Source organism: Roseovarius sp. SCSIO 43702, assembly GCF_019599045.1.
GTDB lineage: Bacteria > Pseudomonadota > Alphaproteobacteria > Rhodobacterales > Rhodobacteraceae > Roseovarius.
Genome location: NZ_CP080623.1, coordinates 192,303 through 422,988 on the forward strand (window position 1 = coordinate 192,303; position 230,686 = coordinate 422,988).

At 65.5% G+C, this 230,686-nt stretch carries 203 protein-coding genes, 1 tRNA gene, 5 pseudogenes and 1 riboswitch (2 of these 210 only partly in view); of the genes and pseudogenes, 126 read left to right on the forward strand and 83 right to left on the reverse strand.

Annotated elements, in window-relative coordinates; translation table 11 throughout:
- Both K1T73_RS00895 and K1T73_RS00900 read left to right on the forward strand, forming a co-directional pair.
- Positions 1-70 carry the 3' end of a Hint domain-containing protein gene (locus K1T73_RS00895; protein ID WP_220602136.1) on the forward strand. 902 nt of this gene lie to the left of the window's left edge, so only the last 70 of its 972 coding nucleotides appear in the window; its start codon lies off the left edge, out of view; its stop codon occupies positions 68-70.
- Positions 67-582: a toxin-activating lysine-acyltransferase gene (locus K1T73_RS00900; RefSeq protein WP_220602137.1), complete on the forward strand. Its 516-nt coding sequence runs from the start codon at positions 67-69 to the stop codon at positions 580-582. Before K1T73_RS00895 ends, K1T73_RS00900 begins: the two co-directional genes overlap by 4 nt.
- A gap of 21 nt (positions 583-603) precedes the next feature.
- Here K1T73_RS00900 and K1T73_RS00905 read toward each other — a convergent pair whose 3' ends face one another.
- Positions 604-1,830 carry an argininosuccinate synthase gene (locus tag K1T73_RS00905; RefSeq protein ID WP_220602138.1) on the reverse strand — a complete coding sequence of 409 codons (1,227 nt, stop codon included), beginning with the start codon at positions 1,828-1,830 and terminating at the stop codon, positions 604-606.
- A gap of 106 nt (positions 1,831-1,936) precedes the next feature.
- On the opposite strand from K1T73_RS00905, the gene ilvA reads away from it, so the two are divergent.
- On the forward strand, positions 1,937-3,172 hold the full coding sequence (gene ilvA, locus K1T73_RS00910) for a threonine ammonia-lyase IlvA (RefSeq protein ID WP_220602139.1): 1,236 nt from the start codon (positions 1,937-1,939) through the stop codon (positions 3,170-3,172).
- On the opposite strand, the gene K1T73_RS00915 is transcribed toward ilvA, so the two are convergent.
- Positions 3,135-3,503: an Hpt domain-containing protein gene (locus K1T73_RS00915; RefSeq protein WP_220603559.1), complete on the reverse strand. Its 369-nt coding sequence runs from the start codon at positions 3,501-3,503 to the stop codon at positions 3,135-3,137. The genes ilvA and K1T73_RS00915 overlap by 38 nt on opposite strands.
- A gap of 171 nt (positions 3,504-3,674) precedes the next feature.
- Here K1T73_RS00915 and K1T73_RS00920 point away from each other — a divergent pair, with 171 nt between their 5' ends.
- Positions 3,675-4,952 (forward strand): PP2C family protein-serine/threonine phosphatase, encoded by a 1,278-nt coding sequence (locus K1T73_RS00920; RefSeq protein WP_220602140.1) that lies wholly within the window; start codon positions 3,675-3,677, stop codon positions 4,950-4,952.
- Between the two features lie 17 nt (positions 4,953-4,969).
- Here the strand turns inward: K1T73_RS00920 and K1T73_RS00925 are convergent, their stop codons facing one another.
- A complete protein-coding gene (locus K1T73_RS00925) occupies positions 4,970-5,407 on the reverse strand; it encodes an NUDIX domain-containing protein (RefSeq protein WP_220602141.1) in 438 nt (145 codons plus the stop codon).
- 177 nt (positions 5,408-5,584) lie between these two features.
- On the opposite strand from K1T73_RS00925, the gene K1T73_RS00930 reads away from it, so the two are divergent.
- From K1T73_RS00930 to K1T73_RS00950, 5 genes are all read left to right on the forward strand, one after another.
- Positions 5,585-6,568 (forward strand): Hsp33 family molecular chaperone HslO, encoded by a 984-nt coding sequence (locus K1T73_RS00930; RefSeq protein ID WP_220602142.1) that lies wholly within the window; start codon positions 5,585-5,587, stop codon positions 6,566-6,568.
- Positions 6,561-7,163, forward strand: a complete 603-nt coding sequence (locus K1T73_RS00935) for a CoA pyrophosphatase (RefSeq protein WP_220602143.1) — start codon at positions 6,561-6,563, stop codon at positions 7,161-7,163. The genes K1T73_RS00930 and K1T73_RS00935 overlap by 8 nt, the downstream gene beginning before the upstream one ends.
- Positions 7,153-8,289, forward strand: a complete 1,137-nt coding sequence (locus K1T73_RS00940; RefSeq protein WP_220602144.1) for a CCA tRNA nucleotidyltransferase — start codon at positions 7,153-7,155, stop codon at positions 8,287-8,289. Before K1T73_RS00935 ends, K1T73_RS00940 begins: the two co-directional genes overlap by 11 nt.
- Positions 8,286-9,512, forward strand: coding sequence for a class I SAM-dependent RNA methyltransferase (locus K1T73_RS00945; RefSeq protein WP_259400382.1), 1,227 nt, complete (start codon positions 8,286-8,288; stop codon positions 9,510-9,512). Before K1T73_RS00940 ends, K1T73_RS00945 begins: the two co-directional genes overlap by 4 nt.
- A 68-nt stretch (positions 9,513-9,580) precedes the next feature.
- Entirely contained in the window at positions 9,581-10,078 is a 498-nt protein-coding gene (locus K1T73_RS00950) for a murein L,D-transpeptidase family protein (protein WP_220602145.1), read from the forward strand.
- A gap of 18 nt (positions 10,079-10,096) precedes the next feature.
- On the opposite strand, the gene K1T73_RS00955 is transcribed toward K1T73_RS00950, so the two are convergent.
- On the reverse strand, positions 10,097-10,612 hold the full coding sequence (locus tag K1T73_RS00955) for a CAP domain-containing protein (protein WP_220602146.1): 516 nt from the start codon (positions 10,610-10,612) through the stop codon (positions 10,097-10,099).
- A 224-nt stretch (positions 10,613-10,836) separates the two neighbouring features.
- Here K1T73_RS00955 and K1T73_RS00960 point away from each other — a divergent pair, with 224 nt between their 5' ends.
- Both K1T73_RS00960 and K1T73_RS00965 read left to right on the forward strand, forming a co-directional pair.
- Positions 10,837-11,436: a L,D-transpeptidase gene (locus K1T73_RS00960; RefSeq protein WP_220602147.1), complete on the forward strand. Its 600-nt coding sequence runs from the start codon at positions 10,837-10,839 to the stop codon at positions 11,434-11,436.
- A gap of 136 nt (positions 11,437-11,572) precedes the next feature.
- Complete coding sequence (locus K1T73_RS00965) at positions 11,573-11,761, forward strand: hypothetical protein (RefSeq protein ID WP_220602148.1); 189 nt, start codon at positions 11,573-11,575, stop codon at positions 11,759-11,761.
- An 82-nt stretch (positions 11,762-11,843) separates the two neighbouring features.
- On the opposite strand, the gene hemH is transcribed toward K1T73_RS00965, so the two are convergent.
- Positions 11,844-12,896 (reverse strand): ferrochelatase, encoded by a 1,053-nt coding sequence (gene hemH, locus K1T73_RS00970; RefSeq protein WP_220602149.1) that lies wholly within the window; start codon positions 12,894-12,896, stop codon positions 11,844-11,846.
- Between the two features lie 55 nt (positions 12,897-12,951).
- On the reverse strand, positions 12,952-13,773 hold the full coding sequence (locus K1T73_RS00975; protein ID WP_220602150.1) for a methyltransferase domain-containing protein: 822 nt from the start codon (positions 13,771-13,773) through the stop codon (positions 12,952-12,954).
- Between the two features lie 15 nt (positions 13,774-13,788).
- Here K1T73_RS00975 and K1T73_RS00980 point away from each other — a divergent pair, with 15 nt between their 5' ends.
- Genes K1T73_RS00980 through K1T73_RS00995 form a run of 4 tightly spaced genes read left to right on the forward strand, consistent with a single transcriptional unit; the run spans position 13,789 to position 16,097 of the window.
- Positions 13,789-14,523 carry a ComF family protein gene (locus K1T73_RS00980; protein ID WP_220602151.1) on the forward strand — a complete coding sequence of 245 codons (735 nt, stop codon included), beginning with the start codon at positions 13,789-13,791 and terminating at the stop codon, positions 14,521-14,523.
- Between the two features lie 29 nt (positions 14,524-14,552).
- Complete coding sequence (gene grxC, locus K1T73_RS00985) at positions 14,553-14,810, forward strand: glutaredoxin 3 (protein ID WP_220602152.1); 258 nt, start codon at positions 14,553-14,555, stop codon at positions 14,808-14,810.
- 2 nt (positions 14,811-14,812) lie between these two features.
- Entirely contained in the window at positions 14,813-15,670 is an 858-nt protein-coding gene (locus tag K1T73_RS00990) for a carbon-nitrogen hydrolase family protein (protein WP_220602153.1), read from the forward strand.
- A complete protein-coding gene (locus K1T73_RS00995) occupies positions 15,651-16,097 on the forward strand; it encodes a MarR family winged helix-turn-helix transcriptional regulator (RefSeq protein ID WP_220602154.1) in 447 nt (148 codons plus the stop codon). Before K1T73_RS00990 ends, K1T73_RS00995 begins: the two co-directional genes overlap by 20 nt.
- On the opposite strand, the gene ubiG is transcribed toward K1T73_RS00995, so the two are convergent.
- Positions 16,088-16,843, reverse strand: a complete 756-nt coding sequence (gene ubiG / locus K1T73_RS01000; RefSeq protein WP_220602155.1) for a bifunctional 2-polyprenyl-6-hydroxyphenol methylase/3-demethylubiquinol 3-O-methyltransferase UbiG — start codon at positions 16,841-16,843, stop codon at positions 16,088-16,090. The two genes, K1T73_RS00995 and ubiG, sit on opposite strands and share 10 nt — an antisense overlap.
- A gap of 49 nt (positions 16,844-16,892) precedes the next feature.
- Here ubiG and pip point away from each other — a divergent pair, with 49 nt between their 5' ends.
- The 5 genes from pip (at position 16,893) to infB (ending at position 23,359) form a co-directional block, all read left to right on the forward strand.
- The gene (gene pip / locus K1T73_RS01005) at positions 16,893-17,861 is read left to right on the forward strand and encodes a prolyl aminopeptidase (protein WP_220602156.1); all 969 of its coding nucleotides are present in this window, start codon (positions 16,893-16,895) and stop codon (positions 17,859-17,861) included.
- A 176-nt stretch (positions 17,862-18,037) separates the two neighbouring features.
- Positions 18,038-18,610 (forward strand): ribosome maturation factor RimP, encoded by a 573-nt coding sequence (gene rimP, locus K1T73_RS01010; RefSeq protein ID WP_220602157.1) that lies wholly within the window; start codon positions 18,038-18,040, stop codon positions 18,608-18,610.
- Positions 18,611-18,612: 2 nt separating this feature from the next.
- Complete coding sequence (gene nusA, locus K1T73_RS01015; protein WP_220602158.1) at positions 18,613-20,226, forward strand: transcription termination factor NusA; 1,614 nt, start codon at positions 18,613-18,615, stop codon at positions 20,224-20,226.
- Between the two features lie 23 nt (positions 20,227-20,249).
- Positions 20,250-20,873 carry an RNA-binding protein gene (locus K1T73_RS01020; RefSeq protein ID WP_220602159.1) on the forward strand — a complete coding sequence of 208 codons (624 nt, stop codon included), beginning with the start codon at positions 20,250-20,252 and terminating at the stop codon, positions 20,871-20,873.
- A gap of 5 nt (positions 20,874-20,878) precedes the next feature.
- Positions 20,879-23,359 (forward strand): translation initiation factor IF-2, encoded by a 2,481-nt coding sequence (infB, locus tag K1T73_RS01025; RefSeq protein ID WP_220602160.1) that lies wholly within the window; start codon positions 20,879-20,881, stop codon positions 23,357-23,359.
- Between the two features lie 67 nt (positions 23,360-23,426).
- Here infB and K1T73_RS01030 read toward each other — a convergent pair whose 3' ends face one another.
- The 4 genes from K1T73_RS01030 to K1T73_RS01045 form a co-directional block, all read right to left on the reverse strand.
- Positions 23,427-23,567, reverse strand: a complete 141-nt coding sequence (locus K1T73_RS01030; protein WP_220602161.1) for a hypothetical protein — start codon at positions 23,565-23,567, stop codon at positions 23,427-23,429.
- Positions 23,568-23,740: 173 nt separating this feature from the next.
- Complete coding sequence (locus tag K1T73_RS01035; RefSeq protein ID WP_220602162.1) at positions 23,741-24,139, reverse strand: (deoxy)nucleoside triphosphate pyrophosphohydrolase; 399 nt, start codon at positions 24,137-24,139, stop codon at positions 23,741-23,743.
- The gene (gene argJ / locus K1T73_RS01040) at positions 24,136-25,365 is read right to left on the reverse strand and encodes a bifunctional glutamate N-acetyltransferase/amino-acid acetyltransferase ArgJ (RefSeq protein ID WP_220602163.1); all 1,230 of its coding nucleotides are present in this window, start codon (positions 25,363-25,365) and stop codon (positions 24,136-24,138) included. The genes K1T73_RS01035 and argJ overlap by 4 nt, the downstream gene beginning before the upstream one ends.
- Before the next feature lie 2 nt (positions 25,366-25,367).
- On the reverse strand, positions 25,368-26,225 hold the full coding sequence (locus K1T73_RS01045) for a peptidylprolyl isomerase (protein ID WP_220602164.1): 858 nt from the start codon (positions 26,223-26,225) through the stop codon (positions 25,368-25,370).
- A 191-nt stretch (positions 26,226-26,416) separates the two neighbouring features.
- Between K1T73_RS01045 and secA the strand changes: the two genes are divergently transcribed.
- The 3 genes from secA to K1T73_RS01060 all read left to right on the forward strand — a co-directional run bounded on the left by secA (position 26,417) and on the right by K1T73_RS01060 (position 31,792).
- Entirely contained in the window at positions 26,417-29,110 is a 2,694-nt protein-coding gene (gene secA / locus K1T73_RS01050; RefSeq protein ID WP_220602165.1) for a preprotein translocase subunit SecA, read from the forward strand.
- 103 nt (positions 29,111-29,213) lie between these two features.
- Positions 29,214-30,206: a hypothetical protein gene (locus K1T73_RS01055; RefSeq protein ID WP_220602166.1), complete on the forward strand. Its 993-nt coding sequence runs from the start codon at positions 29,214-29,216 to the stop codon at positions 30,204-30,206.
- A 23-nt stretch (positions 30,207-30,229) separates the two neighbouring features.
- Entirely contained in the window at positions 30,230-31,792 is a 1,563-nt protein-coding gene (locus tag K1T73_RS01060; RefSeq protein ID WP_220602167.1) for a substrate-binding domain-containing protein, read from the forward strand.
- 9 nt (positions 31,793-31,801) lie between these two features.
- Here the strand turns inward: K1T73_RS01060 and radC are convergent, their stop codons facing one another.
- Positions 31,802-32,563, reverse strand: a complete 762-nt coding sequence (radC, locus tag K1T73_RS01065; protein WP_220602168.1) for a RadC family protein — start codon at positions 32,561-32,563, stop codon at positions 31,802-31,804.
- 115 nt (positions 32,564-32,678) lie between these two features.
- On the opposite strand from radC, the gene K1T73_RS01070 reads away from it, so the two are divergent.
- Together K1T73_RS01070 and K1T73_RS01075 are read left to right on the forward strand one after the other, a co-directional pair.
- On the forward strand, positions 32,679-33,101 hold the full coding sequence (locus K1T73_RS01070; protein ID WP_220602169.1) for a TIGR01244 family sulfur transferase: 423 nt from the start codon (positions 32,679-32,681) through the stop codon (positions 33,099-33,101).
- Entirely contained in the window at positions 33,098-33,799 is a 702-nt protein-coding gene (locus K1T73_RS01075; protein WP_220602170.1) for a 2-dehydro-3-deoxygalactonokinase, read from the forward strand. Before K1T73_RS01070 ends, K1T73_RS01075 begins: the two co-directional genes overlap by 4 nt.
- Here K1T73_RS01075 and K1T73_RS01080 read toward each other — a convergent pair.
- From K1T73_RS01080 to K1T73_RS01110, 7 genes are all read right to left on the reverse strand, one after another.
- Entirely contained in the window at positions 33,796-35,109 is a 1,314-nt protein-coding gene (locus tag K1T73_RS01080; protein ID WP_220602171.1) for a pitrilysin family protein, read from the reverse strand. The genes K1T73_RS01075 and K1T73_RS01080 overlap by 4 nt on opposite strands.
- Positions 35,106-36,437: a pitrilysin family protein gene (locus tag K1T73_RS01085; RefSeq protein ID WP_220603561.1), complete on the reverse strand. Its 1,332-nt coding sequence runs from the start codon at positions 36,435-36,437 to the stop codon at positions 35,106-35,108. The genes K1T73_RS01080 and K1T73_RS01085 overlap by 4 nt, the downstream gene beginning before the upstream one ends.
- A 100-nt stretch (positions 36,438-36,537) precedes the next feature.
- A complete protein-coding gene (locus K1T73_RS01090) occupies positions 36,538-37,062 on the reverse strand; it encodes a DUF3035 domain-containing protein (protein WP_220602172.1) in 525 nt (174 codons plus the stop codon).
- A 52-nt stretch (positions 37,063-37,114) separates the two neighbouring features.
- Complete coding sequence (gene lspA / locus K1T73_RS01095; RefSeq protein WP_220602173.1) at positions 37,115-37,585, reverse strand: signal peptidase II; 471 nt, start codon at positions 37,583-37,585, stop codon at positions 37,115-37,117.
- 11 nt (positions 37,586-37,596) lie between these two features.
- The gene (gene purH / locus K1T73_RS01100; protein WP_220602174.1) at positions 37,597-39,192 is read right to left on the reverse strand and encodes a bifunctional phosphoribosylaminoimidazolecarboxamide formyltransferase/IMP cyclohydrolase; all 1,596 of its coding nucleotides are present in this window, start codon (positions 39,190-39,192) and stop codon (positions 37,597-37,599) included.
- 6 nt (positions 39,193-39,198) lie between these two features.
- Positions 39,199-40,923 carry a heparinase II/III family protein gene (locus tag K1T73_RS01105; RefSeq protein WP_220602175.1) on the reverse strand — a complete coding sequence of 575 codons (1,725 nt, stop codon included), beginning with the start codon at positions 40,921-40,923 and terminating at the stop codon, positions 39,199-39,201.
- A 124-nt stretch (positions 40,924-41,047) separates the two neighbouring features.
- Complete coding sequence (locus tag K1T73_RS01110) at positions 41,048-42,316, reverse strand: RsmB/NOP family class I SAM-dependent RNA methyltransferase (protein ID WP_220602176.1); 1,269 nt, start codon at positions 42,314-42,316, stop codon at positions 41,048-41,050.
- 64 nt (positions 42,317-42,380) lie between these two features.
- Between K1T73_RS01110 and K1T73_RS01115 the strand changes: the two genes are divergently transcribed.
- A complete protein-coding gene (locus K1T73_RS01115) occupies positions 42,381-42,563 on the forward strand; it encodes a DUF1674 domain-containing protein (RefSeq protein WP_220602177.1) in 183 nt (60 codons plus the stop codon).
- 16 nt (positions 42,564-42,579) lie between these two features.
- Here the strand turns inward: K1T73_RS01115 and K1T73_RS01120 are convergent, their stop codons facing one another.
- The gene (locus K1T73_RS01120) at positions 42,580-42,933 is read right to left on the reverse strand and encodes a dihydrodipicolinate reductase (protein ID WP_220602178.1); all 354 of its coding nucleotides are present in this window, start codon (positions 42,931-42,933) and stop codon (positions 42,580-42,582) included.
- Between the two features lie 106 nt (positions 42,934-43,039).
- On the opposite strand from K1T73_RS01120, the gene K1T73_RS01125 reads away from it, so the two are divergent.
- Entirely contained in the window at positions 43,040-44,179 is a 1,140-nt protein-coding gene (locus K1T73_RS01125) for an aminotransferase class I/II-fold pyridoxal phosphate-dependent enzyme (protein WP_220602179.1), read from the forward strand.
- 2 nt (positions 44,180-44,181) lie between these two features.
- Here the strand turns inward: K1T73_RS01125 and dapB are convergent, their stop codons facing one another.
- Entirely contained in the window at positions 44,182-44,994 is an 813-nt protein-coding gene (gene dapB, locus K1T73_RS01130) for a 4-hydroxy-tetrahydrodipicolinate reductase (protein WP_220602180.1), read from the reverse strand.
- 82 nt (positions 44,995-45,076) lie between these two features.
- Between dapB and rbfA the strand changes: the two genes are divergently transcribed.
- From rbfA to pnp, 10 genes and pseudogenes are all read left to right on the forward strand, one after another.
- Entirely contained in the window at positions 45,077-45,472 is a 396-nt protein-coding gene (gene rbfA / locus K1T73_RS01135) for a 30S ribosome-binding factor RbfA (protein ID WP_220602181.1), read from the forward strand.
- Positions 45,473-45,488: 16 nt separating this feature from the next.
- Positions 45,489-46,205, forward strand: a complete 717-nt coding sequence (locus tag K1T73_RS01140; RefSeq protein WP_220603562.1) for a phosphodiester glycosidase family protein — start codon at positions 45,489-45,491, stop codon at positions 46,203-46,205.
- Between the two features lie 10 nt (positions 46,206-46,215).
- Positions 46,216-47,700 (forward strand): MATE family efflux transporter, encoded by a 1,485-nt coding sequence (locus tag K1T73_RS01145; protein WP_259400385.1) that lies wholly within the window; start codon positions 46,216-46,218, stop codon positions 47,698-47,700.
- A gap of 63 nt (positions 47,701-47,763) precedes the next feature.
- The gene (gene truB / locus K1T73_RS01150) at positions 47,764-48,684 is read left to right on the forward strand and encodes a tRNA pseudouridine(55) synthase TruB (protein ID WP_220602182.1); all 921 of its coding nucleotides are present in this window, start codon (positions 47,764-47,766) and stop codon (positions 48,682-48,684) included.
- Between the two features lie 16 nt (positions 48,685-48,700).
- Positions 48,701-49,252 (forward strand): DUF1643 domain-containing protein, encoded by a 552-nt coding sequence (locus K1T73_RS01155; protein WP_220602183.1) that lies wholly within the window; start codon positions 48,701-48,703, stop codon positions 49,250-49,252.
- A 130-nt stretch (positions 49,253-49,382) separates the two neighbouring features.
- Positions 49,383-49,961, forward strand: a pseudogene (locus K1T73_RS18030) (calcium-binding protein); the annotation flags it as partial.
- A 243-nt stretch (positions 49,962-50,204) separates the two neighbouring features.
- Positions 50,205-50,396, forward strand: coding sequence for a hypothetical protein (locus K1T73_RS17780; RefSeq protein ID WP_259400387.1), 192 nt, complete (start codon positions 50,205-50,207; stop codon positions 50,394-50,396).
- 138 nt (positions 50,397-50,534) lie between these two features.
- Positions 50,535-50,804 (forward strand): 30S ribosomal protein S15, encoded by a 270-nt coding sequence (gene rpsO, locus K1T73_RS01165; RefSeq protein ID WP_220602185.1) that lies wholly within the window; start codon positions 50,535-50,537, stop codon positions 50,802-50,804.
- A 149-nt stretch (positions 50,805-50,953) separates the two neighbouring features.
- Positions 50,954-52,171, forward strand: a complete 1,218-nt coding sequence (locus tag K1T73_RS01170) for an aromatic ring-hydroxylating dioxygenase subunit alpha (protein WP_220602186.1) — start codon at positions 50,954-50,956, stop codon at positions 52,169-52,171.
- A 180-nt stretch (positions 52,172-52,351) separates the two neighbouring features.
- On the forward strand, positions 52,352-54,493 hold the full coding sequence (gene pnp, locus K1T73_RS01175; protein ID WP_220602187.1) for a polyribonucleotide nucleotidyltransferase: 2,142 nt from the start codon (positions 52,352-52,354) through the stop codon (positions 54,491-54,493).
- Positions 54,494-54,560: 67 nt separating this feature from the next.
- Here the strand turns inward: pnp and K1T73_RS01180 are convergent, their stop codons facing one another.
- The 3 genes from K1T73_RS01180 to K1T73_RS01190 form a co-directional block, all read right to left on the reverse strand.
- Positions 54,561-55,931, reverse strand: coding sequence for a glutamate--cysteine ligase (locus tag K1T73_RS01180; RefSeq protein WP_220602188.1), 1,371 nt, complete (start codon positions 55,929-55,931; stop codon positions 54,561-54,563).
- 82 nt (positions 55,932-56,013) lie between these two features.
- On the reverse strand, positions 56,014-56,538 hold the full coding sequence (locus K1T73_RS01185) for a hypothetical protein (RefSeq protein WP_220602189.1): 525 nt from the start codon (positions 56,536-56,538) through the stop codon (positions 56,014-56,016).
- Complete coding sequence (locus tag K1T73_RS01190; RefSeq protein ID WP_220602190.1) at positions 56,535-57,269, reverse strand: 16S rRNA (uracil(1498)-N(3))-methyltransferase; 735 nt, start codon at positions 57,267-57,269, stop codon at positions 56,535-56,537. Before K1T73_RS01190 ends, K1T73_RS01185 begins: the two co-directional genes overlap by 4 nt.
- A gap of 11 nt (positions 57,270-57,280) precedes the next feature.
- Here K1T73_RS01190 and ubiA point away from each other — a divergent pair, with 11 nt between their 5' ends.
- From ubiA to K1T73_RS01205, 3 genes are all read left to right on the forward strand, one after another.
- Positions 57,281-58,246 (forward strand): 4-hydroxybenzoate octaprenyltransferase, encoded by a 966-nt coding sequence (gene ubiA, locus K1T73_RS01195; protein WP_220602191.1) that lies wholly within the window; start codon positions 57,281-57,283, stop codon positions 58,244-58,246.
- 102 nt (positions 58,247-58,348) lie between these two features.
- Positions 58,349-60,262: an OmpA family protein gene (locus K1T73_RS01200; RefSeq protein WP_220602192.1), complete on the forward strand. Its 1,914-nt coding sequence runs from the start codon at positions 58,349-58,351 to the stop codon at positions 60,260-60,262.
- Positions 60,249-60,575, forward strand: coding sequence for a hypothetical protein (locus tag K1T73_RS01205; RefSeq protein ID WP_220602193.1), 327 nt, complete (start codon positions 60,249-60,251; stop codon positions 60,573-60,575). Before K1T73_RS01200 ends, K1T73_RS01205 begins: the two co-directional genes overlap by 14 nt.
- A 4-nt stretch (positions 60,576-60,579) precedes the next feature.
- On the opposite strand, the gene K1T73_RS01210 is transcribed toward K1T73_RS01205, so the two are convergent.
- Positions 60,580-61,281: a response regulator transcription factor gene (locus K1T73_RS01210; protein ID WP_220602194.1), complete on the reverse strand. Its 702-nt coding sequence runs from the start codon at positions 61,279-61,281 to the stop codon at positions 60,580-60,582.
- Complete coding sequence (locus tag K1T73_RS01215; RefSeq protein WP_220602195.1) at positions 61,278-63,200, reverse strand: PAS-domain containing protein; 1,923 nt, start codon at positions 63,198-63,200, stop codon at positions 61,278-61,280. Before K1T73_RS01215 ends, K1T73_RS01210 begins: the two co-directional genes overlap by 4 nt.
- A gap of 227 nt (positions 63,201-63,427) precedes the next feature.
- Here K1T73_RS01215 and K1T73_RS01220 point away from each other — a divergent pair, with 227 nt between their 5' ends.
- The 13 genes from K1T73_RS01220 (at position 63,428) to K1T73_RS01285 (ending at position 78,412) form a co-directional block, all read left to right on the forward strand.
- Complete coding sequence (locus K1T73_RS01220; protein WP_259400512.1) at positions 63,428-65,368, forward strand: AMP-binding protein; 1,941 nt, start codon at positions 63,428-63,430, stop codon at positions 65,366-65,368.
- Positions 65,365-65,691 carry a hypothetical protein gene (locus K1T73_RS01225; RefSeq protein WP_220602197.1) on the forward strand — a complete coding sequence of 109 codons (327 nt, stop codon included), beginning with the start codon at positions 65,365-65,367 and terminating at the stop codon, positions 65,689-65,691. The genes K1T73_RS01220 and K1T73_RS01225 overlap by 4 nt, the downstream gene beginning before the upstream one ends.
- Positions 65,684-66,502, forward strand: a complete 819-nt coding sequence (locus K1T73_RS01230; protein WP_220602198.1) for an ABC transporter ATP-binding protein — start codon at positions 65,684-65,686, stop codon at positions 66,500-66,502. Before K1T73_RS01225 ends, K1T73_RS01230 begins: the two co-directional genes overlap by 8 nt.
- 86 nt (positions 66,503-66,588) lie before the next feature.
- Positions 66,589-67,602, forward strand: coding sequence for a branched-chain amino acid ABC transporter permease (locus K1T73_RS01235; RefSeq protein ID WP_220602199.1), 1,014 nt, complete (start codon positions 66,589-66,591; stop codon positions 67,600-67,602).
- 71 nt (positions 67,603-67,673) lie between these two features.
- The gene (locus tag K1T73_RS01240) at positions 67,674-68,939 is read left to right on the forward strand and encodes a branched-chain amino acid ABC transporter permease (protein WP_259400388.1); all 1,266 of its coding nucleotides are present in this window, start codon (positions 67,674-67,676) and stop codon (positions 68,937-68,939) included.
- A gap of 55 nt (positions 68,940-68,994) precedes the next feature.
- Positions 68,995-70,275 carry an ABC transporter substrate-binding protein gene (locus tag K1T73_RS01250; RefSeq protein WP_220602200.1) on the forward strand — a complete coding sequence of 427 codons (1,281 nt, stop codon included), beginning with the start codon at positions 68,995-68,997 and terminating at the stop codon, positions 70,273-70,275.
- 103 nt (positions 70,276-70,378) lie between these two features.
- The gene (locus tag K1T73_RS01255; protein ID WP_220602201.1) at positions 70,379-71,203 is read left to right on the forward strand and encodes an ABC transporter ATP-binding protein; all 825 of its coding nucleotides are present in this window, start codon (positions 70,379-70,381) and stop codon (positions 71,201-71,203) included.
- Positions 71,204-71,223: 20 nt separating this feature from the next.
- Positions 71,224-72,444: a phenylacetate--CoA ligase family protein gene (locus K1T73_RS01260; RefSeq protein WP_220602202.1), complete on the forward strand. Its 1,221-nt coding sequence runs from the start codon at positions 71,224-71,226 to the stop codon at positions 72,442-72,444.
- 101 nt (positions 72,445-72,545) lie between these two features.
- On the forward strand, positions 72,546-73,379 hold the full coding sequence (locus K1T73_RS01265) for a flagellar motor protein MotB (protein WP_220602203.1): 834 nt from the start codon (positions 72,546-72,548) through the stop codon (positions 73,377-73,379).
- Positions 73,380-73,482: 103 nt separating this feature from the next.
- Positions 73,483-74,784, forward strand: coding sequence for a flagellar hook protein FlgE (locus K1T73_RS01270; RefSeq protein WP_259400389.1), 1,302 nt, complete (start codon positions 73,483-73,485; stop codon positions 74,782-74,784).
- Positions 74,785-74,835: 51 nt separating this feature from the next.
- The gene (gene flgK / locus K1T73_RS01275) at positions 74,836-76,290 is read left to right on the forward strand and encodes a flagellar hook-associated protein FlgK (RefSeq protein ID WP_220602205.1); all 1,455 of its coding nucleotides are present in this window, start codon (positions 74,836-74,838) and stop codon (positions 76,288-76,290) included.
- A gap of 2 nt (positions 76,291-76,292) precedes the next feature.
- The gene (locus K1T73_RS01280) at positions 76,293-77,300 is read left to right on the forward strand and encodes a flagellin (RefSeq protein WP_220602206.1); all 1,008 of its coding nucleotides are present in this window, start codon (positions 76,293-76,295) and stop codon (positions 77,298-77,300) included.
- On the forward strand, positions 77,300-78,412 hold the full coding sequence (locus K1T73_RS01285; protein WP_409077739.1) for a flagellar basal body P-ring protein FlgI: 1,113 nt from the start codon (positions 77,300-77,302) through the stop codon (positions 78,410-78,412). The genes K1T73_RS01280 and K1T73_RS01285 overlap by 1 nt, the downstream gene beginning before the upstream one ends.
- Positions 78,413-78,709: 297 nt before the next feature.
- Here the strand turns inward: K1T73_RS01285 and fliP are convergent, their stop codons facing one another.
- The 4 genes from fliP to fliF form a co-directional block, all read right to left on the reverse strand.
- On the reverse strand, positions 78,710-79,447 hold the full coding sequence (fliP, locus tag K1T73_RS01290; protein WP_220602208.1) for a flagellar type III secretion system pore protein FliP: 738 nt from the start codon (positions 79,445-79,447) through the stop codon (positions 78,710-78,712).
- The gene (locus K1T73_RS01295; RefSeq protein ID WP_409077721.1) at positions 79,444-79,746 is read right to left on the reverse strand and encodes a FliM/FliN family flagellar motor switch protein; all 303 of its coding nucleotides are present in this window, start codon (positions 79,744-79,746) and stop codon (positions 79,444-79,446) included. Before K1T73_RS01295 ends, fliP begins: the two co-directional genes overlap by 4 nt.
- Positions 79,743-80,258, reverse strand: a complete 516-nt coding sequence (locus tag K1T73_RS01300; RefSeq protein WP_220602209.1) for a hypothetical protein — start codon at positions 80,256-80,258, stop codon at positions 79,743-79,745. The genes K1T73_RS01295 and K1T73_RS01300 overlap by 4 nt, the downstream gene beginning before the upstream one ends.
- Before the next feature lie 80 nt (positions 80,259-80,338).
- On the reverse strand, positions 80,339-81,985 hold the full coding sequence (gene fliF, locus K1T73_RS01305; RefSeq protein ID WP_259400513.1) for a flagellar basal-body MS-ring/collar protein FliF: 1,647 nt from the start codon (positions 81,983-81,985) through the stop codon (positions 80,339-80,341).
- 132 nt (positions 81,986-82,117) lie between these two features.
- Between fliF and fliL the strand changes: the two genes are divergently transcribed.
- The 12 genes and pseudogenes from fliL (at position 82,118) to K1T73_RS01360 (ending at position 93,734) form a co-directional block, all read left to right on the forward strand.
- On the forward strand, positions 82,118-82,624 hold the full coding sequence (fliL, locus tag K1T73_RS01310; RefSeq protein WP_220602211.1) for a flagellar basal body-associated protein FliL: 507 nt from the start codon (positions 82,118-82,120) through the stop codon (positions 82,622-82,624).
- A gap of 8 nt (positions 82,625-82,632) precedes the next feature.
- Complete coding sequence (locus K1T73_RS01315) at positions 82,633-82,995, forward strand: hypothetical protein (RefSeq protein WP_220602212.1); 363 nt, start codon at positions 82,633-82,635, stop codon at positions 82,993-82,995.
- Entirely contained in the window at positions 82,992-83,597 is a 606-nt protein-coding gene (locus K1T73_RS01320; RefSeq protein WP_220602213.1) for a MotE family protein, read from the forward strand. Before K1T73_RS01315 ends, K1T73_RS01320 begins: the two co-directional genes overlap by 4 nt.
- A gap of 72 nt (positions 83,598-83,669) precedes the next feature.
- The gene (gene motA / locus K1T73_RS01325) at positions 83,670-84,539 is read left to right on the forward strand and encodes a flagellar motor stator protein MotA (protein WP_220602214.1); all 870 of its coding nucleotides are present in this window, start codon (positions 83,670-83,672) and stop codon (positions 84,537-84,539) included.
- Positions 84,536-86,779 carry a hypothetical protein gene (locus K1T73_RS01330; RefSeq protein ID WP_220602215.1) on the forward strand — a complete coding sequence of 748 codons (2,244 nt, stop codon included), beginning with the start codon at positions 84,536-84,538 and terminating at the stop codon, positions 86,777-86,779. The genes motA and K1T73_RS01330 overlap by 4 nt, the downstream gene beginning before the upstream one ends.
- A 201-nt stretch (positions 86,780-86,980) precedes the next feature.
- Positions 86,981-87,670 (forward strand): transglycosylase SLT domain-containing protein, encoded by a 690-nt coding sequence (locus tag K1T73_RS01335; RefSeq protein WP_259400391.1) that lies wholly within the window; start codon positions 86,981-86,983, stop codon positions 87,668-87,670.
- A gap of 5 nt (positions 87,671-87,675) precedes the next feature.
- Positions 87,676-89,763, forward strand: a complete 2,088-nt coding sequence (gene flhA, locus K1T73_RS01340) for a flagellar biosynthesis protein FlhA (protein WP_220602216.1) — start codon at positions 87,676-87,678, stop codon at positions 89,761-89,763.
- Positions 89,760-90,527 (forward strand): flagellar biosynthetic protein FliR, encoded by a 768-nt coding sequence (locus K1T73_RS01345; RefSeq protein ID WP_220602217.1) that lies wholly within the window; start codon positions 89,760-89,762, stop codon positions 90,525-90,527. Before flhA ends, K1T73_RS01345 begins: the two co-directional genes overlap by 4 nt.
- 3 nt (positions 90,528-90,530) lie before the next feature.
- Positions 90,531-90,908 (forward strand): annotated as a pseudogene (locus tag K1T73_RS17785) (EscU/YscU/HrcU family type III secretion system export apparatus switch protein); the annotation flags it as partial.
- 165 nt (positions 90,909-91,073) lie between these two features.
- The gene (locus K1T73_RS01350; RefSeq protein WP_220603128.1) at positions 91,074-92,114 is read left to right on the forward strand and encodes an IS110 family transposase; all 1,041 of its coding nucleotides are present in this window, start codon (positions 91,074-91,076) and stop codon (positions 92,112-92,114) included.
- 499 nt (positions 92,115-92,613) lie between these two features.
- Positions 92,614-93,312: pseudogene (locus K1T73_RS01355) on the forward strand (flagellar biosynthesis protein FlhB); the annotation flags it as partial.
- Positions 93,309-93,734: a hypothetical protein gene (locus tag K1T73_RS01360; protein ID WP_220602219.1), complete on the forward strand. Its 426-nt coding sequence runs from the start codon at positions 93,309-93,311 to the stop codon at positions 93,732-93,734. The pseudogene K1T73_RS01355 and the gene K1T73_RS01360, both read left to right, overlap by 4 nt.
- A 92-nt stretch (positions 93,735-93,826) precedes the next feature.
- On the opposite strand, the gene K1T73_RS01365 is transcribed toward K1T73_RS01360, so the two are convergent.
- From K1T73_RS01365 to K1T73_RS01405, 9 genes are read right to left on the reverse strand one after another with little or no spacing between them, the layout of a single operon-like run.
- On the reverse strand, positions 93,827-94,333 hold the full coding sequence (locus K1T73_RS01365; protein WP_220602220.1) for a flagellar basal body-associated FliL family protein: 507 nt from the start codon (positions 94,331-94,333) through the stop codon (positions 93,827-93,829).
- An 11-nt stretch (positions 94,334-94,344) separates the two neighbouring features.
- On the reverse strand, positions 94,345-95,079 hold the full coding sequence (flgH, locus tag K1T73_RS01370; protein ID WP_220602221.1) for a flagellar basal body L-ring protein FlgH: 735 nt from the start codon (positions 95,077-95,079) through the stop codon (positions 94,345-94,347).
- 2 nt (positions 95,080-95,081) lie between these two features.
- Positions 95,082-95,504: a flagellar basal body P-ring formation chaperone FlgA gene (gene flgA / locus K1T73_RS01375; protein WP_220602222.1), complete on the reverse strand. Its 423-nt coding sequence runs from the start codon at positions 95,502-95,504 to the stop codon at positions 95,082-95,084.
- Entirely contained in the window at positions 95,504-96,289 is a 786-nt protein-coding gene (gene flgG / locus K1T73_RS01380; protein ID WP_220602223.1) for a flagellar basal-body rod protein FlgG, read from the reverse strand. The genes flgA and flgG overlap by 1 nt, the downstream gene beginning before the upstream one ends.
- Positions 96,290-96,316: 27 nt before the next feature.
- Entirely contained in the window at positions 96,317-97,036 is a 720-nt protein-coding gene (locus K1T73_RS01385) for a flagellar hook-basal body complex protein (RefSeq protein ID WP_220602224.1), read from the reverse strand.
- Between the two features lie 2 nt (positions 97,037-97,038).
- Positions 97,039-97,308, reverse strand: coding sequence for a flagellar biosynthetic protein FliQ (locus K1T73_RS01390; protein ID WP_220602225.1), 270 nt, complete (start codon positions 97,306-97,308; stop codon positions 97,039-97,041).
- A 4-nt stretch (positions 97,309-97,312) separates the two neighbouring features.
- Positions 97,313-97,600, reverse strand: a complete 288-nt coding sequence (gene fliE / locus K1T73_RS01395; protein WP_220602226.1) for a flagellar hook-basal body complex protein FliE — start codon at positions 97,598-97,600, stop codon at positions 97,313-97,315.
- Positions 97,601-97,621: 21 nt separating this feature from the next.
- Entirely contained in the window at positions 97,622-98,014 is a 393-nt protein-coding gene (gene flgC, locus K1T73_RS01400; RefSeq protein WP_220602227.1) for a flagellar basal body rod protein FlgC, read from the reverse strand.
- Between the two features lie 13 nt (positions 98,015-98,027).
- Positions 98,028-98,420 carry a FlgB family protein gene (locus K1T73_RS01405; protein WP_220602228.1) on the reverse strand — a complete coding sequence of 131 codons (393 nt, stop codon included), beginning with the start codon at positions 98,418-98,420 and terminating at the stop codon, positions 98,028-98,030.
- Between the two features lie 84 nt (positions 98,421-98,504).
- Between K1T73_RS01405 and K1T73_RS01410 the strand changes: the two genes are divergently transcribed.
- Positions 98,505-99,881 carry a FliI/YscN family ATPase gene (locus tag K1T73_RS01410; protein ID WP_220602229.1) on the forward strand — a complete coding sequence of 459 codons (1,377 nt, stop codon included), beginning with the start codon at positions 98,505-98,507 and terminating at the stop codon, positions 99,879-99,881.
- Between the two features lie 201 nt (positions 99,882-100,082).
- Here the strand turns inward: K1T73_RS01410 and K1T73_RS01415 are convergent, their stop codons facing one another.
- The 6 genes from K1T73_RS01415 to K1T73_RS01440 form a co-directional block, all read right to left on the reverse strand.
- Positions 100,083-100,886, reverse strand: a complete 804-nt coding sequence (locus tag K1T73_RS01415) for a DUF1217 domain-containing protein (protein ID WP_220602230.1) — start codon at positions 100,884-100,886, stop codon at positions 100,083-100,085.
- Positions 100,883-101,287: a flagellar biosynthesis repressor FlbT gene (gene flbT / locus K1T73_RS01420; RefSeq protein ID WP_220602231.1), complete on the reverse strand. Its 405-nt coding sequence runs from the start codon at positions 101,285-101,287 to the stop codon at positions 100,883-100,885. The genes K1T73_RS01415 and flbT overlap by 4 nt, the downstream gene beginning before the upstream one ends.
- Positions 101,284-101,676, reverse strand: coding sequence for a flagellar biosynthesis regulator FlaF (gene flaF, locus K1T73_RS01425; protein ID WP_220602232.1), 393 nt, complete (start codon positions 101,674-101,676; stop codon positions 101,284-101,286). Before flaF ends, flbT begins: the two co-directional genes overlap by 4 nt.
- A gap of 115 nt (positions 101,677-101,791) precedes the next feature.
- Positions 101,792-103,060: a flagellin gene (locus K1T73_RS01430; RefSeq protein ID WP_220602233.1), complete on the reverse strand. Its 1,269-nt coding sequence runs from the start codon at positions 103,058-103,060 to the stop codon at positions 101,792-101,794.
- 202 nt (positions 103,061-103,262) lie between these two features.
- Positions 103,263-103,619 (reverse strand): flagellar protein FlgN, encoded by a 357-nt coding sequence (locus K1T73_RS01435; protein ID WP_259400393.1) that lies wholly within the window; start codon positions 103,617-103,619, stop codon positions 103,263-103,265.
- Positions 103,609-103,896: a rod-binding protein gene (locus tag K1T73_RS01440; RefSeq protein WP_310794405.1), complete on the reverse strand. Its 288-nt coding sequence runs from the start codon at positions 103,894-103,896 to the stop codon at positions 103,609-103,611. Before K1T73_RS01440 ends, K1T73_RS01435 begins: the two co-directional genes overlap by 11 nt.
- 76 nt (positions 103,897-103,972) lie before the next feature.
- On the opposite strand from K1T73_RS01440, the gene K1T73_RS01445 reads away from it, so the two are divergent.
- From K1T73_RS01445 to K1T73_RS01455, 3 genes are all read left to right on the forward strand, one after another.
- Positions 103,973-105,682: a flagellar hook-length control protein FliK gene (locus tag K1T73_RS01445; protein ID WP_220602234.1), complete on the forward strand. Its 1,710-nt coding sequence runs from the start codon at positions 103,973-103,975 to the stop codon at positions 105,680-105,682.
- A 38-nt stretch (positions 105,683-105,720) separates the two neighbouring features.
- Positions 105,721-106,386, forward strand: coding sequence for a flagellar hook capping FlgD N-terminal domain-containing protein (locus K1T73_RS01450; RefSeq protein WP_220602235.1), 666 nt, complete (start codon positions 105,721-105,723; stop codon positions 106,384-106,386).
- Positions 106,387-106,546: 160 nt separating this feature from the next.
- Positions 106,547-106,753: a hypothetical protein gene (locus K1T73_RS01455; RefSeq protein ID WP_220602236.1), complete on the forward strand. Its 207-nt coding sequence runs from the start codon at positions 106,547-106,549 to the stop codon at positions 106,751-106,753.
- Between the two features lie 168 nt (positions 106,754-106,921).
- Here K1T73_RS01455 and K1T73_RS01460 read toward each other — a convergent pair whose 3' ends face one another.
- From K1T73_RS01460 to ubiE, 4 genes are all read right to left on the reverse strand, one after another.
- Positions 106,922-107,590, reverse strand: a complete 669-nt coding sequence (locus K1T73_RS01460; RefSeq protein ID WP_220602237.1) for a YjbF family lipoprotein — start codon at positions 107,588-107,590, stop codon at positions 106,922-106,924.
- Positions 107,587-109,731, reverse strand: coding sequence for a YjbH domain-containing protein (locus tag K1T73_RS01465; protein WP_259400395.1), 2,145 nt, complete (start codon positions 109,729-109,731; stop codon positions 107,587-107,589). The genes K1T73_RS01460 and K1T73_RS01465 overlap by 4 nt, the downstream gene beginning before the upstream one ends.
- 96 nt (positions 109,732-109,827) lie before the next feature.
- The gene (gene ubiB / locus K1T73_RS01470; RefSeq protein ID WP_220602238.1) at positions 109,828-111,363 is read right to left on the reverse strand and encodes a 2-polyprenylphenol 6-hydroxylase; all 1,536 of its coding nucleotides are present in this window, start codon (positions 111,361-111,363) and stop codon (positions 109,828-109,830) included.
- Positions 111,364-111,373: 10 nt separating this feature from the next.
- On the reverse strand, positions 111,374-112,117 hold the full coding sequence (gene ubiE / locus K1T73_RS01475; RefSeq protein WP_220602239.1) for a bifunctional demethylmenaquinone methyltransferase/2-methoxy-6-polyprenyl-1,4-benzoquinol methylase UbiE: 744 nt from the start codon (positions 112,115-112,117) through the stop codon (positions 111,374-111,376).
- Positions 112,118-112,204: 87 nt separating this feature from the next.
- On the opposite strand from ubiE, the gene mutM reads away from it, so the two are divergent.
- From mutM to gltX, 10 genes are all read left to right on the forward strand, one after another.
- Positions 112,205-113,056, forward strand: a complete 852-nt coding sequence (gene mutM, locus K1T73_RS01480; protein WP_220602240.1) for a bifunctional DNA-formamidopyrimidine glycosylase/DNA-(apurinic or apyrimidinic site) lyase — start codon at positions 112,205-112,207, stop codon at positions 113,054-113,056.
- 64 nt (positions 113,057-113,120) lie between these two features.
- Positions 113,121-113,897, forward strand: a complete 777-nt coding sequence (locus K1T73_RS01485; RefSeq protein ID WP_220602241.1) for an enoyl-CoA hydratase — start codon at positions 113,121-113,123, stop codon at positions 113,895-113,897.
- A 292-nt stretch (positions 113,898-114,189) separates the two neighbouring features.
- The gene (gene rpsT, locus K1T73_RS01490; RefSeq protein WP_220602242.1) at positions 114,190-114,453 is read left to right on the forward strand and encodes a 30S ribosomal protein S20; all 264 of its coding nucleotides are present in this window, start codon (positions 114,190-114,192) and stop codon (positions 114,451-114,453) included.
- A 473-nt stretch (positions 114,454-114,926) separates the two neighbouring features.
- Positions 114,927-116,291, forward strand: a complete 1,365-nt coding sequence (dnaA, locus tag K1T73_RS01495; RefSeq protein ID WP_220602243.1) for a chromosomal replication initiator protein DnaA — start codon at positions 114,927-114,929, stop codon at positions 116,289-116,291.
- Between the two features lie 133 nt (positions 116,292-116,424).
- On the forward strand, positions 116,425-117,543 hold the full coding sequence (gene dnaN, locus K1T73_RS01500; RefSeq protein WP_220602244.1) for a DNA polymerase III subunit beta: 1,119 nt from the start codon (positions 116,425-116,427) through the stop codon (positions 117,541-117,543).
- Positions 117,544-117,628: 85 nt separating this feature from the next.
- Complete coding sequence (gene recF, locus K1T73_RS01505; RefSeq protein ID WP_220602245.1) at positions 117,629-118,738, forward strand: DNA replication/repair protein RecF; 1,110 nt, start codon at positions 117,629-117,631, stop codon at positions 118,736-118,738.
- A 96-nt stretch (positions 118,739-118,834) separates the two neighbouring features.
- A complete protein-coding gene (gene gyrB / locus K1T73_RS01510; protein WP_220602246.1) occupies positions 118,835-121,252 on the forward strand; it encodes a DNA topoisomerase (ATP-hydrolyzing) subunit B in 2,418 nt (805 codons plus the stop codon).
- A 180-nt stretch (positions 121,253-121,432) separates the two neighbouring features.
- Complete coding sequence (groES, locus tag K1T73_RS01515; protein ID WP_220602247.1) at positions 121,433-121,720, forward strand: co-chaperone GroES; 288 nt, start codon at positions 121,433-121,435, stop codon at positions 121,718-121,720.
- Between the two features lie 64 nt (positions 121,721-121,784).
- A complete protein-coding gene (groL, locus tag K1T73_RS01520) occupies positions 121,785-123,428 on the forward strand; it encodes a chaperonin GroEL (protein ID WP_220602248.1) in 1,644 nt (547 codons plus the stop codon).
- A gap of 197 nt (positions 123,429-123,625) precedes the next feature.
- Positions 123,626-124,951, forward strand: coding sequence for a glutamate--tRNA ligase (gene gltX, locus K1T73_RS01525; protein WP_220602249.1), 1,326 nt, complete (start codon positions 123,626-123,628; stop codon positions 124,949-124,951).
- A gap of 3 nt (positions 124,952-124,954) precedes the next feature.
- On the opposite strand, the gene K1T73_RS01530 is transcribed toward gltX, so the two are convergent.
- Positions 124,955-125,530, reverse strand: a complete 576-nt coding sequence (locus tag K1T73_RS01530; protein WP_220602250.1) for a gamma-glutamylcyclotransferase family protein — start codon at positions 125,528-125,530, stop codon at positions 124,955-124,957.
- 82 nt (positions 125,531-125,612) lie between these two features.
- Between K1T73_RS01530 and K1T73_RS01535 the strand changes: the two genes are divergently transcribed.
- From K1T73_RS01535 to gcvP, 4 genes are all read left to right on the forward strand, one after another.
- On the forward strand, positions 125,613-126,110 hold the full coding sequence (locus tag K1T73_RS01535; RefSeq protein WP_220602251.1) for an Rrf2 family transcriptional regulator: 498 nt from the start codon (positions 125,613-125,615) through the stop codon (positions 126,108-126,110).
- Between the two features lie 74 nt (positions 126,111-126,184).
- Positions 126,185-126,272: riboswitch (glycine riboswitch) on the forward strand.
- A gap of 160 nt (positions 126,273-126,432) precedes the next feature.
- Complete coding sequence (gene gcvT / locus K1T73_RS01540; RefSeq protein ID WP_220602252.1) at positions 126,433-127,557, forward strand: glycine cleavage system aminomethyltransferase GcvT; 1,125 nt, start codon at positions 126,433-126,435, stop codon at positions 127,555-127,557.
- An 18-nt stretch (positions 127,558-127,575) separates the two neighbouring features.
- The gene (gene gcvH, locus K1T73_RS01545) at positions 127,576-127,935 is read left to right on the forward strand and encodes a glycine cleavage system protein GcvH (RefSeq protein WP_220602253.1); all 360 of its coding nucleotides are present in this window, start codon (positions 127,576-127,578) and stop codon (positions 127,933-127,935) included.
- Between the two features lie 103 nt (positions 127,936-128,038).
- Positions 128,039-130,888, forward strand: a complete 2,850-nt coding sequence (gene gcvP / locus K1T73_RS01550; RefSeq protein WP_220602254.1) for an aminomethyl-transferring glycine dehydrogenase — start codon at positions 128,039-128,041, stop codon at positions 130,886-130,888.
- Between the two features lie 55 nt (positions 130,889-130,943).
- Here the strand turns inward: gcvP and K1T73_RS01555 are convergent, their stop codons facing one another.
- Both K1T73_RS01555 and K1T73_RS01560 read right to left on the reverse strand, forming a co-directional pair.
- A complete protein-coding gene (locus K1T73_RS01555; protein WP_220602255.1) occupies positions 130,944-133,460 on the reverse strand; it encodes an ABC transporter permease in 2,517 nt (838 codons plus the stop codon).
- Complete coding sequence (locus K1T73_RS01560; RefSeq protein ID WP_220602256.1) at positions 133,457-134,140, reverse strand: ABC transporter ATP-binding protein; 684 nt, start codon at positions 134,138-134,140, stop codon at positions 133,457-133,459. Before K1T73_RS01560 ends, K1T73_RS01555 begins: the two co-directional genes overlap by 4 nt.
- Positions 134,141-134,189: 49 nt before the next feature.
- Here K1T73_RS01560 and K1T73_RS01565 point away from each other — a divergent pair, with 49 nt between their 5' ends.
- Positions 134,190-134,822: an arylesterase gene (locus tag K1T73_RS01565; protein ID WP_220602257.1), complete on the forward strand. Its 633-nt coding sequence runs from the start codon at positions 134,190-134,192 to the stop codon at positions 134,820-134,822.
- Between the two features lie 47 nt (positions 134,823-134,869).
- On the opposite strand, the gene K1T73_RS01570 is transcribed toward K1T73_RS01565, so the two are convergent.
- Both K1T73_RS01570 and K1T73_RS01575 read right to left on the reverse strand, forming a co-directional pair.
- Positions 134,870-135,076: a cold-shock protein gene (locus K1T73_RS01570; protein WP_220602258.1), complete on the reverse strand. Its 207-nt coding sequence runs from the start codon at positions 135,074-135,076 to the stop codon at positions 134,870-134,872.
- A gap of 174 nt (positions 135,077-135,250) precedes the next feature.
- Positions 135,251-136,480: a geranylgeranyl reductase family protein gene (locus K1T73_RS01575; protein WP_259400399.1), complete on the reverse strand. Its 1,230-nt coding sequence runs from the start codon at positions 136,478-136,480 to the stop codon at positions 135,251-135,253.
- Positions 136,481-136,647: 167 nt separating this feature from the next.
- On the opposite strand from K1T73_RS01575, the gene K1T73_RS01580 reads away from it, so the two are divergent.
- The gene (locus K1T73_RS01580) at positions 136,648-137,049 is read left to right on the forward strand and encodes a BrnA antitoxin family protein (RefSeq protein WP_220602259.1); all 402 of its coding nucleotides are present in this window, start codon (positions 136,648-136,650) and stop codon (positions 137,047-137,049) included.
- 22 nt (positions 137,050-137,071) lie between these two features.
- On the opposite strand, the gene K1T73_RS01585 is transcribed toward K1T73_RS01580, so the two are convergent.
- Positions 137,072-137,974 (reverse strand): LysR family transcriptional regulator, encoded by a 903-nt coding sequence (locus tag K1T73_RS01585; RefSeq protein WP_220602260.1) that lies wholly within the window; start codon positions 137,972-137,974, stop codon positions 137,072-137,074.
- A 112-nt stretch (positions 137,975-138,086) separates the two neighbouring features.
- On the opposite strand from K1T73_RS01585, the gene K1T73_RS01590 reads away from it, so the two are divergent.
- The 3 genes from K1T73_RS01590 to K1T73_RS01600 all read left to right on the forward strand — a co-directional run bounded on the left by K1T73_RS01590 (position 138,087) and on the right by K1T73_RS01600 (position 142,883).
- Positions 138,087-138,518: a DoxX family protein gene (locus K1T73_RS01590; RefSeq protein ID WP_220602261.1), complete on the forward strand. Its 432-nt coding sequence runs from the start codon at positions 138,087-138,089 to the stop codon at positions 138,516-138,518.
- 118 nt (positions 138,519-138,636) lie between these two features.
- Positions 138,637-139,794: an efflux RND transporter periplasmic adaptor subunit gene (locus tag K1T73_RS01595; RefSeq protein ID WP_220602262.1), complete on the forward strand. Its 1,158-nt coding sequence runs from the start codon at positions 138,637-138,639 to the stop codon at positions 139,792-139,794.
- Positions 139,791-142,883 (forward strand): efflux RND transporter permease subunit, encoded by a 3,093-nt coding sequence (locus K1T73_RS01600; RefSeq protein WP_259400402.1) that lies wholly within the window; start codon positions 139,791-139,793, stop codon positions 142,881-142,883. Before K1T73_RS01595 ends, K1T73_RS01600 begins: the two co-directional genes overlap by 4 nt.
- Before the next feature lie 25 nt (positions 142,884-142,908).
- On the opposite strand, the gene K1T73_RS01605 is transcribed toward K1T73_RS01600, so the two are convergent.
- Positions 142,909-143,808, reverse strand: a complete 900-nt coding sequence (locus tag K1T73_RS01605; protein ID WP_220602264.1) for a LysR family transcriptional regulator — start codon at positions 143,806-143,808, stop codon at positions 142,909-142,911.
- A 108-nt stretch (positions 143,809-143,916) separates the two neighbouring features.
- Here K1T73_RS01605 and K1T73_RS01610 point away from each other — a divergent pair, with 108 nt between their 5' ends.
- From K1T73_RS01610 to K1T73_RS01645, 8 genes are all read left to right on the forward strand, one after another.
- Positions 143,917-144,855, forward strand: coding sequence for a ring-cleaving dioxygenase (locus tag K1T73_RS01610; protein WP_220602265.1), 939 nt, complete (start codon positions 143,917-143,919; stop codon positions 144,853-144,855).
- Between the two features lie 74 nt (positions 144,856-144,929).
- Positions 144,930-145,298 (forward strand): DoxX family protein, encoded by a 369-nt coding sequence (locus K1T73_RS01615; RefSeq protein WP_220602266.1) that lies wholly within the window; start codon positions 144,930-144,932, stop codon positions 145,296-145,298.
- 40 nt (positions 145,299-145,338) lie between these two features.
- Positions 145,339-145,929: an NAD(P)H:quinone oxidoreductase gene (gene wrbA, locus K1T73_RS01620; protein ID WP_220602267.1), complete on the forward strand. Its 591-nt coding sequence runs from the start codon at positions 145,339-145,341 to the stop codon at positions 145,927-145,929.
- 217 nt (positions 145,930-146,146) lie between these two features.
- Positions 146,147-146,656: an invasion associated locus B family protein gene (locus tag K1T73_RS01625; protein ID WP_220602268.1), complete on the forward strand. Its 510-nt coding sequence runs from the start codon at positions 146,147-146,149 to the stop codon at positions 146,654-146,656.
- Positions 146,653-147,132, forward strand: a complete 480-nt coding sequence (locus K1T73_RS01630) for a POTRA domain-containing protein (protein ID WP_220602269.1) — start codon at positions 146,653-146,655, stop codon at positions 147,130-147,132. Before K1T73_RS01625 ends, K1T73_RS01630 begins: the two co-directional genes overlap by 4 nt.
- Positions 147,039-148,148, forward strand: a complete 1,110-nt coding sequence (locus K1T73_RS01635; RefSeq protein ID WP_220602270.1) for a ShlB/FhaC/HecB family hemolysin secretion/activation protein — start codon at positions 147,039-147,041, stop codon at positions 148,146-148,148. The genes K1T73_RS01630 and K1T73_RS01635 overlap by 94 nt, the downstream gene beginning before the upstream one ends.
- Before the next feature lie 19 nt (positions 148,149-148,167).
- The gene (locus tag K1T73_RS01640; protein WP_220602271.1) at positions 148,168-148,743 is read left to right on the forward strand and encodes an invasion associated locus B family protein; all 576 of its coding nucleotides are present in this window, start codon (positions 148,168-148,170) and stop codon (positions 148,741-148,743) included.
- Between the two features lie 114 nt (positions 148,744-148,857).
- Positions 148,858-168,408 carry a leukotoxin LktA family filamentous adhesin gene (locus tag K1T73_RS01645; RefSeq protein WP_220602272.1) on the forward strand — a complete coding sequence of 6,517 codons (19,551 nt, stop codon included), beginning with the start codon at positions 148,858-148,860 and terminating at the stop codon, positions 168,406-168,408.
- Between the two features lie 87 nt (positions 168,409-168,495).
- Here K1T73_RS01645 and K1T73_RS01650 read toward each other — a convergent pair whose 3' ends face one another.
- From K1T73_RS01650 to K1T73_RS01670, 5 genes are all read right to left on the reverse strand, one after another.
- Entirely contained in the window at positions 168,496-169,965 is a 1,470-nt protein-coding gene (locus K1T73_RS01650; RefSeq protein ID WP_220602273.1) for an MFS transporter, read from the reverse strand.
- A gap of 209 nt (positions 169,966-170,174) precedes the next feature.
- Complete coding sequence (locus K1T73_RS01655; protein ID WP_220602274.1) at positions 170,175-171,323, reverse strand: hypothetical protein; 1,149 nt, start codon at positions 171,321-171,323, stop codon at positions 170,175-170,177.
- Positions 171,324-171,353: 30 nt separating this feature from the next.
- Positions 171,354-172,412, reverse strand: a complete 1,059-nt coding sequence (locus K1T73_RS01660) for a 2,3-butanediol dehydrogenase (protein WP_220602275.1) — start codon at positions 172,410-172,412, stop codon at positions 171,354-171,356.
- A gap of 161 nt (positions 172,413-172,573) precedes the next feature.
- A complete protein-coding gene (locus K1T73_RS01665) occupies positions 172,574-173,242 on the reverse strand; it encodes a YoaK family protein (protein ID WP_220602276.1) in 669 nt (222 codons plus the stop codon).
- Between the two features lie 173 nt (positions 173,243-173,415).
- Complete coding sequence (locus K1T73_RS01670) at positions 173,416-173,847, reverse strand: magnesium transporter MgtE N-terminal domain-containing protein (protein WP_220602277.1); 432 nt, start codon at positions 173,845-173,847, stop codon at positions 173,416-173,418.
- A 166-nt stretch (positions 173,848-174,013) separates the two neighbouring features.
- Between K1T73_RS01670 and K1T73_RS01675 the strand changes: the two genes are divergently transcribed.
- The 7 genes and pseudogenes from K1T73_RS01675 (at position 174,014) to K1T73_RS01700 (ending at position 180,044) form a co-directional block, all read left to right on the forward strand.
- Entirely contained in the window at positions 174,014-174,910 is an 897-nt protein-coding gene (locus K1T73_RS01675) for a LysR family transcriptional regulator (RefSeq protein WP_220602278.1), read from the forward strand.
- A 262-nt stretch (positions 174,911-175,172) separates the two neighbouring features.
- The gene (locus tag K1T73_RS01680) at positions 175,173-175,733 is read left to right on the forward strand and encodes an NADPH-dependent FMN reductase (protein WP_220602279.1); all 561 of its coding nucleotides are present in this window, start codon (positions 175,173-175,175) and stop codon (positions 175,731-175,733) included.
- A gap of 85 nt (positions 175,734-175,818) precedes the next feature.
- On the forward strand, positions 175,819-176,445 hold the full coding sequence (locus K1T73_RS01685; protein WP_220602280.1) for a glutathione S-transferase family protein: 627 nt from the start codon (positions 175,819-175,821) through the stop codon (positions 176,443-176,445).
- Positions 176,442-177,287, forward strand: a pseudogene (locus K1T73_RS17790) (DUF5996 family protein); the annotation flags it as partial. The gene K1T73_RS01685 and the pseudogene K1T73_RS17790, both read left to right, overlap by 4 nt.
- Before the next feature lie 147 nt (positions 177,288-177,434).
- Complete coding sequence (locus K1T73_RS17795; protein ID WP_259400514.1) at positions 177,435-178,397, forward strand: pirin family protein; 963 nt, start codon at positions 177,435-177,437, stop codon at positions 178,395-178,397.
- 22 nt (positions 178,398-178,419) lie between these two features.
- Positions 178,420-179,367, forward strand: a complete 948-nt coding sequence (locus tag K1T73_RS01695) for a ring-cleaving dioxygenase (RefSeq protein ID WP_220602282.1) — start codon at positions 178,420-178,422, stop codon at positions 179,365-179,367.
- Positions 179,364-180,044, forward strand: a complete 681-nt coding sequence (locus K1T73_RS01700) for an alpha/beta hydrolase (RefSeq protein WP_220602283.1) — start codon at positions 179,364-179,366, stop codon at positions 180,042-180,044. Before K1T73_RS01695 ends, K1T73_RS01700 begins: the two co-directional genes overlap by 4 nt.
- 10 nt (positions 180,045-180,054) lie before the next feature.
- Here the strand turns inward: K1T73_RS01700 and K1T73_RS01705 are convergent, their stop codons facing one another.
- From K1T73_RS01705 to K1T73_RS01725, 5 genes are all read right to left on the reverse strand, one after another.
- Positions 180,055-180,450 (reverse strand): cytochrome C-552, encoded by a 396-nt coding sequence (locus K1T73_RS01705; protein WP_220602284.1) that lies wholly within the window; start codon positions 180,448-180,450, stop codon positions 180,055-180,057.
- 59 nt (positions 180,451-180,509) lie between these two features.
- On the reverse strand, positions 180,510-181,775 hold the full coding sequence (locus K1T73_RS01710) for a sulfite oxidase (RefSeq protein WP_220602285.1): 1,266 nt from the start codon (positions 181,773-181,775) through the stop codon (positions 180,510-180,512).
- A gap of 103 nt (positions 181,776-181,878) precedes the next feature.
- Complete coding sequence (locus K1T73_RS01715) at positions 181,879-182,043, reverse strand: hypothetical protein (RefSeq protein ID WP_220602286.1); 165 nt, start codon at positions 182,041-182,043, stop codon at positions 181,879-181,881.
- Between the two features lie 226 nt (positions 182,044-182,269).
- Positions 182,270-182,749: a Dps family protein gene (locus K1T73_RS01720; RefSeq protein WP_220602287.1), complete on the reverse strand. Its 480-nt coding sequence runs from the start codon at positions 182,747-182,749 to the stop codon at positions 182,270-182,272.
- A 52-nt stretch (positions 182,750-182,801) separates the two neighbouring features.
- Entirely contained in the window at positions 182,802-183,092 is a 291-nt protein-coding gene (locus K1T73_RS01725) for a DUF1127 domain-containing protein (RefSeq protein ID WP_220602288.1), read from the reverse strand.
- 413 nt (positions 183,093-183,505) lie between these two features.
- Here K1T73_RS01725 and K1T73_RS01730 point away from each other — a divergent pair, with 413 nt between their 5' ends.
- The gene (locus K1T73_RS01730; protein ID WP_220602289.1) at positions 183,506-186,058 is read left to right on the forward strand and encodes a cation:proton antiporter; all 2,553 of its coding nucleotides are present in this window, start codon (positions 183,506-183,508) and stop codon (positions 186,056-186,058) included.
- Here the strand turns inward: K1T73_RS01730 and K1T73_RS01735 are convergent.
- The 7 genes from K1T73_RS01735 to K1T73_RS01765 all read right to left on the reverse strand — a co-directional run bounded on the left by K1T73_RS01735 (position 186,053) and on the right by K1T73_RS01765 (position 193,867).
- Positions 186,053-186,271, reverse strand: a complete 219-nt coding sequence (locus K1T73_RS01735; protein ID WP_220602290.1) for a hypothetical protein — start codon at positions 186,269-186,271, stop codon at positions 186,053-186,055. The genes K1T73_RS01730 and K1T73_RS01735 overlap by 6 nt on opposite strands.
- An 88-nt stretch (positions 186,272-186,359) precedes the next feature.
- Positions 186,360-187,538: a DegT/DnrJ/EryC1/StrS aminotransferase family protein gene (locus tag K1T73_RS01740; RefSeq protein WP_220602291.1), complete on the reverse strand. Its 1,179-nt coding sequence runs from the start codon at positions 187,536-187,538 to the stop codon at positions 186,360-186,362.
- Positions 187,535-188,458 (reverse strand): GDP-L-fucose synthase, encoded by a 924-nt coding sequence (locus tag K1T73_RS01745; protein WP_220602292.1) that lies wholly within the window; start codon positions 188,456-188,458, stop codon positions 187,535-187,537. Before K1T73_RS01745 ends, K1T73_RS01740 begins: the two co-directional genes overlap by 4 nt.
- A gap of 3 nt (positions 188,459-188,461) precedes the next feature.
- The gene (gene gmd, locus K1T73_RS01750) at positions 188,462-189,583 is read right to left on the reverse strand and encodes a GDP-mannose 4,6-dehydratase (protein WP_259400409.1); all 1,122 of its coding nucleotides are present in this window, start codon (positions 189,581-189,583) and stop codon (positions 188,462-188,464) included.
- A gap of 116 nt (positions 189,584-189,699) precedes the next feature.
- The gene (locus K1T73_RS01755; protein WP_220602293.1) at positions 189,700-191,130 is read right to left on the reverse strand and encodes a mannose-1-phosphate guanylyltransferase/mannose-6-phosphate isomerase; all 1,431 of its coding nucleotides are present in this window, start codon (positions 191,128-191,130) and stop codon (positions 189,700-189,702) included.
- Between the two features lie 46 nt (positions 191,131-191,176).
- The gene (locus tag K1T73_RS01760) at positions 191,177-193,303 is read right to left on the reverse strand and encodes a polysaccharide biosynthesis tyrosine autokinase (protein ID WP_259400412.1); all 2,127 of its coding nucleotides are present in this window, start codon (positions 193,301-193,303) and stop codon (positions 191,177-191,179) included.
- A 105-nt stretch (positions 193,304-193,408) separates the two neighbouring features.
- Positions 193,409-193,867, reverse strand: a complete 459-nt coding sequence (locus tag K1T73_RS01765; RefSeq protein WP_220602295.1) for an Lrp/AsnC family transcriptional regulator — start codon at positions 193,865-193,867, stop codon at positions 193,409-193,411.
- 133 nt (positions 193,868-194,000) lie between these two features.
- On the opposite strand from K1T73_RS01765, the gene ald reads away from it, so the two are divergent.
- Positions 194,001-195,119 (forward strand): alanine dehydrogenase, encoded by a 1,119-nt coding sequence (gene ald / locus K1T73_RS01770; protein WP_220602296.1) that lies wholly within the window; start codon positions 194,001-194,003, stop codon positions 195,117-195,119.
- Positions 195,120-195,231: 112 nt separating this feature from the next.
- On the opposite strand, the pseudogene K1T73_RS01775 reads toward ald, so the two are convergent.
- From K1T73_RS01775 to K1T73_RS01790, 4 genes and pseudogenes are all read right to left on the reverse strand, one after another.
- Positions 195,232-196,799, reverse strand: a pseudogene (locus K1T73_RS01775) (GMC family oxidoreductase).
- Between the two features lie 15 nt (positions 196,800-196,814).
- A complete protein-coding gene (locus K1T73_RS01780) occupies positions 196,815-197,333 on the reverse strand; it encodes a Twin-arginine translocation pathway signal (RefSeq protein WP_220602297.1) in 519 nt (172 codons plus the stop codon).
- 31 nt (positions 197,334-197,364) lie between these two features.
- A complete protein-coding gene (locus K1T73_RS01785; protein WP_220602298.1) occupies positions 197,365-197,760 on the reverse strand; it encodes a VOC family protein in 396 nt (131 codons plus the stop codon).
- Positions 197,761-197,848: 88 nt separating this feature from the next.
- Positions 197,849-198,142, reverse strand: a complete 294-nt coding sequence (locus K1T73_RS01790; protein WP_220602299.1) for a ribbon-helix-helix domain-containing protein — start codon at positions 198,140-198,142, stop codon at positions 197,849-197,851.
- 143 nt (positions 198,143-198,285) lie between these two features.
- Here K1T73_RS01790 and aroC point away from each other — a divergent pair, with 143 nt between their 5' ends.
- Positions 198,286-199,395 carry a chorismate synthase gene (aroC, locus tag K1T73_RS01795; protein ID WP_220602300.1) on the forward strand — a complete coding sequence of 370 codons (1,110 nt, stop codon included), beginning with the start codon at positions 198,286-198,288 and terminating at the stop codon, positions 199,393-199,395.
- 258 nt (positions 199,396-199,653) lie between these two features.
- Here the strand turns inward: aroC and K1T73_RS01800 are convergent, their stop codons facing one another.
- Positions 199,654-201,249 (reverse strand): thiamine pyrophosphate-binding protein, encoded by a 1,596-nt coding sequence (locus tag K1T73_RS01800; protein WP_220602301.1) that lies wholly within the window; start codon positions 201,247-201,249, stop codon positions 199,654-199,656.
- Positions 201,249-202,697, reverse strand: coding sequence for a TrkH family potassium uptake protein (locus tag K1T73_RS01805; RefSeq protein ID WP_220602302.1), 1,449 nt, complete (start codon positions 202,695-202,697; stop codon positions 201,249-201,251). The genes K1T73_RS01800 and K1T73_RS01805 overlap by 1 nt, the downstream gene beginning before the upstream one ends.
- A 184-nt stretch (positions 202,698-202,881) precedes the next feature.
- On the opposite strand from K1T73_RS01805, the gene K1T73_RS01810 reads away from it, so the two are divergent.
- Genes K1T73_RS01810 through K1T73_RS01820 form a run of 3 tightly spaced genes read left to right on the forward strand, consistent with a single transcriptional unit; the run spans position 202,882 to position 207,675 of the window.
- Positions 202,882-204,432: a trimethylamine methyltransferase family protein gene (locus K1T73_RS01810; protein WP_220602303.1), complete on the forward strand. Its 1,551-nt coding sequence runs from the start codon at positions 202,882-202,884 to the stop codon at positions 204,430-204,432.
- Positions 204,433-204,437: 5 nt separating this feature from the next.
- Positions 204,438-206,465, forward strand: coding sequence for an NADH:flavin oxidoreductase (locus K1T73_RS01815; RefSeq protein WP_220602304.1), 2,028 nt, complete (start codon positions 204,438-204,440; stop codon positions 206,463-206,465).
- On the forward strand, positions 206,458-207,675 hold the full coding sequence (locus K1T73_RS01820) for a cytochrome P450 (protein ID WP_220602305.1): 1,218 nt from the start codon (positions 206,458-206,460) through the stop codon (positions 207,673-207,675). The genes K1T73_RS01815 and K1T73_RS01820 overlap by 8 nt, the downstream gene beginning before the upstream one ends.
- 7 nt (positions 207,676-207,682) lie before the next feature.
- On the opposite strand, the gene K1T73_RS01825 is transcribed toward K1T73_RS01820, so the two are convergent.
- The gene (locus K1T73_RS01825) at positions 207,683-208,087 is read right to left on the reverse strand and encodes a PaaI family thioesterase (protein ID WP_220602306.1); all 405 of its coding nucleotides are present in this window, start codon (positions 208,085-208,087) and stop codon (positions 207,683-207,685) included.
- A 126-nt stretch (positions 208,088-208,213) separates the two neighbouring features.
- Here K1T73_RS01825 and rpe point away from each other — a divergent pair, with 126 nt between their 5' ends.
- From rpe to K1T73_RS01880, 11 genes are all read left to right on the forward strand, one after another.
- Positions 208,214-208,906, forward strand: a complete 693-nt coding sequence (gene rpe / locus K1T73_RS01830; RefSeq protein ID WP_220602307.1) for a ribulose-phosphate 3-epimerase — start codon at positions 208,214-208,216, stop codon at positions 208,904-208,906.
- Positions 208,903-209,916, forward strand: coding sequence for a GDP-mannose 4,6-dehydratase (locus K1T73_RS01835; RefSeq protein ID WP_220602308.1), 1,014 nt, complete (start codon positions 208,903-208,905; stop codon positions 209,914-209,916). The genes rpe and K1T73_RS01835 overlap by 4 nt, the downstream gene beginning before the upstream one ends.
- A gap of 77 nt (positions 209,917-209,993) precedes the next feature.
- A complete protein-coding gene (locus K1T73_RS01840) occupies positions 209,994-210,935 on the forward strand; it encodes a LysR family transcriptional regulator (protein WP_220602309.1) in 942 nt (313 codons plus the stop codon).
- A 197-nt stretch (positions 210,936-211,132) separates the two neighbouring features.
- Positions 211,133-212,764, forward strand: a complete 1,632-nt coding sequence (locus tag K1T73_RS01845; RefSeq protein ID WP_220602310.1) for an amidohydrolase — start codon at positions 211,133-211,135, stop codon at positions 212,762-212,764.
- Positions 212,765-212,767: 3 nt separating this feature from the next.
- Positions 212,768-213,709: an ABC transporter permease gene (locus K1T73_RS01850; protein ID WP_220602311.1), complete on the forward strand. Its 942-nt coding sequence runs from the start codon at positions 212,768-212,770 to the stop codon at positions 213,707-213,709.
- Positions 213,706-214,587, forward strand: a complete 882-nt coding sequence (locus K1T73_RS01855; RefSeq protein ID WP_220602312.1) for an ABC transporter permease — start codon at positions 213,706-213,708, stop codon at positions 214,585-214,587. The genes K1T73_RS01850 and K1T73_RS01855 overlap by 4 nt, the downstream gene beginning before the upstream one ends.
- A gap of 52 nt (positions 214,588-214,639) precedes the next feature.
- Positions 214,640-216,235 (forward strand): ABC transporter substrate-binding protein, encoded by a 1,596-nt coding sequence (locus tag K1T73_RS01860; RefSeq protein WP_220602313.1) that lies wholly within the window; start codon positions 214,640-214,642, stop codon positions 216,233-216,235.
- A gap of 76 nt (positions 216,236-216,311) precedes the next feature.
- Entirely contained in the window at positions 216,312-217,751 is a 1,440-nt protein-coding gene (locus K1T73_RS01865; RefSeq protein ID WP_220602314.1) for an amidohydrolase family protein, read from the forward strand.
- Positions 217,748-218,731, forward strand: coding sequence for an ABC transporter ATP-binding protein (locus K1T73_RS01870; protein WP_220602315.1), 984 nt, complete (start codon positions 217,748-217,750; stop codon positions 218,729-218,731). The genes K1T73_RS01865 and K1T73_RS01870 overlap by 4 nt, the downstream gene beginning before the upstream one ends.
- On the forward strand, positions 218,728-219,828 hold the full coding sequence (locus K1T73_RS01875; RefSeq protein ID WP_220602316.1) for an ABC transporter ATP-binding protein: 1,101 nt from the start codon (positions 218,728-218,730) through the stop codon (positions 219,826-219,828). The genes K1T73_RS01870 and K1T73_RS01875 overlap by 4 nt, the downstream gene beginning before the upstream one ends.
- Positions 219,825-221,366 carry an acetolactate synthase large subunit gene (locus K1T73_RS01880; protein ID WP_220602317.1) on the forward strand — a complete coding sequence of 514 codons (1,542 nt, stop codon included), beginning with the start codon at positions 219,825-219,827 and terminating at the stop codon, positions 221,364-221,366. The genes K1T73_RS01875 and K1T73_RS01880 overlap by 4 nt, the downstream gene beginning before the upstream one ends.
- A 90-nt stretch (positions 221,367-221,456) precedes the next feature.
- On the opposite strand, the gene K1T73_RS01885 is transcribed toward K1T73_RS01880, so the two are convergent.
- A tRNA-Leu gene (locus tag K1T73_RS01885) sits at positions 221,457-221,541 on the reverse strand.
- Positions 221,542-221,689: 148 nt separating this feature from the next.
- Here K1T73_RS01885 and K1T73_RS01890 point away from each other — a divergent pair.
- The 5 genes from K1T73_RS01890 (at position 221,690) to cueR (ending at position 227,513) form a co-directional block, all read left to right on the forward strand.
- On the forward strand, positions 221,690-222,187 hold the full coding sequence (locus tag K1T73_RS01890) for a Hint domain-containing protein (protein WP_220602318.1): 498 nt from the start codon (positions 221,690-221,692) through the stop codon (positions 222,185-222,187).
- Positions 222,188-222,379: 192 nt separating this feature from the next.
- Positions 222,380-223,300, forward strand: a complete 921-nt coding sequence (gene htpX / locus K1T73_RS01895; RefSeq protein ID WP_220602319.1) for a zinc metalloprotease HtpX — start codon at positions 222,380-222,382, stop codon at positions 223,298-223,300.
- 224 nt (positions 223,301-223,524) lie between these two features.
- Positions 223,525-224,406: a DUF305 domain-containing protein gene (locus tag K1T73_RS01900; protein ID WP_220603572.1), complete on the forward strand. Its 882-nt coding sequence runs from the start codon at positions 223,525-223,527 to the stop codon at positions 224,404-224,406.
- 124 nt (positions 224,407-224,530) lie between these two features.
- Complete coding sequence (locus tag K1T73_RS01905) at positions 224,531-227,035, forward strand: heavy metal translocating P-type ATPase (protein WP_220602320.1); 2,505 nt, start codon at positions 224,531-224,533, stop codon at positions 227,033-227,035.
- Between the two features lie 13 nt (positions 227,036-227,048).
- Positions 227,049-227,513 carry a Cu(I)-responsive transcriptional regulator gene (cueR, locus tag K1T73_RS01910; protein ID WP_220602321.1) on the forward strand — a complete coding sequence of 155 codons (465 nt, stop codon included), beginning with the start codon at positions 227,049-227,051 and terminating at the stop codon, positions 227,511-227,513.
- Between the two features lie 38 nt (positions 227,514-227,551).
- Here cueR and K1T73_RS01915 read toward each other — a convergent pair whose 3' ends face one another.
- Both K1T73_RS01915 and K1T73_RS17800 read right to left on the reverse strand, forming a co-directional pair.
- Positions 227,552-228,052, reverse strand: a complete 501-nt coding sequence (locus tag K1T73_RS01915; RefSeq protein WP_220602322.1) for a hypothetical protein — start codon at positions 228,050-228,052, stop codon at positions 227,552-227,554.
- A complete protein-coding gene (locus K1T73_RS17800; RefSeq protein WP_259400414.1) occupies positions 228,049-228,756 on the reverse strand; it encodes a helix-turn-helix transcriptional regulator in 708 nt (235 codons plus the stop codon). The genes K1T73_RS01915 and K1T73_RS17800 overlap by 4 nt, the downstream gene beginning before the upstream one ends.
- A 736-nt stretch (positions 228,757-229,492) precedes the next feature.
- On the opposite strand from K1T73_RS17800, the gene K1T73_RS01925 reads away from it, so the two are divergent.
- Positions 229,493-230,686 carry the 5' portion of a hypothetical protein gene (locus K1T73_RS01925; protein WP_220602323.1) on the forward strand. Its footprint extends 612 nt past the window's final position, so the window shows 1,194 of its 1,806 coding nt (coding positions 1-1,194); its start codon is at positions 229,493-229,495; its stop codon lies beyond the right edge, outside the window.

Consider the following 230,686-nt stretch of genomic DNA (forward strand, 5'->3'; position numbering starts at 1 on the left):
GCGCAGCGTCTTGCGCCCATGGGAGGCCGCGGTCCTGCTCGAGGGCGCGACGGCGGAGGCACCGCGATGATCGCCGCGCGGGATTCGGCGGGCCAGCCGCTGCCACCGTCGGAAATGCCGAGCGAGGAGCAGTTGCGTATCTATGGCGACCTGGCTTTCCTCGCGTTTCGAAGCGGGCGTCATGCGAAAATGGGTGTCGCCACGTTGCGCCGGTTCTTCGAGCCACCGGTCCTGGCGGGTCAGTTTCGTATCTTCCGCTTCGACGGCGTGCCGCGTGCGGCGATGACCTGGGCCTGGCTCGATGAAAAGGCGGAGCGCAAGTTTCTCTCGGGCGAATTGCTCGATCCGACCGACTGGCAATCGGGGCATCGGCTGTGGATCATCGACCTGATCGCACCCTATCGCGGCCTGACCTCGCAGATCGTGCGCTGGATCATGGTCAGGGGGAACTTCGCCGAGCGCGAGTTCCGTTTTCAGCGCATGGGCACGGGAAACGATGTTCGCCGGATCGTCCACATCGACTTTGACGCGGACCGCCTCGCACGGGTTTACTCGGCCGAACGCTACCTGGCCGCCCGATAACCCCGTGCGATGCTCGGTCGCCTAATCCTTCAGCCGGCGCTCACGCGCGGCCAGCAGCTTGAGACGCAGGGCGTTGAGCTGGATGAAACCCGCCGCGTCCTTCTGATCGTAGGCGCCGGCGTCGTCCTCGAAGGTGACATGTGCCTCGGAATAGAGCGAATGGTCTGACCATCGCGCGACGCAGGTGGCCGCGCCCTTGTAGAGCTTCAGGCGGACGGTGCCGGTGACGTGTTCCTGGCTGCGGTCGATGGCGGCCTGGAGCATCTCGCGCTCGGGCGAGAACCAGAACCCGTTGTAGATGAGTTCCGCGTAGCGCGGCATGAGCGAATCCTTGAGGTGGCCCGCGCCGCTATCGAGAGTGATCTGCTCGATCCCGCGATGCGCTTCGAGCAGGATCGTCCCGCCCGGTGTTTCATAGACGCCGCGGGATTTCATGCCGACGAAACGGTTCTCGACGAAGTCGAGACGCCCGACGCCGTGCTTGCCACCCAGTTCGTTGAGGCGGGTGAGGATCGTGGCGGGGGACAGGGCCTCGCCGTTGATCGACACGGCGTCGCCCTTTTCAAAGCCGATCTCGATGAATTCCGGCGTCTCGGGCGCTTTCTCGGGGTCGATGGTGCGCTGATAGACATAATCGGGCGCCTCTTCGCCGGGGTCTTCGAGCACCTTGCCCTCGGAGGACGTGTGCAGGAGGTTGGCATCGACCGAGAAGGGTGCTTCGCCGCGCTTGTCCTTGGCGATGGGGATCTGGTTCTGTTCGGCGAATTCGAGGAGACGCGTCCGGGACGTGAGATCCCATTCACGCCACGGTGCGATCACCTTGATGTCGGGGTTGAGCGCGTAGGCCGCGAGCTCGAACCGGACCTGATCGTTGCCCTTGCCGGTCGCGCCATGGGCCACCGCATCGGCCCCGGTTTCGGCCGCGATCTCGACCAGGCGCTTCGAGATGAGCGGGCGAGCGATGGAGGTACCGAGAAGATACATCCCTTCGTAGAGCGCATTGGCGCGGAACATGGGAAAGACGAAATCGCGAACGAATTCCTCGCGAATATCCTCGATGTAGATGTTGGAAGGGTTGATGCCCAGCATCTCGGCCTTCTGGCGGGCGGGCTCGAGCTCCTCTCCCTGGCCCAGGTCGGCGGTGAAGGTCACGACCTCGCATCCATATTCGGTTTGCAACCACTTGAGGATGATCGAGGTATCGAGGCCGCCGGAATAGGCGAGAACGACTTTCTTGGGCGCGGACATGGGCGTTGTTCCTTCTTGCCGGATATGGCGGGCGGATAGCGGGTTTTGCGGCACTGGGCAAGGTCGTCCCCTTGCCAGACGGCGCGAGATGAGCCAGTGACGAAGCATGAGCGATTTCGTCGATAGGGCGCGCGCCGCCGAGCGCGCGATGCGGGCGGTGTTTCCCGAAACGCCGCTCCTGCGTAACGAGCATTTGTCGGAGCGGTATGGCGCGAACATCCTTCTCAAGCGCGAGGATCTGACGCCGGTTCGGTCCTACAAGCTGCGCGGCGCGTTCAACGCGATGCGCAAGGTCATGGCGGCGGGAGAAAAGCCTACTTTCGTGTGCGCGAGCGCGGGAAACCACGCGCAAGGCGTTGCGTTCATGTGCCAGCATTTCGATGTTCGTGGCGTGATCTTCATGCCGGTGACGACGCCGCAGCAGAAGATCGGAAAAACCGCGAAATTCGGCGGTGACAGTATCGAGATACGGATGGTCGGGGATTACTTCGACGACACGCTCGCGGCCGCCCAGGCATATTGCCGCGAGATCGGCGCGCATTTCCTGCCGCCTTTCGACGACGAGGACGTGATCGAAGGTCAGGCTTCGGTCGCGGCGGAGATCGAGGCGCAGCTTGGCGGTTTCCCTGATCACATCGTCATGCCGGTGGGCGGGGGCGGGCTGGCGGCCGGTGTCCTGAGCTATGTCGGGGAGGCGAGCCGGATCACGCTGGTCGAGCCGGAAGGCGGCGCCTGTCTCAACGCGGCGCTCGCGGCGGGGGAGCCGGTGAAGCTGAAGCGGGTGGACAATTTCGCGGATGGCGCGGCGGTCGCGCAGATCGGCCAGCGGACGTTCGAGCGGCTGAAAACCCTCGATCCGGCGCGGTCGCGGACGATCAACGAGGACCGGCTATGCACGACGATGATCGAGATGCTGAATGTCGAGGGGATCGTTCTCGAACCCGCGGGCGCCTTGTCGATCGACGCCTTGAAAGACATGCGTGAGGAAATCGCCGGGAAGACGGTGATCTGTGTCACGTCCGGCGGCAATTTCGATTTCGAACGGTTGCCCGAGGTGAAGGAGCGCGCGCAGAGATATTCTGGCGTGAAGAAGTATTTCATCCTGCGGATGCCGCAGCGCCCCGGTGCGTTGAAGGATTTCCTGAACATCCTCGGCCCAGAGGATGACATCGCGCGGTTCGAGTATCTCAAGAAATCCGCGCGCAACTTCGGTTCAGTCCTGATCGGGATCGAGACCACGTCGCCCGGGAACTTCGCGAGGATCGAGGCCGCGCTCGATGACGAGGGCTTCACCTATCGCGATATCACGAATGACCAGGTCCTTGCGGAGTTCCTGATCTAGCGCCATCGAGGAGCGCCGGGAGACCGGCGAGGAATTCCTCGCGGGAGCGGTCGAACGCACTTATCGTCGCGGAAAGGTCCAGCCCCGCGCGATCACCCCTGGCCATCGCGATCTCACCCGATCTGCAGAGCACCGAGAATCGGTCGAAACCGAGATTGAGAGCGCTGCCTTTCAGGAAGTGAAACAGGTCTTCGAGCCCTTCCGGCAGGACCGGGCCGCGCAGCTTGTCGATCCCGGTTTCGACCTCCTCGAGGAAAATCTCGACGATCTCGCCGAAATCGTCCGCCCCGACTTCGCGCCGGAGTTCGGCCACGCGCGCCCAATCTATCAAGGCAGGTTCAGTCATGCCGATTCCGCGATCCCTTCGCCAGTGAGACGTGAGAAGGGTGCCCCGGTTCTCTTAACGCGCGGTATCCTTTCGCGCGGAAATGTAACGCATTCGAGCTTTCATCATTGGTTAGGGACGGATGTGCGATCAGATCCTGCGATTGGGCGTGATTCGATGACACCTTTGATTGACCCGTTTGAAACTTCTCCCGGCACGGGGGCCGCGATCCGCGACGTGCTGATCGTGGACGACAGCCGATTGCAGCGGCGCCTCCTTGCAAGCCTGCTCGGGCAGTGGGGATTTGCCGTGCGAGAGGCGGACTCGGGGGCCGCGGCGTTGGAGCTTTGCGCCGAGAGGCCGCCCGACCTCGTTCTCAGCGACTGGATGATGCCGGGCATGGACGGGTTGGACTTCTGTCGCGCGTTTCGCGAACTGGCGCAGGAGGATTACGGGTATTTCATTCTTCTGACCTCGAAGGGCGAGAAGGAAGAGATCGCGAGGGGCCTCGACGCGGGGGCGGATGACTTCCTGACAAAGCCGGTCAATGCGGACGAGCTTCGCGCGCGGATCGAGGCGGGGGAGCGGATCCTGCGCATGGGGCGCGAGCTTTCGCAGAAGAACCGGGTGATCCGGGCCACGCTCGACGAGTTGCAGACGCTTTACGACAGCATCGACAGGGATCTGGTCGAGGCCCAGAAGCTTCAGCAATCGCTGGTGAGCGAACGCCACAAGGATTTCGGGGCGGGGGAGGCGTCGCTCTTTCTGCGATCGAGCGGTCGGGTGGGGGGCGACCTCGTGGGCGTGTTCGAAGCGAGTCCGACGCGCGTCGGGCTCTACAGCATCGACGTCTCGGGGCACGGGATCAGCTCGGCCCTGATGACCGCGCGCCTGGCCGGGTATCTTTCGGCCTCGGCGCCGGATCAGAACGTGGCGCTCGAACGGGACGGAAAGGGGGGATACGTGATGAGAGCGCCCTCCGAAACTGTCGCGATGCTCAACGCGCTCTTCCTCGATGAGCTCGAGACCGAGCATTACTTCACCATGGCGCTTGCGGACGTGGACCTTGCCAGTGGCCGCGTGCAGATCGCGCAGGCCGGGCATCCCCACCCGATCGTGCAGCGCCGATCCGGTGCCTGCGAGATCGTGGGCGGCGGCGGATTGCCCGTGGGCCTGATCGAAGCGGCGGATTTTCAGCAGTTCGAAGTGACGCTGGGACCGGGCGACCGGTTGATGATCCATTCCGACGGGATCGTCGAATGTGCCGGACCCGACGGGCGGCTTCTGGGCGATGACGGGCTGGCGCATATCCTGTCCGCGCTCAAGCAGACCCGTGCCTTGGCCTGTCTTGAATCGATCGCCTGGAAGATGACCGAGTTTGCCGGCACCGACAGGTTCCACGATGATGTCTCGGCCGTGATGTTCGAATTCAAGGACTGGTGCATGGTCGTCTGACCGCTTCGCACCGACGCTCAGCGCAGGAACTGCCGCATGAACATCCGGTCGCCCACGCTGGCCACCTCGGTCGCCGCGGTGCGCCAGTCGGTGAGCATCGCCGTGTGGCCCGCCTCGCCCGGTTCGCCGAGGCAGAGCGCCGGGTGCGCCACGAAGATCGTGCAGATCTTCTCGGCCCATTGGTCGTATTCAGGCATGTAGACGAACCGCCGATAGGCGCCCAGACGCCGGGGCCGCGCGATCCGCCAACCGGTCTCCTCGAAAACCTCGCGATGAAGCGCGCGCAGCGGCGATTCGCCAGGATCGACGCCACCGCCGGGCAATTGAAGTTCCGGCTCGGGCCGGTCCTGATGGGTCAGCAGCACACCGTCGCCATGTGGCAGGATCGCATAGACACCGGGCCGGATCCTGTAGCGGATGTCGGGCCGCACGGGTTCCCCAACGCGTCGAATCATGTTGCCACCCCCTTGGACCGTCGCGCCGGATGCCCTATCTAGCGTGTCTGTCAATTCCGCCGATCGCGCATGTCCTGACCGAATTCGGGATTTGCGCGCCTCATGGACCGGCGGGGTACCATGCGCGACACTCGACGCGCGCAGGATATGCCAATTTCGGGCCTCGAAGGAAACCCCATGACCCTTGCTCAAAAGATCGCCTGGGACGACACGGTCCTGCCCTTCCAACTGGATGCGAGCGATATTCGGGGACGCGTGGCGCGCCTTGATGGCGTGCTGGACGAAATCCTGAGGCAGCACGCCTATCCGCCGCAGGTTGAGGCGCTCATCGCGGAGATGGCGCTTCTGACTGTCATGGTCGGGCAGACGGTGAAGCTGCGATGGAAGCTGAGCCTCCAGGTGCAGACCAAGGGCGCGGTTCGGATGATCGCGACGGATTACTACGCGCCCGCTGCGGAAGGCGAGCCGGCGCGCATCCGTGCCTATGCCAGTTTCGACCGCGACCGTCTGAGCAATGCGGCGCCCTTCGAGCAGCTTGGCGACGGATATTTCGCGATTCTTCTGGACCAGGGCGAGGGCACCACGCCCTACCAGGGGATCACGCCGATCGCGGGCGGCAGCCTTGCCGCATGCGCGGAGGCTTATTTCGCGCAATCCGAGCAGCTTCCGACGCGGTTCAAGCTGAGCTTCGGCACGTCGCGCGAGCCCGGCGGCGCGGAAAGCTGGCGCGCGGGGGGTATCATGATCCAGCATATGCCCAAGGCATCCCCCTTCGCGAAGGAAGGCGGGAGCGGCGAGGGGGGGCTCTTGAAGGCCGGAGATATTGTCGAAGGCGAAGAGGGAGAGAACTGGGTGCGGACGAACCTGCTTCTCGACACGGCCGAGGAACTCGAGCTGATAGGCCCCTCGGTTGCGCCCACCGACGTTCTCTACCGGCTCTTTCACGAGGAAATTCCGCGCGTCTTCGACGTGCAGGCGGTGCGGTTCGGCTGCACCTGTTCGGAGGAGCGCGTGCGTCAGAGCCTTTCGATCTATTCCTCGGGCGACATCGAGAAGATGACGACCGAGGAGGGCCGTGTCACTGCGGATTGCCAGTTCTGCGGCGCGCATTACGACCTTGACCCCGCGACGCTGGGGTTCGATGCGGACAAAGATGAGTGATCCGCTGCACCAGGTCCTGCGGGCGCTGGAGCGGCCCATGCGCCCGTCGTCGGATTTCGACCTGAATCACGGGATCGTCTTGCCGGAAAGGCGGCTGCTTCGGCCCGCGGGCGTGTTGGTGCCGATCCATGGCGATCCCGATCGTCCGACCGTGATCCTGACGAAAAGGTCCTCGGCGCTGAAGCATCATCCGGGGCAGATCGCCTTTCCGGGGGGCAAGCAGGACGAGGGCGACACGGATGTGATCGCTGCGGCGCTGCGCGAGGCGCGCGAGGAGATCGCGCTTGACGAGAGCAATCTCGAGATACTGGGGACGATGCCCGCGCATGAGACCGTGACGGGATTCAGCGTCACGCCCGTGGTTGCCCGAGTGCGCGAGCGGTTCGACCCGGTGCCCGAGGCGGGCGAAGTGGACGAGGTTTTCGAGGTGCCGTTGGCGCATGTGCTCGACTGTGGCCGTTATCGGATCGAGGGCCGGCACTGGCGGGGGATCAAACGTCACTATTACGTGGCGCCGTTCGGGCCCTATTACGTCTGGGGCGCGACCGCGCGGATGCTGCGCCAATTGGCGGAGGCGGTGCGCGATGAGGATTGAGGGCGATTGGCTGGACGCACCGGAGCTGCGCGCGGTCTTCGAAATGCTGACGGAGGCAGGCCACCGGGCGCTGGTTGTCGGTGGCGCGGTGCGCAATGCCGTGATGGGCCTGCCCGTCACCGACATGGACCTGGCGACCGATGCGCGCCCCGAGAGGGTGATGGCGCTGGCCGAAAAGGCGGAGTTGAAGGCGGTTCCGACCGGGATCGAGCACGGGACGGTCACGGTGATCAGCGGCGAGACGCCATTCGAGATCACGACCTTCCGCCGCGACGAGAAGACTTTCGGGCGCAAAGCGCATGTGGCTTTTACCGACGATCTGACCGAGGACGCGCGGCGGCGGGATTTCACGATGAACGCGCTCTACGTAGGCCCCGATGGCGTGGTGATCGACCCGGTGGGCGGGCTTGACGATGCGCGTGCGGGGCGCGTGCGGTTCATAGAAGACGCCGGGCAACGGATCGAAGAGGATTACCTGCGCATCCTGCGCTTCTTTCGCTTCAACGCCGTTTATGGCCGAGATGGGCTCGACCCCGAGGCGCTATCCGCCATCGCGGAGCGGTTGGACGGGCTGAAACACCTCGCGCGTGAGCGTGTGGGCGCGGAGATGCGCAAGTTGCTCGGGGCGACGGATCCGGGGGTGGCGGTTGCCGCCATGGAGCGTGTGGGCGTACTGATGCGGATCCTGCCGGGGGCCTCCTCCGAGGCGATACCACCGCTCGTGCATGTCGAAGGGAAGATGGGCCTTTCGCCGAACGCGATCCGGAGGTTGGCCGCGCTGGGCGGTGAGGCTCCGGACGCCGCGCTGCGGCTGAGTCGGGCGGAGGCCGGGCGGTTGGAGCGGTATCGTGCCGGTATCGCGTCGGTACAGGGGCCGGGGGAACTTGCCTATCGACTCGGAGCGGATGAGGCGCGCGATGTCCTCGCGCTCCGGGCGGCGGTGGGGATGCCCCTGCCGGAGGGTTGGGCCGCGGCGGTGAAGCGCGGGTCCGAGGCCGTCTGCCCGGTGACTGCGCGCGACCTGATGCCTGAATTCGAGGGCCCCGCGCTTGGCGAGCGGCTACGCGCGGTCGAAGATGCGTGGATCGCGTCGGGGTTCACGAAGACCCAAGAGGATCTTCTGTGAGCGGGAAAACCTGGGTCATCGAACGGCTGGGCCACCACGGGGACGGCGTGGCCGAGGGACCTGTCTATGCGCCCATGACGCTTCCGGGAGAGGAGGTGACAGGCCGCCTCGAGGGGCAGAGATTGACCGATGTGAGGATCGTGCGGCCCAGCGAAAGCCGGGTTGCGCCGCCATGCCGCCATTTCCGATCTTGCGGAGGGTGTGCGGTTCAGCACGCGGCGGACGCGTTCGTCTCCGAGTGGAAGCAGGGAATCGTGGAAACGGCGCTTCGGGCGCAGGGGCTCGAAACCGGGTTCCTGCCGATGCATGTCTCGCCCCCCGGGAGCCGGCGGCGCGCGACCTTTTCGGCGCGGCGGACCAAGAAGGGCGCGATGGCCGGGTTTCACGCGCGGGCATCCGGGGTCATCGTCGAGATCCCCGATTGCCGCCTGCTTCACCCCGACCTGGCGAGAGGCCCGGAGATCGCTGCCGATCTGGCGAAGGTCGGTGCAAGCCGGCGGGGTGAGCTTGCCGCTGCGATGACGGTCTCGGCGGGAGGGCTTGACGTGGACGTGCGCGGCGGGCTTGGGGCCGACATGGCACTTCGTGCGGCGCTGGCGGATGTCGCCCGCGAGGGGAGCCTGGCGCGGCTTCGCTGGGAGGGCGAGATCGTCTTTCAGGAGACGCCGCCGGAGCAGGTTTTCGGGCGCGCGCGGGTCGTGCCGCCGCCCGGGGCGTTTCTCCAGGCCACGACGGAGGGCGAGGCGGCGCTTGTCGCGGACGTCACGTCGCATTTGGCCGGGGCGGAACGTATTGCCGATCTCTTCTCGGGGTGCGGAACGTTCACCTTTCCCCTCGCGGAAACGGCGCGGGTTCACGCGGTCGAAGGTGATCCGGAGATGGTCGCGGCGCTGGAAACGGCGCAGCGCCATGTTCAGGGCCTGAAGCCTGTGACTGCGGCCGTGCGCGACCTGTTTCGTGAGCCGCTGACTGCCGGGGAGCTTGGAGCGTTCGATGGCATCTGCCTCGATCCGCCGCGCGCCGGGGCAGAGGCGCAGGTTGCCGAGATCGCCCGATCCGGTGTGGCGCGCGTCGCCTATGTCTCGTGCAATCCCGTGAGCTTTGCCCGCGATGCCCGCGCCCTGACGCAGGCGGGATACGCGATGGGACACGTCCGCGTGGTGGATCAGTTCCGATGGTCGCCGCATGTCGAACTTGCCACGGTGTTCACGCTGGACGTCTGAAACCTCTATGCCAGTCCTGCGAGATGCTGTATCCAGAATCAAAAAAGAGCAGCGAACGTGGGGCGAACATGCGTATTCTGAGAATTGTCGCGGTCTTGCTGGCCGCTTTGACCGTTTCGGCCTGTGGGTCGAAATTCAAGACATATAACGGGCCGGAGGTGACACATGTGGTCATCAACAAGGGCGACCGGAGGATGTATCTGCTGCATCACGAGCAGGTGTTGAAGCAGTACAAGATCGACCTGGGCTTTGCGCCCTCTGGGCACAAGCGGTTCAGGGGCGACGGGCGAACGCCGGAGGGCCTCTACAAGATCGACCGGCGCAACCCTGACAGCGCGTTTCACCTGTCGATCGGGATCGACTATCCGAACGAACGGGATTTGGCATTTGCCCGCATGCAGGGCAAAAGCCCGGGCGGAGATATCTTCATCCACGGGCGGCCCAACAAGAAGAAGCGCGGCTTGGGGCGCGACTGGACCGCCGGATGCATTTCGGTCAAGGACCGGCATATCGAGGACATCTACGCGATGGTCCGCAACGGGACGCCGGTGACGATCAATCCGTAACGGGATCGGGGTGATGGGTCACTTGCCCATCACCAAGGTCCACCAGATCTTGCCATTGTCTTCCTGAAGCCATGCGAAACCCATCCTGCGCGCTTCGGGGGAGAGGATCACGCGGCGCGATCCCTCGTCCTGCATCCAGGCCGCGAGCGTCTCGGTCTCGGTCTCGTAGGTTTCGGAGATCGCCTCTCCGACCAGTTCGCCCTGGTAGCCGACGCGGCGCACCCGGTCGATTGGCGAAGAGCCGTCGGAGCCGAAATGCCAGGGACGGTTCTGCACCGACATGTCGCGCGCGTGGGTCTCGGCGGCGGCGGTCAGGTTCGGGTCGAGCGTGACGGGCGGATGCCCGGCGGCCTGACGCAGGGCGTTCACTGAATCGAGCATGCCATACTGGATCTGCGAGGTGGCGCCCGGCTGGATGCGGTAGACTTGCGGGAGCGGTTTGCCATCGGGACCGATCGTGGGTTGCGGTGCAGGGGTCGAACACGCGCCGAGGGCCAGAACACCGGCGAAGAGGAATACCAGAAGACGTGTCATGCGATCTCAACTCGATTGAAGTGACGTATCGACGCTCCTTACTTCCAATTGGCGGAAACTTGAAATACCGAATCCGCGACATTCCGCCGACCTGCCCTTAGCCGTTGCGGACTCACCGCATATCCGCGCTTATCCGCCACATGACGTTTGTTTGATTTGCGGGTTTCGGCCGGGCGCAATATACGAAGCCCGATTCCCCGAACAGCAGATCGAGAGAGGCGCCCATGTCGCGGTTTTTCGGAAATTCACTCAGCAGACGCAGCTTCCTTGCCGGATCGGCCGCGATGGTCGGTTTCCCGGCAGTGGCGCAGGATGTCAACAGCGCCGCCACAATCGAGATGGAGCCTGATATCACCAGCAAGGTGCGGCGCAACGCGTCGGCCTTCCGCACCCTCGATTGGCGACCTTATTTCTCGAACCTGAAGAAAGGCGCGATCCTGGTCGATATCGACAGCCGCGCGCTGCATTTCTGGAGCGAGGGCGGGCAATACTACCTCTATCCGTCGAGCGTGCCGATGTCCGAGGAACTGACCCGGCGCGGCCGCACCGAGGTGGTACGCAAGGTGGAGGGACCGGAATGGCGCCCGACACCCTCGATGCTCGAGCGGAACCCGGACTGGCCGAGCTATGTCGGCCCTGGCCCGGACAACCCGCTCGGCACGCACGCTCTTTACCTGAGCTGGACCTATTACCGCATTCACGGAACGCACGACACGCGCAAGATCGGGCGGAGGTCGTCGAACGGCTGCATCGGACTCTACAACGAGCATATTCAGCAGCTTTTCGGCATGTCCCAGATCGGGACGCAGGTGTTGCTAATTTGACCTATTCGTGACCTTTCGGCGCGAGATCTCGTGATGTCGCGTTGATTTCCGAGGCTGGCGAAGTCTAGAGACGCTTACGAGGTAAGTGCTTGTCCGGCACATCACTCGATCTGCCGGACAAATCCTGGAGGGTTCGATGAAGAAACTCGCTCTCGCCGCCGCCTTGGCCGCTGCTGCCACGACGGCGACCGCCGGCAACCTGTCGGAGCCCGTTATGGAAGCTCCGGTCATCGTTGAAGATACTGCGGCAAGCTCCTCCGCAGCCGGCACTTGGGTTCCGCTTCTGATCCTGGCCGTCGTGGCCGGTGTCGTCATCGCGGACTGAGAAGACTCACTAGGGACAGTGAAGAAAAGGGCGGTGGTTTTCCACCGCCCTTTGTCTTGTCAGCGCGCGCAGCGGATCTTGATCAGGCGACCCAACCACCCAGGTTGTCGCGGATGATCGAGGTCAGGGCCCAGATGTGATCGTCGGACGCATTGAGGCACGGAATATATGTGAAGGTCTCGCCCCCCGCCTCTTCGAAGCTCTCGCGAATTTCCTCGTTGATTTCCTCGAGCGTCTCGATGCAGTCGGCCGAGAAGGCCGGCGCGATGACGGCGATATTCCTCTTGCCGTCTTCGCGGGCCAGGCGCGCGACTTCTTCGACCGTGTAGGGCCTGAGCCATTCCTCGGGGCCGAAAACGGATTGGAAGGTCGTCGTGATGTCGGCCTTGTCCCATCCCAGCCGTTCACGCAGGAGGCGCGTCGTCTTCTGGCATTGGCAATGATAGGGATCGCCCTGCATCAGGTAGCGTTTCGGCATGCCGTGATAGGAGACGACGAGGATATCCGGCCGTGTCTCCATCGCCGCATAGGCGGTTTCGACCGATTTCGCCAACGCGTCGATATAGGCGGGATTCTCGAAATAGGGTTCCACCACGCGGGCCGTAGGTTGCCACGTTTCCTTCATCAGTGCGCGAAAGAACTGATCGTTCGCCGTGGCCGATGTGGCGCCTGCGTAGTGGGGGTAGAGCGGGAAGAAGAGGATGCGGGTGCAACCCGCCTCGACCATTTCGCGCACCTTGGACGCGGTCGAGGGATTGCCGTAGCGCATGCAGAAATCGACCCTCACCTGATCGCCGTAGTCAGCGGTGAGCGCGTCCGAGATCGCCTCGGTCTGCTCGCGCGTGATGGTCATGAGCGGGCTTTCGTTGCGCTCCTCGTTCCAGATCGACTTGTAGGCCGCGCCGCTCGAGAAGGGGCGTTTGCTCAGGATGATGGTTTGCAGGATCGGCTGCCATTTCCACGACGGATAGTCGATGACGCGCTTGTCGGAAAGGAACTCGTTGAGATACCGGCGCATGGACCAGTAATCGGTGGCATCGGGTGTGCCGAGATTGGCCAGCAGGATCCCGGTGCGGCCGTGGCGGACGGGTGGATGATCCGGGCCGGCATGGGCGGGACGGTGGGCGTCTGTCATTGTGCGTTCCGGTCTTTTTGCGTTCCCTGCCCAGATAAGGGAATGGGCGGCGCGGTCAATCTTTGAGCGGCTTTTCCGTGGTGCCGAGCGCATCGGCGAGCCGTGCCGATGCCGAGCCGGGGCGAAGCGGCTGTGGCTGGGAAGCATCGGGAGACCAGCCGGTGAGCATGATCAGATCGAAGCTCGCGCGGATGCGGCCGTCGTCTTCGGCGAAATGGGCGCGGTAGAGTGCGTCCGCGCGATCGAAGAGAGAGCGACGTGTGAAGCGGCGCGGTCGGGCCTCGAGGGCGCTGGTTTCGCCCATCGCGCGCAGGTCGTGCGCCAGATGGGCGAGATCGCGGTAGGAGGCCCTGAGCGGAAGGAGGTCGGCCACCGGCAGGGCGAAGCCCGCGCGCTGCATGAGGCCGCCCAGATCGCGGATTTCGGCCATCGGCGCCACGCGGGGTGAAAGCCCGCCTGAAACTTCCGCCTCGGCCTGGGCGAGAGACGCGCGAAGCTCTTGCAGCGTCTCGCCACCCAGCATCGCGACGAGCAGAAGGCCGTCGGGTTCAAGCGCACGGCGGCACTGGATGAGTTGCCCGACCGGATCGTTCGCCCAGTGCAGGCACATGCCGTGCAGGATCAGGTCATGCGCGTTCTCGCCCAGGTCCAGCGTTTCGTCGTCCGGCACGAGCTTTGCCCCCGGCAACACGCCGCCCCAGGCCGATGGGTGGCCCGTCACGACGGCGGGTCGGTGAAAGGTTTTGTTAACCATCGACAGACGATCATGCATCTCGTCGATCGCTGCCTCGTGCAGGAACAGGGCCGACCCTGGGGCCCGACGCGCACGGTGGCGGGCGAGGGCCGCTCGGTCGGTGAGCTTGGGGGGCGTGGTCATGGGAGGGAGATATAGATGAACGCGGGCGTGGTGCAATCGGTTCTGCGGCTGGTTTATCCGCCGCGCTGCCTGACCTGTGGTGAAGAGGTCGCGTCGGATTTCGGACTTTGCGGACCGTGCTGGCGCGAGACGCCCTTCGTCACGGGGCTTTGCTGCGATGCCTGCGGGATCGGGCTGCCGACCGGGCCGGACATGCCCAATGAGATCAGGTGCGACGACTGCCTGACGCAGGGTCGTCCGTGGTCGAAGGGCCGAAGCGCGATGGCTTATTCGGGCAACGGTCGGAAGATCGTGCTCGCGCTCAAGCATGGTGACCGGCACGATGTGGTAAGACCTGCGGGCGCGTGGCTCGCGCGGGCGGCCGCGCCGCTTGTCCTGCCCCGCATGATTGTCGCGCCGGTGCCGCTTCACTGGATGCGAATGATCAAGCGGCGGTTCAATCAATCCGCCTTGCTGGCACGGGCTCTGGCCGCGGAGGCGGGGCTGGATCTCGGTCCCGATCTCTTGATCCGGCCGCGGGCCACCGAGAGCCTGGGCGGCTTGGGGTACGAAATGCGGCACAGGACGATGCAGAACGCCATCACCGCGCATCCGAGGCGCGGGGCGGACATGGCCGGGCGCCCGGTTCTCCTGGTCGATGACGTCATGACGTCGGGGGCCACGCTTTCGGTCGCGGCGCAGGCCTGCCTTGCCGCCGGGGCGAGCGATGTGCGGATCGTCACTCTGGCACGGGCGGGAAAGGATGCTTAGATGGTCTGAAACTCATTCGGGGAGAGACCATGCCTCAAGTCGAGATATACACCTCGCCGCTCTGCGGATTTTGCCATGCCGCCAAGCGCCTTCTGAAACAGAAGAACGTCAACTTCCAGGAAATCGACGTTGCCGCGAATCCCGCGCGCAAGCCGGAGATGATCCAGCGCGCGAATGGTGGACGCACCGTGCCGCAGATCTTCATCGACGGCGAGCATGTGGGCGGGTGTGACGATCTCTACGCGCTGGAGCGTGCGGGCAAGCTGGACGCGCTTCTTTCGGCGTGACGATGCTGCGCGCGGGCCTCATCCAGCTCAACTCGAGCGACGATCCGGTGGCGAACCTGCCGCAGACCGTCACCTACATGCGCGGGGCGGCGAAAGAAGGCGCGACCTTCGTGCTGACGCCCGAAGTCACGAACTGCGTTTCGGCCAGCCGGTCGCGGCAGCAGCAGGTGCTCCATCACGAGACGGACGACCCCACGCTGGCGGCGCTGCGTAGAGAGGCTGAAGACTTGGGTGTCTGGCTTCTGATCGGATCGCTTGCGGTGAAGACGGACGATCCTGATGGCCGGTTCGCGAATCGGTCCTTTCTCGTGTCGCCCGAAGGCGGGATCGTCGCGCGCTATGACAAGATGCACATGTTCGATGTGGAGATTTCGGAGAGCGAGAGTTACCGCGAGTCGGCGGGATACCGACCCGGACGGTTTGCCGTGGCTCCCCGAACGCCGTTTGCGCGCGTTGGCATGACCGTCTGCTATGACCTGCGCTTTCCGCGGCTTTATCGGCATCTGGCGCAGGCGGGGGCGGATATCCTGACGGTGCCCTCGGCGTTCTCGCCGGTGTCGGGGGCAGCCCATTGGGAGACGCTTCTCCGGGCGCGGGCGATCGAGACGGGCTGTTTCGTCCTGGCACCCGCGCAATGCGGAACGCATGACGCCCAAGAAGGCAAGGCGCGTCAGACCTACGGTCACTCGCTTGCCGTTTCGCCATGGGGCGAGGTGCTTGCCGATGGCGGCGACGCGCCCGGCGTGGTAATCGTTGACGTGGAGATGAGCGAAGTGGCGGAGGCGCGCGGGCGCATTCCGTCGCTTGGCCATGACAGACCGATCGAGGGCCCTTTCGACGATGAGCACGTCGCCGAGTAACTCCCTGGCCGTTGCGCTGTTCGGAGAGATACTGGTTGCGGATCAGATGATTCGCAGCCGGCTTTCCCGAGTGCTTCCGAAGGGGATGGAGATCTCTCATTTCACCGTGCTCAATCATCTTGCCCGCGCCGGGGACGAGCGCAGCCCCGCGCAGCTTGCCAAGAGCTTCCATGTCACGCGCGGGGCGATGACCAACACGCTGCACAAGCTGGAATGGGCAGGCTATGTCCACATCCGACCCGATTGGGACGACGCACGCCGCAAGATGGTGGCGATCAGCCCCGCAGGCCGGAAGGCACGGGACGCGGCCGTGTCGGCAATCACGCCGATCATCTCGGAGATGGTCGCCGAACTGGGCGAGGACCGGGTTCGGAGCGCCCTGCCCGTGCTGCGCGGTTTGCGCGACAAGCTCGAACGTCAGGACTGAGCCGAAGGTTTCACGCTTGCGGTCACGTAATTGACGCTCAGGTCACGGTCGGAGAGCGACCAGGTCCATGAGACCGGGTTGAACACGAATCCCTTCTTGTCGACAGGTGTGAGACCGGCCTGTGACAGGAGATCGTAGAGCTCTGCGGGTGTGATGAACTTCGACCATTCATGGGTGCCCCTCGGCAGCCAGCGCATCACGTGTTCGGCGCCGATGATCGCCATGACGTAGCTCTTGGCGTTCCGGTTCAGGGTCGAGCAGATGTGCAGGCCGCCGGGCCGCAGCAATTGGCGGCAGGCGGTGAGGTAGGCCAGCGGATCGGACACATGTTCCACCACTTCCATGTTCAGGACCACGTCGAAACTTTCGCCCGCCGCGGCCATGGCCTCGGCCGTTGTGTGGCGGTAGTCGATGTCGAGCCCGGATTGCTCGGCATGGATGCGGGCGACGGGGATGTTGCGTTCGGCCGCGTCGGCGCCCACCACATCGGCCCCCAGCCGGGCCATCGGTTCCGAGAGCAGACCGCCCCCGCAACCGATATCGAGGATGCGCAGGCCCGCGAAGGGCGTGTCGGCCTTCAGGTCACGGTCGAACTCGGCACCGATCTGGGCGGTGATATAGTCGAGGCGGCACGGGTTGAGCATGTGCAACGGCTTGAACTTGCCATTGGGATCCCACCACTCCTCGGCCATGGCTTCGAACTTGGCGACTTCGCCCTCGTCTATGGTGCTCTGGCCCGCTTGCATTCTGATCTCCATATGATCAATTGACCGTGTTCTGCTATATAGGGCGATGATGGACAAGTTCCCGGACCAGAAGAACGCGGTGCAATATCTCTACCCGCCCGTCGATCCCTACGATCGGCGCATGCTCGACGTGGGAGATGGCCACCAGGTCTATGTCGAGCAGTCCGGCAATCCGGAGGGTATCCCGGTCGTCGTGCTGCATGGCGGGCCGGGGGGTGGATGCAGCCCGGCGATGCGACGGTACTTCAACCCGTCGATCTACCGGATCGTTCTTTTCGACCAGCGCGGTTGTGGCCGGTCCCGCCCCCATGCGGAGGTCGAGGACAACACGACGTGGCACCTGGTGCGCGATATCGAGCTGATCCGCGAGACGCTCGGCATCGACGCGTGGATCGTGTTCGGCGGAAGCTGGGGCGCGACGCTCGCGCTTGTCTACGCGATCTCGCATCCGGATCGCGCCTCGCATCTGGTTCTGCGGGGGGTGTTCCTCATGACCCGTGCCGAGCTTGATTGGTTCTATGGCGGTGGAGCGGGCCTTTTCTGGCCCGAGACGTGGCATCGCTTTCGAAGCCTCGTGCCGGAGGACGAGCGGGATGACATCATCGCGGCCTATCACCGAAGATTGTTTTCCGGCGACCGCGCCACGGAGATCACTTATGCGAAGGCCTGGTCTGCCTGGGAAAACGCCCTCGCCTCGGTCCGGTCCACAGGGGTCATGGGGGATGCGCCGCCGGAATATGCCCGTGCCTTCGCACGCCTCGAAAGCCATTACTTCATGAATGCCGGCTTTCTCGAAACGGATGGCTGGATACTCGATAACGTCGGTCGGCTTGTCGATGTACCGGGCGTGGTGGTGCAGGGCCGCTACGACATGATCTGCCCACCCGCATCGGCCTGGCGTCTGTCGGAGGCGTGGGGACGCGCGGAGATCAACATGGTCCCGATGGCCGGGCATGCGTTGAGCGAGCCGGGGATCAGCGGTGCATTGGTCAAGGTGATGGACAACCTGGGCCGCTGAAAGCTATCGCGCGCAAGGCGGTGATCGCACCCGCAAGCCGCCCGATCGTTATCCCCTTGCAGACTCGGTTCGCGATCGCTATATCCCCCTCAACAGCGGCGCGTCCGGGTCCGACCCGATGCTCCACCGGGAAAGATCGACGGGCCGCGGCCCGTTTTTTTGTGTCTGGACTACGAATGAGCAACGACCTTATTGCCAAGGCTGCGATTGATCGACGGCTGGCCGAGATCGTCACCCCGGTGATCGAGGGCCTGGGATTCGAACTCGTGCGGCTGCGCCTCATGGGCGGCAAGACGCACACTCTGCAGATCATGGCCGAACGGCCCGAGGGCGGTATCGAGGTGGATGACTGCGCGCGGATCAGCACCGAGGTGAGCGCCGTGCTCGATGTCGAGGATCCCCTGGTGGAAACCTACACGCTCGAGGTTTCGAGCCCCGGTATCGACCGCCCGCTCACGCGGCTGAAGGATTTCGAGAGTTTCGAGGGTTACGAGGCCAAGATCGAGACAAGTGAACTGATCGATGGACGCAAGCGGTTCAAGGGCGTGCTGGCCGGTGTCGAGGATGACGAGGTTCTGATCAACCTCGACGAGGGCACGGTCGGGTTGAAGTTCGACTGGCTGTCGGACGCCAAGCTCGTCCTGACGGATGAATTGATCAAGGAAATGCTGCGCCAGCGCAAGGACGCGGGCGTGTTGGATGAAGACCAGTTTGACGCAATCGAAGAAGACGCGTCGGAGGAGGAGTGAAGATGGCAATTACCTCTGCAAACCAGCTCGAGCTGTTGCAAACCGCCGAGGCGGTGGCGCGCGAGAAGATGATCGACCCCGGCCTGGTGGTCGAGGCGATGGAAGAAAGCCTCGCACGGGCGGCGAAATCCCGCTACGGCGCCGAGATGGATATCCGCGTGAGCATAGACCGGAAGACCGGCCGCGCCACGTTCACCCGCGTGCGCACGGTGGTCGAGGATGACGAGCTCGAGAATTACCAGGCCGAGATGACCGTCGAACAGGCTAGGCAATATCTCGACGATCCGAAGGTCGGCGACGTCTATTCCGAGGAAGTGCCGCCGGTCGAGATGGGTCGGATCGCGGCCCAGAGCGCCAAGCAGGTCATTCTTCAGAAAGTGCGCGAGGCCGAGCGTGATCGCCAGTACGAGGAGTTCAAGGACCGCGTCGGCACGATCATCAACGGCATGGTCAAGCGCGAGGAATATGGCAACGTCATCGTCGATGTCGGCGCGGGCGAGGCTATCCTGCGCCGGAACGAGAAGATCGGGCGCGAAAGCTATCGTCCCAACGAGCGCATCCGGTGCTATGTCAAGGATGTGCGCCGCGAGGCCCGTGGCCCGCAGATCTTCCTCAGCCGGACGGCGCCGGAATTCATGGAAGAGCTGTTCAAGATGGAGGTGCCGGAAATTTATGACGGCATCATCGAGATCAAGGCCTGCGCCCGCGATCCGGGAAGCCGCGCGAAGATCGCCGTGATCTCCTATGACAACTCGATCGACCCGGTGGGTGCCTGTGTCGGCATGCGCGGCAGCCGCGTGCAGGCCGTGGTGAACGAACTTCAGGGCGAAAAGATCGACATCATCCCCTGGAACGAGGATCAGCCGACCTTCCTCGTGAACGCGTTGCAGCCCGCCGAGGTGAGCAAGGTGGTTCTCGACGAGGATGCCGGCAAGATCGACGTCGTCGTTCCCGAGGACCAACTGAGCCTTGCCATCGGGCGCCGTGGTCAGAACGTGCGGCTTGCGTCGCAGCTGACCGGTCTCGACATTGATATCATGACCGAAGCCGAGGACAGCGAGCGCCGCCAGAGGGAGTTCGAGGAGCGCACGAAGCTGTTCGTCGACACCCTCGATCTCGACGAGTTCTTTGCGCAGCTTCTGGTTTCGGAAGGGTTCACGAACCTCGAGGAGGTGGCCTATGTCGAGATCGACGAGCTGCTGGTCATCGACGGCGTGGACGAGGATACCGCCAACGAACTCCAGGCGCGGGCACGCGACGTGCTCGAGGCACGCGCGAAGGAAGCCCTCGACAAGGCGCGTGAACTGGGCGTCGAAGACAGTTTGGTCGAGTTCGAAGGGCTGACGCCGCAGATGATCCTTGCTCTTGCGGAGGACGGTGTGAAGACGCTCGAGGACTTCGCGACTTGCGCGGACTGGGAACTTGCCGGCGGTTGGACCGTGGTGGACGGCGAACGCGTGAAGGACGATGGACTCCTGGAGCCGTTCGATGTGGATATCGAAGAAGCGCAGGCCATGGTCATGACGGCGCGCATCCAGCTTGGCTGGGTCGATCCGGCCGACCTGGAATCGGACGAGCCCGAGGACGGCGACGCCGAAGAGGAGGCCGAGGCCTGATCGTTCAGGCCTCGGAAGTCTGAATGGGGCGCGGTGGGCAACCCAAGGATCGCGGTGACGGTCCCGAGCGCAAGTGCATTGCATCGGGCGAAGTGCGACCTATATCGGAGCTTGTCCGCTTCGTGGTGGGCCCGGATGCCCAGGTGGTGCCGGACCTGGCGGGCAAGCTGCCGGGCCGGGGGATCTGGGTGACGGCCAGCCGTCCCGCCTTGAACAAGGCGGTGGAGAAGGGTCTATTCAAGCGCGCTGCCAAGCATGCCGTGACCGTTCCCCCCGACCTTCCCGACCGGGTCGAAACGATGCTTGCGCAGCGGGTCGTCAACCTGATCAGCCTGAATCGAAAAGGCGGCAACGCCGTGGCGGGTTACGAGAAGGTGAAGGATTGGCTTTCCAAGGAGGAAGCGGTTGCGCTTGTCCAGGCGAGTGACGGATCGGAGCGCGGCAAGTCGAAGCTGAGCACGCCGCACCGGGGGCATTTCATCGGATGGCTGACCGCGGATGAGCTGGGCCAGGCATTCGGACGTCAAACGGTTATTCACGCGGCATTGCGCGCTGGAGGTTTGACGAAACGTGTTGTAGATGAGGCGCAAAGGTTGAAGGGCCTGCGTGCCCCGGACGGTGACAGCGGTCGCCGGAAAGGAAGATGAGCCAGATGAGCGACAACGACGGAAAGAAAACTTTGGGTGTACGCGGCGGTCCTCGTTCGGGGAACGTGAAGCAGAGCTTCAGCCATGGACGCACCAAGAACGTCGTGGTGGAGACCAAGCGCAAACGTGTCGTCCTGCCCAAGCAGGGCGGAGCGGCGGCGGGTGGCGCGGCCTCCAAGGGCGTGGCCGGTGGTGACCCTTCCAAGCGTCCCGCCGGGATCTCGGATGCCGAAATGGAGCGCCGTCTGAAGGCGTTGCAGGCCGCCAAGGCACGCGAAGAGGACGAGGCGAAGAAGCGCGCGGAAGAAGAGAAGGCGCGCGAGGAAGAGCGCCAGCGCCGCCGCGAGGAGCAGGAGGCCAAGGAGCGCGAAGAGCGTGAGCGGGAAGAGGCCCTCAAAGCCAAGGCCGAAGAGGACGAGCGCAAGCGTCGCGAGAGCGAGGAGGCCGCGGCAGCAGCGGCCGCCGCGCCGCCGGTCGAGGACACCGGAGGCCGCAGCGGGGGTCCGAAGCAGGCCCCGCCCGCGCGCAAGCAGGACAAGGACAAGCCCGAACGGCAATCGCGCGGCAAGGGCCGCGAGGATGGCCGCCGTTCCGGCAAGCTCACGTTGAACCAAGCCCTTTCGGGCGGCGAAGGTGGTCGCCAGAAATCGCTTGCGGCCATGAAGCGCAAGCAGGAGCGCGCCCGTCAGAAGGCCATGGGCGGGAACGAACCGCGAGAGAAGATCGTGCGGGACGTCCAGCTTCCCGAGACGATCGTCGTGAGCGAACTCGCCAACCGTATGGCCGAGCGCGTGGGCGACGTGGTGAAGGCGCTCATGCAGAACGGCCTGATGGTCACCCAGAACGAGACGATCGACGCCGATACCGCCGAACTCATCATCGAGGAATTCGGCCACAAGGTCGTGCGCGTGTCCGACGCGGATGTGGAGGACGTGATCGACACGATCGAGGACAAGCCCGAGGATCTCGAGCCGCGTCCGCCGGTCATCACGATCATGGGTCACGTGGACCACGGCAAGACGTCGCTTCTCGATGCTATTCGCGACGCGAAGGTCGTCGCGGGAGAAGCCGGGGGGATCACGCAACATATCGGTGCCTACCAGGTCAAGACCGATGGAGGGTCGGTCCTGACCTTCCTCGACACGCCGGGTCACGCCGCCTTCACGAGCATGCGTGCCCGAGGCGCGCAGGTGACGGATATCGTCGTTCTCGTCGTTGCCGCCGACGATGCCGTGATGCCGCAGACCATCGAGGCCATCAACCACGCCAAGGCGGCGGGTGTTCCGATGATCGTCGCGATCAACAAGATCGACAAGCCCGAAGCGAATCCCGACAAGGTGCGCACGGACCTGCTTCAGCACGAGGTGATCGTCGAGGCGATGTCCGGCGATGTGCAGGATGTCGAGGTGTCGGCCACGACCGGGCAGGGGCTCGATGAGCTTCTCGAAGCGATCGCGCTTCAGGCCGAGATACTCGAACTCAAGGCCAACCCGAATCGTGCCGCCGAGGGTGCCGTGATCGAGGCTCAGCTCGACATCGGGCGTGGTCCGGTGGCCACCGTTCTCGTGCAGAAGGGCACGCTTCGCCAAGGCGACATCTTCGTGGTCGGGGAGCAATACGGCAAGGTGCGTGCGCTCATCAGCGACACGGGCGACCGCGTGAATGAAGCGGGACCGTCGGTTCCGGTCGAGGTGCTGGGCCTCAACGGGACGCCCGAGGCGGGCGATGTGCTCAACGTCGTGAAATCCGAAGCGCAGGCGCGCGAGATCGCGGAGTATCGCGAGAAAGCCGCGAAGGACAAGCGCGCGGCGGCCGGTGCGGCGACCACGCTCGATCAGCTTCTTGCCAAGGCGAAAGAGGACGAGAGCGTCGCCGAACTGCCCATCCTCGTGAAAGCGGATGTGCAGGGGTCTGCCGAGGCCATCGTTCAGGCGATGGAAAAGATCGGCAACGACGAGGTGCGCGTACGCGTCCTGCATTCCGGTGTCGGCGCCATCACCGAAAGCGATATCGGCCTAGCCGAGGCATCGGGTGCGCCGGTTCTCGGCTTCAACGTTCGGGCGAATGCACCCGCACGGAACAGCGCGAACCAGAAGGGTGTCGAGATCCGGTACTACTCGGTGATCTATGACCTGGTCGACGATGTGAAAGCTGCGGCGAGCGGGCTTCTCGGTGCGGAAATCCGCGAGAACTTCATCGGCTATGCGCAGATCAAGGAAGTCTTCAAGGTGACCGGCGTCGGCAAGGTCGCGGGCTGTCTCGTTACCGAGGGTGTGGCGCGGCGTTCGGCCGGCGTTCGCCTGCTGCGTGACGACGTGGTGATCCACGAAGGCACGCTCAAGACGCTGAAACGGTTCAAGGACGAAGTGTCGGAGGTGCAGTCCGGACAGGAATGCGGCATGGCGTTCGAGAACTACGATGACATCCGGCCGGGCGACGTGATCGAGATCTTCGAGCGCGAAGAGGTGGAGCGCAAGCTCGACTGATCCGGTGGCTTCAAGAGACCAGTAAAGGGCGGTTTTCGGACCGCCCTTTTTCGTTCAGTCGAGCCTATCAGGCCGCTTGTTGCGCAGTCACGGGCTGCCCGGCGAACAACTTGTCGCCGACACGCACCTGCATGCGCCCGTCGGGCAAGAGCCGGACGAACATCCCCTGAACGAAGACGCAGGTTCCCAGACGAATGGTACGCAGCATGTCAAATCCCCCCAGACGTGACGTATCGGCAATGTCGCAAACACACGCGTGACGTGGCACGGGCCACTAAGTGAAGATTATACGTCAACCGACACGTTTCGAAACAGGAAACACTCGTTTTGATTCATCTTGTTACGAAATGGTTAGGAAACAGTTAACAGTGAATCACGTAGTCACAGCCAATCCCGCAGGATCGGGATGATCGGCAGATCGGCGGGCGGCATCGGATAGTTGCGCATGTCTTGTGGCCGCACCCATTTGAGCGCCTGGCCTTCCTTCGGATTGGGGATCCCCTGCCACTTGCGGCAGGCGAAAAGCGGCATGACGAGGTGAAAATCCTCGTAGTTGTGACTCGCGAAGGTCAGGGGCGCCAGGCAACTTTCCCAGGTGTCGATGCCCAGTTCCTCGTCGAGCTCACGGATGAGGGCGGTCTCGGGTGTCTCGTCCGCCTCGACCTTGCCGCCGGGAAACTCCCAAAGTCCTGCCATGGCCTTGCCGGCGGGACGTTGGGCGAGCAGGACGCGCCCGTCCGCGTCGATCAGCGCCACGGCCGAGACGAGCACCAGTTTCACGAGCGGTAATCCGCGTTGATATCAATGTAGCCGTGGGTCAGATCGCAGGTCCAGACACGCGCACCACCTCCGCCAAGGCCGAGGTCGACGGTTATCTGCAACTCCTCGCGCTTCATGTAAGCGGCGCCGTCATCCTCGCGATAGTCGGGGTTTACCCAGCCCCTGTCGGCCACGAGATGATCGCCGAACCATATCGAGATGAGGTCGCGATCGGCAGGTGCACCGGATTTCCCGATGGCCATGACGATGCGCCCCCAGTTCGGGTCTTCGCCGGCGATCGCCGTCTTGACCAGCGGTGAATTCGCGATGGAAAGTGCATGGATGCGGGCGTCGTCGTCCGAGGAGGCCCCCGTCACGGCGATCTCGACGAATTTCGTGGCGCCTTCACCGTCACGCACCACCTGGTGCGCAAGATCGAGCATCACGCGGCGCAGGCCTTCCATGAACCCAACGGATGTCTCGTCGACCCTGACGCCGGACGCGCCCGTTGCGGCGGCGAGCACGGTATCGGATGTGGATGTATCGCTGTCTACCGTAATGCAGTTGAAGGTTTGTTCGTTGAGGGCCGAGAGCATCGATTGCAGCACGGAGCGATCCACAGCCGCATCCGTGAAGATGTAGACGAGCATGGTGGCCATGTCGGGGGCGATCATTCCCGACCCCTTGGCGATGCCGGCGATGCGGACGGTTCGGCCGTCGATGGTGATCTCGGCGCTGGACCCCTTCGGGAAGGTGTCCGTCGTCATGATGGCCCTCGCAGCATCTTCGATGCCGTCCGCGCGCAGGGCGCCCTTCAGCTCCGAGAGCTTTGCCGTCACCCGCTCATGCGCGAGCGGCTCTCCGATCACACCGGTGGAGGAGGTGAAGACGCGGGATTGTGGGAGATCAAGCGTTTCGGCGACAGAGGCCGTGATCGCGCGAACGGCCTCAACTCCCTTCCTGCCGGTGAACGCGTTGGCATTGCCGGAGTTCACGAGGATCGCAGCTTCGGTATCGTCGTGTCCGGCAATCTTGGCCTGGCAATCGAGGACCGGAGCCGCGCGGGTGGACGAGCGGGTAAAGACACCTGCGATACTCGTGCCACGCGCAAGATGCGCCAGCATGAGGTCCGTGCGCCCGGAGTAACGAACGCCGGCCTGCACGGTCGCGAAACGGACACCTTCGATGACCGGCAGGTCGGGAAACCCCTTGGGCGCGAGCGGCGAAACAGGAAGCTTCTTGCCCATGGTCACTCCTCGAGCAGGTCGATCTGATCGAGAACGGACGGGTCGAGGGCATCGCCGGTTGCCCGGTCGACGTCCATGTCCTTGGAGATTTCGGCAATGCGATCCTCGACGGCCTTCTGCCGGAGCTTGCCTTCGATCTGGCTGCGCACGGCATCGAGCGGAGGGGTGTCCTGCGTGCGCGTGTCTTCGAGTTTCACGACATGCCAGCCGAATTGCGTCTCGACCGGCTCGGAAATCGTGCCCGGCTCCATCTCCGACACGGTCGTCCCGAAGGGTTCGACCATCATGTCGGCAGTGAACCAGCCGAGTTCCCCGCCATTGGGCCCGGAGGGGCCAGTGGAATGCTCGCGTGCGAGATCGGCGAAATCGGCGCCGCCTTCGAGTTCCTCGAGCAGTTCCTTCGCCTTGTCCTCGGTTTCGACAAGGATATGCGCGGCCTTGTACTCGGTGGGTTTCTGCGCGTCGACGAAATCTTCCTTGTAGGCGGTCTCGACGGCCTCGTCGGTAACGGCGTTCTCGCCGATGCGGCCGAGCAGTTCGCCAGCTATGATCGCACGGCGCTCATTCTCGAGCGTGAGCGCGGCTGCCTTGGACAGCTCTCCCTCGAAGCTTTGTTCGAGTATCGCTTGCTGGATGAGCTGGTCGAGAATCGCTTCGTAGAGTGTCTGGGCCGGAAGCTGCGCGACCTGCGGCGGAAGGCCGGCGCGAAGGACGATCATGTGTCCAAGCGTGATTTCCGCGTCACCGACCGTCGCGACCACGGTGTCGGCGGTGGGGGTGTCTTCGGCAAGGGCGGGCGTGATGGCCATTCCCGATGCGAGGAAAAGGCCGAGCGCGATGGGTCGTATCTGGTTGAGCATGATCTATCCTTTGCAGATGAAGCGCGGCGCATCGCGCCGTTGCGTGACGTTGACACTCAAGAACCAGCCCCTTACATCGCCTTTGGATAAAGGCGGAACCCGTGCCTTTGCGCCTTTGTAGGGTGGCGTGAAACAGGGGGCAAGCCATTGCCCGGTTCTGGGCGTCACAATACGAAAGAGGCGGAGCGCATATGCTTGGACTTGGAACGGTCACCAAAAAGATTTTTGGCACGCCGAACGATCGCAAGGTCAAGGCCACGCGCCCCCTGATCGAGAAAATCAATGCGCTCGAACCAGAATTCGAAGCGTTGAGCGACGAGGACATCAAGGCAAAGACCGAGGAACTCGCGTCGCGCGCCATGCAGGGTGAAAGCCTTGATGCGCTTCTTCCCGAGGCCTTCGCGAATTGCCGGGAGGCCGCCAAGCGGGCGTTGGGTCTGCGGGCTTTCGATGTGCAGTTGATGGGCGGGATATTCCTTCACCAAGGCAATATCGCTGAGATGAAGACCGGCGAAGGCAAGACGCTCGTCGCGACGTTCCCGGCCTATCTCAACGCGCTGACCGGGAAGGGCGTCCATATCGTGACCGTCAACGACTATCTCGCGAAGCGGGATGCCGAGTGGATGGGCAAGGTCTACGGCGCGCTGGGTCTGACCACCGGCGTCGTCTATCCGCAGCAGCCCGGTGCCGAGAAAAAGCAGGCGTATGCGGCCGATGTGACCTATGCGACCAACAACGAGTTGGGGTTCGACTACCTTCGGGACAACATGAAGTCGACGCTCGAGGAGATGTCGCAGCGCGGGCACAATTACGCGATCGTGGACGAGGTGGACAGCATCCTGATCGACGAGGCGCGGACGCCGCTCATCATCTCGGGCCCCGCCGAAGACCGCACGGATCTTTACCAGACCATCGACACCGTGATCCCCGAACTCAAGGAAGAGCATTACAAGATCGACGAGAAGTCGCGAAACGTCACCTATACCGACGAGGGTAACGAGTTTCTCGAGAACCTGTTGCACGAGCGTGGCCTGCTGCCGGAGGATCAGTCGCTTTATGATCCCGAAAGCACGACCATCGTGCATCACGTCAACCAGGGGCTGCGCGCGCACAAGATTTTCCAGAAGGACAAGGATTACATCGTCCGCAATGGCGAGGTGATGCTCATCGACGAGTTCACGGGGCGGATGATGCCCGGGCGACGCCTGTCGGATGGTCTGCACCAGGCGATCGAGGCGAAGGAGGGCTGCAAGATCGAGCCCGAGAACGTGACGATGGCGCAAGTGACGTTCCAGAACTATTTCCGTCTCTACGACAAGCTGGCAGGCATGACCGGCACCGCGGCGACCGAGGCCGAGGAGTTCGCCGAGATCTACGGTCTGGGGGTCGTCGAGGTGCCGACGAACAAGCCCATCGCCCGCGAGGACAAGGACGACGCCGTCTATCGTTCGGCGGACGAGAAATACCAAGCGATCATCGAGGCGATCCGCAAGGCCCACGAGAAGGGGCAACCCATCCTTGTGGGGACCACGTCGATCGAGAAGTCGGAAAAGCTGAGCACACTTCTGACCGAGGCGGGAATCAAGCACAATGTCCTGAACGCGCGCCAGCACGAGCGCGAGGCCGAAATCGTGGCGGATGCCGGCAAGCTCAACGCCGTCACGATCGCCACGAACATGGCCGGACGCGGTACCGACATCAAGCTGGGCGGCAATGTCGAAATGAAGGTGATGCAGGCCATCGCCGCCGATCCCGAGGCCGATCCCGAGGAGATCCGCAAGCGGATCGAAGCGGAGCACGAGGCCGATGAGCAGGCCGTGAAGGACGCGGGCGGCCTTTTCGTCCTGGCGACTGAGCGTCACGAGAGCCGGCGGATCGACAACCAGCTTCGCGGGCGTTCGGGCCGGCAGGGCGATCCGGGGAAATCCGCCTTCTTCCTCAGCCTCGACGACGACCTGATGCGCATCTTCGGTTCGGAGCGGCTCGAGAAGGTGCTGTCTGGCCTCGGCATGAAGGAAGGCGAGGCGATCATTCACCCTTGGGTCAACAAGAGTCTCGAACGCGCGCAGGCGAAGGTCGAGGGCCGCAACTTCGATATCCGCAAACAGCTTCTCAAGTTCGACGACGTGATGAACGAGCAGCGTAAAGTCATCTTCAAGCAGCGGCTCGACATCATGCAAGCGGATGACCTGTCGAAGATCGTGCAGGACATGCGCAACGAGGTGATAGACGATCTTGTCGATCAATACATGCCACCCAAGACCTATGCCGATCAGTGGGATACCGAAGGGCTTCGCGAGGCACTTCGCGAAAATCTCAACATGGATCTGCCGGTGGAGGCATGGGCTGATGAGGAAGGGGTCGATGACGAGGACATCGCCGACCGCATCGAGGCCGCGGCAGATGACATGATGGCGCAGAAGGCGGTGAAATTCGGGCCCGAGACGATGCGGATGGTCGAGAAGCAGGTGCTTCTGAGCACGATCGACGCGAAATGGCGCGAGCATCTCCTGACGCTCGAACATCTGCGGAGCGTGGTCGCATTTCGCGGGTATGCCCAGCGGGACCCGCTTAACGAATACAAGACCGAGGCCTTCACCCTTTTCGAGTCCATGCTCAACAGTCTTCGACAGGACGTGACACGCCAGCTTGCGCTCGTGCGGCCCATGTCGGATGAGGAACAGAAGTCCATCATGGAGCAGATGCAGGCGCAGCAGGCCGCCTTGGCCGATGCCGAGGACCCCGATACAGCCGCTCCGTCAGCCTCGGTCAAGTCGAACGGGTTCGACGAGAGCGACCCGTCCACCTGGGGCGATCCGGGGCGCAACGACCCCTGCCCCTGTGGCTCGGGCAAGAAGTTCAAGCATTGCCACGGTCAACTCTGACGAGCGCATCAAATCGCCGCAGAAGCTTCGTTTCAGCGCCACATGAGCGCCCAAGTCCAAGCGCAAGTTTCTTCCGTTCCAGACCCGGAGTGGGAGAATCGGCATGTCAAAGATCAAGTACGCATCGCTTGCCTGTGGTACGCTTGCCGTCGCTTTGACGGCCGCGCATTTGATGCAGAGCGAAAGCAGCGCTCCGAAGGCAGTTCAGACGAGTGTCGACCGGATCGATACCGCGAAGGCGTCGGTTGCGGATGACGCTGCATTGACGCCCGAGCTCGCGCTTGACGACGTGACGCTGACATCGGCGCTTCCGAGCTTTCCTTCCGCGACCGGGGAGCCGATCGCACCACTTCCCGCGGTGGCGTCCGCGCCGGACGTCGCTGAACCGGAGCCCATTCCGACGCTGCCCCAAGAGGAGAGCGTGCCGCAGCTTACCTGCGAATATCTCCTCGCGGCCGAAGCCGAGGAGCGGGCGATGGTGCGGCTCGAGCTCGATGCGAAATGTCTCGGGAACGAACGATTCACGCTGCATCACAACGGCCTGATGTTCACGGGTGTGACGGACGAGAACGGGCACAGCGAGTTGCGTGTCCCGGCGCTGTCCGAGACGCCCGTTTTCATCGTTGCCTTCCTGAACGGCGAAGGGGCGGTCGCGAATGCGACGGTTCCCGAGTTCGCGGATTTCGATCGCGTCGTGGTGCAATGGAAGGGAAAGAGCGGCCTGCAGCTACATGCGCGCGAATCAGGGGCCGATTATGGCGGGCCGGGGCATATCTGGGCAGGTGCGGACGCCCGCCCCGACGCGCAGGGGTTTCTTCACCGGCTGGGTGATGCGAGTGCGCCCGAGCCTTTGATGGCCGATGTCTACAGCTTCCCGACGGGTTCGGTGGCGAGCGCGAGCGTGGAAATCAGTGTCGAGGCCGAGGTGACGTCCGAAAACTGCAACAAGGATATCGAGGCACAGACGCTCGAGTTCTCGAATTCGGGCGAGATCAGATCGCAGGATTTGACCCTGGCGATCCCTGAATGCGATGCGGTCGGCGATTTTCTTGTGTTGAAAAATCTCATCAATGACCTGAAGATCGCGGCCAACTGATCCAATTCGACCGGGGGCCATCCATGATACGGTTCTGTGCGGCGATCTTCGCCGCACTTTTGTTTGCAGGTATCGGATCCGGTTCGAGTGCCCAGGATGTGACGCTCACGTCCCGGGATGGCGCCGTCGAGATTCATGGCGACCTTCTGGGGTATGATGGAGAATTTTACCGGGTTGATACCGTCTACGGAGAGCTGACGGTCGACGGCACGGGTGTTCTCTGCTCGGGACCCGGCTGTCCGGATCTGGCCAATTTCGTGGCCGAGATCCGGTTTTCCGGTGCGCCCGTGGTGGGGCGGCTGCTACTTCCGGCACTGCTCGAGGCATTCGGCGAAAAGGAAGGATACGACATTCGCGCCGATGAAGGGACGGAGACGCGCCGCGTGACTTATGCGCTGGTGGAAAAGGACTCCGGCAAGACGCAGGGGCGGTTCCATATTCATCTGTCGAATTCGGATGAGGGTTTTGCAGATTTGCTGGCGGATGAGGCCGATATCGTCATGACATTGCGCGAGGTTAGGGAGGCCGAAGCGCGCCGCGCGGAGGAGGCGGGGATCGGCGACCTCACCGATCGGCGGCGCAGCAGGGTTCTCGCGCTTGATGCCCTCGTCCCGCTTGTGACGGATGACAATCCGGTCGCGACCATGACGACCCCGCGCCTGGCCAGGGTATTGTCTGGAAAGATCACCAACTGGAATGAGCTGGGCGGGCCGGATGCGCCCATCGCGGTCCATCTTCTGAGTGCGGCGACGGGTCTGGGGCAGGCGACGGAAGACCTGATCCTCAAGGGCGACGAAAAAGAGTTCTCGCCCGACGCGATCAGACACAACTCGACGCGCGATCTCGTCGACGCGGTGAGCCGAGATCCATTCGCGATCGGGCTGGGCAGCAGATCGGATGTCGGGACCCTGCGAGAGGTTCCATTGGCGGGTGAATGCGGATTCGCCATATCCGCATCGCGTCGCGGCGTGAAGACCGAGGACTATCCCCTGACGGCGCCGATCTTCCTCTACAGTCCGGCCCGACGGTTTCCACGGCTGGTGCGGGAATTCCTGGCGTTCACCGGCACGCCAGCGGCGCAGCTTGTCATCAGGCGGGCGGGTTTCGTCGATCAGCTTCCCGAGGAGATCCCTGTCGACGAGCAGGGAGATCGTTTCGCGAACGCGGTCCTGCGTGCCGGTGACGAGGTGAGCCTCGAAGATCTTCAACAGATGGTGAGGGTGCTGACTCCGCTCAAGCGACTGACCACGACGTTCCGCTTCGAGGCCGGGTCCAGTCGGCTTGACGCACAATCGCGTTCGAACGTCACGCAGCTTGCCCAGGCGCTGGAAGGCGGGCTTTACGACACGCGCCGCCTTGTCTTCATCGGGTTCGGCGATGGCGAAGGACCGGCAGGTATCAATCGCCAGATCGCGCATAAGCGGGCGATGGCCGTTCGGGCCGCCGTGATCGCCGCAGCGGAGACCGCCAACCTTGATCGTTTCATCCTCGAGACCCGCGCCTTCGGAGAGGCGATGCCGATGGCCTGCGACGACAGCGCATGGGGTCGGCAGGCGAACAGGCGCGTGGAGGTCTGGCTCAGGTAGCCGTGCTTGTCAGAGATAGCCGTCGGCCCGGAAGCTCAGATCGCTGGTTCGACCAACGATGATGTGATCATGCAGCGTGATGCCCATGGTGGCCGCCGCCGCCTCGATCCGTTGTGTCATGGTGATGTCGCTTTCGGAGGGCGTGGGATCGCCCGAGGGGTGATTATGCACCAGGATCAGCGCCGATGCGTTCAGCTCGAGCGCGCGCTTGACCACTTCGCGCGGGTAGACGGGGACATGGTCCACGGTTCCGCGTGCCTGTTCCTCATCGGCGATCAGCACGTTCTTGGTGTCGAGGTAGAAGACGCGAAACTGTTCGACATCCCGGTGTGCCATGGCGGTACGACAATAGTCGAGAAGGCTGTTCCAGCTACTGATCACCTGCTTTCGCAGCACCCGTGATTGCGCGAGCCTGTGAGCGGCGGCCTCGATCACCTTGAGCTCGCAGATGACGGCGTCACCGACTCCGCTCAGGGCGGCGAGGCGATCGGGCGGTGCGGATACGACGGCATTGAAGTCGCCGAACTGTTCGAGAAGGGCGCGGGCCAGTGGTTTGACGTCACGGCGCGGGATCGCCCGAAAAAGCACGAGTTCGAGCAACTCGTAGTCCGGCATCGCCGCCGGCCCGCCGGCAAGGAAACGCTCGCGCAGGCGTTTGCGATGGTCGCGGATATATGAGGGTGGCGTGCGCGTTGGCGAGGGCACCGCGATGGCCTCGTCTGCGGAGAAAAGCGGCATCGCCGCATCGGAGAATCCCGCTCTGCGTGTCATGACGTCACTCTGGCGCCGGGAAGGTTAAGGTTCGGTTAAGTCGTGGTGGGAGAAGGATTGATCCCGTCGTCGATTTTGCCGCATACGGGGAGTGTCGAAAACAGGGAGCAGACACATGGACCTTCGTCCGATCACAGAGCAATTCGCCGTCGCCCCACAGATCGCGCCCGAAGAGGTGCCCGAGATAGCCCGGGCCGGGTTTCGGACCATCATCTGCAACCGTCCCGACGACGAAGACCCGGAGCAACCGAGCCACGCGCAAATCGAGGCCGCCGCGCAGGAAGAGGATATCGCGTTCCTTATGCTGCCGGTGCGATCGGGCGTCCTGACCGAAGAGGCCGTCAACGGGTTCAGGGAGGCGCTCGACACGATGCCCGGGCCCATCCTCGCCTATTGCCGCAGCGGGACGCGCTGCACCATGCTCTGGAGCATCGCACAGTTCGGCCGGATGGATCCCGACGAGATCGTCGCCAAGGCGGCGGAAGCGGGATATGACATGTCCGGCCTGATGGCGCAGCTACGAGCCACCCGCACGTGACCTCATCGCGCTGGATCGCGGCTGGTCAGGATGATCGCTCGGGGTGGCGGGAATGCGTGCTCGACGGGTCCGAGTTGCAGGAAGACGTGGTTCTGACCAAGCCGCGCCGTGGTCCGGTGTCGGCGCGGATGATACATATCGGGAAGGGTGAGGCCGATGTTCCCGCCCCGGTTCTTCCCGCGTCCGGCCACGTGCCCGATCTGTGCCAGGTCTCGCCGCATGACAGGCTTTCGGGCTGGGCCCGCGTGGAGATCGCGGGATTCCTGCGTGACCGGCCGCATTGGGATGGCGTGATTTGTCGCGCGACCGGTGACGTGACGCATTGGGTCCAGATCAGCGCCGACGAGATCGTGAGTTTCCAAGGGTTTTCGACCGGCCGTCTTGTCACCGCACTGGATGGAACAGGATCATTGGGCGAAGAGAGTTTAAACGACGCGTTGTCACGGCCTGAGAAGCTCGCCGCGTTGTTGCGTCGTGCCGAGGTTTCAAAAGATGCAGCTGCGGTGACGGGCGCCTTGATCGGTGCCGAGCTGGCCGCGGCGCGACCCTATTGGCTGGGCCAAGGCGTTGCGGTCATCGGCACCGATTGGCCCTATCGGCAGGCACTTGCCATGCAAGGCGTGACGGCTGAGCAGGTGCAGCGGAACGAGATGCGCCAAGCGGGGCTGACGGTGATCGCCGAGAGAAACGGCTTCTAGTTCGAGTCGTCCATCAGGCCCTCGGGCTGACCCACCACCACGAACGTGAGCTTGCCGGGGTCGAGATACTCACGCGCGACCCGGTTAACGTCGTCGAGCGTCACGGCCATTACCTGGTCGTTGCGTGTGGCGATATAGTCGACCGGCAGGCCCTCCATCTGCATACCGACGGCGATGTTGGCGATGGGTCCGTTTCCATCGAATCGCAGGGGGTATGCGCCGGTGAGGTAGGTCTTGGCATCCTCGAGTTCCGCCGCCGTCACGCCCTCGTCTCGGATCCGGGCCCACTCGGCGCGGATCACGTCGATGGCCTCGGCGACGCGGTCATTGGCCGAAGACACCGACCCGGCCCAGAGATCCGCGCCATCCTTGTTGAGAAGGTAGGTGTAGACCCCGTAGGTCAGACCCCGCTTTTCGCGCACCTCCTGCATGAGCCGGCTTTCGAATCCGCCGCCCCCGAGAATATGGTTCAGCAGGTAAGCCGCGAAGAAATCCGGGTGATCGCGATCGATGCCGGGTTGTGCGAAAACGGCGACCGATTGCGGTGTCTCGAAGGGAATGACCTCGGTCCCGCCCGGAAAGGTCACATCGGCGCGAGGCGGCAAGGGGGCGCCGGTCTCGGGAAGATCGCCCAGCAGTCGGTCGAGCAACTCGGCAAGCTCGTCTTCCGTGATGTCGCCCACGGCGCTGACATAGAGCCTGTCGCGTGCCATGGCCGCTTCGTGGGCCGCCACGATATCTTCGCGCGTGAGCGAGGAGACGGTTTCGATCGTGCCATTGCGCGACGTGGCGTAGGGATGATCTCCGAAAATCAACGCGTCCAGAGCCTCCGACGCCTGGCTTCGCGGGTCTTTCTCGTCCGAGCGAATGATCGAGAGAATCTGGGCGCGGACCCGGTCGATGGCATCCTGGTCGAAGCGGGGGTTCACAAGGCTTTCGCGCAGGTGTTCGACGGCCTCATCGCGGTTCTCGGAAAGAAACCTCGCGGACACGGTCAACGTGTCGTCATAGACGTCGTAATCGAAACTCGCGGCCAGCTCCTCGGTCCTCTCGGTGAATTCGCGCGCGTCCATGTCGCCCGCGCCTTCTTCGAGCGTGGCCGTCATCAACGTGATGGCGCCGCGCTTCTCGGGATCATCGAGGGCCGCTCCCCCCCGGAACCGCAGTTCCAAGGCGATGAAGGGGATGGAATGCTCTTCGACCAGCCAAGCGTCAATGCCGCCCGGTGTCGTCATTTCCTTGATCTCCACATCCGCGCGTGCAGGCAGGGCCAGAAGCAACGCGATGCAGAAAAGAAAAACGCGGGTCATTGCGATACCTCCGAACCTTCGAGCCAGCCGGTGACGGAGGTGCGGTCCTGAAAGATCTCGCGCGCGGCCTTCATGATCTGTTCCGACGTGGTCGCGCCGAGGATGTCGGGCCATTTGCGAATGTCCTCGATCGACAACCCGACGGCGAGACCCTGACCATAGCGATTGGCCAGGGCTTCCACGTCGTCGCGCGCATAGATCATGGCCGCCCGCAATTGCATCTTGAGGCGCGCGAGTTGATCCTCGTCCACTCCGGTTTCCAGGAAATCGGCGATCACTTGATCGAGCGCCTCCTCGGCTTCGGCGAGGCTGACACCCTCGGCCGGGACGACGACGAAATTGAACGACGTATCGTCAAGCGTGGTGCCATCGTACCAAGCCGATGTCTGGACCGCGACCTGTTCCTCGAATTGCAGTTTCTGCGACAGTACGGACGTGATGCCGCCCCCCAACAACTCGGCCAGAAGCGTCAGGGCCGCGGCCTTCTCCTGCTCGCCGGGATCGCGTTCCGGGGCGACGTAGGCGCGCGCCACGTAGGGCTGGGCGACGCGGGCGTCTTCCATGAGGACGCGGCGCTCGGCCAGTTGCACTGGCTCTTGAGGGCGGCTTCTTCGGGACAAATCCGCGTTGGCGGGAATGGTGCCGTAATGCTCTTCGGCAAGCGCGCGCACCTCCTCGGGCGTCACGTCGCCGGCGACAACGAGGATTGCGTTGTTCGGCGCGTAATGGGTCTCGTAATAGTCGAGAGCATCCTCGAGATCGAGCGACGCCATCTCGTGCCGCCAGCCGATCACGGGCACGCCGTAGCGGTGATTCAGGTAAAGCGCTGCGCGCTGCTGCTCACGGAAGAGAGCGCTGGGGTTGTTCTCGACGCGTTGGTTGCGTTCTTCGATGATGACATCGCGCTCTGTCGCGATGTCACCTTCGGAAAGCTGGAGATTGACCATCCGGTCCGCTTCCATCTCCATCATCCGCTCGAGCCGATCTGCGGCGATGCGCTGATAATAGGCGGTGTAATCGTAGCTGGTAAAGGCGTTGTCGGAGCCGCCATTGCGGGCAACGGTGGCCGAAAGCTCTCCGGGTGCGAGGGTTTCGGTGCCCTTGAAGAGAAGATGCTCCAGAAAATGCGCCACACCGGACGCTCCGGGCACTTCATCTGCCGATCCCGCCTTGTACCAGACCATGTGGACCACGACCGGGGCACGGTGATCTTCGATCACGACGACTTCCATGCCGTTGTCGAGGGTGAAGTCGGTGACCTGCTCCTCGGCCTGCGCGGATGCCGCGGTGAGAATGGATAGCGCGAGAGCGGCGATCAGGTTGCGCATGAAACCTCCGAAATGGGGAAACTGTCCTTGCGCATAGATACGGGCAGACGCGTGGTCTTCAAGCATGGTGACGAACTCGTGAGGACCTGCGCCGGTCGGCTCACTCCGGCGGCGGGGCCGAGGGCGTGGCAATGCCGCGACGTTGCAGCCGCACTCGCTCGGAATCGGCGTCAAGCCACTGACGCTTGTAGGCGTTGGTGTAGTCGTCGACCGGACCGAGCCGCAGAATGTTGACACGTCCATGCTTGCGGCGGATCTCCTCGTCCTCGCGGGCGAGGGTCTGACGGATGCCGGGGGTCACGCCCTTGCGGCGAACGTGGTTGACCAACCCGACCTCGTTGGCGCTGATGCCCCTGTTGAGGGCGGCCTGATTGCCACCGAGTGCGTCGATTCCCTCGGCCTCGGGATTGGGATCGACGAGGTTGCGACCGCCGGGGTTCGGCGTCGGAAGCTGCGCGTAGCTGTCCGGTGCCTGAAGCGGGCCGGTCGGAAGAACGGTGAACTCGTCCGGTCCATCGCTGGTTTTCTGAAAACGGGTCAGCTGAACGTCGCCATTCCGGCTCCCGCAGGCCGAGAGAACCACGGCGGATGCCGTCAGAAGAATGAAAATGTTGGCCTTGCGCATCAGATGCCTCCACCCGTATTTGCCGCAGGTTTAACGTATCAAGCAGGTCGCGTCACGCGGGCTTTTCCGTATTGCTGAAAATCACCACACCGAGTGCGCCGGCAAACACGGCAATATCGGCAACGTTGAACGCGTAAGGGTTCTCGAAGCCGCAGCATGACATGTTGAGGAAGTCGGCGACTGCACCGTAGAGGACCCGGTCCACCACGTTGCCCAGCGCGCCTCCGATCAGCAGGCCGGCGGCAATTTTCTGCCATTTCCCGGCCGGATCGTGATGAACCCACCACAGGACCGAGGCCGAGATCACGAGCGCCACGAGGATCAGAACCCAGCGGGTAAGATCGGAGTCGCCGGACAGCAGTCCGAAATTGATCCCGTAGTTCCAGGCCATGCGGAAATTGATGAAAGGCGGGAAGACGTCGATCGAACCCAGCCGATCGAGGTTCATCACGTGGACCACGATGTATTTCGTCACCTGGTCGAGAAGGAAGGTGATGAATCCGGCCCAGAAGACGAGGCGCATCGTGGTTCTCCTCAGTGGCGGAAGTGGCGCATACCGGTCAGAACGACCGCGAGGCCCGCCTCGTCGGCGGCGGCGATGACCTCGTCGTCGCGCATCGATCCGCCGGGCTGAATGACGGCGCGGGCGCCGGCTTCGGCGGCGGTGAGAAGGCCATCGGCGAAGGGGAAGAAGGCATCCGACGCAACGACCGAGCCACGGGTGAGCGGATGGGCAAGCCCCAGCGCCTCGGCCATGTCCTCGGCCTTGCGGGCTGCGATGCGGCAACTGTCGACGCGGCTCATCTGACCTGCGCCGATCCCCACCGTGGCACCGTCGTTGACATAGACGATGGCGTTCGATTTCACGTGTTTCGCGACCTTCCAGGCAAAAAGCATATCGGCGACCTGCTCGTCCGAAGGGGCGCGTTTCGTCACAATCTTGAGATCGTTCCCGGTGATCACGCCGTTATCCTTGTCCTGCACGAGATACCCGCCCGCAACCTGGCGCACGGTCTGCATCGCGCTTTCGGGATCGGCCAGAGTTTCGGTGGTGAGGAGGCGCAGGTTTTTCTTGGAGGCGAAAACGCTCTTGGCATCTGCATCCGCGCCGGGCGCGATCACCACCTCAGTGAAGATGCGGCAGATCTCTTCGGCGGTTTCGCCGTCGAGCGGATGGTTGAGCGCGATGATGCCGCCGAAGGCCGAGGTGCGATCGCAGTCGAAGGCGCGGGTATAAGCCTCTTTCAACGTTGCACCGCGGGCCACGCCACACGGGTTGGCATGTTTGATAATCGCGCAGACGGGCCCTTGGGCGGGGTCGAATTCACTCACCAGTTCGAAGGCCGCGTCGGTGTCGTTGATGTTGTTGTAGCTCAGCTCCTTGCCCTGGTGCTGGACTGCGGTGGCGACGCCGGGCCGATCCGAACCGTCGAGATAGAACGCTGCTTTCTGATGCGGGTTCTCGCCGTAGCGCAGCGTGTCGGCAAGGCGGCCCGAAAATGTCTTGCGGCGTGGTGCCTGGTTCGCCTGTTGGTCCGCCATCCAGGTCGACACGGCCGAGTCGTAGGCGGCCGTGCGCGAATAGGCCGTCATGGCGAGATACTGGCGGAAGGCCAGCGTGGTCTGTCCGTCATGCGCGCGTAGTTCGTCGAGCAGCGGCTCGTAATCCTCGACGTCGACCACGGTCGTCACGAAACCGTGGTTCTTGGCCGCCGCCCGGATCATGGCCGGGCCCCCTATGTCGATATTCTCGATGCAGGTCTCGTAATCCGCGCCCTTCGCGACCGTCTGCTCGAAGGGGTAGAGATTGACCACCAAGAGGTCGATGGGCGCAATGTCGTGGGCTTCCATCGCGGCCGCGTGATCCTTGTCGTCGCGCAAGGCGAGAAGACCGCCATGCACCTTCGGATGAAGCGTCTTGACCCTGCCATCCATCATTTCAGGGAAGCCGGTGAGGTCTGCCACATCGCGCACCTCGAGGCCCGCCTCGCGCAGCGTCTTCGCGCTTCCTCCGGTGCTCACGAGATCCACCCCCATTTCCGAGAGAGCGCGGCCGAGATCGACGAGGCCGGTTTTGTCGGAGACGGAGAGCAACGCGCGCTTGACCGGCGCAAGATCGGGATGGGGCATGGTCAACTATTCCTGTTTCGTCTTGTCGTCCGGGTCTTCGACCGCCGAAATCGGATTGTCCAGCGAAACGTCGCGGATGCCGATGGGTGTATCCTGTGCCTTGGCCAAGGACCATCTCGTTCGCGTCGCATATTCCATGGCGCGCCCAGAGAGGACAATCTGTTTCGTTGCGCGGGGTCTCAGCCGGGATTTCTCGAGATAGACGCTTGGCGCAATCTTCATCTCGACGGGCCCGTCGGACCGGAAGATCCAGATCTCACCGCTCTTGAGCGCGATCGAGATGGCATTGCCGCCCATGTCCATCGTGGCATCCGCGTCGGGATGAAGGTGAAACCTGATGTCAAAGCGCAGGCCCTTGAGCCCGTCCGCGTCGAGGGCCTCGTCGAATCGAGACTGCGCAGGCTTGTCGAGCGCGATGAGCATATCCTCGCCCGCAATGCCCCGGCCATCGAAGGTCATGTCGAGACTTCTCGCGTGGGTGAGGCCGTACCGTTGCAGGTATCCGTCATGCGCGCCTTCGAAATGCAGACCGTCGCTCGCCTGGCGTGTTTCGATGGGCACATTGGTGGGACCGGAGACAAGCCAGTCCTGCCTGTGGCCCTCGGGGCCGAGGCGCGCGCTCGATTCCCCGGCAAGAACCAGCGTCGAATGCGATGGAGTCGCGCGCCCGGCGCGGCGCCAATCCGCGCCGAAGCTGTGACCCGAGCCGCAGTTCACCACCATGGGACGCCGCCCCGATGTAAGCTCGAACGCCAATGTCGACGCGTGGGCCCCCGCCGAGGCCGGGCCGCTCGGCGGCGCGCTTGCGTCGATGATTATGGTGGTCCGGCCGGCGCTCATTCGCGCGAACCCCATCGCCAAACCATCAGGCGCACGCGTCTTGATTCCGCTCGATGCCAGGGCCGCGTCCAGCCGCCCCTCGAGGCCGCGGCCGCCGCCATGGAACCGAGCAAGCCCTCCGTCGGCATGGCGCAACGTGCGAAGCGTCGGGGCAATGCGCTCGATCGCGCGCCGATGCGGCTCTGGCGGGGCGTCCCCAGCTTCTTCGAGCGCCATCGCGGCCCATGTAAGCAGCGTGAAGATGTCGAGCAGATCCTCCGGATTGCGCGACGGAAGCAGGCCCATCTGCGAGATTTCGGCGTCACATTCCCGCGCGAGCGCGTCTTTCGCAGGTCCGACGACCTCGCCCATGCCTTCGAGCGAGAGCCCGGCATAGAGCAGGCCGGTAAGGGCCTCGATCCGCGAAAGGCCAGGCCGGGCAGCATGCCACCGCTTGCGCAGGAACCGGGCCTGCTGTCCGAGAGAGCGCAGAAAGGCGTCCGATTTCCGGGATTCGAGACCCCGCATGATGAAAAAAGCGTGACTGATCCAGCGGATCATCCGACGTCCGGCCAGATCGGGCGTCCAGCCCGGCCCCGAGCCGCCACCATATTTGCGTGTCCATTCGAAGATCCAGGTCTGAGCCTTCTCGCGCGCAAGCGTGTCACCCGTCGCGGCCAGATCGTCGAGCCATACGAATCCGTGCAGCTCTTCCGCGAAGTAGCGATCCGGCGGATCGAGATCCCAGATGTCCGTGCCGGGAGACTGGATAAATTGTCCGGCGAACAGGAAATTTCCCGCGCAGAGCTGCCGTCCGCGCGCGAAACTTCCGATCGTCCGCGGCTCAGGTTGGGAGAGGAAGGCCGTCGCGGGGCTGGCGAGGGCCGCACGGCGCGCGGCCAGTCGGTTCATGAATTGCGCCCAGCGCGCGGATATTTCCCGGGACGTCCACATCAACCATGCTCAGTGCGCTCTTGGCGGCGCGAATTTTCGTGGACTATACACTTGGGGTCTCGGCAAGTCACCGCCTAAGGCGTCACCGGCGAAGAAGCGCCATGTAGAAGCCGTCCATGCCGCCCCGATCGGGCCAGTAATCCGGTCGAAGGCGCACCCCCCCCTCCTCGGTGATCCAGCTCGGGTCGATGCCCGGCAGGTTCAGCGCCTCGCGGTCCGTGCGCAAACCCGGGTGACGTGCGATCGCCTCGTCGATCTGGCACTCGCCTTCGTCCGGGAGCAAGGAACAGGTGCAGAAGAGAAGCCGCCCCTCCGGCTTCAGCAGCGACAAGGCATGGTTGATCATTGCCGCCTGGAGGGCGATCAGCGAGTCGATCTCGTCACCAGTCCTGGCATGGGGAAGGTCTGGATGCCGACGAATGGTGCCGGTCGCCGAGCAAGGCGCGTCGAGCAGAATCGCGTCATATGGGCCGTCTTCGTGAGCAAGGGCATCCTCGACACGACAATCGGCCTCGAGGTTCGTGCGTTTCAGGTTCTCGATTACCCGCGCCATCCGGTCCTGCGAGATATCGAGGGCCGTGACCCTCGCGCCACTCGCCGCAAGCTGCATCGTCTTTCCGCCGGGGGCCGCGCAGAGATCGAGCACACGCTCGCCCTCCTGCGCGGCAAGGATGCGCGCCGGAAGCGCGGCTGCCGCGTCCTGTACCCACCAATCACCCGTGTCGTAGCCCGCCATTGCGGATACCTGTCCGGGTGTGTCGATGCGTATGGAGCCGGTCGGAAGCACGGTGCCGCCTGTAAGGTCCGCCACGGCGCCTGCATCGCTCTTGGCGGTCAGGTCCAAGGGAGCACCCGCGAGATGCGCGGCCTCCATCGCCGCCACGGCGCCGGGCCCGTAGGCCGCGATGAGCGGGCGGCGCAGCCAGTCGGGAAGACGGGGCGTGCGAAGATCGTTCCAGGAGCGAGGCGCCTCGACCGCGATCTTTCGCAGAACGGCATTGACGAGGCTCTTGTAATTCGCGCCGCGTTTGAAACCGGCGGCAAGCGTCACCGCCTCGCCCACGACGCCATGCGCATCGCCGCCGTGCGCCAACTCGACCGTGGCCACGCGCAGGATGTTCCTGATGTGAAGGGGCGGCTTGCGTCTTACGTGGCGGGAAATGAGGCGGTCGGCGCGTTCCAGTCCGCGCAAGGTCTCGAGCGTCAGCCGCTGAGCACGCGCGCGCCCCTCTGGCGGGAGCCGGTCGAGCCCGCCGCGCGCCAGTATATCGGCGAGCATGCGATGTTCGCCCATGACCTGATCCATGAGCCAGACAGCGCTTTTTCTTGCGGAAGCGGGGGGCGTGGCCATGCCGCGGCTCCTTGAATGCGGACAGTGGATGCCTATAACAAGAACAGGAATCCGACGGAAGCGAATGATGGACGAGAAAACGGAACTGCCCCCCGCGGCCAAACGCGCCCTCGCCGAAGCCGAGGAGCGCCGTCGCCTGATCGAGAAACAGGCCGCGCTGCCGAAGGAACTCGGCGGCCGCAAGGAGGGCCTCGAGCCGGTTCGCTACGGGGACTGGGAGAAGAAGGGCCTTGCCGTAGATTTCTAGGCCGCTTCCCGCCAGATCATTTCAGGACGAGATCGGCGAATTCACCCTTGCCCCGGTCCGATATGAACCGAAGCGTATTGCCTTGCACCGCGACGGCTTGGCAGTTCGCGCCAAGATCCTTCCCGCCCCAGTAGAGATCGCGGCAGAAATATCCGGATTTCCACATCCAGTCGCCGCTGACGTCGCGACCGAAGGCGCGCCCGCGGATATCTCCGCCCGGCGTGACGACGAGGTTGATACCGAAGCGGGTCAGGTTGCGCCCCTGGATCAATGAGACGAAACGCGCCTTGTCATTGATCTTCGTGAAGTTTTCGGCGAACACGGGACTGGTGAAGCCGAGTGCGGTGACGATTGCCAGAACTATACGCATGGGGTTTTCCCTCTTTTACACCTGACTTGTCTACGGCGGACGGCTCGAACCGGATCAGTTTGGGACCTCTAGGTCAGGCTGGTGATGCAACGTGGAGGTTCTCGGGATGCTCGGCAATTTGCCCGAATTCAGGCTGGAGACCCATTTCTCGAAATGGGAATTCAAGGCGAAGTACCATCTGACCGCGTCGGATGCCGAAAGCATGTCCCTGCCCGAGCTCCTGGCGATGGCCTCGGAAAGCGACCGGAAAGCGTTCGAGACGATGTGGCTTGGCTACACCGAGACCTGGGGTGCGCCCGACCTACGGGAGGCGATCGCGAAGACCTACCTAGATCAGTCCACGGATAACGTTCTGTGTTTCGCCGGTGCGAGCGAAGGGATCTTCGCGGCAAACGCCGTTCTTTTGGAAGCGGGGGATCACGCGATCGTCGTCACTCCGAATTACCAGTCGCACGAAACGCTGCCCAGCCAGATATGCGAGGTGACGGCGGTGCCGCTCGACCCCGATGACGGCTGGTCGCTCGACATAGATCGCGTGCGTGACGCCATCCGGCCCAACACGAAGCTCGTGACGATCAATTTCCCGCATAATCCGACCGGTGCCATACTGGAGCCCGATCGTTACATGGCTCTCATCGAGCTTTGCCGTCAGCACGGGATCTGGATCCTGCACGACGAGATATTTCACGGACTTGGTCCCAGCGACGCCGTGCACCTTCCCCTTGTCGCCGACGAATACGAACGCGGCCTGTCGCTCGGCGTGATGTCGAAATCCTATGGCCTTCCCGGGTTGAGGATCGGTTGGATCGCATGCCGGGACCAGGCCGTGCTGCGCCGAATGGAACGGCTCAAGCACTATCTGTCGATCTGCAATTCGGGGCCGAGCGAACGGCTTGCGGTCATCGCGTTGAAGAACCGCGACGCGATACTGTCCCGAAACTGCGCCATCGTGGATGAGAACCTGCCAAAGCTCGAAGCCTTCTTCGCGCGCTACCCCGATCTCTTCGAATGGCGAAGGCCCGACGGGTCATGCATGGCCTTTCCGCGCTACCTGGGCCGCGATGGTGTCGAAGCCTTCGCGAAATCGCTTGTCGAGGAGGCGGGTGTTCTGCTTCTGCCGTCGACGATCTATTCCTCGGAGCTGAGCGAGACCCCCGCAGATCGCTTCAGGATCGGCGTCGGTCGTCGGGGAATGGACGAGGGTCTTGCAGCCATGGATGCGCATCTGCGCCGGAACAGGGCCTGATTTCAGGCCAGGCCGAGCACGTCCGTCATGTCGAATGCTCCGGGTCCCCGCCCGATGCCCCAAAGGGCTGCCTTGAGGGCGCCGCGCGCGAAGATGCCACGGTCGGTCGCGATGTGACGCAGCACGATCCGCTCACCCTTGGCCGCGAAGAGGACGTCATGCTCTCCGACGATGTCGCCGCCGCGGATGGCCGAGAAGCCGATGTCGCCGCGCCGCCGCTTTCCCGTCATGCCATCGCGCCCCCGGTCCGCTGCCGTTTCGAGCGACACCCGCCGTCCTTCGGCCGCCGCCTGTCCCAGCATCAGGGCAGTCCCCGAAGGGGCGTCGACCTTCTGGTTGTGATGGGATTCGATGATCTCGATGTCGAACTCGTCATCGAGGGCTTCCGCGACCTTGCGCGTCAACTGCACGAGAAGATTCACACCGAGGCTCATGTTGCCGGCACGGATGATCGTCGCGTGACGCGCGGCGGCATCGATCTTTGCGATATCCTGCTCGGTCAGGCCGGTCGTACCGATGACGTGCACGATGCGCGCCTGCGCGGCAAGCTCGGCGTATTCCAGCGTTGCTGCGGGGGCGGTGAAATCGATGATGGCCTGCGCGGTGGCGAAGGGTTCGAGCGGATCGTCCGTCACCGTCACGCCAAGCGCCTGACCGCCCATCGCGACGCCCAGGTCCTTGCCGATCCACGGATGCCCTTTTCGCTCGACGGCGCCCGAAATGCGGGCCCCGTCGCTGGCGTTTACTGTATGGGCCAGCATTTGCCCCATGCGCCCGGATGCGCCCACGATTACGATGCCTGGAAGGTCGGCCATGCGAAACTCCTGTTCACTGACACTTCCATAGCGTCGTGCGAGCGGCTTGGCAAAGATGGCGCGACGCCTTAGATGGAAACGCATGGCCAAGAACAAGTTCCAAGACGGGCCCGGCCCCTCCCAGCGTCAGCTTCGTGTCGGCGAACTCATCCGCCGGACGCTTTCCGAAGTGTTGATGCGAGGTGATATTCACGATCCCGATCTCAACCGGTATTCCGTCACGGTCGGCGAAGTGCGCACCTCGCCCGATCTCAAGATCGCGACCGCCTACGTGCTTCCACTGGGGGGCAAGGGGCAGGACGAGATCGTCGGTCTGCTTGCCCGCAACCAGGGAGAATTGCGGCGCATCATCGGACAGAAACTTGCGCTCAAGTTCGCGCCGGAGCTGAGGTTTCGCCTGGACGAGACCTTTGACAAGATGGACGAGGCGCGACGGCTTTTCGAGAAAGACGACGTGCGCCGTGATACCGAGGATTAGCGCTGCACTGGTGGCGATGATCTGCGCCACCACGCCGGCTCTGGCGGTCGATTGCGACCGCATCAGGATGGAACCGGACGGGCTTGGCTTTACCTACTGCGAAGTCGATGCGAGCAATGAGGACATTCGCGTTTTCCACGCGAATGAGGCTGGCGAAGTGCTCGGAAGTTTCCCCTCTGTCGAAGCGATGCTGGCCGAGGCAGGTGGCCGCCTCTCCTTCGCGATGAATGCCGGGATGTATCACAACGACCTGTCACCCGTCGGGCTCTATATCGAGAACGGGCGCCAGAAGATGCGGCTCGTGACGTCGAAGGGTCCGGGGAATTTTGGGCTTCTGCCGAATGGCGTACTGTGCGTGCGCGAGGGCCGTGCCGACGTGATCGAAAGCCTGCGTTTCGAGCGTGAGGCCACGGATTGTGAGCATGCCACGCAGTCGGGACCGATGCTCGTCATTGATGGGGAGTTGCATCCCCGCTTCCTGAAGGACGGGGATAGCAAATACATCCGCAACGGCGTCGGCACCTCGGCCGATGGCAAGCGGGCGGTCTTCGTAATCTCGGATGAGCGGGTCAACTTCCACACTTTCGGTCGATTCTTCAGGGATACGCTGAACCTTCCCAACGCGCTTTACTTCGACGGAAAGGTTTCGCGGCTCTACGCGCCACAACTCGATCGTCATGATCGCGGCTTTCCGATGGGTCCGATCGTTGGGGTGGTCGAGCCGCTCGACTGAAACATCACCAGTGCAGCGCCTCCTCTCGGCTGACTGGATCGGCGGAGACGGCACTCTATCTAGCCAACGACTGGAAAAGTTGCAGGGCGGTGCAGGGCGCATGGCGTCGGATCAGGATCTCAACAGCGGTTCCGTGGGGCGGGCGCTTGTGCGTGTCAGCGCACCGATGACCCTGGGTATTCTCGGGGTGCTATCGGTCGGATTGGCCGACGCCTTCTTCCTTGCCCGTCATGGAGATGCCTCGCTTGCGGCGATAGGCTTCATCTTTCCGGTGACCACCGCCCTGACGTCGCTTTCGATCGGGCTCTCCGCCGGCACGAGCGCCGTGCTCTCACGCTCGATCGGAGGAGGGGCGAAAGACGATGAGCAAGCGCGCATGACGCTTCACGCGATGCTGCTCGGAGCCATACTCTCGGTCATCGTCGCGGTGTTCTTCTATTTCGTGGCCGGGTGGCTCTTCGGTCTGATGGGGGCGGATGGAAAGGTTCTCGATGCGGCAGTGGGCTATGTTCCCTACTGGTGCGCGAGCTTCCCGGTCCTGGTGGTGGGAATGTCGCTCAACTCCGTTTTCCGAGCCGGGGGCCGCAGCGAGGTGGCGGCGATCGCGATGCTTGCACAATCCGTGGTCAACATCGGGCTCGATCCAGTGATGATCTTCGGATGGGGACCACTTCCCGAACAGGGCACCGCGGGCGCGGGACTTGCGACATTGATCGCGCGGGGTCTTTCCTTCGTGGGTGTCTGCATCTTCGCGATAAGGGTGCGCGCGCTTCGTCTCGATTGCTCTCCGATGCGGGACATCACTTCGTCCTTCCAGGCCATCGGAAAGGTCGGCGCCCCGGCCGCGCTGTCGAACGCGATCAATCCGGCCGGGATGGCGATCATCACCGCAGCGGTCGCCACCATTTCGGACGCGGCCGTCGCCGGATTCGGCGCCGCCGGCCGGATCCAGGCCTTCGTCATCATCCCCATGCTGGCGCTTTCCTCCGGTATCGGACCGGTCGTCGGACAGGCATGGGGTGCCGAGAAGACAGGCCGCGCACGGGCCGCGGTTCGGCTTACCTTCGTTGTGTGCGTGATCTACAGTCTCGCAGTCGCCGCTCTTCTGCTGATCATTGCCGATCCGGTCGCGACTCTGATGACGGCCGGAGACGGTGCCAAGGATTTCACCGCATCCTATCTGCGCATCGCAAGCTGGGGGTTCTTCGGCTATGGAGTTCTCATCACTGCCAACGCCGCGATGAATGCGCGAGATCGCGCGCTTTGGTCGATGACCCTCAGTGCCAGCCGCATATTCCTGATCTACGTGCCGGCGGCATGGGCCGGTGTCATGGTCTTCGGCTATACCGGCATCCTTGCCGCAACCGTCACGGCGAACGCGATCGCCGCGTGGGCGGCAATCGTGGCTTGCCGGTCGGTCGGATTGCTTGATGAGCAATGGGCAATCGTGGAAACCCCGGCGCGCTGGATAGCGCAGCGGTCGCGACAGGCGTGAATTGACACGGGAATCACGGTGAGCTAGGCGACCCTCTCCCGGTTTCCAGGAAAAGGCTTCGACATGGGGCGCAAGCGCAAAGGCCGCGACATCTCTGGCTGGTTGGTGGTGGACAAGCCCGACGGTCTGACCTCGACCGCGATCGTCAACAAGGTGCGCTGGGCGCTTCAGGCAAAGAAGGCAGGTCACGCGGGCACCCTCGATCCCGAAGCGACAGGCGTTCTTGCCGTCGCACTGGGGGAGGCGACAAAAACCGTGCCGTACGTCACCGATGCGCTCAAAGCCTATCGTTTTCGTGTCCGGTTCGGCCAGGCAACGAACACCGACGACGCCGAGGGCGAGATCATCGCATCGAGCGATGTCCGCCCCTCGGACGATGAGATCAAGAAAAAACTTGGAGCGTTCGTTGGCGATATCATGCAGGTGCCCCCGAAATTCTCGGCCGTGAAGATCGACGGTGAACGCGCCTACAAACTGGCGCGCGACGGCGAGGAGGTCGAGATCGCCGCACGGCCCTTGTGGGTGGAGGAATTGACTCTGGTCGATCGGCCGGATCGTGATCATGCGGATTTCGAGATGATCTGCGGAAAGGGTGGGTATGTTCGTTCCGTGGCCCGTGATCTGGGCGAGGCGCTGGGCTGCCTTGGGCATGTGGTTTCGCTGCGGCGCATCTGGTCGGGTCCGTTCGAGGCAGGTGATGGTATCGATCTGGAAAAGCTTGAGGCGCTTGCGCACGATCCCGAGCTGGATACGTATCTCTTGCCAACGGAGTCTGGCCTGCAGGATTTGCCCGAATTGCGAACGACACCGGAGGGAGCCGCGAGATTGCGCAACGGCAATCCCGGTCTAGTGATACCCACGGCGGATATCGAATACGGCGACGAATGCTGGGTTTCCCTCGATGGAAAGGCGGTCGCCGTCGGTGTATTCAAGGCTGGAGAGGTTCACCCGTCGCGGGTCTTTCGCCTGGTGACGGACGAATGACCGCCGGGTTTTCCAGATGATCGAGCGGTCGCATCTCAAGGGCGATGCCCAGTCGGTCGCCATCTATTCCGACTGCGAGAGATACCGCTACAGCCTGACGCGAGTATGGGAGCCGTCGGGTCGCCGCGCGCTGTTCATCATGCTCAACCCCTCGACGGCGACGGAGATTCAGAATGACCCGACCGTCGAGCGGTGCGAGCGTCGGGCCCGCGCGTTGGGGTTCGGCGCGTTCCGCGTGACCAACATCTTCGCGTGGCGGGATACCGACCCCAAGGCTATGCGTGCCGCCGCCGAGCCGGTCGGAGAAGCGAACGATGCGGCCATCCTAGAAAGTCTTCCGTGGGCTGATCAGGTGATCGCGGCGTGGGGCAGCCATGGTGCGTATCTCGACCGTGGGTCCGCGGTCGCGCGCTTGTTGGGGGAGGCGGGTGCGCCCGTCTTTCACCTCGGGCTCACCAAGGCCGGGCACCCCAGACATCCGCTTTACATCGGATACTCCGAGAGACCGCGACCGTGGCTCGAAGAGGATCGCCTCGCCCTGGCGCAGCACGGAGCCGTTAACCAGTAAGCCAGATCGGAATTGAAAGCGCGTGTTCGATATGGCCCGATATCCTGGGGTCAGAGCGGATGGTGCAACGATGTTCATGCTTGCGGGTCTCTTGGGTGCGATGGCAATCAGCGCGACTGCGATTTTCGGCATGTCGCATGATGAGGACGAGGATACGACCGAGAGCGTCGAGAGCGGACCAGATGTCGGCACCGCGGATCAGCCCCCTGAAACTGCTCCCGGATCCATTCTGGATTTCGCGTCGCGGCCCGATACGGCGCCCGGCGATGGGCCGACAGTATCTCAAGAGACCTCCATAACCGGGACGGCTATCGGCACCGGGTCCGATCCCGGAAACGAGGAGCGGATCGTCGCCGGAACGGAGGCAGATGACCGGGACGCCGGCAGCGACTTGCGCGATGTCGTGAACGGGTATGGCGGCGATGACACCCTCGCCGGGGGCGCGGGTCCCGATGGCCTCTGGGGTGGCGATGGCGCGGATTCGCTGTCCGGGGGTGGTGGTGACGACACCCTGCAAGGCGGGGCTGGCGACGATCACGCCGATGGCGGAGCCGGTGGCGATGTGGTTCTGGGTCATGGCGGCAACGACAGCCTCAGTGGTGGATCGGGAGATGACGCACTGCACGGCGGGGCGGCAGACGACACGCTTGCCGGGAATGACGGAGACGATACGCTGCACGGTGGGCTCGGCGACGACAGCCTTCACGGCGGATCCGGCGAGGATGTGCTTTTCGGCGGTTGGGGCGACGATACGATAAGCGGCCCAGGTGACGAAGAGGAGGACGCAGAACGCGACTACCTGAACGGTGGAGGGGGCGACGATCTTCTCGTGGCGGGCGGTGGCGATGTTCTCACCGGCGGGGAGGGTGAGGATCGCTTCCTGCTCGGGGATTGGTTGACGAAGGACCACGAGGCCGAGATCATCGATTTCTCTCATGACGAGGATACCCTGATGATCGTGTTCGACGATTCCCGGGACAGTGATCCCGAGGTTGATGTCGAGTCCGATGCCAAAGACCCGTCGCGACAGCACGTTCTGCTGAATGGTGAACGGATAGCAATGATCCATAACGGCTTTCCCCTCGATGCCTCGCACATCAACCTTCTGGCCCGCAGCGTCGCGCAAGACCTGATGGCCGGCTGACTTTTCCCTTTTCTTTCCATCGCTGGGCGCTTATACGCCCCCATCGCATCTGCTAGGCAGATAGCGTTCTCGAACAGGACCTTGCTGGACGACATCCCGGCTTGCGCCCTTGAACTCTGGACCCGAAAGGAGACCCCGATGTCGATTACCGCTGATGAAAAAGCACGCGTGATGAAAGAGTTTGCGACCAAGGACGGCGACACCGGCTCGCCCGAGGTACAGGTCGCAATCCTGACCTCGCGGATCACGACGCTCACCGAGCACTTCAAGACCCACAAGAAGGACAATCACGGTCGTCGTGGCCTTCTGAAGATGGTCGCGCAGCGTCGGAAGCTTCTTGATTACCTGAAGGGCAAGGATGAGGATCGCTATCGCGACCTGATCAAACGCCTTGGCATCCGTCGCTGAGCAGTCGATCCCCGGGATCGTTCGAATAGCGCTCGCTTCATCGAAGCGGGCGCTTTTTCGTGACCGCATGATCTCCGCTCAACTTTTCTCGCCGGATTTGCTATGAATCGACGTTGAATCGAACCTCGAGCAGAGAAGGACGCGCTGAAATGGACGATCATCCAGTTCTGGAAACCGAGTTCAACGGTCTCTCCCGGTCGATGCCGTCGCTGCCGGCTGCGTGGTATCGCGATCCCGCGCATCATGCGCGCGAGCTCGAGTTGATCTGGGGCCGGAACTGGATCTACCTGTGCCGCAGCGAAACGCTCGATGGACCACGCAGTTTTCGCACCTTCGAGGTGGCGGGTCAGCCGGTTCTGTTACTTCGAAACGCGGAGGGGGCGCTTCGTGGATTTCTCAATACCTGCCGCCACCGGGGCTCAATCCTGTGCCAGAAGCCATCGGGCACCCTCGAGAAGCCACTGCTCGTCTGTCCCTATCATCAATGGGCGTATGATCTTTCGGGTGCTCTTCGCGCGACGGGACCGATGCGCCCCGTTGACGGGTTCGACCGCGCGGATCATCCGCTCCTGTCGGTATCGGTGGCCGAGTGGGGCGGGTTCGTCTTCGTGAACCTTGATCCGTCGGCCCGATCGTTCGACGAGCTCTACGGCGATGAAACAGCCTATGTCGACAACTGGCCGCTCGCGGATCTAAGGGTTGGCCACAGCTATACCAAGCAGTTGAAATGCAACTGGAAAGTGTTCTGGGAGAATTACAACGAGTGTCTGCATTGTCCCAACATCCATCCGGAGCTGTCGAACCTCGTGCCGATTTACGGTCGCGCCATCATGGCCCGCCGCGACGATCCGTCGTGGAGTGAACACCCCGATGACCCGGCGCCCCGCGCGTCGGGCGGCCTCCGCGAGGGGGCGGAAACCTGGTCGATGGATGGCCGGGCGCAGGGCCGCCTTGCCGGGGTGACCGATGACGATCTCGACACCGGTCAACGTTACGTCACCGTCATGCCCTCGATCTTCATCGCGCATCATGCAGACTACGTGCGAACGGTCCAGATTATACCGACGGGACCCGAGGAGATGACGCTGACAGCGGACTGGCTCTTCGATCCCGAGATGCAGGATCGCCCGGATTTCGATCCGGCCCGGATCACGGATTTCGGAAAGCTGGTGATGGAACAGGACGGCGCCGCCTGTGAGCTCAATCAGGCGGGCCTCGCCAGTCGCAGGTTCGATTACGGGGTTCTCATGCAGGAGGAATACGAGGTCTTCCTCTTTCAGGACTGGGTGCGCCGGCAACTCGGTGAGCCGGCCCTGGGCGAAGCGCCCGCAAGTCGCGCGAGCCGCAGGCGCAAGGAGGACCGCTAGTCCCGCCCCTCCGCTTAGGCGCTTTCCAAATCAGTCAAACTGCTATATGGCCCCCGCATCTGGAACGTGACGCCCTAGACCCCGGCGCATGAGATGATGGAGGGGTCGGCGGCAATGGGGCCGCCAATGAAACGGAGGACCGGGCAGGGGCCCGGAGTGCCTCCAGACAGGAAACGATAGATGTTCAACGAAGTTAAGAAATCGATCCAGTGGGGCGAAGAAACGCTGACACTGGAAACGGGCAAGGTTGCCCGCCAGGCGGATGGATCCGTCATCGCCACGCTGGGTGAAACCAGCGTCATGGCCAACGTGACGTTCGCCAAGGAGCCGAAGCCGGGACAGGACTTTTTCCCGCTGACGGTTCACTACCAGGAAAAATATTACTCGGCGGGCAAGGTGCCCGGCGGCTTCTTCAAGCGCGAAGCGCGGCCGACCGAGAAGGAGACGCTGACGGCTCGCCTGATCGACCGTCCGATCCGCCCGCTTTTCGTCGAGGGCTTCAAGAACGAAGTGCTCGTCATGTGCACGGTGCTGAGCCACGACCTCGTCAACGATCCCGATATCGTGGCGATGATCGCGGCGAGCGCCGCGTTGACGATTTCGGGCGCGCCCTTCATGGGTCCGATCGCGGGCTGCCGCGTCGGCTTCGAGGATGGGGAATACATCCTCAACCCGACCGTGGACGACATGCACGAGCTTCGGCTCAATCCCGAGCAGCGTCTCGACCTCATCGTCGCGGGCACCAAGGACGCGGTGATGATGGTCGAATCGGAAGCCTACGAGCTTTCCGAGGAGGAAATGCTCGGCGCGGTGACCTTCGCTCATGACCAGATCAAGCCGGTGATCGACCTGATCATCGACCTCGCCGAAGAATCGGCGAAAGAGCCGTTCGACTTCCAGCCGCCGGACTACTCGGCCCTCTACGACGCCGTCAAATCGGCCGGCGAAGAGGAGATGCGCAAGGCGTTCGCCATCACCGACAAGCAGGAGCGCACGGCTGCCGTCGCTGCCGCCCGCCAGTCCATCAAGGAAAGCCTCAGCGAAGACCAGCTCGAGGATCCGAACCTTGGCTCGGCGCTCAAGAAGCTCGAGGCCAGCATCCTGCGCGGTGACGTGGTCAAGGGTGGCAAGCGGATCGACGGTCGCGACACGACCACGGTGCGTTCCATCGTCTGCGAGACGGGGTTCCTGCCGCGGACGCATGGCTCGGCGCTTTTCACCCGTGGCGAGACGCAGGCCCTTGTCGTGACGACGCTCGGCACGGGCGATGACGAGCAGTTCATCGACGCGCTGCATGGGACGTTCAAATCGAACTTCCTTCTGCATTACAACTTCCCGCCCTATTCGGTCGGCGAAGCGGGTCGGGTGGGCCCTCCGGGTCGTCGCGAGATCGGGCACGGCAAGCTGGCCTGGCGCGCACTTCAGGCCGTGCTGCCGGCTCCGACGGATTTCCCCTACACGATCCGTATCGTGTCGGAGATTACCGAATCGAACGGCTCCTCCTCGATGGCATCAGTCTGTGGCGGGTCGCTGTCGATGATGGACGCGGGCGTCCCGCTCAAGGCGCCGGTCGCGGGTGTCGCGATGGGTCTCATCCTCGAGGATGACGGCGATTTCGCGATTTTGACCGACATTCTCGGCGACGAGGATCACCTCGGCGACATGGACTTCAAGGTGGCCGGGACCGAGAACGGCATCACCTCGCTTCAGATGGACATCAAGGTCGCCGGCATCACGCCGGAGATCATGAAGCAGGCCCTGGCCCAGGCCAAGGACGGCCGGATGCACATTCTGGGTGAGATGAACAAGGCGCTCAGCAGTGCGGGCGACTTCTCGGTTCACGCGCCGCGGATCGAGACGATGACGGTGCCCACTGACAAGATCCGCGAAGTGATCGGGTCGGGCGGCAAGGTCATCCGCGAGATCGTGGAAGTGTCTGGCGCCAAGGTGGATATCAACGATGACGGTGTCATCAAGATCGCCAGCCCGAATGCCGACGCCATCCAGAAGGCTTACGACATGATCCATTCGATCGTGGCCGAGCCGGAAGAAGGCAAGATCTACACCGGCACGGTCGTCAAGATCGTCGATTTCGGCGCGTTCGTGAACTTCTTCGGCAAGCGTGATGGCTTGGTCCATGTCTCGCAGATCGAGAACCGTCGCCTGAACCATCCGAGCGATGTGCTCAAGGAAGGTCAGGAAGTGAAGGTGAAGCTTCTGGGCTTCGACGATCGCGGCAAGGTGCGCCTGTCGATGAAAGTTGTTGACCAGGAAACCGGCGAGGAAATCCAGCCGGAGAAGAAGCAGAACGACGACGATTGAGCCCTAGGGCCGGAAGTCGAAAGCCCCGGTGGAAACACCGGGGCTTTTTCATGTCGCCCGCTGGCGATCAGTATGAGTACTCGGGATAAATCCGGTCGAGGTCGCCGTCCCATTCGCCGTAATAGCGGTCCAGCAGTTCGTCGGCGGGCACCTTGCCACTATCGACGCTTTCGCGGAGCGCATTCAGGAAATGGGTTTCATCCGGCACGAGCCCACCTGCCCCGCCGCGCGCACGGGCGCGCAAGCCCGCTTCGGAAATATCGAGAACCTCCCGGGCAAGGGCGTGCATGTCGATCCCGTCCACGCGGGCATCGAGCGCGCTTTCGCTCGCGGCCACGCGCAACGCTTCCCGCGTCGGAGCGTCCCAGCCCTTGACGACATCCCAGGCTGCGTCGAGGCTGCCCTGGTCATACATTATGCCGACCCAGAAGGCCGGAAGCGCGCATAGCCTGCGCCACGGGCCGCCATCGGCGCCCCGCATCTCCATGAACTTCTTGATCCGCGCTTCGGGGAAAATGGTGGTGAGATGATCTGCCCAGTCGCTCAGCGTCGGTTTCTCACCCGGAAGCGCGGGGAGCTCTCCCTTCAGGAAATCGCGGAACGACATGCCCAGCGCGTCGATATACTCGCCATCGCGATAGACGAAATACATCGGCACATCGAGCGCGTAATCCGCATAGGCCTCGAACCCGAAGCCATCATCGAAGACGAATGGAAGCATACCCGTGCGATCCGCGTCGAGATCGCGCCAGACCCTGCTGCGCCAGCTCTTGTACCCGTTGGGTTTTCCCTCGAAGAAGGGCGAGTTGGCGAAGAGGGCCGTCGCGACAGGTTGCAGAGCAAGGGCCACGCGGAATTTCTGGACCATGTCCGGCTCGCTCGCGAAGTCGAGATTGACCTGAACCGTGCAGGTCCGCCGCATCATGGTCTGGCCCATCGTGCCCACCTTTTGCATGTAGGCGTCCATCAGCTTGTAGCGACCCTTCGGCATCATCGGCATCTGGTCGTGGGTCCACTGCGGCGCGGCACCCAGACCTATGAAGCCGACACCGACCTTGTCGGCGATGTCCTTCACGTCGCGCAGATGCGCGTTCACCTCGTCGCAGGTCTCGTGGATGTTTTCGAGTGGGGCGCCCGAAAGCTCCAGTTGGCCGCCCGGTTCGAGACTGACGTTTGCGCCGTCCTTTTCGAGGCCGATGAGCTTTCCGCCCTCTTCGACCGGAGTCCAGCCGTGGCCGTCGCGAAGTCCTTCCAGAACCGCCAGAACGCTTCGCTCCCCCTCGTACGGAATAGGCAGCAGCGTGTCCCGGCAATAGCCGAACTTCTCGTGCTCCGTGCCGATCCGCCAGTCCTCGCGCGGTTTGCACCCGCTTTCGAGATAGCCGGCAAGCTGGCTGTGATCTTCGATTGGGCCGCCGCCGGACTGAGGTATCGACATCGGAGCTCTCCGCAGGATGGTTTGGGACGTGGTGCAGGTAAGCCGGGGGGGTGTCAAGGCAACAGGCCGGCTCCGACGAACCTCAGGACGAGGCGATCCGGCCGCGATCCCGATCCGGCTTCCTCTGCCAGAGACAGGTCTTCGACTGGTCGGATGACTTGAGAACGCGCAGAACTTCTTCGATCCGAAGGCCGGGCAGGCTCGAAAAGAAGTCGAACAGGGCATCACTGCCCGAGGCTGTCACGGGGATGTAAAGCGCCGGACCTTCGCGCTGAACCAGGACCCAGTGAGCCGGACGATGCCGGGCATCGTGTTCGACCGATTGAAGGTTCGACCGTGCCACCGTGCCGCCGGTGAGCGGCCCGTAGTAGCTTACCTGCCCCTCGGTGATATGCACGACACCCGGACCATCACGCGATGTCTCGAAGCGATGCCTCTGGAACCCGGTCCAGATCAGGAGACACCCGACCGCCACCACGATCCATCCGATCCAGCCCAGTATCCCGTAGCTCGTCAGTGCCGCCCAGAACCCTGCGGCCGCGATACCCGCCCCCGCGAGCACATCGCGCCATCTTCTGAGTCGAACGGTGACCTCGCCGCGGATCATGCGTCGGTCCAATCGCCCAACTCCCGCTGCCAGAGGGTCAGGGCGGCGACCGCCGCGGTATCGGCGCGAAGAATGCGGGGTCCGAGTGATACGGGATGCGCATTTCTCATGGAATGCAACCGTGCCCGTTCAGTTTCCGAGAACCCCCCCTCGGGACCGATCAGTATGGCCCATGGCGCGCCCCTGAGTTCGCGTGGAAGGCCGGCAGGCGAGCCTGCCAGGCCCTCGTCGCAGAACATGAGGTGCCGGTCGTCCGGCCAGGTTTCGAGAAGCCGATCCAGCCGCTCGAGCGGCGCCACCTCGGGGACGAAAGTCGCGCCGCATTGCTCGGCGGCCTCGATCGCATGGGCCTGCAACCTCTCCCGCCGAATGCGTTCCGCATTGGTGAATTCGGTCTGCACGGGCAGGATGCGTGCCGCGCCGAGTTCCGCGGCCTTCTCCACGATGAAATCCGTGCGCGTCTTCTTGATCGGCGCAAACAGAAGAGAGATGTCCGGCGGTTCGCGAAGGGGTGCGGTCTGTTCGTCGACGTCCAGCGTCCCGCGTTTCTTTCCCGCCTCCCGCACTGTCGCGCGCCATTCTCCCTCGCGCCCGTTGAAGAGCGCGACCCTGTCCCCTTCGCCCAGACGCATCACGTTGAAAAGGTAATTCGCCTGATCACGGTCCAGAAGAACCGTTTGCCCCGCCCCCAGCGGGTGATCTACATAAAGCCTGATCTTCGCAGCCGACATGAAGGCAACATATGAGCGTGACCGGAAAGAAACCAGAGCCCGCGGGGTCGGTGGCGGACGCGCCCGCGCGCAACTGGGTCGACCGATACGCGCCCCATTGGTCCCGCGGATATCTCAGGCTCAGCCGCGCGGATCGCCCGATCGGAACGTGGCTCCTCTTGCTGCCGTGCTGGTGGGGATTGCTGCTCGCCATGCTGCATACGGGACAGGCGAGTTGGTATGATCTCTGGCTCTTCCTCGCGTGCGGGATCGGCGCCTTCCTGATGCGTGGCGCGGGGTGCACGTGGAACGATATAACCGATCGTCATATCGACGGCTCGGTTGCGCGCACCGCGTCGCGGCCCATACCCTCGGGCCAGGTCAGCGTGCGCGGCGCGCTTGTCTGGCTCGTCGTTCAGGCGCTTGTGGCCTTCGGAATCCTGCTCACCTTCAATTGGGCGGCGATTCTCCTGGGGGTTCTGTCGCTCGGTCCGGTCGCGATCTATCCTTTCGCCAAGCGGTTCACCTGGTGGCCGCAGGTTTTTCTCGGGATTGCCTTCAACTGGGGTGCCCTGCTGGTCTGGACGGCGCATACCGGCTCCCTTGGCCTGCCAGCGATCGTTCTCTACCTCTCGGGGATCGCGTGGACGCTGTTCTACGATACGATCTACGCACACCAGGATGCGGAGGACGATGCGCTGATCGGAGTCAAATCCACCGCGCGCCTGTTCGGAGATCGAACGATCGTATGGCTGGGGCGGTTCCTTGCGTCCAGCACGATCCTCATGGGGATCGCCGTGATCCTGGCGACGACCGGCACGGACATCATTGCGCGGCTCGTCGCGCTCCTCGGGCCATACGCCTTGGGGCATCATATGTTCTGGCAGATGCGCCGGTTCGACGCCAGGGACGGCGCGGGCCTCCTGAAGCTCTTCCGATCCAACCGCGATGCCGGTCTCCTGCCCTTGCCGTTTTTCGCCGTCGCAATGCTCATCTGATTGAATTCGACCGGCCATCCGCTTAAATCACGGCGGGCGCCCCATTGTCACGGGCCGGTTGCGGAGGCATGCCTCCTCGAGAACCGCAGGTGAATGATACCCATGAGACTATCCTCTATTGTCGTAATCGGCGGAACATTCTTCGTTGCCGCATTGCTTGCGGTCATCGCGGCCGGTTTTTCCGCGGGTGTCATCGAGAAGGGCTCGAAAACCGAAGTGCGACGCGCCCTTGACCTGGCCGATATCGGCTGGGCGGAGGTCGATGCCGACGGGTTGCAGGTTTTCATCGCCGGCACCGCGCCTACCGAGGCCAGCCGGTTCAAGGCCATCTCTGTCGCGGGGGGCGTTGTCGATTCGACGCGCGTGATCGACCAGATGCAGGTCGAGGACGCCGCCGAGATCGCGCCGCCGCGATTCTCGCTGGAGATACTGCGGAATGACGCCGGTGTTTCGCTGATCGGTCTCATTCCGGCAGACGCAGACAGCGAGGCGCTTTTCGAAACCGTCGAGCGTGTCGCCGAAGGTGCGTCGGTCACCGATTTCATAGACCGTGCCGATTATCCCATCCCGGACGGTTGGAACGAAGCGGTGCGCTACGCAGGGTCGAAACTCGACAAGTTGCCGCGGGCCAAGATCTCGATCGAGGCCGGGCGGGTGTCATTCACCGCCACGACCGATTCACCCAGGGAAAAGCGAGAGCTCGAAGCGGAACTGTCGCGACGAGTGCCACGTGGCATCAGGGTCGTTACCGATATTTCCGCGCCCCGGCCGGTCATCACCCCGTTCACCCTGCGGTTTCTGATCGAGGATGGCGCCGCGCGGTTCGATGCGTGCTCGGCGGATACCGAAAAGGCCAGGCGCGAAATACTCGCCGCGGCGCGCGAGGCCGGGGCTTCGGGTGACGCGGATTGCACGATCGGGCTTGGTGTTCCGACGCCTCATTGGTCCGAGGCCGCGCGCCTGGGCATCGAGGCGGTCTCGAACCTCGGTGGCGGCACGATCACCTTTTCGGATGCCGACATTTCCCTGGTGGCGCCCGAAGGCGCGGACCAAGCCCTTTTCGATGATGTCGTGGGCACGCTCGAGACGGAATTGCCCGAAGTCTTCGCGCTTCACGCGGTTCTGCCACCTCCCCCCACGGATGCCGAGCCGGTGGTCCCGGAATTCGTGGCAACCCTCTCGCCCGAAGGCCTGGTCCAGATGCGCGGACGTGTCGGCAGCGAGAAGTTGCGCCAGACCGTCGACAGCTTCGCGCGTGCCAGGTTCTCGTCCGATGGTGTCTACATCAAGGCCCGCGTGGTCGAGGGGCTCCCGTCCGACTGGCCGGTTCGCGTTCTCGCCGGGCTCGAGGCGCTGTCCTACCTCACCAACGGCGCGGTCACCGTCACTCCGGAGACGATCAAGATACACGGCGACACCGGCAACAAGGAAGCCAGCGCCAAGATCGCAGGTTTCTTTTCCGAGACGCTGAGTGAAAGCGCCCAATACGATATCGAGGTGCGTTACAAGGAAGCTCTCGATCCGATAGCGGCCCTCCCCACACCGGAGGAATGTATCCGGCGGCTGAACCTGATCACCGCGGAACGCAAGATCAACTTCGAGCCCGGCTCGGACACGTTTGACGCGAGCGGTGCTGACATCATGAACGATATCGCCGAGCTTCTGAAGCAATGCGGCGAGATCAACATCGAGATCGGCGGCCATACCGACAGCCAGGGCCGCGAAGTGATGAACGAGCAACTCAGCGAGGATCGCGCGATGGCCGTGCTCGAGGCGCTCCGGGCGCGGCGCGTCATCACGTCCAACATCACGGCTGTCGGATATGGCGAAAGCCAGCCCATCGCCGACAATGAAACCGAAGAGGGACGCGAGGCGAACCGGCGTATCGAATTCAAGCTGCTCGAACCCGAAGCGACCGCTGAACGCGAAACGGGGCTTGAAAGCCTTGAGCAAGACAGCGAAGAAGAAAGTGAAGAGGCTTCGGGGCAGAACGGCACGGAAGATGAACAGAACTGAATTCATAATCGCGATCGCGATCATTCTGTTCGTTGCCTTTTGTCTCGGCTGGTTCGCCAACTGGCTGGTTCACAGGTTCATCCGTGTCAACCAGTCGGAAATGGGAGAGCTCGACCGGATGGCGCAGGAGCTTCACGAGGCGGAAGAGACCCGCGATCAGGCCATCACCTATCTGCAACAGCGCGAAGCAGAGCTCACGAATCAGCTTTCTCAGACCGAGGCGGAGCTTGCCGCGACGATGGAGGGTCTACGCGAGGCACGGCAGGAAGCCGAGATGATGCGCGCCCAGCTCGAGCGTCAAGGCTCGGGTTGATCGTTCAGGACCAGGTCACATCCGCCAGGAAGATGTAGCCCGCGCCGTAGATCGTCTTGATCAGCTTCGGGTTCTTCGGATCCTCGTCGAGCTTGGTGCGCAGCCGAGAAATGCGCACGTCCATCGCCCTGTCGAAACTCTCGCCCGCACTGCCACCCAGCTCGTCCAGCATGGCGCTGCGCGTGATCAGCCTCTTGGGGCGTTCGAGAAAAAGTCTCAGAACCTCGCCTTCCGCATGGGAGAAGGACGTTTCACGGCCGTCCTCGCGCTCGAGGACGAACCGATCGAAACGCGCGGTCCAGCCGTGGAACTCCGCCGTGCTCCGCTTCGGTTCGACCGGTGCGTCGCGCCGGAGGCGCGCCCGGATACGCGCGACGACCTCGGTCGGGTCGAAAGGTTTGATGATGTAGTCATCCGCCCCCAGCTCCAGGCCGGTGACACGGTCCCGTACTTGCGCCCGGCCGGAGATAATGATCACGATGGCCCCTTTCTCAAGCGCCAGGCGGTGCACGAGCGATAGCCCATCGCGGTCGGGCAACGAAAGATCGACCAGGCAGACATCGGGCGTGACGTTGTTGAGCGAGGCTTCGAATTCCCTGGCGCGTCCGAACGAGATCGTGCGGAACCCCGCTTCGGCGAGGGTCTCGGCCAGCATCGTGCGAATTTCGGGCTCGTCATCCAGGATCGCAATAAGGGGCTCGGTCATGATGCGACGCTCTCCTTCAGCAGGAATGATCTCAGGCGATCGGGCGCAACGGGTTTGCGAAGCACCGGGACGAGCTCGCGTGCCGCGACGTGGCGCGGATCCGATACGGGCAGCGACGTCATCAGAACGACTGGAGGGTGATCGTGTGGCAGGCTCCGAAGAAGGTCAATGCCGGTTTCCTCGCCCTCGAGGACGATGTCGGACACAACTACAGAGATTTCTGGCAGCTCCCTCATAAGGGTTCGGGCTTCGCTTGCGGTCGTCGCCTCGACCACGGTGTGACCATCCGCACAGAGAATATCGCGCAGGGTTCCGCGTATCTCGGCATTGTCTTCGAGAAGCAGCACCAGGCCCGGTGTCTCCGCATCGGGCGCGGGCCTGAGCGGAAGGCGCAAGGTCACGCAGGCGCCCTTCTGCCGGTTTTCAAGGGTGACGCGGCCCCCGGCAAGCTTGGTGACGTCATAGACCATGACGAGGCCAAGGCCGGTCCCGCCTTCTCCCTTGGTCGTGAAGAACGGATCGAACGCATGCCGCAATGCGTGATCCGAAAACCCCGGTCCGGTGTCCGAGACGGTGAAGTCGATCCAGGTGTCCTTGACCGCGGATACCGCGAGCTCGATCTCACCGGTTTCGCCGCAGGCATCCTTGGCATTGAGGACGAGGTTGAGAAGCGCATCCTGCAGCATCCCCGCTTCGAGCATGAGGCGCGCGTTGCCAATGGTGCTGACGATCCCGAAGGTCACGCCATCGGGCAGGACCGAGCGCGCCAGCGGATCGAGGTCGGCCAGGAACTTCGCCAGGTTGACGGGGACCGGATCATGTTTGCGCTCGCTCGTCATGTCCGCAATTCGGTTGAGAAGACTGCCGCCTCGTTTCGCGGCGGCGACTGTCGCCTGCACAAGCGCTGCGGCCTCATCCGGCAACCCGTCGATGCGCCCAAGCCGAGATTGCATCCCCAGAATGATCGTGAGCAGGTTCGAGAAGTCGTGGGCCAGACCCGACGTCATCTGCGCGGCCACCTCGCGGCGGCGGGTCTGTTGAAGCGCGGCGCGGGTCTGGGCCTCTTCGGTGATGTCCATCGACAGGATATAGACGCCCCCCGTCTCTTCATCCGGGGTGAAGGCGGCCCGAATCCGGCGCGAGCTTGGCGCATGGGTGAATTCGAAGACCGAAGCATCCCCGTCGAACGCCGCGTCAAGCCGTGCCTCGATTGCGGAAAACGCCTCGGGACCAAGCGCGTCTTCGACCCGTTCTCCCACGATGGACGCCTTGCTTCCCGGCATGATCGAACTCAGCCGCCGGTTCGAATAGGTGTAGCGTCGGTCCGGTCCCACATGCGCGATGTGCGCGGGCATCATCTCGGTCGTGAGCCGTGTCCGCGCCTCGGATGCGGTCACCTGCCGCTTGGCCTCTTCGAGTGCCGTGATCGTCGCCTCGAGTTTTCTGTTCGTCGCGGCCAGGTCCTCGGAATAACCCGAAAGCTGGTCCGAAAGCTCATCCGAGCGGGCTTTCAGAAGTGCTTCCTGGCGCTTGGTCCGGGTGATGTCGGTATAGACCGTTACCCATCCTCCTTGCGGAAGCGGCGTGCCCTCGACCGCGATCGTGCGGCCATTCGCGCGTGTGCGTTCCATGTAATGCGGCTCGAACGCGCGCGCGATCTCGACCCTGTCACGGACGAACTCCTGAAGATCGTCCACGTCCCCGTAATCACCCCGGTGCGCAAGAAACGTGAGCGTATCCTCGAAAGAGGCACCGGGCGTCACGAGATGCGCGGGTAAATCGAACATCGCCTGGAACCGCGCGTTGCAGATCACGAGCCGAAGCGCGTCATCATAGATCGAGAGAGCCTGCTGGATGAGGTTCAGCCCCGCCATCGTGAGCGAGGTCGTATCCGGTTGCCGTGTCGCGTGATCGGTCATGTCGGTTCCTTGGGATGTTCCGATACCACCTGGACGGGTGAGCAAGAAGCGTAAACCACCTTTGTCACAATTCGATAGATTTCAGTAAACTTAGCGAAAAAGTTGACGATCAACAGGGTAGCGGCATCCATGTCGGCAGAAGCGACGAACGCGGGCAGGAGACCTCGCGCCAAGGGATGCAGGGAGGAAGCGAATTGTCGAAGTCGGCCACGGCGGCAGAGGGATGCATGTCCTTTCCGGCCTTGCTTGAGCGCAATGTCAGGAAATTCGGAACGCGGCCTGCCTATCGCGAAAAAGAGTATGGAATCTGGCAATCCTGGACATGGTCGGAGGCGGCCGAGGAGATCGAGACGTTCTCCCTGGGTCTTCTGGCGCTCGGCGTCGAGGAAGGCGAGTTCGTCGCGATCGTCGGGCGCAACCGTCCCTATTTCTACTGGTCGATGGTTGCGGCGCAGTCGGTAGGCGCCATCCCCGTGCCGGTCTATCAAGACAGCGCGGCCGAGGAGATGGCCTATGTCATGGATCATTGCGGCGCGCGTTTCGCCGTGGTCGAGGACCAGGAGCAGGTCGACAAGATCATCGAGATTCAGGACAGCCTGACCGAGTTCGAGCACATGATCTATATCGATCCGAGAGGCCTGCGGAAATACGACCATACCAAGCTGCACCGGTTTGGCGAGGTCCAGGAGACCGGGCGCGAGAAGCGCTCCGAACTCATTTCGGAACTCGAAGCTCGCAAGGCAAAGCTGACATATGACAGCACCTGCGTCATGCTCTACACGAGCGGCACAACGGGCAAGCCCAAGGGCGTGGTTCTCAGCAACCGCAATATCATCGAAGCATCGAAATCGTCTTCGGAGTTCGACAACCTGCGACATACCGAAGAGGTTCTGGCCTATCTGCCGATGGCGTGGGTAGGAGATTTCATCTTCTCCATCGGACAGGCCTACTGGTGCGGTTTCTGCGTCAATTGTCCCGAAAGCCCTGAAACCATGCAGACCGACCTGCGTGAGATCGGGCCGACCTACTACTTCGCGCCGCCCCGCGTATTCGAAACGCAGTTGACCAACGTCATGATCCGCATGGAAGACGCGAGCCGCTTCAAGCAGGCTCTCTTTCATCATTTCATGGAGCATGCGCGCAAGGTCGGACCCGATATCCTGGACAAGAAACCCGTCAGCGCATGGGACAAGTTCTGGTATCGGGTGGGGCATCTGTTTGTCTACGGCCCGCTCAAGGATACGCTGGGATTTTCGCGCGTGCGGGTGGGTTATACCGCGGGCGAGGCGATCGGGCCGGAAATCTTCGAATTCTACCGCTCGCTCGGGATCAACCTGAAACAACTTTACGGGCAAACCGAGGCCAGCGTCTTCATCACGTTGCAACCCGACGGAGAGGTCCGCAGCGATACGGTGGGCGTGGCGGCGCCCGGCGTCGAGATCAGGATCGCCGACAGCGGCGAGGTCTTCTATCGCAGCCCCGGCACGTTCGAGGAATACTACAAGAATCCCGAAAGCACCGCCTCGACCAAGGATCCGGAGGGATGGGTGGCGACGGGTGATGCCGGCTATTTCGACGAGGCGACGGGACATCTCAAGATCATCGACCGCGCGAAGGACGTGGGGAAAATGGCCGATGGCCAGCTCTTTGCGCCCAAGTATGTAGAGAACAAGCTGAAATTCTTTCCCAACATTCTTGAAGCCGTGGTATTCGGCAACGGACGCGAGAAGTGCACGGCGTTCATCAATATCGACATGTCCGCCGTGGGGAACTGGGCCGAGCGGAACAATATCGGCTATGCTTCCTACCAGGAACTTGCGGGCCATCCGCGCGTGCTCGAGACGATCAGGGAGCATGTGGAAGAGGTCAATCGCAGTCTCGCCGATGACCCGATGCTGGCACATTGCCAGGTGCATCGTTTCCTTGTGCTACACAAGGAACTCGATGCCGACGATGGCGAGATGACCCGCACCCGCAAGGTGCGGCGCAACATCATTTCCGAGAAGTTCGACGATCTTCTGACCGCGCTCTACGACGGCTCGGACGAGATTTTCACCACGACCGAGGTGACCTACGAGGATGGGCGCAAGGGCAGCATCAGCGCGACGCTCAAGATCATGGATGCCGAAGTGGTGCCGGTCGAGACGCAGAAGGTGGCGGCGGAATGATGACTTCATTCTTCGATCCCACTGTGCGCGCGCAAAACCTTAATCCGAAGGGTCCCGTCATCGTATCTGGGATCAATTCCGTTGAACAAACAAACCTCTTCGAAAGTCTCTTGGCCGTCGCGACCTTCGCGGATGGCTGTTCGAGCAAGTCCTTCGATGAAAAGGCTGGGTTGCTGAAGGTCATGGGTCATCGAATCGCTCCTAAGTGCAAAAGGAGCCTTCCAAGTAAAGCAGGATCCGGATTTCGCGCATGCACGATCCGCGACGCGATAGGGTTCGGCGCTGCGAAACGGAATATTTCCGAGGAAATTCAGCATGCTTGACGCGACAGAGGGATACACCACGGAAGACGGCCGCAAGATCGGCGGCGTCGTGATGGAGATGAAGAACATCACGCTGCGCTTTGGCGGTGTGGTGGCGATCAAGGACATCTCGTTCGACATTCGCGAGGGCGAGATCCGGGCCATCATCGGGCCGAACGGCGCGGGCAAGTCCAGCATGCTCAACGTCATCTCGGGCTTCTACCATCCGCAGGAGGGCGAGGTCTGGTACAAGGGTGAGCGCCGTCCGGCGATGAAGCCCTTCCAGGTTGCCCGGCAGGGGATCGCGCGGACCTTCCAGAACATCGCGCTCTTCGAGGGGATGAGCGTGCTCGACAACGTCATGACGGGTCGCATCCGGCAGATGAAGGCCGGGATGATCGCGCAGGCGATCTGGAAGGGGAAGGCCGAACGGGAAGAGGTGGAGAACCGCGAAGTCGTCGAGAAAGTCATTGATTTCCTCGAGATCCAGCATATCCGCAAGACACCCGTGGGGCGCCTTCCCTATGGTCTCAAGAAGCGGGTGGAGCTTGCGCGGGCGCTCGCGGCGGAGCCTTCGATCCTTCTTCTGGACGAACCGATGGCCGGCATGAACGTGGAGGAGAAGGAGGACATGAGCCGCTTCATCCTCGACGTGAATGACGAGTTCGGCACCACGATCGCGCTCATCGAGCATGACATGGGCGTGGTCATGGACCTGAGCGATCGGGTGGTCGTGATGGATTATGGCAAGAAGATCGGGGACGGAACACCCGACGAGGTGCGCACCAACCAGGACGTGATCGACGCCTATCTGGGGGTGGCCCATGACTGAATTTTCAACGTCGGTATCCATGTCGGTATCCACGTCGGTATCGCGTCGGTGCGTTTGCCGCATCCGCAACGAGGGAGGCCCTATCCATGCCTGAACAACTGATCTGGGGGATGGAGGTCTTCGTGAACGGCCTCATGGCCGGGGTGCTCTACGCGCTCGTCGCGCTGGGGTTCGTTCTGATCTTCAAGGCATCGGGCATCTTCAACTACGCGCAAGGCGTGATGGCGCTTTTCGCTGCGCTGACGCTCGTGGGGATCATGGAAGGACAGGTGCCGTTCAGCCACCTGATCAACGCCGTCTTCGGAACAGAGATACATCACTTCGGATGGCATGTTCCCGCGTTCCTCGCGATCATCTTCACGATGCTGGTGATGATCGCACTGGCCTGGGCGGTGAACAGGTTCATCTTCCGCCATCTCGTCAACCAGGAGCCGATCATCCTGTTCATGGCGACCATCGGACTCGCCTATTTCCTCGAGGGGGTGGGTGACGTGATGTGGGGGTCGGACATCAAGAAGCTCGATGTGGGCCTGCCCCAGGGGATCAACCTGACCATCGACGAATTCACCTTCAACCTGTTCGAATACGGCTTCTTTATCGACAACCTCGATCTCTGGGCGGCGCTCGTCGCGGCGCTCTTGGTGATCGCGCTGGTGATCTTCGCGCAGTATTCGAAGCAGGGCCGCGCGATGCGCGCCGTGGCCGATGACCACCAGGCCGCGTTGTCGGTGGGCATCTCGCTCAACTTCATCTGGGTGATGGTCTGGTCGCTGGCAGGCTTCGTGGCGCTGGTCGCGGGGATCATGTGGGGCACGAAGTCGGGCGTGCAGTTCTCGCTCTCGCTCATCGCGCTCAAGGCATTGCCGGTGCTGATGCTGGGCGGCTTCACCTCGATCCCCGGCGCCATCGTGGGCGGGCTCATCATCGGGGTGGGCGAGAAGCTTTTCGAGTTCATCATGTCGAGCGACGCCCTGGCCGGACAATGGTTCGGCTTCACGATCAGCGCGACGGAAAACTGGTTCGCCTACGTGCTGGCGCTCCTGTTCCTGGTCTTCCGGCCGCAAGGATTGTTCGGGGAGAAGATCATTGAGCGGGTTTAGAGACTGGTTCGGGTCCACGGGGCCGCGGCCCGGACGGCCGGGCGATCACGTGAAAGAGTGGGGAGACGTCGATGATTTATCGTGAAGCAGGCGATTTCAAGACGTCCTATGTGGACGACAGCCAGACCTTTCCGATCAGGTTCGACCGGTATGGATATTACGCCGCCCTCGTCGTCGCCTTCGCCATCGTGCCGTTCGTCATCAACGACTACTGGGTCAACGCGGTTGTCCTGCCCTTCCTGATCTATGCCATCGCGGCGATCGGGCTCAATATCCTCACGGGCTATTGCGGGCAGGTCTCGCTTGGCACGGGCGGGTTCATGGCGGTGGGGGCCTATGCCTGCTACAAGCTGATGACGGCCTTTCCCGACGTGAGCATCATCATCCACGTGATCCTCTCGGGTGCGATCACCGCGGCGGTGGGCGTGCTGTTCGGCCTGCCGAGCCTTCGGATCAAGGGCTTCTACCTGGCGGTCGCGACGCTTGCGGCGCAGTTCTTCCTCGTCTGGCTCTTCAACCGGGTGCCGTGGTTCTACAACTACTCGGCCTCGGGCCAGATCAGCGCGCCGGAACGCGAGGTGTTCGGCGTGGCGATCACGGGGGCCGAGACGGCGCCCTGGGCCGCCTATCTCTTCTGCCTCGTCTTCACGGTTCTCTCGGCCCTCATCGCGCGCAACCTCACGCGCGGGATGGTGGGACGGAAATGGATGGCGATCCGCGACATGGACATCGCGGCCGAGATCATTGGGGTCAACCCGCTCAGGGCGAAGCTCAGCGCCTTCGCGATCAGCTCGTTCTTCGTGGGCGTCTCTGGCGCGCTGTTCTTCGCGGTCTATCTCGGCGCGGTCGAGGTGGGCGAGGCGTTCGGCATCAACAAGTCGTTCCTCGTCCTCTTCATGGTGATCATCGGGGGGTTGGGGTCGATTTTCGGGAGTTTCGCGGGGGCCGCGTTCCTCGTCATCCTGCCGGTCTTCCTCAAGATCGCGCTCGCCGATCATGCGGCGGTGAGCCCCGTGTCGAACGCGCTCGCGACGCTGTGCCTCGCGATCTTCGGGGTGGCATTGCTGCTTTTCCTCGCGCACCTGGTCCTGCGCGTCTTCGGGCGCCGGCTCTGGAAGGATCTCGGCGCGCTTTGCGGCATCGTGGCCCTGATCGCGTTCTTCGCCTACGCGCTGCTCTCGGGTGGGCTGGGCTGGCCCACCGATATCGTCGCGCATGTGCAGCTGATCATCGTGGGCGCGCTCATCATCGTGTTTCTCGTGGCCGAGCCGCACGGGCTGGCACAGCTCTGGCGCGTGGCGAAGGAGAAACTGAGACTTTGGCCTTTCCCCCACTAGGGCAAGGCGATTCATCGAACGAAAGATCGGATAGAACCAAGGGAGGTATGAACCGATGAAACGACACCTTATCGCGGCGCTCGCGGGCGTGACCATGATGGCGGGACCGGCGCTTGCCGAACTGACCATCGTGGACCTGTCCTATCGCACCGGGCCCTATGGCGCGAACGGCATCCCGTTCTCGGACGGCTACCAGGACTATTTCACGCTACTCAACGAGCGTGATGGCGGTATCGGGGGCGAGAAGATCAACCTGATCGAATGCGAGACCGCCTACAACACCGAGAAGGGGGTCGAATGCTATGAGGCCACCAAGGGTGAGGGCGCGCTGGTCTATCAACCGCTCTCGACGGGTATCACCTATCAGCTCATCCCCAAGGTGACGGCGGACGAGATTCCGCTTCACACGATGGGTTACGGGCGCACTTCGGCCAAGAACGGCGAAGTGTTCAAGTGGGTCTTCAATTATCCCGCGAACTACTGGGACGGGGCGAGCCTCGCCGTCAAGCACATGATGGAGCAGGCGGGCGGCAGCCTCGAAGGCAAGACCATCGCGCTTGTCTACCACAACAGCGCCTACGGGAAGGAGCCGATCCGCACGCTCGAGAAGCTGAGCGAGAAGCATGGCTTCAACCTGACGCTTCTGCCGGTGGATCACCCGGGTCAGGAACAGAAGAGCCAGTGGCTCCAGATCCGGCGCGAGAAGCCCGATTTCGTTCTCATGTATGGCTGGGGCGTGATGAACCAGGTGGCGATCCAAGAAGCGGTGAACATCCGCTTTCCAATGGAAAACTTCATGGGAATCTGGTGGTCGGGCTCCGAGAACGACGTGAAGGCGGCGGGTGATCGGGCCGATGGCTACAAGGCGCTGACGTTCCACAATCTCGGCTCCGACTATCCGGTCTATGACGACATCCAGAAATATGTCGTGGACACGGGCAAGGCCGCCGGCGCGGGTGATGGCATCGGCTCGGTTCTCTATAACCGGGGAATGTATGCCGCGATGCTCGCCGCCGAGGCGATCAAGACCGCGCAGGAGATCCACGGCGTGAGCGATATCACCTCGCAGCAGATGCGCGACGGGATGGAAAACCTCGAGATGACCGAGGAGAAGATGGCCGAGATCGGCCTTCCGAACTTCGGCCCCGAGTTCAAGGTGAGCTGCGAGAACCACGGCGGCAACGGCTTTGGCGCGGTGTCGCAATGGGATGCCGAAGCCGGTGAGTTCAAGCTCATCACCGACTACTTCCAGTCCGACCAGGAGGTCATCCAGCCGCTGATCGAAGAGGACAGCATGGCCTTTGCCAAGGAAAACAACATCGAGCCGGGCTGCTGACCCATTGCCCCGGCCGCGGCGCGGGCCGTGGCCGGGGTGTCTTGAGTACTTTTGCCAAGAAGAAGCCGCGCGCACCCAAGGGTGAGCGGCCATGGAGAGAACCATGCTGGACGCCGGGAAGACCGAGGAGGCCCTGCTCGAGGTCAACAACATCGAGGTGATCTACAATCACGTGATCCTCGTGCTGAAGGGCGTGAGCCTGAGCGTGCCCAAGGGCGGAATCACCGCGCTGCTGGGCGGCAATGGCGCGGGCAAGACGACGACGCTCAAGGCGATCTCGAACCTGCTCAAATCCGAGCGGGGCGAGGTGACGAAGGGCAATATCCGCTATCGCGGAGAGCGGGTGCAGGATCTCGCGCCGTCCGAACTCGTGAAGCGCGGCGTCATTCAGGTGATGGAGGGGCGCCATTGCTTCGAGCACCTGACGGTCGAGGAAAACCTGCTTACCGGCGCCTACACGCGCCGCGCGAGCCGGGGCGACATCGATGCCGACCTCGACCTCGTCTACAGTTATTTCCCGAGGCTGAAGGAGCGCCGCAGGAGCCAGGCGGGCTATACCTCGGGCGGCGAACAGCAGATGGTCGCGATCGGACGCGCGCTGATGAGCCGGCCCGAGACGATCCTTCTGGACGAGCCCAGCATGGGCCTCGCACCGCAACTGGTCGAAGAGATCTTCAACATCGTCAAGAGCCTCAACGAGAACGAGGGGGCAACCTTCCTCCTGGCCGAGCAGAACACGAACGTCGCGCTGCGCTTCGCGCAATACGGCTACATCCTCGAAAGCGGGCGGGTGGTCATGGACGGCCCCGCGAAGGAGCTGCGCGAGAATCCGGATGTGAAGGAGTTCTATCTCGGCATGTCCGACGAGGGCCGGAAGAGCTTTCGCGACGTGCGCTCCTACCGGCGGCGCAAGAGGTGGCTGTCGTGACGCGGAACGGGAACCCAGGGATGAACCAATTCTTCGACGAACTCGAAACGCGGAGCGCGGATGCGCGCGCGACCGACATCGCCAAGGCGCTGCCCGACCAGATCGCTCGCGCCAAGGCCCTTCCGGGATATGCCGGGCGACTTGACGACGTTGACCCGGACGCGATCATGAGCGTGGAAGCGCTGGCCGATCTTCCGGTGCTGCGGAAATCCGACCTGGGCGCCGCGCAAAAGAACGCCACCCCCTTCGGTGGCTTGACCGCGCGTGCCGCGAACGGATTCGCGCATGTCTTCCAAAGCCCCGGTCCGATCTATGAGCCGGGTGGCGACGCGCATGACTGGTGGCGCATGGGCCGGTTCCTGCATGCCTGTGGTATCGGGCGCGGCGATATCGTGCAGAACTGCTTCGGCTACCATCTGACCCCGGCCGGCATGATCTTCGAGAACGGCGCGAGGGCCGTGGGGGCCACGGTGCTGCCCGCCGGCACGGGACAGACGGAGCTGCAGGCGCGCGCCGCGCATGACGTGGGCACGACCGCCTACGCGGGCACGCCCGATTACCTCAAGGTCATCCTCGACAAGGCCGATGAGCTGGGTTTCGACCTCTCGATCACCAAGGCCGCCGTGGGCGGCGGCGCACTTTTCCCGTCGCTGCGGCAGGAATACGCGGACCGGGGCATCCTTTGCCTGCAATCCTATGCCACGGCCGACCTGGGCAGCATCGCCTATGAAAGCGCCGCGCAGGAAGGGCTCGTCATCGACGAAGGAGTGATCGTCGAGATCGTCACCCCCGGCACCGGCAACCCGGTCAGGCCGGGAGAGGTCGGCGAGATCGTGGTGACGACGCTCAACCCCGACTATCCGCTCGTCCGATTCGCCACGGGCGATCTCAGCGCCATGATGGACGGGCAAAGCCCATGCGGGCGGACCAACAGCCGCATCAAGGGATGGATGGGTCGGGCCGATCAGACCACCAAGATCAAGGGAATGTTCGTGCGTCCCGAGCAGGTCGCCGCCCTTGTGGCGCGGCACGAGGAGATCGCGCGCGCTCGCGTGATCGCACGGCGCGAGGGCGAGATGGACATCATGTGCGTCCAGATCGAAAGCGACTGCACCGATGCGGATCGCTATGCCGGGTCGGTCGCCGATGCGCTCAAGATGAAGGGCCGGATCGAGATCGTGGCCCCGGGCAGCCTTCCCAACGACGGCAAGGTAATCGAGGATCAGCGCAGCTATGACTGATCGCTGGGGCGCCGCTGAATTCATGTGCAATTGAAGATGTTAAGCTTTCGGTAAAGCGCGATCTGCTACCACTGGCTCCGGGTGAGAAAAGGTGGTGAGTAATGAGCGCGCGAAGCAATGCGGCGCCCATGATCATCAAGAGGAAAAAGGTGATCGCCGGTGGCGGGCACCATGGTGGCGCCTGGAAGGTCGCCTACGCCGATTTCGTGACCGCGATGATGGCATTCTTCTTGTTGATGTGGCTGCTGAACGCAACGACCGAGAAACAACGCAAGGGCCTGGCCGATTACTTCAGCCCGACCGTGCCCATCAGCCGGGTGTCGGGCGGCGGCAACGGCCATTTCGGCGGCGAGACCGTCTATGCCGAGGATACCCTGCCCAAGAACGGCACGGGTGCGACCCGCGAACACGTGACCGAGGCGAGTGTTTCGCGCGGAGAGACCGGGCTTCGAAAGATGTCGCCGGGCGAGGCCGAGGAAATCAGGCGAAAGCTGGACGAGGCGCTCGAGGGGATGGCCGGCGAAAGCATGGTCAGCCGCGATCTGATGCGGCACATCATCACGCGCGTCACCGACGAGGGGCTCGTGGTCGAACTCTTTGATCTCGACGGAGCCTACCTCTTCGAGCCACTGACCGACGAGCCGACCGACCTCATGAACGCCCTTCTCGAAATCGTCACGCGGTTGTCTGCCCTTGTCGAGAACGACATGGCGCTCGCTGCGCACACGCGGGCCGAGGCCGGCCCCCTGCGCGAGAACCCCGTCTGGAACCTGAGCACCGCGCGGGCGCATCGCAGCCGCCTGCTGATGGAAAGCGCGGGCGCCGACCCGTCCCGCATCAGGAGGGTGACGGGCCATGCGGATCGTTCGCCCGTGACCCGCGATCCGATGGCCGTGCGGAACAACCGGATCGAAGTGACATTCCTGCGATCCTGAGATGGGGAGGCAGTTGCACTGAATTTTATCTGTTAGCGGGATGTTAAGCGAACGCCCTTATGCCTCGTGTGAACAGCACTTGATGCAGCAGAAAGGCGTGTCCATGACCATTTCCTCCTCGTTGAATGCCGGAGTCGCGGCGCTGAGCGCGAATGCAACGCGACTGGCCGCCATCTCCGACAACATCGCGAATTCGGCGACCTATGGCTACAAAAGGGTCGAGACGGACTTTCAATCGCTGGTCATTTCCCGCAACGGCGGCAGTTACTCGGCGGGCGGCGTCCGCTCTACCACGCAACGCCTGATCGACGAGGGTGGCTCGCTCGTCACGACGTCGAATCCCACCGATCTCGCGGTGCGCGGACGCGGCTTTCTTCCGGTCGCCGCGGCCAGCCGGGTCGAAGTGGGCAATGGCGGCAGCCAGATGCTGCTGACGACGACCGGCTCGTTCCGGACCGATGCCGACGGGATTCTCAAGACCGACTCGGGCCTCGTCCTTCTCGGATGGCCGGCCAACCCCGACGGCACGGTGCCGGAGTTTCCCCGCGATACAAGTGATGGGCTCGAACCGGTGCAGATCAACGTCAACCAGTTGACCGGAGAGCCGACAACATCCATCCGGCTGGGGCTGAACCTGCCCGCGACGGAAACGGCGGCAACGGCGGCGGGCAACACGCAGCAGCTCTCGGTCGAGTATTTCGACAACCTGGGCAAGTCCGAGAACATCATGGTCGATTTCGCCCCGACGGTCCCGGCGACGGGCACCTCGAACCAATGGACGATGGTCTTTCGCGACTCGGCCCAGGGCAACGCGATCATCGGCGAATACACGCTCGAATTCGACGACGCGCGGGCCAGCGGGGGCACGCTTCTCAACGTGGGCACCGTATCGGGCGGCACCTACGATGCCGGCGCGGGCACGGTCATCGTCAATGTCGCCGGCGGTCCGATGGAGATCGACATCGGCAGACTCGGCGGCAAGGACGGGCTGACCCAGCTTTCCGACAGTTTCGCGCCGCTCTCGATCTCCAAGGACGGCTCGCCCGTGGGCAACATGACTTCGGCCCAGGTCGACGAGAACGGTTTCGTCCACGCCTCGTTCGATACCGGCATCACGCAGATCATCTACCAGGTGCCGCTTGTCGATCTGCCCAACCCGAACGGCATGGTCTCGTTCGACAAGCAGACATTCATGCCCTCACCCGACAGCGGGTCCTTCTTTCTCTGGGATGCGGGCGATGGGCCAACCGGCGATGTCGTGTCCTTCGCGCGCGAAGAATCGGCGACCGACGTGGCGGGCGAGCTGACGGACATGATCCAGACGCAGCGTGCCTATTCCTCCAATGCCAAGGTCATCCAGACCGTGGACGAGATGCTGCAGGAAACCACGAATATCAAGCGCTGAGCCTGACCGCGACACGCCCGCCCCGCCCCTCGCCCGAACCGGAGGCCCTTCATGTCCCTCACATCCGCCCTGACGAATGCCCTTTCGGGTCTCACCGCCAATTCCCGCGCGGCGAGCGTGGTGGCCTCGAACCTCGCAAATCTCCACACGCCGGGATACGGGCGCCGGGAAATCGTGCTTTCCGCCGATGGGGTTGCGAGGACCGGCGGGGTCAGGGTCGAGGGTATTTCCCGCAGGATGAACCAGTCCGTGCTGGCGGACCGGAGGGTGGCGGACGGGGCGGTGTCCGGGTCCCGCACCTCCGCGGCCTTCTTCCGGCGCATCGAACAGGCGGTCGGCACGCCCGACCAGCCCGGTTCGCTGACCGCGCGTCTCGCGGCGTTCGAGGCAAGCCTCACCACGGCCGCCAGCCGCCCGGACCTGCCCGAAAGGCTCGATGCGGTGGGGGCACGTGCGGGTGAACTTGCCCGGACCTTCCGGGCGGTCTCCACCGAGATCCAGGGTCAGCGCGAGAGTGCCGAAGCGGCCATCGCCACCTCGGTCGCCACGCTCAACCGATCGCTGGAGCAGGTCAGCGACCTCAACAGCGAGATCCAGGCGGCGCTGCGCGGCGGTTTCGATCATTCGGCGCTCGAGGACCAGAGACAGGTCGTAATCGACCGGATTTCGTCGATCGTGCCGGTGCGCGAAACCGCCCGCGAGGACGGTGCCGTGGGCCTTGTCTCGACCGGCGGCGCCATCCTTCTGGATCGCAGGCCAGCCCGTTTCGACTTCACGCCCGCGAACGCCATCGTTGCCGACATGACGGTCACCGGAGGCGGGCTGTCCCAGGTCCTCGTGAACGGGGAGCCAGTTCCCACGGGAGGCAAAGGCGGACCCCTGCGTGGGGGGGAGCTGGCCGCGCTTTTCGAGATACGCGACACCCATGCGGTAGCGGTTCAAGACGCACTCGACGCCGTTGCCCGGGGGCTTGTGGAGCGTTTCGCCGCGCCATCGGTCGATGCCACCTTGACGCCCGGTGACCCGGCGCTCTTCACCGATGGGGGCCAACCGTTCGACTCCGCGGACGAGACCGGCCTCGCATCGCGCCTGGATCTGAACGCGCTTGTCGACCCGGACCGGGGCGGCGCCTCCTGGCGTCTTCGCGACGGCCTCGGTGCCGCCGCGCCGGGACAGACGGGCGATGCCTCGATCCTTGCCGCCATGCGCGACGCGCTCGCGGTGCGCTCCCCGCTCGGAGCCCCGGGCGCCGGCGGCGCGACGGCGTCGCTTGCGGCCCATGCGGCCGCCATGACCTCGGGAATCGCACAAAGCCGCCTGACCCATGACGAGAATTCCACCATCGCCGCCTCGCGACAGGGCGAACTGGAAGCCATGCTCCTGACCGATGGTGTCGATTCGGACGCCGAGACGCAACGGCTGCTCCTGATCGAACAGGCCTATGCGGCAAATGCACGGATGATCGAAGCCGTGGATCAGATGATGCAAGCTCTATTGAGGATTTGAGAATGACCTTCACCTCGATCGGCGACCTGTCCCAGGCCATGCTGACAAACCGCCGCAACACGTCGCTCAAGCTGCGGATGAACACCCTGACACAGGAACTGTCTTCCGGCCGGACAAGCGACGTCGCACGTCACCTTTCCGGCAATCTCACGCGGTTGGGCGATATCGAGAACCGGATCACCACCTTGACCGCCCTGCGTGACACCACGCGGGAGGCAGAAACGCTTACCGCCGGTATGCAGCGGGCGCTGACGCCGCTGCGCGAGACCGCGACATCCGTGGCATCCGCGGCGTTTCTCGTGACCGGGGGTGCAGCGCATCATCAGCGCGCGGCCGCCGCAACCATGGCGCGCGGCGCGATCGACGATATCGTCGCGGCACTTAATCTCGATATCGCCGGGCGCGCCCTTTTCGCAGGGGCCGAGAGCGGCGGTCGCGCCGTTTCGGGGGCCGATGCATTGGTGGCGGCGGCCAGGTCCGCGATTTCCGGGGTGACGGACACGGCCGGGTTCGATAACGCGCTCGATGGATTTTTCGGACCCGGAGGCACTTTCGAAACGTCGATCTACACCGGTTCCACCGCGGACGCCGCGCCGATTCGCCTTGGCGAAGGGCAGTCGGTGCAGCTTGGGCTGCGCGCCGACGACCCCGCGATCCGTGACCTGTTGCGCAACATGCTTTCGGTCGCGCTCGCCGACGCCCCCGAGGCAATCCTCGATCATGACAGTCGCGCGCGAATCGTCGCATCCGCGGGCGAGGGGCTTCTGGCCGACGCTGATACCGTCATTCGCTTGCAGTCCGACCTGGGATATTCGGAGGCCCGTATCGAGGAAGCCTCGGTTCGTGTCGGCGCCGAGATCGCAAGCCTCGAGATGGCGAGAAACGAGATGCTCGGCGCCGATCCCTTCGATACCGCGAGCGAGCTCGAGCAGGTGCGCTTCCAGCTCGAGACACTCTATGCGGTGACCGCGCGAACCGCGCGCCTCAACCTGATGAGCTTCCTGTCATGATGCACCTGCTGACCCGCCTGCTTGTGGGCGCGACCGTTCTTCTTTCCTGCGCGGGCGCGCTGTCGGCCAACCAGATACGTATCAAGGACCTGGTCGAGTTCGACGGCGTGCGCGGCAACGATCTGGTGGGCTATGGTCTCGTGGTCGGCCTGAACGGCACGGGTGACGGTCTGCGCAATGCGCCCTTCACCGAAGAGATCATGGCCAATATCCTCGAACGCCTGGGCGTCAACGTCTCGGGCGAGCAGTTTCGCCCCAAGAACGTGGCCGCGGTGATCGTCACGGCGAGCCTTCCACCCTTCGCGCGTGCAGGCGGCCAGATCGACGTCACGGTTTCGGCCATCGGCGACGCGAGCAGTTTGCTGGGCGGAACGCTGGTCATGACGCCGCTCAACGCGGCGGACGGCGAGATCTACGCGGTGGCTCAGGGCACGATCCTGGCCGGCGGTGCCGCGGCCGAGGGCGCGGCGGCGGCCGTGGTGCAGGGCGTTCCGACATCGGGAGTGATTCCGTCCGGCGCGCGGGTCGAACGCGAAGTCGCCTTCGATCTCGGCTCGCTCGAGTCGCTCCGCCTGGCACTTCGCGAACCCGACTTCACCACAGCCCGCCGGATCGAAGCGGCGATCAACGGCGCCTATGGCCGCGCGGTCGCGGTGATGCTCGATTCCGGAACCGTGCGCTTCGATATAGGTCGAAGCCGCGCCCCGTCTCCGGCGCATGCGCTGGCCACGGTGGAAAACCTGCTCGTGGTGCCGGAACGGAAGGCGCGGGTCGTCGTCGATCAACGCTCGGGTACCATCGTCATGGGCGAGGATGTGCGGATCTCACGCATCGCGGTCTCGCAGGGAAACCTCACCCTTCGGGTCGAGGAAGCCCCCGTCGTGGTTCAGCCGAATCCATTCGCCGAGGGTGAAACCGTCGTGGTGCCCCGAAGCCGCGCCGAGATCGAGGAAGAGGCCGGTGTCGGCCTTGCCGAGGTGCCGCAGGGGACAACATTGTCCGAAGTCGTCGCCGGGCTCAACGCGCTGGGCGTCTCGCCCCGTGACATGATCGACATCCTGAAGACCATCAAGGCCGCAGGCGCGCTGCACGCCGAGTTCGTGGTGAGATAGGGCGGGCCGGTGCGGCCGATCGAAGCCGCACGCGGACTGATGAAGCCTGGGCCTGACCCGACGAAGGCGACGAACGCCGGTTCGTTTCAGCTTGAGCGCAGCTCGCTCCTTGCCGGACATGCAAAGCGTGCACCTGAGCGGAAATCGAATCAGCGGGCTTCGGAATGGTCGAACTACGACAGCGACTGGCATCTACCTCGGCGCATGTATTCGGGACCTTCGGGTTTTCGATAGCGACCTGCCCTGTTCCGTTTGGCGGAGACACGCGCGCGCCCCACGCGGTCGGATGCCGGAAATTCAGAAGTAGCTTCGCACGAGACTGTCGGCGATGAGCCGCCATCCATCCGCGATGACGAAGAATGCCAGCTTGAACGGAAGCGACACGATTGCCGGCGGCACCATCATCATGCCCATCGACATCAGGACGGCGGCCACCACCAGGTCGATGATCAGGAAGGGCAGAAAGACGAGAAAACCGATCTGGAACGCGCGCGAGATCTCGGAGAGCAGGAAGCTCGGGATCATGACTGACAAGGGTGCCTCGGCTCCGGGTTCGATCCCCTCGGTGTCCGGGCGGAGGGCGGCCATGGAGGAGAATGTCTCGGGGTCCATGCGCGCGGCCATGAACGTGCGGAAAGGCGCCATGGCACGGTCGAAAGCGACGTCGGGTGCGACGGCGTCGGACAGAAGCGGCTCGATCCCGAGCGTCCAGGCCTCGCTGAAGACCGGTTCCATCACGAAATAGGTCAGGAAGAGCGCGAGGCTGACGATAAGCATGTTGGGCGGAGATTGCTGAAGCCCGATCCCCTGGCGGAGAATGGCGAGCACGGTGACCATGAAGGGGAAGCAGGTGATCATGATCGCAAGCCCGGGCGCCAGGCTGAGCACGGTTATCAGCGCGATGAGTTGAATGGTTCGCACCGAGAGTGCCGCGTCCCCGCCCAACGAGACGGAGACCTCCTGTGCCATGCCGGGCGTGGCGACCCCGATCACGAGAACCGTCATGACCGGCAACCAGATGCGGGCAGAGGTCATTCGAGGCTTTCCCGCAGGTTCGCAACCTCGGTCAGCCGGACGGAAAGCTGGCCCTTCCGATCCCCCTCGAGTTCTTCCAGCTCGCCGCGCGCGATGAGCCGATCGCCCACGTAGAGCTCGACCGGATCCTCGACCCGCTTGTCGAGCTGAAGAACGGCGTCCTTGCCCAGGGTCAGAAGCTCCCGGATCGAGGGCCGCGCCTTTCCGACCGAGATCGTGATCTCGATCGGCACGCCGGCGAAGGTGTTCGCAAGGTCCGGCGGGGACGTCTCGGCGGGATCGTTCGTGTTTTCCATCATGCTGTTTCCTTCTGGTCCGGGCCTTGAACGGCGTCGAAAAATCCGTCCATCGCCGAGGCGATGTCCTCGAGCAGTCCGCCGATGTCGATTTCACGTTCCTTCCCGCCGAATCGCATCGAAACCTGGCCGGGCCCGAGCGTGGGTTCGGTCGAAAGCGTGACGGGCATGGCGGCGGGGTCGTCTAGCAATCCTTCGATCGCCGGGAGATCGTCGGGCGCCACGACGATTTCCACCTCCGCGCCGGCGCCATTGCGCAGCACCTCGTGCAGCTGCTCGGCGACGCGAGGGGCCAGCGTGCGGTGCGCCAACTCGGGAAGTATCTTGCCGACGATTTCGTCGAGGACGGGCCGGATGTCCCGAAGCATTGCCTGCAGCGCCTCCTCGTAAGTGAAGGATAGCGCGGTCAGGTTCGATGCGAAGTCCGAGGAGATACGCCGCCTGTCATCATCCTGTGAGGTGATGGCATCGTCCCATCCTGCCTTGTAACCCGCTTCATAGGCAGCAAGGTGCATGTCTTCCAGGGAAGCGTTGTTCGCCCCTTGGGACCCGCCCGCGATGCCGGTTCCGAAATCTTCGAGAAGGTGAGCGATGCTCATGTGGCCTTCTCCTCGTCACCCTCGAGCCATGTGCGGAGTATCTCGACCGTCTCATCCTGCCGCTCGCCGATCATCGCGCGCAGCCGTTCCACCGGATCGGGCGTCGCCTCGGCACCCCGCGCCGGAAGAGAAGAAAGGCCGGGCGACCGTTCCCCCGATCCGCTCGGGACGAGCGCGAGCGCCGAGGTGTCGATATCGCTGTCGTCTATTTCGCCCGTGAGAGATGACCCGGCCCGATCGTCCCCGTCGCGAAGCGCCGGCTCTCCCGAACCGCTAGGGCCCGCGGGGGAAGGGAGGCGCGCGGCGGCTTCGTTTCTGGCCCCGCTCATGAGTGGTCGCACCACGAAGAGACCCAGCGCAAGCGCCACGACCGCCAGTATCGCGGCCTGCAGGATCGACATCAGGTCCAATCCGAGCGTGGTCATCCATGACGGTGCCGCGGCGGTGCCCGCCACGGGGATGGGCGTGAATTCCATCGTCTTGATCGTGATGACATCGCCCCTGGCCTCATCGAAGCCGACCGCCGAGGCGACCAGTTCGCGCAACGCGGCAAGCTCCTCCTCGGGGCGGGGCTCGAAGACGACAGCGCCCGTTGCGTCCGTGGTCTCGGTGCCGTTGACGAGCGCCGCGACGGTCAGCCGCTTGATGGCGCCGGGCGCGAGGGTCAGCTGCCTTTCGGTCTGCGACACCTCGTAGTTCACCCGCTCGCGCGTCTCGGTCATCTGGCTGCTGGAGCTTTGCTCGCCCGCGCCATCCCCCTGCGGCAGGTTGGAGGCGATGGTTACATCGCCGCCACCCGCGTCGGAAGATGCGTTCGAGCGCTCCTCGGTATCGGTCGAGATGGCAACCCGGCTTTCCGGATCGACACGCATTTCGCGAATGAGTTCGGTGGTTTTCACCGTCTCGACACTGATTTCGACGACTGCGTTCCCCGGGCCGACCCGCGCTTCGAGAAGACGGCCTACCCGCTGGCGCAGGTTGTCGGTGAGGTCGTCGCCCGAATCCGCATGCGTGTCATCCGGGCCGCCGATCAGGCCCCCGGCACTGTCGATGACGGAGACGTCCTCGGGTGTCATGCCCGGAATCGCGGACGCCACCAGGAACCGCACGGCCTCGGCCTGACGCGGTGGGAGGCCACCGCCGGGGGACGTCACCATCACGGATGCCGACGGCGACACGTCACGCTGAAACGGGTTGGAGCCGGTATTGGCCAGATGCACCCGCGCCGTCGCGATGTCGGGGCTGGAAACGAGCGTGCGCGCCAGTTCCCCCTCCTTCGCGCGCCAGTAGGCCGCGTCGAACATCTGCGACGTCGTGCCGAAACCGTTGAGCCCGTCGAGTATCTCGTAGCCTTTGCTGGTGTTGGCGGGCAGACCTTCGGCCGCGAGGGTCAAGCGCAGCGTGTCCCGCTGTGCCGCGTCAACGAAGATCGTGCCGCCCCTGACATCATAGGCCACGCCGCGCTGCTCGAGCGCCTGGACCACCTCGCCCGCGGCGCCGCTTTCGAGGCCCGAGTAGAGCAGGGCGAGCGACGGCCGTGACGCTGCCCGTCCCAACCCGAGCACCGCCCCGAAGATCAGAAGCGTCGAGATGATCACGATCGCGCGCTTCCTGAAATCCAGGCCGGACCAGACATTCATCATCTGCTGCAAGTTCTTCGCCTCCGCGTCACGGGCTTCTGCCCTGGGGTCGAATCCGGTTTTCGCCGATCGGGCTTAACAATCGGTTAGTGCCTGCCGGTTAAGTTGACGGTGACGACAAGAACGGATGCACGGATGAGTGAAGACACCGAAACCGGAGAGAGCACCCCGAAGAAATCCGGGAAACGCACGCTGTTGCTGGGCTTGTTGCTTGGCCTGCTGGGCGCCGGCGGCGGTTTCTACGCCGTTCATGCCGGATTGCTGCCGGGCGCCGAATCATCATCGACCGCGAAAGAGGAGGCGGCACATCACGAGGAGGAAACAGTCCTCGGTGACCTGCCCGACGTGGCTTATGTGCCGCTTGCCCCGCTTGTCGTTTCACTGGGCGATGGCGCGACCGGAAAACACTTGCGGTTCAACGCGCAGCTCGAGGTGTCTCCGCCCCATCGCGAGGAGGTCGAGAAGCTGATGCCGAGGGTGATGGATGTCCTCAATGGCTACCTGCGCGCGCTCGAGACGAGCGATCTCACCGACCGGTCCGCCTTGATGAAACTGCGGGCGCAGATGCTGCGCCGTATCCAGGTGGTTGCCGGGGGGGAGCGGGTCCGGGACCTTCTGATCATGGAATTCGTGTTGAACTGAGGACAAATATGGAAACGATCGCCGACATTCTTCTGGTTGCCGGGGCGCTTGGCGCCGGATTCTACTGTTTCATACTCGCCAGACGGCTCAGCCGGTTCAACGATCTCGAATCAGGGATGGGTGGCGCCGTCGCGGTCCTCTCCGCCCAGGTCGACGATCTGACGAGAACGTTGCAGGCGGCGCAGGGAACGGCGTCCGCCTCGACCGAATCGCTCGAGGCCCTGACGGATCGTGCCGAAGGCGTGGCAAAGCGGCTCGAGCTGATGGTCGCGTCGATGCACGACCTTCAGGAGGAAACGCCCCCGTCGCCGCCGGAGACGTCACCGGTGGGGCCGATCTTCCGGCGTCGCGACGAAAGGGGCGCGGCATGAAAGGCCGGCGCACGAAACGCCGCGCGCCCCGCCGAAACATGCGGGGGTCGCTGCTGATCGTGGCGAGCCTGCTTCTCGGGTCGGCCTTCCTGCGGATCGGCGACGATGCCGGCCGCGCCTTCGCAAGAGGGCAGGAGGCGATCACGCAATCCGCATTCCCTCCGGCAGATCAGCCTCTGGCCTGTGAGACGACACCCGATTTTCAGGCCATGCTGACCGCGTTCGAGGCGCGCGAGGCCCGGCTCGAGGCGCGCGAAGCGGCCATGTCCGAACGCATGCAGGCGCTCCGCCTCGCGGACGAGGAGATCGAGCGCAAGCTGGCGCGGCTTGTCGCGGCAGAAGAGCAACTGGCCGAGACCCTCTCGATCGCGGACACGGCGGCCGAGGACGATATCGACCGGCTCACGCGGGTCTACGAGAGCATGAAGCCGAAGCAGGCGGCGGCTCTCTTCGAGGAAATGAACCCCGAGTTCGCCGCCGGATTCCTCGCGCGTATGCGTCCCGAGGCCGCCGCGGGCATCATGGCCGGGCTTAGCCCGGGCGCTGCCCACGGTCTGAGCGTTGTCCTCGCGGGGCGCAACGCGAACGCGCCGAAGGACTGACAGGCGCGGAGTCACGGGATCTTAACCCGCCTGTGAGAGCTTTCGACACCCGCGTAATCCCTGGAGAATGCAATGATCGGTATCGTCGGTATTCTGGTGATCTTCGTGATGGTCTTCGGCGGCTACCTCGCGGCGGGTGGCAAGCTCGGGATCATCATGAAGGCCCTGCCGTTCGAGTTGATGATGATCGGCGGCGCGGCCACGGGGGCCTTCCTGCTTGGCAACGACATGTCGACCGTGAAGCAGACAGCGCGTGATATCGGGAAGGTCTTCAAGGGTCCGAAATGGAAGCACGACGATTACCGCGATCTGCTGTGCCTGCTGTTCGAGCTGATTCACCTCGCCCGTCAGAACCCCGTCGCCATCGAGGAGCATATCGAGGCTCCCGACGAGTCAGCGATCTTCGGAAGGTATCCGCGGATCCTGCAGGATCGTGAGGCCGTCGCCCTGATCAGCGACACGCTGAGATCGGCGTCGATGAACTACGACGATCCGCACCAGGTGGAGGAGGTTCTGGAAAAACGGATGGAAGCCAATCTCCACCACGCGCTTCACTCCAGCCATGCGTTGCAGACGGTGGCGGATGCTCTTCCCGCGCTCGGCATCGTCGCCGCCGTCCTGGGCGTCATCAAGACGATGGCGTCCATCGACCAGCCGCCGGAGATCCTCGGCAAGATGATCGGCGGCGCGCTTGTCGGCACTTTCCTCGGGGTGTTCCTGGCCTATGGTCTGGTCGGGCCGTTCGCCGCCAAGGTCAGGGCGGTGGTCGAGGAGGACGCGCATTTCTACCAGTTGATCCGCGAGGTCCTGGTGGCGAACCTGCACAATCACGGAACGAACATCTGTATCGAGGTCGGGCGACAGAACACGCCCTCACACGCGCGGCCGGATTTCAACGACCTCGAGGAGCGGCTGAAGTCCCTCCGGCAGGACGCGGCATGATGAGGTGGCTTCTCGCGTTTCTGCTGATCGCGACGGGAGGGATGGCGACATCTCAGACCGTGGAGGTGCGCTCGGGCGCGCATCGGGATTTCACGCGGCTCGTCTTGCACCTGCCGAGACGTGTCTCCTTCACGCTTGCACGCGTGCAAGATCATCATCGGTTGGAGTTTGACGGGACCACCTTCGATTTCAACACGGCGAACGTGTTCGACAGGATCGACCGAAGCCGGATCTCCTCGGTGATGGCGTTGGACGACTCCCGCGGCCTTGCACTCCGGCTCTCATGTGACTGCGTGCTTGAAACGGCCTGGGTCGGGCAGGCGATGCTGGCCTTGGACATCCGCGATACGGCCGGAGGAACACCGCGTCCCAGCGATCCGGGGTCGGACGATCCGGCCCGCTTTTCGACACCGCTCCCGGCGATCGTGCCTGACCTGCCGGCCAACGCGTCCTCGCTTGTCGTGCGGGGCCTCGAGCCGGCCCTCGAGGCGATGTCTCCCGCGCCCGCGTCGCTTGGGTCGCCACAGCCAGCACAGCCCGATCTCTTGGGGATCGAGGGTGCGCTTGTCCGGGAGATCGCCCGCGCGTCGGGACAGGGGTTGTTGACCATCGCTTCCGACAAGGGCGCAATCGAGACGCCGACCGGGCGCGAGGTTCCCGGTGCAGCTGTCTCAGCTACCCCTCCCGGGACTGATGCTGGCGCGGATTCCGCGCCAGGCCACGTCAGGATGTCGGTCGCCGTCGACGACGACCCCGACGATCGGCCGCAGCCCGGAGATGGCGTCGCGACCGGAGAAGAGTGCCCCGACGCGACGCTGGTTGACCTTCCGGGCTGGGGCGGGTCGGGCGCATTTTCCGAGCAGATTGCCGCGCAGCGGGCCTTGATCACGGCAGAGTTCGACCGCGTGGACGAAGAAGAAGCCTTGGCACTGGCACGGCTCTACCTTCATTTCGGGTTCGGCGTCGAGGCGCGGCACGTGCTGCGCTATGCCGAGGCAACCGGCCCCCAAGCGCGAATCCTGGCGGATATGGGGGAAATCCTCGAGTCCGGGCATGTGGTAGGTCCCTCGCCGCTGAAGGCACGGTCGGATTGCGGCTCGGATGTGGCTTTCTGGTCGGTTCTGGCCGACGACCCTTTCCCGCGGGAGGCACCCATCAACGAGGCGGCGGTGTTGCAGACGTTCCACGCCCTGCCGCCGCAGCTCATGGATTATCTGGGCCCCATCCTCGCCCAACGGCTTTCGGCCGCCGGTCGTGATGATCTTGCGCGCAGGCTGCTGCGCCGGCTCGATCACACGCCCGCATTGCCGACGGGGCACGAATCGCTTCTTCGCGCGGACCTTGAATCAGATCCCGAGGCGACCGATACCCGGCTTGCCGAGATCGCGACCGATAGAACCGACGCCGCGCCTCTCGCGCTTCTGAGACGTTTCGAAGGACGGATTTCGACCGGCCGCGGAATATCCGAAGAGATGACCGACCTCTTGGCATCCTACGCGGTCGAATTCCGTGATCACGCTATTGGCCCCGAACTTGCCCGCGCCCATGTGGAGGCGCTTGCCGCGATGGGTGATTTCGATGGAGCCTTTGCGCAACTGGCGGCGGAGCCGTCATACGACGTAATGGACGAGACGGGTTCGCATCAACGTGTACTGGAGCTTCTGACCCTGAACGCCGAGGATGTCGAGTTCATCGCGAAATCCACGCGATTCCCGCCCGAGCGGATATCCGAACTCGATGGGGAGGTGGCGAACGCCGCGGCCGAGAGGCATCTGGCCCTCGGGTTTCCCGAACTCGCTGCACGTTTCGTTTCGTCACCCGACGATGGCCCCGGCGCAAAGCGGCGAAAGCTGATCCGCGCGCGGGTGGCCCTGGCCATGGATCGCCCGCGCAATGCCGAAGTGGAGCTTCTCGGCCTCGAAGGTGACGAGGTCAACGTGCTGAGAGCGCAGGCGCGAGAGATGGCGGGAGAACCGGGGGCCGCGCTGGACCTTTACGCCTCGGGCGGCCGGACCGACGATGCGCGCCGCTTGGCCGTCGAAACCGGCTCGTGGTCGGATGTGGCCCGGCACGGGGAGCGGGATATCGCGGACCTCGCCACCGCGATCGGCACCGATGCGCCACCCGTCGATCCCGAGAAACCGCTCACTTCGGGGCGCGCCCTTCTTGAGGAAAGCAGCCGATCGCGGCAGCGCATCGGCGCGCTACTGGAGGCGCGGACGGTCTCGGAGGAGATGTGAAACCTTCCGGGCGACCAAGTCCACGGACATGCGCCTCGCCGGGTCCGTGGTTACCGAATCTCAAGACCTTCCCCCTAGACAGGGCAGCAAGCGGCAGAAGGTCGCTCGGAGGACGAGATCAGAATGCGCGATCATCGAATGATCCATGCGACGTGCAGAAGGCGACGTGACACGAGGTCGATCCCGGAGCGCCTGCGCTGCGTGGCGGGTTTCATCCTGGCACCACTCGCGATCTGCATCGCGGGCGACGTGGCCGCAGCGGACCGCCAGTCGATCGCTTGCGATGCGGCGGCACGCGCAGCGGCGGAGAGGACCGGCGTGCCGACATGGGTCCTTCGCACGATCACCCGGGTTGAAACCGGGCGTGCCCATGACGGCGTGGTGCAACCCTGGCCCTGGACCGTGAACATGGAAGGCAAGGGCCACTGGTTCAAAACGCGGGCCGCCGCCCTTCGTTTCGCGCAAGCGGAGCTCGCCCGCGGCGCGCGAAGCTTCGATGTCGGGTGCTTTCAGATCAACCATCGCTGGCATGGTGAGGCTTTCGCCTCGATCGACGACATGTTCGACCCTCTTCGGAATGCGCTTTACGCCGCGCGGTTCCTCGTCCGGCTTCATGACGAGACGGGCGATTGGTCGCGTGCGGCGGGTGCCTATCACTCGCGCACCGAGGTTCATGCTCGGCGCTACAGCGCGAAGTTCGATGCGATCAGCGCGAGCCTGCCCTCCGATCCGGCGCCGCGATCGCTGGCCGCCCGTTCCGAGGGACGGGAAGAGAACGCCTATCCGTTGCTGCAAGCCGGGGTCACGACCGGGCGACTCGGCTCCCTCACGCCGGCGGGGCTGGCCCGGGCCGCGGCCATCCTCGGACCCCTGGGCGATTCGAGGGGATGAACGCCATGCCGAACGTCTCGCTTCGCGCGCTCTTTCAGCCGACAGTGCTCCTGTCGATGGCGCTCATGGCGATCATCGTCATGATGATCCTGCCGATGCCCGCCTGGGTGCTGGATATCGGGCTCGCGGCCTCCTTCGCGCTCGCGATCCTCATCTTCACGATAACGCTCTTCATCGAGCGGCCGCTGGATTTTTCGGCCTTCCCCACGATCCTGCTTGCCTCGCTCATGCTGCGGCTGTCGCTCAACGTATCCTCGACCAAGCTCATCATCGGGCAGGGCCACACCGGCACCGGGGCTGCCGGCGACGTGATCGAGGGATTCGCGAGCTTCGTGATGGGCGGCAGCGTCTTTCTCGGGCTCGTGGTCTTCGCCGTTCTGCTGATCGTGAATTTCATGGTGATCACCAAGGGCGCCGCGCGCATGGCGGAAGTGGGCGCGCGCTTCGCGCTGGACGGGATGCCGGGCAAGCAGCTTGCCATCGACAGCGACATGTCGGCGGGTGCGATCACGCATGACGAGGCGCGCCTTCGCCGCGAACGCGAACAGCAGGAGACGACGTTCTTCGGCTCGCTCGACGGGGCGTCGAAATTCGTCAAGGGCGATGCCGTGGCCGGCCTGCTGATCACGCTGCTGAACCTTGTCATGGGGCTGGTCATGGGGGCGGTCGTCCACGGCATGCCGCTTGCGCAGGCGTTCAAGACCTACGCGATCCTCACGGTCGGAGACGGGCTCGTCACGCAGATTCCCGCGGTGATCATCTCGATCGCGTCGGCGCTTCTTCTCGCGCGTGGCGGGGCAACGGGTTCGACGGATCTCGCGCTGGGTCAACAGCTTGGCCGCCATCCGGTCGCGCTGGCCACGGTGGCGGTGCTGATGGTTCTCTTCGCACTGGTGCCGGGCCTGCCCTTCTTGCCTTTCATGCTCGGCGGGCTGGGCCTCGGGGGCATGGCCTGGGTCCTTCACGCGCGGCGGCGCGCGTCCGGCGAGGCTTCTGCCATGGAAAAGCCTCCGGCGGAGATCGCGCCCGAGCGGACGATGGGCGATGTGCTCGAACTCGACGACATCCATGTCGAATTCGCGCCCGACCTCGTGTCGATGGTTCTTGATCGGGGCACCGGCCTCGATGCGCGGATCGTGAACATGCGGACCCATGTCGCCACGCGCTTCGGGCTGATACTTCCGGAAATCCGCCTGACCGACGATCCCTCTCTTCCGCCCGGAACCTACACGATCCGCATCCTCGGCGTCGAGCAGGCCCGCGCCACGCTGCGTGGTGAACAGGTGCTCGTGCTCGATCCGCAAAGCCATCTCGACCTGCCGCCGGGCGAGACGGTGAGCGAGCCTGTCTACGGTGCGCCGGCACGCTGGATAGATGCCGCGGCGCAGGACGATGCCGCGCTCGGCGGCGCGACGGTAGTGGCCCCGCCCGAGATCCTCGCCACCCATTTGCTTGAGATCATTCGCAAGAACCTGAGCCGGCTCCTGACCATGAAGGCGATGCGCAGGCTGCTCGACGAGATGGTCAACCTCTCCGATCAGGCGCGGTCCGAGGCCAATCGCAAGCTGCTTGACGAGATGATCCCCGACCGCGTGCCGACGGACCTCCTGCATAACGTCCTGCGCCTCCTGCTGGCGGAACAGGTTTCGATACGGAACCTGCCGCTCATCATCGAATCCGTGGCCGAGGCCCGCCACACTTACGCGCAGGCCGAAGGGATCTGCGAACTGGTGCGCCAGAGGCTGGGCTTTCAGCTTGTCTCGAGCCTGCTGCGCGAGGATGGCACGTTGCCGCTGATCCAGCTCGCTCCGGAATGGGAGGATACGTTCGGCACCTATCAGATCGACGGGGACAAGGGGCGGCTCGACGTGGCGCTGCCGCCGGACCTGTTCAATTCGCTGACGGGGGCAGTGGCCGAACAGGTCAACCAGGCGGGTCAAAAGGGGGTTCATCCCGCGATCGTGACCTCCTCGACGCGCAGGCGATTCCTGCGCACGGTGCTCATGGCCAAGAACATCACCAACCCCGTTCTTTCGTTCGAGGAGATCGGCCTCGAGGCGCAACCCTCGCTCGTCGGGGTCGTCGCGGCTTGAGCAACGCGGGCCCCTTTCTTGCGCTGGCGTACGATCTCGTCTGGGCGCACTTCCTCGTCTTTCTCAGGGCGGCCCCGGTCATGTCCCTCTTTCCCGGTTTCGGCGAAACCACCGTGCCGGTCCGGATCAAGCTCGCGCTGGCGATCGCGATGACTTTGATCGTCACGCCGGCCGTCCGGTCCCAGATCGGGCCGCTGCCCGACTTCGCGGCCATGGTTCCGCTCGCCCTGGTGGAGACGGCGATCGGACTTCTGATCGGGATCGGTCTGCGGCTGTTCCTGCTCGCGCTGCAGACGGCCGGCTCCATGGCCGCCCAAGCCACGTCGCTGTCGCAGATCCTTGGAACCGCGGGCAGCACTCCGATGCCGGCGATGGGGCATGTCCTCGTGGTCGCGGCATTGGCGCTGGCCATGATGCTCGGGCTTCACGTCCGCGTGGCCGAGATGTTCATTCGGTCCTACGCGCTTTTCCCCCTGGGCGCGCTGCCGGATCCCGGGGCCATGGCGGACTGGGGCGTGGAGCAGATCGGGGCCGCCTTCTCGCTGGCGTTCCGGCTCGCAGCGCCGTTCCTTATCGTTTCGGTCATCTACAATCTCACGCTCGGCATCATCAACCGCGCGATGCCCCAGCTCATGGTGGTCTTCGTGGGCGCCCCGGCCATCAGCGCGGCGGGCCTGATCGGATTGATGCTGCTGGCGCCGGTGATGCTCGGGGTCTGGATCCGCGCGCTCGAGCGGTTCACGGCCAATCCTTTCGGAGGGTAGCACATGGCCGGTCAGGACGACGACACCGACAAGCAGCACGAGCCGACGCAGCACAAGCTCGACGAGGCGCGCAAGAAGGGTGAGCTTGCGCGATCGGCCGACCTCACCTCGGCGGCTGGATACACGGGCGTCCTGCTGGCCGCGCTGATGATGGGCGGGCTGGCCGCCGAACGGACCGGAACGGCGATGATGGTGCTCCTGGGACAGCCCGACCGCCTTCGGGCTGCCTTCTTCGATGGCAACGCGCGGCCGGTCACGGCGGGCCTCGTCGAGGCGGTCGCGGTCCCGATGTTCGCCTGGTTCGCGCTTCCGGCCGCGCTCGCGCTGCTCGCGGTGGTGGGCACCCGCAGCTTTGTCATGGCGCCCACCAAGCTCAGGCCGAAACTTCAAAGATGCCGTAGTGGGGCGCGGCACGAATCACTGACGTTATGCTTTGCGATACGGGATGTTTTGAAGTGTCGTTGCCCTTGGCACGTCTCTCACGTGTCGACGGGGTCGGGCCGGTGGGCGCGCCCCAAACTCTCTTGGCAAAGAAAGGGCAACGACATGGATTTGCATATCGGATTGGACGTCTCGCTGGCAAGCACGGCCATCTGCGCGGTTTCCGCGCATGGGAAGGTAATCAAGGAGACCACGGCCGCCAGCGAACCCGAGGAACTGGTGAGGGTTCTACATGATCTGCCCGGTCGAGTAATAGGTGTGGGCCTGGAGGCCGGTCCCCTGTCACAATGGCTGCATCGGGCTCTGGTCGACGCCGGCTTTGACGCCGTTCTGATGGAAACGCGTCAGGTTAAGGGCGCCTTGAAAGCGATGCCCAACAAGACAGATCGGCGTGATGCGGAGGGCATTGCCCGGCTTTTGCACATGGGCTGGTTTCGGCCCGTCCATTGCAAATCCGTTTCGGCGCAGGAAACGCGCGCGCTGCTGTCATCCCGTAAGGCGGTACAGCAGGCCATGCTGAACATCGAACTCTCGATGCGGGGCATTCTGCGCAATTTCGGACTGAAGATCGGGAAGATTTCGAAAGGCCGGTATGAGGATCGCGTGCGCGAGCTCGTTGACGGCAATCCCATGCTGGAAGCCGCGGTCACATCGATTCTGACCGCCCGCCGGGAACTTCGCAAAGAACTAGCCAAGCTGGAAAAGCTGTTGCGCGGCTACGCGAAAATAGACCCGGTGTGTCGGCTGCTCATGACCATGCCCGGCGTGGGCGCACTTGTGGCGCTGACTGTCAAATCCTCAATCGATGATCCAGACCGTTTCCGATCCTCGAAAGAGGTCGGACCCTGGGCTGGGCTGACCCCGAAACGTGATCAATCGGGAGAGCGAGATATCCTCGGCCAGATCACGAAGGCCGGTGATGTTGGCTTGCGAACTGCCCTCTACCGTGCCGCGACAGTGATGTTGAACCGAGGCAGGGCCAGCTGGCTGACCGCCTGGGCATGGAATGTCGCCAAATCCCGCGGAAAGAAGCGGGCAACGGTTGCATTGGCGCGCCGTATCGGCGTGGTGCTGCACCGCATGTGGCGTGATGGCACGCAATTCTGCTTCAAGCGGGCCGATGCCATGCGGGCAGCAGTCGCATGACCCCCGTATCAGGCATTCCGCAAATGAGGCTTGAACGAGAAGGAGAGATCGACCGCGCCTGAGGGTGCAGGCTCACCGAGGTCCCTTGCCGGGACGCGGTCCCCGATGATGCCGTGGTTATCCTGGTCGCCGGATCATGACGATCTGAGGACGCCTGAAAGATTGGCACGCGGGAACTGCTCTTGGACTTGGCATAATGAAGGCAGCCGATGCGCTGACCGCGGACAGAAGCATGATGCCGGCATGGGAGCGCCCTCGAGGAAGTCGACGCAAGCACGGTCTTACGACACAGCCAACCCGACTGACATTGGTGCCACGCGATCCGGGGCGTTCAGCGCCGAGATGAATTGGCGTCTCCGCGCTGAACGCCCCTCGCGTCGCCCCCGTTCGATCCGACCCGCTCTCTGCTGGCGAGATCCGCCCAACCCCGCTGCGGCACGCCCAGACGGGACCTTTCTCATTGAAATCTCCCTCTTGAACACAATCGCCCCACTACAGAAGGATCAACCCGCTGTCCAACGCCAAGCAGAAATACGGACCATCCGGACTTTTCGAGTTCGCCAAGAGCCTCGCCAAGCTCATGATCTATTCCGCGCTGCTGGCGAGTTTCGTGACCTGGCGCCTGCCCGAGATGACCGGCGCGCTTCATGCCGAACCGCGCGGAATCGGCCTTCTGATGGTGCGGCAGATGACGGATTTCATGCTCGTGGTCGTGCCCATCGCGCTTGCCATCGGCGGGGTCGACTATCTCTGGCAGCGGCATGACCACCGTCGCCGCAACCGCATGTCGCATCAGGAGATCAAGGACGAGCACAAGCAGCACGAAGGCGATCCGCACATGAAAAACCAGAGGCGGCAACGGGCGACCGAGATCGCGTCGTCGCAGATGATGGCCGACGTGCCGGGCGCCGACGTCGTGATCGTCAACCCGACCCACTATGCCGTCGCGCTGAAATGGTCGCGGGCTGCGGGGGCCGCGCCGGTCTGCGTGGCCAAGGGCGTGGACAACATGGCGCTTGCCATCCGCAAGGCCGCCGAGGAGGCGCGCGTTCCGATCCGGCACGATCCGCCCACGGCGCGGGCGCTCCATGCGACCACGGTGATCGGAGACGAGATATCGCCGGATCACTACCGTGCGGTGGCGGCCGCCATCAGGTTTGCCGACGCGATGCGCACACGGGCAAGGAGCTTCGGATGAAACGCGACGTCCGCGATCTGGTCGAGGTGACGCGGGTCGCCTTCGAGCGGGAGCGCGGGCAACTCGCGGCGTTCCTCGAGACGGAGACGGCGCTTCGGCGTGACATCGCGCGCCTCGATGCGCACCGGGCCGAGATGATGCGCCTTCCCGTAGCCGAGCTTCGAGATCTCCGCGCGATCGGGGCCGAGATCGCCTGGACGGCCTGGCAGGACAGGCGCCGGCGCGAGCTGACCCATCGCCTCGCGCGTCATCTCGCGGGGAAGGAGGCGGTCATGGCCCGGGTGCGGCTGGCCTTCGGTCGGCACGAGGCGGCCGCGAGCCTCATGAAACAGGAGGTGGCCAGTCAGAGGCGCCGCGCGGCGGGCGCGGCAGGGCGGGCGCGGGATGCCCAGATGATCCTGACTGCGAAATCCCCCGCGTGAAGGCGCGATTCCCGCTTTCGCGCCCGCCTGCGAAAAATGGTGATCGGAGCTGATCTCCAACGGGGTCGCAGCATCACGCTTGCGCCGGGATCTCAGCCCGCCTGCCGCGCGAGATCGGTGATGAGCACGTCCTGCACCACCGGCCCCAGAACCTTCCGCGCCACGTCGCGCAGTGCGGCCTTCAGGGCGCCGAGCTTGCGGCTGTCGGTGAAATCGCCGTCGAACCCGCCGATGCCGGCATGTTCGAAAAGAACCTCGAGGAAGTGATCGCGCAGCTTCGGTTCGTGCAGATAGACAGCCTCGGAGCTTCCCGCCGTCACCTCGAGGTTGAGAGACATGACAATCAGGCCCTGCATCCCGCCTTCGGCGACGAGCGGGACCACGAACTGGTTGTTGAGCTTGACGTAGTCGCGACCGGCGGGCGCGGCAGCATGAGTCTCGGCGAGAGCCACATCGTTTGCCGCATGATCGGCGGGCTGGCATGTTTCGGGCGGCGTCTCGGCATCGGGAGGCGCATCGGAGCGCAGAGCGAGGCCGGCTTCCACGCCGCCGCCCAGACCCAGAAGCGGCAGAAGGACGAGGATGAGGATTTTCTTCATGGACCCGGTCCTCAGAATGGCAGGACCGCGTCCAGCACCTGCTGGCCGATCCGCGGTTGCTGAACATCGGTGATCTGACCCCGCCCGCCATAGGAAATGCGGGCCGACGCGATCTTGTCGTAGGTGATCTCGTTCTGCCGCGAGATATCCTCGGGACGGACATAGCCCGTTACCAGAAGCTCGCGAAGCTCGAAATTGACCCGCACCTCCTGCGATCCCTGGATCGCGAGAACCCCGTTGGGAAGCACCTGCATCACCGTGGCCGCGACGCGCAGCGTCAGCTCCTCCCTGCGGCTTACCGATCCGTCGCCGCCCGAGCGCGAAGAACTGTCGAGCGCCACGGCATTGTCCATGCTCGCGCCCTCCGGCAGCTTGCCGTCGATCCGTTGCGGCAGACCCAGGAGGTGCGGCACGCTCATGCTCTCGGAGCCGTTGCGCGAGCGCGAGGTGGAGTTCGAGATCTCGGCCTCCTCGTCGATCTCGATCACGACGGTGAGGATATCGCCGCGCTTGATCGCCCGCCGGTCGCCGAGCAGCGAGCGTTGTCCGGCGGCCCAGAGCGAGGCGCCATCCACGTCGCGCGCGGTCTCGACGGTCCGCGGCAGGCCGGGGTCGAGCATGGCGACATGTTCGTCACTGTTCATCGCGGGCGTGAAGCTCGGCGGTTTGCCGATGTGATCGGCGCGACCGCAGGCCGCGAGCGTCAGGGCGGCGGTGGCGCCGATGAGAAGGGTGCGATGGCTCATTGTCACTCCTGTTCCGAGACGAAAACCCGGCCATCGGCGCGCACGCGGCCCATGACGGTGATGCGCGAGGCGAGGTTCATCACGCGGATACGCTCGCCCGGACCCGCGCGCATGAGAGACCGACCCTCGCTCGTGATGCGAAGCCCGCCGCGATCGAAGACGAGCGGCACGATCTGGTTGCGCTCCACGACGGCAGGCGGCCCGACATCGCCCGGTCGCACGGGCCGCCCCGCGTAGAGGGCGATCCGCGTTTCGCGGCCGATGATTTCGTCGATCGAGCGCGCGGCACCGACGATCTCCACGTCCTTCACCACGAGATCCTGCGCCGTGACGATGGTCTGCGCCCGAAGCGTCCGGGCCGCGAGGACCGATTCGGCCTGCGCCGGGCTGGCCAGGAGGGCAAGAGCTGCGATCCACGTTCGCATCAGCGCACCTGCGTCGTGGCGCCGAGCATCTGGTCGGCGGCGGAGATCACCTTGGAGTTGAGCTCGTACCCGCGCTGGGCCTCGATCAGCTCGGTCACCTCGCGCACCGGGTCGACAGAACTGTCCTCGAGATAGCCCTGCCGAACCGTGCCAAGCCCGTCCTGCCCCGGCGTCGTCACGATCGCCGGACCGGATGCCTCGGTCTCGGAGAAGAGATTGCTCCCCAGCGCCTCGAGCCCCTTGGGATTGGTGAAACCCGCGAGCGAGAGCTGACCCAGAAGCTGTGCCTCGGTTGCGTCGGCGAAATAGGCATAGACCTCGCCCGCGCCGTTGATCGAGATCGAGCGGGCATCTTCGGGGATCGTGATCTGCGGTGCGACAGGATAGCCGTCGGAAGTCACGATCAGGCCATCGGCGGAGCGCTTCAGCGCCCCGTCGCGCGTGTAGGCGGCGCGCCCGGAGGGCAGCTCGATCTCAAGATAGCCCTTGCCCTCGATCGCCACGTCCAGATCGCCGTTCGTGGCCGAGAGAGAGCCTTGCTCGAGATGCACGCTCACCGCGGCCGGACGCACCCCGAGGCCAAGCTGCACTCCGGTGGGAAGCACGGTGCCATCCGCGGCGTTGACCGTGCCGGCCCGCGCCAGTTGCTGGTAGTGCAGGTCGGCGAATTCGGCGCGGCGGGTATTGTAGCCGGTGGTCGACATGTTCGCGAGGTTGTTCGAGATGGTCTCGACCCGCATCTGCTGTGCCGCCATCCCGGTGGCGGCGATCTTCAGGGCTCGCATGGCGTTCTCCTTCTGGACGAGGCCGGGTTATCTGGTCTTCACGAATGTCTGGAGCGCGGTGCGCAGGCGCTCGTTCTCGGCCTCGAGGAAGCTCTGGCCCATCTCGTAGGCGCGCTGCACCTCGATCATGCGGGCGACCTGAGAAACCGGATCCACATTGGCACCCTCGAGAAACCCCTGAAGCATCCGGCCGTCCTCGACCGGCTCGAACCCCGCCTCGGAACGGAACATGACGCCGTCCTCACGGATGAGGCCGGTCGGATCCGTGGGTCGGACAAGCCCGATCTGCGAGAGCGGACGGCCGTCGGCGCTCAGTGTGCCATCGGGCGAAATGCCGAGGCCGGTCGCATCGGGGGGCACGAAGACCGGTGCGCCCCCGGCATCGAGCACGCGAAAGCCTGCCGGCGTCACGAGGTCGCCCGCCGCCGAGAGCGCGAAACTCCCGGCACGGGTGAGGCGTTCGCCGCCGGGTGTCTCGACGAGGAAGAAGCCTTCACCCTCGATCGCGAGATCGAGCTCGCCGCCGGTCTGCGTCAGCGCGCCTTGCGTCATCGAGGTATGCCGCACATCCGCCGATGCCATCGAAAGCGACGGCCCGCCCTCGTTGCGCTGGATGTATTCGGCAAAGACCAACCCCTCCTGGCGGAAGCCGGTGGTTGCCGCGTTCGCGATGTTGTTGGCCACCACCTGCATTTCGCGCATCAACCCGACCTGGCGGGTCAGGGTGGTGTATCCGGTGCTTTCCATCGTCAGCCTCCTGCGATGATCGGGATCAGGTGATCCTGGAAGAACGAAACGAGCGTCCGGGTCATGAAGCCCATGCTGAGCCAGAAGACCGCGATGATCGCCGCGAGCTTGGGCACGAAGGTGAGTGTCATCTCCTGTATCGACGTGAGCGCCTGGAAAAGCCCCACGGTCAGGCCCGCGACCAGCGCCACCACGAGGATGGGGGTCGAGATGATGACCGCGATCCAGAGCCCCTGCCGTAACGTGTCGAAGAAGATGACCTCGCTCTCCATCGTTCTAGACCGGCATCCGCAGGATTTCCTGGTAGGCCTCGACCATCTTGTCGCGAACGGTCACGGCGGTCTCGACGGCGAGCTCCGCCTGCGCGAGCGCCTGGACGAGGGCATGGGGGTCGGCCTCTCCGGTCATGGCGCTGGTCGCCGTGGCCTCGGCCTCCTGCAGGGTCGCAGCGAAATCGCGGACGATTCCGCCGGCCGCGCCGCCGGTCGCGGTGGCCGGATCGGGCGCAGTGGCGGGGCGCTGGGCCGCATAGTTCCGGGCGGCATTAAGGGCGGTGATATCCATTCTGGATCCTCCTTCGTGGGATTATCGGCGCAGCAGGTCCATCAGGCTCGATGACATCTGTCTTGCCTGGTCGAACATCTTGAGATTGGCCTCGTAACTGCGCTGCGCCTCGCGGGCATCGGCGATCTCGATCACGAGGTCGACATTCGAACCATCGTAATAGCCCGTGGCATCGGCGAGCGGGTGCGACGGATCATGGATGCGCGCGAGTTCCGAGCGGTCGAGGTTGACGCGGCCCGTCCTGACCCCCGCGGCCGCGCCGGGCCCGCCGCTCTCGAGTTCGAACGGTACCGTCTTGCGCCGATAGCCGGGCGTGTCGGCATTCGCGATGTTTTCCGAAACGTGGCGCAGGCGCTGGGCCTGGGCCCGGAGCCCGCTTGACGAGACGCTGAGCGCGTCGGAGAAATCCGTCATGATGTCCGTCTCCTTACCTGCGGCCCACGGCACTGCGCAGGATGTTGAGCGATGAGCGATAGATCGCGATGGCGCGGTCGTGGTCGCGCTTGACCTGCACCGCCGTCATCATCTCGGTCTCGAGCGCGACCGAGTTGCCATTTGGATCGGTCGGCACGTCGCGACGTTCGCTGACCCGCACATCACTTGCCGCCGCCGTCGCATCCAGGTGCGAGGGGCGTGTCGCGCGAAGCCGGGCGGGCGCACCGATCCCGCCGCCCATCAACTCTCCGAACGGCTGGATATCGCGCGCGGCATATCCCGGCGTGTCGGCATTCGCGATGTTCTGCGCGATGACGCTTTGCCGGCTACCGGCGTGACGGGCCATGGCATGGGCCAGTCGGAAAATATCGAGATCTGCGAACATTGAGGCGATTCCCCGGTGCGTTTCAACCAAGGCTTAACCGTGATTCCTTTAGAAATTGTTTTCAGAAGATTTTTGGAGAGCCCGATGAGAGCACCCGAGTTGTCCGGCCTGCGGGCCGAGATCGCCAGACTAAACGCTGCGCACACCATCGGCCGCGTCATGTCCATCGGTGGCGATACGCTCCGGGTGGGCGGCCTGTCGGACGTGGCGCGGCTGGGTGACCGGGTCGTCATCACCCGTCGATCCGATGGGGCCGCGCTGGCCGGGGAAATTCTCAACATGGATTCCGCGGCGGCGGTCGTGCTGCCGGACGAGGCCCCGGTCGGCCTCGGGCTCGGCGACCGCGTGGTCGTGACGAACGGGGGCGACATCGCGCCCTGCGATGGCTGGATCGGGCGCGTCATCGATCCGTTCGGCGCGCCGCTCGATGGCCGTCCTCTCGCTCGCGGAGCGAGGGCGCGTCCGGTTCGGGGCGATCCGCCGCCGCCGTCGGTGCGTCGCGCCATGGGCGGGCGGCTCGAGACGGGGATGGCCGTCTTCAACACGATCCTGCCGATCGTGCGGGGCCAGCGCGTCGGCCTTTTCGCCGGGTCCGGCGTCGGCAAATCGAGCCTTCTGGGCCACCTGGGCCGCAACATGCAAGCGGATGTCGTCGTCTTTGCCCTGATCGGAGAGCGGGGGCGCGAGCTTCGGGAATTCGCCGACAATGTCCTCGGCACCGATGGCATGAAACGCTCGGTCATCGTGGCGGCCACCTCCGACACGTCGCCACTCATCCGGCGCAGGTGCGCCTGGACTGCGATGTGCGTGGCCGAGCATTTTCGCGATCAGGGGGCGCATGTGCTTCTGATGGCCGATTCGATCACCCGTTTTGCCGAGGCGCATCGCGAGGTGGCGATCGCCGCCGGGGAACTTCCGGCGCTGCGCGGCTTCCCGGCCTCGACGGCGCAGATGATCATGTCGCTTTGCGAGCGGGCGGGACCGGGCGCCGAAGGGCAGGGCGACATCACGGCGCTTCTGAGCGTGCTGGTCGCGGGCTCCGACATGGATGAGCCCGTCGCGGATATCCTGCGCGGGGTGCTGGACGGTCACGTCGTGATGGACCGCGCGATCGCCGAGCGGGGCCGCTTTCCGGCGATCGATCTCCTGCGATCGGTCTCCCGCAGCTTGCCGGCCGCCGCCAGCGCGGACGAGAATGATCTGATCGCGCGGACGCGCATGCTTCTGGGTGCATATGAGCGGTCCGAGACGATGATCCGCGCGGGACTTTACAGCGAAGGGTCGGATCCGCGTCTCGACGAAGCGATCCGCGCCTGGCCGGATCTCGACGCCCTCGTCGGAGAGGTGGAAGGCGGAACCACGCGAGACAGCTTCGACCGCCTGGCCCTCATCCTGCGCCGCGCCGCGTCCGCGAAATCGCAGAAAAACCCGGCGCCGACCGAACCCGCACGCGGCGTGTAAGGGGGTGGTGGTGATCCGGTGGTGGCTGTCTTGAAACGGCGGTCCTGCCACGATGTGCTTCGCCCGTGCCGGGTGACATGCGCCGAGCATCCAAGCGGAGGATGGCCTTGCAGAATGGCCTCGTCGCCAGTGCCGGTTCGACCGGTTTTCCGAAGCTTTTAGCCGTGCGGAACCGGAAGACCGTTGCCACCCGGCGCGCAGTCAGGCGAAAAGTGGGCGCATCGATTGAAGCAGCGTGAGCGCCGTGGAACCCGCGCTCGAGGCCGAGAATGCCGATGTCTGCTCGCGGACGAGGAAGCGGTCGATGAGCCGCTGAATATTGGCCGGATCCTCGAGATCCGAAAGACCCTCGATGCCAAGCTGGCGCCGTGCACGGTTCGAGAATTCATCGACCTGCCGATCGAGATCGACCTGGGCGAAGCCATCGGGAATCCCGAGGGCGGTTTCGAAGAATTGCCGGAGCGGCGGGTCGCCCATGATCCGCAACCACTTGGTCTCGTCGCTGCCCGTCGCGACAAGATCGGGCAGGCTTCGCTCGGCATTGAGCGCAAGGCGCATGGCGTCGTCCTGTTCCCCGACGGCCACTTCGAATTCGCGCGTGCGAAACAGGTCCGAGATCCTCTCGCCGAAGCCCGGATCGCCCGTGCGGGCCCCGAGCGGATCGCCGAAGCCGAATTCTCGTGCAAGGGCGCGGTAGCGCGTGTCGGTGAGGCGATTGGCCAGGGCATCGCGCGCGGTGGCTCCCTCCTCGAGGATCTTGCGCACGAACGCCGTGCTCGAGATGTCTTCGCCCAGGCCGAAGGCGCCAAGCGCGACACGCAGCAGCCGACGGTCGGAGACGAGATCGTCGGCATTTCGGACCGAGGCGATATTGGCTTCGAAATAGGCGGTATCCCGTTCCAGGCGCGGTGTCCGGTCGAAGCTTTGGCGTTGCGCCGGAAGAGTGGCCTTGAGAAGCCGCCAGCCGGCCACACCTCCGACGGGCAGTATGGGCTGAAAACTCATGCCGTGGCGCGCGCCAGAAGCCGCGCCTCGCGGGGGAGCAGGGCGCGCAGGGATTTCAGGCACTTGTAATGCTCATCCTCCAGGATGGCATCGGTTGCGCGGGCCAGGTGCGCGCGGCTGTCCGGATCGGTCAGGATGCGGCTCAACTCCTCGATGTGGCGCAGGAGCGGCAGACGCGCCGCTTCGGCGTCGCTGTCTCCCGAGAGGACCAGTTGCACCGCGTAGCAGACCCGCCGGACCGGCGTGTTGGCATCGTCGGGATGTATCGCATCGCGCAGCCGCAGGATGTTCGCGCCCGGTGTCATGATCGCGACGCGCGTCCGACGGTCCCCGTTCTCGAGAACCGCGCCGTTCACGAGCACGCGTTCCTTGGGGCCGAGCTTCAGGACAAGGCCGCTCATCCGCGTGCCCCCGTCGAGTGCCGGGCACCATCCTTGAGACCAGCCATGATCGCGCGGTTGATCTCGATCAGCGGCTCGGGCGAGGCCTTGCGCTGCATGACGAGGCGGCTGTGCTCGCGCGTGAATTCGGCGAGATAGACGATGCGCGCCTTGAGATCGTCGGGAAGCCCGTTGCCACGGTCCGCGACGTCGACGGCAAGGATCGTCCAGAGCCTGCGGTTGATATGTATGGCATGGGCAAGGTCGCCGAATCCGGCGGCGCCCTTGTCGCTCGCCCTTTTCAGGAGCTGGGTCGTCCTGGCGACCGCTTCGTATTCCCTGGCCCGCGGGGTGCTGACGGTTTCGATGTTCTGCGCATAGGCGTTCGGCGTATGTCGGATCGCGTTCACGTATCGTCCTTTCGGAAATTGGCCGGTCCCGGCGCGCCGGGCAAGTCGGCGGCGGGGTCATGACCGGGGCGCGGCCTGACGGTGACGCGCGCCCCGGTCGCCGATCTGTCCCCTATCAGCGGAAGAGCGACAGGATCGACTGCGGAGCCTGGTTGGCGATCGAAAGCGACTGCACGGCGAGTTGCTGCTGCACCTGGAGCGCCTGCAGCCGCGCCGATGTCTCTTCCATATCCGCATCGACCATGGCCCCGATGCCCGACTTGAGGCTGTCGGTCAGTTTCGAGACGAAGTCCGACTGCGTGCCGATCCGGGTCTCGACCGAACCGAAAGAGGCGCTCGCGTCGATCGAGGACTGGATCATGCCTTCGATCTGGCTCAGCGCGGTGTTCGCGCCGCTCTCCGTGCTCACGTTCATGGTTTCGAGCTGGGTCAGCGCGCCGCTGCCGCGCTGCTGCGTGAGAGAGACGCCGATATTCCCTTGGTTGGTCAGGTTCTCCACCGTGATCGAGGTTCCGGCATTGATCACGACGGCGAATTTCGAATCATCGAGGCCGGCCTGGAGAAGCCCGTTCTTGACACCCGCGAAAACCGAATCGTTGGTGTCGCCCGCGCGCACCACGTAGCTCCCCTCGACATCGCCGACCTTCAGGCGCACGACGTCGCCCTCGACCAGGCCTGCCGTGCTGCCGAGGTCAACTCCGGCGGTTCCCGCCTTGAGCGCCACGGCGCCGCCCGCGTTGCCGTCATTCTCGAGGAACTCGGCGCCAAGGGTGACGGTGACCATGTCGGCGCCCCCGCTCGCGGCAAGCGTCGAGACGTCTGCGTCGACCGCGGTCAGGTCGGTGCCCGCGGTCGTCGACAGGTTCTGTGCGGCCACGCCGATATTCGAGACCGAGATGCTTCCCCCCGCGCCCCGATCCAGCGATGACAGGATATCGACCCCGGTGTTCCCATCCGTGTTGAGATCCGATTGAGACCCATCGACGAGGTTGAGACCGTTGAATTGTGCGGCGCCCACGACCGACTTGATCTGTCCGATATAGGCCTGGATCTCGTCGTTGAGCTTCTCGCGGTCGACGTTGTCGCCTTGCGCGCCCACGATCTTGTCGCGCATGTTGATGAGAAGGTCGGTCACGGTTTCGGACGCGTTGCGCGCCACCGCCACCGTGGATTCGCCCAGCGCGAGGCTGTCGGAGATGGCCTTGAACCCGCTCACGTCCGCTTCCATGACCTTGGAGATCGCCCAGACGGCCGAGTTGTCCTTGGCCGAGGATACGGATTTGCCCGTCGAAATCTCGTTCTGTGTCGTGGCAAGGTTCTTGTTGACGGATTTGAGAGTTTGCAGCGCGACCATCGCGCTGTTGTTCGTCAGAATGCTGGACATTGCATATTCCTTTGGTTTCGGGTGCTTTTGCACCCATTGATGCGCGTTCCGTATCGGAACCGTTTTGACTGTCCTTCTGACAGTTGCGAACCGCTCTCGCGGATCCCGCGCCATCCGATCGGATGCAGGCGCACCATGCGCGCCGAGGTGCTAATGGAATGCTAAACCCGCCTCGCGATCTCCACCGGATTTGAATCAAATCTCAGGCACGCTTCTCCATCTGTCGCGAAAGCTCGCCCGGGATCGTGCGCCGCCGTCCTTCGCGATCATAGGTCTCGAGCGAGTCGCGAATGCGTTTCAGCGCGGCGATGCGCGTTGCGACCCGCCGTATCCCCAGCAGCGCGCTTTCAAGAAGCGCCTGGTTGCGATCGAGCTTGTCGCGAAGGCCGCCAAGCTCACCAGGTCCGACCGCGGCCCGGTCAAGCCCGCCGATAAGCGCCTCCTTGCGTTCCGTGAGCGTCGCGACCCCTTCGATATCGCCCTCGATCAGCGCGGCTCTTTCCGTTTCGAGAAGGTCATCGAGTTCGTCGATCATGGCGCGTGCGTCTTTATCGGTCATGCGTGTGCTCCGTCATGGCGTTGAAGAATAGCTGGGCAAGCCCGATCCCCCCCTTTTCGACCATCGCATCGGCCAGGAGATCGCGCTGGAAACTCGCAAACTGGGCTTCTCCGGGCCCGCCGCTGAAGCTGTTTTCCTGCTCGCCAAGACCTGCGGATTTGAGCATTTCCGACAGGAACGCCGCTTCGAGCTTGCGCGCAGCCTCCCCGGCCTTTCCCTGTGGCCGAGGCGCGGGCGGTGTCATGGTCGTGAAGGTCGTGGGTAAAGGATCGGTCACGGATTTACCTCGAATTGACGTGAGATGAGGCGAGTAAACCGCAAACCGGTAAAGAAGCGGTAACCGGAATCTGCGAATGCTGGTCCAGGCGACGATTCCCGGAGGTTTCATGCTCGAAGCGCAAATTTCTCACGACCCTGCCATAAGTTCGGCGGATGCGCTGGTGCGCGGCGTTGCGACGCGACAGCGGGAAGGGTCGGACTGGGCAATCGAATTCAAGACGTTCTTTGACGCGCATCTGTCGGCCCATGAGACGGAATTGGTCGCCGCACAGAGCGGAAGGGGCGAGCCGGAGCCGTCGGTTCCCGAATCGGAGATCGGCAGCGGGGACGGGCAGGCGCCGAATGGGGTGGCGGCCACGGGTTCAACGGAGTTGGCCCTCGTCGAGGCGGAACTGCCGGGCCTTGCGGGGCCCGGGGGCGGTGCATCGCGTCAACGTGCCGGGTCGCACGTTTCCCTCGCGGTCGACGGAGCGGAGCTTGCCCCCGCCATGGCCAGATCATCCAGCGCCGATGTGCGCCTGATCCATGACGAAACGGGCCCAGCGGGGAGCCCGAGTGAACCCGATGCCGGGTTGCGATCCCGCCTTGATGCCGGGCAGCCGTCGCACCCCGCCGCGCCCCGGATGCCTCATGTCGACCGGGAGTTTGCTGTCCATGCGACGAGGCGGGAGGCAGACGTTTCTGACAACCGGACTGCTTTCGCGACCTTCCCGGAGAGTTCCGAGGCGTCGGCATCCGGCGCATCAGATGCCGGTCGGCACGAGCAGGGCCGATCCGCAGGTGCCGTGTCGGAGGGAGCCGTGGATGCGCAATCTCCCCCGCTCACCGCGCAGGGGACCGCGCCGGCATCCGTACAGACGGCGCCGCGCAGTGATGACGTTCAGGCAGGCAGTTCGATGAAGGCTTCTGGCCAGCAGCATGCGGAAGGATCGGAAGCGCGCGGGGATCCCTTGTCGCCCGCCGCCATGCCGAAGGCCAGCTCCGCACCTGATCCATTCGCCGAAACCACCTCGCCCTTGCCGGATGAAGGCGCGGTAAATGCGCGCGCCTATCCGGTCGCTTCCGAGCGCGAGACTGCCTCGCTCCGGCAGTTTGCAGCGCGCCCCCTCTCGGATCGGCAGTCGGTGTCAGCCGCCGCGCCTTCGCCCTCCCTTGACGCGGGACGAGCGAAAGACGCCCTGCGGTTCGATCGCGCGTCCGCCTTCGAGCCGATCGCTCCAAGATCACCCAGCGAGCCGTTGCATCCGGCGCCCTCAGCGACCAATCCTGCCATTGCGCCAATCCCTTTCGAAGGTGAGGCCCCGCAGAAGCCGGACCTTTCTGCCGTGGCCGAGACCCGCCCGAGCACCGATGCCGCCCGGCCGGCGCCGGAGGTGCCCGGCGGTGCTCCGCGAGCCGCCGATATCGTGCGGCAGGTGACCCACCAGGTCACGCAGACCAGCGCGAGTATCGGCGAACGCAGCGTCGAGATCACCCTCAACCCGGTCGAGCTTGGCCGCGTCCGGCTGGCGATGGTTCCCGGCGACGGGACCATGATGGTCACGGTCATTGCGGATCGTCCCGAGACGCTTGATCTCTTGCGGCGCCACATCGATCTTCTGGCGCAGGATTTTCGCGATCTGGGATACGGTCGCAGCGAGTTCAGCTTCGACCAGGACACGCAGCGGAAATCCGGCACCTTTGCCAGCCGGTCCGCGCCTGCCGGCGCTGCCGAAGCTCACCCCGAAGACACGGCCCCGGTCGCGACACGGGTGTCGCTCGACGGTCTCGATCTTCGTCTCTGACCCGTGGGTCACGCCCCACGAACCGAAGGAAAATCGCCATGGAAATCACGCAAGGATCACCGAGTACCCGCGGCTTCGGGCAACCGGATGCCGGCACGGCCGGCTCGCCTGCGATCAGCTCGGATTTCGAGACCTTTCTCAAGATGCTCACCGTCCAGATGCAGAACCAGGACCCGCTGAACCCCGTCGAATCGGCCGATTTCGCTGTTCAGCTCGCGCAGTTCTCGACGGTCGAGCAGCAGGTGCGCACCAATGACATCCTGTCGTCGCTGGGCGATCGTCTCGGCGCGTTGGGAATGGGGCAGTTGCTTGGCTGGGTGGGCATGACCGCCCGCGCCGAACTGCCGGTGAAATTCGACGGCGCGCCCGTTCCCCTGACGCTGCGGACCGAGCCGGGCGCGACCGAGGTGCGGCTGGTGGTCGAGGATGAATACGGGCGGACGGTGCAATCCGTCGCGGCCCCGCTTCGCGGTGGCGCATTCGACTGGGCCGGGGTGGGTGACAACGGCCAGCCCCTGCCGCCCGGAACCTATGCCGTTCGGGCCGAATCGTACTCCGGCGAGGCGCTTCTCGGATCACATCCCGCCGAGCAATCGCTACGGATCGTCGAGGCGAGGAACGACGCTGACGGCACGCGCCTCGTCCTCGAGACCGGGCAGGAGATCGGGGCCGAAGAGGTCATCGCGCTGCGACAGTCGAAGTGACACCCCGGCAACCTGCCGCGAAACCGATCGGGCCCGGCGATTGCCCAAATGCCGCAAAGCGCGAGCGAGGAGAATCTGGTTTTGCTTGCGCGCCCGCTCTGTGTCATGTTCAAGGGAAGGGTGAAACATGTGTGCCCGATAACAGGTTTGGAGTGATGTCATGAAGAAGATCAAAACACTCGCGGCCGCGTCCGCCATTGCAGCGGCAGCAGCGGCTCCCGTCTTTGCTCAGGATGCGGACACGAGCGCCGATCCGTTCGTGTCGTCGCAAGGGACGATGTCGATGACCACGGCCGCAGCCATCGCAGCCGGCATCGTGGTCGGCGCCATCGCGATCGCCGCCATCGACTCGAGCGATGACACCTGAAAGACGGTGTGAGCCGGATCTTGGAAAGGGCGGTCTTCGGACCGCCTTTCATTTTCCGATCTCCGTCAATCCACGGTGCGCCACCTGACCGGACAGGGCGCGACAGACCCGCGCGCGACGCGGTGGCGGCAGATATCTGCAACGCGAATCTTGCAGAAAGTCACGCCATCACCGGCGCAATTGCTGGATCACGATATAGCCGTTGAGCGGGCTGATCCATTGCTTCGATTGCAGGATCTGCCCGGTGCCATCGACGAGGTAGCTGTTGGTGAAATCAAGCTGGTCGCCCGCGCAACGCTCCGTCACCCGGGTCACGCCAGCATTGATCTCGGCGACCTGCATCCGTGACGTCTCGCCGATCGAGACCGAGCAGCGCGCCACCCGCGCGACCGTGAGGTTCTCGCCGTCAAGATACCGCTTCACCGGCGGAGCCGAACCGGCCTTTCGGGCCGAGATGAGCGCTTGCACAGCAAAGACATCCGACGACATCAGGTCGTTTCCCAGCCCGCGCGTCGCGGTGAGAAGGCCATTGCGCAACGTGACGCTCCTTCGGTCGGAGGTGCCGTAGGTGGCATAGGCCCCGTTGGTCTCGATCTGTTGCATGACGGTCGCCGCGTTGCGCTTCGGTATGTTCACGAGGATCAGCGGTGCCGACGTGTTGGCAAGCGCCGCCGCCGTTTGTGCCGCAAGCTCCTGCTGCGAGGGGTGCGGCGCTTCTTTCCGCGGGCTGAGCAGCCCCCCGAGGAGGCGCGTGCCCGTCACTTCGCTTTCGGGCGCGTTGCTGCATGCCGCAACCAACACCGATCCCAATGCCGCAATCGCAAGTTTCCAGGTCATCTCCAGAATTTCCCCCAGGTGCGCGCGAGTTGCGGATTATGCGTGTCGCGGATCGTGTCGTAGAGCCGCCCGTCCACCTCGAGCCGCGCGCCGCCGTCCCGCGACAGCGAGCGCAGCACGGTCGTGGTTTCGGACTTGCTGGGCGTCCCGATGCCCCAGGCGAAGGGGATGGTGATCCGGATGCCCTTGTCGAACGACCCTTCGCCGAAGGTGGCCGAGGACACGTTCGTCTTTGTGGCGAAGGCGCCGACGCGCCAGCCATTCGCGAACTCACGGTCGATCGACAAAGTGGCGCCCCAATCGCCGGCGAGGTAGCGGCCCGCATCTATCTGCCCGTGAAAGCCGTGCCCGATGTCGAGATAGGCCGAGACATGCCCGTTCCACTCGGGGATGCGCCCCCCCGAGGTGTTGCGGGTGCGGATGCCGAAGAGCTGGTCGAAGTCGCGCGGCGCGACATAGTTGACCTCGGCACCGAGGGCGAGGCGGCTGTTGACCGGCTTCCAGAGCACCTCGCCCGAAATGCCCGCATACATGCGTTCGAGATACCCCGCGGTCACGCGGCTGTAGATGTTCCTTGCAGGCCGCGCGTAGTTCGCGACGGTCAGGTAGTCGATCGTCGGGTCGTCGGCCTGTGAATAGAAGGCCACGTTCGACCGCACCCGCGGCAGGCCCGACGCACCGGGAAGCGAAACGCTGTCGAGATCGCCTGCGAGCTTTTGTGACACCGACCCAGACAGAACCCAGCCCGGTGCGATGCGATATTGTGCCTTGGCCTGGAGGCCGGCATTGGCCCGCACGGGGTTTTCCGGGTCGAACACGCTGAACCTGAGATAGGGGCCGACCGAATACTGGAATCGCGGATAGGCGCCCTCGACCGGGCGGATCCCCGCCTCCTGCGTGATGCCGTCCCGGATCGTCGCGGCCTTGAGGATTTCGCTGGCCGGCGCGTTCTCCAGCCGCTCGAGATCGCTGCGGGCAAAGGTGGTGGCTGTCGTGGGCATTCCCTCGACGATCAACGTCACGGTGATCGTCTCGACCGAGGCCGGAAGCACGCGCGTCAGCGCGCGCGCCGTGCGGCCGATGGCCTGTGGCCGCATGCCATATCGAAGGTTGCGGATCTGGACGTTTGCGGTGCTTGGCGACAGGTCGATCCCGTGAAGCGCGATGCCTTCCTTCTGCAAAAGCTGCGCGATGCTCGTCTGCACGCCCTTGCGTCGCACCGGGTCGGCGGACCATCCCAGGTCCCGTGCCGCGTCCGGGTCGCGCACGGCAACGGGCAGGGGCGCGGGCTCCATTCCGCCCGGCACGGCGGGCTTGCGCGGGTTTATCGTCACGGTCACGCTCGCGCCCACTTCATCGCCGTAGAGCGAATAGGCGCTCAGCCGGAAGGCCTCGCTGATCTTGTAGTCGAGCGCGAAGTTCCACGAGGATTCGCGGTCAAGCGCGCCGTCCCTGACCTCCCGGTCATAGGCGTCCGAGGAATATTCCGCGCTGAAGGTCAGGCGGTCGGTCACTTCGTAGGAAAACCCCCCGAACGCCGCCACATCGCCGCGAAACCACTTGTCATACGAGGGGATGCCGCCCTCCCCCAGGATCCCGGTAGGCCGGGTTCCGGTGCTGCCGAAACTCGCGTGGCTGCCAAGGCGGCCCCAGCCGATGCCTCCGGTGAGCTTCAGCCGCTGGCCGATGGACTTGGTCGCGACGATATACTCCCCGCTGTAAAGCCCCGTTCCCGCGAAATCGCGAAGACCGATAGACATCGCCGGGTGATACCGACCCTCGTCGAGGAAGCGAAAGCTCAGATCGAAACTGCGGTCGTAGAGCTTGTCGAAGGCCGGGCGGCCCGGTGTCGGCCGAAGCCCGTCGATCCCCGAGTATCGAAAGGCCGCCGTCAGGCGCGGCGTGACCTGGAAGCTGAGCGTGGTCCGCGTGGTCAGGTTGCTGCCCGAGCCATAGGCGGAGACGGTGGTCGAAAGTTGTCCTTCGGGGGCGACCTCTGCGGTCGGCATGTCGATCAGCCGGCCGGGCACCCCGTAGATATTGGTCTGCTTGGTGCTCAGGTTTTCGGCGGCGCCGGTGATCGGCAAACCCGCCATCGCCGAGGCGAATACCACACAACTCAGCTTCGCTTTCACTGTCACGGTCACTCTCGTCCCTCGCCACTCTGCGGTGTGTTTGGGGGACCATAAACAACCAGGCCGGAAGACGGCAAGGCATGACGCCAGTTCGGATATCGGTTATCCGACGGACCAGATCACGCCCGCCACGATCGCGGCGGCACCGGCGCCGGAGGCCGCGGCAAGCACGAGATCGCGCCGGCGCCTGCGGGGTGGCTCGGGCGGTTGCTCGGCGCTTTGACGGACGAGCGCGGCCTCCACGATCTGCGGCAGGCGGGGCCCGAACCGGGCGAGCACCTGCAACGTGCGGCCCAGGTGCTTGGCCGCGGCCCTCGGTCCGATCGAGGCGCGGATATAGTCCTCGACCACCGGCTTCGCCACCTGCCAGATGTTGATCTGCGGATTGAGCGACCGCGCGACCCCCTCGACCACCACCATCGTCCGTTGCAGAAGGATAAGCTCGGTGCGTGTCTCCATGCCGAACCGCTCGGTTACCTCGAAGAGATAGCTGAGCAGGCTCCCCATCGAGATCCGGCTCGCATCCATTCCGAAGATGGGCTCTCCCACCGCGCGAAGCGCGCGGGCGAACTCGTCCACGTCGCGGTCACGCGGCACGTAGCCCGCCTCGAAATGCACCTCTGCCACACGGCGGTAATCGCGCTTGATGAAGCCATAGAGGATCTCGGCATAGACCTGCCGGGTGTATTCGTCGATATGGCCCATGATCCCGAAATCATAGGCGATGATGTTCCCGTTCGGCGCGACCTTGAGGTTGCCCTGGTGCATGTCGGCGTGAAAATACCCGTCGCGCAGCGCGTGGCTGAGAAACAGTTGCAGCACCCGCTCGCCCAGCGCCGCGCGATCGTGTCCAGCCGCGTCGAGCGCCGCGTTGTCGCCCAGCGCCGTGCCATCGGCCCAACCCATCGTCATCACGCGCCGACCGCAGAACTCCCACTTGATCTCGGGAAGCTCGAATCCCGCGTCGTCCTTGGTGTTCGCCGCGAATTCCGAGGCCGAGGCCGCTTCGAGCCGCAAGTCCAGCTCGCCCATGACCACGCCCTCGAAATGCGCGATCACGTCGGTCGGACGCAGGCGCCGGGATGCGGCGGAAAGGAATTCGATCATCCGGGCCGCGAAATAGAAGGCGTCGATATCCTTGCGGAACGCGCGCTCGATCCCGGGCCGCAACACCTTGACCGCCACGGCCTCGCCGGTATCGCGAAGCCGCGCCTTGTGAACCTGCGCGATCGAAGCGGCGGCGACCGGGGGGCTGAAGTCGTCGAACATGGTATCGACCGGCGCGCCCAACTCGTGAGCGATGCTTTCCTTGGCCGTGTCGATATCGAACGGAGGCAGCTTGTCCTGAAGCACCCGCAGCTCCGTGGCCAGGTCATCGCCCACGAGGTCCGGGCGCGTGCTCAGGATCTGGCCGAACTTGATATAGGCCGGCCCCAGCGCCGTGAGCGCGCGCACCGCGGGCGGTTGCGTCGGATCGCCCTTGTAGCCCAGCCACTGGAAGGGCCACGCGATGAACCGCATCGTCGCCCGGACAAGCGGCGGGGTCTCCATCGCGTCCATGATGAGCGCCATCGCGCCCGTCCGCTCGAGCGTGGCGCCCGTGCGAATGAGGCGCAGGATGTTGTGCGGTCCCCTCACGTGCGGCGCCTCAGATCTTCCAGCCGGAATGCAAGCAGGCGATTCCCATGGTGAGGTTGCGATATTTCGCGTTCTCGAACCCGGCGGCGCGGATCATGGAAAGGAACGTGTCCTGGTCGGGAAAACGGCGGATCGATTCCACCAGGTATTGATAGCTGTCGCGGTCTTTCGCGATCACGTGGCCCATGCGCGGGATGATGTTGAAGGAATAGAGATCATAGACCTTCTGCATCAACTCGTTCGGGATCTGGCTGAACTCGAGCACCATCAGGCGGCCGCCCGGCTTCAGCACGCGAAACGCCTCCGACAGCGCGTCCTGCGGGCGCGTGACGTTTCGGATGCCGAAGCTGATCGTGTAGACGTCGAACGTCGCGTCCTCGAAGGGAAGCGCCATCGCGTCGCCCACGACCCAGTCGAGGCTGTCGGCCAGCTTCTCGGCGTCCGCGCGCTTGCGCCCCTCGACGAGCATCGCCTCGGTCAGGTCGAGCACGGTGGCATGTCCGCGGCCCGCCCGCTGCAGGAACCTGAAGGCGATGTCACCCGTGCCGCCCGCGACGTCGAGAAGCCGCTGGCCCGGCCGCGGCGCCAGCCAATCCATCATCGCGTCCTTCCAGACCCGGTGAATGCCGAGGCTCATCGCGTCGTTCATCACGTCGTATTTCGACGCGACCGAGCCGAAGACCCCCTTCACCCGTCCCGCTTTCTCCCCCTCGGGCACCGTCTGGTATCCGAAATGCGTGGTTTTCTCGCTCATGGGTCTTGTCCCGGTATGGTTTCGCCTCTTCTTATAGAGTGCTTGGGGGCGGTGACAATCCGCCCTCCCCGCGACAAGATGTGACCCATGCCCGAGCTTCCCGAAGTCGAAACCGTCCGCCGCGGCCTCGCACCCGTGATGGAGGGCGCCGTGATCACCCGCGCCGAGGTCAATCGCCCCGACCTGCGCTGGCCCTTCCCGCCGGACATGGCCACGCGCCTTGCCGGCCAGCGGGTGACGACGCTGGGGCGGCGGTCCAAGTATCTTCTGGCCGATCTCTCGTCGGGCGAGACGCTTCTGATCCACCTGGGCATGTCGGGCCGAATGCTCGTTTCGGGCGACCCTCTGGGCCGCTTCGTCCATGATCATCCCGCGCCCGAGAAGCATGATCATGTCGTGCTGCACATGGATAACGGCGCGCGTATCACCTTCAACGATCCGCGGCGTTTCGGCGCGATGGACCTCATGCGCACCGACGAGTCGCAGGCCCATCCGCTTCTGGCCCGCATCGGCCCCGAGCCGCTCGGGAACGGCTTTCACGAGAATTACCTCGTCGGCGCGCTGCGGGGGCGGAGCATGCCGGTCAAATCCGCGCTCCTCGATCAGCGAATCGTCGCGGGGCTTGGCAACATATACGTGTGCGAGGCGCTCTTCCGCGCGGGCATCTCGCCGCTCCGCCGCGTGAGCCGTATCGCCGCACCCCGCATCGCGTCTCTCGTCCCGGTCATCCGCGACGTGCTGCGAGATGCCATCGAGGCGGGCGGCTCATCGCTGCGCGATTTTAGGCAGGCCGATGGCGAACTGGGCTATTTCCAGCACAGGTTCGACGTCTACGACCGCGAGGGTGGGCCGTGTCGTACGCCGGGCTGCACGGGCCGTATACGGCGCGCGGTGCAATCGGGCCGGTCGTCCTTCTATTGCCCCCGCTGTCAAAGATAGGTTGAACCACGCCCGATCGGTGCTATGAACGCGGTCCAGACAGGAACAAGCGAAAGCAACATCCATGGCCTATGAGACGATCATCGTCGAAGTAGAAGACCACGTCGCCCTCATCACCCTGGACCGCCCCGATGCCCTGAACGCGCTCAACGACCAATTGTTGAGCGAGCTCGTCACGGCGCTCGACAAGGCGCAGCAGGATGACAAGGTGCGCTGCATCGTCATCACCGGCTCGGAAAAGGCATTCGCCGCCGGCGCCGACATCAAGATGATGGCCGAGAAAACCTTCGTGGAGGCGTTCGGGGGTGACCTGTTCGGCCCCGAGGCCGAGGGAATCATGCGTATCCGCAAGCCGATCATCGCCGCCGTCTCGGGCTACGCGCTGGGCGGCGGGTGCGAGCTTGCGATGATGTGCGATTTCATCATCTGCTCGGACACCGCCAAGTTCGGCCAGCCCGAGATCAACCTGGGCGTCATCGCCGGGATGGGCGGATCGCAGCGTCTCACCCGGTTCATCGGCAAGTCGAAGTCGATGGACATGAACCTGACCGGCCGGTTCATGGATGCCGAGGAAGCCGAGCGCGCGGGCCTCGTCAGCCGCGTGGTGCCCGCCAAGAAGCTCATGGAGGAGGTCATGTCCGCCGCCAACAAGATCGCCGAGAAGTCGATGATCTCGGTCATGGCCGTGAAAGAGGCGGTCAACCGCTCCTACGAGGTGCCGCTGCGCGAGGGTCTGCTCTTCGAGCGCCGCGTGTTCCAGTCGCTCTTCGCGACCGAGGATCAGAAGGAAGGCATGGACGCCTTCGCCGAGAAACGCGAGCCGCAATTCCGCGACAAGTGATCCGCCCGGATACCTCTCCTTTCCGATGCCCGCCCGTCCCCGACGTGGCGGGCATTTTCTTTTAATGTGCCGTTAACCTTTGCACCGACGTGATACCGACGTGGATACCGACATGGATACCGACGTCGGGATTCGGGCTTTGCTTTGCCGTTCAAAGGGGCTATATGCCGCTCCCATACATGCGCGTGCGGCCCGCTTCGGCCAGAATCACACCGGCCACAGGCCTGCCGGATCGGGTTGACCCTCGTGCTGAGAAACATCGCAACGAACCCGAAATAAAGGTCTGATAATCATGGCAAATACACCGCAGTCCAAGAAGCGCGCCCGCCAGAACGAGAAGCGTTTCGCCGTCAACAAGGCGCGCCGTTCGCGCATCCGCACCTACCTGCGCAAGGTCGAGGAGGCGATCGCCTCGGGCGACAAGGAAGCCGCAACCGCCGCCCTTCGCGCCGCCCAACCCGAACTCATGCGCGGCGTCACCCGCGGCGTCTTCCACAAGAACACGGCGTCGCGCAAGATTTCGCGCCTGTCCGCCAGGGTGAAAGCTCTCGGCTGAAGGGTCACCTAAATCATTGATCCCAAAAGGCGCCCGCTGAGGCGCCTTTTCTTTAACTTTTCACACAATAAGATTCTTTTCGTGCAATGGCCGAGTCAAGCGCGAAGATAAGTTGCCGCCTCGCCCGCGCCCTTGGTAGTTTGCCCCTGCGATTCACGCTTGGCTGAACATGCCGATTCCCGCGCTGGCCAGATCGACAGGGGATGTCGATGCCGAAAGGGAAGCAGATCTTGGGGGATGTGCAGCATGTTCGAAAAGCGGAGATCCGTGTTCCGCGGGCGTGTGGCAGGGGGACAGCCGCCGTCGTTATTTTGGTAGATGAGTCCGAAAACTCTCTTTCGAGGAGATTGTTTTCTGCTGCCGAATTCTTGCGAGAGCGTGGGTTTCGCCGCGAGGCTGTCTTGCATTGGGAGTGCCGGCGTGGGGTGCGCCGGTTTTTGGTGAAACCTGATGAAACCGTGGAACGAGGCAGAATGACAAGCGATGATTGGGGTGAGCTCAAGCAGGAACTCAAGCAGACGATCGGCACGAACAACTTCACGACGTGGATCGACCCGCTTGAACTCGAGGGAGTGGAAAATGGCGTCGTCTCGTTCGCCGTGCCGACAAGCTTCTTCGGGTCGTATGTATCGCAGACCTTCGGAGACCAGATCCTCTTCAAGGCAAAGTCGATCAACCCCGAGATCAGCAGGCTGAACTTCACCGTTCCGCAGAGACGATCACCGGCGTCGCGCGCGGCCAAGCCCGCGCCCCGGCCGGCGACCAGCGCCGCGTCCGCCGCCGCGGGTGACGCCCGTATTCCGACCGCACCGCTCGATCCGCGGTTCAAGTTCGAGACCTTCGTGGTCGGCAAGCCGAACGAGCTCGCCCATGCCGCGGCCAAGCGCGTGGCCGAGGGGGGACCGGTGACGTTCAACCCCCTCTTTCTCTACGGCGGGGTCGGGCTGGGCAAGACGCACCTCATGCACGCGATCGCGTGGGATCTGCACGCGCAGAGGCCCGAGTTGAACGTCGTCTACCTGTCGGCGGAACAGTTCATGTACCGGTTCGTCCAGGCCCTGCGGGAACGCAAGATGATGGACTTCAAGGAGATGTTCCGCTCGGTCGACGTGCTGATGGTCGACGATGTTCAGTTCATCGCGGGCAAGGATAGCACGCAAGAGGAATTCTTCCATACCTTCAATGCCTTGGTGGATCAGCGCAAGCAGATCATCATCTCCGCCGACTGCGCCCCCGGCGAGATCGAGAACCTTGAGGAACGGATTCGCTCTCGCCTGCAATGCGGCCTCGTGGTCGATCTGCACCCCACGAATTACGAGCTTCGGCTGGGCATCCTGCAGTCCAAGGTGGATTACTACCGCGACCAGTATCCCGATCTGGTGTTGCAGGACGGCGTTCTCGAGTTTCTCGCGCATCGCATCACCAAGAATGTCCGGGTGCTGGAGGGCGCGCTCACGCGACTCTTCGCCTTCGCCTCTCTCGTGGGACAGGAAATCTCGCTCGAACTGACGCAGGATTGCCTTGCGGACGTCTTGCGCGCCTCCGAACGCCAAGTGACGATCGAGGAGATCCAGCGGCAGGTTTCGGATCACTACAACATCCGCCTGAGCGACCTGGTCGGACCCAAGAGGCTTCGGGTCTATGCCCGGCCCCGACAGGTCGCCATGTTTCTCTGCAAGCAGATGACCAGCCGCTCTCTCCCCGAGATCGGGCGTCGCTTCGGCGGCCGGGATCACACCACGGTCATGCATGGCGTCCGCCGGATCGAGGAGCTGAGCCAGAAGGATGTCCAGATCGCCGAGGATATCGAGCTTCTGCGCCGCACGCTCGAAGAATAATCCCCGCCGGCTCCGCCGCCCTTGACGGGTTTCGCGATACGCCGCAAAACACCATAAATCAATTGAATGGAGGGGCCGGGATGATACCTTGCCCCTCCCGGCGTCGCAGGGGCGCCTTCCGAGGGAGAGGGACATGAAGTTCAGCATCGAACGCGGCACACTGCTCAAGGCGGTGTCCCAGGCGCAATCCGTGGTCGAGCGGCGGAACACCATTCCGATCCTTGCCAATGTCCTGATCGAAGCCGAGGGAGACACGGTCCATTTCCGCGCCACGGACCTCGATGTCGAGGTGGTGGACAAGGCGAACGCCACGGTCGAGCGTGCAGGCGCCACGACCGTTTCGGCGGTCACGCTGCACGAGATCGTGCGCAAGCTGCCCGACGGCGCATTGGTGACGCTGACCGACGACACCGCCGCGGGACGGCTGGCGGTCGAGGCCGGGCGGTCGAGCTTCAATCTCGCCACCTTGCCGAAGGAAGATTTCCCCGTGATGGCAAGTTCGGAATACGCGTCGAATTTCTCGGCCAAGGCGCCGGAGTTGCGGCGGCTCTTCGACAAGTCGAAATTTGCCATATCGACCGAAGAGACACGGTATTACCTCAACGGTGTCTACATGCATGTGGCCGAAGCCGATGGCGGCAAGGTGCTGCGTTGCGTGGCGACCGACGGCCACCGACTTGCCCGTATCGACGCCGAACTGCCCGAGGGCGCGGCGGACATGCCCGGGGTGATCGTGCCGCGCAAGACCGTGGGCGAGCTGCGCAAGCTTCTCGAGGATGACGACGCGAGCATCGCGGTGTCGGTGAGCGAGACCAAGATCCGGTTCGCCACGCCCGAGATCACCCTCACGTCCAAGGTGATCGACGGCACCTTTCCCGACTACACCCGCGTCATCCCGCAGGGCAACACGCGCCGGATGGAGGTCGATGCCGCCGAGTTCGCCAGGGCGGTGGACCGTGTGGCGACCGTCAGCTCGGAACGCTCGCGCGCCGTGAAGCTCTCGCTTGACGAGGATCGGCTCATCCTGTCGGTCAACGCACCCGACAGCGGCGCCGCCGAGGAAGAGCTTGCCGTGGCTTACGGCGACGAACGGCTGGAAATCGGGTTCAACGCCAAGTACCTTCTCGAGATCGCAAGCCAGGTGGACCGCGAGAACGCGGTGTTCCTGTTCAATTCCTCCGGCGATCCGACCCTGATGCGCGAGGGGAACGATACGTCTGCGGTCTATGTCGTCATGCCGATGCGCGTGTGACGGGCGATCGGACTCTCGCCAGATTCCGGGCTGGACGATCTGAATTTTCCAGCCCGCCTTCCGCAAGGCGGCCGGAGGCTGTGGGTTGAGCGGGCTCTATCTATCCAGTTTGAGCCTTTCGCATTTCCGATCCCACAAGGCATCGAGGCTCACGCTGGACGCCCGGCCCGTGGCGATCCACGGGCCGAACGGCGCCGGCAAGACCAACCTGATCGAGGCCGTCTCGCTCTTGTCACCGGGCCGGGGCTTGCGTCGCGTGGGCGCGGCCGAAATGGCACGCAGGCCCGAGGCGCTTGGATGGAAGGTCACCTGCATCCTCCATTCGCTCCATCAGGTTCACGAGATCGAGATCTGGTCGGACGAGGGCGCGGCCCGGCAGACACGGATCGACGGCAAGATGGCGGCGCAGACCACGCTCGGACGCATCGCGCGCCTCCTATGGCTCGTGCCGTCCATGGACCGGCTCTGGATCGAGGGCACCGAGGGACGCCGGCGCTTTCTCGACCGGATGACCATGAGCTTCATGCCCGACCATGCCGAGGCGACGTTGGCCTATGAAAAGTCCATGCGCGAACGCAACAGGCTGCTCAAGGACCAGGTGCGCGACGGCCACTGGTATGTCGCGCTCGAGCGGCAGATGGCCGAAAGCGGTCTTGCCATTCACCGCAACCGCCTGACCGCCCTCGCCCGGCTGACCGAAGCTCAGCAGGGGGCCGCGACCGCGTTTCCCGTGGCCGAGCTGGAACTCGTCACCACCGAGGCGCCCATGCCCGAGAGCGTCGCGGATTTCCGCGAGGCCCTGTCGGAAAGCCGCTTTCGCGACCTCGCTGCAGGCAGAACGCTGATCGGTCCGCATCGCGCCGATCTGCACGGTCTGTATGCCGCCAAGGGCGTCCCGGCGCGCGATTGCTCGACCGGAGAGCAGAAGGCGCTTCTCGTCTCGCTGATCCTCGCGAATGCCCGTGCCCTGGCCGAGGATTTCGGTGCGCCGCCGATCCTCTTGCTCGACGAGGTGGCGGCCCATCTAGATGCCGCAAGGCGCGCGGCGCTATATGACGAGATCGTTGCCCTGGGCGCGCAGGCCTGGATGACGGGCACGGGGGCGGAGCTTTTTTCCGAGCTCGGCGATAGCGCCCAGCACGTCGAAGTGACCGAAGACGACGCGCTCTCGCGAGTGAGTGTCGAGAAGGGGTGATCGACGCGCGAAACGTCAATGAAATAATGCCCACCCGCACGTGACATCCCCCGCCGAAGAGCCTATAAACCCGCCAAACGAACAAGGATCGCAGAGATGTCCGAGGCAGCAGCAGCGCCCGAAGAGTATGGCGCCGATTCCATCAAGGTTCTCAAGGGGTTGGACGCGGTGCGCAAGCGCCCCGGCATGTATATCGGTGACACCGATGATGGCTCGGGTCTGCACCACATGGTCTATGAGGTCGTGGACAACGGTATCGACGAGGCGCTGGCCGGTCATGCCGACCGCGTCACCGTCACGATCCACGCGGATTCCAGCATATCCGTAAGCGACAACGGCCGTGGTATTCCCGTCGCGATCCATGAAGAGGAAGGGGTCAGCGCCGCCGAGGTCATCATGACCCAGCTTCACGCCGGCGGCAAGTTCGACAGCAACTCCTACAAGGTGTCCGGCGGCCTGCACGGCGTCGGTGTCTCGGTTGTGAACGCGCTCTCGGACTGGCTCGAGCTTCGCATCTGGCGCAATGGCAAGGAACACGTCGCCCGCTTCGAGCGGGGCGAGACGGTCGAGCACCTCAAGGTCGTGGGCGACGCGAATGGCCGGAAGGGAACCGAGGTGCGCTTCCTTGCCTCGACGGACACGTTCTCGAACCTCGATTACAGCTACGAGACGCTTGAACGCCGCCTGCGCGAGCTGGCCTTTCTGAACTCGGGTGTCCGCATTCTGCTGCGCGATGAACGACCCGCCGAACCGATCGAGACCGAGCTTCACTACGAAGGCGGCGTCAAGGAATTCGTCAAGTATCTCGATCGCCACAAGTCCGCGATGATCGAGGAGCCCATCTTCATCACCGGTGAGCGTGACGATATCGGCGTCGAGGTGGCGATGTGGTGGAATGACAGCTACCACGAGACGGTGCTGCCCTTCACCAACAACATCCCGCAACGCGACGGCGGCACCCATATGGCGGGCTTCCGGGGCGCGCTGACGCGGACGATCAACGCCTATGCGCAATCTTCCGGCATCGCCAAGAAGGAAAAGGTCAACTTCACCGGCGATGACGCGCGCGAGGGGCTGACCTGCGTCCTGTCGGTCAAGGTGCCGGATCCGAAATTCTCGTCCCAGACGAAGGACAAGCTCGTCAGTTCCGAGGTCCGGCCCGCGGTCGAGGGGTTGGTGAGTGAGAAGCTGGCCGAGTGGTTCGAGGAGAATCCGAACGAGGCCAAGCTGATCGTCGGCAAGATCATTGAGGCCGCGCTCGCCCGCGAGGCGGCACGCAAGGCCCGCGAGCTGACGCGGCGCAAGACGGCGATGGACGTGAACTTCCTCGCCGGCAAGCTCAAGGACTGCTCCTCGAAGGATCCCTCCAAGACCGAGCTTTTCATTGTGGAGGGCGATTCCGCGGGCGGCAGCGCGCAGACGGGCCGCGACCGGGGCACGCAGGCGATCCTTCCGCTCAAGGGCAAGATCCTCAATGTCGAGCGCGCGCGGTTCGACCGTATGCTGAGCAGCCAGGAGATCGGCAACCTCGTCATGGCGCTCGGCACCGGGATCGGACGCGACGAGTTCGACATCTCGAAGCTGCGCTATCACAAGATCGTTCTGATGACCGACGCAGATGTCGACGGCGCGCATATCCGGACGCTTCTGCTGACGTTCTTCTACCGGCAGATGCCCGAGCTTATCGAGGGCGGGTATCTCTATATCGCGCAGCCGCCGCTCTACAAGGTGTCGCGCGGCAAGTCGGAGGTCTATCTCAAGGACCAGGCGGCGCTCGAGGATTACCTGATCGCGCAGGGCACCGAGGATGCCGCTCTGCGGCTTGGCTCGGGCGAAGAGATCATCGGAAACGATCTTGTCCGCGTGGTCGAGGAGGCCCGCCAGGCCAAGCGCATCATCGAGGCCTTCCCGACGCACTATCCCCGCAACATCGTCGAGCAGGCGGCCATCGCGGGCGCCTTCGTCTCCGGGCGGGCCGACAGCGACCTGCAAGGCGTGGCCGACGCGGTTGCCCGGCGGCTCGATCTCATCGCGGTCGAGTATGAGCGCGGCTGGACCGGCCGCATCACGCAGGATCACGGAATTCGCCTGACCCGCATGCTGCGCGGCGTCGAGGAAGTGCGCACGCTCGATGGCCCCATCCTGCGGGGCGGCGAGGCACGGCGCATCGACCAGATGACCGATACCCTGCGCGAGATCTACGCCACGCCCGCGACGCTTCTGCGCAAGGATCGCACGCAGGCGATCTATGGCCCGCTCGACCTTCTGGACGCGATCCTGAAGGAAGGTGAGAAAGGCCTGACGCTCCAGCGATACAAGGGGCTGGGCGAGATGAACCCCAATCAGCTCTGGGAGACGACGCTCGACCCGGATGCGCGCACACTCCTGCAGGTTCGGATCGACGACGTGGCCGAGGCGGACGATCTGTTCACCAAGCTGATGGGCGACGTCGTGGAGCCACGGCGGGATTTCATCCAGGAAAACGCGCTCAACGTCGAGAACCTGGATTTCTGAGATACCGTTGCCGAGGGGGCGGAAGCGGCCCCTCAGCTCCACTCAAATTTTTAGGATAATCCCAGTTGACTTGGCTTCGGCGACTCCCTAGCTATGCGCTGTTATCACTCGGACGATCCGAGTGCTAATGGTCCGCTTGACGGGCTTTGGAAGTAACTTTGAGCCTAAGGAGCCTCGAAGATGGCATTTAAACCGCTGCATGACCGCGTGCTTGTTCGCCGCGTTGAGAGCGAAGAGAAAACCGCTGGCGGCCTGATCATTCCCGACAGCGCCAAGGAAAAGCCCAGTGAAGGCGAAATCGTGGCCGTCGGCGACGGCGCCCGCAAGGATAACGGGGAACTGATCGAGATGGCCGTGAAGGCCGGTGATCGCGTCCTGTTCGGCAAATGGTCGGGCACCGAGATCACGATCGACGGCGAAGAGCTTCTGATCATGAAGGAAAGCGACATCCTGGGCGTTCAGGCCTGATCGTCGCATACGGTGTGCGATACGCGCGCACCCCATGAAACGCTAATTCGAAGGAAATCGAGATATGGCTGCTAAAGACGTCAAATTCGATACCGATGCCCGCAACAAGATGCTGCGCGGCGTGAACGTTCTGGCCGATGCGGTCAAGGTGACGCTTGGCCCCAAGGGTCGTAACGTGGTTCTGGACAAGTCGTTCGGCGCTCCGCGCATCACCAAGGACGGCGTGTCGGTCGCCAAGGAAATCGAGCTTGAGGACAAGTTCGAGAACATGGGCGCGCAGATGGTGAAAGAAGTCGCCAGCCGCACCAACGACGAGGCCGGTGACGGCACCACCACCGCGACGGTTCTGGCCCAGGCCATCGTCAAGGAAGGCATGAAATCGGTCGCCGCCGGCATGAACCCGATGGATCTCAAGCGCGGCATCGACATGGCCACCGCCAAGGTCGTCGAAGCGATCAAGAAAGCCGCTCGCGACGTGTCCGACAGCGCAGAAGTCGCCCAGGTCGGCACCGTCTCCGCGAACGGCGAGGAGAGCATCGGCAAGATGATCGCCGACGCGATGCAGAAGGTCGGCAACGAGGGTGTCATCACCGTCGAGGAGAACAAGGGCCTCGAGACCGAGACCGACGTGGTCGAGGGGATGCAGTTCGACCGCGGCTACCTCAGCCCCTATTTCGTCACCAATGCCGACAAGATGACGGCCGAGCTCGAGGACTGCCTGATCCTCCTGCACGAGAAGAAGCTGTCGAGCCTCCAGCCGATGGTTCCGCTGCTCGAGCAGGTGATCCAGTCGCAGAAGCCGCTTCTGATCATCGCCGAGGATGTCGAGGGCGAAGCTCTCGCCACGCTCGTCGTGAACAAGCTGCGCGGCGGTCTCAAGATCGCGGCGGTCAAGGCACCGGGCTTCGGCGATCGCCGCAAGGCCATGCTGCAGGACATCGCGATCCTCACCGGCGGGCAGGTCATCTCGGAAGACCTCGGCATGAAGCTCGAGTCGGTCACCATGGACATGCTGGGTTCGGCCAAGAAGGTGCAGATCACCAAGGACGAGACCACCATCGTCGATGGCGCTGGCGAGAAGTCGGAAATCGAGGCCCGCGTTGCCCAGATCCGCAACCAGATCGAGGAAACCACCAGCGACTACGACCGCGAAAAGCTCCAGGAGCGTGTCGCGAAACTGGCCGGTGGCGTTGCGGTGATCCGCGTCGGCGGCATGACCGAAGTGGAAGTGAAAGAGCGCAAAGACCGCGTTGACGATGCTCTGAACGCGACCCGCGCGGCCGTTCAGGAAGGGATCGTCGTGGGCGGCGGTGTCGCCCTGGTTCAGGCCGGCAAGGTGCTCGAAGGTCTCAAGGGCGCCAACAACGACCAGAACGTGGGTATCTCGATCGTGCGCAAGGCGCTCGAAGCCCCGCTGCGCCAGATCGCCGAGAACGCCGGCGTGGACGGCTCGGTCGTGGCCGGCAAGATTCGCGAAAGCGATGACAAGACCTTCGGCTTCAACGCTCAGACCGAAGAATATGGCGACATGTTCAAGTTCGGTGTGATCGACCCCGCCAAGGTAGTCCGTCACGCGCTGCAAGACGCGGCATCGGTCGCGGCCCTGCTCATCACGACCGAGGCGATGGTCGCGGACAAGCCGCAGAAGGAAGGCGCTGGCGCAGGCGGCGGCATGCCCGACATGGGCGGCATGGGCGGCATGATGTAAGGTTTTCGCTCCGCGAAAACCGACAAGGGCGCGGCAGCAGGGGATTTGCCTGCAAATCGCCGAGAGCCGTGCACCGCCTCACGCATGTTACAAGGGCCGCCTCCGGGCGGCCCTTTCACGTTTGGCGAGGTCCTGCGGTTTCTGGACAAACCTCCGTCGCTGTGACAAAGCCCGCGCAACACTGGAGCAGTTTCATCATGACCGTCACCCGTTTCGCCCCGTCGCCCACCGGCTACATCCATGTCGGCAACCTGCGCACCGCGCTGATGAACTTCCTCATCGCGCGCAAGGCCGGGGGGACGTTCATCCTGCGCATCGACGACACCGACCCCGAGCGGTCGAAGGAGGAATATGTCGATGCGATCAAGCAGGATCTCGAATGGCTGGGCCTGACCTGGGACCGGGTCGAGCGCCAGTCGGATCGACTCGACCGCTATGCCATGGCCGCGGACGAGCTGCGCCGGATGGATCGCTTCTACGAGGCGTTCGAGACGCCGACCGAACTTGATCTCAAGCGCAAGAAACAGCTCAACATGGGCAAGCCGCCGGTCTATGACCGCGCCGCGCTGAAGTTGACCGAGGCCGAGAAGGACGCCCTGCGTGCTGAGCGCGGCGCCGGCGTCTGGCGGTTCAAACTGAGGCAGGAGCGCATCGAGTGGACCGACGGTATCCTCGGCGACGTCTCCATCGACGCCGCGAGCGTGAGCGATCCGGTCCTCATCCGGGGGGATGGACAGGTGCTCTACACGCTGGCCTCGGTCGTCGACGATACCGAGATGGGCGTGACCCATGTCGTGCGCGGATCGGACCACGTGACCAATACCGCCACACAGATACAGATCATCGAGGCACTGGGCGGCACCGTCCCGCAGTTCGCGCACCATTCCCTGCTGACCGGACCGCAAGGCGAGTCCCTGTCGAAGCGCCTCGGCACGCTCAGCCTGCGCGACCTGCGCGCCGCGGGGATCGAGCCGATGGCGCTCCTGAGCCTCATGGCACGGTTGGGCTCGGCAGATCCGGTAGAGCTTCGGGACCACATGAGCCAACTCATCGAGGGATTCGATATCGAGCGTTTCGGCGCCGCACCCACCAAGTTCGACAGCGACGACCTCTACCCGCTCACGGCGCGGCATCTGCAAAGCCTGCCCTACGACGCTGTCAAGGACACCATTCTCGCAGCTGGCGTCCCCGAAAATCTCGGACCGCGGTTCTGGGCGGTCATGCGCGAGAACATCACGACGCTGCGCGATCTCGAGGCGTGGTGGGCGCTCTGCCGTGATGGCGCGGAGCCGGTCATTGACGACGAGGACCGCGAGTTCGTCGCCACCGCAATGGAGATGCTGCCGGAAGCGCCCCATGACGAAAGCACCTGGGGTCAGTGGACGGGCGCCGTGAAGGAGGCGACGGGCCGGAAGGGCCGGGGCCTCTTCATGCCCTTGCGAAAGGCGCTGACGGGGCAGTCGCATGGTCCCGACATGGCGCAGCTTCTGCCGCTCCTGCAGACGATCCGCGCGCGTCCCTGACCGTCACGAGACCGGCCTGATCGAGGCGCCGACCTTGCGAAGGTGCTGGTCGGCGAGATCGCGGAGATCCGCATCGGCCGACTGGTGGCGAGGATAGCGTGGTGCCGCGCGATCGTTCAGGATCGGAGCATCCCATCCATCGGTCGTCTCGAAAAAGCGGACCACACCCTCTTCACCGTATTCCGCGAGATAGCCCTGTACGACGACGTCGATATAGCTCAGCAGGACAGGCCCCTTCTCGTCCGGGGCGCGATGCAGGCCATCGGGAACCGAATAGACCGCGATCTCCGGGGCATGGTCCAGTTCGTGGATCACCTGATGCGACGCCTTCACGCGATCATAGGCGCCCTCCCGTTCGTCGAGCGCGGCCCAGTCATCCGCCGGAACCGCGGCGATGAGCCCGTCGATCACGCTGGCTTCATCCGGCACCACGGTCAGATACGCCACTTCGCGCAGGGACGTATGGCGCCACGCCCGCCGCCAGCCGCGCAGCTGTGCCCGGTGCGCATCCGCGAAATGATGGGTGTTCCGGTTCACCAGGCTGCCATAGCCGAAGAAATAGGCGTCATGCGAATTCATGCCGGGCCTTTGATCTGAGTCAATGTCTCAGGGCAGTTGTGCCGTCAGGATGGACCGAATTCAACCGGTCAGTGGGGCTCGCATGCGGATCACCAAGCGCAGCAATATCGCGATGCGCGTGCTCATGTTCTGTGCGGTTCATCAGGGCCGGACGGCACCGATCACGCGCGGCGAGGTGGCCGAGCGCGTCGATGTCTCGCCAAGCCATCTTGCGCAGATCATCAACCGGCTCTCGCAACTCGGGTTCTTGGCCACGCAACGCGGCCGCGGCGGGGGCATCGCGTTGTCCGGGCACCCGCGCGACATCGTCATCGGAGATGTATTCCGCGCGTTCGAGCCGATGTTTCCCGAGACCGGGTGTTTCGCCGATGCCGACGGCAGTTGCCCCCTCCATGCCGCTTGCCGCCTGCGACCGGCGCTCGAAGCCGCCGCCGCCGCGTTCTTCGAGCATCTGGACAACATGACGCTGGATGACCTGGTTTGCGGCAATTCCGCGTTGGAGATGCTTTTCGGTGGTGCCGCATGTCGTGGCTCGGCTTCGCGCCCCATCACGGGCGAGTTTCGCGCGACCTGTCACTGACTGCCGTGCCTCGTTTGCATCGCCGGGACAGGTGATTTTTCTTGCCGCGACTCGAAGCGTATACTAAAGCATACCCAGATCGAACGGGAGAACCGGCCTAGCCCGGTGCCGAAGGAGCAACCGCCCCGGAAACTCTCAGGCCAAAGGGACCGTTTCGATCCGACTGAACTCTGGAGAGGGCCCGCGACAGGCGGGACGCCGAAGGGATAGCGATCTCAGGCAGAAGGACAGAGGGGGCATCGTGGCGTTCGCCTAGCCGGGCAGCGCGGAAACGGTGCCGGACGATTCCCAGGATCACCCGGCCAACTTGTCTGGAGGCCGCATGAGCGATCTGAAAGAGACACCCCTCAACGCGCTCCACCATGAGCTTGGGGCCAAGATGGTGCCCTTTGCCGGATACGAGATGCCGGTGCAGTACAAGCTGGGCGTGATGAAGGAGCATCTTCACTGCCGCGCCGAGGCCGGGCTTTTCGACGTCAGCCACATGGGCCAGGTGATCGTGCGGCATCCCGACGGCTTCGAGGGGGCAGCGCGCGCGATGGAAACCCTCGTGCCGGTCGATATCCTGAGCCTCGAGGACATGCGCCAGCGATACGGGTTCTTTACCAATGACGAGGGCGGCATCAGCGACGACCTGATGCTGGCTCGGCGGGGCGATCACCTTTTCGTCGTGGTGAACGCCGCGTGCAAGAAAGACGACATCGCGCATATGCGCGCCAATCTTTCCGATTGCGAAGTCGAGGAGATCACCGACCGCGCGCTTCTCGCCCTGCAGGGGCCGTCCGCCGAAACCGTGCTTGCCGGGCTGGTTCCCGAAGCCGCCGGGATGCGTTTCATGGATATCGCGATCGTGGAGTCGGATTTCGGAGAGCTGTGGCTATCGCGCTCGGGCTATACGGGCGAGGACGGGTTCGAGATCTCGGTCCCCGATGCGAACGCGCGTGCACTTGCCGAGGCGCTGCTGTGGCATGACGCGGTCGAGCCCATCGGTCTAGGTGCGCGTGACAGTCTCCGGCTCGAGGCTGGGCTGTGTCTCTACGGCCATGACATCGACAACACGACCACCCCGGTCGAAGCGCGGCTGACATGGGCGATTCAGAAGGTCCGCCGGCGCGGCGGAGAGCGCGAAGGAGGCTTTCCCGGCGCCGACAGGATTCTCGCCCAGATCGAAAACGGTGCCGAACGCGTGCGCGTCGGGCTGAGCCCCGAGGGCCGCGCGCCGATGCGCGAGGGCACCGATCTTTATGCCGATGCCGAAGGAGGCACACCTGTAGGACAGGTGACATCGGGTGCGTTCGGGCCGACCATCGGCGCGCCGATGTCGATGGGCTACGTGCCCTTGAACCTGAGCGCCGAAGGCACGACCCTGTTCGGGGAGGTGCGGGGCAAGCGTCAGCCCGTGAGCGTCGCGAAGCTGCCTTTCACACCCGCAAATTTCAAACGATGACCACCAAGGGAGACCCAGATGAAATACACCGAAGAACACGAATGGCTGCGCGAGGAGGACGGGCTCGTCGTCGTGGGGATCACCGAACACGCCGCCGAGCAGTTGGGTGACGTCGTCTTTATCGAACTGCCCGACGAAGGCAAGGAAGTCAGCAAGGATGACGAAGTCGTCGTCATTGAGAGCGTCAAGGCCGCGAGTGACATCCTCGCCCCCATCGACGGTGAGATCGTCGAGGTGAACGAGGCGCTTGTCGACAACCCCGGCAAGGTGAACGAGGATCCGCTGGGTGATGCCTGGTTCTTCAAGATGAAGCCGTCGGACACGTCGCAGATGGACGACATGATGGACGAAGCCGGCTACAAGGACTTCATCAGTTAACGCTTTCTGCCGGTGGCGGGATCTGCCTCCGGCGGGGATGTTTCGAGCAAGATGACGGGTGGCGCCCCCGCGGGTCCACCCGGCCGGATAAATGGAGACTGACATGGCATTCGAGCCGACGGACTATCTTCCCTATGATTTCGCCAATCGCCGTCACATCGGACCCTCGCCCGAGGAAATGGACGAGATGCTGGAGGTCGTCGGCGCCAGGGATATCGGCGACCTGATCGACCAGACCGTTCCCAAGTCGATCCGGCAGGCCAAACCGCTTGATTTCGGGAAGCCGAAATCCGAGCGCGAGCTGATGCATTTCATGCGCCTGACCGCGTCGAAAAACAAGGTCATGGTAAGCATGATCGGCCAAGGCTATCACGGGACGGTGACGCCGCCGGCGATCCAGCGCAACATCCTCGAGAACCCGGCGTGGTACACGGCCTATACGCCCTACCAGCCCGAGATCAGCCAGGGCCGTCTCGAGGCGCTGCTGAACTTCCAGACCATGATCACGGACCTCACGGGCCTCGAGATCGCGAACGCGTCGCTCCTGGATGAATCCACCGCCTGCGCCGAGGCGATGGTCATGGCGCAGCGCGTCGCGAAATCGAAGGCGAAGGCGTTCTTCGTGGATCGCGACTGTCACCCGCAGAACATCGCCGTCATGAAGACACGCGCGGAACCGCTCGGGATCGAGATCATCGTCGGCAACCCCGACAAGCTCGAGGCGGACAAGGTCTTCGGCGCGATTTTCCAGTATCCGGGTACCTACGGTCACGTGCGCGACTTCACCGACCACATCGCCAGGCTGCACGAACAGAACGCCATCGGCATCATGTCAGCCGATCCGCTTGCCCTGACCCTTCTCAAGGAGCCCGGGCAGATGGGCGCCGACATCGCCGTCGGATCGACCCAGAGATTCGGCGTGCCGATGGGCTATGGCGGCCCGCACGCGGCCTACATGGCGTGCAAGGATGCCTACAAGCGCTCGATGCCGGGCCGGATCATCGGCGTCAGCATCGACGCGCATGGCAACCGGGCCTATCGCCTGTCGCTGCAGACGCGCGAACAGCATATCCGCCGCGAGAAGGCCATGTCGAACGTCTGTACCGCGCAGGCGCTGCTGGCGGTCATGGCGTCGATGTATGCGGTCTTCCACGGGCCCAAGGGGCTCCAGGCCATCGCGCAGCGCATCCATCGCAAGACCGTGCGCCTCGTGAAGGGCCTCGAAGATGCCGGTTTCAAGGTTGATCCGAAGGCATTCTTCGACACCGTGACGGTCGATGTGGGCCCCTTGCAGGAGGCGGTTCTAAAGTCCGCCGTGGACGAGGGGATCAACCTCCGGCGCGTCGGCGAGACGCGCGTCGGTATCACGCTGGACGAGGCGACACGCCCCAAGAACATCGAGAGCGTCTGGCGGGCCTTCGGGATCAACCGCACCGATGACGAGTTCAAGCCGGAATACCGCGTCCCCGAGGATCTGCATCGCACGACCGAGTATCTCACGCATCCGATCTTTCACATGAACCGGGCCGAGACCGAGATGATGCGCTACATGCGCCGCCTGTCGGATCGGGACCTCGCGCTCGATCGGGCGATGATCCCGCTTGGCTCGTGCACGATGAAGCTCAATTCGGCCGCCGAGATGATGCCGATCACCTGGCGGGAGTTCTCGCGTCTGCATCCCTTCTGCCCGGCCGATCAGGCCGAGGGGTACAAGGTGATGATCGACGATCTCAACGCCAAGCTCTGCGAGATCACGGGCTACGACGCCATCTCGATGCAACCCAACTCGGGCGCGCAGGGCGAATACGCGGGCCTTCTGACCATCGCCGCCTATCACCGCGCCAATGGCGAGGGGCATCGCGATGTCTGCCTTATCCCGACAAGCGCGCATGGCACCAACCCTGCCAGCGCGCAGATGGTCGGCTGGAAGGTGGTCGCGGTCAAGTCGACCGAGAACGGTGATATCGACCTCGATGATTTCCGCGAGAAGGCCGAGAAGCATTCCGAGAACCTCGCGGGGTGCATGATCACCTATCCGTCGACCCATGGCGTGTTCGAGGAACACGTACAGGAGGTGACGCGGATCACGCACGATCATGGCGGACAGGTCTATATCGACGGGGCCAACATGAACGCCATGGTGGGCCTGGCCCGTCCCGGCGACATCGGCGGCGACGTGAGCCATCTCAACCTGCACAAGACGTTCTGCATCCCGCATGGCGGCGGTGGCCCCGGCATGGGTCCCATCGGCGTCAAGGCGCACTTGACGCCACACCTTCCCGGCCATCCGCATACCGGCGGCGAAGAGGGTCCGGTCAGCGCCGCGCCCTTCGGGTCGCCCTCGATCCTGCCGATCAGCTGGGCCTACACGCTTCTGATGGGGGGCGAGGGCCTGACACAGGCGACGCGCGTGGCGATCCTCAACGCCAACTACATCGCGAAGCGGCTCGAGGGTGCATATGAGGTTCTGTATCGCGGGCGCAACGACCGGGTGGCGCATGAGTGCATCATCGACACCCGCCCCTTCGAGAAAAGCGCGGGCGTCACGGTGGACGATATCGCCAAGCGGCTCGTCGATAACGGGTTCCACGCACCGACGATGAGTTTCCCGGTGCCCGGTACGCTGATGATCGAGCCGACCGAGTCCGAAACCAAGGCCGAGCTTGACCGGTTCTGCGACGCGATGCTGTCGATTCGCGAGGAAATCCGAGATATCGAGGAAGGGCGCATCGACCGCGAGAACAACCCGCTCAAACATGCGCCGCACACGGTCGAGGATCTCGTGGGTGAATGGGACAGGCCCTACAGCCGCGAACAGGCCTGTTTCCCTGCCGGCGCATTCCGGGTCGACAAGTACTGGCCGCCGGTCAACCGCGTCGACAACGCCTATGGCGACCGGAACCTGATCTGCACCTGTCCGCCGATGGAGGATTATGCCGAAGCGGCGGAGTGAAGATCGGTCTCGGACGTCAACGTGATCGCGCCCCGGCCTGTCGGTCGGGGCGTTTTCATTCCCGCGCCCTGAGCACCCGAGCCGGGCGAGCGGCAAGGGGCCGCCACGCAAAGGCGATCCCGGCAAGCAATGTCACGACGATACCCGCCCCGACGATTGCAAGGGCCGAGGGCCAGATCACCGCGAAGCCGGTCTCCATGACGAAATGGCTCACCGCCCAGCCGCCGATGATCCCGGCCAGAAGTGCCACCATCCCCGCCGCGGCACCCAGGAGTGCCGAGCGCAAGACCAGGCTCAGCAGGATGCGCGCCCGGGTCGCGCCAAGCGTGCGCAGCACCGCCGCCTCGAAGATGCGCTCCCTCTGGTCCGCCGCCGCGGCCCCGATCAGCACGAGAAACCCGGTCAACAGCGTCGCCGATGCGCCCCAGGCGGTCGCCGCCGCGAGGCCCGCGAGCAGGCCCGATACCCGGTCGATCGCGTCGCGCACCCGGATCGCGGTCACGTTGGGCATGGTATCCGAGATGTCGCTCAGGATCGCCGGTTCCGCCTCCGGCTCGGCATAGACCGTCGCGATGAAACTGTGCGGCGCGCCGGAAAGCGCCGCTTCGTTCATGATCATGATGAACCCCATCCCGGCGGTCGAGAAATCGACCTCGCGAATGGATGTGAGCGTCGCCGTGATGTCGCGTCCGAGGATGTTGACCGTGATCTCGTCGCCGAGGCTCAGGCCCATTTCCTTGGCCTCTTCGGCGGCGAAACTGACTTGCGGCGGCCCGTCATAGCCATCCGCCCACCATTCGCCCGCCGTAACCGTCGTCCGGTCCGGCACCGCGCCCGCGTAGCTCACGCCGCGGTCGCCGTTCAGCACCCAGTGATCGCCGGCCACCTCTCTTGCGCGCCGGCCGTTGATCTGGGTGATGATCCCGCGCAGCATCGGCGCGGCGTCGATGTGCGTCGCGCCGTGTTCGTGCCGCAGGCGTGTCTGGAAGTCCGACATCTGGTCTTTCTGGATATCGACGAAGAAGAAGGCGGGCGCGCGCTTGGGCAGGTCACGCTCGATCGCGCCACGCAGGTTGCCATCGATCTGGCCAACCGCGGCGAGAACCGAAAGGCCAAGCCCCAGCGACAACATGACCGGCACCGCCGAGCTTCCCGGCCCGCCGATTGCCGCCAAGGCCCAGAGGAGCGCCGGGCGCGTCCGGGCCGCGCCACGCCCCCGCCTTGCCAGCAACCGGACGCCAAGCGCTGCGACGACGAGCAGGAGAAGCGCCCCGAAGATGCCGCCCGCCGTCCAAAGCGCGAGGCGCGGATTTCCCGAGAACCAGACCGAGGCTCCGACAAGGGCGCCGATCAGAAGCAGGATGGTCAGAAGGAAGGGCCAAGCGGGGAAATCGTCGCGGGTCTCGTCGTTGTCGCGAAAGAGGCTGGCCGCGCGCACGTCCGCCGCCATGGCCAGCGGCCAGAGGGTGAAGATCAGGGCAGCCAACGCGCCGTAGATCGCGGCCTCGACCATGGGCGCGGCAAAGAAGCCGAACCGCGCGGGCACCGGCAATTGTGCCGTGATGGCGGGACCAAGCAGCACCGGCAGGGACGCGCCCAGTACCACGCCCACCGAGAGACCCAGCAGGGTCAGCAGGCCGATCTGGATGAAGTAGGTGGCAAAGATCGTGCGACGCTCGGCCCCCAACGTGCGCAGCGTGGCGATAACCGGGATCTTTCCCGCCAGGTAGGCGCGGATGGCCGTGGCGATGCCCACGCCGCCCACGGCCAAACCGCTCAGCCCCACGAGGACCAGGAAAGCCCCCAACCGATCCACGAAGGCCGCCACGCCCGGTGCCCCGTTGCGCGCATCCCGCCACGTAAGGCCGCGATCGGGGAAGCGCTTGGCGAGCGCGCGTTTCTGCGCGTCGAAATCCGTGCCCGAAGGAAGGATGAGCCGCGTTCGCGTGGTGTAGAGCGTGCCGGGAGCAAGCAATCCCGCGCCGTCTAGCGCACTGCGATGAACGATGCTGCGGGGACCGAGTGCGAAGCCGCTCGCGATGCTGTCGGGTTCGCGCTCCAGCGCGGCGGTCACGCGGAATTCCTGCGTCCCGAGCCGTATCGTGTCGCCGACCGACACGTCCAGTTGCGCCATCAGCACCGGGTCAAGAACGGCCCCGGGGCGGGGACCATCTGGGCCAAGCGCCGCGTTCAGCGGCATCGCGGGGTCGAGCGCGACCCGGCCCACGAGCGGATAGGCATCATCGACCGCCTTGACCTGGGTCAGCGCCCGCGCCTCGCCCGCGACGGCCATCGAGCGGAAATCCGTGATGGTGGACAGCTCGTTCGACATCTCGTCCAGATAAGCCAGTTCGTCGCCGTCGGGCGCGCGATAGGTGATCTCGATCTCCGCGTCTCCACCGAGAAGCCGCGCGCCTTCCGCACTCAGGCCCGCCTGTATGCCTTCACGCACCGTGCCGACTGCGGCGATGGCGGCGGCGCCGAGGATGAGGCAGCCGAGAAAGACCCGGAACCCCGCAAGCCCGCCGCGCAATTCGCGAAGCGCCAGCCGGAAAGCGAAGCGCAGGTTCACCGGCGCGGACTTTCGGCGAGGCGTCCATCGGCAAGCCCGACCATCCGGTCGCAGCGCGCGGCGAGCGGCGTGTCGTGGGTTACGAGGACGAGGGTTGATCCGTGCCGGTCGCGGAGACCGAAAAGCAGCTCGATGATGGTCTCACCGGTGGGACCGTCGAGGTTGCCGGTCGGCTCGTCCGCGAGGATGAGCCCCGGGCGCGGGGCGGCGGCGCGGGCCAGCGCGACGCGCTGCTGTTCGCCGCCCGACAGCTGCGAGGGATAATGGTCCACCCGATGCTCGACACCCACGGCGGCCAGTTCCTCTCGGGCGCGACGTTCGGGCTCGTCGTGGCCACCAAGCTCGAGCGGGGTCATCACGTTCTCGAGCGCGGTAAGCGTCGGTATGAGGTGGAAGGACTGGAAGACGACGCCGATATGCGCCCGCCGCAACCGCGCAAGTGCGTCCTCGTTCATTTCACCCAGATCGTGACCGAAGGCGCGGACCGTGCCACCCGTCGGCTTCTCGAGGCCGCCCATCAACATGAGAAGCGATGATTTTCCCGACCCCGATGGCCCGGTCAGGCTGAGGGTTTCCCCTTGCCCCACGTCGAGCGTAATGTCGCGCAGGATATCGACACGGCCCGCATTGGATTTAAGTGACAGGGACGCGTTTTCGAGCGACAGGATGGGTGACGACATGCAGACGGGCCTTGTTTCGCGCTTTGTGACATATGGGGCGGCGCTTGGGATGGGCAAGGCTCTGTGCCTGCTTCTCGCCCTTGTCGCGCTGCCGCGGATTGCAACGGCGGAGGAGATCACGATCCTGGCCTTCGGGGACAGTCTGACACAGGGGTACGGTCTTCCCGAGGACGAAGGCTTCGTGCCGCGGCTCGAGGACTGGCTCGAAGAGGCGGGGCGCGACGTGCGCGTCGTCAACGGCGGCGTTTCCGGCGACACCACGGCGGGCGGCGCGGCGCGGATCGCCTGGAGCCTGACGCCGGAGGTCGATGCAATGATCGTCGCGCTGGGCGGCAACGATCTGTTGCGGGGCATCGCGCCCGAGGTCAGCCGCGCCAACCTGGACCGGATCCTGCACGAGGCGCAGGCACGGGAGGTGCCAGTCCTGCTGGTGGGGCTGGCGGCGCCCGGAAACTACGGCCCCGACTACAAGGTCGCTTTCGACGCCATCTACCCCGAGCTTGCGGAGCAGTACGGCGCGCTCCATGCGCCCAGTTTCTTCGCGGGGTTGCCGGAGGAGGATCCGGCGAAACTGCGCGGCTATCTTCAACCGGACGGCATTCATCCCAACGCGGACGGGGTGGAGCGGATCGTCGAGGGACTGGGCCCTCATGTTCTCGACCTGATCGACAGGGTGAAATGAAAAAGGGCCGCGGTGCGGCCCTTTCAATCCTTGCGAAATCGCGCGGCTCAGACCAGCGCGATGTTGCCCGCCGACTCGCGGCCATCGCGGCCGGCTTCGAGGTCGTAGGTCACTTTCTGGTTGTCGGCCAGGCCGGTGAGGCCCGCGCGCTCGACAGCCGAGATGTGCACGAACACGTCCTTGCCGCCGCCTTCGGGCGCGATGAAGCCGTAGCCTTTGGTGGTGTTGAACCATTTAACGGTGCCGTTAGCCATACCGTTGTCTCCTCAGAATATTACTGCCCACATTATGCGGCAGCCTGGCTCGTCAGTGCAGAATCGAATGCTGAGCCTTCTCAGGAAGCAGATAGTCGATAGTGGTAACGTCGCACCCAAGCATATGTGGAGTTGTGGACGGCAAAACAAGGAAAAAAATTAAAACCGGCTATTTCAGGCGCTTGGCCGCCGATCGGGGGGTGTGGAGCGTTCGGGGTGGGGCGGCTTGCCGGAGGGCACACGCATTGCGCGCATGAGAATCAGCGGAAGGCGGCGCAGGGTCAATGTCAGGATGCGCGGGTATTCGACCTCGCCGTTCAGGAGCCGCAGGAACTCGGCCTTCAGGACGCGGGAGTGACCGAAACCACGCCGGAAAACCGGGCGGAAACGCTCGGAGAATATGAGCGGCCTGAGCCAGCCCGCGAGACGGAGCGAGCGGCGGATCGGCCGGACGGCGCGGGTGTAGGCCGGGAGCGCGCGGGCCGCGTCCCCGGCGGCGAGCGCGTCACGCACGGCGCAGGCGGCGGCGTGACCGGACTGCATGGCATAGGCGATGCCCTCGCCGGTGATGGGGTCGAGATACCCCGCGGCGTCGCCGGCGAGAAGCGTGGTGCCGCGACCGGGCGTGCCCTTGTCCTCGCCGGAGGGAAGGAAGTGTCCCTTGACCCGGGCGCCGCTCGCATCGCCCAGAAGCTCTTGATAGCGTGCTATTTTCTCGGACATGTCCCGGTTGAGGGCCGCCACTCCGCCGACACCGACCGTGGTGGTGTGACGTTTAGGGAAGGACCAGCCATAGCCCCAGCGCGCGGCGTCGAAATCGATGCGGATGGGCGCGAGCGGGCCGGGATCGGCGCTGTTCGGAGCCTCCACCTCGAGGGCGAACCCCACCCGGTCGGGGTCGAAGGCGCGGCCGAAGAGCGCCTTGGCGACGATGCTCTGCACCCCGTCCGCGCCGAGCAGGACGGACCAGCCCAGCGCCGCGCCGGAGGCGAGCGTCAGACGCCGCGATTCGAGGTCGAGAGAGGCGACGCGATGGCCGGTGAAGTCGGTCGCGCCCGCTTCGCAAGCCATTGTTTTCAGGAGGTTGTCCATGTCCCAGCGCATCGTCACATGCATCGGGGAAATCACCTCTTCCGGGCCGAGGCGCGCGCCGTCGAGGTAGAAGGCGAAGCGTGTCCGTTCGTCGAAGAGGGCGGGGTCCAGGGGGCGGTCGAAGACCGATTCGAAGACCTTGCGGGCGCGGCCCGAGAAAAGCCCGCCGCAGAGCTTGGCGCGGGGGAAGGCGGCCTTGTCCACAAGCGCGACGGAAAGGCCCGCGCGGGCCGCGGTGAAGGCGGCGGAGGCGCCGGCGGGACCGGCGCCGATGACGACGAGATCGAAGATTCGGGGGGCTGGATCCATCATGGCGCAGGTCTATGCGAGGGGCCGCAAAGGTGCCAGAATTTAACGTCGGTATCCATGTCGGTATCCACGTCGGTATCACGTCGGTGCGACCGCGCGCCGCCGCGAGAAATCGTTAAGGAAGTCCTGCGATGGTCGGCGCGACACGAGCCCGAGAGAGGACCGCCGCCATGACCGAGCCCCGCCCCCGCCGCCTGACCCGGAGCGAACGCATCGCGCGCGACGCGCTGATGCGCAATCTCATCTATCTTCAGCGCGACACGTGGGTCACCGCCGCGATCCGCGAGGAGGTGCCGGATGCGTGGCACACGCTCGAGGCCGACCTCGACGTGTGGGAGAAGAAGGAGAAGGTGACGCTCTATCTCGATGGGTCGGTCGCGAAATTCTATCGCGCGATGGGCGCGGGATACCAGGCGCGGATCAACCGGCTTCTGGCGACCTGGGCGCAGATGAAGATTGCCGGGGAGGTGCGGCTGGACGAGTTCATGACCAAGCGGGTGGATGCCGAGATCGGCGAGGAGGGCGACCGGGCCGAGATGGCCTTCGCGGAGGTGGAGGAGGAGCTCGAGTGACGGGCGGCGCGGCGGCCACCCGTCACTCCCAAGGGAGATCCTTGCACATCGCCACGAGGTGATCGACGAAGAGGCGCAGGCGGGTCGATTGAAACCGGTTGGGGCGGAACACCGCGTGGATGTCGCGCTCGGGCCAGGTCTCGTGGTCGGGCAGGAGGCGGACCAGGCGGCCCGCCGCGAGATGCTCGGCGACGAAGAACACGGGCAGGATCACGATACCCACCCCCGCGATGGAAGCCTGGCACAGCATCTCGCCGGAATCCGACCGGAACGAGCCGGCGAGCGAGACCTGCCCGACCTCGCCCGCCGCATCCCGGTAGCGCCATTCGTGGACCGAGGTGTTGCGCGAATAGACCAGCACCTCGTGACCGGCGAGGTCTTCGGGCGTTCGCGGCACGCCGCGGCGTTCGAGATAGCCGGGTGCCGCGCAGAGCACGAAGGGGCAGGAGGCCAGCCGCCGTGCGATCAGCGAGGAATCCTTGAGCGTGCCGATCCGCACCACCACGTCAAGGCCGTCGGCGTCCGGGTCGACGAAGCGGTCGTCGAGGCTCACGTCGAGCGTGACACCGGGATAGGTGGCGGCGAAACGGGCGACGCCCTCGGTCAGGCAGGTGATCCCGAGCCCTTGCGGCAGGCTGATCTTGAGCGGCCCGCGCGGATGGGCGCCAAGCTCGAGGATCTCGTTTTCCGCTTCCGCGAGATCGTTCAGCGCGCGCCGCGCGCGGTCGTAATAGATCGCGCCCTCTTCCGTCACCGACACGTTGCGCGTCGTGCGGTTGAGCAACTTGACCTTCAGGTCCAGTTCCAGGTTCTGAACCTGCTTGGAGACCGCCGAACTGGTCAGGCCGAGCCTGCGCGCGGCGCCTGCGAAGCTCTGCTCCTCGACGACCGCGGCGAAAACGCCGATGCGGGAAATCCGGTCCATTCCATTATCAACCTTTTGGCACGAGTGAGATGACATTTCTCCATATTATCAATTCAAACGCAATGGCCGATATTCGTGCCAACGCAACACACACATGGATTGGAGTTTTGACATGACCTTCGAGACCAACGCGACCATCGGCGCGACGCTGACCCGCCTATCCCTCGGGACCGTCCTTCTGGCCCACGGGCTTCTGAAGGTGATGGTGTTCACCGTGCCCGGCACGGTGGCCTTCTTCGAGAGCCTCGGCCTGCCCGCGATCGCGGCCTACCTCACCATCTTCGCGGAACTCGCGGGCGGCACGGCGATCCTGCTCGGCCTCTACACGCGGCTTGCGGCATTGCTGTCGATCCCGCTGCTGCTGGGCTCGGTCTGGGCCCATGCCGGCAATGGCTGGCTCTTCAGTGCCGAAGGCGGCGGCTGGGAGTTTCCCGCGCTGCTGGTGGCCCTCGCGGTCGCGGTGGCGATCCAGGGTGGCGGGGCCTTCGCCCTGCGCAGGCTGCCGGTCATCGACGGCTTCATCCCCGAGGCGCTGAGGGTCTGACGGGGGCATGACGGAGCCCTGCGACGAGAGGCCGTAGCCGCGGCCTCTCGATTTGGCTTCATAGATCGGTGGGGGATGTTATCATCGGGCGTTCCCTGCATCAGACGGACCACCAATCATGAGAGCGTTTCGCCAAGTCGTCCTGTCGATGGTGGTTCTGGCCGCCGGGCTTTACGTGTGGATCGCTCATGTTCCCGCCGCGCAGCCCGTTCTGGACCGCCTGGGGCTTTTGGACCTGCTCGGGATCGAAGCGTCGCAGCCTGACGAGGCCAACGGGGAGAACGGGCGGTCCGATCCGGCGGTGCGGGTGATCACCGCCACGGTGGGCGAGCAGGCCATGCAGGACCGGGTGAGCGCGATCGGCGACGGTCGCGCGCGCCGTTCGGTCGACGTGCGCTCGAAGGCGGTGGGGACGATCACGGGCGTGGCCCTCGAGCCGGGGAGCTACGTGGAGGAAGGCACCGAGATCGTCCAGCTCGAGGACGAGGCCGAGCGGATCGCGCTGGAACAGGCCCAGATCCAGCTCGAGAACGCGCGTGCCGATGCCGAGCGGGCGCGGCAGCTCGCGGCGCGCGGCACGGTATCGGAGGTGCAGTTGCGCGAGCTGGAGCTTGCGCTGCGCAGCGCCCAGCTTGCCGTCCGGCAGGCCGAGTTCGACCTGTCGCGGCGTCATGTCGAGGCGCCGATCTCGGGCTGGGTCGGAATCATCGACATCGAGCCGGGCGACCGGGTCAACGCGCAGGATTTCCTCGTCAACATCACGGACAGGTCCGAGATACTGGTGGATTTCAGGGTGCCCGAGCGGCTCATCGGCAAGATCGCGGTCGGCCAGCCGATCGAGGTGAGGCCGGTGGGCGGCCCGGAGACGGTGCTCACCGGAGAGGTCAGCGCGATCGACGCGGTGGTCGACCGGGCGAGCCGCACGCTCCTGGTGCAGGGGCGGGTGCCGAACGACGGGGACCTGCTGCGCGCGGGCATGGCCTTCTCGGTCGGCATGTCATTCCCCGGCGAGACGCTCTTGTCGGTGCCGCCGCTCGCCGTGCAATGGTCGGGCGAGGGCCCTTACGTCTGGGCGGTGCGCGACGGCCGCGCGGCGCAGGTGCCCGTCACGATCATGCGCCGCGAGAGCGAGAGCGTGCTGGTCACGTCGGCGGAGCTGAGCGCCGGTGAGACGGTCGTCACCGAAGGCGTGCAGACCCTGCGGGAGGGGGCCGAGGTCAGCGCGGCGGATGGCCGCGAGGCACGGTGCCGGGCCGGCGGGAGGGCCACGCTGTGAGCGCGGGCGGGACCGGCACGGCGCTTTTCGTGCGGCGGCCGATCCTGGCCTTCGTGCTCAACGCGCTCATCATCCTGGCGGGGGTCGCGGCGCTTTTCGGGGCGGAGATCCGCGAGTTGCCCAACGTGGACCGGCCGGTGGTGACGGTCACTACCGGCTTTGCGGGCGCATCACCGGAATCCGTGGATCAGGAGGTGATCAGCCGGGTCGAGGGCGCGGTGGGGCGGGTGTCGGGCGTACGCTCGATCTCTTCCGCCTCGCGCTTCGGGCGCGGCCGCGTCACGGTGGAATTCAACGACAACGTCGATATCGACGTGGCCGCGATGGACGTGCGCGACGCGGTGGGGCGGATCGTCAACGACCTGCCCGAGGACGCGGACCAGCCCGAGATCGTCAAGGCCGACGCGAATGCCCAGCCCGTCATGCGCATCGCGGTCACGTCGTCGGCCCGCTCGCCGCAGGAACTGACGGCGATCGTGCAGGACCGCGTCGAGGACCGGCTGATCTCGGTCGATGGTGTCGCGGACCTCCAGGTCTATGGCGACCGGGAGCCGATCTTCCGCGTCGATATCGACCAGCTCGCGCTGGCCAGCCGGGGCCTGACGCTGGGCGACGTGCAGCGCACGCTGGCGGACGTGGCGCTCGACACGCCGGCGGGCGACCTGGCGGGCGACCGGCAGGCGATCAACGTGCGTACCACCGCGAGCGTGGTGACACCCGAGGCGTTCGAGGCGCTGGAGATCAAGCCGAATGTCCGGATCGGGGACATCGCGCGGGTGACGCTCGGCCCCGCGACCGGCGAGACGGTGCTGCGTGCCAATGGCCGGCAGGGGGTCGGGATGGGGGTGATCCGGCAGGCCACGTCGAACACGCTCGAGATCTCGAAGAACGTTCACGCCGTGGTGGCCGAGCTGAACCGCACCCTTCCCGACGACGTGGAGGTCTTCGTGACATCGGACGACGCCACCTTCATCTCGGGCTCCATCGAGGAGGTGGTCAAGACGCTCGGCTTCGCCATCGCCTTCGTGGTGGCGGTGATCTTCCTTTTCCTGCGCGACGCGCGCGCGACGCTCATTCCGGCGCTGACCCTGCCGGTGGCGCTGGTGGGGACGCTGGCGGCGATCTACCTCGTGGGGTTCTCGATCAACATCCTGACGCTGCTGGCGCTGGTGCTGGCGACGGGGATGGTGGTGGACGACGCCATCGTCGTGCTCGAGAACATCGTGCGCCAGCGCGCCGCCGGGATGGGGCCGCGGGCGGCGGCGGTGCATGGCACGAGCCAGGTCTTCTTCGCGGTGGTGACGACCACGGCGACGCTGGCCGCCGTCTTCGTGCCGTTGTCGTTCCTGCCGGGACAGGCGGGCGGGCTTTTCCGCGAGTTCGGCTTCACGCTGGCGATGGCCGTGTCGCTGTCCTCGGTGGTGGCGCTGAGCCTCTGCCCCGTCCTGGCCAGCCGCCTTCTCACGAGGCCGCCCAGGAAGGACGCGCGCGGCCCGATGATCTGGCTCGGCAACCGGCTCATGCGGCTTTACGAGGCCACGCTGCGCGGTGCTCTGGCGATGCCTTACGTCATCGTGCTGATCGCCGGTTTCGTGGCGGCGACGGCGGTGATGATGGCGGGGACGATCCGGCAGGAATTGACCCCGCCCGAGGACCGCGCCGTGGCGCTTCTGCGGGTCACGGCACCGGCGGGCGTGTCGCTCGACTACACGCAGTCCAAGATGCGGCAGATCGAGGACGCGGTGACGCCGTTGCTGGAAAGCGGCGAGATGACGAACCTTTTCGCCTTCAGCGGGTTCAGCGCCAACAATCGCGGGTTCATGGTATTCACGCTGGCGAACTGGGCGGACCGCGACCGCAGCCAGCAGGAGATCGTGGCCGAGATCAACCGGGAGCTGGGCAATGTCATCGGCGTGCGCGCCTTCGCGATCCAGCCCAATTCGCTGGGCATCCGGGGCGCGGGGCGGGGTCTGGCCTTTGCCATCACCGGCAACAATTACGACCAGTTGTCGGAGGTGGCCGACGCGATGATCGACCGGCTGCGGCAGATCCCCGGCATGGGCCAGGTGCGGCTGGAATACGACCGCACGCAGCCGCAGCTCTTCGTGCAGGTCGACCGGGAACTGGCGGCCGACCTGGGCATCGACATCACCGGGCTGGGACCGGCCTTGCAGGCGGTGCTGGACGGGCGCGACGTGGCCTCGGTCTTCATCGACGACAAGAGCTATGACGTGCAGATGCTCTCGACCGCGAACCCGATCGACGATCCCGGCGACCTCGAGAGCATCTTCGTCAGGACGGGCAGCGGCATGATGGTGCCGATGTCGAGTTTCGTCACGCTGGAAGAACGCGCCGTCGCGCCGGAACTGGGCCGCGAGGGGCAGAACCGGTCGGTGGAACTGACCGCCGGACTCACGCCCGAGATGTCGCTGGGCGACGCGCTTGCGCATGTGCTGGAGGTCGGGGAGGAGGTTCTGGCGCCCGAGAACCGCATCGTGCCGCTGGCCGAGGCGGCGACGCTGGACCAGACCAATGCGGGCATGATCGTCACCTTCGGCTTCGCGATCCTCGTGGTGTTCCTCGTGCTTTCGGCCCAGTTCGAGAGTTTCGTCTCGGCCGTGGTCGTGATGGCGACCGTGCCGCTGGGCCTCGCCTGTGCGGTCTTCGCGCTGCTGCTGACGGGGCAGAGCCTCAATGTCTATTCCCAGATCGGGCTGGTGATGCTGATCGGGATCATGGCCAAGAACGGGATCCTGATCGTCGAATTCGCCAACCAGCTCCGCGACCGGGGGAACGAGGTGAGGGATGCCATCCTCGGGGCCTCGACCATCCGGCTGCGCCCGGTGATGATGACCATGACCTCGACCGTGCTGGGCGGCGTGCCGCTGGTGCTGTCCTCGGGCGCCGGCGCCGAAGCGCGCGAGGCGCTGGGCTGGGTGATCGTCGGCGGGCTGGGGCTGGCGACGCTCTCGACGCTCTACCTGACGCCGGTGGCCTACCTGCTTCTCGCGCGCTTCTCGACCCCGAAGGCGAAGGAGGAGAGGCGCCTGCGGGAGGAGTTGCAGGCGGCGCAATCGCAGACCGCGTGAGGGGCATGGGCCGGGCGGCGCCCTCTCACAACAGGCATGTTTCCTTGACGTGGGTTTCGAAGAAGTCCGAGAAGGTCGCGACGCGCAGCGGCAGGCGGTCGTAGGGCGGGTAGTAGAGCGTGAGCCAGATCTCGGGCGGGGACCAGCCGGGCAGCACCTCGGCCATGCGCCCGGCGGCGAGGTCGTCGGCGACGATGAAACGCGGCAGAAGGGCGATGCCCTCGCCGTTCCTCACGAGCCCGGCCAGCAGATCGCCGTTATTGGCGCTGATCCGGCCCGTCGCCTTGTGGCTGTGCCGGCGCTTGCCGTGGCTCAGGTGCCAGATCTCGTCGCGCGAGCCGGCGTGGTAGCCGAGGCAGTCGTGCTCGGCCAGGTCCCCGGGCCTTTGCGGTGTGCCGCGTGCACGCAGGTAGTCGGGCGTCGCCACCAGCAGGCGCGGCACCTTGCAGATCTTGCGCCAGATCGTCGACTTGTCGTCGGGCGGGCCCGAGATGCGGATCGCCAGGTCGAAATCCTCCTCGACGATATCGACGAAGGCGTCGGACAGGTTCACGTCCACGGTGGTTTGCGGATGCAGCGCGCCGAATTGCGACAGCACCGCCGGCAGCACCTTGATCCCCAGCGATAGCGGCGCGCTGATCCGCAGGCGGCCCGAGGTGATGCCCTGCGCCTCGCGCGTGTCGTCCGCCGCGCGGGCCAGCCCCTCGGCGTGGGGGGCCGCGCGCGCCGCGTAGACCGCGCCCGCCGAGGTCAGCGAGACCTGCCGCGTGGTGCGCACCAGCAGTTGCACGCCCAGCCGCGCCTCGAGCGCCGCGATGGTGCGCGTGACCGAGGCGGGGGTCATGCCCAGTTGCCGCGCCGCGCCCGCGAAGCTCTGCTGCTCGGCCACGGCCAGGAAGACGCGGATGGATTCAAGTTCGCCCATGGGTGATTATTACGATGTGCACAATGGTGAATGCAAGATTATGGTCATTCTCCGGCATACTCCGCCGCTCTATATGGGGGTCAACAAGACCTGTACCGGAGAACAGCCATGCTGACCCAGATCAAGGGCCTGCACCACGTCACGTCGCTGGCGTCGGACGCGCAGGACAACAACCGCTTCTTCACCGACCTGCTCGGGCAGCGTCGGGTCAAGAAGACCGTGAATTTCGACGCGCCCGAGGTCTATCACCTCTATTACGGTGACGAGACCGGCTCGGCCGGCACGATCATGACCTATTTCCCCTTCCCGCATATCGTGCCGGGCCGGCGCGGCAGCGGCGAGGTGTCGGAGACGGCGTTTGCCGTGCCCGAGGGCAGCCTCGCGTTCTGGCGCGACCGGCTGGAGGGCGCGGGCGTTCGGGGCATCGCCCCCGAGACGCGCTTCGGAGAGCGGCGCCTGCGCTTTGCCGGGCCCGATGGCGACGGTTTCGCGCTGACCGAGGTTGCGCGGGATCCCCGCGCGCCCTTCGCGGGCGGGCCGGTTCCGGCGGACCGGGGCATCCACGGTTTCCGCGGGGTGACGATGCAACTGCGCGACGGCGCCGCGACGGTGGAGCTGCTCAAGCTCATGGGCTACGAGGAAACGGGCCGCGAGGGCGCCATCACGCGCCTTGCGCTGCGGCAGGGCAACGGCGCGGATATCGTCGATATCGAGATCCGCCCCGATATGCCGAGGGCGCGCGAGGGCGCGGGCTCGGTGCATCATGTCGCCTTCGCGGTCGAGGATCGCGCGGCACAGGCCGAGGTGCGCCAGGCGCTGCTCGGGGCGGGGGCGCATGTCACGCCCGCCATCGACCGCGACTACTTCTGGGCCACCTATTTCCGCACGCCCGATGGCGTGCTGTTCGAGATCGCGACGCACGAGCCCGGCTTCACGCGCGACGAGGATGTCGCGCATCTGGGTGAGGCGCTGAAACTGCCCCGGCAGCACGCGCATCTGCGCGACAGGCTGGAGCAATTCCTGCCGGAGATCGCCGACGCGGCCTGATCGGCCGCGCCGTGACACGGATCCTGAAGAAAGGAGAGACTTCCCCTGAACTGGAAACCACCTGGGCGCCGCGCATGCTCAGCGTCCTGCGGATCGCGGCCGGGTTGACCTTCCTGTGCTACGGCACGGAAAAGATCCTCGGCTTTCCGGCGAACCGCACGCCCGAGATGTTCTCGATGTCGTGGAACGCGGGCCTGATCGAGCTTGTCGCCGGGGCGCTGCTGGTCCTGGGGCTGTTTACCCGTCCGGCCGCCTTCGTCGCGTCGGGCACCATGGCCGTCGCCTATTTCGTGGCGCACGCACCGCAGAGCTTCTTTCCGTCCGTCAATGGCGGGACCGGGGCGATCCTCTTCTGCTTCGTGTTTCTCTACCTCGTCTTCGCGGGCCCCGGTCCGTGGAGCCTCGATGCCATGCGGAACAGCGCGGCAGGTGACAAAGTTTAACCCCTGATCCCCTAACAAGCCCAACCAAAGGAGACAGACCATGTCCGTCAAACTCGCGATCATCTACTACTCGAGCTACGGCACCAACCACCAGATGGCCAGCATCGCCGCCGAGGCCACCCGCGAGGCCGGCGCAGAGGTGCGCCTGCTGAAAGCGCCCGAGACCGCGCCCGACGAGGTGATAAACAGCCAGGACGCCTGGAAGGCCCAGGCCGAGAAGACCGCCGACGTGCCCGAGGTGACGCCCGAGGACATGGAATGGGCCAACGCCTACCTGATCTCGGCGCCCACGCGTTTCGGCGTCATGGCGAGCCAGATGCGCGCCTTCATCGACACGCTGGGCGGCCTCTGGTTCAACGGCAAGCTGGCGAACAAGCCGGTGACGGCCATGACCTCGGCGCAGAACACCCATGGCGGGCAGGAGACGACGCTCCAGTCCATCTACACGACGGTCATGCACTGGGGCGGGTTCGTCGTGGCGCCGGGCTACACCGACGAGGTGATCTTCAAGACCGGCGGCAACCCCTACGGCTATAGCCACACGGCGGGCGAGGAGTTCTCGGACGACGCCAAGGCCGCCATCGGCCACCAGGCCCGCCGCCTCGTCGAAGTGGCCGGAAAGCTCGCGTGACAGGATAGCACGCAACGCGGCCGGCAGGACCAAGCATGTCCTGACGGTCGATTCCCCGAAGACCGGACCGCATCCCCACCCCCGGCGGCGCCGAAAAAATCCGATCATCCGGTCAAAAAAACATCCAGTAGATGAATCCATCGATTGCTCGCTTTTCCGAGTTCGCGATAAATGTTCCCCGTAGAAACGAACCGGAAAATCGGCGGGATTGGGGCGGTTGGAATATTCGGGCAAGCGCAAGCGCGGTCTATTGGCGGTCTTCGCCTTCGCGGCATCTGTAACGTGGCTGTCTTGTGCCGGTGCGCCGTCCACGGCGCAAATCCTGCAGGACTGGCGGGTCGATTGCGCATCCGGGGTCTGCAATGCCTCGCAGACCGTGGCCGCCGAGGATGGCACCTGGCTCGCGACGGTGCGCCTTTATGCGGGTGAGACCGCGCCGACCTCGGACGAGGTGCTGGGCGAGATCCTCGTGCCCTCGGGCGTTCACCTGGCATCGGGGTTGTATCTCGGCTTCGGCGAACGGATGATCGACGCGGCCTGGCAACGCTGCACCGCCGAGATGTGCCGGGCGGCGCTGGCGTTCGACGACGGCATGCTCGGCGCGTGGCGCAGGGGCGCGGCCTCGGAAGTGAGGTATCGTCCCGGTCCTGATGCGCCGGTGATCGCCTTCGACGTGAGCCTCATGGGGCTGACCGACGCGCTGGCGGCGCTGGAGGCGGGCCGATGAGATTTGTCCTCCTGGCACTCGCTTTGCTGCTCGGGCAGGGCGCCGTGGCCCAGACGTTCAGCGTGGACGAGATCGAGTTCAGCGAAAGCGCCTATCTCGAGGCGGAGGCGCTTGATGCGGTGGCGGCGCCCTACGAGGGCGTGCCGATCGATCTCGAGGCGCTGGACCGGCTTCTGGCCGAGGTCCAGGCGCTCTATGCCGAAGCCGGGATCATCACCGCCCGCCCGATCCTGCCGCCACAGGAGATCAGGGACGGCATCCTGCGGATCGAGCTGGTCGAGGCGCGGATCGGTGCGCTGAGATACGCGGTGCCGCATACCAAGCCGGAGTTCTTGCGCCGCAACCTCACCCTGTCGCCGGGGAGCTGCCTGACTACGAGGCGATGGAGCGGGACCTGCGGATCTTCGAGGTCGCGCATGATTTCGTGCCGGAACTGGCATTCGAGCCGGGAACCGAGCCGGGCACCACGGATGTGACCGTCCGCAGCGAACCGATGAAGCGCTACGATCTGACGGCATCGCTTACCAATTTCGGCACCAAGTCCACCGGCGAGCTTCAGGCGAGCCTGTTCGGCCGCGTCAACAGCCTGACGGGCGTGCGCGACACGCTCTCGTTCCAGTTGCAGGCAAGCGAGGGCGCGGCATCGGGCCAGGTGGGGTACTCGCGCCCGATGGGCCGTCCGGGTGGCCGGCTGGTGCTGTCGGCCGCCTATTCGCAGTCGGACGTCATCTCGGGCGCGTTCAGCACCCTCGATATCGTCTCGGACAGCCAGTCGGCGGGGATTGCCTATCGCTGGCCGGGCTACGTGCGGCCCAACTCGCACTGGATGTTCGAGACCGGGTTCACCTACGACGAGAACCAGTCGACGCTGGGCGGTCTGCCGCTTGCCGATGTCACCCTGACCGAGCTCCAGGCGCGGGCCGAACGGGTCTGGCGCGGCGACCGGCAGGCGCTTCAGCTCTCGTTCGGGCTGCGGGTCGGCACGGCGGAGACGAACCAGGTGTCCCAGACCGAGGGCGACTACTGGCTGCTCGAGGCGGGGCTGGGGTGGAACCGGCTGATCGGCGAGAGCGCGCTGCTTTCGGTCCAGGCGCGTGCGCAGTTGGCCGAGAACCAGAACCTGCCCGTGGACCGCCTCTTCACGGTGGGCGGGCCGACCTCGGTGCGGGGCTATCCCAACAACGTGCGGGCGGGCGACAGCGGGCTCGAGATGAAGATCCAGCTCGACCGTGCGCAGCCCTGGAACTGGGGCCGGCGCGTCAGCGTCACCCCGTTCGGCTTTGTCGATGCCGCGGTCGTGAAACCCTTTCGCCAGGGCGGCGGGTTCGATGCCGACCAGGATCTGCTCGCTTCGGTGGGCGGCGGCGTGCGCGTGGGATTGGGAAAGAAGGTTGCGGCGCTGATTTTCGTCGGTGTGCCGCTGGTCGATACGCTCGGCTTCGATGCGAGCGGCGAATATCGGGTCCATGCCGGGCTCGACTGGACATTTTGAGAAACGAAGGATGAACGACATGATGAAGAAACTGTTCCTGGCCGCGGCCCTGGCTGCCACCACGCCTTTTGCCGCGATGGCGCAGGATACGACCGAGGGCGTCGCCGAGAGCGAGCTCGAGGCCGCGCGGGCGGTGGCCAACAACTCGGTCTTCGGCGGCTGGATCGTCAATTGCGAGGCCCTGACGGTGCGCGACACGAGCTGCCGCCTGATCCAGCAACTGACGCTGGCCGAGAGCGGCGCGCTGGTCGCGCGGTTCATCGTGCTGCCGGTCGAGGATGGTGCGGCGGTCATGCTGGCGCAGGTTCCGATGGGTGTCTTCCTGCCGGGCGGCGCGGTGTTCCGCGTCGAGGGGGCGGATGACGACGCGCAGAAGGAGATGATCTGGCAGCGGTGCCTGGGCGAGCTTTGCGAGGCGGCGATCCGCCTCGAGGGCGAGGATATCGACGCGCTGCGCGAGGCCGACGCGATGCTCTTCGGATACCGGATCGAGGTCGATGGCGACCCGGTCGTCGTGCGGGTCGACACCAGCGAATTCGGCGCCGCGATAGATGCCATCCGCGAGGACGCCGAAACCGAGCCGGCGGCGGAATAAGAGACGACACTGCCCCCGGCCGACCGGCCGGGGGTGCAGGAACTCGCGGCCGGGCGGGCCGGATACGCGCGACGGGGAAGACCTGAGATGACGAACGCAACGGGACGTGGACAGATGACTTTCAAGAGCCTGACAGCCTGGGGGCGCAACTGCGTCGCGGCCCTCTCGTCCTTCGCGATCGCGGTCACACAAGTCGCCCCGGCCTGGGCGCAGGCCGCCCCCTCGGGAATCACGGTCGCCCAGTCGGGCGGCGCGCCGATCACCGCGACGACGATCACGCCGGGCGCGTCAGGCACGTTCGACATCACCACGGGAACGATCGTGGGCGGCATCGCGCGCAACGCCTTCGACCAGTTCAACGTCGGCGCCGCCGAGACGGTGAACCTGATCCAGCCGGGTGGCAGCCGGGCACTGGTCAACACGGTGACCGGCGGCACGTCGACCATCGCCGGGCAGCTCAACATGCTCAAGAACGGGCAGGCGGCGGGGTCGAACGTGTTCCTCGTCAACCCCGATGGCGTGATCGTGGGCAAGGGGGGCGCCATCACCGCCGGCGCGCTGACCATGTCGACCGCCACCGCGGGCGAAACCTCGGCCATCGCCGCGGGTGACAGCGCCGCGATCCAGCGCCTCTTCGACCGGCAGGAGGCGCTTTCGGGTGCCGGGATCGAGGTCTATGGCCGCATCGACGCCGAGCGGCTCGATCTGCGTGCCGGCGGCCGGATGCTTCTGCAGGGGCGCATCAGCGTGGAGGGCGGTGAGGGCGCGGCGCCCGCGATCGGCGGCGCGGTCAATACCGAGGGGATGAAGCAGGCCAACGGCGTGTCGGTCGAGAACGGCGTGATCCGCCTTTTTGCCGGTGGTGACATGACCATCGGCGGCGGCGCGGACACGGCCAACAGCGTGACGGCGAAGGCGGGCACCTCCGGCGGCGCGGTCCAGGCCGCGTCGGGCGGCAGCATGACGGTGAAGGGCGATGCCAGCATCGACGTCGCGGGCAGCACCGGGGATGGCGGCATGCTCCTGCTCTATACGCAGGGCTCGGCGGTGCTCGAGGACGGGCTGTCGCTCAAGGCGTCGTCGGTGGCGGGCGATGGCGGCATCGCGGCGCTCACGGCGGAAGGCGCGGCCGAACTGGGCGCGATCGCCGCGGACCTGGGATCGGACGGCGGCACCGGCGGCGCGCTGCGGGTCGAGGCGGCGTCGCTGACCGTCGCCGGGGCGGGCAGCCTCGTGACGCGCGGCGGCGACCTGGCGCTTGTCGGCGAGAGCATCGCCGTCACGAACATGGATATCGACACCCGCCGCCGCACCGGCGCCGGAGCGGTTCTGTCGGATGCGGGCGACGTGATCCTGGTCGCGCCCGAGATCAGCATGACGAACGCATCCGTGAAGGCCGAGGGCGGCGCCGAAGCGGGCGGCATGATCGCGCTGCTGGCGCGCGACGTGGCGGCGGAACAGGGACCGCTGCAAACCGATACCGGCGCGAAGGCGGCGATCACCCTTGCCGACAGCGCGCTTCAGGCCGGCGCCATCGTGGTCAACGCGGTGGCCCTGGCGAGCACGGTGGACGACAAGGACAGCGCGGGCAGCGACACGGCCTCGGAGAGCATCCTCAACAACATGGACGGCGTGCTGACCGATACCGCCGACCTCGTGCAGAAGGTGGCGACCGGCGCGCTCGACGCGATCTCGTCGGTCGCGATGCTGCAACTGGCCGAGCTTTCGGCGGATGCCAGTGTCACGATCACCGACTCGGTGCTGACCGCGGATGGCGACTGGAAGGGGCTCTCGCGCGGACCGGACGCGACGTGGAATGCCGGGGTCCTGGCGGATAACGGCATCCTCAGCCGCGACGGCGCGGCGGAAGAGACGTGGACGCTGCTGGAGAGCGCGCCCGAGGGGCTGCGCCTGACCGGGGCGCTGCCGCTGGCGGTCTCGGCGGATAGCGGGGGCGTCATCGTCCAGTCGGACGCGCGCACGAATGTCGATATCGAGCCCGACGATTTCAACGCCGGCGCGACCGCGGCGCGCAGCGACGCAAGCTCGGTGATCCGTATCACGGACTCCGCGCTGACCGCGAAGGGCGACACGGACGTGTCCGTCGTCTCGACCGCCTTCGACCGGACGCGGATCAAGATGGGCACCAAGGATACCCTGGCGGGGGCGCTGGGTGTCGTGCTGTCGCATCGCAACGTGACCAACCAGACCATCATCGACGGGGGCAGCATCAGCGGGCGCGATCTGCGCGTCGCGGCGCTGACCGGCAAGCATCACGAGATCGACAACCGCTCGAACGCCGGGATCGACGGTGCGTTCAGCGCCGCGATCACGGTGAACCTTGGACACAGCCTGACCGAGGCGGCCCTTGGGGGCACGATCACGGCCAGCGGCAAGGTGGACCTCGATGCCGAGACGCTGTTCTTCGGCCGCACGGTCAAGACGAACGCGACGATCGGCAAGGCGGACGATCCCAAGGAGCGCCAGATCAACGAGCGCCGCAAGGAAAGGATCAAGGGCTTCGCCGGCAAGATCCTCGGCACCGCCGAACGCGGCAAGAGCGAGGCGGGCGGCGAGGACAGCACCAACGGCGGGAAGGTCGGCTTCGGCATGGCCCTGACGATGGACCTGAGCCTCGAGCGGCAGGACACCTACGCGACGCTGGGCGGGCGCTGGCATGACGGCGGCACGCTCGTGCAGCTTGCCGCGACGAACGTCGCCGCGACCGAGGTGGATGTCGACGCGGTGACGCGGTTCGCGCGGCCCGGCAACGGGTCCGGCGCCGTGACGGGGTTCCGTGGCGAGGGCGGCGGCACGCTCGCCCGCAGCACGCTGGGCGGCGTCGGCACGCTCGGGGCGGTGCAGGCCAAGATCCAGCAGCAGCGCGGCCTGACCAAGGAAGAGATCGTCTCGCAATACGGTCATGCCATGGTGATCACCGGCTCGTTCTCGAACTTCGGCGGCCACACCGAGGCCGAGATCGGCGCCGCCACCGTGACCGCCGCACGCGCCAGCGTCGATGCGCGGACCGCGCTGCCTCTGCCGGGCAAGCCCGAGCAGATCCGCGCCGCGATCGAGACCTTCGCGGATGCCGTGACCGATTTCCGGAAATACGATCCTGCATCGCTGGAACTGCCGGAAACGCCGCAGCTTCCCGAACTCGACGGCTTCTTCAGCCTCGACGAGGGGCTCGTCACGAGCCGCGTGGAGACCTCCGCCATCGGCACGAGCGACACGGACAAGCCCCAGAGCTCGGCCATCGGGGTGACGGCGGCCTATGACGGCTACGATTTCGAGACCCGCGCGCGGATCGGCACGGGCGCCGTGCTGACGCTGAGCGAGACGGCCTCGGTCAACGCGGTCGCCACCGGGGTCATCACCGGCTATGCCAACAAGCCCGGAGGCTCGAGCCTGAAGCCCGGCGGTGCCACGGCTGCGGTCGGCGGCACGCTGAGCGCGGTGCGCCTGCGCTCGATCACCGAGGCGGATATCGCGGCGGGCGCGCGGATCGTGGCAGGTGGCACGCCGGGCGCACCGGATGCGGCGGATGTCGCGGTGACGGCGCGGAACGGCATGGTGCTGGTGACGGGTGGCTGGGCCGGCGGTGCGGCCGCCAAGGCCTCGGTCAACGGTATGGCGATCCTCGGCGCCTTCGACGTGGCGACACGCGCGCGGATCGGCGCGGGCGCGGATATCGTGGCCGATGCCGTCACCGTGGATGCCAAGGATGAGAGCGTCCTCGTGGGTGTCGCGGGCGCCCTGTCGGTCTCGGAGAATGTCGGCGTGGGCGTGGGCATGCAGATGTTCGTGGGCACCCGCGACACGCGCGCCTCGCTCGACGGCGCGACGGTGACGGCAACGCGCCTCGCCGTGAATGCCGAGACCGCCGGCGTGATGGTCTCGGCCGCCGCCGCCGGTGCCGTGGTGCGCCAGTCCACTCCCAAGTCGGGCGGCGGCAGCGCGCCGAGCACGCCCGCGCCGGGTGGCGGCGGTGACGACGAGGACGTGCTGATCCCGTCGTGGTTCTTCGACGAGGACGAGAACGCGGCGATCTCGGACCGGTCGCAGTTCGATACGGCGGAAGAGCCGCAGAACGTGGATGCGGACACCGGCCAGGCGACGGGGGGCAAGGGCTCGGCCAAGGCCAAGACGGGCTTTTCCATCGCGGGGGCCGCGGCGCTGAACATCCTGCTCGAGAACGCGACCGTGGCCGAGATCGGCGCGGGCTCCACGGTCGAGCTGACCGGCGCCCTCGACGTGACGGCGAAGAACCGGACCATTCATGCCACCGTCGCGGGCGCGCCGTCGCTGGGCATCGGGTCCAAGAACAGCAACAACGCGCTGGCGGGTGCGCTTGCCGGGCTGGTCGATGGCACGCCGCTGGCGGGCCGCGATACCATGGCGCGGATCACCGGCGCCGTCGTCACGGCGGGCGACACGACGGTCGAGGCCGAGGACCTTTCCATCGCGGCGACGGTGGCGATCGGCGGTGCGGGCTCGACCCGCGGCACGGTTGTGATGGCGGGGTCCGTCGCCGGGCTCTGGGCCTGGGGCAGCACCCGCGCGGTGGTCGAGGACAGCGCCGTGAGCGTGGCCGCGCTGGACCTCGACGCCAAGGACGCGTCGATCAACGTGACGCTGGGCGGCGCGGCGGGCGCGAACCTGTCGAAGGAGGGCGCGCTCGGGGCCGGTCTCGGGGTTGCGATCAAACTCTTCAACCGCTCCGCCGAGGCGCGGCTCTCGACCGACGTGGCGGGCCGCATGACCGAGGCGGAGGCGATCACGGTGGATGCGCAGAGGCTCGGCGTCCTCATCGGGGTCGCCACGTCCGTCGGCGTGGGCAAGACCGGCCTTTCGGGCAGCGCCGTGCTGAACACGCGGATCGGCGACACGCGCGCGATCATCGGCGGCGGCACCGAGCGGCTGGGTCTCAAGGCGGACAGCGTCAGGGTCAAGGCGAACGAGGATTCGCACCTGTGGTCCCTCGCCGGTGCCATCGGCGGCGGTATCGCGGCGGCGGTCGGCGGCGCGGCCACGGCGAACGTGATCGTGACGGATACCGATGCCGATCTGCGCGGCGTCGACCTGGCCGCGCGGGATGGCGGCGACCTGGGCGAGGTGGTGCTGCTGAGCGATGCGAAGACCACCATCGGGACGCTGGCGGTGGCGGGCCAGGCCGCCAAGGGCAAGGGCGTGGGCATGGGCGTGACGCTCAACAACATCACGGCGCAGGTGCGGGCCCGCGCCGATGGCAGCACGGTTTCGCAGGCGGCGCGGTTCGACGCGCAGGCGCGCAACACGCGCAACATCTGGTCGGGCGCGGGCGGCGTGGCCGGTGCGGGCGGCGGTGCGGCGGGCATGGCGCTCGCGGTCAACCTGCTGACGGTCAACCAGACGCTTGTGGACCTCGACAACGCCGCGATCTCGACCCGCACGGGCGGGATCAGGGCCGAAGCCGTGGCCAATGGGCAGGTCGTGTCGGTCTCGGCCGCCCTCGGCATCTCGGGCGCCAAGGGCGCGGCGGGCGCGGTCACGCTCAACTCCTCGCTGGGCGAGACGAAGGTCACGGCGGACAGGGCATCGCTCGATTCGGCGGGCGACATGTCGCTGCTGGCCACGGATCATGCGCGGTTCAGCTCGGTCGCGGGCGGCGTGACGGGCAGCGGCGCAGGCAGCGCGGGGGCCGGGATCTCGGGCAACCTGATGCTGAACAGGACCGAAGTCGTCGTCACCGATGCGACGTTGCGGCTGCGCGGCGGGGCGCTCAGGGCGCGCGCCGAGAGCAAGCCGGTCATAGATGCCGTGGCGGTCGGGTTCGCCGGCTCCGGGGGGGCGGGTCTCGGTGGCAGCATCATCGTGGCCGATATCGGCAACATCACCTCGGCGCGCATCACCGGCACGGATATCGACGCGGGCACGTCCTCGGTGACGGTCGAGGCGGAATCGGCGGACCCGTCGGTCATCCGGCTGGATCCCAGCATGAATGTCGGCTTCGACGGCGATGGCCGCGCGCTCGGCAACATCACCGCGCTGGCGGGCGGTGCGTCGATCGCCGGCGCCTCGGGCGTGGGGATCGCCGCGACGATCGTGCTGATGCACAACACGGTCGAGGCGCGGCTGGAGGCGGATGACCTTGTCGCGGGCAACGTGACGGTGACGGCCACGAACGACATCGGGCTGAACGCCGCCGCCGTCTCGGGCGCGGGATCGGGCGCAAGCGGCGTCGCGGGGTCGCTCGTCTTCACGCAGATCGGCGTGGCGGGCGCCAGCGAGGAGGACCTGATCGACGAGGTCGCGGCGCAGGCCGATGCCGACCGGCCCGAGAATGCGCGGGGCGACGACATCTCTGATGCAAGCGCGCAGGGACGCGGCGACAACGTGACACTGGCCGAGGGCGTGAACCCTGTCGAAGAGGGCCGCGAACTTGCCGTGAAAGGCCGGGACGCCGCCTTCGACGCGCTGGAGCGGGCAACCGATCTCGATCTCGATTTCGTGGCGGATGCGGCGGATTCGACGCAGGCGGTGGTCAAGCTGGGCAAGTCGGCCGATATCGGGAACCTGACGATCAGGTCCGATGAGAAGAGCGTGATCCGCTCGGCCGCGGGCGCCGCGGGTATCGGATCGACGAACGGCGTCGGCCTCGGCATCACGGTCAACGGCATCTGGGGCCAGTCGCTTGCACATCTGGAACTTGCCGATGGCGTGACGCTGACCGCCGGGGATCTCGAGGTCAAGGCGTTGCAGTCGGGCGGCATCGCGACATTCGCGGGGACCGGGGGCGTCGGCGCCGGTTCGGCCGGCGGCGCGGGGTCGCTGGTGATCAACAGCTTCGGGCGTCGTGTCGCCTCGCGGATCAAGGGCGGTGTCGGTGTCGGCATCCGTGCCGGTGACATCACCGTGGCATCGAACCAGAGCGGCAACATCCTCGGGGGCGCGCTGGCGCTGGCCGGCGCGAGCGCCGGGGCGGGCGGTGCGTCCGTGATGCTCAACCTCATGGCGGACGAGGTCGATGCGGAGGTGAAGGACGTCGCCATCGGCGAGATGGGCGGCACCGTGGACACCCCGGTCTACGACACCGACAAGGCGGCGGGTGCGGTCAGGATCTCGGCTCGGCGCGAGCTCATTTCCGCGGGCACCGCGGCGTCGGGTGCCGCGTCGGGCACCGGCGCGCTTGCCGGCGGGCTCGCGTTCAACACGGATCTCTCCTCGGTCCAGTCGCGCCTCTGGGGCGGTTCGGTTGTCGCCGAGTCGCTGGACGTGGCGGCGCTCAACGACATCAAGCTCATCTCGGTCGCCCTGGGCGGTGCCGCGGATGGCTCCTTCTCGGCCGGCCTGTCGGTGGCGGCGAATACCGCCGGTGCGGACGTCCTTGCCGATATCGCCGGGACCAGGGCGCGCACGCGCCATCACCTGACGGTGACGGCCGATGCGATCACCGACGCGAGCGGCAATGCCGTGGGCGGCGCCGCGTCGGGTGTCGCCGCCGTTGCGGGCACGCTCACCACGAATGTGCTGGGCAACCGCGTGCGCGCGATCGTTCACGGCCCCGCGGCCGTCGGCCCGGCGGACCTGGCCACGGCGGGCACCGCGCTGATCCGTGCCGATGCGATCAACAACATCTCGCTGGCCGCCGGGGCGGACGAGATGCCGGATTACTGGGACGATTTCGACATCGTCGATCTGCTGCAATCGGGCCTGCCCACCCTCAACGTGAGTTTCGCGGGCGCGGGCTGGTTCTCGGCGGGTGGCACGCTTGCCGCCAACATCACCGGCAATGACGTGACGGCGTCGGTGCGCAACCGCTCCTCGATCACGGCGCTGGGGCATCACACGCTCACCGATCCGGGCGATCCCGAGGGCAAGCGGCAATTGCGCGGCGCCGTGATCGAGGCGCAGGCCAATACCGTGCAGTCGGGCGCCAACGTGACCGGCGGGTTCAGCACGGCCGTCGCGCTGAACGGGCTGGTGCAGGCCAACGTGATCGGCGATCGCGCCGTGGTCGAGCTGGGCACCGGGGGGCAGCCGTCGGACGCGGTGCGCGTCAACCGCGCCGCCGAGGCGGATCTGCTTGCCGAACTGGGGCTGGTGGGCGCCGGTGCCGATGCCCATGCCGAGCAGGATACGGTGCTGCGGGCGCAGGTGCGCAACGATGTCCTGGCCTTTGGCGGGACCGTGAATTTCGGTCTCTATGCCGGGCTGAGCGGCACCGCTGCGGGCACGGTGATCGGCAGCAAGGCGCGGGTTCTGACCAACCTCTCCGACCTCGGTGCGCGGCGCGATATCGCGCTCGAGTCGCGGATCGAGACGCAACTCGTCAACGTCGCGGTCGCGGCGGGCACCGGGGCGGTCGGCCTTGGCGGCGCGCTCGGCGTGCATGTCGTCGGCAGCGATGCGCTGACCGAGGTGCGCGGCGGCGTCCTGACCGCGCGCGAGGGGGATGTGGAGATCGACGCGGCCGTCTCGACGAAGGCGCTGACCATGGCGGGAACGCTCGGGGCCGGTGCCGCGGGTGTCGGCATGTCCCTGCAGGCCACGGTTTTCGGCAGCAAGGCGATCGCGCGCGTGGCGGGCGCGGATGGCGGCGGAACGACCCCGACCATCGTGACCTCGCAGGCGGGCGACGTGGCCGTGCGGGCCGACACGAATGCCTACACGCTGAGCGGCGTGGCCGGCGTCTCGGGCGGGGTCGCGGCCATATCGCTCAGCGCGAACGCGGCGGTCATGAAGGCCGAGACGCGCGTGGACGTGGGCGCGGGCGTGACGCTCGATGCGGGCCGTGACGTCAAGCTGGCCGCGACGGAATTCGTGCGCCTGCGCGGTCTTGCCGGCTCGGCCGCCGGTGGCCCGGCAAGCACGGGCGGCTCCTTCAACTACACGCGCTTCGCGGGCACGACGCAGGTCAACGTGTCGCTCAGCGCGAACGCGGCGGTCATGAAGGCCGAGACGCGCGTGGACGTGGGCGCGGGCGTGACGCTCGATGCGGGCCGTGACGTCAAGCTGGCCGCGACGGAATTCGTGCGCCTGCGCGGTCTTGCCGGCTCGGCCGCCGGTGGCCCGGCAAGCACGGGCGGCTCCTTCAACTACACGCGCTTCGCGGGCACGACGCAGGTCAACGTGGGCGAGCGCGCCGTGATCCTGGCCGGGCGCGACGTGATCGCGAGCGCCAAGGCGGATCGCATCGTCATGGGCGGCACCGTCGTCGGCGCCGTCAGCACCGGCGCCATCAGCGCCGCCGCGGTGTCGCTCAACGTCGTGGACATGGGCGGGACGGCGGCGTCCTCGGATGCCGGCCAGGCCCTGCCGCAGGGCCCCGATGGGGCGGCCCCGGCCAACACGACCTCGCAGGGCGACGCGGTGCTCGGGTTGCGCGACGATTACCTCGACGACGCCCAGGCACGGCTGAACCGCGGCGCGCAGGCACCCGGAAGCGCGACCCTGGCCGAGCGCGGCGGGGCCGGTGCGGCCGTGACGCGCAACGACGAGGAGCGCGCCAAGATCGACCTGACCTCGGCGCCGGAGCCCGACAAGCTGGCCGTCACGATCGCCGCCGATGCCATGCTCGCGGCCGGGCGCGACCTGACCCTCTCGGCCGACACGGTCGCGCGGGCAGAGCTCTACAGCGGCAACGTGACCTTCGCGCCCATGTCCTTCGGCGGCGTGGCCGCAGGCTTCGGCGTGGGCGTGACGCGCACGGGCGCGCTGGTCAGCGTGGGCGAGCGCGCGGTGCTGCGCGCCGACCGGAACGTCACCCTGCAGGCGCGGACCCGTGGCCAGAAGGTCGGGGGCGAGGACGGACCGATGTTCGACGCGGTGGGCGTGAACGCGAGCACCGGCGGCATCTCGGCCGCGGTCGGCGGCGTCGTGGTGGTCGATTCCAGCGACAGTGCCGTCGATATCGCCGCAGGCGCCATGATCGAGGGCCGCAGCGGCGGCAACGCGCAAAGCGTCACGATAGAGGCCGAGCGTGCCGGCGGGATGCTGATACGCTCGCTCAACGCCTCGGGCTCGGGCTTCATCTCGCAGGGGGCGAGCTTCGTGCTGGGCCTCAACAGCGGCACGAGCCGGGTCAATCTCGCCGGGGCGGCGGGCCAGCAGGTCGGCGTCAAGGCGGCGCGGGTGACGCTGGACGCGGCGGACCGGTCCGAGGTCAGGATCCAGGGCCTTGCGGCGGCGCTCGGCGCCGTGGCGAACTCGATCAACGTCGCGGTCGGCAGGAATGCCGGGCGGACCGAGTTGACGCTGACCGAAGCGCGGCTGCGCGGGGGCACGATCACGCTCGCCAACGAGACCACCGCCGTTGTGACGACGCAGATGCTCGGGGTGAGCGTCGGTGTCGCCGGGGTCGGCGGCAGCCTCTCGGTGTCGCTCAATGATGCCACGCAGCGCACCCGCCTGAGCGGGGTCGATATCGAGGCCACCGATGTGAGCGTCGATACCGTCGCCTCGGCCAGCGCGACAGCCGAGTCCGCGGCCGGTGCGGGCGCGATGCTGGCCGCCAACGGGTCGGTCTCGATCGCGGTGCTGGGCTATGACGCCGAAACGAGCGTCTCGGGCAGGATCGCCGCCGACAACAAACTGAGCATCCGCACCGCCAGCGTCGACGCCAAGGCCGATGCCGACGCGCGGGCGTTCCGCGGCGGCATCCTGGCCGGTGGCGCGACCATAGCCGTCGCCCAGCAGAGCACGGCGCGCGTCGTCACCGACCTCCGGTCGGGCAACCTGACCGCCCGCGAGATCCGGTTGCAGGCGATCAACGGCTCGAACATGACCGCCGACACGATCAGCGGATCGGGCGGCGTGGTGGCGGGGCAGGCGGCCCTGACATGGCTCAAGGCGGATTCCGAGACGCGGCTCAAGCTGGCCTCGGGCGGGGTGCTCGACATCGACGCAAGGACGCTCGGCGCCGGGTCGTCGTCGCAAACGGTCATGAACGGGCACGCCAATTCGGTCAACGCCTCGGTTGTCGGCGCCTCGGGCGCGCTGCTCTTCACCAGCTCGAACTCCGAGCTCGAGACATCGGTCGGGGCCGGCGCGCGCATCACCGCGGACGTGATCGAGCTGAGCGCCGTGACCGGCATCAAGCGGCCGCGCCACGGCAGCGGCTGGAACGTCAAGGCCGGCTCCGGCGGCGTCGTGGCGGGTGCCGCGATGAAGTCGGACGTCGAAGTTCATGCGGACACGAAGCTGACGGTGGCGAATGGCGCCGTGATCCGCCAGACCGGCTCTTACGATGATCCGGGCGCGTTCCGCCTGATCGCGGGCGGCAACATGGACCTGACCGACCGGCAAAAGCTGGATGTCGGCGGCCTCGTCGCGACGCCCGGCGGGGTCAGCAGCGTCGTCGTGCACAAGAACGACGCCACAGTCTCGATCGGCAACGCCACGCTGTCGGCGCTCGGCGACCTCGAGATCCTCAATGGCTCGAACGTGGATATCCGCTCGGAGGTCGATGCGAAATCCTACGGCCTCGCGGGCGCGGGCTTTGCCAAGACCACGGCCAGCTATAACGGGAGCAACCGGATCAATATCGGCGGGGGTGCCGTGCTCGAGGCCGAACGCGATATCGTGCTGGGCGCCGGGCGCACCGCCGCCGGCTCGCAGCGGATCAATATCCGGGCCGAGTCGCGCGTCTTCAACAACACGGCTTTCGCGATCACCGTGCCGACCACGGCGGATGCCAGGGCGGCGACCACCTCGCGCGTGACCATCGACGAGAATGCCGAGCTGCGCGCGGTGCGCGATGTCGAGCTGTCGGCGATCTCGGGCGGGCGCGACGTCGTCGGCTACGGACGTGCCAAGGACCTGTCGCGCGCCGCGATCGAGGCGGTCGGCAATTTCTTCGGCGACCTGGTGGGCGCGGACGAGATTTCGCTCGATATCGAGAGCGGCACCTCGACCGACACGCATGATGACGGGATCATCGTCAACGGCAACGTGCGCGCCGGGACGCGCAACCAGGTCGTGCTGCGGTTCGCGACACTGGGCGGCAAGACCGTGCTGGTCGATCCCGACGATCCCACCAAGCCCGCCGATCTGACCGATCCGCGCTGGCGCGATATCAGCTACGCGCTGTCGGACGATTACCGCTCGTCGGGCGATTTGCAGCAGCGCATCGACTATCTCGACGGCCTGATCAACAACCCGGCCCTGAGCACGGGCGAGTCGGATGCCGCCAAGGTCGCCTGGCGCACCGAGAAGGCGCTGCTCGAGGCGCGCCGCGACGCGCAATCGGGCAGCTTCGGCATGATCGAGCTGGGGCCGGTGCGCGCCAGCAGCGGCAACATCGTGATGGATGCCGACTGGGTGCAGGGCGGCCCCACGGGCAAGCTGACGGCGCCGGGCAATGTCCTGATCGACATCCTGTCGACTACCTCGGACGTGCTCAAGACCGGTGCGCTGACGATCCCGCCTGGCCGGGGCGGAGAAATCACGCTGCGCTCGGTGTCGGTGACGTCGGGCGACGATCTGCGCGCGCTTTCGGGCGGCCGGGGCGGAGACTACAGCCTCGCGCTGGAAACCAGCGCGACGGGTGATGCCCCGTTGATCAATGTCGCCACCCAGCCCGCGAACGGCATCGGCGGCACCATCGTGATCGGCGGCGATGCCGACAACTTCTCGGGCGAGATCCTCGTCAACTCGGCCTATGGCGATATCGACGTGCGCGGCGCCGTCGCCGCGCAGACCGTCAAGATCGAGGCGCCCAACGGCGACTTCATCCTCGGCTACGTGCCCGGCATCCGCTCGGTCTCGGGCGATCCCGACGCGCAATATGACGGGCGGTTCAAATCCTACGAAGACGCCTATCGCGATTACGTGCGTGCCTTCGGGACTATCGCAAGGCGCGATCCCGGCGCATCGCTCGTCGTCAACAACGGCGGATTCCGTGCCGGCAAGAACGTCTACATCACCGCCGACACGCTCAACATCAACGGCGATATCATTGCCGGCAAGGCGAGCTATACGGTCGATATTTCCGCCTCGGCGCAGTCCACCATCGACGCGATCGCGGCGCGTGGCGGCGTCGGCTCGGAGCTGGTCCATGCCGCGTCGGGCAACGGGCCCACGCTGACCGGTGTAAGCAGCGATGCCGATATCTTCTTCAACCACGGCACAGGCCGACTGGAAGTCGCCGACATGTCGGGGCAGGGCGGCCGGATCGAGATCGTGGGCAAGATCATCTCGACCGGTGGCGGGCGCATCGAGTCCCTGTCCGGGTGGGGCGCCATCGACGTGCGCAGCGCGGTGCGGCAGGACCTCGTGCTGGGCAAGATCGACCTCGGCGCCAAGCGCCTGGATGGCGTGATCCGCATCACCGACACGTCGCGCGCGCTGCTGGACAGCACCACGGGCGCGCAGCTCAAGGATCGCGACGGCATCGGGCGATTCCTCACGACCGAGTTCCGGCGCGAGGGCGATCAGCTCAAGACCTATACCAACCGCAGCCAGACGGCGGTCTACGACCCCGAGAGCCGCGTCACCCGCGAGCTGGCCACCGTCGAAGAGGGGAGCGTCACGGGCCGCACCACCAGTTTCGCGCCCAAGGCGAACCAGGATTACATCGTGCGCCGCGCCGAGGATGTGACCCATGTCGTCACGACGCGCCGCTCGGTCGAGACCATCGTGTTCAACGTCTTCAAGACGAAGGACAAGACCCGCACGACCCAGATCGCGACCAGCACCCGGTCCGTGGACCTGGGACAAGGGCCGTTCGTCGGCGCGTCGCTTGGGGGCGCGGATTACAACTATGCCTTCAGCGGACAGCGCGTCTCGCAGACCGGCCCCAGCACGGTCGAGACGAACTACGAAGACAACCGATGGGGCATCTCTCCCTTCGGCGTCGACCTGAAGGTCGGCTGGCGCCACTGGACCTATGACACCACCACCAAGACCCGCCATCTCTACGAGCATCGCCTGAAGGCGGACCATGCCATCGACATCGGCTTCGGCGGCAATGACGCCGCGCGGCTCAATGTCGTCGCCAATGGCAGCGTCATCTTCGGCGGCAGCGTGCGCAACATCGCGGGCGAGACGAGCGCGCAATCGATCGACGGCTCGGTGCTGACCGGCGGTCGCGGCGTGGTGCTGAACACCGCCGCGCTCAGCCTGCGGGCCGAAAAGGGGCGGATCGGATCGCTCGACGGTGCATTCCGGCTGGTGCAGGCGAATGACGCGGCGGTTTCGGCCGTTGCCAAGGACGGCATCGCGCTGCGCGAGATGAACGGCGCGCTGCGCGTTGCGCAGGCCGAGGCCACCGGCTCGGGCGCGTCCGTGAGCCTCATGGCGCGGGGCGATTTGCTCAAGTCGGGGGCGGGCATCGTCAAGGCCCACAATGTCGACCTGACCTCCGAGGCGGGCGCCATCGGTGGCGCCGGCGCGCCTTTCGCCATCGACACCGGCGCCGAGGGACGGCTGATCGCGCAGGCGCGCGGCGATATCGCCATCGCCGAGCTGACCGGCGACCTGGGCGTGGGCACGGTGCGCTCGTCGATCGGCTCGGTCGCGCTGAGCGCGCCGGGCGCGATCCTCGACCGCAACGACGACGCGCTGCGCGATCTGCGCACCGCCGAGGAGCTGCGCAAGCTCTGGACCGACGAGCTGGGCCTCAACGGGGCCGGGCTGGCCGACCGCGAGCAGGAGCAGACCGTTGCGCTGCAGATCGACATCCGCGCGGAATACGACGCTTACTGGCGCGCCCGCGGCGCCACGGCCGAGCGCCGCGAGATCGCCGGCGCCGATCCCGATGGCGCGTATTGGGACCGCTGGGAGATGACGGGCGGCGACGCGCAGACCTACACGCTGGACGCGGACCGCCGCGCCGCGATCGAGGCGGCGGGCGGTGACGTGGACGCCTACGTGGCCAAGCGCCGCGCGCTCTATGCCGAGTGGAACGCGCAGAACGCCTATGACAACGGCTATACCTATCAGCCGGTCGCCGCCGACCTGGCGCCGCGGCGCACCGGCATGGAGTGGACGCAGGCCCAGCTCGAGCGGTCGATCCGCGCGGGCCTCGTGCGCGAGACCGCCGACACCCGCACCCGGATCGAGGCGGCCAACGTCATGGCCGCGGGCGATATCACGCTCAGCGCCGGCGCGGGCCTCGGGGCCTTGCTCGAGCCGTATGTGATCGACCCGGGCGCAGGGACGCTGACGGGCCGCGATCTCGAGGTGCTGTCGGGCGCCGTGCGCGAGGATATCACCCGCGACGCAGAGGGCCGCTACATCGTGCGGCAGGCCGAGGATTTCAATTTCGGCTTCAGCGATATCGACCCCGCGACCGGCGCGGCCAAGGGGCGCCTGACCGTGACTGTCGGCGGGCAGGAGGCGATCTTTGCCGGCGCCGAAACCGCGGCCAATCTTGGCCTCGTCAACGGCCGGGGCGATGTGCGCCTCAAGATCGACGGCGCCATGACCGATGCCGGGCTGGGCGACGTGGCGATCACCGGGCGCCTGCTGGTGCTCGAGGCGGGCGATGCCGGCACCATCGGCACCGAGGACGCGCCGCTGCGCGTGGGTATGCTCGAAGGCGGCGCGCTCGACGCGCGTGCGGGCGGGGATGTGAACATCGCGGCCCCGGCGCTCGATGCCGCAGCACTGGCGCGGCTGGGCCTTGGCGGGCAGGTGAACGGCGATATCGGGCTCTCCGAGGTGTTCTCGCGCGGGACCGTGCGGATCACGGCGGATGGCGCGCTTTTCGACGCCGCGCCCACCGGCGCGCCGCGCATCGTCGCGCGCGCGGCCGCGTTGAACGCCGCCTCGATCGGGACCGCTTCGGCGCCGCTGGGGATCAAGCTCGATCCGCTGGGCGGTGGCGGCCTGCGCCTCAGGACCGCGCAGAACGCCCATGTCGCGGGCAGTGGCGATCTGCGGCTCGACAGTGCCCGGATCGGCGGCTCGGGCGCGCTCGGCAGCAGTGGATTGCTGACCCTTTGGGGCAATGACACGCTGTCCTTCGGGGATAACCTGGCGCTGACCGCGACGGGCGGCATCGACAGCACCAATGCCACCGGCACCGATATCAGCGGCGGCGCCCTGACGCTGACGCTGGGCGGCACGGCGGGCGCGGGCAAGCCCCTCGCCACCGCAATCGATCAGCTGACCCTCACCGCGATCGGCACGGCCGGCCTCGATCTGAGCGAGCGCGACGATCTGGCGGTGACGACCGCGACCCTTGGCAGCGGCGCGCTGACGCTGGCCGCGGGCGGGCACCTGACCGCCGGCACGATCACCAGCCTCGGCACCGTCACGCTGGCCAGCCTGGAGGACATCGTTTCGGGCGACGTCACCGCGCAGCGCGTGACGGCCACCGCCAGCGGCGCGATCGGCCGCGCCTCGGCGCTGCGGTTGACCGCGCCCGAGCTGTCGCTGCGCGCGGGTGGCACGGTGGATGCGCGCATCCTGCGGGCCGCCACGCTGACCCGCTTCGAAGCCGGGCAGGGCAACAGCACCCTGGACGCCTCGGGCCACGACCTGATGGCGCAGGCTGGATCCGCCTTCGTCAGCGAGGGCAATCTGCTGGTCGAGGCCGATGATCTGACGCTGAACACCTCGGCCCATGTGGCCGAAGGGTTCGCCATCAGCGCCGCGAATGTCGTCTGGCAGGATATCACCGCCGGGACGCTCGACCTCGATGCGCTGACCCTGCGCCAGACGGGCGGCAAGACCGCCGATATCGAGGGGCGGGCGACGCTCACCCTGACCGGCGCCGCCACCTTCGAGGAGGGGGCCCGCCTCGAGGCCCGGGTCGCGACGCTGGACACGGGCAATCTCGGCCTCGGCGCGACATCCGCGCTCGAGACCACCGAGGACCTGACAATCAATGTCGCCGGCACGCTGGTGCAAGGCGCGGGCGCGACGGTCGAGGGGTCGGTCATCGACGCCACGGCGGGCGGCGCGGTCTCGATCGGCGACGGGTCCAGATGGGCAGCCCGGACCGGCGCGCTCGGCCTGACCGCGGGCGGCAGCCTGACACGCGGCGACAGGACCGCGCTGACCGCGGGGCAGGGCCTGACGCTGACCGCCGCTTCCATGACGGCCGGCACCGAGAGCCGGACCACCGCAGGCGGAGCGCTCGAGGTCGAGACGCTGAGCGGCGGCATGGACTGGGGCGCCGATGGCACACTGTCGGGGGCGATGATCCTCGCCAAGTCCGATGCCGATATCAGCCTCGGCGCGCGCAATACCTGGACCTCGGCGGGGATGCTCGATCTTCAGGCCGGTGGCGATGTGACCGTCGGCGCGGCGGCGCACCTCGTGGCCGGGGATTCACTCGGCTTCGGCGTGAGCGGATCGCTCAGCCTGGGCGCGGGTGCCTCCTTTGCCGGGGCCGGTATCCATGGTGACGTTCGGGGCGCGATCTCGCTCGGCGATGACGCTAGCTGGACCGCCCGCACGAACGATGTGAACGTACACAGCGCCGGCCTTTTGATGCGCGGTGACAAGACCTCGATCTCTGCCGGGGACGACATCAGGCTTTGGGCCGCCGCGATGGTGACGGGCAACCGGAGCCGGACGGTGGCGCAGGACAATGTCTGGCTCGTTGCGGATAGGGCGGAGATGAGCTGGGGCGCGGATGCCGAGGTCTCGGGCGCGACGATCGGCGCCTTCGCCCGCGGCGACATGTTCCTCGGGGACCGCGCGACATGGACCGCCACGAGGGGTGAGTTCCATCTCGACGCCGGGGGCCACCTGACCCGCGGGGACAAGACCGCGCTCAGCGCAGCGCAGAGAATGGTTCTTGCCGGTGCGACCATGGTGACGGGCCGCGAGAGCCAGACCATTGCGGGCGGCGCGATGACGCTGGATGCGATGACGGGCGGCCTGAGCTGGGGCGCGGATGGCACCCTCTCGGGACAGTCCGTCACTGCCACGGCGGCGGGTGACGTGGATCTCGGCGCGCGCACCGTCTGGACATCGGCGAGCACGCTGGACCTGACGGCGACGGGTGAGGTGAGTTTGGGCGAGGCGGCGGTCCTGACGGCGGGCACGTCCCTGACCCTCGCGGCGGGCGGATCGCTGGCGCAGGGCGCCGGGAGCGTGATCCGCGCGGCGGGTCCCGATGTGGACGTGTCGGCCGGCGGCGACTTTACGCAGGCGGCCGGGGCGCTGCTCGATGGCGGCGCGGCGCGGGTCAGCATCGGTGTGAAGGGCGACATGGTGCTGCGCCTCGTGCAGACATCGAACGCCACGGATGCGGCGCTGAACCTCACCGTGAGTGGCACGCTGTCACGCCAGGCCGAAGGGCAGGCGGGCCTCGTCGCCGATGCCGATGGCGCGCTCACCGTGCTGCGCGCGGGGGCGGTGGCGCCGACCGGGCCGGTCGGCCTGGAGGTCGCGCTGGCGCGGCTCGATGCGATCGTCGCGGCCGGGTCGCTGCACCTGGCGGAGGCGAGCGGGCTCATCCTCGAGCGGGCCGAGACGGCGGGCGCCGTCCTCGACATCGCGGCGGCGGGCGACATGACCGTGCGCAGGGCGAAGGCGGCGGGCGATATCGTGCTCACGTCGGGCGGCGACCTGATCTCGGATCTGGCGCAACTGGATGCGCGCGAGGTTCGGCTCTTTGCCTTTGGCGGCGCGCTGCGCGGCGAGACGACGGGCACGTTCCGGGCCGATCTCGCGCCCGGCGCGACGGCCTATCTGCTGGCGAATGGCGATCTGGACTTCGCCGAGACGCAGGGCGATCTGCGGATGGGCTTTGCCCTCTCGGATACGGGCGACGTCACCCTCGCAGCCGAGACCGGCAGCATGGAGGTGGGCGTGCTGGGTGTGGGTGACACGCTGACCATGGTGGCGGCGGGCGACCTGGTGGTGAACGCCCTGGGCGGTGTCAGCGTCGATCTGGCCGACGAGACCCGGCTCAAGCTGATTGGCCCCGAGCGGTATGGCGTGCGGGATGCGGGTGCCGCGCGTGTCGCGCAGCTGACGGCGATGGCGCCGGGTGCCAACCTGCGCGCGGGCCTGCTGAACGTGCGCGAGCGTCTGACGCTCGAGGCCGACCGGATCGACGCCTTCGGGTATGACCCGACGGCGGCGGACGGGATCGACCTCACGATCCACGACGCGCAAGGCGACATGGCCGAGGAGGTCATGGTGCGCATGATCGGCGACGGGCCCGACCTTTTCCTCGCGGATCCCTTTACGCCCATCCGTTCGCTGCTGGGCACCCGCGCGACCGGCGGCACGACCGGGGGCGAGACCCGGATCGCGCGGGGCCGCATCCAGGATGGCCGCGTGATCGCCAGCGGCCCGCGCCTCTCGCTGTCGGACGACGTGGCCGTGGGCAACGTGGCCTGGTTCGAGCAGCGGACGAGCAAGGTTCTGGTCACGCGGGATTACGCGGCGCTCTCGACGATCGCGGACGCGCAGATCCTGGCCGGAGACATGGGGTTCGTCGCCTTCGATCTCGAGAACCTGCTCGAACTGCGGGTGCGCAACGGGCTTGTCCTGAACCGCAAGACCGGGGGTCTGGCCGTGAACGGCGGCCAGGGCTTCGGCTTCGATATCGGGGTCGAGACCGATCTGCTGGGACGGGACTTCGTCCGGGGCCTCGCTCCGGCGGGCGTGGTGCGCCCCGCCGCGCCGCGCTGGATCACGCCGCTCGATGCGCCGGGGACGACGTGGGTGCCCATGCGCGGCGTCTCGCTCGACGAGTCCGACAGGGCGCTCTGAGGCGGCGGGTGGCGTGGCAGTTGACGGGGTGCGGGCGGCTTGCGACAGGCCGCCGCGAACCGGACCGGCGGGGTGCGGGTGGCGGGCCTAACGCTGCTGCATCCGCTCGCGCTGGTCCTTGATCGCGACCAGCAGGGCCAGCACGACGACGCAGGCGATGAGGCCGAACCCAACGACCATCGCCACCGCCCAGGAGGTCGCCGCCAGCGTGGCGAAGACCGCGGCGGTGATCAGCGCGATGCCGACCGCCGTGCCGATCCGCTGGCCGGTCTGCATGATCGCCCCCGAACTGCCCGCGTAGTCGAGCGGCACCTCGGCCAGCGTCAAAGTCTGGTTCGGACTGATCACCGTGCCCTGCGCGACCCCGACCAGCGCAAGCGGCGCCATCAGCCACCAGATGCTGACATGCCCCGTCTCGAACAGGATCACGACGCCGATGCTGAGCGTCAGGCCGAGAAGCGCGATCAGCAGCCCGCCGATGACCAGCTTGCGGCCCAGGCGCCCGACCCGGTCGCCGGCCCAGTGCGCGGCATAGGCCGAGAGCAGCGCGGCGGGGATGCCGAAGGCCGCGGATTGCAGCGCCGTCTTGCCGTCGCCCTCCTGCACGTAGAGCGCGACCAGCACCCAGACGCTCGTCACGCCCATGAAGTAGAGCGCCATGATGGTGATGCCGTTGGTATAGCTGCGGGTCGAGAAGATGTTGAGATCGACCATCGGCGTGAGACCGAGGCGGACATAGCGGCGCTCCCACTGGACCCAGAGCCAGACGAGCGCGAGACCGGCGGGCAGGAGCAGCCAGACCGCCGCGCCGCCGCCGCTCTCGACGAAGGGAAAGAGGATCGCGAGCACCGCCAGCCCCAGGAGCAGTGATCCCACCGGATCGAGCGACCGCAGCCCGCTGCCCGTGCGCGGCAGGCGCAGGATGAGCGGGCGCGGGAACCACATCAGCCCCAGCACGATCGCGAGCATGCCGATGGGCACGTTGACGAGAAAGGTGAGCCGCCAGCCGAGATCGACGCCGCCGAACTCGATCAGCAGGCCGCCCAGCACCGGGCCGATGGCGACCGAGAAGCCCACCGTGGTGCCGAAATAGCCGAAGGCCTTGCCGCGCGCGTCACCCCGGAAATAGTGCTGGATCATCCCGAGCCCCTGCGGGTTGAGCAGGCCCGAGCCGACGCCTTGCACGAACCGCGCCGCGTTGAGCGAATGGGCGTCGGGGGCCAGCCCCGCCGCGACCGATGACAGCGTGAAGATCGCCACCCCGATCAGGAACAGCCCGCCGCGTCCCATGATGTCGCCCGCGCGCCCGGCGGCGACGAGGACCACGCCGAAGGTCAGCGCGTAGCCCGAGAGAACCCATTGCAGGTCGGATTCCGTCGCGCCGAGGCCCACCCGGATCGAGGGCAGGGCCACGTTCACGATGCTGACGCTGACCAGCGTCATGAAGATCGTGACCAGAAGGACGAAAAGGATGCGCCACCTTATGGGGTCCGCGTCGGCGGGAGCGGCGATCTGCGATCCGGCGACGCTCGTGGTTTCGGTGGATGATGGCTTCATGGTCACGGTCATCCCCTGAACGGCAGGCGGGTGCAAGCCGGGTCGGCGCGGCCCCTCATTCATCGGCACCGCATTGGACCGGACGCAAGCCGGGAAGACAAGAGCGCAGGACCTCCCGCGACCTCGGGGGGGGCGGGAGCCTGGGGGTGGAGAGAGGGATGGGCCCCCCGCCGGCGCGAATTTGCGGGGCCGGCGGGGGCGTCGCGGTCTCAGAACCGGAAGATCGCGGCGAGACCCGTGTCCGAGGGCATCCGCTCGGGCGGGACGACGACCACGTCGCCGCCCGCTTTCAGCGTATGCTCGCCCAGGTCGTCGAAGAGATCGTCGACGCCGGGATCCTCGAGGCGGGCATAGGTGATGCTGCCGGTGTCGGGATCGAGATGCCCGGGCACCACGCGATCGGCATCTATGAGCAGGGTGGCGATGCGGCCCGCCGCGGCGGCCTTGCCGATCTCGGTCAGGTCCGCGCTGCCGCGGCCGTCGGCACGGGCGTTGCCGAACTGCTCGCTCAGCCGTTCCAGCCGCTCGAGATACTCGGGAAGCACGATCTCCCATGCGCGCGCGCAAAGCTCCTCGGTCGAGACCGAGGCGGGATCCACGTTGATCGCCTTGTCCATCAGGAAGGGGTTGTCGCTCACCTCCCGGAACATGTGGTGATGCTCGGGCAGGGCAGCCAGCAGAAGCGGAAGCCCGGAGGGGCGGGAATAGGTTTTCAGAACCTCGTCCGACACGGAGCGGAAGAATTGCCTGGTGTCGTTATCCCTCGACGCCTGCCGGACGTTCATCCCGTGGCGGGTCGTCCGGCCCGGTCCGGCCGGGCCATGGGCGCGTTTCGTGCGCTCGGGCTCTCCCTCCCGCGTGCCGACCAGGGCCTCGTTGGTGCCCGGAAACCCGTCGCCGAAGGGCACCGGGTCGAGGGCGTAGCGGTTGCCCTCGAAAAGGCTCGCCTCGTGGCGGTTCAGGCCAAGCACGTGATAGCGGTCCGCCGATTGCAGGATCCGCATGAGCGGCTTGGTGTGGAAACTGTCGGCGACGATCGCCTTCTCGGTCACGGCGCGCTGAAGGTCGTAGACGCGGAACAGGTCGGGCGTGGCAAAGACCGCGATCCCGTCGAGCGTGTGGTTCCAGAACTGGTCATCCTCGGCCAGCTCTCGCAAGGGGCGCAGGATCGCCTCGGTTTCGCGGTCGGCATGTTGCCGCGCGAGCGATGCCTCCACCTCCCTGAGCAGACCGCCGAAGCGGATCGGATCCTGCTTGCGGTCGGGGAAGGTGCGGTGGGTCGGCTGGTAGATCGAGATGCAGGGGCCTTCATGTTCGGCCAGCAGCACCGGTTCGTAATCGCGTTCGAGTTCGTTCATGTCGTGTCTCCAATCCAGGGTGGGGCGGGATCAGTCCGCGGGCGCCTTCACCAGGATCTTGACCTGCGATTTCTCCTTCGAGAGCGCGTCGAAGCCCTTCTCCACGATGTCGTCGATCTCGATCCGCCTGGTGACGAGGTTCTCGGCCTGGAAATAGCCGCGCGTCATCAGCTCCATCACCGCCGGATAGACGTTGCGGTAGCCGATGGTGCCCTTGATATCCCGCTCGCTCAGCACGACGGTGTTGGGCTGAAACGACGCCTCGCTTTCCCAGATCGACACGACGAGGGCCTGGCCTTCGTGGCGGGTGCAGTCGATCGTCTGCGCGAGGACCTGCGGCACGCCCGTCACCTCGAAGGCGACGTGAACGCCGCTGCCCGTGGCCTTGCGGATCTCGGCCACCACGTCGGTCTCGGTCGGGTCCATCGCGCGGGTGGCACCCAGTTCCATCGCCTTGGCGCGGCGTTCCTCGGACGGCTCGACCACGTAGACCTCGGCGGCCCCGGCCGCGCGCAGCGCCTCGACCACCAGCAGGCCGATGGGGCCGGCGCCAAAGACCGCCGCCGTGTCGCCCGCCTTGATCTTGCTCACCCGTACCGCATGCAGCGCCACGGCGGCGGGTTCGACCAGCGCGCCTTGCTCCATCGACAGGTCGTCGGGCATCTTGTGGGCCATGCGCGCAGGCACCACGGAATAGGCGGCAAAGCCGGCCGCGCCGCCGGACAGGCCGACGAAGCCGAGATCCTTGCAGAGGTTGTAGAGGCCTTCGCGGCAGGCGTCGCATTTGCCGCAATTATAGATCGGCTCGATGGCGACGCGGTCGCCGACGGCGATATCCTCGACGCCTTCGCCCAGCTCCACCACCTCGCCGCAATATTCGTGGCCCATGGTGATCGGGGCCTTGTCATGGCTGAGCGGATGTTTCTCGTCCACGGGGATGAAGATCGGACCGGCCAGGTATTCGTGCAGGTCGCTGCCGCAGATGCCGGTCCAGGCGACCTTGACCTTGACCTCTCCGGCGGAGACCTGCGGTTCATCGATGTTCTCGACGCGAATGTCCTTGGGCCCGTGCCAGCGTGCAGCTTTCATCGGAAATCTCCTTTTCGATCCGGGTTGAGTCGGCTTCGACCGCGAGGGTTTCACGGGCCATCCGACCTTGTTCACCTCCCGGGATACCGGATGATTCCCGTCGGGCATTGATCTGCGGCAATGCCGCGCGGATCATGGCCGGGATTTCCCGGCAAACCGCGCTATCTGCCGGTGAGCTGCGCGGCGCGATAGACGCGAAACGCGAGGGCGAGGGCCGCGCACATCAGCGCCGGCGCCAGAAGCGCCCCGAACCCGAAGAGACCGAAGAGCCAGGCCCCCGCCGCCCCTCCGGCCACGAAGCCGCCGATGATCAGCAGGAAGAGGATCGCCTTGCGCTTTCCGAAGGTCTCGCCCCGCAGGAAAGAGCCCACCATGATCCCGAGATCGGTGAATATCCCCGTCAGGTGCGTGGTGCGGACGACCGCGCCGCTATAGGTCGTGGCAAGCGCGTTCTGAACTCCGCAGGCCATGGCGGCCGCGAGATGTCCGAAGGGCGATCCCGCCGACAGGAGCCCGTAGGCGACAAGGATGAGCAGCGCCTCGACCATGAGCGCGGTGTCGTAGCGCCGGTCTAGCCGCAACGCGGTATCGCGCACCACGAGGCCGGATATGACCGAGCCGAGGAAGAAGGCGCAGAGGAGTGCGGCCAGCAACCCTGCGTCGGTCATGGCGCCCTCGAAGATCGCGACGCCGAAAAGGCTCGTCGTGCCCGAGACATGCGACAAGGCCACGTGGTCGAGGCCCAGAAGCCCCACGGAGTTCACGAACCCCGCGATCGCCGCCAGCAGGAACGCGCCGTATTCGATCCAGTTGGGAAGCTTGGTGATCACGTCAACGCCTCTTCCATCGCGCCGGGGGCCTCGACCCGTTTTCACCACTATCCGGCACGGGATGCCAGAAGTCATCCGCGCCGAGCGGCTTTCCCGTGGGGATCTCCGCCCGTTCCAACGCGAAAGGCCACCGGCAGTGCCGGTGGCCTTGAATTGGGAGAGCAGGGGCTAGATCAGGCGATCCCGGCGTTCCGTTCCTGCTCGCTCAGTTCTGCGAAGAGGTCTTCACGCTCCTGCTTGCTCAGCTCGGCGAAGAGGTCTTCGCGCTCCTGCTTGCTCAGCTCGGCGAACAGGTCTTCGCGTTCCTGCTCGCTCAGTTCTGCGAAGAGGTCTTCACGCTCCTGCTCGCTCAGTTCTGCGAAGAGGCCTTCGCGCTCCTGGTCGCTCAGCTCGGCAAAGAGGCCTTCGCGCTCCTGCTCGCTCAGTTCTGCGAAGAGGTCTTCGCGCTCCTGGTCGCTCAGTTCGACGAGCTGGACCGGCTGGGAGAAACCGATGAGCGAGTTGGTAAGCTCGTGGCCCGCCGGCCCGCGTTTCTCGATGTCGATGGAGGCAAGGGCCGGAGTCGTGGTTGCCGCGATGATTGCGATGATTGATGCGATACGCATGGTGTTGCTCCTTTCTGGTCTCCGCGAAAGGGGGAGACTGTGATTTCGTTTCGATCCGGGGCGCCATCGGCCCCGTCGACCTGCCCAAGAGTTAGGGTTTGTATTCGGTCTGCGAAATGGACATTGTATGGAATGACTATCGCCGAAATGTTCGCAATCGGATGCCATGGACGTTCTCGATCAACTCAGGGCCTTCGTCGCCACCGCCCAGACCGGCTCTTTCACGGCGGCGGCGGATCAATTGGGAATCTCGAATCGCCTGACATCGAAATACGTCGCCGAGCTCGAAGCGCGCCTGCGCGTGCGTCTGCTTCAGAGAACGACCCGCAAGGTCGGTCTGACCCCGGCGGGCGAGGACCTTTTCGCGCGGGCCCCTGCGCTGCTGGATGAGTTCGACGACCTGCTGACCGATGCGACCAAGGGCGAATGCGGGCTGACCGGGACGATCCGCATCGCGGCACCCGTGATCTTCGGAGAGACCTACGTGATCGGCATGATCGGCCGCTTTGCCCAAGCCAACCCGAAGCTGGCCTTCGATCTTCGGCTGAGCGACAAGTTCGTCGATCTTGCCAGCGACGGGATCGACCTGGCGTTCCGGCTGGGTCACTCCGACACGCTGACGGTCAAGAGCCGCAAGCTCGGCTCATTCCGCAGCGCGGTCGTCGCGAGCCCGGACTATCTTGAACGCCACGGCACCCCGGAATACCACGAGGATCTGTCGCGCCATACCTGCATCGTCGATACGAACCGGAAATCGCCCCGGAAATGGAGCTTCGTTTGCGACGGGGCCGAGGTGATCGCGGATGTCCAGGGGCGGTTTCACGTCAATTCGGCGCGGGCCGCGGTGCAATTGGCGGCCGAGGGCATGGGAATCGCCTACGTGCCGCGCTTCGCGCTTGACGGGCATCCCGGGGCCGCGCGCCTCGTGCATCTTCTGAAGGGTTACGATTGCGATGGCGGACCGATCAACGTGGTCTATCTCGAAGGGCGGACCCTGCCGAGGAAGGTGCGCGCGCTCATAGATTTCGCAGCCGAGGATATTCGGGATGCCGATCGCCTCTGAGCATGATCCGCCCGGTGCGGTGAGACGCGCGGCATTCGGCTCGTTACATTATCAACCTTATGGAATTAGTGTGCTGATCGGGTGGCATATTATCAATCAACGCGGGTTAACCGATATTCCTCTCGACGGAACATGGATCGGCGCGGCGAGCGAAGTTGTGCTTGTGCCGCTGGACGGAAGGCCGACCGGTCTTACGTCGAGGGGCATTGCAGACCGTGACCGAGATTGACCGAGAATGAGATGATAGGGAGAGAGCGATTTCATGATACGGATCCTTGGAATATCGGGAAGCCTGCGCCGGGCGTCCTTCAACACCGCCCTGCTGCGCACGGCGGTGGACCTGATGCCCGAAGGCAGCACGCTGACGGAGGGCAGCATCGCCGGTATCCCGCTTTATGATGCGGACGAGGAAGAGGCGAGCGGCGTCCCGCCCGCCGTCGAGACGCTGAAGGAGCAGATCGCCGGGGCGGATGGGCTGCTGCTCTTTACCCCGGAATACAACAACTCGCTTCCCGGCGTGTTCAAGAACGCCATCGACTGGACGACCCGCCCGGCGGGCGACATCGCCCGCGTCTATGGCGGCAAGCCGGTGGCGGTGCTCGGCGCCTCCCCCGGCGGGTTCGGCACGATCCTCGCGCAGGACGCATGGCTGGGCGTGTTGCGCACGCTGGGCACGCGCCCGTGGTTCGAGGGGCGGCTCATGGTCTCCCGCGCGGGGGGCGTGTTTGACGATACGGGCCGCATGACCGACGACGCGATGCGCGGGCGGCTCGCGGATTTTCTTGCCGGGTTCGCCGGGTTCGCGGCATCGCATCGCCGCTGACGGCCCGCCGCGCCCGGAACCCGACTGTCACTCACCGGATCCTCTCATGGACCCGGATCACGGAACACCGGAAGGAGATACCTCGATGCCGACACTCTACACGATGCCCGGAACATGCTCGCTTTCGCCGAACATCGCGATTGCCTGGCTCGACGCTCCTGTCGAGGTGCATGCGATGGCCTATGGCGATCACAAGAAGGACGACTACCTGTCGATCAACCCCAAGGGCAAGGTGCCCGCGGTGAAGTTCGAGGACGGCGACGTGCTGACCGAGGCGTCGGCGATCCTCGCCTGGCTGGGCGCGACCCACGGCAAGGCAGGCTATGGGCGCGACACGGAACTGGGCCGGAAAGAGGCCGAGGCGTTGTCCTACATGACCTCGGAAGTCCACGCCGATTACGGCGGGCATTTCGGCCCGCAGAACTTCGCCGAGACAGATGCCGGCATCGAGGAGGTCAAGCGCAAGACCTATGAGAAGCTCGGCCGCCATTACAAGCGCATGGACGGCATCCTGAGCGAGAATGGCGGCGAGTGGTATCTCGGGAAACGCAGCTTTGCCGACACGTTCCTCTATGTGCTGACGCGCTGGGTCGATCAGACACCGCTCGATTACGACGACTATCCGGCGCTGAAACGGCACATGGCGCGGATGGAGGCCGACAAGGGCGTGCAGACGGCCCTCGAGCGCCAGAACATGAAGCCGATCGGATGAGCCGCACGGGTCAAGACGCGCCGTGGCCCGAGCTTGGGTATACGGATTGGGCCGAGACCTGCGCCGCGCTGCACCTCTGGGTGCAGATCCTGGGCAAGTATCGCCTCGCGCATACGCCCTGGGTCAGCCATTCGTGGCACGCGACGCTCTACGTGACGCCACGCGGGCTCACCACCGGACCGGTGCACGAGGCGGGCGGCTGCGTGACGCTGACGCTCGATCTCGTCGATCACCGGCTGGTGGCCGAGGCGGATGGCGGCGCGCGCGACGGCTTCGCGCTGGGGCCGATGAGCGCGGCGGAGTTCCACGACCGCACCCGCGCCGCCGTCGAAGCGGTGGGCGGCACGTTCGACATCCATGGCGCCCCGAACGAGTTGCCCGATCCGGTGCCCTTCGCCGAGGATACCGACCGGCGGCCCTATGATTCCGACGCGGTGGCGCGCTTTCACGGCGCGCTGTTGCGCATCGTGCCGGTGTTCGAGCGCTTCCGCACCGGCTTCATCGGCAAGGTGTCGCCCGTGCATCTTTTCTGGGGCTCGTTCGATCTGGCCGTCACGCGGTTTTCCGGGCGGCTTGCCCCGCTGCACCCGGCGGGCATCCCGAACCTGCCCGACGACGTGGCGCAGGAGGCGTATAGCCACGAGGTGTCCTCGGCCGGGTTCTGGCCCGGTGGCGGCGGGGTGGAGGAGCCGATGTTCTATGCCTACGCCTACCCGACGCCCGAGGGTTTCGCCAACCAGCCGACGGAACCGGCGGCGGCCCGGTTCGATGGGACGCTGGGCGAATTCCTCCTGCCCTATGCCGCGGTGCGGGACAGCGATGATCCGGGCGCGACGCTCATGTCGTTCCTCCAGCCTCCAGACCACCTATGCCGCCGCGGCCAATACCGGAAGCTGGGACCGCGCCGCGCTCGAATGCGAGATCGGGGAGCCGCGCGTGCCGCGACCCGTTCATCCCCACCTCATGCCAGACCATCAAGGAGACCCGAAATGAGCTACTCCCCATGCCCCGATCCCGTGCTCGGTGACGCGGATACCGTCAACGCCATCGAAACCCTGATCGTGCCGCGCGCCGTCGACCTGGGCGAGATGGAGGTGCGCCGCGCGCTGCCCTCGACCAAGCGGCAGATGGTCGGGCCGTTCATCTTCTTCGACCAGATGGGCTCGGCGGAGTTCCTGACCGACCAGGGCATCGACGTGCGCCCGCAACCGCATATCAACCTCGCCACGCTGACCTACCTTTTCGAGGGCGAGATCCTGCACCGCGATTCGCTGGGAACCGAGCAGACCATCCGCCCCGGCGCGGTGAACTGGATGAAGGCGGGTGAGGGGATCGTGCATTCCGAGCGCACTTCCGAGGAGAAGCGCCAGAACGGCCAGCGGCTCTTCGGCCTGCAAACCTGGATGGCGCTGCCCGAGGCGGACGAGGAATCGGCGCCCGATTTCATCCATTACGGATCGGACGACCTGCCGGTGCCGGACAGCGACGGGATCAAGGCGCGGATCATCGCGGGGCAGGCTTTCGGCAAGACATCCGGTCTCAAAACGGCATCCGAGACCCTCTATGCCGATATCGAGCTTGCGGCGGGCCGCAGCGTGCCCATCGACGCCGCCTACGAGGAACGCGCGCTCTACACGATCTCGGGCGAGATCGAGATCGCGGGCGACCGGTTCGAGCCTGCCCAGCTTCTCGTGCTGCGCCCCGGTGACGCGATCACGGTCAAGGCGGCTTCTTCCGCGCGCTTCATGCTGTTCGGCGGCGCGCCGATGGGCGGGCCGCGCTATATCTGGTGGAATTTCGTCTCGTCCCGCCCCGAACGCATCGAGGCCGCGAAGCAGGAATGGGCGCGTGGCCGGTTCGACACCGTGCCGGGCGACGAGGAGGATTTCATCCCGCTGCCCGAGGATATCGGCAAGCCGCGCCGCGCCGTCGGTGGGGTGCACTACCCCTGAGCCCCCGCGAAAGGACAAGGCCATGACCCAGGCGATCCCCGGCCTGCATCACGTCACCGCGATTTCCGGCCCGCCGCAGGCGAATGTCGATTTCTACATCGGCACGCTCCTGCAACGGCTGGTCAAGAAGACGGTGAATTTCGACGCGCCGGACACCTACCATCTCTACTACGGCAACGCGCGGGCCGAACCCGGCAGCATCCTGACCTTCTTTCCCTTCGTGGATGCCGGTCCCGGCCGCGCCGGGCCGGGGATGGCGAGCGCCGTGGCCTACGCGGTGCCAATGGGCGGGCTCGATGCGTGGATGATGGCGCTGGCCGAGGCGGCGGTCGATTTCGACGGCCCGGCCGAACGGTTCGGCGAGCGGATGATCGCGCTCAGCGATCCCGACGGGCTGCGGGTCGAACTGATCGAGACGGACCGCGCGGGCGGCGGCGGTGCGGAGACGCCCGTGGATGACGGTTTCCACTCGGTCACCCTCTGGCTCGAGAACCCGGACCCCACGGCGCGGCTGCTGACCGACGTGTTCGGCTATGCCAGCGCGGACGAGGCGGCACGCCCCGGCGAAAACCGCTTTCGTTTCGTGGCGCAGGGCGAGGGGCGTGGATCGGTCGTCGACCTGATCACCTGCGACGCGCCCTCCATCGGGCGGCAGGGGGCGGGCTCGATCCACCACGTCGCGTTCCGCGCCGAGACGGACGAGGTGCAGATGCGCTGGCAGGAGATGCTGCGCGACCGGAGCTTCGACGTGACGCCGCAGATCGACCGGCAGTATTTCAACGCGATCTACTTTCGCGAACCGGGCGGCGTGCTGTTCGAGATCGCGACCGATCCGCCGGGCTTTGCCACGGACGAGCCGATGGATGCGCTGGGAGAGGAGTTGAAGCTGCCCGCGCAGCACGCGCATCTGCGCGACCAGATCGACCGTGTTCTCCCGCCGATCACCCTTCCGAAAGGGGGCCGGCAATGACCCGCGATCCACATGCCGGGGGCCGCGTCCTCTCGGCCGGCGCGCCGCTGGCGCGGGCGCGGCTGGTGATGATCATGCTGCACGGGCGCGGCGGCGCCCCCGAGGACATGGAGGGGCTGGCCGGGTATCTCGGCCTGCCGGATATCGCCATCCGCGCGCCCGAGGCCGCGGGAAATTCATGGTGGCCCGACAGCTTCCTCGCCCCGCTTGCCGCCAACGAGCCGGGGCTCGGCTCGGCGCTGGGCGTGGTCGGGCGTCTTTCGGACGAGCTGCGGCGGGAGGGGTTCGGCCCCGACCGGACGGTGATCCTCGGGTTCAGCCAGGGCGCCTGCCTCGCGCTCGAACATGCGGCGCGGGCGGGCACGCCCTTCGCCTGCGTGGCGGGGCTCTCGGGCGGGCTGGTCGGGACGGGCGAGGCCGGCGGCCCGCCGCAGGCGGCGCTTTACGGCCATGCCGAGAAGGCCTTCGCCTACGAGGGCCGTCTCGACGGGACGCCCGTCCTGCTGAGCTGCCACGAACGCGATCCGCATATCCCGCTCGCGCGCGTCAGGACCACGGAGGCGGTGTTCCGCGACCTCGGCGCGGCGGTCACGACCCGCATCCATCCCGGCGCGGGGCACGGAATCCTCGAGGATGACATCAGCGCGTTGCGCGCCGTCCTCAACACCGCCGGATAAGGTGCCGCGCTCAGCGCTCGGACGAGAAATGCGTCTTGAGATAGGTGAGGATCAATTCCTTGGTCTCCTCGTCGGGCTCCACCATGCCCTGGTCCTCGATCATCCAAGTCCACAGGTAGTCCCAGCGCTCATCGCTCAGGCGTTGCTGCCGGATGATCGCGGTCGAGTGGCAGGCGACGCATTGGTAATACGTCTCCTCCGCGCCCGGCCCCGCGGGCAGGTTCCCCAGCTCGGGATCGGGCTCCGCCTCGGGCGTCTCGGGCTCCGGCGTCGCCCCGGCCGCGGGGGCCAGCGGATTCGCGGCCGGTCGCATCGGATCGTAGGCGTCCTGCGCGTGCCCGGCAGTCGCGATCAGGAGGGCCGTCGCACAGAGCGTGGCGCGCAGGACTGTCGGCGTCTTCTTCATGTCGGCATCCTTGGTCGGGGAGGCGGAACCGGGCAGGGCGCCCGGCTCCGGGGTCGGTCTCAGGTGGCGATCAGCGCGATGCGATGCTGCATGTTGTTGCCGTATCCGCGCGGGTTCCAGCCCGGCACCACCGGCGGCTGCGAGACGCCGTTCATGTCGGTCGCCCGTGCCCACACCTCGTAATAGCCCGCCTCGGGCAGGGTCACGTCGGCGCGGAAGCGCTGCCATGCGAACTTGTTCTTCGGCGCGTCGAGCTCGGCCTCGATCCAGGTCTGGCCGAAGTCGATGGAGACGTCGACCGCCGCGACATCGCCATTGCCGGACCACGCATGGCCGCGCACCTCGGTCGCCTGCTCGGCCGGCGTCTCGGTGCCGGTGCGCGGGAAGGTGATGAGCGATTTGACCGGCATCTCGGTCATGATGACCATGTCCTCCTCGGGCACCTCGGTGCCGGGAGCCACGGGATAGGCGGGCAGGCGGTAGGAATAGCCGGTCATCTTGGCGCCGTCATGCACCTGGTCGCGGATCCAGATCCGGGTCAGGAACTTCTGCGAGGCCGAGCCGGGATAGCCCGGATTGATCACGCGCAGCGGGAAGCCGTGGACCGCCGGGATCGGCTCGCCGTTCATCTCCCAGGCGATGATGCCGCCCTCGGCCAGCGCCTTCTCGATCGGCACCCCGCGCGAGATCGCGTCCTTGTCGGGATCGTAGGACAGGTGCGGGTCGTTGCTGTAATGGGCGGTGTAGACGGCGGTGTCCTTGATCCCCGCCGCGTTCAGAACATCGGCCAGCCGCACACCCGTCCAGTCCGCGCAACCCACAGCGCCGGTGGTCCACTGGTTGCCCGACGCGCCGGGCACGAAAAAGGCCCGCCCGTTGCCGCCGCATTCGATGACCAGCCGCTTGGTCACGACTTCGAACTGTTCCTTGAGGTCGTCGATCGTCAGCTCCAGCGGCGTCTCGACCTCGCCGTCGATGGTCAGGGTCCATCCCTCGGCATCCATCTCGAGCGCCGTGTCGGGGACGTGGCCGTTGTTGCGGATGAAGAAATGCTCGTAGGGTGTCACCTCGTCATCGAGGAGATGCGCGGGCGTTTCGGCATTGAGCGGCTTGTCGTTCATCAGGATCAGGCCTTCCTTGCCTGCCATGATGTCCTCTTCGCTCATGCCCTGGGCCAGGGCCATCAGGTTGTCCTCGAAGGGGATGTTCATGCCGACATAGGCGCCCAGCGCCGTCAGCCCCGTGGTTTTCATGAAGGTCCGGCGGGCGGGTTCGTCCGCGGTCTCCTGTTCGGTCACGATGTCGTGTGATTTCCGGTCGGTCATGGCATGAACTCCTTACGCTACGTCAATAAGCCTAGCGGAAGTCGGTGCCTTTGCAAGTTTATCTGGCGACAGGCGGGCGGGGGGGAGGTGCCGGGCCTTTGATCTACGGGCGGTTTTCGGCCGCTTCGCCCGCGTCCGGGTCGCCCGGTGGCTCTGGTTCCGTGCGCGGATCGAGCGCCATCGCCACGGAGGTGGTATCGGGAAGCGGCACGAATTTCTCGCGTTCCTCCTCGGGGAGTTGCGGCACCGAGCGGACGCTGAAGAGCATGAATACCGCGTATGCGATCGCGATCACCGATTCGAACACGAAGAAGGACGCGACCAGCGCCGAAATTCTGGGTCATGGCGTCGATCCCGGTGCGTCTCGTCCGGCGGCAGGCCGGGCTGTCGCCCCCGCGTATAGCCGGAAACGGGACGGTCGGTAACACCATCATGCGAAAAGCCCCGGCGTGTGCCGGGGCCTCGTGTCGGTCGAAGGGGCGCCGCGAACGCGGTCAGGTGGCCAGCGCGCGCAGCATCCAGGCGGCCTTCTCGTGGAAGTCGGCGCGCGTGGTGGCGAGGTCCGCCGTCACCGGATCGTCCGCCGCTTCGGCCGTTCCGACAAGCGCGCGCATCCGCGCGGCGAGCCGGTCGTGATCGTCGCGCAGGTCGGCGATCATCTCCTTCGCCGGCAGGTTTGCGTCCGCGTCACGCCCATCGGCGCCGGCGGCGAGGTTCGCGGGGGCGATCATCGCCACCTTGCCCAGCGCGCGGATGCGCTCGGCCAGAACGTCCGCGGCCGTGAACATGTCCCGGTAATGCTCTTCGGTGAGGTCATGCACCGACACGAAAAGCGGGCCGGTCACGTTCCAGTGGTAGATGTGCGACTTCAGCACGAGACGGTACGTATCCGCCAGAACCTCGGTCAGCGCATCCGTCACCGACGCGACGTTCGAGATGCTTGCGGTGGGTTTCGTGTCCTGTTTCGTGGTCATGTCGGCCTCCTGTCATGAGCGTTCGGGATGGGGTGCGGAAGAGCGGTCGCGTTTATTGCAGGACGTGCTGCGGGCGACGGTCGCGCCGCGCGGACGAGGCGAGCGGGCGCAATCCCAGGTCGCGGTCGCTCATGCCACGCGCGACATGGGGGATCTCGCCGCGGTGAATGCCGATATCCCGCAACTGGGCATCGCTCAGGGCGCTGAGTTCGGAGATCGTCGCGTTGCGTTTCCATTGCCGGACGACCGGACGGACCAGCCGGTTCAGGATGTTGCGCGGCTTGCTGCGCTTGCTGTCCTGCGCTTCTTCCCAGAGCATTTCGCGAGTGATGTAGATGGACATGGTATCCTCCAATTCAGAGACTGATATTGCCGAGATGACGGTGGCCGAATTGCGGATGCGCGACGACGTGATCCGTCGGCCGCGCCTGGGCGCCATCATCTTGTTCATGTGATCGAAGAGAGATCAGGAACCCCCGAGGCGTGGACAGGTCTTGGCCCGCCCGCCCGGGGTTACCGGCGGTTCAGTAGCTTTCCCGCGTTAAGCAGGAACCTCTTATGGAAGCTGAACATCGTCATGACCTTGAGATGGCCATTCGCCCCCGCCCTTTCAAGCCGGCCGTGCCGAACGGGCCGCACCTGTGCCCCTTATGCAACCATTCTGCGCGCCGCGCGCCGCGTGCCGCCGATCGACCACGGCACCGAGAGAGCCGTGGTTCGTCTTTCCCAGGGCGGATTTTCTGGTATCTCGAAAACATGGACATCGTTCTGATCACCACCGTCATCGCGTCGCTCTTCCTGCTCATCGGCGCGGCCGAGCCGCTGGCGAGCTACCTGCGGCTGCCCTACGCGGTGATCATCGCCTGTCTCGGGATCCTGATCGGGGTGGCGGCGAGCTTCTTTCTCTATACCGACCTGACCGACGCGCTGAACCCGGTGGCCGAGGCGATCCTCGCCCTGCCGATCCGGTCCAACGTGTTCCTTTACGTGTTCCTGCCCACGCTGGTGTTCCAGGTGACGCTCGGTCTCAACCTGCGCCGGATGGCCGATGACTGGGTGCCGATCCTCGTGCTCGCCGTGGTGGCGGTCTTCGTGGCGACATTCGTGGTCGGCTATTCGCTGGCGCTGGTCAGCACGCTCACCCTGTCGGCGGCATTGCTGGTGGGCGCGATCGTCTCGACCACGGACCCCTCGGCGGTGGTCAGCATCTTCCGCTCGATCTCGGCGCCGCGGCGGCTGGCGCGGATCATCGAGGGCGAAAGCCTGCTCAACGACGCGGCGGCGATCGCCCTGGCGGCGCTGTTCCTCGAATATGTCAGGGCGGGCGCGCCCGACCCCTCGGTCGGGGATGCGCTGGCGCGGTTTCCCGTGCTGCTGGTGGGCGGGGTCATCACCGGCTGGATCGCCGCGCGTATCGCGATCTGGATCATGTCGCTTTTCGCGCGCTACGAACTGGCCGTCATCTCGGTGTCCATCGCGCTGCCCTACCTTGCCTATATCGTGGCCGAGCAAAGCGTCGGCGCCTCCGGCGTGATCGCCGTGGTGATCGCGGCGATGACGCTGCAACTGACGGGTCCCCGGCGCCTGCCGCCGCCCACGTGGACCAACCTGCGCGAGGTCTGGGACCTGCTGGCGCATTGGGCGGGGGCGCTCATCTTCATCCTCGCGGCCCTGCTGGTCCCGCGCATGCTGCAAAGCGTGCAGTTGCGCGACCTCGGCCTCATCCTCGTGGTGGTGATCGCGGCCATCGCGGCGCGGGCGCTCATCCTCTACCTCCTTCTGCCGCTGCTGACCCGCCTGCGCCTCTCGCCGGTGGTCGAGCGGCCCTACCGCGTGGCGATCCTCTGGGGCGGGCTGCGCGGGGCCGTCACCCTGTCGCTGGCGCTGGCCGTCACCGAAAGCGCGCTGGTTCCCGTCGAGATCAAGCGGCAGGTCGCGATCCTCGCCACGGGCTTCACGCTCTTCACGCTCTTGGTGCAGGGGACGACGCTGCGCTGGGTGATCGGGTGGCTCGGTCTCGACAAGCTCTCGCCGCTCGACAACGCGCTCTACAACCAGGTGATCGCGGTCGCGCTTCAGACCGTGCGGGCGGACCTCGCCCGCGCGACCGAGAGCTACGACCTGACGAAGGAGACGATCAGGTCCGAGGCCAAGCGCTTCGGCGAGCGGCTGGACGCGGTGGTCAAGACGGCCGACGACGCGACCGACATCCCCGACCGGGACCGCATCACGCTGGGCCTCATTGCGCTGGCCAGTGCCGAGCGGGACGTGATCGTCGACCGGTTCCGCGACAGGACGATCTCGTCCGCGCTCTCCGAGCGGCTTCTCTCGGATGCCGACGCGCTGATCGAGGCATCGCGCTTCAACGGGCGCAACGGCTACAATGCCGCCGCGCGGCGCAGCCTCGGTTTCGGTCGCTGGTTGCGGCTTGCCGTGTTCCTGCACAACCGGCTTCGCTTCTCGAAACCGCTGGCCCACATCACGGCGACGCGGTTCGGCCTGCTGCTGTCGCAACGCCTGATCCTGCGTGATCTGCACGGGTTCATCGACGGCCGCATCCGGCGCATCCACGGTCGGCGGGTGGCGGAACTTCTGCACGCGATGCTCGACCGCAGGATCGAGATGGTCGAGCAGGCGCTCGAGGGGCTGCGCCTGCAATTCCCCGGCTACGCCGAGGAGATGGAACGCCGCATCATCCGGCGCACCGCGCTCCGGCTCGAGGAACGCGAATACGACACGCTGCTCGAGGACGGGCTGATCGGCGAGGAGGTGCACAGCGCGCTGACGCTCGATATCGGCGCCCGCCGCGACCGCGCCGAGGCCGCGCCGTTGCTCGACCTCGCGCTCCAGAAGATCGAGCTGGTCCGACAGTTCCCGCTTTTCTCGGAGCTGGACGAGCCGGTCCTCGCCCGCCTGTCACGCGCGCTCAAGACGCGCTACGTGAACGTGGGCGAGACCATCCTGCGCCGCGAGACCCCGGCGCGGCGAGTCTATTTCGTGGCTTCCGGCGCGGTGGAGCTGAAGGCGGCGAACCAGACGTGGCGCCTGGGCCGGGGCGAGATGTTCGGGCAGATGGGCCTGCTCATGCGCCGGCCGCAGCGCGTCGAGGTGACGGCCATCGCCCCCACGACCCTGCTGGTGCTCGACGAGGACCGCTTCCTGCGGCTCTTCAAGCGGAGCAAGGTCCTTCAGGCCGCGGTGCTGGAAAGCGCCCGGAAGCGCGGCATTCCCGCCGAGCAATTCTCGCTCAAGGTCGCGACCGCGTCCGAGCGCCCCGCGGCCGCGCAGGACGCCGACGCGGCGTCATGATCGCGGCGGCTCGTCCTGCAGCGTCGCCAGGGCCTTCTTGATCTGCCGGAGACGCTCCGTGCGATCCTCGCCCACCATGCCCTCCTCGGTGGCGCGCATGTAGTCCTTCTTGTCGTCCCGCCAGTCTTCCAGCATCCTGATCTTCTCGTCGCGGCTCAGACTGTCGTCGCGCAGAAGCTCCTCCGGAGTTTCATATTTACCGAAATACGCCAAGGCAGACCTCCAACTGATGATGCGACAAGGTTACGCGCGCAGTGATCGCCTTGGCAACCGGTCCGGCGAGGGATGGTTCCGTCGCCGCTCAAGCCCCGAGGCGGAACCCGCTCAGCGCCTCGACCGCCGCGTCGATCGGGTAGTGGTGGTTGCCCACGAACAGCCCGCGATCCTGTATGACGTCCGCGTTCGTCAGCGCGCCGCCGGAACTGTGCGAGAAATACTTCACGACCGGGTTCTTGGTAAAGTTCCCGGCGACGATCGGCCGGCATTCGAAACCCAGTTCCTCGAGGGCGCGGATGACCTCCCTGCGGCCCTGGGTCACGTGGTCGTGCAGCACCAGCGAGAAGCCGAACCAGCTGCTTTCGCCGATCTCCTCCTGGATGGCGAAGACGGGATGGTTCCGCATCGCCTCCTGGAAGAGCCGCGCGTTGCGCCGGCGGCCCTCGATCAGGCCGGGAAGTTTCGCAAGCTGCGCCTGGCCCAGCGCGCCCGACATCTCGAGCGGCCGCAGGTTGTAGCCGGGCAGCACGAAATTGAAGCTTTCCTCGAACGGGTCGTCCGACTTGACCCCCGTCACGTGATTCTCCTTCGGCAGGTTCCGGGTCCAGCCATGTGCGCGGATCGACAGCAGGACGTGGTAGAGCTCCTCGTCGTCGGTCACGACAAGGCCGCCCTCCATCGTCGAGATATGGTGCGAGAAGAAGCTCGAATAGGTGCCCATGACACCGAAAGTGCCCGCCTGCCGGCCCTCGAACGTGGCGCCCATGGATTCGCAGTTGTCCTCGATCACCACCAGGTCGCGCGCCTGCGCCAGGTCCATGATGCGCGCGAAGTCGTTGGGGTTGCCCAAAAGGTTCACCACCATGATTGCGCGGGTTCGGGACGTCACCGCGCGCTCGAGCGCGTCGAGATCGTAGTTGAGCGTGTGCCGGTCGATATCGACGAAGCGCAGGTGGAGCCCGTATTGATGAAGCGGGTAGTAGGTGGTCGACCACGACACCGCCGGCACGAGGATTTCATCCCCCGGTTCGAGGCGGAGCGCATCGTTGCGGGTGTAGCGCAGCGCCGCCGTCATGGCGAGGTTCGCCGACGAGCCGGAATTGACCATCACGGCAAAGCGGCTGCCGGTCCACGCGGCGAACTGCCGCTCGAAGGTCGCGACCTCCTCGCCCATCGAATAGCGGTCCGACGCGATCACGCGATGCAGCGCGGCGATTTCGGCTTCGTCCCACGATGACGTGGCCAGGGGAAATTTGTAGCTCACCTTGCGACCTCGCTCAGATAATGCTCATAGGTTCGTTCCAGGCCCTCGGTGAGGGGCACCGACGCGGTCCAGCCCCAATCCGCCGCCTTCCGCGAACTGCAAAGCTTCCGCTTCATCCCGACGGGCCGGTCGAGATCGTGCCGGAAGGTGCCGCTCCAGCCGACCACCTGCGCGCCGATCTCGTAATACTCGTTGATGCTGTAGTCCCGGCCCAGCCCGACATTCATCACGTCCGGCACGCGGCTCATGTCGCCCGCCGCGCGCCACACCGCATCCGCCAGGTCGCCCACATACATGAACTCGCGCCGCGCCGTGCCGTCGCCCCAGATCTCCACGATGTCCGCGCCGGTCGTTTTCGCCCGGTGCAGCTTGTGCAGGATCGCGGGGATGAGATGCGAGGCGGCCGGGTCGAACGTGTCGTGGGGCCCGTAGAGGTTGCACGGGATCAGGGTCTTGTAGCGGACATCCGCATCCTCGCGCGAGATATAGTCGCAAAGCCGCTGCGCCACGATCTTGGCCAGCGCGTAGCCCTCGTTGGTGGGCTCGAGCGGCGCGCTCAGGATCTGGTCCTCGGTCAGCGGGTTCACCCCGTCGCGGGGATACATGCAGGTCGATCCGAGGTTGATGAGGCTCGTCACACCGCTTTCCCAGGCGCCGAGGATGACGTTCTGACCGATGGTCAGGTTGTCGGTGAGGAAGCGCACCGGCGCCGCGATATTCGCCTGGATGCCGCCCACCCGGCCCGCCGCGTGGATCACGAGTTCGGGGCGCGCCTCGTCCAGGTATCGCGTCACCGCCGCCCGGTCGGCGAGGTCGAGCTCCTCGCGCGGGGGCGCCAGAACCTCGTGCGCCGCGGCCTCGGGATGCCGCCGGAGATTGCGGCCCACCATCCCGGCGCCGCCCGTGATCAGGACACGCATCGCTCAGTTGTCCAGCGATACCGGCAGTTCGATGCCGTGCTCGCGCAGAAGCGCGTGCCGCCGTGCGTTCTTGAGGTCCGAGGCGACCATCTCGCGGCACATCTCCTGCGCGGTGATCTGCGGCACCCAGCCCAGTTTCTCGCGCGCCTTGGTCGGATCGCCCAGCAGCGTGTCCACCTCGGTCGGGCGGAAATAGCGCGGGTCGATGCGCACGATCACCTGGCCGGGCTCGACGGCGGTGGCCACGTCGCCCTCGACGGCCTCCACGATGCCCTTCGTCTCGACGCCCTCGCCCTCGAAGCGAAGCGTGATGCCAAGCTCGGTGGCGGCCCACTGGATGAACTCGCGCACGGAATACTGCTTGCCGGTCGCGATGACGTAATCCTCGGGCGTGTCCTGTTGCAGCATCATCCACTGCATCCGCACGTAATCCTTGGCGTGTCCCCAATCGCGCAGCGCGTCGATATTGCCCATGAAGAGACAATCCTCGAGACCGAGCGCGATATTGGCGAGGCCGCGCGTGATCTTGCGCGTGACGAAGGTCTCGCCGCGGCGCGGGCTCTCGTGGTTGAAGAGGATGCCGTTGCAGGCGAAGATGTCATAGGCCTCGCGGTAGTTGACGCAGGCCCAGAACGCGTAGAGCTTGGCCACGGCATAGGGCGACCGCGGGTAGAACGGGGTCGTTTCCGTCTGCGGCGTCTCCTGCACCTTGCCGTAAAGCTCGGATGTGGACGCCTGGTAGAAGCGGGTCTTGTCCGAGAGCCCGGTCAGGCGGATCGCCTCGAGAAGCCGCAGTGCGCCCAGCGCGTCGATATCCGCGGTGTATTCCGGCGCCTCGAAGGAAACGGCCACGTGGCTCTGCGCCGCGAGGTTGTAGATTTCGTCGGGCTGGATCTCGGCCACGATGCGGATGAGGTTGGTGGCGTCCGACAGGTCCCCGTAGTGGAGATGCAGGCGCACATCCTCCTCGTGCGGATCCTGGAAGATGTGGTCTATCCGCTGCGTGTTGAACGAGGACGCCCTGCGCTTGAGCCCGTGAACCTCGTACCCCTTCTCGAGCAGGAGCTCCGCGAGGTATGATCCGTCCTGGCCGGTCGTGCCGGTCATCAATGCGGTTTTCGTCACGACAAACTCCTTTTCGTGCGGCTTTCCCGGCGCGTCGCCCGTCACGGGGATCACTTACACGATTTCGCACGGGAGGCAATTCAAGCCGGTCGGGGCACGCGCCTGCCTCCGCGCGCTCAGTTGCGGTTGTAGACGTCCTCGTAGCGCACGATGTCGTCCTCCCCGAGATAGCTGCCGGTCTGCACCTCGATCAGGACCATGTCCACCTTGCCGGGGTTTTCCATGCGGTGCACCGCGCCGAGCGGGACATAGATCGACTGGTTCTCGCTCACCAGCGTCACGGTGTCATCGACCGTCACGCGTGCCGTGCCCTCGACCACGATCCAGTGCTCCGAGCGGTGGACGTGGCTCTGAAGGCTCAGCGCCGCGCCGGGCTTGACCACGATGCGCTTCACCTGGAACCGCTCGGCCAGGACCAGCGTCTCGAACCAGCCCCAGGGGCGATGATCGACGGGAAATTCCTCGGCCTGCCGCGCGCCGTCCCGCCTCAGCCGGGCCACCACCTGCTTGATGTCCTGCGCGCGCCGCATGTCGGCCACCAGAACCGCGTCGCGCGTCGCGACCGCCAGCACGTTCTCGAGCCCGAGGCCCACGAGCTTGAGATCGTCCACATCCGACCGCAGGTAGCTGTCCCGGCAATCGAGCGCCAGCGCGGCGCCCTCGACCGCGACGCCATCCTCGTCGGGTGCAGCCGCGCGCCACATCGCGTCCCAGCCGCCAAGGTCCGACCATGCGCCGCCGAACCGCACGGCCATGAGCGCTTCGGACTTTTCCATCACGGCGTAATCTATGGAAAGATCTGGCATCTCGGCCCACGGCTCGGGCGCAAGCCGCTCGAAATCGAGATCCCGGCGCGCGCCATCCAGCGCGGCGCGGGCGGGGGCGATCATGTCCGGCATGTGGGTCTCGAACGCGGCGATCAACGTGGCGGGCGCCATCAGGAACAGCCCGGAATTCCAGAGGAAATTGCCCGCCTCCAGCATCCGCGCCGCCGCCTCGGCATCGGGCTTCTCGACGAACTGCACGAGCGGATGCGGCCCCGGTCCCTCGTCCGTTCCGGGCGCCAGCTCGAGATAGCCGTATCCCGTCTCGGGCCGGTCGGGGGTGATGCCGAAGGTGACGATGCGGCCCGAGCGCGCCGCCTCCGCGCCGGCCTGCACCGTGGCGCGAAACGCCTCGGCGTCGGGGATCAGGTGATCCGCCGGCGCCGCGAGCATCAGCGTCTCGGGCTCCGCCTCGGCCAGGGCCAGCGCCGCGACCAGAAGGGCGGGTGCGGTGTTCCGACCGTCGGGCTCGATCACGATGCGGCCCTCGGCCCCCGCCATCTGCATCTGTTCCGCGACGATGAAGCGGAACGGCTCGCCGGTCATGACCAGCGGCGCGGCGAATCCCTCTCCCGAAAGGCGGGTGAGGGTCTGCTGAAACAGGCTGTCGCCGTGCTGGAAGGGGGTGAACTGCTTGGGGTAGCTCTTGCGCGACACGGGCCAGAGCCGTGTCCCCGACCCGCCGGTCAGAAGCACAGGGGTGATCGTTTCTTGTGCCGTCATCGCTCGTCCCGTCCTTGTGGTGGGCGCGGGATCGGCCGCGCGCCCGTCAGTTGGCGTAATAGGCGTTATAGGCGCCATAGCTGTCGCCATAGCCATAGCGCTTCATACCTTTCGCGCTGATCTGCGCAAGGACGAGGCCCGAAACCCGCAGGTTGACGCTCTCGAAGGCCCGAAGCCCCTCGCGCACCTGCCGCTGCGACGTGCTGTCCCATTTCACCGTATAGAGGATCGCGTCGACCCATTGTCCGATGATCCGCGGTTCGGGCACCGCAAGGACCGGGGGTGTGTCGATGACGACATAGTCGTAAAGCTCGCGCAGCTCGTCGAGGAAGGCGCGGAAGCGGTCCGAGGAAAAGACGTCCGCCGCGTTGATCTTCGTCCCTTCCGCCATCAGCAGATCGGCCTTGAGGGACGGCTCGTGAATGACCGCTTCCGACAGCGCCACGTCGCCGGTCAGCACCGACATGAGGCCCTGCCGGGGCTGGATGTCGAAATATTCCGCGAAGACGCGCCGCCGCATGTCGCCCTCGATCAGCAGGACGCGCTTGCCCATGTTCGCGAGGTTCTGCGCGAGCGCGATGGACTGCGTGGTCTTGCCTTCGCCCGGAATGGACGAGGTCGACATGATGATGCGCGGCGGGTTGTCGATATCCGACAGAAGGACCGACGTGCGCAGGTTGCGGATCGCCTCGGCCGCCGCCGAGTTCGGCTTGTCGCGCAGATACTTCAGGACCTGCCTGCGCTTGCGCGCCGGGATCGCGGGGATCTGGCCCAGCACCGTATAGCCGGTCCTCGCCTCCAGATCTTCGGCCACCCGGAACGTGTTCTGCGCGTATTCCCGGCCCAGCACGGCCGCGACACCCACCATCGCCCCCAGCATCAGCGACATGACCAGCACCAGGCTCTTGCGCGGCGCCGACGGGTTGCGCGGCACCACGGCCTCGCTCAGGAGGCGGCTGTCGGCCTGCTGGATGCCCTGCTGGATCGACGTCTCCTTCAGCCGGCTCAGGAAATGCTCGTAGATGAGCCGGCTCGCCTCGGCCTCGCGCTCGAGCTGCTGAAGCCGGACGAGGTCGGCGGACTGCGTCTCGATCTGCGCCTCCTGCGTCGCGATCGAGGTTTCGAGCGCGTCGATCTGGCTCCGGGCCCGCTCGACCTCGAGGCGCGCGCGGTCCACGACTTGCTCGAACCGCGTATCGAAGGCCTCGCTCCGGGCGCCGTCCATGGTGCGCAGGACACGCGACAGGGCGGTGTCCCCGGCCTCCTGCGCCATCTCCTCCGCGTCACCCGTCGCCTCTGCCGCCAGGAGCGCGGCGAGCCGCGTCTCGGCCGCCTCGAGATTCGCACGCGCGTCGCGCAGGCGGTCGCGCGTTTCCTTGAGCTGGCGGTTCAGCGCGGCCAGCGCCTCGGGACTGATGAGCTCGGTGCCGGCGTTGAACTCCTTGACCGCGGCCAGCGCGCTTTCCAGCTCGACCTGCAATTCGCTCACGCGGTCGGTCAGCCACTCGGTCGCCTTCTCGGTCGCGGCGAATTTTACCTCGATCTGCTCGCGGATGTAGAGATCGGCCAGCGTGTTGGCGATCGCGGCGGATTTGCGCGGATCCTCTGTCGTGGCGGTGATCCTGAAGACATAGCTTTGCCGCACGTTCGAGACCGAGATCGCGTCGCTCACGTTGTCGATGACCTTGTGGAGGGTGCGGTCCTCCGCGTTCCCGGCCACCGGGTCGGGCCCGCCGCCGACGAGCGCGCGCAGCCAGCCCACGATGCGGCCCACCGAGATAAGCGGCACCGGCCGAAGCTCGGGATTGAACTCGGGATCGGATACGAGGTTCAACTCCCGCACGAGTTTCTTCAGCAGCCCGCGCGAGCGGATGACCTCCACCTCGGTGTTGATCGACGCCTGGTCGCCCGAAAGCCCGGTCATGACGCTTTCGATATCGACCACCTGCTCCTGCCGGCTTTCGAGCATCACGACCGCGCTCGAGGTATAGACGGGCGTCGCGCTCACGAACGCGTAATAGGCCCCCAGAAAAAGGCCGATCGCGGCGCAGAGCGCGATCCAGAGCTTGCCGCGCCAGATCGTCCGCGCGAGATCGCGCAGGTCGATCTCATCGCTGTCCGGGACGGCGGAGGGCGCCTGGCTGGCCGGCATGAAGTTCGGTGAGTCTCTCATGGGTCGATCCATCGTGGCGTGGACTGAGCGAATTGCGGACCCTTTCACACACCCGTGCGCAAATGACAATCTTGCAATCCAGGGTGGTGGCGACCTATGGCCGTTTCACACCGGCAGGGCCGTGGTCGCGCTGACGGTGCGGAGCGCGAAGCTCGACTGCATCTTTGCCACGCCCGGCAACCGTGCGAGGTGCTGGCGGTGGATGCGGGCGAAATCCTCGGTGTCCTCGGCCACGACCTTGAGGATGTAATCCGCCGCGCCCGCGGTCAGGTGGCATTCCAGCACCGAGGGAATGCGCGCGACGGCCTTCTCGAAGGCGTCGAGCACGTCCTCGGCCTGCGTGCTGAGCGTGATCTCGACGAACACGGTCGAGGGAAGCCCCATCCGCCGCGCGTCGAGAAGCGCCACGTAGCCCGCGATATATCCTTCCGCCTCGAGCCGCTGCACCCGTCGGTGACAGGCGCTGGCCGAGAGGTGAACCTGTTCCGCCAGGTCCGAATTCGAGATGCGCCCGCGTCTCTGGAGCGCGGCGAGGATCCGGCGATCTAGATCGTCGAGTGACATTCACGCAATTCCCTTCGCGGTTTCCGGCTTCCTGCGCGAGATTATCCCGAATTTATCGCGGTGTGCGAGAGAAATTTCGCATCCGTTTGCGCGTCTTTTCCTCCAGACTTCGCCAAAAGGGAGGAGACACTACATGAAAATCGGATGCCCCACGGAAATCAAGCCGCAGGAATTTCGCGTGGGCCTCACGCCCAACGCCGCGCAGGAAGCCACGGCGCACGGCCACGACGTCATCGTCCAGAAGGGCGCGGGCGATGGCGCCGGGTTCACCGATGCCGATTACGAGGCGGCGGGCGCCAGCATCATCGACACGGCCGAGGAAATCTTCGCCACCGCCGACATGATCGTCAAGGTGAAGGAGCCGCAGGCCTCCGAACGCAAGATGCTGCGCGAGGGGCAGGTGCTCTTCACCTATCTCCACCTCGCGCCCGATCCCGAACAGACCAGGGACCTGCTGGCCTCGGGCTGCACGGCCATCGCCTATGAAACCGTGACGGACCGGAACGGCGGCCTGCCGCTCCTGGCGCCGATGTCCGAGGTCGCCGGGCGCCTCGCACCGCAAAGCGGGTCGTGGGCGCTGCAAAAGGCCAATGGCGGCAGCGGCGTGCTCATGGGCGGCGTGCCCGGTGTGCGGCCCGCCAATGTCGCCGTGATCGGCGGCGGCGTGGTCGGCGCGGCGGCCGCGCGGGTCGCCGTGGGCATGGGCGCGAATGTCACCGTGCTCGACCGCTCGCTGCCGCGGCTTTCGTATCTCGATGACGTGTTCCTCGGCACGCTCACGACCCAGTATTCCGACAAGGCCGCCATCGAGGAGCTTCTGCCGCGCATGGACATGATCGTCGGTGCCGTGCTCATCCCCGGCGCCGCGGCGCCCAAGCTCGTGACGCGTGATCAGCTTTCGATGATGAAGCCCGGCTCGGTGCTCGTGGACGTGGCCATCGACCAGGGCGGGTGTTTCGAGACCTCGAAGGCCACCACGCACCAGGACCCCATCTACGAGGTCGACGGCATCGTGCATTACTGCGTGGCCAACATGCCGGGCGCGGTGGCGCGCACCTCGACCCAGGCGCTGGGCAACGCCACGATGCCCTTCATGCTGGCGCTGGCCGACAAGGGCTGGAAAAAGGCCTGCGCCGACGATCCGCATCTCATGAACGGGCTCAATGTCCATGCCGGTCAGCTCACCTACAGGGCCGTGGGCGAGGCGCTCGGCATCGACACCGTCTCTCCCGAGAAAGTGGTGAACGGCTGATCCTTCCCCTTTTCTCTCTTCCCGTACTGGGCGGCCCCGTGGCCGCCCTTTTTTCATGGCGAAGGCGACCCCCGAAGGAGTCGCCCCCGCCCTGCGCCGCGCCTTGACGGCCTCAGATATTCCCGGCGTTCATCTCGCTCGCGATGTGATCCGCCTGCCGGATCGCCAGGGCCACGATGGTCAGCGTCGGGTTCTCCGCCGCGCCGGTGGTGAACTGCGACCCGTCCGACACGAACAGGTTGGGGATGTCATGCGTCTGCCCCCACTTGTTCACGACGCCGTCCTCGGGCTTTTCCGACATGCGGTTGGTGCCGAGGTTATGGGTGGACGGGTAGGGCGGCGTCGGCAGAATCCGCGTGGCGCCCACCGCGCGATACATCGCCTCGCCCTGTCTGTAGGCGTGGTTGCGCATCGCGATGTCGTTCGGGTGATCGCTGAAATGCACGTTGGCGACGGGCAGTCCATGCTGATCCGTCACGTCGGTGTTCAATGTGACGCGGTTCGTCTCCTGCGGCATGTCCTCGCCCACGATCCACATGCCGGCCATGTTCTCGTAGGCGTCAAGCGCGGTGGTGAACTCGCGCCCCCAGGCACCGGGGTTCAGGAACGCCGCCATGAACGGAATGCCGAGGCTCAGCGTCTCGAGCTCGTAGCCCCCCACGAAGCCGCGCGTCGGGTCATGCTTGGCCTCGTCCTGGACGATCCCGGCCATCGTGGTGCCGCGCCACATGCGCACCGGCTTGTCGAAGATCGCATAGACCGATCCCGTCATGTGCCGCATATAGTTGCGCCCCACCTGCCCCGATGAGTTGGCCAGCCCGTCGGGGAACATCGACGACGCCGAGTTGAGCAGAAGCCGCGGGCTTTCGAACGAGTTGCCGGCGACGGCGACGATGCGGGCCTTCTGCATCTGAAGGTTGCCGTCCGCGTCGAAATACTCGACCCCCGTGACCTTTCCCTCGTCATTGTGCAGGATGCGCGCGGCATGCGCCCGCTCGCGCACCTCGAGGTTGCCGGTGGCCTCGCCGTCGGGAATGTCGGTATAGGCCGTGGACCATTTCGCGCCCCACTTGCACCCCTGGAAGCAGAAGCCCGTCTGCTGACAGGCCAGCCGCGTATCCGTATCGCGCGAGTTGATGGCCATGTTGCCGGTATGGACCTCCTCGTAGCCCAACGCCTTGGCGCCCGCCTCGAACACCTTGTAGTTGTTGTTTCCCGGCAGGCCCGGATTGCCGTTCGTGCGCGTCACGTTCAGCTTCTTCTCGGCCTTGTCGTAATAGGCGTCCATCTCGCGCGGGTCGATGGGCCAGTCCAGAAGGTTCGCACCCTCGACCTCGCCATAGGTGGTGCGCGCCTTCCATTCGTGATCCTGGAACCGAAGGCTCGCGCCGGCCCAGTGCGTCGTCGTGCCGCCCACGGCCTTCACGATCCAGGCGGGCAGCCCGCTGAAATCCCGGGCCACGCGCCAATCACCCGAGGTGGTGCGCGCATCGGTCCAGGCCAGCTGGCCGAAGCTTTCCCACTTGTCGTTGACGTAATCCTCGGGGAGGTAGCGCCCCCGGCCTCGAGCGCGACGACCTTCACGCCCTTCTGCGCCAGCTCGTTGGCCAGAACGCCACCCCCGGCCCCTGTCCCGATCACCACCACGACGCTGTCGTCGTTCTTGTCGAATTGTGCCATTTTCCTCGCCTCCCCTCAGAGCCACGCGATGTCGTCGAAACCGCGGTCGATATACCCGCCCTGCGAGAAGCTCTCGCCTTCGTAGCCGAAGATCGGCCAGACATCCTTCTGATTGTAGAGCCCTGTCACCAGGCCCCCGCGCACCGTCTGGAAGAACGGCTCGTCCTCGATCTCGCGCAGGAGGGCGACGCGGTTTTCCTCCCATGGCGTCGTCTTGTAATCGCCGTGACCCGCCGCGCGCGCCTTCTCGTCCAGCATCGCGATGCCCTGGGCGACCATGTCGCGCGTGCCCTCGCTGTCGTATCCCTTGACGGCGACCGCATAGAACTGATCCCCGATCCGGTCATGCGGATAGATGTCCCGCGCCATCTGGATCAGCGTGGCCATCTCGTGTTCGGTGATGTTCACGACCTCCAGCGCCCAGGCGGCATCCGGCGCGGCGATGAACCCGCTCCCGATCGCGACCAACGCGGTCGCCCCGCCCGCACGCGCCAGAAGTTCGCGTCGGGTCAAGGTGGCTTTGTGTTTCAACATTTTGCTTCCTCCCTTTTTATTGTCGTTCAGTTCAGCGATAGCGCCCGTGGCGCTGCATGACCTCGATCTCGTAGCCATCGGGATCGGTCACGAAGAAGAACCGCGCCAGCAATTCGCCGTCGCGCTCGAAATCCACCAGCTTGCGGGGTTCGAAGCCGGCGGCCTTGAACCGCGCGTGCTCGGCGTCGAGGTCATCCACGACCACCGCCATGTGGCCATAGCCATTGCCGAGGTCATACGGCGCCTCGGTGCCCTTGTTGATGGTGAGCTCGAGCTCGAAGTCGTTTTCGTCGTTCTTCAGGTAAACCAGCGTGAAACTGTCGAACTCGATGCGATGCGCGGGCTTCAGCCCGAACGCCTCGTCATAGAATGCAACCGACCGCGCCTCGTCCAGAACGCGGATCATCATGTGTACGATCTTGGCCAAGCCATCCTCCCTGTCTTGCTGAAACTCAGCTTCAGCCTAGACCGGGAATCGGCGGTCGGGGTAGTAACCCCCTACTACATCGCCGCCATTATTCGGCAGCCAGCGGCGCGGCGTTGCCTGCCTCGGCCTCGCCCAGGTGGACAAGCGCCGCACAGCGCAAAAGCGAGGTGAAGTTCGCAGCTTCCCCGTGCAGTTCCAGAACCTCGGAATGCAGGGTCGAGATGAATTTCGGCGTGCTCAGGCCCTGGCTCCCCGCGATCTCGTCAAGGATGGCCCAGAACGCCGCCTCGAGGCGGATGCTCGTGCTTTGCCCGTTCAGGCGGATGCGCCGCGTGATCGGGGTATAGCGGTTCGGCTGCTGTCCCGCGAAAATCTCGCACATGAATTGATCCTCCCAGTCAAAAGCATGTGTGGTCAGGGAACCAACGGTAGGGTCACGGCGACGCAAAGTCAAAATATCCGGGCCGATAGCCCTTGAGGGCGCGGCATCCCGCCGCTATCCCCCTTGTCCAAAGGAGCCTGCGCATGAGCCTCAACACCTTCGGACGCCTCTTCCGCTTCACCACCTGGGGCGAAAGCCACGGGCCGGCGCTTGGCGCCACGGTCGATGGCTGCCCGCCGGGCGTTGCGGTGGACGAGGCCGCGCTGCAGGTCTGGCTCGACAAGCGGCGGCCGGGCCGGACGAAAAACACCACCCAGCGGGACGAACCCGACGCCGTGCGCATCCTCTCGGGCGTGTTCGAGGGGCAGACCACCGGCACGCCCATCCAGCTCATGATCGAGAACACCGACCAGCGCTCGCGCGACTACGGCGAGATCGCCCAGACCTTCCGCCCCGGCCATGCCGACATCACCTATCACCAGAAATACGGGCATCGCGACTATCGCGGCGGTGGCCGCTCCTCGGCGCGCGAAACGGCGGCGCGCGTGGCGGCGGGCGGCGTGGCGCGCGCCGCGCTCGAGGCACTCGTGCCGGGGGTCGAGATCAAGGGCTACATGACCCGCATGGGCGAGGTCGCGATCGACCGCGACCGTTTCGACTGGGACGCGATCGACGGCAATGACTACTGGGTGCCCGACGCCGCCGCCGTGGCCGAGTGGGATGCCTATCTCAAGGAGATCCGCAAGAACCGGAACTCCGTCGGGGCCGAGATCGAGGTCGTCGCGCGCGGCGTTCCGGCAGGGATCGGCGCGCCCGTCTACGGCAAGCTCGACACCGACCTCGCCGCCGCGATGATGTCGATCAACGCCGTCAAGGGCGTCGAGATCGGCGAGGGCATGGCCGCCGCGCGCCTGACCGGCACCGACAACGCCGACGAGATATTCATGGGCGACGACGGGCAACCCGAGTACAGCTCGAACCACGCGGGCGGCATCCTGGGCGGCATCTCGACCGGGCAGGACATCACCGTCCGCTTCGCCGTGAAACCCACCTCCTCCATCCTCACGCCCCGCCGCTCGATCCGCATGGACGGCACCCCCACCGAAGTCGTCACCAAGGGCCGCCACGACCCCTGCGTCGGCATCCGCGCCGTGCCCGTCGCCGAGGCGATGATGGCCTGCGTGATCCTCGACCACCTGCTCCTGCATCGCGGGCAGGTGGGCGGGCTGGGTCCGAGGGGCGAGATCGGCTGACCTCGCGCCGGAAACGCCGAATTCTCCGGCTCGTTCTCCGCGTGGAAAACGGCTGCGCCCTTCGATGAAATTCCAAGCGGAATTTTCACCGTCTATCGGGTTGCGGCACCGACCGTTGCGTTAATCCCGGGGGTCACCGCACGATTGCACCGACGTGATACCGACGTGGATACCGACGTGGATACCGACATCGCGATCCACGCCGATTTCCTCGGTTAACCAATCACTTGGGGGATTTTCCAGGCCTGATTCGCGCAATCAGTCGGTCATCTCCCCCGTCATGTAAATGAGCGTCGGCTTGTCCGCCTCGAGCGCCTTCAGAAGCGCGTCCTGAAGCGCGGGAAGGCTCTGGGGCGTCTCCGCATGGGCGCCATAGGCCCTAGCCAGCGCCGGGAAGTCCGGGTTATGCGCGATCACCGAGTTGGGGGCGATCTGCGCGCCGACCATGCTGTCCTCGATTTCCTTCAGCTTGCCGTTGTCCCAGAGCAGGATCGGCAGCGGCAGGCCCAGTTCCACCGCGGCGCCAAGCTCCTGAACCGTATACTGGAATCCGTAGTCGCCCGCGATCGCGACCGTGGGCTTGCCGCGCCGGGCCACGGCCCCGCCGATGGCCGCCGGCATCGCGTAGCCCAGCGTGCCGAAGCCGGTCGGGTGATGCCAGTGGCCGGGCTGCGGCATGTCCCACATCTCGTTCGAGACATAGGCGAATTGCGTCATGTCCGAGAAGATCATCGCGTCCTCGGGCATCACCGCCTGCAACGCGTCGACCACCCGAGGGATGCCCGGCCGCTCGGCCTCGAGCGCGGCGCGCCAGCGTTTCTTCTGCGCCGCCACCTCGTCGGCGTTCCAGCCGCCGCCCGCGGCGTCGCCATCCTCCATCGCCTCCTGCAGCGCGCGGAAGAACGCCCCGCTGTCCATCAGCACGCCTTGGCCGCCGCCGGGCTGCGAGAGCACCTCGGGGTCGATATCCACGCGGATCATTTCGCCCTCGTAGCCAAGCTCGCGCCGCCAGAGATCCACCTCGGCCAGCTCGCTGCCGACGACAACCACGAGGTCGGCGCCCTGCGCCACCTCCGCACTTTCGGGCCGGCCAAGGAAACCGCCGTAATTCAAGGGGTAATCGCGCGGCATGACCCCGCGCCCCGCCACGGTCGCGATACTCGCCGCGCCCATTTTGCCGATTACCTCGCGCGCGGCCTCCACGTCGCCGCGGGCTCCGCCGCCCAGCACGAAGAGGGGGCGCTTCGCCGACATGATCCGCTGTGCCATGCCGCCCGGCAGATCGCCGAAGCTTCGCGAGACGGGCTGCGGCAGGTCGGGCGCCGCCTCGGCCTCACCCTCGAGCGCGGCGATGGGCACCTGCACGTGTTTCGTGCGTGGCCGCTGAAGCGTGAATTCCTGCAACGCCCGGTCGATCAGCGCATAGGCCGACGCCGCGTCACGCGCCTCGTGGGACCAGTCGCAGACCGTCCGTGCCGCGCCCTCCTGGTCGAGCATCTGGTGAAGCTGTCCGCGATAGTTCGCCGTTTCGTCGAGACAGGAGGACAGCACGAGGAGCGGCACGCTGTCGGAATAGGCCTGGCCCATGGGTGTCATGATGTTGCACAGGCCCGGCCCGGTGATGACATAGGCCACGCCGGGCCGCCCGCTCGCCCGTGCATAGCCATCGGCCATGAAGCCCGCGCCCTGCTCGTGCCGGGCGAGGACATGGGTGATCCCGGCCTCCTCGATGCCGCGATACATCTCCTGGTTATGGACGCCGGGAATGCCGAAGATCGTGTCCACCCCCCGCGATTTCAGCATATGCGAGATCTGCGCGCCCAGGGGTCGCGTCTGCGTGTCTTTCTTGGCCATCATGCCCTCCAGAAGTTTACCGTGAACAGTACGAAGACCGCCATGAGCTCCAGCCGCCCGATGAGCATCGCGGCGGTCAGGATCCATTTCGCGGTCGCGTTGAGTGGTGCGTAGTTCCCCGCCGGGCCGATCGTCTCGCCAAGTCCCGGGCCGACATTCGCGATGGCCGAGGCCGCGCCGGAGACCGACGTGATGAAATCGAGCCCCGTCAGCCCCAGCGCCACCGACACCACGCCCAGCGTGAGGACGAAGAAGACGAAGAACACCATTACCGAGTTCAGGACGTCGTCGGAGATGGGCTTGTTGTCGTAGCGGGGGGTGAAGACCCCGTGAGGCAGATAGATGCGCCGGACCTGCGAACGGATCGAGGCGAAAAGGATTTGGTAACGAAAGAGTTTTACAGAACAGGATGTGGATCCCGCGCAGCCGCCGATCAGGCCCACGAAGAAGAAGATCGAGATCGGAAGCGCGCCCCACGTCATGTAATCCACGCTGGCATAGCCGGTGCCCGAGATGATCGAGGTGATGTTGAACAGCGATTCCCGGAACGCCTGCTCCGGGTGGTGGGGAAACGTATTGATGAGGATCGCGGCGACGAAGACGACGAGGACCAGCACGGTCAGGAGAAACCCGCGCACCTGCGCGTCCCAGAACAGCGGCCGCGCGCTCCCGTTCACGAGCTGGACGTAGCGGACGAAAGGAAGCGCCGCCAGGATCATGAAGATCGCGGCGGCGTATTCGGGCAGCCCCGAGAAGGTGCCGAAGGAAGCGTCGTAATTCGAGAACCCGCCTGTCGAGACGGTGGTGAGCGCATGGACCGTCGCGTCGAACGTGTTCATGCCCAGGAAGGTGTAGCACAGCGCGCAGGCCAGCGTGAGCCCGAGATAGATGATCGAGATCTGCGAGGCGATGGCGCTGGCACGGGGAAGGATCTTGCCCATCGTGTCGAAGGCTTCGGTCCGGAAGATCTGCATCCCGCCGACCCGCAGCTCGGGCAGGAAGACCATGGCCACCACGATGATCCCGATCCCGCCCAGCCATTGCAGGATACCGCGCCACAGAAGGATGCCCTTGGGCAGCTCGTCGAGCCCCCCGATCACCGTCGCGCCGGTGGTGGTGAGCCCCGACATCGCCTCGAACACCGCGTCGGTCACGTCAAGCCCGGTCGCGCCCATGACCAGCGGCAGCGCCCCGAAGATCGGCAGCACGACCCAGACCCCGGTGGTCAGAAGGAAGGTCTGCTGGATCGTCAGCCCCTCCCGCACGCCGTTGCGGCAACTCATCGCGACGAGCCCGCCGGTCAGGATCGTGAGAATGCCGCTCTCGGCGAAAACGGGCCAGTGCCCGCGCCCTTCCGCGATGTCGACAAGCATCGGCAGCACCATCGTCAGGCCAAGGGCCAGCACGGTGAGGCCAATCACGTATCCCACAGGGCGCAAGTCGAACATGGCGCAGCGTTGGCGTCTGGTTCGAACGGTGTCAAGGCGCATGGAGGCTGGACAGGTGGCCCCGAGTGTATAGAGATTGACGCAGGGGAGGGCGCAGGAGCATGACAGGTTTTTCTCCGATGCCACGGCAGGTCCGCGCCGCGCTTTCATGCGACCGGGCCGACGGGTCCGGGCAGCCGGGCGGATGACCGGCGGCGTCGCCAGGCACGCGCGTCGTGGGCGCGACGCCCGCAAGACCCTTCGCCAGACGCGCGACATTGCCATGCTGCCCGCGTTGCGCCGCAACCTGCCCCTCACCGAGCCGATGGATGCGGAGCAGATCGCGCGCATCGACGCGGCCTCCATGCATATCCTCGAGAACGTGGGCGTCGTCTTCCGCGACGACATCGCGCTTGAGGATTGGCGCAGGGCGGGGGCGAAAGTGGTGGGCGAAATGGTCTATCCCGACCGCGGCCTCGTGCGCGACCTGATCTCGACGATCCCGGAAACCTTCACCTACCACGCCCGAAACCCCGAGAATAACCTGCCTTTCGGCAAGGATAGAGCCGTTTTCGTGCCGATGACCGGCGCCCCCTACCTGCGCGACCTCGACGATGTGCGCCGCAACCCGACGCTTGAGGACTTGGCGAGTTTCCACAAGCTGTCACAGATGCTGCCCGCGATGCACTCGTCCGCGCATCACATCGTGGAGCCCTACGATCACCCGATCAGCCAGCGGCACCTGCGCATCACCTATTCCTCCATGAAACATTCCGACAAGATGTTCATGGGCATGACGACAAGCCCGAAGAATGCCGAGGACGTGCTCGACATGTGCGCGATCCTCTTCGGCGAGGAGTTTCTCGAGACGCACGCGGTCGTGACGGGCAATTGCAACGGCAACTCGCCCCTTGTGTGGGACGAAACGATGTTGGGGGCCATGCGCGCCTTCAATCGCCGGAACCAGCCGGTGCTCTGCTCGCCTTTCGTGCTGGGCGGGGCCAACACACCCGCGTCCGTCGCCCCCGCCGTGGCGCAGCTCAACGCCGAGGCGCTCAGCGCGCTGGCCTACACGCAGATCATCCGCAAAGGGTGCCCGGCGATCTACGGCCACTATCTCAGCACCGTCTCGATGAGATCCGGCGCGCCCATGGCCGGCACCCCCGAGATCAGCCTCATGAACCTGATGATCGGCCAGATGGCGCGGCACTATGGCGTCCCGTGGCGGTCCTCGACGACGCTCGGCGGGGCCAAGACCTTCGACGCGCAGGCGGGCTACGAAAGTGCCGTCACCCTCATGGCGCTCCAGATGGCGGGCGCCAACTACATGTGGCACGCCGCCGGCTGGAACGAGGCGGGGATGCATTGCTCCATGGCGAAATTCGTCGTCGATGCCGAGCAATGCGCCATGGCCTACCGCATGGCCGAGGGCATCCGTTGGGACGATTTCGACGAGGCGCTGGCGGCGGTGGCAGAGATAGGGCCCGGGGGGCATTACCTTGGCCACCCGCACACGCTCGAGAATTTCCAGCGCGCCTTCTTCATGCCCGAACTCTTCGACAACAACCCGATCGAGCAATGGCAGGCCGAGGGCGCCGCCGATGCGACCGCACGCGCCCTTGCCCATGCGCGCACGCTTCTGGCCGAGTATCAGGAACCGGCCCTCGACCAGGCGGTGAACGAGGCGCTTCTCGACTATATCGCACGGCGCGAGCGCGAGATCCCGGCCGCCGATGCCCTCAACCAGGAGTATTGACCGACATGGCCGATCCGCTCCTCCAGGAATTCCAGCTTGGCCACCTCACGCTGCGCAACCGCATCGTCAGCACCGCGCACGCGCCCTCCTATGTCGAGGGCGGGCACCCGCGCGAGCGATACAGGCTCTATCACGAGGAAAAGGCCAAGGGCGGCATCGGCCTCACCCTGATGGGCGGGTCCACCAACGTCTCGCCGGACAGTCCGTCGGTCTTCGGACAGGCCTACGCCGGTGATGACACGATCATCCCCTGGCTGTCGGAGCTTGCGCAGGGGGTGCAGCGCCACGGCTCGGGCGCGATCCTCCAGATCACCCATCTCGGCCGCCGCACCGTCTGGGACGATGGTGACTGGCTGCCGGTCATGGGGCCGTCGCGCACCCGCGAGCGTGCGCATCGCGCTGTACCCAAGGTGATGGAGCCCGAGGATATCGCCCGCGTGGTCGACGACTACATCGCCGCCGCGGCCCGCGTGCAGGCGTCCGGCTTCGACGGGGTCGAGCTTCTGGTGCATTCGCATCTACTGGGGCAGTTTCTCTCACCGCTCATCAACCTGCGCGATGACGACTACGGCGGCACGCTTGAAAACCGGATGCGCCTCATGCTCGAGGTTCTGGACGCGGTTCGCGGTGAAACAGGGTCGAATTTCGTCATAGGCCTGCGTGTCGCCATGGACGAGGAGACCGAGGGCGGGCTGACACCGGAAGACTGCCTTGCCGTCGCCCGCGCGATCGAGGCGACGGGGCAGGCCGACTATCTCAACGTGGTAGCCTGTGCGCCCTATGACGACCTGGGCCTCGCTCGCTGGATCCCGCCCATGGGCACCCCCTCGGCGCCGCATCTGGGGCTGGCGGCGGCGCTGCGTCGGGAGGTCCGGCTCCCGATCCTCCACGCGGGCGGCATCGCCGACACCGCCACCGCGCGCCACGCCATCGAGAGCGGCGCGGTCGACCTTGTGGGCATGACCCGCGCGCATATCGCCGACCCGCATATCGTGGCCAAGCTCATGCGCGGCGAAGAGCATCGGATCAGGCCCTGTGTCGGCATGAATTACTGTGTCGACCGGGTGAACACCGGGAAATCCACCGTCTGCGGCCAGAATGCCGCGACGGGCCGCGAGGCGGTGATGCCGCATGTGATCACAAAGGCCGGGCAGCGCCGCAAGGCGGTTGTCGTGGGCGGCGGTCCCGGCGGGATGGAAGCGGCGCGCGTGCTGGCCGAGCGGGGCCACGACGTGACGCTTTTCGAGGCCGCCGACCGGTTGGGAGGGCAGAACGTCCTCGCCGCCAGCGGCGAGCTTCGCCGGAACATCATCGGCGTGACCGACTGGCTCGCCGCCGAGCTTGAGCATCTTGGCGTCACGCAGCATCTCAACACCTACGCGGAATGTGACGATATCGCAGTGTTAGAGCCTGATTTCGTCGTCATCGCTACCGGTGGGCTGCCTGCCGGCCTCGCCTTTCCGGGTGCCGAACTCGCCGTCTCGTCCTGGGACGCGCTGTCAGGTGCGGTGCGCCTCTCGGGGGAGGTCCTGGTCCTCGACGAGATGGGCACGCAGGCCGGCGCCGTGACAGCCGATGCGCTCCTGTCCAACGGGGCGCAGGTGACGCTCGCCTCGCCCGACCGCGCGCCACATCAGGAGGTCAGCGGCACCGCCGGCGCCATCGTCCTCCGCGGGCTCTATGCCAAGGGCATCCGCTATCGCGCCGATACGGACTGCATCAGGCTCAAGCGCGGCGACAACCGCCTTGTCGCGCGGATGCGCAATGTCCTGACCGGCGAAACCTCGGACGAAACCTTCGACCATGTGGTGACCGAGGCGGGGACGACGCCGATGGACGAACTCTATCACGCGCTCAAGGATCAGAGCCGAAACAACGGCCAGGTAGACGTTCAGGCCCTGACCGAAGGGCGGCTTCACCTTCCCGTGGCGCGCGACGGCCGCTTCGACCTGGTGCGTATCGGCGACGCCGTGTCCTCGCGCAACATGGCCGCCGCGCTCTATGATGCTCTCAGGATCTGTTGCCATGTCTGACACGCTTCCCTTTCTCGACCTGTCCGACCCGGCGCTTTCCACCCGAGGCCCCGAGGTCGTCGCCGCGCGCGATGCGAACTGGTGCGCGCGCACGCCCTACGGGCTCGCGGTGCTGCGCTGGCGCGAGGTGGGCCTCATCCTCCGCGACCGCAGGTTTCGGCAGGGGAGCCACGCCTGGCCCGACACGGTGGGCATCTCGGGCCCCTTTGCCGAGTTCTGGAAAGCCTCGGTCATCGGACAGGAGGGCGAGACGCATGCCCGGATGCGCGCCCTCGCGGTGCCCGCGCTCTCGGAGGATTACGTGCTCGGTCTCGTTCCCACCTTCGACGCGATCGCCGCAGAGCTCTGCGCCGAGTTGCGCCGGACCGACCGCTGCGAGTTCCAGTCCGCCTTCGCCACGCCCTTCGCCGGGCAGGCCATCGCCGCACTTCTCGGCCTCGACCGGGCCCGCTGGCCGGACGTCGCGCACGACGCGACCGAGCTTGGCCACGCCATGAGCATCCGCGCGCCAAGCTTCGAGGACCGCACCAATGCCGCCTGCACGCGGCTTTTCGCGCTCGCCGACACGCTGGTCGCCCGCGTCCGGCGTGGGGAGGACAGCAAGAGCTACGTCGCCCGCCTCGTCGCCCGCTTCGACGAGACGGGAGATTGCAGCCATGACGAGCTTCTCAATGTGATCGTCATCTCGATCTTCGGCGGTGTCGACACAACGCGCGCGCTCCTGGGCCTGGGGCTCTCGCTTTTCATCGAGCATCCCGAGCAATGGCAGATCATGCGCCGTGATCCCGATCTCGTTCCCGCCGCGATAGACGAGATCATCCGCGCCCGCCCGACGACCACCTGGGCCACACGCGAAGCCACCGAAGATGTGGAATTGAGCGGTATCAGGGTCGAAAAAGGCACGATCCTGCATCTTCTCGTCCATGCCTCGGCCCGTGATCCCGCCATCTGCGACGATCCCCGGTTTGACATCACGAAACCGCGCAAGCGGCATTTCGGCTTTGGCGGCGGCGCGCATCACTGTATCGGGCATTTCGTCGCCCGCACCGACCTGGCGGCCGCCTTCCGCGCGCTATCGGCAACCCTCGCGAAAGTGGACCATGACGGCCCGCCCGAATGGCTTCCCGACAGCGGCAATACCGGCGCGGTGTCGTTGCCCATACGCTACGAGCTGGCGGCGCAAGCGCCGGAGGGCGCACGAAAAGGTTAAGCCCGGTTCAACCCTGCGAGCGGTAGCGAAAGACACCCGTCGCGGTGGCCACCAGCGTGCCCAACTCGTCGCGCACCGCCCCTTCGGCGAAATAGGTGCGCCGCCCGCCCCCGGTCCGCCACCCCTCGGCCAGAAGCCGGCGGCCCTGCGCCTGCCCGACATAGTTGACCGTCATCGACAGGGTCAGCGCCATCTGCCGCTGGTCCGCGTCGCCCGTGTAGCAGCCCGCGAACCCCATCGCGCTGTCGAGAAGCGTGGCGTGGACACCGCCATGCGGGAGACCCTGCCGGTTCTGCATGAAATCCGCGATGGGCACCTCGATCAGCGCGTAATCCGCGCGCCATTCCTTCAACTCGAAACCCAGGTGGGACTGGAACGGGTAGTTGTTCTCGATGAAACGCGGGTCGGGCATGGGCTTACCTACGGAAAAAATCACCGCCCAAGTCGCATAGAAGGGCGCCGCGATCAATCGCCGCGCTTGACCTCGCGCCGCCCGCGCCGCATAGCGCCCCCGAGCCACACCCAAGGAGACCGCGCCATGACCCTTGACCGCAGCATCAAGATCGCCCCCTCGATCCTCTCCGCCGATTTCGCCAATTTCGGAGCCGAGATCGAGGCCATCGAGGCACAGGGCGCCGACTGGGTTCACGTGGATGTCATGGACGGGCATTTCGTGCCGAACCTCACCTTCGGCCCCCCGGCGGTCAAGGCGTTCCGGCCTCATGTCAAGACCTTCATGGACGTGCACCTGATGATCGCGCCGGTCGATCCCTATATCGAGGCTTTCGCCGAGGCGGGCGCCGACATGCTCACAACGCATATCGAGGCAGGGCCGCATATCCACCGCACGCTTCAGGCGATCCGCGCGAACGGGGTGAAGGCAGGACTTGCGCTCAACCCGGGCACGGGGCTTGGCGACGTGGCGCATCTGCTCGACATGATCGACATGGTCTGCGTCATGACCGTCAATCCGGGCTTCGGCGGGCAGAGCTTCATCGAGAGCCAGATCGACAAGGTGCGCGCCCTGCGCGCGATGATCGGGGACCGCCCCATCCATATCGAGATCGACGGCGGGGTGACGCCCGAAACAGCACCCCGCGTCGTCGAGGCGGGGGCCGATGTTCTCGTCGCCGGATCGGCCGTATTCAAGGGCGGAAGCGTCTCTGAACCGGGGGTTTACGGCCAGAACATCCGCGCCATCCGCGATGCGGCCGAGGCGGCGCGCGCATGACACGGGTGCTCGTCACCGGAACCGCCGGGTTCATCGGCTTCCATCTGGCCAAGCTTCTTCTTGACGAGGGGGTGTCTGTCCACGGCTTCGACGCGATCACCGACTACTACGATGTCACGCTCAAGCAGCGCCGCCATCAGGTTCTTCTGCAATCGCCGAATTTCGCCGCGACCGAAGCCATGCTCGAGGATGCCGACAAGGTGATGGAGGTCTGTCGCAGCTTCAACCCGGACGTGATCGTCCATCTCGCCGCGCAGGCGGGCGTGCGCTACAGCCTCGAGAACCCGCGTGCCTATCTCGAAAGCAATGTCATCGGCACGTTCAACGTGATGGAGGCCGCGCGCGAACTCGGCGTGAAGCACCTCCTCATGGCGTCCACGTCCTCGGTCTACGGCGCCAACGAGGAGATGCCGTTCACCGAGACCGAGAAGGCCGACACCCCGCTCACCTTCTACGCCGCGACCAAGAAGGCCAACGAGGCGATGGGCCATACCTATGCCCATCTCTGGAACCTGCCCATCACCATGTTCCGCTTCTTCACGGTCTACGGTCCCTGGATGCGCCCCGACCTCGCGCCTTTCAAGTTCACCAAGGCCATTCTCGAAGGCCGCCCGATCGACATCTACAATCACGGCGACATGTATCGCGACTTCACCTATGTCGAGGATCTCGTGCGCGGCGTGCGGCTGCTGATCGATGCCGTGCCCGAGCGTCCCGCCTCGCGAGACGAGATCGCCGAGGGAGACAGCCTGTCGCCCGTCGCGCCCTTCCGCGTGGTCAATATCGGCAACTCGACCAGCGTGCGGCTGATGGATCTGGTCGAGGCCATCGAGGACGAGCTTGGTACCAAGGCCGAGCGGAACTTCATGGATATGCAGAAGGGCGATGTCTACGCCACCTGGGCCGATGCGAGCCTCTTGCAATCCCTGACCGGCTACAAGCCCCGGACTGACCTGCGCGAGGGGATCGCCCGTTTCGTGGCCTGGTATCGTGACTACTACGACGTCTGAGCGCCGGTGATTTCGCACTGGAGGCCGCTTCGCGAAGCGCCTAGGCTCCGGTTGCGGCGGCATCCGACGGCAGGGCCATGGCACAGGACGATCAGATCAAGATACGCCTTCTCGAAGTGTTCGACGCGGTCATGCAGACCGGCCGCGTGACCTCGGCGGCGTCCTACCTCGGCATATCCCAGCCCGCGGTTTCGGCGTCGATCCAGCGGCTCGAAGCGCAGTTGGGCTTCGTCCTTTTCGAGCGCGAGGGCAGGGTGCTGGCCCCGACCCCCGCGGCGCGGCACCTGGCCGAGGCGGTGCGCCCCGTCTTTTCCGCCATGGCCGACCTCACCGAGGAGGTCCGGCGTTTCGCGCGCACCGGCATGGCACATCTGCGCATCGCGACGACACCATCGCTCGGCCATGGCGTCGCGCTCGACGCGCTGCGCGACCTGCGGCGAGGTGATCCCGAGATGCGCGCCGATGTCACCGTCTGCAATGACGACCAGGTCTTGCAGGCCGTCGAACTGGGCCAGGCCGATATCGGCATCGTCTTGGGCGCGATCGAGGAGACGGACCTGCACCGCACGCTTCTGCCGCCCACGCATCTCGTGGCGGTAATCCCCCGCGACCACGCTCTGACCAAGCACGCGACGCTCGGGCCCGCCGAGCTTGCCAAGGAGGATCTCATCGACGCGGGCCGCGTGATCTCGCCGCTGGTCGCGGGATCATTCGCGCGGCAAGGTGTCGTCTATTCCCCGCGCTTCGAGGCGCATCAGTCACAGACCGCCTGCGCGATGGTGCGGGCGGGGCTCGGGGTCACGGTGGTCGACGTGTTCGCGGCCGAGCTTTACGCCTCGAAAGAGAGCTTGATCCGTCGCTTCTATCCGCCCACGAAGCTCACCAACACGGTGCTGCGCCCCGCCGCCATTCCCGAGAGCAAGGCGCGCGTTCTGGCCGATTACACGCGCCTTCTTCACGCCGCGACCGACCATGTGCCATTCCTCGCGCACCAGCATCGGTCGCCCATATATAACTGAATTCTATCTTATGATCACGATTCAAATGTATTGGCTGCGAACGTGAATTTTCACCTCATCCAACGAAATCAGGCATCTGCCGACATTCTCCGCCGATTTGTCGGACACTTTCCGGCCTTCGCATTCAATTGACGCGACTCGGGTCTCTGGCCCTAAACTGAAGTGAATGCTTCGATCACGACGGGGGAGATGGGCGCATGGCGACATCCGGGAAAACGGCGGAAACCGCACTCAAGGGCGGGCGCATCTGGCTGGGGCAGGGGCTAGGTTGGGCCGAGGCGATCGCGATGGCGGATGGCAAGGTCATGGCCAGCGGGTCGGATGCCGACATCGAGGGGCTGATCGGTTCGGACACCAAGGTCATCGACCTCAAGGGGCGGCTCGCCACGCCCGGGCTCAACGACGTGCACATGCATCTCCTGCCCTACGGCACCGCCATGGCCGAGGTCGATCTGCGCCCCTCCGCCGCACCGAGCATCGCGGCCGTCAAGACCGCGCTCGCCGACCGCGCGGCCACCATGCCCAAGGGTGAATGGGTCATCGGGCGGGGCTACGACCACTTCGCCTTCGACGAGAAACGACATCCGACCTGTGCCGAACTCGACGAGGCCTGCCCCGATCATCCCGTCTACATCGTGCGCACCGACGGGCATCTCGCGGTCGCCAACTCGCGCGCGTTCGAGCTTGCGGGGATCACCGCCGACACGCCGTCGCCCGAGGGCGGACTGATCGAGAAGAAGGACGGAAAGCTCACCGGTCTCGTCGCGGAAACCGGCCGCGAGAAATTGATGAATGTCATGCCCAAGAAAACCGCGGACGAGCTGGTCGAGTCGATCGTGCGCGGTGGCGAGGATTTGCTGACCTACGGCATCACCTCCTGCATGGAGGCCGCGATCGGCATCCGCGACGGCTGGACCGAGATGGAAGCCTACCAGAAATGCCACGCCGAGGGACGGATGCCCGTCCGGGTGTATGGCACGCTCATGGGGGACAAGACCCGCTCGATCCTCGAACGCTGCATGGATGAGGGGCTCGTGACGGGCAATGGAGACGAGATCTTCCGCATCGGCCCGGTCAAGATCTTCACCGACGGAAGCGCGGGCGGCCGCACCGCCGCGATGAAACGGCCCTACATGGGCGGCGGCCCCGACGACACCGGCCTTCTCTGCATCCCCGACCAGGACGAGCTGAATGCGATGGTCCTCGAGGCGCACAAGGCGGGCTACCAATTCGCGATCCACGCCATCGGCGACGCGGCCATCGAGGAAGTGCTCAACGCCTACGAGGCCGCGTATGAGGCGCACCCCGTCAAAGACCGCCGCCACCGGATCGAGCATTGCGGCTGGCTCACCGGGGACCAGATGGAACGCATGAAGAAGATGCATGTCCTGCCGGTGCCGCAGCCCTCGTTCCTCTATTATTTCGGCGACCTCTACCTGACACTTCTCGAGGAAGAGCGTGTCGCCGCCTCGCATCCGATGCGCGACTGGTTGAACGCGGGACTGCATCCGCAGGCCTCGACCGATTGCCCGGTGACCGAGATCGCGCCGATGCCGGTGATCTACAACATGGTCACGCGCAAGACGTCGAAGGGCACCGTGATCGGGGAGGACCAGAAGCTTACCATGGAAGAGGCGCTGCACGCCTACACCTGGGCCAGCGCCTATGCCACGCACGAGGAAACGATCAAGGGCACGCTTGCCGATGGGCAGCTTGCCGACATCGCGGTCTTTGACCGCAACCTCTTCGAGATCGACCCCGAGGAGATCCTCGAAACCCGCTGCGACATGACCATTCTCGGCGGCAACCTCGTCTATGAGCGTGCCTGAGCCATGATCGACACGATCGTCAGACGCCTGCTTCAGTCCATCCCGGTGCTTATCGGGGTGCTGATCCTGGGCTTTCTGCTGATCCAACTGTCGCCGGGCGACCCGGCGCAGGTCTTCGCGGGCGCGATGGCACCGCCCGAGGTGGTCGAGGAAATCAGGCGCGACATGGGCCTCGACCGGCCCATGATCGTGCAATTCTGGGGGTATCTCGAGCGCGTGCTGCAAGGCGATCTCGGCCGGTCCTTCATTTCGAACAAGACGGTGGCGAGCGAGCTAGCGGACGCGATCGTCCCCACGCTCGAGCTGATGTTCGCTTGCCTGATCTGGTCCATTCCGCTTGGCATCGCGATGGGAACGCTGGGGGCGGTCTGGCGCGGTTCGATCCTTGACCGGGCGATCATGGCCTTCTCGGTGGCGGGCGTGTCGCTCCCGATCTTCTTCATCTGCCTGCTGCTAATCCAGTGGCTCGGCGTGAAATGGCAGCTCTTTCCGTTCATCGGGCGTGGCGGGCCGCTCTGGACGGTGGACGGCCTGCGGCATATCGCGCTTCCGGCGCTGTCGCTCGGGCTCATCTTCATTGGCCCGGTGGCCCGGATGACGAGGTCGAGCGTGCTCGAAGTGCTCAAGCTCGATCATGTGCGCACCGCGCGGTCGAAAGGGCTCAAAGAAGGCCGCGTGATCCTGCACCACGCGCTGCGCAACGCGCTTCTGCCGGTCATCACGCTGGTGGGGCTTCAGGCCGGATACCTTCTGGGTGGCGCGGTCGTGACCGAGACCATCTTTTCCTATCCCGGCATCGGGCGCCTCTCGGTGGGGGCGATCCTGTCGGCGGATTATCCGTTGGCGCAGGGCTGTATCCTCGTGCTCGCGCTGGCGTTCATTCTCATCAACATGATCGTGGACATGCTCTACGCGATGCTCGATCCAAGGGTGCAGGGCAAATGACGGCTGAGGCGGATATCGAGAACACGCCCCCGCGGCGGCAGGTCTGGTGGCGCGCGCTGATGCGCGACCCCTCCGCCGCGATCTCGATGATCGTTCTGGCGCTCTTCGTGCTGGGCGCGCTCTTCGCGCCGCTCATCGCGCCACACGATCCGTTCGAGGGAACGCGCAACGTGATGACGCCGCCGGTCTGGACCGAGAGGGGCGACTGGACCTACATCCTCGGCACGGACGGGCAGGGGCGCGACATCCTAAGCCGCCTGCTCTACGGCACGCGCCTGACGCTGCTGATCGGGTTGCTCTCGGTCGGCATCGGCGGCTTCCTCGGGTCCCTCCTGGGGCTGCTCTCGGCCTTTTATCCGCGCCTGTCGCCTTTCGTCATGCGCTTTGCCGACGTGATGCTGTCCTTCCCGGCGATCCTCCTCGGCCTTGCGCTCGTGGCGATCTTCGGCCCCGGCGCGCTCCCCGTGATCATCGCGCTTTCCATCGCCACGATTCCCGACAGCGCGCGGATTGCTCGGTCGATCGCGCTCAGCGTGATGCAGCAGGAATTCATCGAGGCAGGCCGGGCCATCGGTCTTTCGGACCGCGCCGTGTTCATGCGCTACCTGGTGCGCAACTCGATCTCGGCGATCATGATCTTCATGTCTCTGCGCTTCGGCCAGATCATCCTGATCGGCGCCGCGCTCAGCTTCCTCGGTCTCGGCGCCCGTCCGCCCGCGGCGGAACTCGGGATGATGGCCTCGCAGGGACGCGATTTCATCCTGTTCGCGCCGCATATCGCGTTCATCCCGTCCATAGCCATCTTCATCATCGTGCTTGCGGCCAACATCACCGGCGACGCGCTGCGCGACGTGCTCGATCCGCGCATGCGGTCCTGACTTCACCCAACGCCCCGCCAAGAAGGGCGGCAACCCCAACGGAGGAAATCACATGATACACCACTCACGCAAACCTTCCCGGCTGATGCTGGCCGGGCTGCTGGCGGCGCTGCCCCTGGGCGGCATGGCCACCGCGCAGGAGATCACCATCGTCCGCGAGGTGGACAGCAACAACTACGACCCCCAGAAATCCGTGGCCCGCGCCGCGGCCGAGGCGCTCTTCATGATGGGCGACACGCTCGTCTCGCTCGAGCCCGACATGCAGACCATCACCGACGGCCTTGCCCACAAGTGGGAAGTCTCCGAGGACGGGCGGACCTACACGTTCCATCTCAAGGACGGCGTCACCTTCTGCGATGGCAAGGAGATGACCGCCGAGGACGTGGTCTACTCGATCAAGCGCTGGGTCGACCCCGAGACCAAATCGCCCGTCGCATGGCGTGCGGGCGACGTGAAGGACGTGGTCGCCATCGACGACAAGACGGTCGAGTATCAACTGGAGGAACCCTTCTCGGAACTGCTCTACCAGCTCACGCAGAGCTTCGGCACCATCGTCGACAAGGAAAACGTCGAGGCGCTGGGCGAGGATTACGGCATCAGCGGCTTCAACGGCACCGGTCCCTATTGCTGGGAAAGCTGGACGCCGCGCGACAAGCTCGTGATGACCCGCCACGAGGGCTATGACTGGGGTCCCGAATTCTACGAGAACGACGGCGCGCCGCACATGGCCAAGGTCACGTGGCAGGTGGTGCCCGAGGAAAACACCCGCACCGTCGCACTCCTGACCGGGCAAAGCCAGGTCACGCAATACATCCCCTACATCGCGATCGACCAGATGGAGCAGGCGCCGAACGTCGAGGTGCAGAAATCGGACGAGGCGTTCTGGACCTATTTCATGGGCTTCAAGATCGACAAGGACACGGTCGCCGATCCGGTCGTCCGCTCCGCGATGAACCTTGCCGTGAACCAGGAGGCGCTGGCCGAGGACCTGATGTTCGGCAGGGTCGAGCCGGCCTACAGCTACGTGAGCCAGGGCGCGCTTGACTGGGACGAAAGCCTGGACAGCGAGCTGCTGCGCTATGACCCCGAGAAGGCCAAGCAGATGCTGGACGAAGCAGGCTGGACCGTCGGCGACGACGGCGTGCGTGCCAAAGACGGAGTGAAGCTTCAGCCGACGGCCTATGTCTTCGCCGGCTCCACGTGGCAGAAGATCTCGGAATTCGTGCAGGCCGAACTTCTGAAGATCGGCGTCGACATGCAGATCCAGGCTTTCGACGCGACCGTCGCCTGGGGCAAGCTCGCCACGCAGGAATTCGACATGTTCGGGATGAGCTTCCCGTATGTCTCGTCCGGTGACGCGCTCAACCTCTACTTCCGGTCCGAGAACATGCCGACACCGAACCGCATGAACTGGGACGACGAGGAGACGGACACGCTTCTTGACAAGGGCAAGACCGCGCTTGACGACGAAACGCGCGCCTCGGCCTATGGCGAGGTCCTCAAGAAGGTGCACGAGGCCGCCGTCTGGCTGCCGCTCTACCACGAGCCGATGTATGTCGTGCACAGCGCCGAGATGGAGCCCGTCGTGCCGCACAACAACTACGGCGCGGGTCTCTACAAGGGCCTTGATCTCAAGTTCAAGGAATAAGCCCGCAGGGGCCATGGTCCGGCCGGCACCGACCCGGCCGGATCGCCACCACTCACACCACGAAGGAGCGCCCGACATGGCCGGAACAACAGTCATCCGCAACGCAAGCTGGATCGTCGCCTGGGACGAAGATGCCGGGCGCCACACCTATCTCCAGGACGCAGACGTCGCCTTCGAAGGCGATTGCATCCTCCAGGTCGGCGGCCGATTCGAGGGCGAGGTCGCGCGCGAGATCGACGGCAAGGGGCGCCTCGTCTCTCCGGGTCTGGTCAACATCCACTCGCATCCGCTCTCGGAGCCGATGAACAAGGGCTTCCTCGACGAGTTGGGCAGCCCGAGGCTCTACATGTCCTCGCTTTACGAATTCATGCCGCTCTTCCGTCCCGATGCCGAGGGAACGAAGGCCTGCACCGAGGTTGCGCTTTCCGAGCTTCTGCTCTCGGGTGTCACGACGCTCACCGATCTTTCGGTGCCCTATGACCCGTGGATCGACCTGCTGGATCGCTCGGGCATCCGCGCGGTGCTGGCGCCGATGTATCGCTCGGCGCGGTGGTATACGAAGAATGGCCACGTGGTCGAATACGAGTGGGACGAGAAGGCGGGCCGCGAGGCGATGGACGCCGCGATGAAGACCATCGACGCGGCCAATGCGCACCCGTCGGGCCGCATGTCGGGCATGGTCTCGCCCTCGCAGATCGACACCTGCTCGGCCGACCTCATCCGCGACAGCTTTGCCGAGGCGCAATCGCGCGGGATCAAGTTCCAGATCCACGCCGCGCAATCGGTCGTGGAGTTCCACGAGATCACCCGCCGCCACGGCAAGACGCCGCTCGAATGGCTCGACAGCCTCGGCGTGCTCAAGGAGGGCGCCATCATCGGGCACGGCATCTTCCTCAATACGCATTCCATGGTTCACTGGCCCGAGGCCGACGATTTCGCGCTGCTGCGCGACAGCGGCGCGGCCGTCGCCCATTGCCCTACCGTGTTCCAGCGGCGCGGCATCGCGATGCAGAGCGTGGGCAAGTATATTCGCGGCGGCATCCCCGTGGGGATCGGTACCGACACCTACCCGCACAACATGCTCGAAGAGCTGCGCAACGCGCTCTACATCTCGCGGCTGATGACGGGTAATCCGTTCGATATCCGCACGCATCACATCTTCGACGCCGCCACGGTGGGCGGCGCGGCGATCCTCGGACGCGACGACATCGGCAAGCTTGCGAAGGGCGCCAAGGCCGATCTCTTCATGGCCGACATCAACCATCCCGCCATGCGCCCCGTGCGCGATCCGCTCCGCTCGCTCATCTACGTGGCGGGCGAACGGGCGGTGCGCGACGTGTTCGTGGACGGGCGGCAGGTCGTCGCCGACGGCAAGGTCGAGGCCTTCGACCTCGAGGACGCCACCGCGCGGCTCGAGGAGGCGCAGCGCCGCGCCGAGGAACAGTTCCGCCAGCTCGACTTCGCCGGACGCTCCCATCTCGAGGCATCGCCCCTCGCCTACGAGGTCGGGAAATGACCGAGCTTCTGTCTGTCGATAAGCTCCGCGTGGGGTTTCGCGACGGACCGCGCATCATGCGCGCCGTGGACGGCGTCAGCTTCTCGGTGGACCGCGGCCGCACGCTGGGCGTCGTGGGCGAGTCGGGATGCGGCAAGTCCATCGCGATGCTCGCGATCATGGGGCTCGTCCCGCAGCCGCCCGGCATCATCCAGGGGGGCAAGATCACCTTCGACGGCCAGAGCCTTCTGGACCTGTCGAAGAGCGACATGCGCAAGATCAAGGGCGGACGCATCGGCATGATCTTTCAGGAGCCGATGACGAGCCTCAACCCGGTCTATACCTGCGGTGACCAGATCATCGAGAGCCTGCGCGCCCACAACTACAAGGGTGACACCCGTGCTCGCGCGATCGAGCTTCTGGATCTCGTGGGCCTGCCGTCGCCGAACGAGCGGGTGGACGACTATCCGCACCAGCTTTCGGGCGGACAGCGGCAGCGCGTGATGATCGCCATGGCGCTGGCCAACGATCCCGAGTTGCTGATCGCCGACGAACCCACGACCGCGCTCGACGTGACGATCCAGGCGCAGATACTCGATCTGATCCGCGAGTTGCAGAAGAAGACGGGCATGGCGGTGATCCTCGTCACGCATGACCTGGGCGTCGTGGCGGAGACCTGCGATGACGTCGTGGTGATCTATGCCGGTACCGTGGTCGAACGCGCCCCGGCCGAGGACCTTTTCGAGAACCCCCAGCATCCCTATACCATCGGGCTCATGGCCGCGGTGCCGCGCATCGACGACAAGGCCGAGAAACTGGCCACGATCCCCGGCACCCTTCCGCCACCGTGGCAGAAGATCACCGGCTGCCGCTTTGCGCCGCGCTGCCCGCTGGCCGACGAACGATGCCGCAGCGAGGAACCGCCGCTTGCCCCCGTGGGAGACAGCGACCACCTCGCCGCCTGTTGGTACGCGCCCATCGACGAGAGGGAGACGCCATGAGCGATCCGGTCCTGAAGGTCGAGAATCTCACCAAGCACTACCCGGTCCATCGCGGCATCCTCCGCCGGCAGGTGGGCAGCGTGCAGGCGATGACCGACGTGAGTTTCGAGGTCGCGCGCGGCGAGACGCTGGCTGTGGTGGGCGAATCGGGTTGCGGCAAGTCAACGATGGGCCGCACCGTTCTGCGCCTGATCGAGCCGACTGCGGGTCGCGTCACGCTCGAGGGGCGCGAGGTGACGGCCATGTCCACCGCGGAACTGCGCGAGGCGCGGCGACGGATGCAGATCATCTTCCAGGATCCCTATGGCTCGCTCAATCCACGCATGACCGTGCGCGAGACGCTGGCCGAACCGCTTCTCCTGCACGGGGTTGCGGACAAGGCGGGACTCGATGACAGGATCGAGGAAGTGCTCGCGCTTTCGGGTCTCTCGAGCTTCCACTCCGAGCGGTATCCGCACGAGTTTTCCGGCGGCCAGCGGCAGCGCGTCGGCATTGCCCGCGCGCTTGCCACACGCCCCGGCCTCATCGTCTGCGACGAACCCGTCTCGGCGCTCGACGTCTCGCTGCAGGCTCAGATCGTGAATCTCCTGCAAAAACTGCAACGCGAATTCGGCCTGGCCTATGTGTTCATCAGCCACGATCTCTCGGTCGTGCGCCATATCGCCGACCGTGTCGCGGTCATGTACCTCGGGCGCTTCGTCGAACAGGCGCCGGCGGACACGCTCTTCTCGCGGCCGCTGCATCCCTACACGCGATCGCTCATCAAGGCCGTGCCACTTCCCGATCCGTCCCGCCGACGCGAGAAGGCGCCGGCCCGCGGCGATGTGCCGAGTGCGCTCGCGCCGCCGCCGGGCTGCTCCTTTCATCCGCGCTGTCCCCTGGCCACCGACCTCTGCAAGGAAGTCCGGCCCGAGCCGCGTGCGATCGGCGAGACGCTTGTTGCCTGCCACCACGCCGAGCAGCAGATGGACGACACGATCACCTCCGCCGTCGAGCGGGAAAAACTCGCCCGCCGTCTCGCCGTGCTTGAAAAAGCGGCCCGAATGTCGCAAACGCCTGCGATGACCGACACAGCCGAGGCAGGGACAACAGGATGAATGGCGCGGAAAGCCTGCTCAGGAGCCTTCATTCCGCAGGCGTCGAGGTCTGTTTCGCCAATCCCGGCACCTCCGAGATGCAGTTTGTCGATGCGCTTGACCGCACGGGTCTCATGCGCTGCGTGCTGGGCCTCTTTGAAGGCGTGGTGAGCGGCGCCGCCGACGGCTATGCCCGCATGGCCGGCAAACCCGCGGCAACGCTTCTGCATCTTGCTCCCGGCCTCGCCAATGCGGGCGCGAACCTGCACAACGCGCGCAAGGCACGCACGCCCATGCTCAACATCGTCGGCGACCACGCGCGGCGCCACCTGCGCTATGACGCGCCGCTCACCGCCGATGTGCCCGGCACGGCGGCGGCATTCTCGGACTGGGTCCGCACGGTCCAGTCCTCCGAGACGATCGCGGGGGACGCGATGGATGCGCTTGCCGCTGCCTGGGGCCATCCGGGGCAGATCTCGACCCTGATCGTTCCCGCCGATATCGGGTGGGAGCCGGTGGCGGGGGTCGAACCGGCCGAGCGCGCGAAGGCCCGCGCGCCGCGTGGAATCGATGACGACATGCTGCGCCGCGCGGCCTCCTCGCTCGGGCCCGATGCCGTGATCCTCTGCGGCGGCAACGTGCTGGAATCGCCCGACGCCATGGCGCGTCTCGCGGGCATCGCGGCCAAGACCGACACCCGGCTCTTCGCCTCCGGCCCGTTGCGGCGGATGGAACGTGGCAACGGCCGCCATGACCTGCCGCGCGTGCCCTACCCGGTGGACGACGCGCTGGCGGCGCTGTCGGGCTTCCGCCGCGCCATCCTGATCGAGGCCCTGCCGCCGGTGGCCTTCTTCGCCTATCCGGACAGGCCCAGCCTTCTGCTGCCGGAGGACTGCGAAACCGTGCCGCTTGCCGATTTCGATCAGGACGGGCCGGCGGCTATCGAGGCCTTGGCCGATCTGGTCGGTACGAAGCCCGCCCCGCCGCGCAACTCCGATCCGTGCGAACCGCCGCAGGCTGGACCGATGGACGACGCGCATGTTTCGGCGGCCATCGCCGCCGCCCTGCCGGAGGATGCCATCGTCGTGGACGAGCGGCTGACCAGCGCGACCCGTGCCATGCCGCTTTCGGCGGAGGGGCCGCCTATCTCGTGGCTCGCCATCACCGGCGGCGCCATCGGCATCGGCGTGCCGCTCGCCACCGGCGCGGGTGTCGCCTGCCCCGACCGGCCCGTCGTGGCGCTTCAGGCCGATGGCTCGTCGCTCTACACGATACAGGCTCTCTGGTCGCAGGCGCGCGAGGGGCTCAACGTGACCACCGTCATCTTCGCCAACCGCGGCTACCAGATCCTCAAGCAGGAACTTTTCAAGGTGGGTCAGAATCCCGGCCCCGGTGCGCTCGACATGCTCGAACTGGACCGGCCGGTGATGGATTTCGTCAGCATCGCCAAGGGCTTCGGCGTTCCGGGCAAGCAGGTCAGCTGCCCCGCCGAGCTTTACCACACGATCCGGACCGCCGCCGCGGAGCCGGGGCCGTTCCTGATCGAAGCGGTGTTGTGAAGCGCAGACGGTCACGCACCGATCGCGCAATTCCATTAAGACGCTCTCTCGCCGTTTCTGCGAAGCGACCGTCGGCGGCGTAGCTCACTTTGGTGCGGGTGGAGGGACTTGAACCCCCACGCCTTGCGGCGCCAGAACCTAAATCTGGTGCGTCTACCAATTTCGCCACACCCGCATCCGGCCCGTCATTTACCAAGCCGCCGAAACGGATGCGAGCAAAAATGAGACAGCTTGCTGATGAAGCTGCCGAATTCAGGCGACATTTACCCGACGTTCATCTATTCTGCCCAGAATAACGAGCAGAAAAACAGACGAGAGACGCCATGAAGCCGAAAACGGTCGGGCGCTCGCATGGCCAGGCCCATGCCGATGCCTCCCAAATGACGGGTGGGGTGCCCCTTGGCTCCATCATCCTTACGATGTCGGGCGAAATGCCCGTCGAACACGTGATGCCCGGTGACCGGATCATCACCCGCGACACGGGCGCGGCGATCGTTCGCAACGTGTTGCGGCACAGGCGACGGTGCCGCGCGGTCAGGATCCTCGCGGGAAGCTTGGGCGACACGCGGCCCGAATGCGACGTGACCCTGCCCGAGGATCAGCCCGTCCATGTCCGCGACTGGCGGGCCGAGGCGCTGTTTGGCGCGAAGGAGGCGACAGTGCGCGCGGGGGCGCTCATCGACGGTGAATACATCACCGCGCTGGGCGAGATCGAGTTGGAGGTCGTCACCCTCATCTTCGACCGCGCGCATGTTCTCTACGTGGACGGGCTCGAGGTGGCCGGACACATCGTGGGCCAGACGGTGAAGGTCGCAGCCTAGATCCTGATCCTTTCGTCGCCACGAGGGGAATATCGCGGGGTCGTTTCGCCAAGGCAGCACCATGACCACGCATCCCGCGTGCGTGACGCGGCATGGTTCGGATCGACCGTGCGGTCGGTGCCCACGCTTGCACCGCTCGGGAACCTCCCCATATTTCCTTCACGACCTCGATATAACGTGTGGAAAACCAAGATGGGCTATCTGAAGACGGCGATCCTGATGGCGGCGATGACCGCGCTCTTCATGGGCGTGGGCTACCTGATCGGCGGATCGGGTGGCGCGGTGATCGCTCTTGTCGTCGCGGCGGCGATGAACGCCTTTACCTGGTGGAACTCGGACCGGATGGTCCTGCGTATGCACAACGCCCAGCCGGTGCCGCCGGGCGACCGTATGGGGCTTCATGCCCTGACCGCCGAGCTTGCGCGCAACGCGGGCCTGCCGGAACCCAAGGTCTACCTGATCGACACGCCCCAGCCCAATGCGTTCGCCACCGGCCGCAACCCCGCGAACGCCGCCGTCGCCGTGACCTCGGGCTTGCTGCGCAGCCTCACGCGAGAGGAGCTGGCCGGTGTGATCGCCCACGAACTCGCCCATATCCGCAACCACGACACCGCGATCATGACTGTCACCGCGACCTTCGCCGGCGCGATCTCGATGCTGGCCAACTTCGCGCTTTTCTTCGGCGGCTCGCGGGAGCGGATGGGCCTCATCGGCACGCTGCTGATGATGTTCCTTGCGCCGCTGGCAGCGGCGCTGGTGCAGATGGCGATCAGCCGGACGCGGGAATATGCCGCCGACAAGGCCGGGGCGGAAATCTGCGGTCAGCCGCTCTGGCTGGCCTCGGCGCTGGAAAAGATCGCCATGGGCGCGGCCCGGATCGACAATCACGCCGCCGAGCGCAACCCGGCAACCGCGCACATGTTCATCATCAACCCGCTCCACGCACACAAGCACGACAGTCTTTTCGCGACGCATCCCGCCACCGAGAACCGCGTGGCCGCGCTTCGGGCTATGGCGGCGCAAGGTGGACGGTCTTCGCCCGGTGTTCAGCCCCTATCCGCCAGCCGGGTTCCCGATACCCGTCATCGCGGGCGTTCGGGGCCGTGGCGCTGACCACGTCCTCATCCTGACCGACCAAGCGCTCGGCCTCCGGATAGGCGATGGTGGTCGGACGGCTGGTAGCGCGGAAGACGAGTCCGTAGATCCGCCCGTGAGGACGCGGATCTGAGCCCCCAGCCGGTGGCAAAACAGGTCGGGAACCCTCCAGCGCTGGAAAGTCGTTTCGCAAGCAGTTCCGGCGAAGGACCGGGTGTTTGAACCTAAGCGAGAGGACGATCATGTCATATTGGAGATTTGCCGCAATGATCGCGACCTCGACGGTCGTGATGTTCATACTGATGTATCTCAACACGTATCTTCTGGCCCATGTGTTCTGGTCGGAGACCCGCGCCTACATGGCCCTGCTGATGGGCGCGACGATGGCGATCATCATGCTGGGATTCATGTTGTCGATGTATTCCAACAAGGCGATCAATATCGCGATTTTCGTCGGCGGAGCCGTGGTTTTTGCCGCATCGCTCTGGTTGGTGCGCAGCCAGACTACGGTCGGTGACACCAGTTACATGCGAGCGATGATACCGCATCATTCCATCGCCATCATGACGTCGAGTCGAGCCAATATCGAGGATGACCGCGTCCGTAAACTGGCTGATGAGATCATCTATGCGCAGGACAAGGAGATTGCCCAGATGCGTTACCTCATCGACGAGATCGAGGCATCGGGCGTGATTCCGCAGGAGGAAGAACCTCCGGCAGGCGAGATCGTGAGCCTTGAACAGGCGCTTTCGACAGCGAATGTCGCGGTACTCGATCCGGGTTTCATGTCCGAGGCCGAAATCGCCCGGATGTTTCCGGATGGCGCCACCTGCACTTACAGCTACACGAAAGACAGCCCCGCGGTCCTGGCCGTCGGACCGGTCGATGGCGACATTGCTGCTCTCGTGAAGCTGAGTGGGGACCTGGTGCGTCTGAACGTACCGTCGGGCAGCGATCCTGCGACCGGGATTGCCCCCCGTGCGGAAGGCATTTCGGTGCAGGTCACCGCTCCGGGCGGCGGGCCGTTGAACGCGCAGGATGCCGTGGCAGAGGCCGACCTGACCCTCGAGCTGGATGCCGGTCTGACCGCCGGTTTCCGAGGTTACTACCAGTGTGCGGCGTAGGGGGCTGAACCGTAGCTGGTTCGGGGAACGGCGAAGGACCGGGGAAGAAAATCCCTGGTCATCCATTGACCTTCCAGCGGGTGGAACCCCTATCTAGGAGGTAATCAATATCTAGGAGTCCGTCATGTCCGTCCCTCGAACCGTTCGGCTTTCCGTGCAGAACATGTCCTGCGCTTCCTGCGTCGGGCGGGTGGAGCGAACCCTGTCCGCGCTCGACGGCGTCGATGATGTCAGCGTGAACCTCGCCAGCGAAAGTGTGCAGGCGCAGGTCGATGCACCGGAGCGGATTTCGGACATGATGACGGCGCTGGATGAGGCAGGCTATCCGGCGCGAACCGAGAGCGTGCGTCTCAACGTGGCCTCGATGTCCTGCGCGTCGTGCGTCGGCCGGGCGGACAAGGCGCTGGCGGCGGTGCCCGGCGTGCTCGAGGTGAACGTCAACCTGGCCTCGGAAACCGCGACGATTACCTATGCCGAAGGCGCCGTGGCGCTGGCCGACCTGCTGAAGGCCGCGGAGGAGGCGGGTTATCCGGCGCAACCGGCAGAGGAGACCGCCGCCGAGGATCGCAGCGCCCGCAAGGACGATGAGGCCCGGGCGATGGCCCGAAAAACCGCGCTGGCCGCCGCCTTTGCCTTACCGGTTTTCCTGCTGGAGATGGGCGCACATGTGGTGCCGGGCGCGCACGAGTTGATCGGGCGCACCATCGGGCATCAGGCAAGTTGGATGATCCAGTTCGTGCTCACCACCATCGTGTTGGCATGGCCGGGTCGGGCCTTCTATACCACGGGGTTCCCTGCGCTCTTCAAGGGGGCGCCGGACATGAACAGCCTCGTCGCGGTCGGCACCTCGGCGGCCTATCTCTATTCGCTGGTGGCGCTGTTCGCCCCCGATCTGCTGCCCGACGCCGCGCGCGCCGTCTATTTCGAGGCGGCCGCGGTGATCGTGGTGCTGATCCTTCTGGGCCGCTGGATAGAGGCGCGCGCCAAGGGCCGCACCGGGGCCGTGATCCAGAAACTGCTGGGACTTCAGGCGCGCACCGCGCGCGTCATGGTGGACGGTGAGCCGCAGGATGTGGCCATCGAGCAGATCCGCACCGGCGACATCCTCGTCGTGCGCCCCGGCGAGCGGATCGCCGTCGATGGCGAAGTGACCGAGGGCAGCGCCCATGTCGATGAAAGCATGATCACCGGCGAGCCGGTTCCGGTGGCGAAGTCGGTGGGTGATCCAGTCACCGGCGGCACGGTCAATGGCACCGGCGCATTCCAGTTTCGCGCCACCCGCATCGGCGCGGACACGACCTTGGCCCAGATCATCCGCATGGTCGAAGAGGCGCAGGGCGCCAAGCTGCCGATCCAGGGCATGGTCGACCGGATCACGCTATGGTTCGTGCCGGCCGTCATGGTCTTTGCCGCGCTGACGGTCTTGGTCTGGCTGCTGGTGGGTCCATCGCCCGCGCTCTCCTATGCGCTGGTGGCCGGCGTGTCGGTACTGATCATCGCCTGCCCCTGCGCGATGGGTCTCGCCACACCAACGTCGATCATGGTTGGCACCGGACGCGCGGCGCAGATGGGGGTCTTGTTCCGCAAGGGCGACGCGCTGCAACAATTGTCGGGTGTCGACCTCGTGGCCGTCGACAAGACCGGCACCGTGACCGAGGGCCGCCCTGAGCTGACCGACATGGTGCTCGCTGACGGGTTCGACCGGACCGAGGTTCTGGCGCTGGTCGCGGCGGTCGAGGAGCAGTCGGAACATCCCATAGCCGATGCCATTGTCCGCGCGGCGCGCACGGAAGCGACGGCGCGACATGACGTGGAAAGCTTTGAATCGATCACCGGCCACGGCGTCCGCGCCCGCGTGGCGGGCCGCGACGTGCTGGTGGGTGCCGACCGGTTGATGACCCGCGAAGGCCTGGAAATCGGCGCGCTGGCCGAGGAGGAAAAACGCCTTGCCGAACAGGGCCGCACCGCGCTCTTCGCTGCGATCGACGGACGCGTGGCCGCGGTGATCGCGGTGGCCGACCCGGTGAAGCCCTCCAGCGCGGCAGCCATCGCGGCGCTGCACGATCTGGGGCTGAAGGTCGCCATGATCACCGGCGACAAGCGCGAGACCGCCGAGGCGATCGCGCGCGAGACCGGTATCGACCAGGTGATCGCGGGCGTTCTGCCCGATGGCAAGGTCGCGGCGCTGGATGATCTGCGGGAGGGCGGCCACGTGGCCTTCGTGGGCGACGGCATCAATGACGCCCCGGCGCTGGCGCACGCGGATGTGGGCATCGCCATCGGCACCGGGACGGATGTGGCCATCGAATCGGCCGACGTGGTGCTGATGTCGGGGGACTTGCGCGGCGTGGTGAATGCCTACCGGGTGTCCACCCTCACGATGCGCAACATCCGCCAGAACCTGTTCTGGGCCTTCGGTTACAACGTGGCGCTGATCCCCGTGGCGGCGGGCGTGCTTTACCCGGTATTCGGCCTGCTTCTGTCGCCCGTTCTGGCCGCGGGCGCGATGGCGCTTTCGTCGGTCTTCGTGGTGACCAACGCGCTCAGGCTGCGCCGCATCGCCCCCGCGATGGACGAGGCCGAGCGGGTTCGCCCCGCCGCCGGCCTGTCCCCTGCGCCGGCTGAATAGGGAGGATCATGAGATGAATATCGGAGATGTCGCGGACCGGTCCGGCCTGCCTGCCAAGACGATCCGCTATTACGAGGATATCGGACTGGTCAAGCCGCTGCGCAGCGCCAATGGTTATCGCAGCTTCCGTGAAAGCGACGTGCACAAGCTGGCCTTTCTCGGGCGCGCCCGCGCACTCGGGTTCAGCATCGAGGATTGCCGCAACCTTCTGAAGCTCTACGAGGACGACCACCGCACCAGTGCCGAGGTGAAAGAGATCGCCGAGCAACACCTTGAGCGGATCGACGGCAAGATCGCCGAGCTGAAAGAGATGCGGGCGACGCTCGCGCATCTGGTCGACGAATGCGCCGGCGATCAACGCCCCGATTGCCCGATCCTTGCGGATCTGGCCATGAAGGGCCCCGAAGGACGCGGGAGAGACGGCAGCGGATTGGCGCGCGATTGTCCCGGAAGGCAAGGATCCGACAAGAGAGGGTGAGCGAGAACCGGAGCGATCCGTCGCGCGCATCCCGGACATCACGCCGGGTAACCGTAATCCGCGATGGCTTTCCAGATGTCCTTGTTGATTTCGCCCAGTTCCTTGATGGCCTTCTCGATCCCCTTGGCGGCGTCTTCGTCGAGCTCGTTGATCTGGCCCATTTTCAAGTTGTCCTTGCGATCGGCGATCCGCATCAGGATCGTTCGTGGATTGCCGCCGTCCTTGTCGAAAGCGTAGATGCAGTGGTTGTAACGATTTCGCAGCGCCGATTGACGGATGATGCGTTGCGTGAGGGACAGGATCCGCTTGCGCTCTTCCGAATTCACCCGGTCGAGCTTGGACAAGCGTTCGACCATGTCGATACGGGCACGCGTGGTGTTGAGCGTCAGGAAGACCACCGTCGCGATTTCCTTGTCCATTCCCGAAAGCCCCGCGATAAGATGGATCAGAAGGCTTTCGGTGTTGGTCCAGGCATAGTTCAACTTTCCCACGAGCAGCAGAAAGCACTCGAAATCCGGCGCTTTCCCGGAGGCGGTCATGACTGCCTGATTCCGGACGCGCCCTGCGCGAGATGCCAGATGGTCGCTTCGGTCCGGTTTTTCACTCCGAGTTTCCTGATGATGTGATGCATGTGAAGCTTGACCGTGTGTTCCGACACGCCGAGCTCGTCGGCGATCAGCTTGTTCTGCTTGCCCTCGGCCGCAGCGCTGAGAACCTCACGTTCGCGGACCGTCAGGCCGACATCCTGCGCCTCGGGCGCTGTCGGCGCCGGGGCGGGCACGACAGGTTCCGGCGTCCGGTCGATCAGCTCGGAGGGGAAGTATCGCTGGCCCAACGCGACCAGGCGCAGAACCGACAACCAGCAATCTACCCCGACATTCATCGGCAGGAAGCCGACCCGCTCCGATCCGGGATAGCGATCAGTTTCCCTGATCAATCTCATCGCGACAGAGGGATCGCGGTATGCCAACGAGAAATGCGCATGAGGGAACTTCGTTTCGAGTTGTGGTAATGTCGTTTGCAAGTCTTCGGCGAGCCGCTCATCGACGATCACGATGCGGACATGCGCGGTGTCGGATGCCGCGAGCGTCATGAGATCGGACAAGTCGGAGATCCTGTGAAAGGCGAAATACGGGATGGTCTCGGCCACCAACCTGATGGCAGTATCGGAAAAGCTCATCGGACCGCCGACGAAGAGCGCCAAATCCTCCTGTGTCTCTCCCCGTTTCGTATCGTGTATCATGAAATTGATCCTCGAAAATTCGAACATGGAGCATGTGCGACGCTCGAGCATCATTGTTTCGGTGAACGAGTCCGAGAGATAATATGCTCTCGTGCTCACGCGTGGCCTTCCACCGGCCGAACTCGAAAATCGCTTATCCAGAACGACGAACTTCAATAATTCCAGGTTCGTCGCGCACCCCAACCTTGCGGCGAACGTTCGCTGAATCCTCCCCAAAAATTGCAGCCAACCATCAGTGACTTGGACCTAAAGGGTTAACACAAATGGCGGGAAGAATCCACTTGCGACGTTGCCGGCGAGGCGCGGCACTGGCCGGACGGTCAGTGATTCCCTGCTCTTCATAGGCCAAAGGATTAGTCCGCTCTTCGCGGAACACGGGAAAAGCCCGTCATAATCGCGAGTTAACGGCACGTAAGCGGCTTAACCTTTTGTCCGGCTATCACGCGAAGGCTTGTTTCCGCACGATGATCAAGTCGTCGGATTTCATGGCGGCAGTCTGAAAACAGCCAGACACGTCGAACGTTTTTTCAGAACGAAATTGGGGCATCTGCGCCCTCGTCCGACTCAGTCGTCCGGCTTCGAACTTGGGGGGACATCATCACGAAAACACACCTGAACTGTGACCGGATGCGGCATCGGCCGACATCCTGTTCATAAACCTCAACCCAAATATCCGACCAATGATCGCTTATGACAGAGTTGCGATCCGGCGGATATCCAATTTGGAGATACCGCAATGAGTGGTGGCAGAAACATTTTCAACTTCGGCAACTGGTGGGGCGGGCATGGCAGCCAGTCCCAGGACCAGGACCAGGACCAGGACCAGCTTCAGGCGCAGCTTCAGGCCGCGCTTCAGGCACAGGGTCAGGGCCAAGGCCAGCATCAGTCATCTGAAAGCTGGAACGGCAATGACAATGGCAACCACAACGGGAACGGGAACGGTAACGGCAACCTGAATGGCAATGGCAACCTGAACGGGAATGGTAACCTGAACGGGAACGGCAACGCCAATGGGAACCACAACGGGAACCATAATGGCAATGCCAATGCCAATGGCAACGCCAATGCCAACGGGAACGTCAACGCCAACGGAAACGTCAATGGCAACCTGAACGGCAACCTGAACGCCAATGGCAACGTCAACCACAACGAGAGCATCAACAAAAACATCAACGAATCCAAGACCGACGTGGATGTGGATGTGGATCTCGATCTGACGGGTTGGGAGCCGACCGATGACGACTTCGCCGATATCGACCTGAGCAACTCGACCGCCGGCGACTTCATCATGGCCCACGGGAACCTCGACTATAACCCGGGCGACGACATGGACCTGAGCAAGGTTCTCAGCGATGCGCTCGGTGGTGAGGGTAACGACTCCGGCACGGTCAACGTTCAGAGCAACAAGCTCACGGACAATGACAACCTGTCCCACGTGTCCAACAACGGCACGATGAACCAGACCAACAACTCCAACGGTGGGACGGCCCGTGCAGAAGACGGCATCGACGCCAACTCTGACGGTGGCGGCGGCAGCGGCACGGCCAATTCGACCGGTGGCGGGGCGCTTGGCGGCCTCGGTATCGGCGGCGCGGCGGGTGCCAACGGCGGCGCCAGCGGTCACGGCGGCAACGCAGGTGCGACCGGTGGTAACGCCGGCCACGGCGCGGGCGCCACGGCTGTCGGTGTCGGGCTTGGTCTTGGCGGCGCATCCTCCGGTGCTGGTGCGATCGGAGGCAACGGCGGCGACGCGGCGTCGATCGCGGCCGGCCTTGGCGGTGGCACTGGTCTTTCCGGTGCGGCCGCAGGCGGTGGCGACTCGGGCGATGCCGGTGGCATCGGTGCCGGTGTCGGCGCAGCGGGCGCGGGTGCCGATAGCTCCAACACCGGTGACGCCGGTGCCTTGGGCGCAGGTCTCGGTCTTCTGAAC

Bases quoted from the DNA above. Each gene is read 5' to 3' on its own strand.
- infB (WP_220602160.1), top strand. From the start codon at position 20,879: ATGAGCGACAACGACGGAAAGAAAACTTTGGGTGTACGCGGCGGTCCT.
- K1T73_RS01760 (WP_259400412.1), bottom strand. From the start codon at position 193,303: ATGAGAGACTCACCGAACTTCATGCCGGCCAGCCAGGCGCCCTCCGCC.
- K1T73_RS01755 (WP_220602293.1), bottom strand. From the start codon at position 191,130: ATGACGGCACAAGAAACGATCACCCCTGTGCTTCTGACCGGCGGGTCG.
- K1T73_RS01855 (WP_220602312.1), top strand. From the start codon at position 213,706: ATGACGGCTGAGGCGGATATCGAGAACACGCCCCCGCGGCGGCAGGTC.
- radC (WP_220602168.1), bottom strand. From the start codon at position 32,563: ATGACACGCAGAGCGGGATTCTCCGATGCGGCGATGCCGCTTTTCTCC.
- wrbA (WP_220602267.1), top strand. From the start codon at position 145,339: ATGTCCGTCAAACTCGCGATCATCTACTACTCGAGCTACGGCACCAAC.
- ubiA (WP_220602191.1), top strand. From the start codon at position 57,281: ATGAGCGTGACCGGAAAGAAACCAGAGCCCGCGGGGTCGGTGGCGGAC.
- K1T73_RS01705 (WP_220602284.1), bottom strand. From the start codon at position 180,450: ATGAAGAAGACGCCGACAGTCCTGCGCGCCACGCTCTGTGCGACGGCC.
- K1T73_RS01200 (WP_220602192.1), top strand. From the start codon at position 58,349: ATGAGACTATCCTCTATTGTCGTAATCGGCGGAACATTCTTCGTTGCC.
- K1T73_RS00900 (WP_220602137.1), top strand. From the start codon at position 67: ATGATCGCCGCGCGGGATTCGGCGGGCCAGCCGCTGCCACCGTCGGAA.
- K1T73_RS01650 (WP_220602273.1), bottom strand. From the start codon at position 169,965: ATGAAGCCATCATCCACCGAAACCACGAGCGTCGCCGGATCGCAGATC.
- K1T73_RS01835 (WP_220602308.1), top strand. From the start codon at position 208,903: ATGACACGGGTGCTCGTCACCGGAACCGCCGGGTTCATCGGCTTCCAT.
- K1T73_RS01030 (WP_220602161.1), bottom strand. From the start codon at position 23,567: ATGCTGCGTACCATTCGTCTGGGAACCTGCGTCTTCGTTCAGGGGATG.
- purH (WP_220602174.1), bottom strand. From the start codon at position 39,192: ATGCCCCATCCCGATCTTGCGCCGGTCAAGCGCGCGTTGCTCTCCGTC.
- K1T73_RS01390 (WP_220602225.1), bottom strand. From the start codon at position 97,308: ATGGAGAGCGAGGTCATCTTCTTCGACACGTTACGGCAGGGGCTCTGG.
- K1T73_RS01170 (WP_220602186.1), top strand. From the start codon at position 50,954: ATGGACGATCATCCAGTTCTGGAAACCGAGTTCAACGGTCTCTCCCGG.
- K1T73_RS01700 (WP_220602283.1), top strand. From the start codon at position 179,364: ATGACCCGCGATCCACATGCCGGGGGCCGCGTCCTCTCGGCCGGCGCG.
- fliP (WP_220602208.1), bottom strand. From the start codon at position 79,447: ATGACCTCTGCCCGCATCTGGTTGCCGGTCATGACGGTTCTCGTGATC.
- K1T73_RS01585 (WP_220602260.1), bottom strand. From the start codon at position 137,974: ATGGACCGGATTTCCCGCATCGGCGTTTTCGCCGCGGTCGTCGAGGAG.
- K1T73_RS01615 (WP_220602266.1), top strand. From the start codon at position 144,930: ATGCTCAGCGTCCTGCGGATCGCGGCCGGGTTGACCTTCCTGTGCTAC.
- rpsT (WP_220602242.1), top strand. From the start codon at position 114,190: ATGGCAAATACACCGCAGTCCAAGAAGCGCGCCCGCCAGAACGAGAAG.
- flgK (WP_220602205.1), top strand. From the start codon at position 74,836: ATGTCCCTCACATCCGCCCTGACGAATGCCCTTTCGGGTCTCACCGCC.
- K1T73_RS01190 (WP_220602190.1), bottom strand. From the start codon at position 57,269: ATGTCGGCTGCGAAGATCAGGCTTTATGTAGATCACCCGCTGGGGGCG.
- K1T73_RS01445 (WP_220602234.1), top strand. From the start codon at position 103,973: ATGCTGGTCCAGGCGACGATTCCCGGAGGTTTCATGCTCGAAGCGCAA.
- K1T73_RS00980 (WP_220602151.1), top strand. From the start codon at position 13,789: ATGAACGCGGGCGTGGTGCAATCGGTTCTGCGGCTGGTTTATCCGCCG.
- ubiE (WP_220602239.1), bottom strand. From the start codon at position 112,117: ATGAGCGAGAAAACCACGCATTTCGGATACCAGACGGTGCCCGAGGGG.
- K1T73_RS01570 (WP_220602258.1), bottom strand. From the start codon at position 135,076: ATGGCTAACGGCACCGTTAAATGGTTCAACACCACCAAAGGCTACGGC.
- K1T73_RS01780 (WP_220602297.1), bottom strand. From the start codon at position 197,333: ATGTTGAAACACAAAGCCACCTTGACCCGACGCGAACTTCTGGCGCGT.
- K1T73_RS01460 (WP_220602237.1), bottom strand. From the start codon at position 107,590: ATGACCTGGAAACTTGCGATTGCGGCATTGGGATCGGTGTTGGTTGCG.
- htpX (WP_220602319.1), top strand. From the start codon at position 222,380: ATGGGCTATCTGAAGACGGCGATCCTGATGGCGGCGATGACCGCGCTC.
- K1T73_RS01845 (WP_220602310.1), top strand. From the start codon at position 211,133: ATGGCGACATCCGGGAAAACGGCGGAAACCGCACTCAAGGGCGGGCGC.
- argJ (WP_220602163.1), bottom strand. From the start codon at position 25,365: ATGGGCAAGAAGCTTCCTGTTTCGCCGCTCGCGCCCAAGGGGTTTCCC.
- K1T73_RS01265 (WP_220602203.1), top strand. From the start codon at position 72,546: ATGAGCGCGCGAAGCAATGCGGCGCCCATGATCATCAAGAGGAAAAAG.
- K1T73_RS01140 (WP_220603562.1), top strand. From the start codon at position 45,489: ATGATCTGCGCCACCACGCCGGCTCTGGCGGTCGATTGCGACCGCATC.
- K1T73_RS01435 (WP_259400393.1), bottom strand. From the start codon at position 103,619: ATGACCGATAAAGACGCACGCGCCATGATCGACGAACTCGATGACCTT.
- K1T73_RS01215 (WP_220602195.1), bottom strand. From the start codon at position 63,200: ATGACCGATCACGCGACACGGCAACCGGATACGACCTCGCTCACGATG.
- dnaN (WP_220602244.1), top strand. From the start codon at position 116,425: ATGAAGTTCAGCATCGAACGCGGCACACTGCTCAAGGCGGTGTCCCAG.
- K1T73_RS17780 (WP_259400387.1), top strand. From the start codon at position 50,205: ATGATCGTGTTCGACGATTCCCGGGACAGTGATCCCGAGGTTGATGTC.
- K1T73_RS01710 (WP_220602285.1), bottom strand. From the start codon at position 181,775: ATGACCGACCGGAAATCACACGACATCGTGACCGAACAGGAGACCGCG.
- K1T73_RS01810 (WP_220602303.1), top strand. From the start codon at position 202,882: ATGACCGGCGGCGTCGCCAGGCACGCGCGTCGTGGGCGCGACGCCCGC.
- lspA (WP_220602173.1), bottom strand. From the start codon at position 37,585: ATGCGCCTCGTCTTCTGGGCCGGATTCATCACCTTCCTTCTCGACCAG.
- K1T73_RS01105 (WP_220602175.1), bottom strand. From the start codon at position 40,923: ATGAACCGACTGGCCGCGCGCCGTGCGGCCCTCGCCAGCCCCGCGACG.
- ilvA (WP_220602139.1), top strand. From the start codon at position 1,937: ATGAGCGATTTCGTCGATAGGGCGCGCGCCGCCGAGCGCGCGATGCGG.
- K1T73_RS01055 (WP_220602166.1), top strand. From the start codon at position 29,214: ATGTCAAAGATCAAGTACGCATCGCTTGCCTGTGGTACGCTTGCCGTC.
- K1T73_RS01610 (WP_220602265.1), top strand. From the start codon at position 143,917: ATGCTGACCCAGATCAAGGGCCTGCACCACGTCACGTCGCTGGCGTCG.
- K1T73_RS01230 (WP_220602198.1), top strand. From the start codon at position 65,684: ATGCTTGACGCGACAGAGGGATACACCACGGAAGACGGCCGCAAGATC.
- K1T73_RS00955 (WP_220602146.1), bottom strand. From the start codon at position 10,612: ATGACACGTCTTCTGGTATTCCTCTTCGCCGGTGTTCTGGCCCTCGGC.
- K1T73_RS01270 (WP_259400389.1), top strand. From the start codon at position 73,483: ATGACCATTTCCTCCTCGTTGAATGCCGGAGTCGCGGCGCTGAGCGCG.
- ald (WP_220602296.1), top strand. From the start codon at position 194,001: ATGAAAATCGGATGCCCCACGGAAATCAAGCCGCAGGAATTTCGCGTG.
- K1T73_RS00975 (WP_220602150.1), bottom strand. From the start codon at position 13,773: ATGACCACGCCCCCCAAGCTCACCGACCGAGCGGCCCTCGCCCGCCAC.
- K1T73_RS01695 (WP_220602282.1), top strand. From the start codon at position 178,420: ATGACCCAGGCGATCCCCGGCCTGCATCACGTCACCGCGATTTCCGGC.
- K1T73_RS01580 (WP_220602259.1), top strand. From the start codon at position 136,648: ATGACCGAGCCCCGCCCCCGCCGCCTGACCCGGAGCGAACGCATCGCG.
- K1T73_RS01530 (WP_220602250.1), bottom strand. From the start codon at position 125,530: ATGAATTCGCATGACGCCTATTTCTTCGGCTATGGCAGCCTGGTGAAC.
- K1T73_RS01655 (WP_220602274.1), bottom strand. From the start codon at position 171,323: ATGAACGAACTCGAACGCGATTACGAACCGGTGCTGCTGGCCGAACAT.
- K1T73_RS00960 (WP_220602147.1), top strand. From the start codon at position 10,837: ATGTCGCGGTTTTTCGGAAATTCACTCAGCAGACGCAGCTTCCTTGCC.
- K1T73_RS01805 (WP_220602302.1), bottom strand. From the start codon at position 202,697: ATGTTCGACTTGCGCCCTGTGGGATACGTGATTGGCCTCACCGTGCTG.
- K1T73_RS01410 (WP_220602229.1), top strand. From the start codon at position 98,505: ATGAGAGCACCCGAGTTGTCCGGCCTGCGGGCCGAGATCGCCAGACTA.
- K1T73_RS01790 (WP_220602299.1), bottom strand. From the start codon at position 198,142: ATGTGCGAGATTTTCGCGGGACAGCAGCCGAACCGCTATACCCCGATC.
- K1T73_RS01730 (WP_220602289.1), top strand. From the start codon at position 183,506: ATGGACATCGTTCTGATCACCACCGTCATCGCGTCGCTCTTCCTGCTC.
- fliF (WP_259400513.1), bottom strand. From the start codon at position 81,985: ATGATGAATGTCTGGTCCGGCCTGGATTTCAGGAAGCGCGCGATCGTG.
- K1T73_RS01250 (WP_220602200.1), top strand. From the start codon at position 68,995: ATGAAACGACACCTTATCGCGGCGCTCGCGGGCGTGACCATGATGGCG.
- mutM (WP_220602240.1), top strand. From the start codon at position 112,205: ATGCCCGAGCTTCCCGAAGTCGAAACCGTCCGCCGCGGCCTCGCACCC.
- K1T73_RS00940 (WP_220602144.1), top strand. From the start codon at position 7,153: ATGAGGATTGAGGGCGATTGGCTGGACGCACCGGAGCTGCGCGCGGTC.
- K1T73_RS17800 (WP_259400414.1), bottom strand. From the start codon at position 228,756: ATGATACACGATACGAAACGGGGAGAGACACAGGAGGATTTGGCGCTC.
- dapB (WP_220602180.1), bottom strand. From the start codon at position 44,994: ATGGCCGACCTTCCAGGCATCGTAATCGTGGGCGCATCCGGGCGCATG.
- K1T73_RS01715 (WP_220602286.1), bottom strand. From the start codon at position 182,043: ATGCTCTTCAGCGTCCGCTCGGTGCCGCAACTCCCCGAGGAGGAACGC.
- K1T73_RS01890 (WP_220602318.1), top strand. From the start codon at position 221,690: ATGAAGCCGAAAACGGTCGGGCGCTCGCATGGCCAGGCCCATGCCGAT.
- K1T73_RS01815 (WP_220602304.1), top strand. From the start codon at position 204,438: ATGGCCGATCCGCTCCTCCAGGAATTCCAGCTTGGCCACCTCACGCTG.
- K1T73_RS01120 (WP_220602178.1), bottom strand. From the start codon at position 42,933: ATGCGTATAGTTCTGGCAATCGTCACCGCACTCGGCTTCACCAGTCCC.
- K1T73_RS00925 (WP_220602141.1), bottom strand. From the start codon at position 5,407: ATGATTCGACGCGTTGGGGAACCCGTGCGGCCCGACATCCGCTACAGG.
- motA (WP_220602214.1), top strand. From the start codon at position 83,670: ATGATCGGTATCGTCGGTATTCTGGTGATCTTCGTGATGGTCTTCGGC.
- rpsO (WP_220602185.1), top strand. From the start codon at position 50,535: ATGTCGATTACCGCTGATGAAAAAGCACGCGTGATGAAAGAGTTTGCG.
- K1T73_RS01210 (WP_220602194.1), bottom strand. From the start codon at position 61,281: ATGACCGAGCCCCTTATTGCGATCCTGGATGACGAGCCCGAAATTCGC.
- fliL (WP_220602211.1), top strand. From the start codon at position 82,118: ATGAGTGAAGACACCGAAACCGGAGAGAGCACCCCGAAGAAATCCGGG.
- K1T73_RS01680 (WP_220602279.1), top strand. From the start codon at position 175,173: ATGATACGGATCCTTGGAATATCGGGAAGCCTGCGCCGGGCGTCCTTC.
- K1T73_RS00965 (WP_220602148.1), top strand. From the start codon at position 11,573: ATGAAGAAACTCGCTCTCGCCGCCGCCTTGGCCGCTGCTGCCACGACG.
- K1T73_RS01455 (WP_220602236.1), top strand. From the start codon at position 106,547: ATGAAGAAGATCAAAACACTCGCGGCCGCGTCCGCCATTGCAGCGGCA.
- gcvP (WP_220602254.1), top strand. From the start codon at position 128,039: ATGGCATTCGAGCCGACGGACTATCTTCCCTATGATTTCGCCAATCGC.
- K1T73_RS01745 (WP_220602292.1), bottom strand. From the start codon at position 188,458: ATGCGTGTCCTGATCACGGGCGGCGCCGGGATGGTGGGCCGCAATCTC.
- K1T73_RS00990 (WP_220602153.1), top strand. From the start codon at position 14,813: ATGCTGCGCGCGGGCCTCATCCAGCTCAACTCGAGCGACGATCCGGTG.
- K1T73_RS01180 (WP_220602188.1), bottom strand. From the start codon at position 55,931: ATGTCGATACCTCAGTCCGGCGGCGGCCCAATCGAAGATCACAGCCAG.
- K1T73_RS01880 (WP_220602317.1), top strand. From the start codon at position 219,825: ATGAATGGCGCGGAAAGCCTGCTCAGGAGCCTTCATTCCGCAGGCGTC.
- flgG (WP_220602223.1), bottom strand. From the start codon at position 96,289: ATGCGAGCCCTGAAGATCGCCGCCACCGGGATGGCGGCACAGCAGATG.
- groL (WP_220602248.1), top strand. From the start codon at position 121,785: ATGGCTGCTAAAGACGTCAAATTCGATACCGATGCCCGCAACAAGATG.
- K1T73_RS01330 (WP_220602215.1), top strand. From the start codon at position 84,536: ATGATGAGGTGGCTTCTCGCGTTTCTGCTGATCGCGACGGGAGGGATG.
- flgC (WP_220602227.1), bottom strand. From the start codon at position 98,014: ATGACGGATTTCTCCGACGCGCTCAGCGTCTCGTCAAGCGGGCTCCGG.
- K1T73_RS01225 (WP_220602197.1), top strand. From the start codon at position 65,365: ATGATGACTTCATTCTTCGATCCCACTGTGCGCGCGCAAAACCTTAAT.
- K1T73_RS01535 (WP_220602251.1), top strand. From the start codon at position 125,613: ATGCGGATCACCAAGCGCAGCAATATCGCGATGCGCGTGCTCATGTTC.
- gyrB (WP_220602246.1), top strand. From the start codon at position 118,835: ATGTCCGAGGCAGCAGCAGCGCCCGAAGAGTATGGCGCCGATTCCATC.
- K1T73_RS01260 (WP_220602202.1), top strand. From the start codon at position 71,224: ATGAACCAATTCTTCGACGAACTCGAAACGCGGAGCGCGGATGCGCGC.
- K1T73_RS01900 (WP_220603572.1), top strand. From the start codon at position 223,525: ATGTCATATTGGAGATTTGCCGCAATGATCGCGACCTCGACGGTCGTG.
- K1T73_RS01285 (WP_409077739.1), top strand. From the start codon at position 77,300: ATGCACCTGCTGACCCGCCTGCTTGTGGGCGCGACCGTTCTTCTTTCC.
- groES (WP_220602247.1), top strand. From the start codon at position 121,433: ATGGCATTTAAACCGCTGCATGACCGCGTGCTTGTTCGCCGCGTTGAG.
- K1T73_RS01315 (WP_220602212.1), top strand. From the start codon at position 82,633: ATGGAAACGATCGCCGACATTCTTCTGGTTGCCGGGGCGCTTGGCGCC.
- truB (WP_220602182.1), top strand. From the start codon at position 47,764: ATGGGGCGCAAGCGCAAAGGCCGCGACATCTCTGGCTGGTTGGTGGTG.
- hemH (WP_220602149.1), bottom strand. From the start codon at position 12,896: ATGACAGACGCCCACCGTCCCGCCCATGCCGGCCCGGATCATCCACCC.
- K1T73_RS01280 (WP_220602206.1), top strand. From the start codon at position 76,293: ATGACCTTCACCTCGATCGGCGACCTGTCCCAGGCCATGCTGACAAAC.
- K1T73_RS00930 (WP_220602142.1), top strand. From the start codon at position 5,585: ATGACCCTTGCTCAAAAGATCGCCTGGGACGACACGGTCCTGCCCTTC.
- K1T73_RS01220 (WP_259400512.1), top strand. From the start codon at position 63,428: ATGTCCTTTCCGGCCTTGCTTGAGCGCAATGTCAGGAAATTCGGAACG.
- rbfA (WP_220602181.1), top strand. From the start codon at position 45,077: ATGGCCAAGAACAAGTTCCAAGACGGGCCCGGCCCCTCCCAGCGTCAG.
- K1T73_RS01240 (WP_259400388.1), top strand. From the start codon at position 67,674: ATGATTTATCGTGAAGCAGGCGATTTCAAGACGTCCTATGTGGACGAC.
- K1T73_RS01205 (WP_220602193.1), top strand. From the start codon at position 60,249: ATGAACAGAACTGAATTCATAATCGCGATCGCGATCATTCTGTTCGTT.
- flgH (WP_220602221.1), bottom strand. From the start codon at position 95,079: ATGAGCCATCGCACCCTTCTCATCGGCGCCACCGCCGCCCTGACGCTC.
- K1T73_RS01820 (WP_220602305.1), top strand. From the start codon at position 206,458: ATGTCTGACACGCTTCCCTTTCTCGACCTGTCCGACCCGGCGCTTTCC.
- K1T73_RS01635 (WP_220602270.1), top strand. From the start codon at position 147,039: ATGGAGCGGGACCTGCGGATCTTCGAGGTCGCGCATGATTTCGTGCCG.
- K1T73_RS01125 (WP_220602179.1), top strand. From the start codon at position 43,040: ATGCTCGGCAATTTGCCCGAATTCAGGCTGGAGACCCATTTCTCGAAA.
- flbT (WP_220602231.1), bottom strand. From the start codon at position 101,287: ATGAGCGGCCTTGTCCTGAAGCTCGGCCCCAAGGAACGCGTGCTCGTG.
- K1T73_RS01590 (WP_220602261.1), top strand. From the start codon at position 138,087: ATGACCTTCGAGACCAACGCGACCATCGGCGCGACGCTGACCCGCCTA.
- gcvT (WP_220602252.1), top strand. From the start codon at position 126,433: ATGAGCGATCTGAAAGAGACACCCCTCAACGCGCTCCACCATGAGCTT.
- K1T73_RS01670 (WP_220602277.1), bottom strand. From the start codon at position 173,847: ATGCGTATCGCATCAATCATCGCAATCATCGCGGCAACCACGACTCCG.
- K1T73_RS01020 (WP_220602159.1), top strand. From the start codon at position 20,250: ATGGGGCGCGGTGGGCAACCCAAGGATCGCGGTGACGGTCCCGAGCGC.
- rpe (WP_220602307.1), top strand. From the start codon at position 208,214: ATGACCCTTGACCGCAGCATCAAGATCGCCCCCTCGATCCTCTCCGCC.
- K1T73_RS01060 (WP_220602167.1), top strand. From the start codon at position 30,230: ATGATACGGTTCTGTGCGGCGATCTTCGCCGCACTTTTGTTTGCAGGT.
- K1T73_RS01630 (WP_220602269.1), top strand. From the start codon at position 146,653: ATGAGATTTGTCCTCCTGGCACTCGCTTTGCTGCTCGGGCAGGGCGCC.
- K1T73_RS01085 (WP_220603561.1), bottom strand. From the start codon at position 36,437: ATGCGCAACCTGATCGCCGCTCTCGCGCTATCCATTCTCACCGCGGCA.
- K1T73_RS00905 (WP_220602138.1), bottom strand. From the start codon at position 1,830: ATGTCCGCGCCCAAGAAAGTCGTTCTCGCCTATTCCGGCGGCCTCGAT.
- dnaA (WP_220602243.1), top strand. From the start codon at position 114,927: ATGACAAGCGATGATTGGGGTGAGCTCAAGCAGGAACTCAAGCAGACG.
- K1T73_RS01825 (WP_220602306.1), bottom strand. From the start codon at position 208,087: ATGCCCGACCCGCGTTTCATCGAGAACAACTACCCGTTCCAGTCCCAC.
- K1T73_RS01645 (WP_220602272.1), top strand. From the start codon at position 148,858: ATGACTTTCAAGAGCCTGACAGCCTGGGGGCGCAACTGCGTCGCGGCC.
- ubiG (WP_220602155.1), bottom strand. From the start codon at position 16,843: ATGCAAGCGGGCCAGAGCACCATAGACGAGGGCGAAGTCGCCAAGTTC.
- K1T73_RS01840 (WP_220602309.1), top strand. From the start codon at position 209,994: ATGGCACAGGACGATCAGATCAAGATACGCCTTCTCGAAGTGTTCGAC.
- K1T73_RS01870 (WP_220602315.1), top strand. From the start codon at position 217,748: ATGACCGAGCTTCTGTCTGTCGATAAGCTCCGCGTGGGGTTTCGCGAC.
- aroC (WP_220602300.1), top strand. From the start codon at position 198,286: ATGAGCCTCAACACCTTCGGACGCCTCTTCCGCTTCACCACCTGGGGC.
- K1T73_RS01185 (WP_220602189.1), bottom strand. From the start codon at position 56,538: ATGATCCGCGGCGAGGTCACCGTTCGACTCAGAAGATGGCGCGATGTG.
- K1T73_RS01300 (WP_220602209.1), bottom strand. From the start codon at position 80,258: ATGCACCTTGCTGCCTATGAAGCGGGTTACAAGGCAGGATGGGACGAT.
- K1T73_RS01405 (WP_220602228.1), bottom strand. From the start codon at position 98,420: ATGTTCGCAGATCTCGATATTTTCCGACTGGCCCATGCCATGGCCCGT.
- K1T73_RS01295 (WP_409077721.1), bottom strand. From the start codon at position 79,746: ATGATGGAAAACACGAACGATCCCGCCGAGACGTCCCCGCCGGACCTT.
- K1T73_RS01720 (WP_220602287.1), bottom strand. From the start codon at position 182,749: ATGACCACGAAACAGGACACGAAACCCACCGCAAGCATCTCGAACGTC.
- K1T73_RS01875 (WP_220602316.1), top strand. From the start codon at position 218,728: ATGAGCGATCCGGTCCTGAAGGTCGAGAATCTCACCAAGCACTACCCG.
- K1T73_RS01640 (WP_220602271.1), top strand. From the start codon at position 148,168: ATGATGAAGAAACTGTTCCTGGCCGCGGCCCTGGCTGCCACCACGCCT.
- K1T73_RS01905 (WP_220602320.1), top strand. From the start codon at position 224,531: ATGTCCGTCCCTCGAACCGTTCGGCTTTCCGTGCAGAACATGTCCTGC.
- K1T73_RS01765 (WP_220602295.1), bottom strand. From the start codon at position 193,867: ATGTCACTCGACGATCTAGATCGCCGGATCCTCGCCGCGCTCCAGAGA.
- K1T73_RS01685 (WP_220602280.1), top strand. From the start codon at position 175,819: ATGCCGACACTCTACACGATGCCCGGAACATGCTCGCTTTCGCCGAAC.
- K1T73_RS01080 (WP_220602171.1), bottom strand. From the start codon at position 35,109: ATGACCCGCGTTTTTCTTTTCTGCATCGCGTTGCTTCTGGCCCTGCCT.
- flhA (WP_220602216.1), top strand. From the start codon at position 87,676: ATGCCGAACGTCTCGCTTCGCGCGCTCTTTCAGCCGACAGTGCTCCTG.
- K1T73_RS01675 (WP_220602278.1), top strand. From the start codon at position 174,014: ATGGACGTTCTCGATCAACTCAGGGCCTTCGTCGCCACCGCCCAGACC.
- K1T73_RS01070 (WP_220602169.1), top strand. From the start codon at position 32,679: ATGGACCTTCGTCCGATCACAGAGCAATTCGCCGTCGCCCCACAGATC.
- rimP (WP_220602157.1), top strand. From the start codon at position 18,038: ATGAGCAACGACCTTATTGCCAAGGCTGCGATTGATCGACGGCTGGCC.
- K1T73_RS01415 (WP_220602230.1), bottom strand. From the start codon at position 100,886: ATGAGTTTTCAGCCCATACTGCCCGTCGGAGGTGTGGCCGGCTGGCGG.
- K1T73_RS01865 (WP_220602314.1), top strand. From the start codon at position 216,312: ATGGCCGGAACAACAGTCATCCGCAACGCAAGCTGGATCGTCGCCTGG.
- K1T73_RS01385 (WP_220602224.1), bottom strand. From the start codon at position 97,036: ATGGAAAGCACCGGATACACCACCCTGACCCGCCAGGTCGGGTTGATG.
- K1T73_RS01235 (WP_220602199.1), top strand. From the start codon at position 66,589: ATGCCTGAACAACTGATCTGGGGGATGGAGGTCTTCGTGAACGGCCTC.
- K1T73_RS01045 (WP_220602164.1), bottom strand. From the start codon at position 26,225: ATGCTCAACCAGATACGACCCATCGCGCTCGGCCTTTTCCTCGCATCG.
- K1T73_RS01255 (WP_220602201.1), top strand. From the start codon at position 70,379: ATGCTGGACGCCGGGAAGACCGAGGAGGCCCTGCTCGAGGTCAACAAC.
- K1T73_RS01800 (WP_220602301.1), bottom strand. From the start codon at position 201,249: ATGGCCAAGAAAGACACGCAGACGCGACCCCTGGGCGCGCAGATCTCG.
- K1T73_RS01565 (WP_220602257.1), top strand. From the start codon at position 134,190: ATGGGCAAGGCTCTGTGCCTGCTTCTCGCCCTTGTCGCGCTGCCGCGG.
- K1T73_RS01915 (WP_220602322.1), bottom strand. From the start codon at position 228,052: ATGACCGCCTCCGGGAAAGCGCCGGATTTCGAGTGCTTTCTGCTGCTC.
- pnp (WP_220602187.1), top strand. From the start codon at position 52,352: ATGTTCAACGAAGTTAAGAAATCGATCCAGTGGGGCGAAGAAACGCTG.
- K1T73_RS17795 (WP_259400514.1), top strand. From the start codon at position 177,435: ATGAGCTACTCCCCATGCCCCGATCCCGTGCTCGGTGACGCGGATACC.
- nusA (WP_220602158.1), top strand. From the start codon at position 18,613: ATGGCAATTACCTCTGCAAACCAGCTCGAGCTGTTGCAAACCGCCGAG.
- K1T73_RS01110 (WP_220602176.1), bottom strand. From the start codon at position 42,316: ATGGCCACGCCCCCCGCTTCCGCAAGAAAAAGCGCTGTCTGGCTCATG.
- K1T73_RS00950 (WP_220602145.1), top strand. From the start codon at position 9,581: ATGCGTATTCTGAGAATTGTCGCGGTCTTGCTGGCCGCTTTGACCGTT.
- K1T73_RS01350 (WP_220603128.1), top strand. From the start codon at position 91,074: ATGGATTTGCATATCGGATTGGACGTCTCGCTGGCAAGCACGGCCATC.
- gcvH (WP_220602253.1), top strand. From the start codon at position 127,576: ATGAAATACACCGAAGAACACGAATGGCTGCGCGAGGAGGACGGGCTC.
- K1T73_RS01575 (WP_259400399.1), bottom strand. From the start codon at position 136,480: ATGATGGATCCAGCCCCCCGAATCTTCGATCTCGTCGTCATCGGCGCC.
- K1T73_RS01360 (WP_220602219.1), top strand. From the start codon at position 93,309: ATGAAACGCGACGTCCGCGATCTGGTCGAGGTGACGCGGGTCGCCTTC.
- K1T73_RS01560 (WP_220602256.1), bottom strand. From the start codon at position 134,140: ATGTCGTCACCCATCCTGTCGCTCGAAAACGCGTCCCTGTCACTTAAA.
- gltX (WP_220602249.1), top strand. From the start codon at position 123,626: ATGACCGTCACCCGTTTCGCCCCGTCGCCCACCGGCTACATCCATGTC.
- K1T73_RS00935 (WP_220602143.1), top strand. From the start codon at position 6,561: ATGAGTGATCCGCTGCACCAGGTCCTGCGGGCGCTGGAGCGGCCCATG.
- secA (WP_220602165.1), top strand. From the start codon at position 26,417: ATGCTTGGACTTGGAACGGTCACCAAAAAGATTTTTGGCACGCCGAAC.
- K1T73_RS01430 (WP_220602233.1), bottom strand. From the start codon at position 103,060: ATGTCCAGCATTCTGACGAACAACAGCGCGATGGTCGCGCTGCAAACT.
- K1T73_RS01860 (WP_220602313.1), top strand. From the start codon at position 214,640: ATGATACACCACTCACGCAAACCTTCCCGGCTGATGCTGGCCGGGCTG.
- K1T73_RS01115 (WP_220602177.1), top strand. From the start codon at position 42,381: ATGATGGACGAGAAAACGGAACTGCCCCCCGCGGCCAAACGCGCCCTC.
- K1T73_RS01365 (WP_220602220.1), bottom strand. From the start codon at position 94,333: ATGAAGAAAATCCTCATCCTCGTCCTTCTGCCGCTTCTGGGTCTGGGC.
- K1T73_RS01595 (WP_220602262.1), top strand. From the start codon at position 138,637: ATGAGAGCGTTTCGCCAAGTCGTCCTGTCGATGGTGGTTCTGGCCGCC.
- fliE (WP_220602226.1), bottom strand. From the start codon at position 97,600: ATGGATATCACCGCCCTTAATGCCGCCCGGAACTATGCGGCCCAGCGC.
- K1T73_RS01320 (WP_220602213.1), top strand. From the start codon at position 82,992: ATGAAAGGCCGGCGCACGAAACGCCGCGCGCCCCGCCGAAACATGCGG.
- pip (WP_220602156.1), top strand. From the start codon at position 16,893: ATGGACAAGTTCCCGGACCAGAAGAACGCGGTGCAATATCTCTACCCG.
- K1T73_RS01850 (WP_220602311.1), top strand. From the start codon at position 212,768: ATGATCGACACGATCGTCAGACGCCTGCTTCAGTCCATCCCGGTGCTT.
- grxC (WP_220602152.1), top strand. From the start codon at position 14,553: ATGCCTCAAGTCGAGATATACACCTCGCCGCTCTGCGGATTTTGCCAT.
- K1T73_RS01155 (WP_220602183.1), top strand. From the start codon at position 48,701: ATGATCGAGCGGTCGCATCTCAAGGGCGATGCCCAGTCGGTCGCCATC.
- flgA (WP_220602222.1), bottom strand. From the start codon at position 95,504: ATGCGAACGTGGATCGCAGCTCTTGCCCTCCTGGCCAGCCCGGCGCAG.
- K1T73_RS01450 (WP_220602235.1), top strand. From the start codon at position 105,721: ATGGAAATCACGCAAGGATCACCGAGTACCCGCGGCTTCGGGCAACCG.
- K1T73_RS01605 (WP_220602264.1), bottom strand. From the start codon at position 143,808: ATGGGCGAACTTGAATCCATCCGCGTCTTCCTGGCCGTGGCCGAGCAG.
- K1T73_RS00920 (WP_220602140.1), top strand. From the start codon at position 3,675: ATGACACCTTTGATTGACCCGTTTGAAACTTCTCCCGGCACGGGGGCC.
- K1T73_RS01090 (WP_220602172.1), bottom strand. From the start codon at position 37,062: ATGCGCAAGGCCAACATTTTCATTCTTCTGACGGCATCCGCCGTGGTT.
- K1T73_RS01660 (WP_220602275.1), bottom strand. From the start codon at position 172,412: ATGAAAGCTGCACGCTGGCACGGGCCCAAGGACATTCGCGTCGAGAAC.
- K1T73_RS00995 (WP_220602154.1), top strand. From the start codon at position 15,651: ATGAGCACGTCGCCGAGTAACTCCCTGGCCGTTGCGCTGTTCGGAGAG.
- K1T73_RS01485 (WP_220602241.1), top strand. From the start codon at position 113,121: ATGGCCTATGAGACGATCATCGTCGAAGTAGAAGACCACGTCGCCCTC.
- cueR (WP_220602321.1), top strand. From the start codon at position 227,049: ATGAATATCGGAGATGTCGCGGACCGGTCCGGCCTGCCTGCCAAGACG.
- K1T73_RS01725 (WP_220602288.1), bottom strand. From the start codon at position 183,092: ATGTCCATCTACATCACTCGCGAAATGCTCTGGGAAGAAGCGCAGGAC.